The 166,223-nt window shown below is 63.6% G+C and carries 145 protein-coding genes and 7 pseudogenes; 91 read left to right on the forward strand and 61 right to left on the reverse strand.

Annotation, left to right across the window (positions count from 1 at the left end; genetic code table 11):
• The coding region (locus RND78_RS17100) for a calcium-binding protein (protein ID WP_312730525.1) at positions 1–353 on the forward strand (353 nt) is incomplete at its 5' end.
• Between the two features lie 130 nt (positions 354–483).
• Here the strand turns inward: RND78_RS17100 and glyA are convergent.
• Positions 484–1,737, reverse strand: a complete 1,254-nt coding sequence (gene glyA, locus RND78_RS17105) for a serine hydroxymethyltransferase (RefSeq protein WP_312730526.1) — start codon at positions 1,735–1,737, stop codon at positions 484–486.
• Between the two features lie 123 nt (positions 1,738–1,860).
• Positions 1,861–6,051 carry an EAL domain-containing protein gene (locus RND78_RS17110; protein WP_312730527.1) on the reverse strand — a complete coding sequence of 1,397 codons (4,191 nt, stop codon included), beginning with the start codon at positions 6,049–6,051 and terminating at the stop codon, positions 1,861–1,863.
• A gap of 211 nt (positions 6,052–6,262) precedes the next feature.
• Between RND78_RS17110 and ettA the strand changes: the two genes are divergently transcribed.
• Positions 6,263–7,927: an energy-dependent translational throttle protein EttA gene (ettA, locus tag RND78_RS17115; RefSeq protein ID WP_312730529.1), complete on the forward strand. Its 1,665-nt coding sequence runs from the start codon at positions 6,263–6,265 to the stop codon at positions 7,925–7,927.
• Positions 7,928–8,036: 109 nt separating this feature from the next.
• On the opposite strand, the gene RND78_RS17120 is transcribed toward ettA, so the two are convergent.
• Entirely contained in the window at positions 8,037–8,465 is a 429-nt protein-coding gene (locus tag RND78_RS17120) for a TOBE domain-containing protein (protein WP_312730531.1), read from the reverse strand.
• Positions 8,466–8,563: 98 nt separating this feature from the next.
• Here RND78_RS17120 and RND78_RS17125 point away from each other — a divergent pair, with 98 nt between their 5' ends.
• Genes RND78_RS17125 through modC form a run of 4 tightly spaced genes read left to right on the forward strand, consistent with a single transcriptional unit; the run spans position 8,564 to position 11,911 of the window.
• The gene (locus RND78_RS17125) at positions 8,564–9,376 is read left to right on the forward strand and encodes a TOBE domain-containing protein (RefSeq protein ID WP_312730532.1); all 813 of its coding nucleotides are present in this window, start codon (positions 8,564–8,566) and stop codon (positions 9,374–9,376) included.
• Between the two features lie 24 nt (positions 9,377–9,400).
• Positions 9,401–10,156 carry a molybdate ABC transporter substrate-binding protein gene (gene modA, locus RND78_RS17130; protein WP_312730534.1) on the forward strand — a complete coding sequence of 252 codons (756 nt, stop codon included), beginning with the start codon at positions 9,401–9,403 and terminating at the stop codon, positions 10,154–10,156.
• Positions 10,157–10,160: 4 nt separating this feature from the next.
• A complete protein-coding gene (gene modB / locus RND78_RS17135) occupies positions 10,161–10,838 on the forward strand; it encodes a molybdate ABC transporter permease subunit (RefSeq protein ID WP_312730536.1) in 678 nt (225 codons plus the stop codon).
• A complete protein-coding gene (gene modC / locus RND78_RS17140; RefSeq protein WP_312730537.1) occupies positions 10,835–11,911 on the forward strand; it encodes a molybdenum ABC transporter ATP-binding protein in 1,077 nt (358 codons plus the stop codon). Before modB ends, modC begins: the two co-directional genes overlap by 4 nt.
• Positions 11,912–11,915: 4 nt before the next feature.
• On the opposite strand, the gene RND78_RS17145 is transcribed toward modC, so the two are convergent.
• The 5 genes from RND78_RS17145 to RND78_RS17165 form a co-directional block, all read right to left on the reverse strand.
• Positions 11,916–14,963, reverse strand: a complete 3,048-nt coding sequence (locus RND78_RS17145) for a type I restriction endonuclease subunit R (RefSeq protein ID WP_312730538.1) — start codon at positions 14,961–14,963, stop codon at positions 11,916–11,918.
• A gap of 151 nt (positions 14,964–15,114) precedes the next feature.
• Positions 15,115–16,236 carry a Fic family protein gene (locus RND78_RS17150; RefSeq protein ID WP_312730540.1) on the reverse strand — a complete coding sequence of 374 codons (1,122 nt, stop codon included), beginning with the start codon at positions 16,234–16,236 and terminating at the stop codon, positions 15,115–15,117.
• Complete coding sequence (locus RND78_RS17155; protein WP_312730542.1) at positions 16,236–17,558, reverse strand: restriction endonuclease subunit S; 1,323 nt, start codon at positions 17,556–17,558, stop codon at positions 16,236–16,238. The genes RND78_RS17150 and RND78_RS17155 overlap by 1 nt, the downstream gene beginning before the upstream one ends.
• Complete coding sequence (locus tag RND78_RS17160) at positions 17,558–19,846, reverse strand: class I SAM-dependent DNA methyltransferase (protein ID WP_312730544.1); 2,289 nt, start codon at positions 19,844–19,846, stop codon at positions 17,558–17,560. Before RND78_RS17160 ends, RND78_RS17155 begins: the two co-directional genes overlap by 1 nt.
• Positions 19,847–19,895: 49 nt before the next feature.
• Positions 19,896–20,807 (reverse strand): LysR family transcriptional regulator, encoded by a 912-nt coding sequence (locus tag RND78_RS17165; RefSeq protein WP_312730547.1) that lies wholly within the window; start codon positions 20,805–20,807, stop codon positions 19,896–19,898.
• 137 nt (positions 20,808–20,944) lie between these two features.
• Between RND78_RS17165 and RND78_RS17170 the strand changes: the two genes are divergently transcribed.
• On the forward strand, positions 20,945–21,841 hold the full coding sequence (locus tag RND78_RS17170) for a DMT family transporter (RefSeq protein ID WP_312730549.1): 897 nt from the start codon (positions 20,945–20,947) through the stop codon (positions 21,839–21,841).
• Here the strand turns inward: RND78_RS17170 and RND78_RS17175 are convergent.
• Both RND78_RS17175 and RND78_RS17180 read right to left on the reverse strand, forming a co-directional pair.
• Complete coding sequence (locus RND78_RS17175) at positions 21,814–22,746, reverse strand: acetamidase/formamidase family protein (protein WP_312730552.1); 933 nt, start codon at positions 22,744–22,746, stop codon at positions 21,814–21,816. The two genes, RND78_RS17170 and RND78_RS17175, sit on opposite strands and share 28 nt — an antisense overlap.
• Positions 22,747–22,772: 26 nt before the next feature.
• Positions 22,773–24,155: an APC family permease gene (locus RND78_RS17180; RefSeq protein WP_312730555.1), complete on the reverse strand. Its 1,383-nt coding sequence runs from the start codon at positions 24,153–24,155 to the stop codon at positions 22,773–22,775.
• 152 nt (positions 24,156–24,307) lie between these two features.
• On the opposite strand from RND78_RS17180, the gene RND78_RS17185 reads away from it, so the two are divergent.
• The 6 genes from RND78_RS17185 to RND78_RS17210 all read left to right on the forward strand — a co-directional run bounded on the left by RND78_RS17185 (position 24,308) and on the right by RND78_RS17210 (position 30,290).
• Positions 24,308–25,072, forward strand: coding sequence for a LuxR family transcriptional regulator (locus tag RND78_RS17185; RefSeq protein ID WP_312730558.1), 765 nt, complete (start codon positions 24,308–24,310; stop codon positions 25,070–25,072).
• A gap of 88 nt (positions 25,073–25,160) precedes the next feature.
• On the forward strand, positions 25,161–25,631 hold the full coding sequence (locus tag RND78_RS17190; RefSeq protein WP_312730561.1) for a nuclear transport factor 2 family protein: 471 nt from the start codon (positions 25,161–25,163) through the stop codon (positions 25,629–25,631).
• Positions 25,632–25,703: 72 nt separating this feature from the next.
• Positions 25,704–26,609 (forward strand): LysR family transcriptional regulator, encoded by a 906-nt coding sequence (locus tag RND78_RS17195; RefSeq protein WP_312730564.1) that lies wholly within the window; start codon positions 25,704–25,706, stop codon positions 26,607–26,609.
• Positions 26,610–26,718: 109 nt separating this feature from the next.
• Entirely contained in the window at positions 26,719–27,909 is a 1,191-nt protein-coding gene (locus RND78_RS17200) for a CaiB/BaiF CoA-transferase family protein (RefSeq protein ID WP_312730567.1), read from the forward strand.
• A complete protein-coding gene (locus RND78_RS17205) occupies positions 27,906–28,832 on the forward strand; it encodes a hydroxymethylglutaryl-CoA lyase (protein ID WP_312730570.1) in 927 nt (308 codons plus the stop codon). The genes RND78_RS17200 and RND78_RS17205 overlap by 4 nt, the downstream gene beginning before the upstream one ends.
• 75 nt (positions 28,833–28,907) lie before the next feature.
• Positions 28,908–30,290, forward strand: a complete 1,383-nt coding sequence (locus RND78_RS17210) for an MFS transporter (protein ID WP_312730572.1) — start codon at positions 28,908–28,910, stop codon at positions 30,288–30,290.
• A 2-nt stretch (positions 30,291–30,292) separates the two neighbouring features.
• On the opposite strand, the gene RND78_RS17215 is transcribed toward RND78_RS17210, so the two are convergent.
• Together RND78_RS17215 and RND78_RS17220 are read right to left on the reverse strand one after the other, a co-directional pair.
• Positions 30,293–33,391, reverse strand: coding sequence for a multidrug efflux RND transporter permease subunit (locus RND78_RS17215; protein ID WP_312730574.1), 3,099 nt, complete (start codon positions 33,389–33,391; stop codon positions 30,293–30,295).
• The gene (locus RND78_RS17220; protein WP_312730577.1) at positions 33,391–34,542 is read right to left on the reverse strand and encodes an efflux RND transporter periplasmic adaptor subunit; all 1,152 of its coding nucleotides are present in this window, start codon (positions 34,540–34,542) and stop codon (positions 33,391–33,393) included. The genes RND78_RS17215 and RND78_RS17220 overlap by 1 nt, the downstream gene beginning before the upstream one ends.
• Positions 34,543–34,660: 118 nt before the next feature.
• Here RND78_RS17220 and RND78_RS17225 point away from each other — a divergent pair, with 118 nt between their 5' ends.
• From RND78_RS17225 to RND78_RS28325, 5 genes and pseudogenes are all read left to right on the forward strand, one after another.
• On the forward strand, positions 34,661–35,389 hold the full coding sequence (locus RND78_RS17225) for a response regulator (RefSeq protein ID WP_409457069.1): 729 nt from the start codon (positions 34,661–34,663) through the stop codon (positions 35,387–35,389).
• The gene (locus RND78_RS17230) at positions 35,390–36,706 is read left to right on the forward strand and encodes an ATP-binding protein (RefSeq protein WP_312730578.1); all 1,317 of its coding nucleotides are present in this window, start codon (positions 35,390–35,392) and stop codon (positions 36,704–36,706) included.
• 76 nt (positions 36,707–36,782) lie between these two features.
• Entirely contained in the window at positions 36,783–37,697 is a 915-nt protein-coding gene (gene glsB, locus RND78_RS17235; RefSeq protein ID WP_409457071.1) for a glutaminase B, read from the forward strand.
• Between the two features lie 267 nt (positions 37,698–37,964).
• Positions 37,965–39,053, forward strand: a pseudogene (locus RND78_RS28320) (methyl-accepting chemotaxis protein); the annotation flags it as partial.
• Between the two features lie 141 nt (positions 39,054–39,194).
• Positions 39,195–39,908, forward strand: coding sequence for a methyl-accepting chemotaxis protein (locus RND78_RS28325; protein WP_409457072.1), 714 nt, complete (start codon positions 39,195–39,197; stop codon positions 39,906–39,908).
• A 186-nt stretch (positions 39,909–40,094) separates the two neighbouring features.
• Here RND78_RS28325 and RND78_RS17245 read toward each other — a convergent pair whose 3' ends face one another.
• The gene (locus tag RND78_RS17245) at positions 40,095–40,976 is read right to left on the reverse strand and encodes a hypothetical protein (protein ID WP_312730583.1); all 882 of its coding nucleotides are present in this window, start codon (positions 40,974–40,976) and stop codon (positions 40,095–40,097) included.
• 94 nt (positions 40,977–41,070) lie between these two features.
• Complete coding sequence (locus RND78_RS17250) at positions 41,071–41,448, reverse strand: MerR family transcriptional regulator (protein ID WP_312730586.1); 378 nt, start codon at positions 41,446–41,448, stop codon at positions 41,071–41,073.
• A 122-nt stretch (positions 41,449–41,570) separates the two neighbouring features.
• Here RND78_RS17250 and RND78_RS17255 point away from each other — a divergent pair, with 122 nt between their 5' ends.
• The 3 genes from RND78_RS17255 to RND78_RS17265 all read left to right on the forward strand — a co-directional run bounded on the left by RND78_RS17255 (position 41,571) and on the right by RND78_RS17265 (position 44,824).
• A complete protein-coding gene (locus RND78_RS17255) occupies positions 41,571–42,461 on the forward strand; it encodes an alpha/beta hydrolase (RefSeq protein WP_312730589.1) in 891 nt (296 codons plus the stop codon).
• On the forward strand, positions 42,458–43,336 hold the full coding sequence (locus RND78_RS17260) for an alpha/beta hydrolase (protein ID WP_312730591.1): 879 nt from the start codon (positions 42,458–42,460) through the stop codon (positions 43,334–43,336). The genes RND78_RS17255 and RND78_RS17260 overlap by 4 nt, the downstream gene beginning before the upstream one ends.
• A gap of 552 nt (positions 43,337–43,888) precedes the next feature.
• A complete protein-coding gene (locus tag RND78_RS17265) occupies positions 43,889–44,824 on the forward strand; it encodes a lipid II-degrading bacteriocin (protein WP_312730592.1) in 936 nt (311 codons plus the stop codon).
• Between the two features lie 411 nt (positions 44,825–45,235).
• Here the strand turns inward: RND78_RS17265 and RND78_RS17270 are convergent, their stop codons facing one another.
• The 3 genes and pseudogenes from RND78_RS17270 to RND78_RS17280 form a co-directional block, all read right to left on the reverse strand.
• Complete coding sequence (locus tag RND78_RS17270) at positions 45,236–45,487, reverse strand: hypothetical protein (RefSeq protein WP_312730593.1); 252 nt, start codon at positions 45,485–45,487, stop codon at positions 45,236–45,238.
• A 256-nt stretch (positions 45,488–45,743) separates the two neighbouring features.
• Complete coding sequence (locus tag RND78_RS17275) at positions 45,744–46,280, reverse strand: AAA family ATPase (protein ID WP_312730594.1); 537 nt, start codon at positions 46,278–46,280, stop codon at positions 45,744–45,746.
• A gap of 238 nt (positions 46,281–46,518) precedes the next feature.
• Positions 46,519–46,617: pseudogene (locus RND78_RS17280) on the reverse strand (integrase); the annotation flags it as partial.
• Between the two features lie 117 nt (positions 46,618–46,734).
• On the opposite strand from RND78_RS17280, the gene RND78_RS17285 reads away from it, so the two are divergent.
• Complete coding sequence (locus RND78_RS17285) at positions 46,735–47,145, forward strand: NUDIX domain-containing protein (RefSeq protein ID WP_312730595.1); 411 nt, start codon at positions 46,735–46,737, stop codon at positions 47,143–47,145.
• Between the two features lie 27 nt (positions 47,146–47,172).
• Here the strand turns inward: RND78_RS17285 and RND78_RS17290 are convergent.
• From RND78_RS17290 to RND78_RS17300, 3 genes and pseudogenes are all read right to left on the reverse strand, one after another.
• A pseudogene (locus RND78_RS17290) lies at positions 47,173–47,525 on the reverse strand (transposase); the annotation flags it as partial.
• Between the two features lie 327 nt (positions 47,526–47,852).
• A complete protein-coding gene (gene cls, locus RND78_RS17295; RefSeq protein ID WP_312730597.1) occupies positions 47,853–49,292 on the reverse strand; it encodes a cardiolipin synthase in 1,440 nt (479 codons plus the stop codon).
• 79 nt (positions 49,293–49,371) lie between these two features.
• Positions 49,372–50,502: a class I SAM-dependent methyltransferase gene (locus tag RND78_RS17300; RefSeq protein WP_312730599.1), complete on the reverse strand. Its 1,131-nt coding sequence runs from the start codon at positions 50,500–50,502 to the stop codon at positions 49,372–49,374.
• A 261-nt stretch (positions 50,503–50,763) separates the two neighbouring features.
• Here RND78_RS17300 and RND78_RS17305 point away from each other — a divergent pair, with 261 nt between their 5' ends.
• Together RND78_RS17305 and RND78_RS17310 are read left to right on the forward strand one after the other, a co-directional pair.
• Entirely contained in the window at positions 50,764–51,540 is a 777-nt protein-coding gene (locus RND78_RS17305) for a ferredoxin--NADP reductase (RefSeq protein ID WP_312730601.1), read from the forward strand.
• 232 nt (positions 51,541–51,772) lie between these two features.
• Entirely contained in the window at positions 51,773–53,326 is a 1,554-nt protein-coding gene (locus RND78_RS17310; protein ID WP_312730603.1) for a TerC family protein, read from the forward strand.
• A gap of 21 nt (positions 53,327–53,347) precedes the next feature.
• Here the strand turns inward: RND78_RS17310 and mscL are convergent, their stop codons facing one another.
• The gene (gene mscL, locus RND78_RS17315; protein WP_312730604.1) at positions 53,348–53,797 is read right to left on the reverse strand and encodes a large-conductance mechanosensitive channel protein MscL; all 450 of its coding nucleotides are present in this window, start codon (positions 53,795–53,797) and stop codon (positions 53,348–53,350) included.
• 226 nt (positions 53,798–54,023) lie between these two features.
• On the opposite strand from mscL, the gene RND78_RS17320 reads away from it, so the two are divergent.
• The 5 genes from RND78_RS17320 to RND78_RS17340 all read left to right on the forward strand — a co-directional run bounded on the left by RND78_RS17320 (position 54,024) and on the right by RND78_RS17340 (position 57,404).
• Positions 54,024–54,263: a YdcH family protein gene (locus RND78_RS17320; protein WP_059230250.1), complete on the forward strand. Its 240-nt coding sequence runs from the start codon at positions 54,024–54,026 to the stop codon at positions 54,261–54,263.
• 238 nt (positions 54,264–54,501) lie between these two features.
• Complete coding sequence (locus RND78_RS17325) at positions 54,502–54,711, forward strand: hypothetical protein (RefSeq protein WP_312730606.1); 210 nt, start codon at positions 54,502–54,504, stop codon at positions 54,709–54,711.
• A gap of 145 nt (positions 54,712–54,856) precedes the next feature.
• Complete coding sequence (locus RND78_RS17330) at positions 54,857–55,129, forward strand: hypothetical protein (protein ID WP_312730608.1); 273 nt, start codon at positions 54,857–54,859, stop codon at positions 55,127–55,129.
• 116 nt (positions 55,130–55,245) lie between these two features.
• Positions 55,246–56,607: a DNA repair protein RadA gene (gene radA / locus RND78_RS17335; protein ID WP_058760248.1), complete on the forward strand. Its 1,362-nt coding sequence runs from the start codon at positions 55,246–55,248 to the stop codon at positions 56,605–56,607.
• An 86-nt stretch (positions 56,608–56,693) separates the two neighbouring features.
• Positions 56,694–57,404 carry a copper resistance protein B gene (locus tag RND78_RS17340; protein WP_312730611.1) on the forward strand — a complete coding sequence of 237 codons (711 nt, stop codon included), beginning with the start codon at positions 56,694–56,696 and terminating at the stop codon, positions 57,402–57,404.
• A 181-nt stretch (positions 57,405–57,585) separates the two neighbouring features.
• Here the strand turns inward: RND78_RS17340 and RND78_RS17345 are convergent, their stop codons facing one another.
• From RND78_RS17345 to RND78_RS17355, 3 genes are all read right to left on the reverse strand, one after another.
• On the reverse strand, positions 57,586–57,951 hold the full coding sequence (locus RND78_RS17345; protein ID WP_312730613.1) for a PilZ domain-containing protein: 366 nt from the start codon (positions 57,949–57,951) through the stop codon (positions 57,586–57,588).
• Between the two features lie 144 nt (positions 57,952–58,095).
• Positions 58,096–58,734 carry a response regulator transcription factor gene (locus RND78_RS17350; protein ID WP_312730616.1) on the reverse strand — a complete coding sequence of 213 codons (639 nt, stop codon included), beginning with the start codon at positions 58,732–58,734 and terminating at the stop codon, positions 58,096–58,098.
• A complete protein-coding gene (locus RND78_RS17355) occupies positions 58,731–60,104 on the reverse strand; it encodes a cache domain-containing protein (protein ID WP_312730618.1) in 1,374 nt (457 codons plus the stop codon). Before RND78_RS17355 ends, RND78_RS17350 begins: the two co-directional genes overlap by 4 nt.
• A gap of 166 nt (positions 60,105–60,270) precedes the next feature.
• Between RND78_RS17355 and RND78_RS17360 the strand changes: the two genes are divergently transcribed.
• From RND78_RS17360 to yjiA, 3 genes are read left to right on the forward strand one after another with little or no spacing between them, the layout of a single operon-like run.
• A complete protein-coding gene (locus tag RND78_RS17360; protein WP_312730620.1) occupies positions 60,271–62,328 on the forward strand; it encodes a carbon starvation CstA family protein in 2,058 nt (685 codons plus the stop codon).
• A gap of 12 nt (positions 62,329–62,340) precedes the next feature.
• Complete coding sequence (locus tag RND78_RS17365; RefSeq protein ID WP_007162682.1) at positions 62,341–62,544, forward strand: YbdD/YjiX family protein; 204 nt, start codon at positions 62,341–62,343, stop codon at positions 62,542–62,544.
• A gap of 58 nt (positions 62,545–62,602) precedes the next feature.
• Positions 62,603–63,592 (forward strand): GTPase, encoded by a 990-nt coding sequence (gene yjiA / locus RND78_RS17370; protein ID WP_312730622.1) that lies wholly within the window; start codon positions 62,603–62,605, stop codon positions 63,590–63,592.
• A 1-nt stretch (position 63,593) separates the two neighbouring features.
• On the opposite strand, the gene RND78_RS17375 is transcribed toward yjiA, so the two are convergent.
• The gene (locus RND78_RS17375) at positions 63,594–64,052 is read right to left on the reverse strand and encodes a DUF721 domain-containing protein (RefSeq protein WP_312730624.1); all 459 of its coding nucleotides are present in this window, start codon (positions 64,050–64,052) and stop codon (positions 63,594–63,596) included.
• A 235-nt stretch (positions 64,053–64,287) separates the two neighbouring features.
• On the opposite strand from RND78_RS17375, the gene secA reads away from it, so the two are divergent.
• From secA to RND78_RS17395, 4 genes are all read left to right on the forward strand, one after another.
• A complete protein-coding gene (secA, locus tag RND78_RS17380; RefSeq protein ID WP_312730625.1) occupies positions 64,288–67,029 on the forward strand; it encodes a preprotein translocase subunit SecA in 2,742 nt (913 codons plus the stop codon).
• A gap of 215 nt (positions 67,030–67,244) precedes the next feature.
• Positions 67,245–68,462, forward strand: a complete 1,218-nt coding sequence (argJ, locus tag RND78_RS17385) for a bifunctional glutamate N-acetyltransferase/amino-acid acetyltransferase ArgJ (RefSeq protein ID WP_312730626.1) — start codon at positions 67,245–67,247, stop codon at positions 68,460–68,462.
• A 75-nt stretch (positions 68,463–68,537) separates the two neighbouring features.
• Positions 68,538–69,176, forward strand: a complete 639-nt coding sequence (locus tag RND78_RS17390; RefSeq protein ID WP_312730628.1) for a glutathione S-transferase family protein — start codon at positions 68,538–68,540, stop codon at positions 69,174–69,176.
• Entirely contained in the window at positions 69,173–70,120 is a 948-nt protein-coding gene (locus tag RND78_RS17395) for a Nudix family hydrolase (protein WP_312730629.1), read from the forward strand. Before RND78_RS17390 ends, RND78_RS17395 begins: the two co-directional genes overlap by 4 nt.
• 138 nt (positions 70,121–70,258) lie before the next feature.
• Here the strand turns inward: RND78_RS17395 and RND78_RS17400 are convergent, their stop codons facing one another.
• From RND78_RS17400 to RND78_RS17410, 3 genes are read right to left on the reverse strand one after another with little or no spacing between them, the layout of a single operon-like run.
• Complete coding sequence (locus tag RND78_RS17400; protein ID WP_312730632.1) at positions 70,259–71,308, reverse strand: alkene reductase; 1,050 nt, start codon at positions 71,306–71,308, stop codon at positions 70,259–70,261.
• Positions 71,309–71,323: 15 nt separating this feature from the next.
• Positions 71,324–72,487 (reverse strand): MFS transporter, encoded by a 1,164-nt coding sequence (locus RND78_RS17405; protein ID WP_312730633.1) that lies wholly within the window; start codon positions 72,485–72,487, stop codon positions 71,324–71,326.
• Positions 72,488–72,505: 18 nt separating this feature from the next.
• Entirely contained in the window at positions 72,506–72,796 is a 291-nt protein-coding gene (locus RND78_RS17410; protein WP_312730781.1) for a metalloregulator ArsR/SmtB family transcription factor, read from the reverse strand.
• A gap of 194 nt (positions 72,797–72,990) precedes the next feature.
• Here RND78_RS17410 and RND78_RS17415 point away from each other — a divergent pair.
• The 4 genes and pseudogenes from RND78_RS17415 to RND78_RS17430 all read left to right on the forward strand — a co-directional run bounded on the left by RND78_RS17415 (position 72,991) and on the right by RND78_RS17430 (position 78,837).
• Positions 72,991–73,706 (forward strand): annotated as a pseudogene (locus tag RND78_RS17415) (OmpA family protein).
• 250 nt (positions 73,707–73,956) lie between these two features.
• Positions 73,957–76,095 (forward strand): EAL domain-containing protein, encoded by a 2,139-nt coding sequence (locus RND78_RS17420; RefSeq protein WP_312730636.1) that lies wholly within the window; start codon positions 73,957–73,959, stop codon positions 76,093–76,095.
• A 187-nt stretch (positions 76,096–76,282) separates the two neighbouring features.
• Positions 76,283–77,437 (forward strand): phosphatidylserine/phosphatidylglycerophosphate/cardiolipin synthase family protein, encoded by a 1,155-nt coding sequence (locus RND78_RS17425; RefSeq protein ID WP_312730638.1) that lies wholly within the window; start codon positions 76,283–76,285, stop codon positions 77,435–77,437.
• A gap of 95 nt (positions 77,438–77,532) precedes the next feature.
• Positions 77,533–78,837 (forward strand): acyltransferase, encoded by a 1,305-nt coding sequence (locus tag RND78_RS17430; protein WP_312730640.1) that lies wholly within the window; start codon positions 77,533–77,535, stop codon positions 78,835–78,837.
• Here RND78_RS17430 and RND78_RS17435 read toward each other — a convergent pair.
• Entirely contained in the window at positions 78,812–79,180 is a 369-nt protein-coding gene (locus RND78_RS17435) for an antibiotic biosynthesis monooxygenase (protein WP_312730642.1), read from the reverse strand. The two genes, RND78_RS17430 and RND78_RS17435, sit on opposite strands and share 26 nt — an antisense overlap.
• A gap of 74 nt (positions 79,181–79,254) precedes the next feature.
• Positions 79,255–79,656 carry a ketosteroid isomerase-related protein gene (locus RND78_RS17440; RefSeq protein ID WP_312730644.1) on the reverse strand — a complete coding sequence of 134 codons (402 nt, stop codon included), beginning with the start codon at positions 79,654–79,656 and terminating at the stop codon, positions 79,255–79,257.
• A 105-nt stretch (positions 79,657–79,761) separates the two neighbouring features.
• Between RND78_RS17440 and RND78_RS17445 the strand changes: the two genes are divergently transcribed.
• Positions 79,762–80,349: a GNAT family N-acetyltransferase gene (locus RND78_RS17445; protein WP_312730645.1), complete on the forward strand. Its 588-nt coding sequence runs from the start codon at positions 79,762–79,764 to the stop codon at positions 80,347–80,349.
• The gene (locus RND78_RS17450; protein WP_312730646.1) at positions 80,346–81,230 is read left to right on the forward strand and encodes a carbon-nitrogen hydrolase family protein; all 885 of its coding nucleotides are present in this window, start codon (positions 80,346–80,348) and stop codon (positions 81,228–81,230) included. The genes RND78_RS17445 and RND78_RS17450 overlap by 4 nt, the downstream gene beginning before the upstream one ends.
• 58 nt (positions 81,231–81,288) lie before the next feature.
• Here RND78_RS17450 and RND78_RS17455 read toward each other — a convergent pair whose 3' ends face one another.
• The 5 genes from RND78_RS17455 to yaaA form a co-directional block, all read right to left on the reverse strand.
• Positions 81,289–82,809: a fumarate hydratase gene (locus RND78_RS17455; protein ID WP_312730647.1), complete on the reverse strand. Its 1,521-nt coding sequence runs from the start codon at positions 82,807–82,809 to the stop codon at positions 81,289–81,291.
• 223 nt (positions 82,810–83,032) lie between these two features.
• Complete coding sequence (locus RND78_RS17460) at positions 83,033–84,007, reverse strand: D-glycerate dehydrogenase (RefSeq protein WP_312730650.1); 975 nt, start codon at positions 84,005–84,007, stop codon at positions 83,033–83,035.
• Between the two features lie 25 nt (positions 84,008–84,032).
• Positions 84,033–84,896, reverse strand: a complete 864-nt coding sequence (locus RND78_RS17465; protein ID WP_312730652.1) for a TIGR01459 family HAD-type hydrolase — start codon at positions 84,894–84,896, stop codon at positions 84,033–84,035.
• Between the two features lie 117 nt (positions 84,897–85,013).
• Entirely contained in the window at positions 85,014–86,474 is a 1,461-nt protein-coding gene (locus RND78_RS17470; protein ID WP_312730653.1) for a mannose-1-phosphate guanylyltransferase/mannose-6-phosphate isomerase, read from the reverse strand.
• A 396-nt stretch (positions 86,475–86,870) separates the two neighbouring features.
• Entirely contained in the window at positions 86,871–87,650 is a 780-nt protein-coding gene (gene yaaA / locus RND78_RS17475) for a peroxide stress protein YaaA (protein WP_312730654.1), read from the reverse strand.
• Positions 87,651–88,003: 353 nt separating this feature from the next.
• On the opposite strand from yaaA, the gene RND78_RS17480 reads away from it, so the two are divergent.
• The 4 genes from RND78_RS17480 to moaE all read left to right on the forward strand — a co-directional run bounded on the left by RND78_RS17480 (position 88,004) and on the right by moaE (position 90,721).
• Positions 88,004–89,395 carry a PhoH family protein gene (locus tag RND78_RS17480; RefSeq protein ID WP_059230223.1) on the forward strand — a complete coding sequence of 464 codons (1,392 nt, stop codon included), beginning with the start codon at positions 88,004–88,006 and terminating at the stop codon, positions 89,393–89,395.
• A 140-nt stretch (positions 89,396–89,535) separates the two neighbouring features.
• Positions 89,536–90,015 (forward strand): cyclic pyranopterin monophosphate synthase MoaC, encoded by a 480-nt coding sequence (moaC, locus tag RND78_RS17485; RefSeq protein ID WP_312730655.1) that lies wholly within the window; start codon positions 89,536–89,538, stop codon positions 90,013–90,015.
• Positions 90,012–90,263, forward strand: coding sequence for a MoaD/ThiS family protein (locus RND78_RS17490; RefSeq protein ID WP_312730657.1), 252 nt, complete (start codon positions 90,012–90,014; stop codon positions 90,261–90,263). The genes moaC and RND78_RS17490 overlap by 4 nt, the downstream gene beginning before the upstream one ends.
• 2 nt (positions 90,264–90,265) lie before the next feature.
• The gene (moaE, locus tag RND78_RS17495) at positions 90,266–90,721 is read left to right on the forward strand and encodes a molybdopterin synthase catalytic subunit MoaE (protein WP_312730659.1); all 456 of its coding nucleotides are present in this window, start codon (positions 90,266–90,268) and stop codon (positions 90,719–90,721) included.
• 166 nt (positions 90,722–90,887) lie between these two features.
• Here moaE and rhlB read toward each other — a convergent pair whose 3' ends face one another.
• From rhlB to RND78_RS17510, 3 genes are all read right to left on the reverse strand, one after another.
• Complete coding sequence (gene rhlB / locus RND78_RS17500) at positions 90,888–92,366, reverse strand: ATP-dependent RNA helicase RhlB (RefSeq protein ID WP_312730661.1); 1,479 nt, start codon at positions 92,364–92,366, stop codon at positions 90,888–90,890.
• A 95-nt stretch (positions 92,367–92,461) separates the two neighbouring features.
• A complete protein-coding gene (locus RND78_RS17505) occupies positions 92,462–93,412 on the reverse strand; it encodes a GGDEF domain-containing protein (protein ID WP_312730662.1) in 951 nt (316 codons plus the stop codon).
• A gap of 205 nt (positions 93,413–93,617) precedes the next feature.
• A complete protein-coding gene (locus tag RND78_RS17510; RefSeq protein WP_312730663.1) occupies positions 93,618–94,274 on the reverse strand; it encodes an alpha/beta hydrolase in 657 nt (218 codons plus the stop codon).
• A 357-nt stretch (positions 94,275–94,631) separates the two neighbouring features.
• On the opposite strand from RND78_RS17510, the gene RND78_RS17515 reads away from it, so the two are divergent.
• The 7 genes from RND78_RS17515 to RND78_RS17545 all read left to right on the forward strand — a co-directional run bounded on the left by RND78_RS17515 (position 94,632) and on the right by RND78_RS17545 (position 101,182).
• A complete protein-coding gene (locus RND78_RS17515; RefSeq protein ID WP_312730664.1) occupies positions 94,632–95,660 on the forward strand; it encodes an amino acid ABC transporter substrate-binding protein in 1,029 nt (342 codons plus the stop codon).
• 99 nt (positions 95,661–95,759) lie between these two features.
• Positions 95,760–96,947: an amino acid ABC transporter permease gene (locus RND78_RS17520; protein WP_312730666.1), complete on the forward strand. Its 1,188-nt coding sequence runs from the start codon at positions 95,760–95,762 to the stop codon at positions 96,945–96,947.
• A 9-nt stretch (positions 96,948–96,956) separates the two neighbouring features.
• A complete protein-coding gene (locus RND78_RS17525; RefSeq protein ID WP_059230214.1) occupies positions 96,957–98,057 on the forward strand; it encodes an amino acid ABC transporter permease in 1,101 nt (366 codons plus the stop codon).
• Between the two features lie 10 nt (positions 98,058–98,067).
• On the forward strand, positions 98,068–98,835 hold the full coding sequence (locus tag RND78_RS17530; protein WP_059230213.1) for an amino acid ABC transporter ATP-binding protein: 768 nt from the start codon (positions 98,068–98,070) through the stop codon (positions 98,833–98,835).
• Between the two features lie 405 nt (positions 98,836–99,240).
• Positions 99,241–99,933 (forward strand): phosphatidylcholine synthase, encoded by a 693-nt coding sequence (pcsA, locus tag RND78_RS17535; protein ID WP_312730783.1) that lies wholly within the window; start codon positions 99,241–99,243, stop codon positions 99,931–99,933.
• Positions 99,930–100,256 carry a GIY-YIG nuclease family protein gene (locus RND78_RS17540; protein WP_409457073.1) on the forward strand — a complete coding sequence of 109 codons (327 nt, stop codon included), beginning with the start codon at positions 99,930–99,932 and terminating at the stop codon, positions 100,254–100,256. The genes pcsA and RND78_RS17540 overlap by 4 nt, the downstream gene beginning before the upstream one ends.
• Complete coding sequence (locus tag RND78_RS17545; RefSeq protein WP_312730675.1) at positions 100,244–101,182, forward strand: glutathione S-transferase family protein; 939 nt, start codon at positions 100,244–100,246, stop codon at positions 101,180–101,182. The genes RND78_RS17540 and RND78_RS17545 overlap by 13 nt, the downstream gene beginning before the upstream one ends.
• 63 nt (positions 101,183–101,245) lie before the next feature.
• Here the strand turns inward: RND78_RS17545 and RND78_RS17550 are convergent, their stop codons facing one another.
• The 5 genes from RND78_RS17550 to RND78_RS17570 all read right to left on the reverse strand — a co-directional run bounded on the left by RND78_RS17550 (position 101,246) and on the right by RND78_RS17570 (position 105,306).
• Positions 101,246–101,866 (reverse strand): flavin reductase family protein, encoded by a 621-nt coding sequence (locus tag RND78_RS17550; RefSeq protein WP_312730676.1) that lies wholly within the window; start codon positions 101,864–101,866, stop codon positions 101,246–101,248.
• A gap of 9 nt (positions 101,867–101,875) precedes the next feature.
• On the reverse strand, positions 101,876–102,346 hold the full coding sequence (locus tag RND78_RS17555) for a metallophosphoesterase family protein (RefSeq protein ID WP_312730677.1): 471 nt from the start codon (positions 102,344–102,346) through the stop codon (positions 101,876–101,878).
• Between the two features lie 9 nt (positions 102,347–102,355).
• Complete coding sequence (locus tag RND78_RS17560) at positions 102,356–103,885, reverse strand: FAD-dependent oxidoreductase (protein WP_312730679.1); 1,530 nt, start codon at positions 103,883–103,885, stop codon at positions 102,356–102,358.
• Between the two features lie 81 nt (positions 103,886–103,966).
• Positions 103,967–104,881 carry a cation diffusion facilitator family transporter gene (locus tag RND78_RS17565; protein ID WP_312730682.1) on the reverse strand — a complete coding sequence of 305 codons (915 nt, stop codon included), beginning with the start codon at positions 104,879–104,881 and terminating at the stop codon, positions 103,967–103,969.
• Positions 104,881–105,306, reverse strand: a complete 426-nt coding sequence (locus RND78_RS17570) for a polyribonucleotide nucleotidyltransferase (RefSeq protein WP_312730687.1) — start codon at positions 105,304–105,306, stop codon at positions 104,881–104,883. The genes RND78_RS17565 and RND78_RS17570 overlap by 1 nt, the downstream gene beginning before the upstream one ends.
• Before the next feature lie 102 nt (positions 105,307–105,408).
• On the opposite strand from RND78_RS17570, the gene hrpB reads away from it, so the two are divergent.
• The gene (gene hrpB / locus RND78_RS17575) at positions 105,409–107,913 is read left to right on the forward strand and encodes an ATP-dependent helicase HrpB (RefSeq protein ID WP_312730689.1); all 2,505 of its coding nucleotides are present in this window, start codon (positions 105,409–105,411) and stop codon (positions 107,911–107,913) included.
• A gap of 19 nt (positions 107,914–107,932) precedes the next feature.
• Here the strand turns inward: hrpB and RND78_RS17580 are convergent, their stop codons facing one another.
• Complete coding sequence (locus RND78_RS17580) at positions 107,933–108,673, reverse strand: NPP1 family protein (RefSeq protein WP_312730690.1); 741 nt, start codon at positions 108,671–108,673, stop codon at positions 107,933–107,935.
• Positions 108,674–108,941: 268 nt separating this feature from the next.
• On the opposite strand from RND78_RS17580, the gene RND78_RS17585 reads away from it, so the two are divergent.
• The 15 genes and pseudogenes from RND78_RS17585 to RND78_RS17650 all read left to right on the forward strand — a co-directional run bounded on the left by RND78_RS17585 (position 108,942) and on the right by RND78_RS17650 (position 124,270).
• On the forward strand, positions 108,942–109,772 hold the full coding sequence (locus tag RND78_RS17585) for an oxidoreductase (RefSeq protein WP_312730691.1): 831 nt from the start codon (positions 108,942–108,944) through the stop codon (positions 109,770–109,772).
• A gap of 13 nt (positions 109,773–109,785) precedes the next feature.
• A complete protein-coding gene (locus tag RND78_RS17590; protein WP_312730692.1) occupies positions 109,786–110,724 on the forward strand; it encodes an AraC family transcriptional regulator in 939 nt (312 codons plus the stop codon).
• A 102-nt stretch (positions 110,725–110,826) separates the two neighbouring features.
• Positions 110,827–111,255 (forward strand): pyridoxamine 5'-phosphate oxidase family protein, encoded by a 429-nt coding sequence (locus RND78_RS17595; RefSeq protein WP_312730693.1) that lies wholly within the window; start codon positions 110,827–110,829, stop codon positions 111,253–111,255.
• Between the two features lie 1,399 nt (positions 111,256–112,654).
• A pseudogene (locus RND78_RS28330) lies at positions 112,655–113,443 on the forward strand (methyl-accepting chemotaxis protein); the annotation flags it as partial.
• Between the two features lie 84 nt (positions 113,444–113,527).
• Entirely contained in the window at positions 113,528–114,568 is a 1,041-nt protein-coding gene (locus RND78_RS28335) for a methyl-accepting chemotaxis protein (protein ID WP_409457074.1), read from the forward strand.
• A gap of 11 nt (positions 114,569–114,579) precedes the next feature.
• Entirely contained in the window at positions 114,580–116,133 is a 1,554-nt protein-coding gene (locus RND78_RS17605) for a chemotaxis protein CheW (protein WP_312730697.1), read from the forward strand.
• Positions 116,133–117,179: a chemotaxis-specific protein-glutamate methyltransferase CheB gene (cheB, locus tag RND78_RS17610; RefSeq protein WP_312730698.1), complete on the forward strand. Its 1,047-nt coding sequence runs from the start codon at positions 116,133–116,135 to the stop codon at positions 117,177–117,179. Before RND78_RS17605 ends, cheB begins: the two co-directional genes overlap by 1 nt.
• Before the next feature lie 8 nt (positions 117,180–117,187).
• Positions 117,188–117,805: a HEAT repeat domain-containing protein gene (locus RND78_RS17615; protein WP_312730701.1), complete on the forward strand. Its 618-nt coding sequence runs from the start codon at positions 117,188–117,190 to the stop codon at positions 117,803–117,805.
• 2 nt (positions 117,806–117,807) lie between these two features.
• Positions 117,808–118,650, forward strand: coding sequence for a protein-glutamate O-methyltransferase CheR (locus RND78_RS17620; RefSeq protein WP_312730784.1), 843 nt, complete (start codon positions 117,808–117,810; stop codon positions 118,648–118,650).
• Complete coding sequence (locus tag RND78_RS17625; protein WP_312730702.1) at positions 118,647–119,018, forward strand: response regulator; 372 nt, start codon at positions 118,647–118,649, stop codon at positions 119,016–119,018. The genes RND78_RS17620 and RND78_RS17625 overlap by 4 nt, the downstream gene beginning before the upstream one ends.
• Entirely contained in the window at positions 119,015–121,642 is a 2,628-nt protein-coding gene (locus tag RND78_RS17630) for a chemotaxis protein CheA (RefSeq protein WP_312730704.1), read from the forward strand. The genes RND78_RS17625 and RND78_RS17630 overlap by 4 nt, the downstream gene beginning before the upstream one ends.
• Positions 121,642–121,884: a hypothetical protein gene (locus tag RND78_RS17635; protein ID WP_312730706.1), complete on the forward strand. Its 243-nt coding sequence runs from the start codon at positions 121,642–121,644 to the stop codon at positions 121,882–121,884. Before RND78_RS17630 ends, RND78_RS17635 begins: the two co-directional genes overlap by 1 nt.
• A gap of 9 nt (positions 121,885–121,893) precedes the next feature.
• Positions 121,894–122,268: a response regulator gene (locus RND78_RS17640; protein WP_312730708.1), complete on the forward strand. Its 375-nt coding sequence runs from the start codon at positions 121,894–121,896 to the stop codon at positions 122,266–122,268.
• A 641-nt stretch (positions 122,269–122,909) separates the two neighbouring features.
• A pseudogene (locus RND78_RS28340) lies at positions 122,910–123,485 on the forward strand (methyl-accepting chemotaxis protein); the annotation flags it as partial.
• Entirely contained in the window at positions 123,485–124,270 is a 786-nt protein-coding gene (locus RND78_RS17650) for a ParA family protein (protein ID WP_312730712.1), read from the forward strand. The pseudogene RND78_RS28340 and the gene RND78_RS17650, both read left to right, overlap by 1 nt.
• Positions 124,271–124,543: 273 nt before the next feature.
• On the opposite strand, the gene RND78_RS17655 is transcribed toward RND78_RS17650, so the two are convergent.
• The 8 genes from RND78_RS17655 to RND78_RS17690 all read right to left on the reverse strand — a co-directional run bounded on the left by RND78_RS17655 (position 124,544) and on the right by RND78_RS17690 (position 131,609).
• Positions 124,544–125,752, reverse strand: a complete 1,209-nt coding sequence (locus RND78_RS17655) for an amino acid deaminase (RefSeq protein ID WP_312730714.1) — start codon at positions 125,750–125,752, stop codon at positions 124,544–124,546.
• A complete protein-coding gene (locus RND78_RS17660; protein WP_312730716.1) occupies positions 125,749–126,522 on the reverse strand; it encodes an IclR family transcriptional regulator in 774 nt (257 codons plus the stop codon). The genes RND78_RS17655 and RND78_RS17660 overlap by 4 nt, the downstream gene beginning before the upstream one ends.
• Positions 126,523–126,536: 14 nt before the next feature.
• Positions 126,537–126,923, reverse strand: a complete 387-nt coding sequence (locus RND78_RS17665; RefSeq protein WP_058768196.1) for a RidA family protein — start codon at positions 126,921–126,923, stop codon at positions 126,537–126,539.
• A gap of 28 nt (positions 126,924–126,951) precedes the next feature.
• The gene (locus RND78_RS17670) at positions 126,952–127,719 is read right to left on the reverse strand and encodes an amino acid ABC transporter ATP-binding protein (RefSeq protein WP_312730718.1); all 768 of its coding nucleotides are present in this window, start codon (positions 127,717–127,719) and stop codon (positions 126,952–126,954) included.
• Positions 127,716–128,378: an amino acid ABC transporter permease gene (locus tag RND78_RS17675; RefSeq protein WP_093253983.1), complete on the reverse strand. Its 663-nt coding sequence runs from the start codon at positions 128,376–128,378 to the stop codon at positions 127,716–127,718. The genes RND78_RS17670 and RND78_RS17675 overlap by 4 nt, the downstream gene beginning before the upstream one ends.
• 10 nt (positions 128,379–128,388) lie before the next feature.
• Positions 128,389–129,051: an amino acid ABC transporter permease gene (locus RND78_RS17680; protein WP_312730723.1), complete on the reverse strand. Its 663-nt coding sequence runs from the start codon at positions 129,049–129,051 to the stop codon at positions 128,389–128,391.
• A 48-nt stretch (positions 129,052–129,099) separates the two neighbouring features.
• Positions 129,100–129,879, reverse strand: coding sequence for a transporter substrate-binding domain-containing protein (locus RND78_RS17685; RefSeq protein WP_312730787.1), 780 nt, complete (start codon positions 129,877–129,879; stop codon positions 129,100–129,102).
• Between the two features lie 266 nt (positions 129,880–130,145).
• Complete coding sequence (locus tag RND78_RS17690; protein WP_312730724.1) at positions 130,146–131,609, reverse strand: D-aminoacylase; 1,464 nt, start codon at positions 131,607–131,609, stop codon at positions 130,146–130,148.
• Positions 131,610–131,806: 197 nt separating this feature from the next.
• Between RND78_RS17690 and RND78_RS17695 the strand changes: the two genes are divergently transcribed.
• From RND78_RS17695 to RND78_RS17755, 13 genes and pseudogenes are all read left to right on the forward strand, one after another.
• Entirely contained in the window at positions 131,807–133,825 is a 2,019-nt protein-coding gene (locus RND78_RS17695) for a methyl-accepting chemotaxis protein (protein WP_312730726.1), read from the forward strand.
• A gap of 96 nt (positions 133,826–133,921) precedes the next feature.
• On the forward strand, positions 133,922–134,353 hold the full coding sequence (locus RND78_RS17700) for a translesion error-prone DNA polymerase V autoproteolytic subunit (RefSeq protein WP_312730728.1): 432 nt from the start codon (positions 133,922–133,924) through the stop codon (positions 134,351–134,353).
• Positions 134,346–134,660 (forward strand): annotated as a pseudogene (locus tag RND78_RS17705) (DNA polymerase V subunit UmuC); the annotation flags it as partial. The gene RND78_RS17700 and the pseudogene RND78_RS17705, both read left to right, overlap by 8 nt.
• A 78-nt stretch (positions 134,661–134,738) precedes the next feature.
• Positions 134,739–136,034, forward strand: a complete 1,296-nt coding sequence (locus RND78_RS17710; protein ID WP_231356997.1) for a tyrosine-type recombinase/integrase — start codon at positions 134,739–134,741, stop codon at positions 136,032–136,034.
• Positions 136,018–137,754 (forward strand): site-specific integrase, encoded by a 1,737-nt coding sequence (locus RND78_RS17715; RefSeq protein WP_312730731.1) that lies wholly within the window; start codon positions 136,018–136,020, stop codon positions 137,752–137,754. Before RND78_RS17710 ends, RND78_RS17715 begins: the two co-directional genes overlap by 17 nt.
• Positions 137,744–139,765 carry a hypothetical protein gene (locus RND78_RS17720; protein ID WP_312730733.1) on the forward strand — a complete coding sequence of 674 codons (2,022 nt, stop codon included), beginning with the start codon at positions 137,744–137,746 and terminating at the stop codon, positions 139,763–139,765. Before RND78_RS17715 ends, RND78_RS17720 begins: the two co-directional genes overlap by 11 nt.
• Positions 139,737–140,201, forward strand: coding sequence for a hypothetical protein (locus tag RND78_RS17725; protein ID WP_231357001.1), 465 nt, complete (start codon positions 139,737–139,739; stop codon positions 140,199–140,201). Before RND78_RS17720 ends, RND78_RS17725 begins: the two co-directional genes overlap by 29 nt.
• A 486-nt stretch (positions 140,202–140,687) precedes the next feature.
• Positions 140,688–142,532: a copper resistance system multicopper oxidase gene (locus RND78_RS17730; protein ID WP_231357002.1), complete on the forward strand. Its 1,845-nt coding sequence runs from the start codon at positions 140,688–140,690 to the stop codon at positions 142,530–142,532.
• Positions 142,533–142,822: 290 nt separating this feature from the next.
• Positions 142,823–143,692 carry a copper resistance protein B gene (locus tag RND78_RS17735; protein WP_312730790.1) on the forward strand — a complete coding sequence of 290 codons (870 nt, stop codon included), beginning with the start codon at positions 142,823–142,825 and terminating at the stop codon, positions 143,690–143,692.
• Between the two features lie 53 nt (positions 143,693–143,745).
• Complete coding sequence (gene copC, locus RND78_RS17740) at positions 143,746–144,123, forward strand: copper resistance system chaperone CopC (protein ID WP_231357003.1); 378 nt, start codon at positions 143,746–143,748, stop codon at positions 144,121–144,123.
• Between the two features lie 2 nt (positions 144,124–144,125).
• Positions 144,126–145,058: a copper homeostasis membrane protein CopD gene (copD, locus tag RND78_RS17745; RefSeq protein WP_312730742.1), complete on the forward strand. Its 933-nt coding sequence runs from the start codon at positions 144,126–144,128 to the stop codon at positions 145,056–145,058.
• Positions 145,059–145,113: 55 nt separating this feature from the next.
• Positions 145,114–145,800, forward strand: coding sequence for a heavy metal response regulator transcription factor (locus tag RND78_RS17750; protein WP_312730744.1), 687 nt, complete (start codon positions 145,114–145,116; stop codon positions 145,798–145,800).
• Positions 145,797–147,206, forward strand: a complete 1,410-nt coding sequence (locus RND78_RS17755; protein WP_312730747.1) for a heavy metal sensor histidine kinase — start codon at positions 145,797–145,799, stop codon at positions 147,204–147,206. The genes RND78_RS17750 and RND78_RS17755 overlap by 4 nt, the downstream gene beginning before the upstream one ends.
• A gap of 275 nt (positions 147,207–147,481) precedes the next feature.
• Here RND78_RS17755 and RND78_RS17760 read toward each other — a convergent pair whose 3' ends face one another.
• On the reverse strand, positions 147,482–148,846 hold the full coding sequence (locus RND78_RS17760; protein ID WP_312730749.1) for a heavy metal sensor histidine kinase: 1,365 nt from the start codon (positions 148,844–148,846) through the stop codon (positions 147,482–147,484).
• A gap of 5 nt (positions 148,847–148,851) precedes the next feature.
• Positions 148,852–149,526 carry a heavy metal response regulator transcription factor gene (locus tag RND78_RS17765; protein WP_312730751.1) on the reverse strand — a complete coding sequence of 225 codons (675 nt, stop codon included), beginning with the start codon at positions 149,524–149,526 and terminating at the stop codon, positions 148,852–148,854.
• Positions 149,527–149,778: 252 nt separating this feature from the next.
• Here RND78_RS17765 and RND78_RS17770 point away from each other — a divergent pair, with 252 nt between their 5' ends.
• The 4 genes from RND78_RS17770 to RND78_RS17785 all read left to right on the forward strand — a co-directional run bounded on the left by RND78_RS17770 (position 149,779) and on the right by RND78_RS17785 (position 155,763).
• A complete protein-coding gene (locus RND78_RS17770) occupies positions 149,779–151,002 on the forward strand; it encodes a TolC family protein (protein ID WP_312730753.1) in 1,224 nt (407 codons plus the stop codon).
• A gap of 41 nt (positions 151,003–151,043) precedes the next feature.
• Positions 151,044–152,315 carry an efflux RND transporter periplasmic adaptor subunit gene (locus RND78_RS17775; protein WP_231357009.1) on the forward strand — a complete coding sequence of 424 codons (1,272 nt, stop codon included), beginning with the start codon at positions 151,044–151,046 and terminating at the stop codon, positions 152,313–152,315.
• A gap of 9 nt (positions 152,316–152,324) precedes the next feature.
• Positions 152,325–155,462 carry an efflux RND transporter permease subunit gene (locus RND78_RS17780; protein ID WP_231357010.1) on the forward strand — a complete coding sequence of 1,046 codons (3,138 nt, stop codon included), beginning with the start codon at positions 152,325–152,327 and terminating at the stop codon, positions 155,460–155,462.
• 91 nt (positions 155,463–155,553) lie between these two features.
• Positions 155,554–155,763, forward strand: coding sequence for a hypothetical protein (locus tag RND78_RS17785; protein ID WP_231357011.1), 210 nt, complete (start codon positions 155,554–155,556; stop codon positions 155,761–155,763).
• A gap of 168 nt (positions 155,764–155,931) precedes the next feature.
• Here RND78_RS17785 and RND78_RS17790 read toward each other — a convergent pair whose 3' ends face one another.
• Positions 155,932–156,366 carry a MerR family transcriptional regulator gene (locus RND78_RS17790; RefSeq protein ID WP_231357012.1) on the reverse strand — a complete coding sequence of 145 codons (435 nt, stop codon included), beginning with the start codon at positions 156,364–156,366 and terminating at the stop codon, positions 155,932–155,934.
• A 68-nt stretch (positions 156,367–156,434) separates the two neighbouring features.
• On the opposite strand from RND78_RS17790, the gene RND78_RS17795 reads away from it, so the two are divergent.
• On the forward strand, positions 156,435–157,214 hold the full coding sequence (locus tag RND78_RS17795) for a cation diffusion facilitator family transporter (protein WP_231357013.1): 780 nt from the start codon (positions 156,435–156,437) through the stop codon (positions 157,212–157,214).
• Positions 157,215–157,449: 235 nt separating this feature from the next.
• A complete protein-coding gene (locus RND78_RS17800) occupies positions 157,450–157,914 on the forward strand; it encodes a DUF411 domain-containing protein (protein WP_312730759.1) in 465 nt (154 codons plus the stop codon).
• A gap of 265 nt (positions 157,915–158,179) precedes the next feature.
• Here the strand turns inward: RND78_RS17800 and arsH are convergent, their stop codons facing one another.
• From arsH to RND78_RS17825, 5 genes are all read right to left on the reverse strand, one after another.
• Positions 158,180–158,902, reverse strand: a complete 723-nt coding sequence (gene arsH, locus RND78_RS17805) for an arsenical resistance protein ArsH (protein ID WP_231357015.1) — start codon at positions 158,900–158,902, stop codon at positions 158,180–158,182.
• Complete coding sequence (locus tag RND78_RS17810) at positions 158,899–159,372, reverse strand: arsenate reductase ArsC (protein ID WP_231357016.1); 474 nt, start codon at positions 159,370–159,372, stop codon at positions 158,899–158,901. Before RND78_RS17810 ends, arsH begins: the two co-directional genes overlap by 4 nt.
• Before the next feature lie 8 nt (positions 159,373–159,380).
• The gene (locus tag RND78_RS17815; protein WP_231357017.1) at positions 159,381–160,670 is read right to left on the reverse strand and encodes an arsenic transporter; all 1,290 of its coding nucleotides are present in this window, start codon (positions 160,668–160,670) and stop codon (positions 159,381–159,383) included.
• On the reverse strand, positions 160,664–161,056 hold the full coding sequence (locus RND78_RS17820) for a metalloregulator ArsR/SmtB family transcription factor (protein WP_409457070.1): 393 nt from the start codon (positions 161,054–161,056) through the stop codon (positions 160,664–160,666). The genes RND78_RS17815 and RND78_RS17820 overlap by 7 nt, the downstream gene beginning before the upstream one ends.
• Positions 161,057–161,141: 85 nt before the next feature.
• The gene (locus RND78_RS17825) at positions 161,142–161,354 is read right to left on the reverse strand and encodes a hypothetical protein (RefSeq protein WP_231357018.1); all 213 of its coding nucleotides are present in this window, start codon (positions 161,352–161,354) and stop codon (positions 161,142–161,144) included.
• Positions 161,355–161,784: 430 nt separating this feature from the next.
• On the opposite strand from RND78_RS17825, the gene RND78_RS17830 reads away from it, so the two are divergent.
• Together RND78_RS17830 and RND78_RS17835 are read left to right on the forward strand one after the other, a co-directional pair.
• On the forward strand, positions 161,785–162,219 hold the full coding sequence (locus RND78_RS17830) for a LexA family protein (protein WP_058772456.1): 435 nt from the start codon (positions 161,785–161,787) through the stop codon (positions 162,217–162,219).
• Positions 162,212–163,480 (forward strand): Y-family DNA polymerase, encoded by a 1,269-nt coding sequence (locus tag RND78_RS17835; protein ID WP_312730774.1) that lies wholly within the window; start codon positions 162,212–162,214, stop codon positions 163,478–163,480. Before RND78_RS17830 ends, RND78_RS17835 begins: the two co-directional genes overlap by 8 nt.
• A 99-nt stretch (positions 163,481–163,579) precedes the next feature.
• Here the strand turns inward: RND78_RS17835 and RND78_RS17840 are convergent, their stop codons facing one another.
• On the reverse strand, positions 163,580–164,695 hold the full coding sequence (locus tag RND78_RS17840; RefSeq protein ID WP_312730776.1) for an SH3 domain-containing protein: 1,116 nt from the start codon (positions 164,693–164,695) through the stop codon (positions 163,580–163,582).
• A 740-nt stretch (positions 164,696–165,435) separates the two neighbouring features.
• Between RND78_RS17840 and RND78_RS17845 the strand changes: the two genes are divergently transcribed.
• Positions 165,436–166,223 (forward strand): AAA family ATPase (locus RND78_RS17845; protein ID WP_312730778.1); only part of this gene is annotated, 788 nt, incomplete at its 3' end.

Raw genomic sequence — 166,223 nt, forward strand, 5'->3', positions numbered from 1 at the left:
GTGATGGCAAGGACACCATCCTTGAGACGGATAGCTACGGTGGGGTAATTGATACCCTGAGTTTTGACCAGGCGATCACCCCCGACCAACTCTGGTTCCGCCGCTCCGATTCCAATCTGGAGGTCAGCGTCATCGGTACTGCCGATTCGGTAACCATCCAGAACTGGTACTCCGGTTCGGCCTATCGGGTGGAGCAGTTCAAGGCGGCCGATGGCAAGACGTTGCTCGACAGCCAGGTGCAAAGCCTTGTGGATGCCATGGCGGCGTTTTCGCCGCCAGCAGCAGGGCAGTTTGAGCTGCCGGATAACTACAAAGAGCAGCTGTCGCCGGTGATCGCGGCAAATTGGCAGTGATGTGAAGGGCGCTTGGGAGAGCGCTCTCCTTGAAATGCAACGAGCCCCGGCCGATTGGTCGGGGTTCGTTGTTTCGGGGGTTTCCCTCACCCCGGCCCTCTCCCAGGGGGAGAGGGGGAAGGCGTGCGGCTTACTTGCCGTACACCGGCAGGCGGGCGCAGACGGCCTTGACCTTCTCGCGCACGGCGTCGATCACCGACTCATCGCCCAGGTTGCCGAGGATGTCGCAGATCCAGCCGGCCAGTTCGCGGCACTCGGCTTCCTGGAAGCCGCGGGTGGTGACGGCCGGGGTGCCGATGCGCAGGCCGGAGGTGACGAAGGGCGAGCGCGGGTCGTTCGGCACCGAGTTCTTGTTCACGGTGATGAAGGCGCGGCCCAGGGCGGCGTCCGCATCCTTGCCGGTGATTTCCTGCTTGATCAGGCTGAGCAGGAACAGGTGGTTGTCGGTGCCGCCGGAGACGACGTCGAAGCCACGCTCGAGGAAGACGCCGGCCATGGCCTGGGCGTTCTTGATCACCTGCTGCTGGTAGGTCTTGAACTCGGGTTGCAGGGCTTCCTTGAAGCACACCGCCTTGCCGGCGATGACGTGCATCAGCGGGCCACCCTGGGCACCGGGGAAGACCGCCGAATTGAGTTTCTTCTCGATGGCTTCGTTGGCCTTGGCCAGGATCAGGCCGCCACGCGGGCCGCGCAGGGTCTTGTGGGTGGTGCTGGTGACCACGTCGGCGAAGGGCACCGGGTTGGGGTAGACGCCCGCGGCGACCAGGCCGGCGAAGTGGGCCATGTCGACGAACAGGTAGGCACCCACGGCATCGGCGATGGCGCGGAAGCGGGCGAAGTCCAGCACCTGGGAGTAAGCGGAGTAGCCGGCGACGATGACCTTGGGCTTGTGCTCCTGGGCCAGGCGCTCGACCTCGGCGTAGTCGATCAGGCCCTGCTCGTCGATGCCGTACTGCACGGCGTTGTACAGCTTGCCGGAGGAGGAGACGGTGGCGCCGTGGGTCAGGTGGCCGCCGTGAGCCAGGCTCATGCCGAGGATGGTGTCGCCGGCTTCGATCAGCGCCAGGTACACGGCAGAGTTGGCCTGGGAACCGGAGTGCGGCTGGACGTTGGCGTAGTCGGCACCGAACAGCTGCTTGGCGCGGTCGATGGCCAGTTGCTCGACGACGTCGACGTATTCGCAGCCACCGTAGTAGCGCTTATGCGGATAGCCTTCGGCGTACTTGTTGGTCAGCACCGAACCCTGGGCCTCCATGACCGCCGGACTGGTATAGTTTTCCGAGGCGATCAGCTCGATGTGATCTTCCTGGCGCTGGGCTTCCTGCTGCATGGCGGCATGAAGGTCGGCGTCGAAGCGGGCGAGGGTGGTTTCACGGCTGAACATGGCGGCAGGGTCCCCTGAGGCATGGCAAGAGCGAGCCCGGTCCGGGCTCGTGAAAGCCGCCATTCTACCCCATCGAAGTAAGCCTGAGGTATGAGCGCCGGTCATGCACCGGCGCCACAGGTCTCATGTGAGGACCGGGAACAGCCCCTGGCGCTCGAGGCGTTTGCGCAGTTGCTCCGGGGGCAGCGGGCGGTCGAACAGGAAGCCCTGGACCTCGTCACAGCCATGGGCGCAGAGGAAGTCGAGCTGCGCCTGCTCCTCCACCCCTTCGGCGATCACCGAGAGGTTGAGGCTGTGGGCCATGGCGATGATGGCCCGGGCGATCTGGGCATCCTGCTCGCCATGGGGCAGGCCGTCGACGAAGCTGCGGTCGATCTTGAGGATATCGATGGGGAACTGCTTGAGGTAGTTGAGCGACGAGTAGCCGGTGCCGAAGTCGTCCACCGCGATGCACAGGCCCAGGTTCTTGAGTTCGCCCAGCAGCATCAGGGCCTCGCCGACGTCACGCATCAGGATGCTCTCGGTCAGCTCCAGCTCCAGGCAGGCCGGGGCCAGGCCGGTTTCGGCGAGGATCTGGGCGATGCGCTGGCCGAGCTGGCCGTCGTTGAACTGGCGGGCGGAGAGATTGACCGAGACCTTGGGGATGCGCACCTTGGCCGCGTGCCATTCGCGCATCTGCCGGCAGGCCTCGCGGATCACCCAGTCGCCCACCTGGACCACCAGGCCGATCTCTTCCAGCACCGGGATGAATTCGGCCGGGGAGACGTGGCCGCGCACCGGGTGCTCCCAGCGCAGCAGGGCCTCGACGCCGGTCAGGCGGCCGTTGTCGCAACGGTATTGCGGCTGGTAGTGCAGGCGGAATTCACCCTGCAGCAGGGCGTGGCGCAGGTCGGCCTCCAGTTCCAGGCGCTCCAGGGCGCGGGCGTTCATCTCGGCTTGGTAGAACTGGAAGTTGTTCTTGCCCATCTCCTTGGCGTGGTACATGGCCGTGTCGGCGTTCTTCATCAGCTGGCTGAGCTCGTGGCCGTCCTGGGGCGAGAGGGCGATGCCGATGCTGGCAGAGACGAAGAATTCGCGGCCCTCGAGGATGAAGGCGTCGGACAGCTGGGCGAGGATCTGCTCACCGACGCGGATCGCCTGGGCGAGGGCGGTTTCGCGGCTTTCCAGGCCGGACAGCAGCAGGGTGAATTCGTCGCCGCCCATGCGCGCCACGCTGTCCTCGGTGCCGACGCAGGCGGTCAGGCGCACGGCCACTTCCTTGAGCAGGCGGTCGCCGGCGGCGTGGCCGAGGGAGTCGTTGATCGGCTTGAAGCGGTCGAGGTCGAGGAACATCAGCACCACCCAGCTGCCGTTGTGGCGGCTCTGCTGCAGGGCGTTGTGCAGGCGATCCTGGAACAGGGTACGGTTGGGCAGCAGGGTCAGGGCATCGTAGTAGGCGAGGCGGTGGATGCGCCGCTCGCTGGCCTTGCGCTCGCTGATGTCGACGAAGAAGCAGACGTAGCTCATCAGGTCGCCGTCGTCGTCACGGATGGCGGTGATGCCGACCCAGGAGGGATAGGGCTCGTTGTCGTGGCGGCGCTGCCAGAGTTCGCCTTCCCAGCTTTCCTCGGTACGCAGTTGCTGCATCACGTGCTGCAGCTGGTTGGCTTCCTGTTTGTCGGCACAGAGCATCATCGGCTGCTGGTCGAGTACCTGCTCGGGGGTGAAGCCGGTGATGCGGGTGAAGGTACGGTTGACGCGGACGATGTAGCCGGCCGGGTCGGTGACCAGGATGGCGCCGGCGGAGTGGTCGAACACCGTCGCTGCCATCCGCATGTCCTTGTCCGTGCGGCGCTGGGCGGAGATGTCGCGGCAGACGCCGAGCAGGCCGGCGAAGCGTTCGTGCTCGTCCCACAGCGGCTTGAGGCGCAGCTCGATCTGCAGGGTGTGGCCGGCGGCGTGCAGGCAATCGAGCACCTGGGGGGCGAAGCGTTCCTGGCGCAGCACGGACAGCGCGCGCGGGTCGTCGAGGCTGCGCATCAGGTGTTGCAGGGTACGGCGGAATTCCTGCAGCTGGCGGGTATGGACCACCAGGTCGGTCAGGCGCCGCTGCTGCAGGTCGGCGATGGGATAGCCCAGCAGCTCCTCCACCGAGGGGCTGATGTAGCTGAGGACCAGCTGGGCATCGGTGGTGAAGATGACATCGCTGATGCTCTCGGCCAGTTGGCGGTAGCGGTTCTCGCTGTCGCGCAGGCGGTCGCTGGCGCGCACCATGTCGGTGACGTCCAGGGCCAGGCCGACCACGCTGGCCGCAGTGCCGTCCGGGCGGCTGGCGAGGCGCTGCTCGCGGACGTCGAACCAGCGCCAGCCGCCGTTGCGATGCTGCCAACGCAGCAGGCTGTTGCTCGGCTGGTCGGACAGCGTCGGCCGCATGCTCACCACCCGGGCGTGCAGCTCGGCGTCGTCCGGGTGCAGCCGCTCGCGCCCGAGGCTGGTGAAGGCTTCGGGCGAATAGCCGAGCTTGAGCGCCAGTGGATGGCTCTCGTAGGTCAGCTCGCCACTGGCCACGTCGTAGGTATATAGGGTGTCGGGCGTGGCGCTGATCAGGTTGGACCAGAAGGCGTCACGCTCCAGCAGGCGCAATTCGCCGAGCTTGCGCTGGGTGATGTCGTTGAGACTGAGCAGGGTGGCATCGAGGTGCTGGGGATCGGCCGGCAGGTGCATGGTCAGCCACAGATAGCGCTCGCCCGCGGCGCTGTCGATGCGGGTTTCCAGCTCCAGCACCTGCTGGCCGGAGAGCAGACCTGCCAGCAGCCGGTAGCGCTTGCCACCGGGTTGCACACGGGAGTCGCCCACCAAGCGGTCCCAGGCCTGGTCCAGCTGGTCGATGCCGAGCATCTCCAGCGCTCGCTGGTTGATCTCGGTGATGCGAACCCGTTGGCCGAGAAATTCCAGCGCGTCGGGCTGGGTGGCGAAGAGGGTGGCGAGCTGCTCCGGCGTGTCGATGCCCAGCGTCTGCAGGGCCAGGTGGAGTTCGCTCAGGTCGACCACGCAGATGCCGGTATGGACGCCGTTGAAGATGCTCTCGTAGCGCTGCCGGGTGGTCTGGATGGTTTCCAGGTTGCGCTGCTGCTCGGTGACGTCGCGCAGCACCCAGACGAAGCCGTCCTGCACCTGGGTGCGATCGCGCAGCACCCGGGCGCTCGGCTGGCTGTCGGCCAGGGCATGGCAACTGATGGCGAAGCGCCGGGGCTGCTCGTCCACCCAGAGGGTGACCAGCGGCTGGCCGCCGGCTTCGGCGTGTGCCGGGGCGACCAGCTGTGGCAGCAGGCTGGCCAGGTAGTACTGGGAGGCGTCGCTGGGGGAGACGCCGAGCACGCGTCCGGCGGTGGCATTGACATAGACCAGGCGTCCATCGGCCTGGGTCATGCAGACGAATTCCTCGATGCCGTTCAGTGCCGTGCCGGCCAGCCGCAGGCTGCGCCGCGAAGCCTGGGTCAGCGCCCGCAGGCCCTGTTCTTCGCGCAGCAGCAGGTGCAGCAGTACGCCGGTCACCAGACCGAAGAGGGTGAACAGGGCCAGGCGGCCGAAGGAGTCCGGCAGCCGCAGGCCGGATCCGCTCGCGGCGGAATAGGCGGCGACCACCTGCCAGTCGGTGTAGGCTAGGTCCTGGCGAACCGGGTCATTGGGTAGCGCGGTCGTCGACGGCTCGGTGGAAAACACCGGCGTGCCCCGGGTGCGATCTTCCAGACGCCAGATCAGGCCTTCCAGCAGGCGTGTCTGCCGCCAGAGGGGCTCGTCCAGCGGTGCGCTGGTCAGCACCCACCAGCCCTGTTGCAGGTCCGGGTCGCCGGCCAGCAGTAGGTAAAGGGGGGCGGCGGCCGAGGGGTCATAGTCGTAGTGGAAGTCCGCCCGGCCGGCGCGGTCGATCAGTTGCTGCACGAAGGCGGCATCCGCCGCGTCGGCGAGGCGCCCGGCGCGCAGGGTGGGGTTGGCCGGCAGCCAGCGCACCTCGCGCAGGCCGGGGAAGAAGTCCTTGAGGCTCAGCAGGCGATTGGGGGGCAGGGGCAGCGTGGGATCGAGGGACCAGCGCAGGGTACTGCGCACCGCCTGGGCCTTGAGCGCCAGGCCGAATTCGAGGGTATTGGCCAGTTGCCGCGTCATGCTTTCCAACTGGTCACGGCGCATGGTCTCGCGCTCGGCCATGCCGGCGAGGGCCTGCCAGAACATCATCGCCAGCATCACCACCAGCGACAGGACCAACAAGCCGCGGGTCAGACGGCGCGGCGAGGGAGCGATCGGCTCTTCCGGCAAGGTGGAGGACGGGCTGTTCACGGCAGACTGCTTTCCTGCGGGAGCGTGGGCCATTCGGCTGCGCCCGGTTCCGCGGGGCAGGGGTGGCCTATGATAATGTGCCAGGCAGTGCACCTGCCTGCTTTTTCCGCGGCTTCACCCGGGTGCTTTCGTCGCCCGGGGTTTCGACAGCGTTGTCCGCTGCCGCCATACTGTGTCCCCTGTTTTTTCATTCCGGTCCCAAGGTCCAACCATGGCTCAATACGTCTACACCATGCATCGGGTCGGCAAGGTCGTGCCGCCCAAGCGTGAAATCCTCAAGAACATCTCCCTGTCGTTCTTCCCCGGCGCCAAGATCGGTGTGCTGGGTCTGAACGGTGCGGGCAAGTCCACGCTGCTGCGCATCATGGCCGGCGTCGATACCGAGATCGAAGGTGAAGCGCGACCGATGCCTGGTATCAATGTGGGTTATCTGCCACAGGAGCCGAAACTTGATCCCGAGCAGACGGTTCGTGAGGTGGTCGAGGAAGCCGTTGGTCAGATCAAGCAGGCCCAGGCGCGCCTGGACGAGGTCTATGCCGCCTACGCCGAACCGGATGCCGACTTCGACGCCCTGGCCGCCGAGCAGGCCAAGCTGGAGGCCATCCTCCAGGCCGCCGACGGCCACAACCTGGAGCGCCAGCTGGAAGTCGCCGCCGACGCCCTGCGCCTGCCGGCCTGGGACGCCAAGGTCGGCGTGCTCTCCGGTGGCGAGAAGCGCCGCGTGGCACTGTGCCGCCTGCTGCTGTCGGCTCCCGACATGCTGCTGCTGGACGAACCCACCAACCACCTGGACGCCGACTCGGTGGCCTGGCTGGAGCACTTCCTGCACGACTTCCCCGGCACCGTGGTGGCCATCACTCACGACCGCTATTTCCTCGACAACGTCGCCGGCTGGATCCTGGAACTGGACCGCGGCCAGGGCATCCCCTTCGAGGGCAACTACTCCGGCTGGCTGGAATCCAAGGCCGCGCGCCTGACCCAGGAAGCCAAGCAGGAAGCCGCCCACGCCAAGGCCATGAAGGCCGAACTGGAATGGGTGCGCTCCGGCGCCAAGGCCCGCCAGTCCAAGTCCAAGGCCCGCCTGCAGCGCTTCGAGGAAATGCAGTCCCAGGAATTCCAGAAGCGCAGCGAGACCAACGAGATCTACATCCCTGCCGGCCAGCGCCTGGGCGACAAGGTCATCGAGTTCAAGAACGTCAGCAAGGGCTATGGCGATCGCCTGCTGATCGACGACCTGAGCTTCAGCGTGCCCAAGGGCGCCATCGTCGGCGTCATCGGTGGCAACGGCGCGGGCAAGTCGACCCTGTTCCGCATGATCATGGGCAAGGAGCAGCCGGATTCGGGCAGCATCGAGATCGGCGATACCGTGCAGCTGGCCAGCGTCGACCAGAGCCGCGAGAACCTGTCCGACACCAAGACCGTCTGGGAGCAGGTGTCCGATGGCTCGGACATCATCAAGATCGGTAACTACGAGGTGCCTTCGCGCAGCTACGTCGGTCGCTTCAACTTCAAGGGCGCCGACCAGCAGAAGTTCGTCAAGGACCTCTCCGGCGGTGAGCGCGGTCGCCTGCACCTGGCGCTGACCCTCAAGCAGGGCGGCAACGTGTTGCTGCTGGACGAACCGTCCAACGACCTGGACGTGGAAACCCTGCGCGCCCTGGAAGATGCCCTGCTGGACTTCCCCGGCGCGGCCATCGTGATCTCCCACGATCGCTGGTTCCTCGACCGCATCGCCACCCACATCCTCTCCTACGAGGATGACTCGAACGTGGTGTTCTTCGAAGGCAACTACACCGAGTACGAAGCCGATCGCAAGAAGCGCCTGGGCGAGGCCGCGGCCCAGCCCAAGCGGGTCAAGTACAAGAAGCTGGCTTAAACGTCAGCAGAAACGCCGGCAGGGAAACCTGCCGGCGTTTCTTTTTGTCTTTCGCTATATACCTCATGCTATAACGCTCGAAACGGACCCGTTCCGCTTGGTTTCACGATCAGGCCGGCACGCCGAGGATCACATGAGACGCCTTGAATACCGCCGTGGCGGCGACGCCCGGAGCCAGCTGCAGCTCTTGCACCGCGTCGCGGGTGACCATGGCCACCACGCGGCTGCCGCCGGGCAGGGCGATGCAGACCTCGGCATTGACCGCGCCATCGCTGACGCTCTCGACCGTGCCGGCCAGGCAATTGCGCGCCGACAGGCGCAGGCCGCTATCGGCGGTCATCACCATCACCCAGGGCGCCTTGACCAGGGCCACGGCCGGCTGGCCCGGCGCCAGGCCCAGGCTGGTGACGCTGTCCAGGGTAACCACCGCCACCAGCTCGGTACCGCCTGGCAGCGCCAGGGTCACCTCCGCATTAACCGCGCCTTCGCGCACCTGGCTGACGGTTCCCTGGAATACATTGCGGGCACTGACCTTCATGGGATTTCGCTCCTGAACGTTGGGATGGAAGAGGCAAGGGGCGCCACTCTAGGTCGGAGCGTTGTAGTCATACAACCCGAGCGCCGGGGGTGTCCGCCATGAGCGCCTCGCCCTTCATCGCCCATCTGTCGCTGGAAAGCAGCGTCGGCGCCGAGCTGACCCAGACCCGTATCCGCCTGCTGGAGGCCATCGCCGCCACCGGCTCCATCAGCCAGGCGGCCAAGCGGGTGCCGCTGTCCTACAAGGCGGCCTGGGATGCGGTGGACCAGATCAACAACCTTTCCGCGCAGCCCCTGGTGGCGCGCAGCGCGGGCGGCAGCGGCGGTGGCGGCACCCGGTTGACCGACTATGGCCAGCGCGTGGTGGCCTTCTATCGCGCCCTGGAACAGCACTACCAGACCACCCTGAACCAGGTGGCGGCCGGACTCGACGAGGCCAGCCGCACCGAGGTGGCGGATTTTCGCCAGTTGCTGCTCAACCTCAACTGGCGCAGCAGTGCTCGCAACCAATTTTCCGGCGAGGTCGCCGCCCTCGCACACAGCGACGTGGAAAGTGCCGTGACCCTGCGCCTGGACGACGCCACCGAACTCACCGCCCTGGTCACCCGCGAAAGCGCCGAGCAGCTACGTCTGGCGCCGGGGCGGGCCGTGGTGGCGCTGGTCAAGGCCTCCGCGGTGCTGATCGGCACCGAACCAGGCCTGCGGCTGTCGGCGCAGAACCAATTATGGGGCGCGGTCGAGCGGGTCCACGAAGGGCCAGTCAACCATGAGGTGGTCCTGGAGCTACCAGCGGGCCGCCGGATCACCGCCACCCTGACCGCCGCTAGCAGTCGCCAGCTGGGGCTCGTCCCCGGGTTGGCCGCCTGCGCCTGTTTCAGCGCCGCCAGTGTCTTGCTGATGAGCGCGTCCTGAATCCCACCCTGAGAGAATCTCCGCATGACGTCCCTCCGTTTGTCCCTGCTCTGTGGCCTGGTCGCCAGTACCCTGGCCACCTCCGTCCTCGCCGACGAGGTCCAGGTGGCCGTGGCCGCCAACTTCAGCGCGCCGCTCAAGGCCATCGCCGAACGATTCGCCCAGGACACCGGCCATCACCTGGTCATCTCCAGCGGCGCCACCGGCCAGCTCTATGCCCAGATCAGGAACGGCGCACCCTTCGAAGTCTTCCTCTCCGCCGACGACAGTACCCCGGTCAAGCTGGAAGGCGAGGGTGCGGCGGTCAAGGGGTCGCGCTTCACCTATGCCATCGGCACCCTGGCGCTCTGGTCGCCCAAGGCTGGCTATGTGGATGGGAAGGGCGCGGTGCTCAAGCAGAATGGTTTCGCGCACCTGGCCGTCGCCAATCCCAAGACGGCCCCCTATGGCCTGGCGGCTACCCAGGTGCTGGACAAGCTGGGCCTGACCGAAGCGGTCAAGACCAAGCTGGTGGAAGGCCAGAACATCACCCAGACCTACCAGTTCGTCGCCACCGGCAATGCCGAGCTGGGCTTCGTCGCCCTGTCGCAGATCTACCAGGATGGCAAGGTCAAGGAAGGCTCGGCCTGGATCGTGCCGGCCGAACTCTATGAACCCATCCGCCAGGACGCCGTGCTGCTGGAGCCGGGTAAGGATCAGGCGGCGGCCAAGGCGCTGCTGGCCTATCTCAAGGGCCCCCAGGCGGCCGCGGTGCTCAAGGCCTACGGCTACCGGCAGTGACGCCATGAGCCTGACCGCGGCGGACTGGGCGGCGATTCGCCTGACCCTGGAACTGGCCAGCGTGACCACCCTGCTGCTCCTGGTACTGGGCACGCCCATCGCCTGGTGGCTGGCGCGCACCCGTTCCTGGCTCAAGGGGCCCATCGGCGCCTTGGTGGCCTTGCCCCTGGTGCTGCCGCCCACGGTGATCGGTTTCTACCTGCTGTTGGCCATGGGGCCGGAGGGTTGGGTGGGGCAGGCGACCTCCGCCCTCGGGTTGGGGCGGCTGCCCTTCACCTTCGCCGGGCTGGTGGTGGGTTCGCTGTGCTATTCGCTGCCCTTCGTGGTGCAGCCGCTGCAGAACGCCTTCGAGGCCATCGGCCCGCGCCCCCTGGAGGCGGCGGCCACCCTCAGGGCCAGTCCGCTGGACACCTTCTTCCATGTGGTGCTGCCGCTGGCGCGTCCGGGTTTCATCACCGCCGCCATCCTCGGCTTCGCCCACACCGTGGGCGAATTCGGCGTGGTGCTGATGATCGGTGGCAATATCCCCGGGCGGACCCAGGTGGTCTCCACCCAGATCTTCAATCACGTGGAAGCCATGGAGTATGCCCAGGCGCACCTCCTGGCCGGGGGCATGCTGGCCTTCTCCTTCGTGGTCCTGCTGCTGCTCTACGGGCGCCGCGGGCGGTCGGCCTGGACATGAGTCTCGCGGCACGTTTCGAACTGCGCCATGCCGGCTTCGTGCTGGACGTGGACCTGGCCTTGCCCGGCAAGGGCGTCACCGCGTTGTTCGGCCCCTCGGGCTCGGGCAAGACCAGCTGCCTGAGATGCGTGGCCGGCCTCGAACCCACTGCCCGCGGCCGGTTGGTGGTGGCGGGGGAGACCTGGCAGGACAGCGAGCGCGGGCTGTTCTTGCCGCCGCACAAACGCGCCCTGGGCTACGTCTTCCAGGACGCCAACCTGTTCGAGCACCTGGACGTGCGCCGCAACCTGCTGTTCGGTTGGCGGCGGGTAGAGCCCGTCGAACGTCGACTGGAGCTGGAGCAGATCGTCGAGTTGCTGGGCATCGAAGGGCTGCTCACCCGGATGCCGGCGCGCCTTTCCGGTGGCGAGCGCCAGCGGGTCGGCATCGCCCGGGCGCTGCTGACCAGTCCGCGGCTGCTGCTGATGGACGAACCCCTGGCGGCCCTGGACGCCGAGCGCAAGGCGGAGATCCTGCCCTATCTGGAACGCCTGACCCGCGAGCTGGCGCTGCCGATCCTCTATGTCAGCCATGCCCCCGACGAGGTGGCGCGGCTGGCCGATCACCTGGTGCTGCTGGAGCGAGGTCGGGTGCTGGCCAGTGGGCCGACCACCGAGGTACTGGCGCGCCTGGACCTGCCCATCGCCCTGGCCGAGGACGCCGGGGTGGTGCTGGAGGGACGGGTACTGGGCCATGATCCGGACTACGGCCTGCTCAGCCTGGGCCTGGCCGGCGAGCAGCGCGTGCTGCTGGCCCATGCGCCGCTGCCGCCCGGCCAGCCGCTGCGCATCAAGGTGCTGGCGCGGGACGTGAGCCTGAGTCTGGAACGCCAGCACAGCAGCATTCTCAATGTGCTGCCGGTCACCGTCGCCGAGATCGCCCCGACCCGCTCGCCGGCCCAGGTGCTCTTGCGCCTGGACCTGGGCGATAAGGCGCTGCTGGCACGGATCACCCGCTATTCGCTGGAGCGCCTGGCGTTGCAGCCGGGAAGTCGGGTGTGGGCGCAGCTCAAGTCGGTGGCGGTGCTGGCGTAGTAGACTACTTGCGTCTTAGCGTACGGTAGACTTTGTGTAAGAGGTGGTCTGCCGCAACATCCCGGAAATCGCCGTCCGACATTAGTCGACTAAAAATATCTTCGTTGCCCTCCATACGGTCGATCACTAAACCCTCGAACGCCTTGCGGAACACATAGCCGAAGTCTTCCAACGAGTTGGCATTGACCGCCTTCTCCAATTCCTCGTTGGCAACGGCTTCTGCCTCGATCTGATCGAAGAAAAGTTGGTCAGCCTCGGTGAAGTTGGTGCCGAAGCGCTCGTTAAGTGCTTTGACCAATTCGGACAGCGGCACTTCCTCGTCTCCGGGCTGACCTGTGCCCACGTCGCTTGGGCCTTTCAATGCCTTCGCTTCACCTTGTGCTAGGTCGATGCTGCCTTCGCTGATCTTCTGCAGGCGGTAATACTCCAGGCTGACCTCATCGTCCACCTGATAGCCGGGGCCGCTGGCATCGCGCGGCAGTTTGGTCAGGAGGAAGCGTAGATAGGTGTAGAGGCGCTCAAGCTCCGAGTCCTGATAGGGCATCACTTGCGAGAGGAAACCGTACAGGTTGCGGAAGCTTACCAGCAGCCCCTTGCATTCGAGCTGCTCCTCTTCCTCTAGCTGCTTGAATCGCTCCACCGCCAGGTCGAGCAGGCCGTTCATCTTAGCCTGATCGTGAACACTCTCCTTGCGTTTGCCGGTGAAATACAAGTTGCAGTAAGCATTCACCTCGTCGGAATAGATTATTTGCAGCTCTTCTATCTGGTGTTGCAGACGATAGAGATGTTGCGGATCGGTCATCCCCTCGTAAGGTGTTTCACCGTAATAAGGCTTGAAAGCCTTGAAGATCTCTTCGGGCCGGTTGCGAAAATCGAGTACGAAGGTATCTTCCTTGCCAGGTGCCATGCGGTTAAGCCGTGAGAGGGTCTGCACGGCCTGAATGCCTGAGAGCTTCTTGTCCACGTACATGGTGTGCAGCAGCGGTTGATCGAAACCGGTCTGGTATTTTTCTGCCACCAGCAGGACGCGATACTCCTCGCCGGCGAAGGTTTCCGGTAGCTCGCGTTCGGAAATGCCGCCGTTCATGCCAACCTCGGTAAAACTCTGATCGGGAAGCTTGGGGTCTTCCACGCTGCCGGAAAAGGCCACCAGCGACTTCACGTCGGTATAGCCCTTCTTGGCGATGTAGGCGTCGAACGCTAGCTTGTAGCGCACCGCGTGCAGGCGCGACTCGGTCACTACCATGGCCTTGGCACGCTGGCCGATCTTGTGCCGCACATGAGCGCGGAAATGCTCAACCATCACTTCGGTTTTCTGATTGATGTTGTGCGAGCTCAATGTCACGAAGCGCGCCAGCGCCAGCGCTGCTTTCTTGCGCTGCACCTGAGGGTCGTTGGCGGCGGATTGGGTCAGCTTGTAGTAGGTCTGGTAGGTGGTGTAGTGCGCCAGCACATCAAGGATGAAACGCTCCTCGATAGCCTGACGCATACCGTATTTGTGAAAAGGTGCCTTGCCCGTTGGCCCCGGCTCGTCGAAGACGTGCTTGGTCTTGTATTTGGGTGTGGCGGTGAAGGCATAGAAGCTTATGTTGCTCTGACGCCCTCTTTTGAGCATTTCCCGCAGGATACCGTCGCTTTCCTCGTCGGGGTTCTCCACTTGGTACTGCGCGGCGGCCTCCTCGATGCCGTGCTGGTTGAGCACGTACTTCATGTCCATCGCTGTTTCGCCGGACTGCGAGCTGTGCGCCTCGTCGACGATCACTGCATAGCGCTTGCCCTCGGTGCTAATCGCCAAGACGTTAGGGTTGCCCTGTTGATTGAGCTTTTCCAGGGTTTCACTGACGAAGGGAAATTTCTGCAGAGTAGTGATGATGATGGGCGTGCCGTTGGCTAGAGCTTGTACCAACTGCTTGGTGTCCTCGTCGATCTTCTTGACCACCCCCTGCTTGTGCTCGAACTGGTAGATGGTGTCCTGTAGTTGCTGATCCAGCACGCGACGGTCGGTGATGACCACCACCGAGTCGAACACCTTGTCATCCTGCGCGTCATGCAGGCTGGACAAGCGATGCGCCAGCCAAGCGATGGAGTTGGACTTGCCCGAGCCCGCTGAGTGCTCGATTAGGTAGTTATGCCCACTGCCATGCGCTCGGCTGTGGCTGAGCAGTTTGCGCACTGCGTCGAGCTGGTGATAGCGCGGGAAGATCATGCTTTCCTTGCGGATCTTCTTGATCGCGCCATCGACGAGGATGCGCTTCTCGTCCTCCTGCAGGTGCATGAACTGCCCGATGATCTCCAGCAGGCTGTCGCGCTGCCACACCTCGCGCCACAGGTAGCTGGTGCGGTAACCACCGTCGGCTGCCGGTGGGTTGCCGGCACCGGTTTCCGTCGCTGTGATAGGGCAACCCAGATTGAACGGCAAGAACACCGTCTTGCCACCGGATAGACGCGTGGTCATGAACGCTAGATCCTGATCCACGGCGAAATGCACCAGGGCGCGTTTCTTGAACTCGAAGAGCTTCTCCTGCGGGTCGCGCTGGTGCTTGTACTGCAGCTTGGCGTCCTCGACGCTCTGCCCGCTCAAGGCGTGCTTCAGCTCGGCGGTGACGATGGGTAGGCCATTAATGAACAGCACCAGATCCAGCGACTTGTTGTCCTTCTCGGAGAAGTACAACTGGCGCGTCACCGATACCTGGTTCTGCGCGTAGAGCGCCAGGGTATCCGGGTTCAGGCTATTGCTCGGGGCGAAGAAGGCCACACGCAGCAGCTTGCCGTAGCACTTGAAGCCGTGGCGCAGCACCTTGAGCATGCCCTTGGTATCCAGCTCCTTGCACAGACTGTCGAGCAGCAGCTTTTCGCAGTCATCGCCCTGGATGGCTTGCAAGGCTTGCCAGGTCTTGGGCTGGGTGCGCTGGATGAAGTCCAGCACCTGCTTGGGTTCCAGGGCGCGAGCCGTGTCGTAATCCTGGCTATGGCCCTGGCGGAGCCCGCCCTCGTGCAAGAGGGAATATTCGATGGCGTCTTCAAACTGCGCTTCGCTGTGCTTTTTGGCCACGGTCGTTCCTTGTGTAAAGCGGTAGGGCGCTGCCGGATGGAGTGACATCCATATGTATGAAAGGCTGGCTCAGCCTTTCATACAGGGATTTATATGTAAGCTTTCATGGCTTTTTCTTACATATGGTTTTCTGTGTGTAAGGCAGTCTGCTTCAGGCCATGAACAGATCGAAATAGCGCTTGAACAGGTACAGCCGGTTACGCCCGTAGCCTGTGGTTTCCACCAGGACATTCAAGCCTTCGAGCTGCCTGACCAGGGCGGTGGCGCTCTGGTGGGTCAGGCCGAGCACCTCGGCGGCTTCGCCAATGCTGAGCATGGGCCGCTGGTACAGGTGCAGCAGCAGACGCTTGGCGTTTTCCGCCCGCTTGCCAAGCATGAAAATCTGATGCTCCACCTCCTGGCGCAGAGCCATGATGGCCATGAAGGTGTTCTTGCTGCTGGTGGCGGTTTCCACTACGGCAGTGAGGAAGAAGCGTAGCCAGTGCAGTAGATCATTGGAACTGCGCACCACGGTCAGGGCATCGTAATAGGCACCGCGATTACGCTCGAAGAAGTCCGATAGATACAGCGCCGGCTTATGCAACAGCCCCTTGTCCACCAGATACAGGGTGATAAGCAAACGGCCGATGCGCCCGTTGCCGTCGAGAAAGGGGTGGATGGTCTCGAACTGATAGTGGCTCAGGGCAATGCGGATCAGATCTGGCACCTGCACCTGCTCGTTGTGCCAGAACTTTTCCAGATCGCCCATCAGCTCCGCCACCTCGTTCGGGTGCGGTGGCACGAATACGGCATTGTTCAGATTGCTGCCGCCGATCCAGTTCTGCGAGGTGCGAAACTCCCCCGGCAGCTTGTGATCACCACGCACACCCTGCATCAGCACCGCATGGGTCTGCTTGAGCAGGCGGATGGACAGCGGAAGTTGCTCGAGGTCCGCGACGGCAGTGTTGATCGCCTCGATATAGTTCTGCACCTCCTGCCAGTCGTCACGCTTCTCTGGCGCCACCTGCTCCTTGCGCATCAACGCCTCGTCCATCTGCGTCTGGGTGCCTTCGATGCGGCTTGAGGTATTGGCCTCCTTGGCGATATGCATGCGGATGAACAGATCCACGTCCGGCACCATCAGCGACAGCGCATTGAGCTCCGCCAACGCCCGCGAGGCACGTTCCAGCAGGGTATTGAGTTGCGGGTCGAGCCACTGGATCGGCGTCGGTGAAAAGCTCTTGTACTGGTACTGCTGCAGCCAGTGGCCGGAGTGGAGCTGTTCGACTTGCATCAGGCGACTTCCTTGTCTGGTTCGGGTTCTTCGGCGGCTGTCGGCGCTTGCCAGTCGCGCACATCAATCTGGCCGGTCACGGCGGCGGTGATCAGAGCGGTGCGGTATTCCTGCAGCGCTTCGATTTCTTGGATGGCCAAATCACTCAATCGATTACAGCGCTTCATCTGTTGCTGAATATGAAGAACGATTTCTTGCTGTTCTTCCAACGGAGGCAGGATATGGCGAATGGATTTCAGATCGGCGAGAGAGAAACGTCCCCGAGTCGCTTCGACAGATACAAGCCTGACCAAGTGGCGACCGTATTCTGAATTGAGCAAAAAACAGAGGTACTCGGGATCTGCAGTGCGCTTGTCGACTTTGATGCGAACCACGTCCTGGGTGACGATACCGCTCGGCTGGTCTAGCGGATAGACACAGGCATCTCCAGGTGGGTCGCCGACCTTTGCGAGCAAAATGTCACCACCATCAACGCGACAAAAATCCAGTTGCCTGGCTTTTTCTTCTGTTACGTATTTATCGGATTTTCTCTGGAAGCCAGTGTCCTTTACATCACCTGAGTAAATGACAGGTACACCTTCATCGACCAATTCGGTGGTCAAGAGATCACTACCAAAGGGGCCGTTGACAAAGCTGTTGCGGTCATCAGTCGAGAGATAGTTAAGCTTCTGGTTGCGCTTCCAATGATCAGGGATGTTTCCAAGCCATTTCTGTATGCATGTCCCAGCCAATGCATAAGTATTGAGCCCTCTGGTAACGGTCAGTGTAATGATCGCGATACGTTGCTCTTGAAGTTTTTCGATTAATTCTCGTTTTTTTTCGATCAGACGGTCGATCTGCGCTGTCTTGTGGTCAAGAAAGTTAGCGATATTTCTTTGCTCGTCAAGGCTAGGTAGGCAAAGCCAGTAATCTCCCAGGTCATACTGAGTGATGCTGGGGATTGCTGTTTGGGTTGCTAGTTTCTCGTAATGAATGGTTGTTGAAGAATAATAAAGATAACGTCCAAAAACACCTGGCTGGATGATGCTGTAAAACATCGTGTCCACTGTCCAGAAACTGCCGATTATATGTAAGGGTTTGTCGATAGTGCCCTTTCTTCCAAAGAGTACCGACTCACCGTCATATAGGAAATCAGAAGCCCATGTGAACTGGCCGCCAGAGCCAATAACCGGAAACCCTTCATCGTTTTCGACTTCTTTATAGTCGCGACCATTTTGTATGGCCGTCATAAATTTCAGTCGGCGAACCTCCCAGCCTTCTGGAATAGTTGGTAGCCACTCAACTCCTGAGTCCCTGTATTCCGGATACGCCCGATACCCCATCAAACCACCTCACTGAGCATGGTCAAAATCTCGCTTTCCAGTGCCTTGATCTCCGCCTCGATTTCCTCCAGCGGACGTGGGGCTTCGTACTGGTAGAAGTGACGATTGAAGGGAATTTCGTAACCCACCTTGGTCTTGTCGAAGTCGATCCAGGCATCCGGGCGATAGGGCAGCACTTCGCGGGCCAGATAGTCCTGGCAGTGCTGGCGCACCAGCGCGAGCAGCGCGCTCTTGTCCACCTTGCCCTTGTTGGCGCTGCTCTCGTAATCCAGTGGCAGGGGCATGGCGATATCGGCGGGCAAGGCGACGTTCTCGGTATCGCGCAGGTCGGCATCCGGCTCGGGTTTGCCATTCACGTCACGGCAAATATCCGCCTCCGGGTCTTGTTCACCGAGGGCGCACTTGGCCAGCAGGGCTTTGATCAGCGGTGCGCTCCAGCCCGTGCCGCTGTCCTTGAAGGCGGCTTTGAGCAGCGTGGCGAAGGCCTCTCGGTTGCGCATTGGTTCAGTGCCCACCAGGCGCGTCTGCAAGCTAGTCAGCACATCGAGGATGGCGGCTTGCTGTGCCTGGCCTGCGGCAATTTCGGCGGCCATACCGGCCTTGTCCTTGCGCTTCTTGCTGACGGCCAGGTTGACGAAATAGCTGCTGGCCTTGACCTGTTCGATGCGTGCGTCAGTTACGGCAAAGTTCAGACGCAGGGGGCGCTCGACGGTGATCTTCAGGTAGCCAAAGTCGCGGTTGTCGAACACCTTGCTAACCAGGATGCCTTTGTTCGGGTCGCGCTTTTTCTTGCGGTCGGGTTCGATATTGGTCTCTATTTCGCCCAGCGTCAGGCTCCGCTCGTGCTGGAAGGCGCCGTGGATACGTTCCAGCAGGTCGATATGGTTGGGCTCGTAAGAGCTATTCTCCGTTGGGCCTTCGCCGAGCTTCTTGCGTTTGTCGCCCAGGCTCTTTTTCATCTTCCAGGCAAATTCGCTGGCGTTAATCAGTTGCACCTTACCCTTGCGCCGCTCGCTCTTGCGGTTGGTCACGATCCAGATATAGGTGGAGATGCCGGTGTTGTAGAAGAGTTGATCGGGCAGGCCGACCACGGCCTCCAGCCAGTCGTTCTCGATGATCCAGCGGCGGATATTGCTCTCGCCGCTACCGGCGTCGCCGGTAAACAGCGGCGAGCCGTTAAATACCACGGCTATGCGTGAACCGGCACCCGCTTCGCCGCCTTCGGCTACGCCGGGTACGCGCTTGCTGATCATATGCTGGAGGAATAACAGGGCGCCGTCATTGATGCGCGGCAGGCCCGCCCCAAAGCGGCCGTTGAAGCCTAGTCGTTTGTGCTCCTCGGTCACATAGTCCTGCTCGGGCTTCCATTCCACACCGAAGGGTGGGTTGGCCAGCATGTAGTGAAAGGTTTCATCTGGGTGGCCATCGCCATCGATCACGCCATCCTTTTTCCGCCCGGTGCCTAGAGTGTCGCCGAACACGATATGGTTCGTATTCTCGCCTTTGATCATCAGATCCGAGCCGCAGATGGCATAGGACTCGGGGTTGTACTCTTGGCCGTAGAGCTCGACGTGGGCACGTGGGTTTGCCATGAGGATATGTTTTTCCGACTCGGAGAGCATGCCGCCTGTGCCGCAAGTGGGATCGTAGATGCGGATCACCTTGCCAGGCATGTAGACATCTTCCTGCCCATTGAACAGCAGGTTGACCATTAGCTTGATTACTTCGCGAGGGGTGAAGTGATCCCCGGCTTCCTCGTTTGCCTGCTCGTTGAAGCGCCGCACAAGATCTTCGAAGATATAGCCCATTGCCATATTGGGAACGCGACTAGGGTGCAGATTGATGGAAGCGACGGCCTGGATGACCTGGAAAAGCCGATTGGCCTCTTCGAGCTTGTCGATTTCGACGCCGAAGTTGAACTTATCGAGGATCTTGCGCGCTTTGCTGGAGAAGCTTGCCATGTAGTTGACGAGGTTGCGCGCCAAGTTGTTCGGATCAGCCAACAGGGTCTTGAATTTGAATTCACTGGTGTTAAAGAAATTTAGCTCGAACTTGCGGCAAATGATGTTCTCGATGGTTTCTTCATCGTATTTGCCGTTGCTCTTGTATTTTTTATACTCGGCTAGCACTTCATCCTTGCTGGCTTCCAACACGCAGTCCAGGCGGCGCAGTACGGTCAGCGGAATCATCACCCGGCGGTATTGTGGCGGGCGGTAAGGGCCGCGCAGCAGGTTGGCGATGTCCCAGATGAAATCGCTGTGTTTTCTGTAAAGCTCTTGATGATCCACTCGTGTTCCTTTGATGACGCAACTCAATAGCCGCTAGTTTAACGCGATGCTAGGCCTTAAGCCGCTCCAGCAGGAAATCCACCAGCACCCTGACCGCCGCCGGCAACTGGCGATCCGGCGGATAGAGCAGCCAGGCGGTGCCCTGGTAGGGGCCGAGGTATTGCCAGTCGGGTAGCACCCTCAGCAGGCTGCCGTCGGCCAGACCGGCTTCGGCGGCGAAGGCCGGCAGGCAGGCGATGCCGAGGTCGGCGAGGGCGGCTTCCAGGCGCACGCCGCTGTGGTTGCAGGCCAGGCGGCCGCGCACCGTCACGCTTTCCACCCGGTCGCCGCGGCGCAGTTGCCAGCGCTGGTCGCCCGGGGTTTCGCCCAGGTAGAGGCAGTCATGCTCGGCCAGCGCCTGGGGCTGCTGGGGCATGCCGTGGCGCCGAAGATAGGCCGGACTGGCGCAGAGCACGAAATCCATCTGCCGCAGCGGGCGGGCGACGAAGCCGGCGGGCGGCTGCTCGGTGATGCGCACCAGCAGGTCCTGGTCGTCGGCGATGGGGTCCAGTGGGCGGTCGTCCAGGCGCAGTTGCAGATCCACCTCGGGATAGCGCTGGAAGAAGTCCGGCAGCAGCGGCGCGATCAAGCGATAGCCGACTGCCTTGGGCACCGCCAGGCGCACCTGGCCGCGGGGTTCCTCGCGATGTTGCTGGCCGCTGTCCAGGGCGGCGCCGGCGGCGGCCAGCAGTTGGCGGCAGTGGCCGAGCACCTCGCGCCCGGCTTCGCTGAGGCGCAACTGGCGGGTGGTGCGTTGCAACAGCCGCACCCCCAGCTCTCGTTCCAGGCGGGCGACCTGGCGGCTGACCGCCGAGGGCGTGGCGTCCAGCAGTCGGGCGGCGGCGGTGAAGCTGCCGGTCTCCACCACCTTGGCGAAGGCGACCATGCAGGGGAGCAGGGGCAGGGCGCGCAGGAGATCCATGCCTGATTCCAGGGAAGTAATGGGCCAGGGGATGCTGGCATTACTTCTCTGAGGGAACAAGAGTTATACCGGCTGCTTGGCTTATGGTCAGGGTCGATGCGAGGCACACTGGCGCCCTGGTTCGCGGAGAAGTCGCCATGGCGCAACGTTCCACCTTCGGCCTCGCCGAAGGCCTGCTGCTCGCCACTGCTTTGGTCTGGGGCACCAGCTACGCCGTGGTCAAGGACGCCGTGATGCTCTATCCGGTACTGGGCTACCTGGCGCTGCGCTTCTGCCTCACCGCGGCGCTGCTGCTGCCCACGCTGCGGGGCGAGGGCCGGCGGGCCTGGCGACCAGGAATACCAACCGGCCTGCTGCTGCTGGCGATCTTTCTCGCCGAGACCTTCGGCGTGGCCCTGACCAGCGCCAGCAACGCTGCCTTTCTCATCAGTCTCTGCGTGGCCCTGACGCCCTTCGCCGAATGGTGGTTGCTGGGCCAGAAGCCCGAACCCCGGGCGCTTGGCGCGGCGGCCCTGGCAGTAGTGGGCGCCGGTCTGCTCACCCGGGGGATCACCCTGAGCTTCAACCTGGGCGACGGCTTGATCCTGCTGGCGGCGCTGCTGCGCGCGGTGAACGTCTGCGTGGTGCGGCGCCGGCTGCAACGCGCCGCCGCGCCGGTCCCGGCCCTGGCACTGACCGCGGTGCAGACCGGCGTGGTGGGCCTGGCCTGCCTGCTGCTGTTCGCCCTGGGCCCGGGACTGACGCCGCTGCCGGTGCAACCGGGCTTCTGGCTGGCCACCGGCTACCTAGTGCTGTTCTGCACCCTGGGCGCCTTTCTCGCCCAGAACTACGCCCTGGGCCGCACCAGCGCTACCCGCGTCGCCCTGCTGATGGGCGCCGAGCCGCTGTTCGGCGCGCTGTTCGCCGCCTTCTGGCTGGACGAACGCCTGGGCCTCTGGGGCTGGTTGGGCGGTCTGCTGATCGTCATCGCCTCGCTGTGGGGGACGTTGCCGCGGCGGGCGCCAGACTACTCGAACACGATCCGCGGGAAATAGAAGCCGACCACCCAGTTGGGCACGTCGACGATCTCGCTGATGCGCAGATCGCCACAGACCGAGCAGAGCAGATAGGCCTGCTCCGCCGACAGGTTGCGGGTCTGTCCGAGCCAGTCGATGGCGCCGCTGACGGCCATGCGCGCCGCGGCCAGCAGGTCCGGTCCGACGCCCGTGAAGACCTCGTAACCAGCGCCGTCCAGGTGCCGGGTAACCGGCCCCGGGGTGCTGAAGCGCGGCATGGCCAGCGGCTGCTGCTTGATCAGCTCGAAGGTGGCGGTGACCGCCATGGCGGTCTCGATGGCGGTGCCGCAGACCTCGCCATCGCCCTGGGCGGCATGGGTGTCGCCAATGGAAAACAGCGCTCCGGCCACTTCCACCGGCAGGTAGAGGGTAGTGCCGGCGGCCAGGTCGCGGATGTCCAGGTTGCCGCCCACCCGCCGCGGAGGCACCACCGAGTGCAGGCCCGACGCGGCGGGGGCCACCCCCAGGGTGCCGGCGAAGGGCTTGAGCGGGACCCGCGCCAGATCGCCGAAGGCGGCTGGCGTCTGACCGGTACGGTCGTACTGCCAGAGTTGCAGCACCGGGGTGGGAAACTGGTCGGCGAGCAGGCCGAAGCCGGGGATGTTGGCGGTCCAGCCAAAGCCGCTGGGGATGAAGCTGTCCAGCGTCACCTTGAGCACGTCGCCCGGCTCGGCGCCCTCGATCCACAGCGGACCGCAGACCGGATTGACCCGTTCGAAGGGCAGGGTGGCGATGTCGGCGGCGCCAGAGTGGGCGTGGAAATGGCCGTCCGCCGCATCGCGACAAGCGAAACTCACTGTGTCACCCGGCGCGACCTCCAGCGCCGGGGCGAGGCTATGATCCCAGCCGCAATGGCAGTGCTGGCTGTGCAGGGTCTTGATCATCTGGAGCCTCCGCGGACGGTCTATGCCTAGTGGACGACGTCATTGGCCTTGAATTCGGTGCTGCGACCGCTGAGCTTGAGGAAGGCCAGCACGGCCAGCCCCAGCACCATCCAGCAACCGCCTCCGACCTTGGCGTAGACATCGGCATTGAACAGCACATAGGCGAGGATGACGAAGCCGACCAGCGGGATCAGGGCGTGCAGCAGCGGGCGACCGGCGCCGCGGTGATGCCAGGCCACTGCCACATGCAGGAGCAGGAAGGCGGTCAGTGCACCGAAGTTGCACATGGACGCCAGCAGATTGATCTGACCGACGAAGAACAGGCCCAGCACCAGGCTCAACACCGCCACCAGCAGGATGGCGCGTTGCGGCACGCGGGTGACCGGATGGATGTGCCGCAGGAACTGCGGCAGCTGGCGGTCGCGGGCCATGGCGAACAGCAGTCGCGAGGTGGCGGCCTGGGCCACCAGGGCGTTGGCGATGGCGGCGCCGATGGCCACCGCCAGGGCGATCACTACCTGCAGCCAGGGCCCGGCGATCAGCCGGCCGATCTCGTAGAAGGCGTTGTTGGAGGCGTCGGCGTCGGGGTACTGGATCAAATTGGGCTGCAGCAGCGCGGCCAGCCAGGTCTGTACCATGAACAGCGCGGCTACCAGGGTCAGGGCCAGCAAGGTGGCGCGACCCACCACGCGGCTACCGCCCCGGGTCTCTTCGGAGAGGGTGGAGATGGCGTCGAAGCCAAGGAAGGACAGCACCGCCACCGAGAGGGCGCTGAAGATCAGCGGCAGGGAGAATTCCTGGGGGTTGTACAGTGGCTTCAGACTCCACTCGGCGCCATTGACCCCGCGGCTGATGGCCAGGGACGCCAGCACCACGAACACCAGCAGCACCGCCAGCTGGCCATAGAGGAACAGGCGGTTGGCGCGGGCGGTGGTCTCGATGCCACGCAGGTTGACCAGGGTGTTGAGGCCGACGAAGAACAGGATCCACAGCGGTTGGGGAATCGCCGGGATGACGTTGGCCATGGCGTTGGCGCCGATGACATAGAGCAGGGTGGGCACCAGCAGGTAGTCCAGCAGGATGGCCCAGCCGGCGAGAAAGCCCAATGCCGGATGCAGGCCGCGGCCGACGTAGGTGTAGACCGAGCCGGCGACCGGGAAGGCGCGCGACATCTGCTGGTAGCTGACCGCGGTGAACAGCATGGCGATGAAGCCGATCAGGTAGGTGAGGGGCACCATGCCATGGCTGGCATCGAACACTCCGCCGAAGATGGAAAAGGGCGCGATGGGCACCATGAACACCAGGCCGTAGATGAGCAGGTCCTTCAGCCCGAGCTGGCGCTTGAGTTCCTGGGTGTAGCCGAAGCGGGCGAGGTCGGCGGCGTCGCCGGACGGAGCGTGCTGAGTCATGGGGGCATCCTCGAAGGGGCGGGGTGAGCTCGACTCTAGGCCAGCGGCCAGACAGGCCCCATCCGTAAAAGTGCTAGGTTTGCAGGAACTTCGGGCAACTGGCAGAGGCTTTGCATTCTTTCTCCCATCGCGACCCCTGGGGGAATTCCAAGATGCATGCCGATCTGCTCACTGTCAGCAGCCGTCTCGCCGAGCTGCCCAGCCTCGACGCCTGCCTGGACGCCGTGCAGGACACCGCCGACGGCTTCGGCTGCAAGGCGCTGATCTACGATTACGCGCCGGTTCCTCTCAGTCACGAGGGCGTGCTCATCACGCCCTCGGTGTTCAAGGTACGCAATGCGCCCGCGGACATGCAGGCCTTCTGGTGCGAACGCGGCTACTACCAGATCGATCCCGTGCAGCAGTGCGCCAGCCGCCGTGCCACGCCCTTCGTCTGGTCGTTTCGCTCCGAAACCCGCAGCCCCCTGCGCGAGTACCTCGGTGATAGCCATCGCCCGGTTACCCGCTACGTCTGTGACAGCGGCCTGGCCACCGGGGTGACGGTGCCGCTGCACCTGCCCGGCGGCGCCTTCGCCACCCTCACCGGCATCCTCGATACCGACGCCCAGGACGCCGAGGCTACCGGAGAAGCCTGCCTGGGCGCCTTCCTGGTATTGGCCCATGCCTTCCAGGCCCGGGCCGACGAACTCCTCGCCCCGGCCGAGCGCCGCTGCGGGCAGATCCGCCTGACGCCGCGCGAGCGCGAATGCCTGCAATACTCGGCCAAGGGCCTGACCGCCAAGCGCATCGCCGCGACGCTGAACCGATCCACCGCCACGGTCAACCTGCACCTCAACTCCGCGGCCCGCAAACTGGGAGCGCGCAACAGGGTCGAGGCGGTGGTGCGGGGGTTGCACTATCGGCTGGTGGAGGTCTGAGCGACTTGGCCGGATCCGTGGGCCGTTCGACCTTGTGCCACCCCCGCCGCGGCCCGACACTGGAGCCTCAACTGCCCAGGAGTGTCCCATGAGCGCTGCCCGTCCTCCCGTTCCGCCTTTCACCCTCGAATCCGCCCGGCAGAAGGTCCGCGCCGCCGAAGACGGCTGGAACGGCCGCGATCCGGCCAAGGTGGCCCTGGCCTATACCGCCGACAGCCGCTGGCGCAATCGCAGCGATTTCCTCCAGGGCCGTGCCGCCATCGAGGCCTTTCTCACCCGCAAGTGGCAGCGCGAGCACGAATACCGGCTGATCAAGGAGCTCTGGGCCCATGACGGGGCGCGCATCGCCGTGCGCTTCGCCTACGAATGGCGGGACGCAGACGGCCAGTGGTACCGCGCCTACGGCAACGAGAACTGGCACTTCGATGACCAGGGCCTGATGGCCGAGCGCCACGCCAGCATCAACGACCTGCCGATCAGCGAAGCCGAGCGGCTGTTTCACTGGCCCCAGGGGCGGCGACCCGACGACCATCCCGGCTTGAGCGACCTGGGTCTCTGACCGACGGCGGGCGGCTATCCCAGGCGGGCCGGGTCCTGTACAAGGACCTCTGGCCGCCAGGACCCGATGACGATGCACTACCGCAACCTGCTCCGCCGCCTCGACCTGGTCTCGCTGCAGCTGCTGCTGGCGGTGCACGAGGAGGGCTCCCTGACCCGCGCCGCCGAGCGCGAGATGATCGCCCTGTCCGCCGCCAGCAAGCGACTGCACGACCTGGAGCGGTCGCTCGACATCGAACTCTTCGAGCGCAACGCCAAGGGCACGACCCTCACCCCGGTCGGCGAGACGCTGCTGCATTACGCCAAGCGCATCCTCGCCGACGTCGAGCGCATCAGCATCGACGTCGGCGAGCACCTGCAGGGCGTGCGCGGCTACGTGCGGATGATGGCCAACATCTCCGCCATCATCGAATTCCTCCCCGAGGACCTGCAGGCCTTCACCAGCGGTCATCCCCAGGTCAAGGTCAGCCTGGACGAGCGTCCCAGCGCCGGGGTGGTGAAGGGGGTGCTGGAAAGCGCCGCCGACCTGGGCATCTGTTCCTCGGACACCGATACCCGCGGCCTGCTGGCCGTGCCCTACCGGCAGGACACCCTGGTGGTGGTGATGCGCCCGGACCATCGCCTGGCCGCACGACCGCGGCTGGCGTTCGCCGAGACCCTGGACGACGACCACGTCGGCCTGCATGCCGACAGCTTCATCAACCTGCGCACCAAGGCGGCCGCGCGCAGCCACGGCAAGGCCTTGCGCCTGCGCATTCATGTACCCGGCTTCGATGCCGTGTGCCGCATGGTGCAGGCGGGCTTCGGCCTGGGCGTGCTGCCGCTGCAGGCCTTCGAACTCATCGGGCGACCGCTCGGGCTGGTCGCCGCGGCGCTAGAGGACGACTGGTCACAGCGCAGCCTGGCGCTGGTGGTGCGCGACGTCGAGGCCCTGTCGCCGGTTAGCCGGCTGCTCTACGACCACCTGCTGGCGGTCTGAATCCGGGCCTTCGCGATTCGCGAAGACCACTTGCCAAAAGACGTTAACCCCCCTTCCCGCGATTCCCCTAGCATCGGTCCCATTCCAATAACAACGAGGCTAACCCGCCATGACGGCGCTCACCGGACTGCGTGTCATCGAGATCGGCACGCTCATCGCCGCCCCCTTCGCTGCGCGCCTGCTGGCCGAATTCGGCGCCGAGGTGATCAAGATCGAAGCCCTGGACAAGGGCGATCCCCTGCGCAAGTGGCGCAAGCTGCACGAGGGCACCTCGCTCTGGTGGTACCTGCAGTCGCGCAACAAGAAGTCCCTCGCCCTGAATCTGAGATCCGCCGAAGGCGTGGCCCTGGTGAAGCAACTGGTCGAGGGCGCCGATGTGCTCATCGAGAACCTGCGCCCGGGCGCCCTGGAAAAGCTGGGCCTCGGCTGGGACGTGCTGCACGCCCTCAACCCCAGGCTCACCCTGGTGCGCATTTCCGGCTACGGCCAGACCGGCCCCTATCGCGACCGGCCCGGCTTCGGCGCCATCGGCGAGGCCATGGGCGGCATCCGCTACACCACCGGCACCCCGGGCACGCCGCCGGCGCGGGTCGGGGTCAGCCTGGGCGATTCCCTGGCCTCCATGCACGCGGTGATCGGCGCCCTGATGTCGGTGCTGCGGGTCAAGACCGGCCAGGGCGACGGCCAGGTGGTCGATGTCTCCCTGGTCGAGAGCGTGTTCAACGTCATGGAAAGCCTGGTGCCCGAGTACTCCATGCTCGGCCATGTGCGCGAGCGCACCGGCGGGGCGTTGCCGGGCATCGCGCCGTCCAATACCTATCCCACCGGCGACGGCGGTTTCGTGGTGATCGCCGGCAACAGCGATCCGATCTATGTCCGCCTGATGCAGGCCATCGGCCGGCCGGATCTGGCCGAGCGCCCGGACCTGGCGCAGAACGACGGGCGCGCCCGCCACTGCGAGCTGATCGACGCGGCCATCGCCGCCTGGACCGGCAGCCGCGGGATCGACGAGGTGCTGGAGATCCTCGAGCGTGCCGAGGTTCCGGCCGGCCGCATCTATTCCGCCGCCGACATCGTCGCCGACCCCCATTACCAGGCGCGGGAGATGCTGCTGGACACCACCCTGCCCGACGGTGCCACCCTGAAGATGCCGGGCATCGTGCCCAAGCTGTCGGCGACGCCAGGGCAAGTGAACTGGCAGGGCCCCGCCCTCGGCCAGCACACCGATGCGCTGCTGACCGAGTTGGGCCTGAGCGACACCGACATCCAGCGCCTCAAGGACGCCGGGGTGGTGCGATGAGCACCGAGCGCCTGATCGTCCAGGAGGTCGCGCCCCGTGATGGGTTGCAGATCGAACCGAGCTGGGTGGAAACCGTCGACAAGATCGCCCTGATCGACCGGCTGTCTGAGCTGGGCTTCTCACGGATCGAAGCGGGCTCCTTCGTCTCGCCCAAGGCCGTGCCCATGCTGCGCGACGGCGAGGCGGTGTTCCAGGGCATCGCCCGCCGGCCCGGGGTGACCTATGTCGCCCTGGTGCCCAATCTCAAGGGCGCCCAGCGCGCCCTGGCAGCAGGCGCCGACGAGCTGAACCTGGTGCTCTCCGCCAGCCAGACCCACAATCGCGCCAACATGCGCATGAGTTGCGAGCAGTCCCTGGCCAGCTTCGCCGAGGTGGTACGGCTGGCCGCAGGCGAGCGAGTCTCGCTCAACGGTACCGTGGCCACCACCTTCGGCTGCCCCTTCGAAGGGCGCATCGACGAAGGCTGGGTGTTCGAACTGGTGCAGCGCTACCTGGCGCTGGGCATGACCGGCATCACCCTCGCCGACACCACCGGCATGGCCAATCCGCGGCAGGTCGCGCGGATCGTTCGCCAGGTGCTGGAACTGATCCCGGCGTCCGCCCTGACCCTGCATTTCCACAATACCCGCGGCCTGGGCCTGAGCAACGTGCTGGCCGCCTACGAAGCCGGCGCCCGTCGCTTCGATGCCGCCCTCGGTGGCCTCGGTGGCTGCCCCTTCGCCCCGGGCGCCTCCGGCAACATCTGCACCGAGGACCTGGTGAATCTCTGCGCCGAAATCGGCGTGGATACCGGCATCGATCTGCAACGGCTGATCGAATTGTCACGCACCCTGCCGGCGCTGCTGGGGCATGACACCCCCGGCCAGGTGGCCAAGGCCGGCCGCAACTGCGATCTGCATCCGCCGCCCGCGGCCACTGGCTGACGCCACCCACGCCTCTCGTTCGCCCTGACTACAACAACAAAGGAGCGCCAGCCTGGCCGCTCCCGGGAGACCGCCATGCCTTCATCCGCTACCGCCGCCGTCGCGGCCACCGAACAGGCCATCGTCCGCAAGGTCGCCTGGCGGCTCATGCCGCTGATCATGGTCTGCTACCTGTTCGCCTTCTTCGATCGCATCAACATCAGCTTCGCCAAATTCCAGCTACAGGCCGACCTGTCGCTGAGCAACACCGCCTACGGCCTGGGCGCGGGACTCTTCGTGGTCGGCTACGTGCTCTTCGAGGTACCCAGCAACATGATGCTGTACAAGGTCGGCGCACGGCGCTGGATCGCCCGCATCATGATCTCCTGGGGCATCGCCACGGCGCTGATGATGTTCGTCACCGCGGAATGGCAGTTCTATGTGCTGCGCTTCCTCATCGGCGCCATGGAAGCCGGCTTCGCGCCGGGCATCCTCTACTACCTGACGCTGTGGTTTCCGCAGAGCTACCGCGGCCGCATCACCTCGACGCTGTTTCTCGCCTCGGCCTTCGCCGGCTTGATCGGCGCCCCGGTCTCGGGGGTGATCCTCGGCCAGCTGGACGGCCTGTTCGGCATGCGCGGCTGGCACTGGCTGTTCCTGCTCGGTGGCCTTCCCTGCGTGTTGCTGGGCGTGCTGGTGTTGCGCCTGTTGCACGACCGCATCAGTGATGCGCCCTGGCTCAACGCCGAGGAGCAGACCTTCCTGGCCAGCCGCATCGCCCGCCATGAAAGCAACAGCCACGGCTCGCTGCTGGCGGCGATCCGGCTGCCGGGCTTCCTGCTGCTCGGGCTGATCTACTTCCTGATCCAGGTGGCCTCCTATGGCCTCAACTTCTGGGCGCCGCAGCTGATCCGCAGCGCCGGCACCGAGAGCCCCGCGATCATCGGTTTGCTGACCGCCGTGCCCTACGTCTTCGGCGCCATCAGCATGGTGGTGGTGGGAAGGCTGTCGGACGCCAGCGGCGAGCGGCGCAAGTTCGTCTGCGGCCTGGTGATCGCCGGTGCCCTGGGCTTCTTCAGTGCGGGGCTCTTCGCCGACCACACCACCTTCCTGATCCTCTCCCTGGCCCTGCTGGGCGCGGGCATCATCGCCGCCATCCCGGCTTTCTGGGCACTGCCGCCGAAACTGCTGGCGGGCGCGGGAGCCGGGGCCGCGGGCGGCATCGCCCTGATCAACACCCTGGGGCAATTCGGCGGCATCGTCAGTCCGGTGATGGTGGGCTACATCAAGGATCTGACCGGCAGCACCACCCCGGCGCTCTATCTCATCGGCTGCACCAGCCTGCTCGCTGCCGGCCTGCTGTTCTGGGCGCTGCCGCAGGGCCTGCGGACCTCGGACAAGGTCGGCGCCCGGACGCCAGAGCCTGCCCCAGCCGAGGACGCCGCGCTGCTGGGCGACAAGCGCCCCCGCAACGCCTGAGGCTAACGCTCCGAGGCGCGCCAGCGCCGGACCACCCTCAGCACCAGCACGAAGAACACCGGCACGAAGACCAGCGCCAGGGTGGCGCTGAGCATGCCGCCGATCACCCCGGTGCCCACCGCCTGCTGGCTGGCGGAGCTGGCGCCGGTGGCCAGGGCCAGGGGCACCACGCCGAGGATGAAGGCCAGCGAGGTCATGACGATGGGCCGCAGCCGTAGCCGCGCGGCGCGACAGGTGGCTTGGTGGAGATCCATGCCGCCGTCGTGCAGGTGCTTGGCGAATTCGATGAGCAGGATGGCGTTCTTCGCCGTGAGCCCTATCACCGTGATCAGGCCGACCTTGAAGAAGACGTCGTTGGGCAGGCCTCTCAGGGTCACCGCCAGCACCGCGCCGAGCACGCCCAGGGGCACCACCAGCAGCACCGCGGTAGGAATCGACCAGCTCTCGTAGAGGGCGGCGAGGCAGAGGAACACCACCAGCAGCGACAGCCCCAGCAGCAGCGGTGCCTGGCCGGCGGAGAGGCGTTCCTGCAGCGACAGCGCCGTCCACTCCAGGGCGAAGCCGCGCGGCAAGTCGGCGGCCAGGCGTTCCAGCTCGGCCATGGCCTCGCCGGTGGTGTGACCGGGCAGCGGCTCGCCGGACAGGCTGATGGCCGGGTAGCCGTTGTAGCGCGACAGCTGTGCCGGGCCCAGGGTCCAGTCGGCGCTGACGAAGGCGGACAGCGGCACCAGGCGCCCGCGGTCGTTGCGCACTTCCAGGCGCAGCAGGTCGTCCACCTGGCTGCGGGTGCCCAGGTCGGCCTGGACGATCACCTGCTGCATCCGGCCGCGATTGGGGAAGTCGTTGACGTAGCTGGAGCCCAGGGCGGTGCCCAGGGTCTCGCCGAGGGATGCGAAGCCGACGCCCAGGGCGGCGGCCTGGCGGCGATCCACTACCAGTTGCACCTGGGCGCTGTCGGCCAGGGCCGTTTCCCGCAGGTAGGCGATGATCGGATTGCCCGCCAGCCTGGCCTGCAACTCGTCTCGCGCCGCCTTGAGCGCCGCCTGGCCGCGGTTGGACCTGTCCTGCAGGCGCACCTCGAAACCGCTGGAGGTGCCCAGGCCTTCCACCGGCGGTGGTAGCACGGCGAAGCCCTGGGCCTCGCTCTCGCCGGCCAGGGCGGCGTTGGCACGTTCGGCGATGGCCGCGGCGGAGTCGGCCGGACCACGGGCGGACCAGTCCTGGAGGGTGGTGAAGGCCAGGGCGGCGTTCTGGCCGCTGCCGGAAAAGCTGAAGCCGAGCAGCACGAGGTCGTTGGCCACCCTGGGTTCGGCGGCGTAATGGTGTTCCAGGCGCTCGATCACCTTGAGGGTACGTTCCTGGGTGGCCCCTGGCGGTAGCTGGATGTCGGTGATCAGATAGCCCTGGTCCTCGGTGGGCAGAAAGGCACCGGGCAGGCTGCCATAAAGTGCCACCAGGGCCACCAGCAGCACGGCGAACAGCACGAGATTCGGCAGCAAGCGGCGGATGGCGCGGGCCACCCAGCCTTCGAAGCCATCGGTCAGTCGCTCGAAGCCTCGGTTGAAGCCGCCAAAGAAGCCGCCGCGAGCATGGGCGCCGGCGGGAATCGGCTTGAGCAGGGTGGCGCACAGCGCCGGGGTCAGGCTCAGGGCGAGAAAGGCGGAGAGGAGGATGGCCACCGCCATGGATGCCGAGAACTGGCGGTAGATGACGCCCACCGAACCGCTCATGAAGGCCATGGGCACGAAGACCGCGGTGAGCACCAGAGTGATGCCGACGATGGCGCCGGAGATCTCGCCCATGGCCTTGCGGGTGGCGGCGCGTGGATCGAGGCCCTCGCTGGCCATGAGTCGCTCGACGTTCTCCACCACCACGATGGCGTCGTCCACCAGGATACCGATGGCCAGCACCATGCCGAACAGCGTCAGCACGTTGATCGAATAGCCCAGCGCCAGCAGCACGGTGCAGGTGCCCAAGAGCGCCACCGGCACCACCAGGGTCGGGATCAGGGTGTAGCGCAGGTTCTGCAGGAACAGGTACATCACCGCGAACACCAGCACCATGGCCTCCAGCAGGGTATGGATGACCTGGGTGATGGAGATCTCGACGAAGGGCGCCGTGTCGTAGGGAATGTCGACTTTCATCCCCGGCGGAAAGTACCGGGACAGCTCGGCCAGCCTGGCGCGCACCGCCTGGCCGGTGGCCAGGGCGTTGGCGGCGGGCGCCAGCTGTACCCCGACCGCTACCGAAGGCTTGCCGTCCAGGCGGGTGCCGAAGTTGTAGCTCTGGCTGCCCACCTCGACCCGGGCCACGTCGCCCAGGGTCACGCTGGAGCCATCTGCCCCGGCGCGCAGGAGGATGCCGGCGAATTCCGCCGGATCGCTGAGCTGGCCCTTGATCAGCACCGGCGCGGTCAGCTCCTGGCCGTCAGGCGCGGGCAATTCGCCAAGACTGCCGGCCGCCACCTGGACGTTCTGCTCGGCGATGGCGCGGGTCACGTCGGCCGGGGTCAGGCCGACCGCCACCAGCCGACTGGGATCGAGCCAGACGCGCAGGGCGTGCTCAGCGCCGAACAGCTGGGCCTTGCCCACGCCGTCCAGGCGGCGCAGTTCGTTGACCACGTTGCGCGCCAGGTAGTCGCTCAGGGCAGTGGTGTCGAGGCGCTCGTCGGTGGCGGTGAGGGTGACGAACAGCAGGTAGCCGGCGGAGGTCTCCTCGATCTGGATGCCCTGCTGGGTGACCGCCCGCGGCAGGCGCGGCTCCACCACCTTGAGGCGATTCTGGATGTCCACCTTGGCCAGCTCCGGATCGGTGCCGGGCTGGAAGGTCACGGTCAGGGTGGCGCTGCCCTGGCTGCTGCTGGACGAGAAATAGAGCAGGTGCTTGACGCCGTTGAGCTCCTGTTCGACCAGGCTGACCACGCTTTCGTCCAGGGTCTGCGGCGAGGCGCCCGGATAGCTCAGGGTCAACTCGATCTGCGGCGGTGCCACGTTGGGATACTGGGCGACCGGCAACTGGGGGATGGCCAGCAGGCCGGCGAGCAGGATGAACAGCGCCACCACCCAGGCGAACACCGGGCGATCAATGAAGAAGTTGGCCATCAGTGCTGCTCCACCGCGACGACTTGCTCCTCGTGCGGCTCCACCACCAGGCCTGGCTGGGCCTGTTGCAGACCCGAGAGCAGCACTCGCTCACCCGCGGCCAGACCGGACTCCACCACCCAGCGACCCTCGACCACCGGGCCCAGGCGCACCTCGCGCAGGGCTACCCGGTTTTCGGCGTCCACCACCCAGACCTGGGCGCCGCCGTCGGCGCTGCGCTGCACCGCCCGCTGCGCGACGCTCAGGCCCTGCTCGAGCCGCGCCTGCTCCAGGCGCACTCGTACGAAGCTGCCCGGCAAGAGGTCGCGGCGTGGATTGGGAAACTGGCTGCGCAGGGTGATCTGTCCGGTATTGGCGTCCACCGCCAGATCGGCGAACAGCAGGCGGCCACTCTCCGGGTAGGGGCTGCCGTCTTCCTGCAGCAGGGTCACCCGCGCCTGGTCCGGGGCCACCTGCTGCAGGCGGCCGTCCCTCAAGGCATCGCGCAGCACCTTGAGCTGGCGGGTCGATTGGGTGACGTCGGCGTGGATGGGGTCCAGTTGCTGGATGATCGCCAGGGGCGTGGCGTCGCCCTGGCCGACCAGGGCGCCTTCGGTGATCAGGGCCTTGCCAATGCGCCCGGCGATGGGCGCGGTGACCGTGGCATAGCCCAGGTTCAGCCGCGCCCGCTTGAGCGCCGCCTGGGCCGCGGCCACCTCGGCCTGCGCCTGCAGACTGGCGCCGCGGGCGTCGTCCTGCGCCTGGCGACTGATGGCCTCACTCTCCACCAGCGCCGCATAGCGCTCGGCCAGGCGGCGGGCCTGGAAGGCGCTGGCCTCGGCCTTGCGCAGGGCGGCATTGGCGCTGTCCACCTCGGCCTGCAGCGGCGCCGGATCGATGCGGAACAGCACGTCGCCGGCCTTGACCTCGCTGCCCTCGCGAAACACCCGCTGCAGCACGATGCCGGCAACCCGCGCCCGCACCTCCGCGGTGCGCGGCGCCACCAGGCGGCCACTGAGTTCGCTGGTGATGGCCAGGGGCGTGGCCCTCATGGTCTCCACCTGCACCCTGGGCGCGGAGGGGGCGGCGGCTTCCGTGGCCGGACGGTCGCAGGCGGCGAGCAGCAGGCAGAGCAGCATGAGGCTGCCGAGGGCAGGGCGGGTCGGGAACATCGGGACTTCCTCCAGGAGAGCGCCATGGTAGGTGTCCCGCGCAAGCGGCCCTGTAAACGTCTGTAGGTCTCTTGTGAAAGAGTGTTAAGGCTGGCGCCAGCAGGGCCGGCGCTCGGCTATGCTCGGCGCTCTCCTGCTGCGAAGACCTGCCGTGATCCCCTTGCTCATCGTCGAAGACGACACCGCCCTGGCTGAGCTCATCGCCACCTACCTGGGCCGTCAGGGCTACGCCGTGACCGTGATCGGCCGTGGCGACGAGGCCCTGGCCGCGGTCATGCGGCTGCGTCCGCACCTGGTGGTGCTCGACGTCATGCTGCCCGGACTGGACGGCCTGCAGGTCTGCCGCCAGCTGCGCGCTGCCCTGCCGGGCCTGCCGATCCTGATGCTCACCGCCCTGGACGATAGCCACGACCAGGTGCTGGGCCTGGAGATCGGTGCCGACGACTACGTCAGCAAGCCCTGCGAACCGCGGGTGCTGCTGGCACGCATCCGCACCCTGCTGCGCCGCTGCCAGCTGGGCGAGGCGCTCGCGGACGACCGCTTGACCATCGGCCAATTGCAGCTGCTGCCGGGCGAGCGCCAGGTCTGGTGGCGGGACCAGTTAGTGGAGTTGTCGTCCACCGAATTCAACCTGCTGGCCATCCTCATGCGCCATGCCGGCGAGGTGCTCAGCCGCGACCAGCTGATCCAGCAACTGCGCGGCATCGAATTCAACGGCGTCGACCGTTCGGTGGACGTGGCCATCTCCAAGTTGCGTCGCCGCTTCGAGGAGCATCCCGGCGAGGCCCGGCGGATCAAGACCGTCTGGGGCAAGGGGTATCTTCTCTCCCGCGCCGAGTGGGAATAGATGCTCAAGATCCTCGTCCGCCTCTACCTCATCCTGCTGGTGACCTACGGCGCCGCCAGCTACCTGGTGCCCGAGGCGCTGCTCCGGGTGTTCGACGAGCGCTACAACCGCTTCAGCCTGGAACTGATGAACGGGCCGCTGAAACTGGCGCAGCGGACCTTCGCCGAGACTCCGCCGGAGCGTTGGCCAGCCTTGCTGGAGGGATTGAACGCCGATCTCGCCCCGGTCAGCCTGGAGCTGTTGTCGCCGGACGACGCGCGCCTGACCCTCGTCGAGCGCCAGGCGCTGGCGACCGGCGCGCCGCGGGTCCGGCTGGACGACTATGGCGCCATCGGCGTGGCCATCGCCCCCCTGCGCGGTGGGCAGGTGCTGTGGGTGAGCATCCCCGATGCGCCCATGGACATCGCCCTGACCTACTGGGCGATGAACGCCCTGATCGGTGCGGCCCTGTTGATCTGTCTGTACGTCTGGCTGCGCCCGCACTGGCGTGACCTGGAACGGCTGCGGCGTACCGCGGCGCGGCTGGGCAAGGGCCATCTCGGCGAACGCACGGCCATCTCCCCGCGCTCGGACATCGGCGAGGTGGCACGAGCCTTCGATGACATGGCCCAGGAGCTGGAGGCGCTGATCGTCCAGCAGCGCGACCTGCTCAACGCCGTCTCCCACGAGCTGCGTACCCCACTGTCGCGCCTCGAATTCGGCCTGGCGCTGCTGCAGGCCGATCCGTTGCCGGCCGCGACCCACCGCCAACTGGAGCAACTGGTACGCCATGTCCGCGAACTGGATGCCCTGGTCAATGAGCTGCTGTCCTTTGCCCGGCTGCAGAGCAGCCAGCAACCGCCCGAGCGCCTGAGCCTGGAACTCGAAGCCTTTCTCGACAGCGTGCTGGCCGACTTCGCCGAGGAGCAGGAACGCCGCGGCGTCGAGGTGCATCTGGAGCTCGCCGCCGCCCCGGCGCGGGCCGAGCTGGCGCCGCGGCTCACCGCCCGCGCCCTGCAGAATCTGGTCGGCAACGCCATGCGTTACTGCCAACAGCAGGTCTGGGTGACCGTCCGTCGCGAGGGTGAGGAGCTGCTGATCGCGGTCGAAGACGATGGCGAAGGCATTCCCGAGGCGGAGCGCGAGCGGGTATTCGAGCCCTTCTATCGCCTGGACCGCAGTCGTGACCGGGCCACCGGCGGCTTCGGCCTGGGCCTGGCCATCAGCCGCCGCGCGATTGAAAACCAGGGGGGACGCCTGGGCCTGACCAGCGGGATGCGCGGCGGTGCGCTGTTCGAGATACGCCTGCCGCTGCCGCCGCGCGCAGGGCTCGCCTGAGACCGGAGCGGCCCCTACACTTGGCGCCCCCGCCCGTTTCGGAATCGTCATGGCAGAGCCCTTCGACCGCCACCAGCTGCAACCCCTGCTCGACCGTATCGCCGCCGCCGCGCCGCGCCACTTCGGCGAAGGCAAGGTGGCCGACTACATCCCGGCCCTGGCCGAGGTAGCGCCGGACCAATTCGGCATCGCCGTCTGCGACGTCAAGGGCCAGGTCTGGCAGGCGGGTGAGGCCGAGACCCCGTTCTCCATCCAGTCGATTTCCAAGGTGCTCAACCTGGTGATCGCCATGCAGCGGCTGGACGAGGCGGACATCTGGACCCGCGTCGGTCGCGAGCCCTCCGGCCAGGCGTTCAATTCCATGGTGCAGTTGGAAGAAGAGAAGGGCATCCCGCGCAATCCCTTCATCAACGCCGGTGCCGTCCTGGTCTGCGAGTTGCTGGTGTCACGCATCATGTCGATCCACTGGATGATGCGCGAACAGGCGCGGCGCCTGGCCGGCAATCCGGCGATCAATTTCGACGACCGGGTGGCCCGTTCGGAGATGGAGCACAAGGCGCGCAACGCCGCCCTGGCCTACCTGATGAAGGCCTATGGCAATCTCAACAGTGAAGTGAACGACGTCCTCGACGTCTATTTCCATGGCTGCGCCCTGGCCATGAATTGCATCGACGTGGCGCGGGCCTTCGCCTTCCTGGCCAACGGCGGCGTCAATCCCCAGGATGGCCAGGCCGTGGTCACGGCCCAGCAGACTCGCCAACTCAATGCCCTGCTGCTGACCTGCGGCCTCTACGATGCCGCGGGCGACTTCGCCTGGCGCGTCGGCCTGCCGGGCAAGAGCGGGGTCGGCGGCGGCATCGTCGCCATCGTGCCGGGGCAACTGAGCATCTGCGTCTGGTCGCCCCGGCTGGACAGCTACGGCAACTCGGTGGCCGGTCTGCGCGCGCTGGAGACCCTGGTGGAAGGCTTGGGCGTGGCGCCGCTGGGCTAGTGCCGTCCGGGCCTTGGCTAGCCGCGCTCGGCCGCGTCGTTTTGACCCTGGCGCCGGGTCACGGGGCGGCTTGGCCACATCCTGTCCGCGCACCCGCTGTCAGCTGTCGCGGCAACCGGCCTGGGGCGCGGCGAAGCCTTCTGGCGCAGCGCTTCGGGAGGATCGGTCCTGGCGTTCTGGCCTCAAGATTGTCTGACCGCCGCCGATATCGCTCGGGAACCTGCGCACCTTCCTGAATCCCCGAGCGCTCGAAGCAGAGGACGCCCCATGAGTAGTTGGTTTGGCAATATTTCCGTCGGCAAGAAGCTGGCGCTAGGTTTCAGCGCAGTCCTGTTGCTTTGCCTGGCCTTGGGCCTGGTCGGCGGGAATACCATCGGCAAGCTGTCCTGGCGCATGGACGTCATGGGCAAGGTCAATGTCGTGCTGCAGGAAGTGTCGGCGCTGGGTCTTGATCACGTCGAGTACCTGCGCAGCGTTGGCGAACCGGAAAAGGCCCAGGCGGTGCGGGACACGCTCAAGCGGATCGACGCCGGCTACGCCGACCTGGATGCGGTGATGACCAAGCCGGTGAATCGCGAGATTCTCGAGCGCTTCGCCAAGGCGCTGGCGGAATACAAGGACATCTTCAAGCTCACCGAAGACAGCTATCGCGCCAGTGGCAGCCGCCAGAGCGGTGACGGGGCCCGCGCCCTGCTGGGCAAGAATGCCGATGCCGCGACGCTGGTGCTGGAAGGCCTGCAGAAGGAACTCCAGGCGGACAACACGGCCGACCTAGAGACCCGGTTCCGCCGCAGCCAGATCCTGGCCCAGGTCAAGGAGCAGTTCCAAAAGGCGCGCTTCGAAACCCGTGGCTACACCTACAGCGCCGAGCCCAAGTTCTTCCACAAGGCCGTCGAGCAGGTCGACTTGGCCATCGGCGGACTCGGCAGCCTGAGCGCCGCCTTCGGTACCCTGGACCCTACCGCCATCAGCCAGCTGGAGACCTATCTGAAGGGCTACCGGGCGGCCCTGGACGTCAACCAGGCGGCCCTGCTCAAGATCGCCCAGGCCACCGAGGCCCTGACCCGCAGTGACCAAGGCCTGCTCAAGCTGAGCAACCAACTCTACGACGCGCAGATGGCGCTGCGCGCCCAGGACATTCGGCAAGCCTACGGGTGGCTGGTCAGCTGTCTACTCGCCGCGCTGGTCATCGGGATCGCCTCGGCCTGGATGATCAATCGCCAGATCGTCCCCGCCCTGCGTCGCGTGGTACAGGATGTCGCCCAGTTGGGTCGCGGCGATCTCGCCGAACGTCACTACGAGCCGCGGCGTGACGAGATCGGTCAGCTGCAACACAGCCTGAACCAGACCACCGCCAGTCTCCGCGACCTGATCGGGCACATCGGCGATGGCGCCACCCAGGTGGCCAGCTCCAGCGAGGAATTGTCGGCCATCACCGATACCAGCCTGCGTGGCACCCAGGAGCAGAAACAGGAAATCGAGCGGGTCGCCACCGCCATGCACCAGATGGCCACCTCGGTGCAGGACGTGGCGCGCAATGCGGTGCAGACCGCGGAAGCGGCGGATACCGCGGTGCAGCACGCCAACGAGGGCACCCAGGTGCTCAGGCAGACGGTCCGGCAGATCGATCAGCTGTCCGCCGAAGTGGAACAGGCCGCGCTGGCGATGAACCAGCTGGAGACGGACAGCGGCAAGATCGTCAATGTCCTGGACGTCATCAAGTCCGTGGCCGAGCAGACCAACCTGCTGGCCCTCAACGCCGCCATCGAGGCGGCCCGGGCCGGCGAGGCCGGGCGCGGCTTCGCGGTCGTCGCCGACGAGGTGCGCGCCCTGGCTCAGCGGACCCAGCAGTCCACCCAGGAGATCCAGCAACTGGTCGAGACGTTGCAGAGCGGGACCCTGACCGTGGTCGAGCGTATGACGGCCAGTCGCAACCTGACCTCCAACAGCGTCGCCCTGATCCGCGACACCGGTACGGCCCTCGACCACATCTGTGCGGGCATCTCGGGCGTGCAAGCCATGACGCAACAGATCGCCACGGCCGCCGAGGAGCAGAGTTCGGTCGCCGACGAGGTCAATCGCAGCGTGTTGAACGTGCGCGAAATCGCCGATCAGGCCGCGACTGCCAGCGCCCAGACCAATCAGGCGTCTGCCGATCTCGCCCGACTCGGGCAGGACTTGCAGGCACAGGTGCAGCACTTCCGCGTCTGACCCATACCTGAGCGCCGGGCCACTCGGCTAGGTTCTGTACGAAAAATGCCTGCGCTCGGTGATGCTTCGTTGAAAAAGGCCTGGATCGCCAGCCCGGTCGCAATGCTCATTTACCGCTCGTAAACTCCGCTTCCTCAGCCTTTTTCGCCTCGGCTGACCTTCGCTCGGCGACTTTTCGTACAGAACCTAGTACGCCATGGACAGGCTGAGGGTCACCTGGGGCACCACGCCGTCGGTCTCGCCCTCCGGACCGCTCAACTCGCGCAGGGCGCCGTCGCGATAGAGCGCCAGGGCTTCGGCGCGAGCGCTCCAGCGCGTCTCGCCCCAACGGAAGGGCTGCTCCAGCGCCAGCCCGGTGCGGGCATAGAGACGGTCACCGGAGTCCGGTCCATAGAAGCCGTTCCAGCCCACCCCCAGGGCACTGGGGAAACTGAGGCGCAGGCCGCTGGCCGAGAGGTCCAGTCCGGGTTCCAGGCTGCCTTGGGTATAGAGGCCACTGTCGCCCTGGGTACGGGTGGTCACCGCCAACCCCGGCCGCCAGGCGCCCAGGCCCGAATCGGCCTGGTAGGCCAGGGTCAGGCTGGCCTCCTGGGTGGTGGCGGCGACATCGTTGGGGCTTGTCTTGACCGTATAGACGACGCCGATTCGCAGGCCTTCCGCCGGCGACACCACCAGACCCAGCAGGTTGTTGCTCTCGTACCAGCGCCGCGGGCTGACCCGCTCCTCGCTGGAGGGGCTGTGGAAGCCGTTGCTGCTGCTGAACACCAGCCAGGCATCGGCCATGCCGTCGTTCCCCTGGTGCAGATCCAGGGCGAAACCCGCCTGGACGTGCAGCGGGATACGGTCGAGGCTGGCCGCGTCGTCATCGTAGTTGCCGCGGGAAAAGTCACCGTTGCGCACGTCCATGCCCAGTTGCGGATGGAAGCGCCCGGAACTCTCGCTGACCTCCACGCTACCCAGGGCGGCGTCTTCGCTCTCGATGGAGGGTACGCTGCGCGGTGCGGCGCTGGCGTCGCCAGTGGACAGCAGCCCGCCGGCGAGGAGCGCGGTGATCAGGGGGGAACGCATGAGGTCTTCCTCGGCAGGGTGCCCGAACCGTGCTGGCCTGGCCGACCCAAGGTTCGGACCGGGTGGGCTAAGGCGGGGTTCCTGCCAGGTTCGCTCAGGACTGGGGCGCTTCGATGTCGCGCAACATCTGTAGCAGGCGGGCACGCCGGCTTTCCAGTTCGTCGATCTGCCGCTCCAATGTCCGCAGTCGCTCGCGCTGGGCCGCCGAGGTTTCCGGGCAGGCCTGGGCGCCCTCGATCAGGCGCATGCAGTCGGGAAAGCCGCGGATCTCCGCCAGGCTGAAACCGGCGCCGAGCAGCCGTTGCAACTGCCGGACCTGGGCCACGGCACTGGCCGGGAAGTGGCGATAGCCGTTGGCCCCCCGTCCCGCCACCAGCAGCCCCTGGGCTTCGTAGTGACGCAAGGAGCGCACGCTGACCCCGGTGGCGGTGGCCAGTTGACCGATGCTGAGCGGGGGCGAGGGTGCAGTCATGACGACGCTCCGGCACTAAGGGAAAGGGGAGTGCAGGCCACTATCGCATGGCGCCTGGGGGCTTGACCCTCACATTGGTGTCAGCCTCGACCCTGGCGGTTCCCCTTTTACGGAGACCTGCCATGAGTCCCTTGCGCCTGTTGTCCTTGATCCTGTTGTTGAGCCTGACCAGTCTGGCCGCCCAGGCCCGGGAGTGGCGGATCACCGCTCCCGACGGCGTGGAGCTGGCCGTCCAGGAACAGGGTGATCCCCACGGCGTGCCCATCATCTTCATCCATGGCCTGCTGGGCAGCCGGCTGAATTGGGGAGCCCAGCTCGCCAGCCCCGCGCTGAGCCGCTTCCGCCTGATCACCTACGACCTCCGTGGCCATGGCCTGTCGGGCAAGCCGTTCGGTGCCGCGCCGTACCGCGAGGGTCGCCGCTGGGCCGACGACCTGGCGACGGTCATCGCTGCCACCGGGGCCCAGCGGCCGGTGCTGGTGGGCTGGTCGTTGGGCGCCACGGTGATCACCAACTACCTGGCCGCCTACGGCGATGCCGACTTGGCCGGCGTCGTCTATGTGGACGGCGTCATCGAGTTGTCCTCCGCGCAGATCGTGCCGCACCCCGAGGTCTATCGGGACCTGGTCTCGCCCGATCTACGCACCCACCTGGACGCGATCCGTACCTTTCTCGCCCTGTGTTTCGCCACACCGCCAGCGCCGGCGTTGTTCCAACGGCTCTACGCGACTGCCGCCATGGCCTCCTGGGACATGCAGCGCGCCGTCCAGGGTCAGGACGTCGCGGCCGTCCAGGGGTTGGGCCGGATGCGCGTGCCGCTCTGGTTGCTCTATGGTGAAAAGGACGCGCTGGTCCATCCCGAGGCGTCCATCGCCCGGGCCCGGGCGCTCAATCCGCGCCTCGAAGCGACCCGCTATGCCGCGTCCGGGCATGCGCCCTTCCTGGAAGAGGCGCCCCTTTTCAATCGCGACCTCGCTGCCTTCGTCGATCGTCTGGAGCACCCCTCGCCATGACCGATCCTGATTTCCCCGGCTTCACCCCGCTGCACCGGAACACGGCGTCGGCCTGCTTCCACGGCATGATCGGCGGCCAGGGCCCGGCGGTCCTGCTGCTGCACGGCTATCCTCAGACCCATCTGGCCTGGCGCCATATCGCGCCGGTGCTGGCCCGGGACTATCGCGTCGTGGTGCCCGATCTACCGGGCTACGGCGCCAGCCGCCAATTGGATGACCGCTCGCGCTGGACCAAGCGGCGGGTGGCCGAGGCCCTGATTGAGTTGATGGACGGACTCGGCCTGCCACGCTTCGCCGTGGTCGGCCATGATCGCGGCGCCCGCGTCGGCTACCGCCTGGCGCTGGATCATCCCGCGCGGATCGAGCGCTACGCCTCGCTCACCGTGGTGCCCACACCGGAGGTCTGGCAGGCCTTCGACTTCAGGCGTGGGCTGGCGAACTTCCACTGGCCCTTTCTCGCCCAACCGGAGGATCTACCGGAACGCCTGCTGGCGGCCGATCCCGATGCCTTTCTCGACCAGGCCCTGGCCCGTATGGCCGGCGGCCTGGAGCGGGTCGAGCCCCGCGCCCTGGCCGCTTACCGCGAGGCGTTTCGTGACCCGGCCGTGCGCCGGGCGATCTGCGAAGACTACCGGGCCGGAGCCGAAGAGGACCTCACCGACGATCTTGCCGACCAGGCGCGGGGGCATCTTCTGAGGTGTCCGTTGCTGGTGCTCTGGCCTGAGCAGCAAGGGGGTGAATCGCCCTTGGCCATCTGGCGTCGGTGGGCGCTCGACGTGCGTGGGTGCGCTGTGCCCGGTGGGCATCTGCAACCGGAGGAGTCACCACAGGAAGTACTGGCCGCGCTACAACCCTTTCTCCAAGGTAAGCGCTGAGCGACTGGGTCTATTCAGGGGCGGCGGTACGGAGCACCAGTAGGTGGCGCCGCCGCAAGGCCTTTTGTCGGTTTCCGAAATTGTTGCGAAATTCTGAAAATACTAGAACCGGAGTGAGCCAATGACAGCAATCGACCCAGAGCTGCCGTTGCCGTAGGGCCGCTAGCGGCCAGAAGCGGACGTCGACAAACGACCGCTACTGACCCAAAAGCGGTCCCCGGTGAAAGTCAGCCTGGCATGGGTAAGCCTCTCAGCCATGCTTTCATAAGCACATGCCTACTGGTCCCGACGTGGCTTCCTGCAGTTGCCCCTTACTCCAAGCAAATGTCAGGCGGGACTGGAACAATGTTGAGAAACATTGTTATCTCTCGGCGATTCTGCCGTCGCACTATCGCTACCAGTGGCCCAATCATTAATTGATTTCAGCCGGCTTCGCATCTAGGCTTCTTGATGAGACTACGGCTTCTATAAATACCTTTACGAATTTCACTAAATTTCTGTTCTGCTGAATCGTCAACATTTTGCGGCCTTAACAAAATTCAGAAGTTAGCAATGGCACTCGATAGCCCCCCACTCGTAGTCAACTATAGACCAGACCCTAACTCGTCTGGTGCAACGGGTTCGGATTCCGGGATCGCCTATAGTGGGCAGCCCAATCAAGAGCCAAGAGATCCACCGCAAAATGCGGATACTGAAAGAGCAACGGTGCGAGGTAGCTACGTCAATGGTCCGACTTTGTTCGATACCGCGAACAGTGGTGATATGAAAGCTACTTTTCAGACAGCGCTAGAAGGTTTGCAGCTTCTGGGCACGGAATATGCCGTGAAAACTCAGCTAAATAATCATATTAATACACATTTGATAGCAAGGGATATTGCCGAGGCTCTGGCCCCGTATGGGGCGAATCCTGAGCGGCTTACAATCGATGATAATACTGAAAGTGCTTATATTCGTGCCGGACTATTCGGCACTGGCCAGCCAAGTGACCCGGGAAAGCATGATTTCTTTGGCACGGCTCTGATGCCAATCATGGGTATCGGCTATTGGATTTTAGGACAGGGCGCTGATCGCCACGTAGATATCGGCTCGTTGAACTGGTCTGCTGTGCCTAGGGATTTTAAGCCTCTCAACGATATGCTTAATGATCTGAATGTAGGTCCAGGTAGTTATCATATAGACTCAAGTTTTTCTGCAAATCTTTTCGATAATGCCATTAACTTGTTTGCGGCTGGGTTATTAGGGCGTTTTTCTGGAGGACTTATAGGAGATCTCACGATTACCCCTGATGGTAGATACAGCTTCTCTGGGGATTTTACTATGGATCCTGACAGATTCGACGCTGATCTCAGTAATCGCACTTGGTTCCAAGAGAACCTTACAAATCTACTGCGCTGGATTGGGGGCACGTTTGGACATCAAGATTATTATATTATAATCAATGGCACCCAGCATGTAGAGTTTTCCGGCTCCAAGACATTTAACAACTAGGTGTTGACAAGCATGCGCGGCGTGTCGCTATGTATGGTTTTGTTATCGATATTCACAATGGTAGGATGCAGTCCGTGCGAGGAAAAAGAATGTTCAAATTGGTCTGCAAAGGAAATAGGATCTATAATCTCTGACTATTTGAGTAATCATCCTAAAGTAGGAGAGATATCATCGTTAAAGGTAGAAAAGGCTGTCTATTATGATGACAATCAAAAGCTCTGGCTTGTCCCCTTTTCTACTGACAAGGGCACTTATTTTGCAATGATCGAATGCGGTGGTCATATTGAGATTTCTTTAAGTAATCGTTGATTAAAATACTCAGTTTGATAAACTAATAGATAGTATAGCCTTCGGCTGTCATTCGCGGTTTATATATTTATTGCCTGTAAATAAAAGGCCTTCCTGAGAGGGCTACCTTTCCAGGTAGTATCGCCCGGGTCGGCTGATCGTCTCCCGGGTGCCGCTGTAGACCGTGTAGGTCAGCACCTTGTGACCTAACGCCTTCTTCTGCCGACACAGCTCGATCAGCGCCCCCTCTTTGTGTTTGGCCTGACTCTCGTCGAAGATCGCATTGATCCTGGCCAAGGTGTCCCTGGTACGAGAGTGTTTCACCAACTCCGGCCGAAAATAGCGGTCAGGCCTGATCAGCAGTACGTCGAGCACCACACCAATTAGGGTGGTGTCCCGTCGTGCCAGGGCCTGGCAAAGCTCTGCGGTCAGTTGCTGGCCAGTTGCCGATAGGCCTCGTCCTGATTTGCCTCCATCGGAATGACAACGAACTCATCCCGGCCGATGGCAGCCGGTGGCAACGGGCTGCAGTCGGCCCTTAGTGAAGTCAGCCCAGCATCGGTAAGTCTCTCGGCCAGGCATTCATAAGTACGTGCCTACCGGTTGCGACTTAGCTTCCTGCAGTTGCCTCTTACTCCAGGCAAATGCTAGACGGGACTGGAACAGTATTAAGAAACGCCGTTATCTCTCGATGATTTTGCAGCCGCACTATCGGTACCAGTGGCCCAACCGTTAAGCGCATGCGCTCGATACCTGGGCGCGAGTCACGGTCGAAATTCCACACGTAGCGTAAAAAGGCGAAGAAGTCACGGTCGATCTTCTCGGTGCAACCATCAGGAAGGTCGGGGCGAGGATGGTTCAGCGCGCTGCGGATCACTACACGCAAAAAGCACGTAAGGCGCGGTGTTTCGAGCCAAATGATCAGGTCGGTACGGCCAAGGCGTAGATCGAAGGTGCGACGAGCATAGTTTCCTTCACATACCCAGCTATCTGTCGCCAACGCGCTGCGTACACGGGAACGAAACTGCTCGGCGTCGGGTTCAGCCCAACCAGGCTCCCAGAACAGTCTGTCTAAGTGAACAACCGGCAGTTTCAAACGCTTGCCGAGCTGACGAGCGAGGGTAGATTTGCCGCTGCCTGCGTTACCGAGAATAACGATGCGCTGCATGGGGCATCCTGCCTTGAAGGACGTCGGCTTTATGGGGGATGGAATGTTGAGTGACTTGCCAGAATCGGTCAATCGTGAAGCTGACAATGTCTTCTGAGGGTCTGTGTCCCTTTGTACCCTGTGCCAAAAAAGCTTAGCGGCAGCGGCTACTACGGGTGGCCTACCAAAGGTGCTAGGGGTGAAAAAGCAGCCTTTGGCCGGCTAGCGACGGACTAATTTCGACCGTCGCTACACATGATCAAACTTCAGTCTGATTCGCCATCTCCAGAGCGTCATCGACCTGTATCCTCAGGTATCCAACAGTGCCCTCCAGCTTCGTATGGCCAAGCAGCAACTCACCGTAAGCGGACGGAAAGCACACCTTGTGAGTCTTTCGTCCTCTCCGGTTCCGATGGCCGCTTGCTTCGCTTATGCTTCCCGACTTACGCGTAAGAATCGGAGTAGGTGTGACGGCATGGATGCAGATAAATCTTGTCCTGTAGTTTTGCGATGCATAGAAACGCTGGAAATCTTAGCGTTCGAGCATCCATTAGCAGGCTTTCAGCTGGTCAAAGGCAGTGTCGAGCCAGGTGAGTCAAGCGACTTGGCCGCGGTTCGAGAGCTGAAAGAAGAAGCGGGGATTCAGTCGACAGTTGGTCGACATTTAGGGCAGCGGCGATGCATCGTAACTGGACACACATGGGCATTTCATGAATGTCACGTCGCCCAAGACCTCCCAGATACCTGGATACATTTTGCAGAAGATGATGGTGGCCATGAATTCAGATTTTTTTGGTATCCGCTCGTGAGCGAGCCCTCTGAGAATTGGCATCAGGTTTTCAAGGATGCTTTAAGCTTTCTTCGGAAAAAAATCATTGAAGCCTAAGTGCGCTTACAGCTTTTCTTGAGGTAGTCAGGACGGAACCCACTGATGCTGCAGCAATAATTGTCCGATCTTACTGGCCCGCTGCGTCGGCAGTCGCTTCAGCACATCCCTGAGATAGGCATACGGATCATGCCCGTTCATGCGCGCCGATTGGATAAAACTCATGATGACCGCAGTCCGCTTACCGCTGCGCAGCGATCCAGCATACAATCAGTTCGAGCGCCCGAGTGCCCATGGCCGTATCTGATTCTCGACCTGGTTGTTATCGATGGGCACAGCCCATCGTCCACGTAGCGCGTCAGAGCTACCCAGTGTTTTAGGCTGTAATTGAGGGCTTTGGCCGTCGCCGAGCCATTGGGTACCAAATAGCGCTGGGCTATTGGACGGAAAAAGGGAAAGACTTATTTTTCCACTCTAACTGTCCGATCCTGGCCGTTAGCTGTACTCGTTGAAGGGCACCTATGGGTCGATAGCAGCCCCTCGAGCTTTTCCCTCGCCATTAAAAGTTATCTCTAAATTGCTCACCGAAAATTCCGCAGACAGTCGCAGCTGTTGCTAGCAGAACCTAGGGCCGTTGCATTAATTGTCACCAGCAGTCGCAGCTATTGCGAAAATCTGGAGCCGCCGATTGAGGCCTTTGCTGGCGAGGAGTTGCCTTTGTTTCGGAAACCGGCGCCTTTCGCTGCCTGTGGCCTTGTAACGGATACTCAGAGCACCGGCGAGAACACCCGCGCCACCCGCATGGCTACCCGCCGCCAGCGGCGCAGGGCGGCGTTGTCCTCGGGGGTGAGTTCGCGCGAGCGGCTGAAATCCTGCTCCAGCATCTTGCGCACCTCCCAGGCGAACTGCACGTCCATGACCATCACCATCACCTCGAAGTTGAGGCGGAAGGAGCGGTTGTCCAGATTGGCGCTGCCCACCGCGGCCACGTCCTCGTCGATCAGCACCACCTTCTGATGCAGGAAGCCCGGGCCGTAGCGGAATACCCGGATGCCGGCGTGCACCGCCTCGAAGGCATAGAGGTAGGAAGCGGCATAGACCACCTTGTGGTCCGGTCGCGAGGGCAGGAGGATACGCACGTCCACCCCACGCAGGGCGGCCAGGCGCAGGGCCGCCGAGACCGCTTCGTCGGGTATGAAGTAGGGTGAGGTGATCCAGATGCGATGGCGCGCCGAGTGGATGGCCTCGACGAAGAACAGCGAGCAGGTCTCCTGGTCGTCCGCCGGGCCGCTGGGCACCACCTGGCAGAGCACCCCGCCGTCCTCGTAGCGTTCCGGCAGCAGCAGAGTGGGCAGCTTTCTGGTCACCCAGTACCAGTCCTGGGCGAAGGTTTCCTGCAGGGTGGCCAGGGCCGGCCCACGCAACTCGATATGGGTGTCGCGCCAGGGAGCCAGGGGCGGCTTGAGGCCCATGTATTCGTCGCCGACGTTGAGTCCGCCGGTGAAGCCTACTTCACCGTCGACGATGACGATCTTGCGGTGGTTGCGGAAATTGACCTGGAACCTGTTGATCAGCCCGCGGCGGTTGCTGAATCCCTTTACCTCGCAACCGGCCGCGCGCAGCTTTTCCACATAGGCGCGCGGCAGGGCATGGCTGCCGATGGCGTCGTACAGCAGATAGACCTTGACCCCGGCGCGGGCGCGGTCGAGCAGGGTGTTCTGCAAGGCCAGGCCCAGGGCGTCGTCGTGGATGATGAAGAACTGCACCAGCACCACCTGCTGCGCGCCGCGGATGGCGCCGAGGATGGCGGCGAAGGTCTCCTCGCCATTGACCAGTAGCCGCACCTGGTTGTTGGCCACGCAGGGCGTGCCGGTGAGGGCGGTCATGGCCTTGAGCTTGCGATTGGCCGCGCTGCACTGCTGGGCGGCCATGGCCTCGGCGATCCAAGGACGCCAGTCCAGCTCGGCGGCCTGGCGCGCCATCTCCTCGTCCGCCTGGCGGCGTGCCTTCACGTAGCTGTCGAAGCGGCGCCGACCGAACACCAGGTAGGGGATCAGGCTGAGGAAGGGCATGAACACCAGCGCCATGGCCCAGGCCATGGCGCCCTGGGCGGTGCGCACCGTGACGATGGCGTGCACCGCCGCGCTGATACCGATCAGCTCGAGGACGAGGGCGATGTAGTGGAGATCGAGGGGCAGTTGCGGCACTCGGGCATCCTTCTCCGGGGTGGCGTTAGAGCCTTTTCAACGCAGTTTGGCCGACGCGCAGCAGATCGTGAACAGCCTCTTAAAGGGGTTGGACCGCCCTCAGCACCACGAATTTCGGCGTGGCCGCGATCTGTTCGACGCGCTTGAACAGTCGCTTGAGCTTGACGTGATACCCCAGATGGCGATTGCCCACCAGCCAGAGTTCGCCCTGGGCATCCAGCGCCGCGCGCGCCTGCTGGAACATGCGCCAGGCGAGGAAGTCGCCCACCACCTGCTGCTGGTGGAAGGGCGGATTGCACAGGATCAGGTCCAGCGAGCGCGGCGGCTGGTCGGCCAGGCCGTCGGCAGCCTGGATCGTCACCGGACGCTCGCCGCAGGCTGCGGCCCAGTTCTCCCGCGCCGACTGCACCGCCATGTAGGACTCGTCCACCAGGGTGAACTGCGCCCCCGGATTGGCCAGGGCACAGGCCAGGGCCAGCACCCCATTGCCGCAACCCAGGTCGGCCACTCGCGCCGAGCCCAGGCCTTGGGGCAGATGCGGCAGGAAGGCGCGGGTACCGATGTCCAGCCCTTCCCGGCAGAAGACGTTGGCGTGGTTGACCAGCGTCAGTGGCGGTTCATCCAGCCGATAGCGACTGGGGTAAGGCGAGGCCACCGCCGGACGCGCGTCCGGGGTAGCGAACAGCAACCGGGCCTTCTTCACCGCCAGCGATGCCTGCACCGGGCCGATATGGCGCTCCAGCAGGTCGCCTGCGGCCCGCGGCAGGTGCTTGAGCATGCCGGCGGCGATCACCCGGGCACCGGGCGCCAGTTGGCCGTGCAGACGGATCAGTTGCTCTTCCAGCAGCGCCAGAGTCTTGGGCACCCTTACCAGCACCCAATCGAAGGGACCGCTGATGGCCTCACTGGCCGGGACGAAGGTCACGGCCTCGGCGGCGAGGCCGTTGCGCGCCAGGTTCGCCGCCAGTGCCAGCGCCGCCAGGTGCGAATCGCCGCTGGAGGTCACCCGGGCCTGGCCGGCGAGGCTCGCGGCCAGGGCGCCGAAGCTGTCGTTGAGCACCAGTACCCGGGCGGCGGGGTCCAGGCCGCTCTCGGCGACGTGCTGCAAGAGGTACTCGTCGGCGGCGTCGAAGGCCTGCAGGGGATCGTCGCGCCGCGGTGGCTGGCGGTCGAGTTCGAGGGTGGCGAAGGGCGAAACGAGAGAAGGCATGGTTTCTGTCGGTGTTTATCGGCGGCCCAGTGCGGGACAATGGCGCTAAGAACCTGTTCACGATCTGCTGCGCGTCGGCCAAACGGCGTTGAAAATGGCCTGGGTCGCCAGCCCGGTCGGAATGCTCATTTACCACTCGTAAACGCGAGCACGAGACCGGTCCGCTTCCTCAGCCATTTTCGCGGGGCCGCCTAGGCCTTGTTTGGCTCTAGCTCGCGAGATCGTAAACAGGCTCCAAGCAATCGGGAAAAAGAGGCCAGTATGACCGCCACCGAAGACAAGTTCACCCGCGAGACGATCACCGCCGTCTGGCCCTGGAGCGACAACCTCTTCAGCCTGAGGACCACCCGCGATCCACGTTTTCGCTTCCGCGCCGGCCAGTTCGCCCGCCTGGGCGTGCGCAAGGCCGATGGCGACGTGGTCTGGCGCGCCTATTCCATGGTCTCGGCGCCCCACGACGACTTCCTCGAATTCTTCTCCATCGTGGTCCCCGGCGGCGCCTTCACCAGCGAATTGAGCCGCCTGCGCGAGGGCGACGAGCTGCTGGTGGAAAAGCAGCCCTACGGCTATCTCACCCTGGAGCGCTTCGGTGGCGGTCGCGACCTCTGGCTGCTGGCCACCGGCACGGGCCTGGCGCCCTTCCTGTCGATGCTGCAGGAGCCCGATACCTGGGAGCGCTTCGAACGCATCGTGCTGGTCTACAGCGTGCGCGAGGCGCGCGACCTGGCCTACCAGGAGGTGATCCACGGCTACGCTCAGGTGGAACACCTCGAAGGCCTCACCGACCGCCTGGTCTATGTCCCGGTGGTGACCCGCGAAGACCACCCCGGCGCCCTGCGCGGGCGCATTACCAGCCTGATCGAGAACGGCGAGCTGGAACGCGCTGCCGGCGTCGAGCTCTCGCCCGAGCATTCGCGCATCCTCATCTGCGGCAACCCGGAAATGGTCGACGATACCCGCCAACTGCTCAAGACCCGCGATCTGCAGCTGGCCTTGAGTCGCCGGCCCGGTCAGGTGGCGGTGGAAAACTACTGGTAACGCGAGCCGGTAGCGGCGTCTTTACGTTTTCTTCACAATTGGAAAAGGTTGGGTCTTTAGCTTTGGGCCCGCCTTGCTCTAGGATCGGAATTTCCAAGGCTACTTTCCGAGTCCCGATGAGCAGTGACAGATCCGAGCCGCCCCCGGCATCCTGGCCAGGTGCGGCTGACATTCCCTCCCGTCTTTCTTCCTCCGTGGCCGTTCGGCCCTCTATCGCGGAGGTCTACCGCTAATGGAATGGATCGCCGATCCCACCGCCTGGTTGGGACTCCTCACCCTGATCGTCCTGGAAATCGTCCTCGGCATCGACAACCTCGTCTTCATCGCCATCCTCGCCGACAAGCTGCCCCCTGCGCAGCGTGACAAGGCCCGGGTCATCGGCCTGTCGCTGGCGCTGATCATGCGCCTGGGCCTGCTGGCCAGCATTTCCTGGATGGTGACCCTCACCGAGCCGCTGTTCGAGGTGTTCGGCAAGGCCTTCTCCGGCCGTGACCTCATCATGTTGTTCGGCGGTATCTTCCTGCTGTTCAAGGCCACCACGGAGCTGCACGAACGCATCGAGGGCCACACCCACAAGACCGGTGGCAGCCGCACCTACGCCGCCTTCTGGCCGGTGGTGGCGCAGATCGTGGTGCTCGACGCCGTGTTCTCGCTGGACGCCGTCATCACCGCCGTAGGTATGGTCGAGCACCTGAGTGTGATGATGATCGCCGTGATCATCTCCATCGGCCTGATGCTGGTGGCGAGCAAGCCGCTGACCGCCTTCGTCAATGCCCATCCCACGGTGATCATGCTGTGCCTGGGCTTCCTGATGATGATCGGCCTGAGCCTGACCGCCGAAGGCCTGGGTTTCCACATTCCCAAGGGCTACCTGTACGCTGCCATCGGCTTCTCGATCCTCATCGAGCTGGCCAACCAGGTGGTGCGCTGGAAGCGCAAGCGGCAGATGCACGAGCGCCTCGGCATGCGCGAGCGCACCTCCCAGGCCGTGCTGCGGCTGCTGGGCGGTCGCCTGCGCGAAGACGAAGTGGACGAGGACATCGCCGACCTGATGGACGGCGAGAAGGGCGAAGGCCCGGTATTCGATCGCCGTGAGCGCCTGATGATCAGCGGCGTGCTGCAGCTGGGCGAGCGCCCGGTGCGTACGGTGATGACCGCTCGGGCCGACGTCGACATCCTCGATGCCGACGCCCCGCCGGACCGGCTGCGCGAACAGCTGCTGGCCTCGGCCCACTCTCGTCTGCCGCTGGTGGTGAACGGCAATATCGACGAACCCCTGGGCTACGTGCACAAGAAGGAGTTGTTCACCGACATTCTGCAGGGCCAGACCCCCGATTTGCGCAATCGCGTGCGTACGCCCATCCACCTGCCGGCCCAGGCCTCGGTGCTCGGGGCCCTGGAGCAACTGCGGGCGGCCTCGACCCACGTGGCCTTCGTGGTCAACGAGTTTGGCGGCTTCGAAGGTTTGCTGACCCTTACCGACATCCTCGAGGCCATCGCCGGCGAACTGCCGGATGCCAGCGAGGACAGCCTGCCGGAACTGGAAAAGATCGAGAATGGCTATCGCGCCAGCGGCGGCCTGAACCTGCACCCCCTGGCGCAGCGCACCGGTTTCCAGATCCCGGAGAACGAAGATTACCAGACCCTTGGCGGCCTGGTGGTGGACCTGCTGGGACGCTTGCCGATGGCCGGTGACCGTCTGGAGTACCAGGGCTGGCAACTGACCGTGGAATCGGTCAAGGACCGGCGGATCGGCTGGATCCGCCTGGAGCGACCCGCCTCCTAGTGAGGCGGGGTCTAACGGGACTTACTGCGGGGTGATCGGCGGCTCCTGCTTCACCACGGGAGCCACGGTCGCCTGGCTGTTCTGCTCTTTCAACAGGTCGCGGATCTCGGTCAGCAGCACCTGATCCTTGGTCGGGCCAGATGGTGCGGCCTCTTGGTGCAGGCGCAGACGATTCAGCACCTTGATCGCCATGAAGATGGCGAAGGCGATGATCACGAAGTCGAAGATGGTCTGCAGGAACTTGCCGTAAGACATGACCACCGCCGGCTGGTCGCCTACGGCCGCGCGCAGGGTGATCGCCAACTGCGAGAAATCCACACCTCCCAGCAGCAAGCCCAGCGGCGGTGTGATGATGTCGGCGACGAAGGACGACACGATCTTGCCGAAGGCGGCGCCCAGGATGATGCCGACCGCCAGGTCGACCACGTTGCCCCTCATGGCGAATTTCTTGAATTCGGCGATGATGCTCATGCTGCACTCCTTTGGATGATTTCGAAGAGACGATAGACGATTGTGCTCGCTTCGCTCGAGTTTGGAACCTTGCTAACGGTCTCCAGGTTCCCGGGAAACGGCAAATCAGCTGCAAATCGGCAGCTGGTCGTGGCTGTCGCACTTTGCCCGGGGCGCCGGGTCCACCCTTGTACGACGAGGGCTGCAACCCTCGCGACGTCAACTTCTCACGCCCAAGGAGGCTCCGATGGTTGCCAAACACGACCTGCACAAAGACTTTCCCGAGTACGCCGAACAGCTGGACAGCCGTCCGCAGACCGATGCGGCCTTCGCCAAGCTACTGGACGACTACGCGAAACTCGACCAGCAGATCCTCGATCTGGAAGAAGTGGAAGAATCCAGCGGCGACGAAGAACTGGGTCGTCTGCGCCGCGAGCGCGTGCTGCTCAAGGACAAGATCGCCCAGCAACTGAAATACCCCTCCTAGCCACCTTGGCCCGGCGCTCGCCGTCGGGTTTCGCTTAGTGCCTGTTCATAATCTCGCGAGCTAGAGCCAAACAAGGCGAAAATGGCTGAGGAAGCGGAGTTTACAAGGGGTAAATGAGTATTCCGAGGCTATTTTCAACGCGGTTTGGCCGACGCGCAGCAGATTTTGAACAGGCTCTTGGTGCGATTGGCAAGGGCCGCGGGCATTGCCATCATGCCCCCTCAGCAGGAGGGACAAGATGAGCGATGAAGCGGCGATGTACCGTCAGTGGCAGTTGTGGATCACCGAGGCGGCCTTGGACGTGCAACGCCGTCGGGTCCAACAGGAGTTCGCTGAATACAGCCGGCTGCTGGCGTCACTCCAGCACCTGGAACAGGTGCACTGGCAGGAGGCCTTGCCCAGTTGGCTGAGAGGGGATGGTGCGCTGGCCTCGATGCTCAAGCACTGAGGTGAGGGCCTTGCCAGGCGGATGCCCGGCGAGCGTGCGCTGAACGTCAGGTGTTGCTCTGCGGTCAATGCCTTACCCCACACGAGTTTCACGGGGTAAGCGAGATCCGCCCGGCCGCCCCGGCCCTCACGATGAGGATGTCCCCATGAAGCGTACCGCCCTGATCGCCCTGATGCTGTTCGCCACTGCGCCCGCCTTTGCCAATGATCTCTGCAGTGTGCAGCTGCAAAAGCTGGACGACGCCAGCAAGATGAAGACCAACATGATCGGCTCGGGCAGCTCCCAGGCCCAGCAGATCGCCAATTTCCGCAAGAACGCCATGGAAGCCCAGAAAGCCGGCGACGAGAAGAAGTGCATCGCCCAGGCCAACCAGGCCTTGACCATGCTGCGTCAGCCGGGCGGCGAAGGCGGCCAGTAGGGCCTACCGCTCCCCCATCGCCAAGGCGCGCTCCGCGAGGATCGCGCCTTTTTACTGTCTATGCATCCAGTCGTGTTATGCTGGGACCCTTCCTCTTTCGACAGGAGTCTCCTGGCATGGCCAAGGCCAAGCGTCTCTACGGTTGCACCGAATGCGGCGCCACCTTCCCCAAGTGGGCGGGGCAGTGCGGCGAGTGCGGTGCCTGGAACACCCTGGTGGAAACCGTCGTCGAGACCTCCGCCGTGCCCTCCGGTCGCGCCGGCTGGGCCGGCCAGCAGGCGACCATCAAGACCCTGGCCGAAGTCAGTGTCGAGGAAACGCCACGTTTCACCACCGACTCCACCGAACTCGACCGGGTCCTGGGTGGTGGCCTGGTGGACGGCTCCGTGGTGTTGATCGGCGGCGATCCTGGCATCGGCAAGTCCACCATCCTGCTGCAGACCCTCTGCCACCTGGCCGCCCGCATGCCGGCTCTCTATGTGACGGGCGAGGAATCCCAGCAGCAGGTGGCCATGCGTGCCCGGCGCCTGGGCCTGCCGGAAGACAAGCTCAAGGTCATGACCGAGACCTGCATCGAGACCATCGTCGCCACCGCCCGCCAGGAAAAGCCGCGGGTCATGGTGATCGACTCCATCCAGACCATCTTCACCGAGCAACTGCAGTCCGCCCCGGGCGGCGTGGCCCAGGTACGCGAGAGCGCGGCCCTCCTGGTGCGCTTCGCCAAGCAGACCGGCACCGCCATCTTCCTGGTCGGCCACGTCACCAAGGAAGGCGCCCTGGCCGGACCGCGGGTGCTGGAGCACATGGTCGACACCGTGCTCTATTTCGAGGGCGAATCCGACGGGCGTCTGCGCATGCTGCGGGCGGTGAAGAATCGCTTCGGCGCGGTCAACGAGCTGGGTGTGTTCGGCATGACCGACAAGGGCCTCAAGGAAGTGTCCAACCCCTCGGCGATCTTCCTCAATCGCGCCCAGGAAGCGGTAGCCGGCAGCGTGGTCATGGCCACCTGGGAGGGGTCGCGGCCCATGCTGGTGGAGGTGCAGGCGCTGGTGGACACCAGTCACCTGGCCAACCCGCGCCGGGTCACCGTGGGCCTGGACCAGAATCGCCTGGCCATGCTGCTGGCGGTACTGCATCGCCATGGCAGCATTCCCACCTACGACCAGGACGTCTTCATCAACGTGGTCGGCGGGGTCAAGGTGCTGGAGACGGCGGTGGACCTGGCGCTGATGTCGGCGGTGATTTCCAGCCTCAGGGACCGCGCCCTGCCGCACGACCTGCTGGTGTTCGGCGAGATCGGCCTGTCCGGCGAGATCCGCCCGGTCCCCAGTGGCCAGGAGCGTCTCAAGGAGGCCGCCAAGCACGGCTTCAAGCGCGCCATCGTGCCCAAGGGCAACGCGCCGAAAGACCCGCCGCCTGGCTTGCAGGTGGTAGCGGTGACACGATTGGAGCAGGCACTGGATGCGCTGTTCGAATAGCCAAAGCCGGCATTCGTAATATTTTTTAAAACTATGAGTGGGGCAGGGCGGTCTATCAGGCGCTTCCATGATCCTGGATAACCGCCATGTCTCGTCTGCTTCCGCTGTCCTTGCTCTTCGCCGGTCTTGCCGCCAGTGCCTTCGCCCAGGCCGCCGACCCCAGCGCGCGCGCGCCGGCCAGTCTGGAAGTGGATCAATTGGAATGGCAGCGAGCCGACGAGGGCAGCGTCTTCAACTGGGATCTGGAAGGCTGGGCCCTGGGCGGCGGCGCCGATCGGCTGGATTTCCGTAGCCAGGGCGAACGCAGCAACGGCCACACCGAACAGGCCGAGGTGCAGGCGCTCTGGGGGCATGAACTGGCCAAGGGCTGGGGCAGCGTGGCCGGTATCCGCCAGGATTTCAAACCCGGCTCGCCGCAGACCTGGGCGGCCCTGGGCATCCAGGAGCACGCGCCCGAGGACCTCGACATCGAGATCACGGCCTTCTTCGGCGAGAACAACCAGACCGCCCTGCGCCTGGAAGCCGAATACGACTGGTCCCTGACCCAGCGGCTGATCCTGCAGCCGCATACCGAACTCAACTTCTATGGCCGCAACGATGAGTCGCGCGGGCAGGGCGCGGGCTTCGCCGAAAGCGAGGCAGGGCTACGCCTGAGATACCAGGTCACTCCCGCGGTGGCGCCCTATGTTGGCGTCTCCTGGAACGCCACCCACGGCAACACCGCAGCCATGGCCCGCGAAGAGGGCGAAGACACCCACGACGCCCGCCTGGTGGTGGGTCTGCACCTGGAATTCTGAGGCGAGAGGGGCTGGCTCTCAGGCCCGACATCAGGAGTGGAAAAGGCTGCGCCATTTTCCACGCTACGGTATGACTCCTATCGCGGCCATGGCGGTCCGCCGATGCGGCCGCTCCTACAGCTGTGCCTGAGCCTGTAGGAGCGGCCCATGGCCGCGATACGTGCAATACAGCCTGGCGGCGCTACAGCGTGCCCAGCGCCGCCAATTCACGCTCCAGCAGCGTCTCGTCGCCCAGGTTCAGTTCCACCAGGCGGCGCAGGTGGCTGATGGAGTCCAGGTCGATCTGCCGGCAGGCGAAGGCCAACTGGCCTTCCGTTTCCCGCACCAGCTCCACTTCCATGCTCACCTGGGTCTCGTCGTTGAGCGCGATGCGCAGCTGATAGGCGGCGCTCGGTTGCGCTTCCCAGCCGGCGGGTCGGCTCAGCAGCACGCCCTTGAGCGAGATGTCGTCCACGGGCGCCGCCCACTGGCGTTCACCCTGGTGCAACTGCGCGGGTGCATCGAAGGTGAAGCGGGTAAAGCGGCGACGCTCGTTGGTGTCGTTCATGGCTGACTTCCTGAGGGTTCCTGATCACTGTAGACGACAGCCGTCGTCTCGTATCGACTTCGCCTGCGAGGGTAGCCGGCCGCGCCCGGAGGAGCCAGCCCAAGCCGGCTCATTGGTCGCCTGGATGCGAGCAGCGGCTCTTGGTCAGACGTTAGACGAGTCTTCGCCCCGCCAGCCGTATTCTCGCGCATGCCGGACCAGGTCGGCCGGCTTCTGGATGTCGAGCTTGCGGCGGATGCTCAGGCGATGGGTCTCCACGGTGCGCACGCTGAGGTGCAGTCGCTGGGCCATGGCCTTGTTGTTGAGGCCCTGGGCCATCAGCAGCAGGACCTGGCGTTCACGCGGGGTGAGTTCCTGCTCGCTGGTACCGCCTTGGCCCAGGCGCGCAGCGATGGCGCGGCTGTAGAAGCGTCCGCCCACCGCCAGGGCCTCGACCGCGGCGATGATCTCCTCGGAGGGGGCATCCTTGAGCACGTAGCCCGCCGCGCCTACCCGCAGCGAGGTGCTCACGTACTCGCGATTGTCGTACATGCTCAGGATCAGTACCCGGGCGCGGGGTGCGCGCTCGGTGATCAGGGCGGTCAGCTCCAGGCCGTTGATGTCCTTGAGGCCGATGTCCACCAGCAGGATGTCCGGATCTAGCCGTCCCAGCAGCTCGAGCGCCTCTTCGCCACAGCTCGCCTCGCCGACCACGGCGAAGCGGTCGATGGTGCCCAGCAGTGCCCGCACCCCGGCGCGGACCAGGGCGTGGTCGTCGACCAGGACGATGCGGATCGGCGTCATGTCGGGCTCTCTTCGTCGGCGGGGAGGTCGGAGCGTAGCAGAACCACGTCCAGGGTCGTGCCGCCGGGCCCGGACTGGATGGCGCAGCGCCCGCCGAACAGCTCCACCCGCTCGCGAATGTTGCGCAGGCCGATGCCACCGCTCTGGTGCTCCACCTGCTGGGTGTCGAAGCCACGGCCGTCGTCGTGCACGGTCAGGCAGATCCAGCGGCCACGGCGTTGCAGGTCGATGACCACGTGACTGGCGTCGGCATGGCGTTCGATGTTGGTCAGGGCCTCCTGGACGATGCGGAAGAGGGCGACGTCCAGGTCGCCGCCGGAAGGCGTGCCATCCAGGGTCTGCCGATAGTCCACCGCCAGGCCGCTGCGCTGGCGGAATTCCTCCACCAGCTGGCCAAGGGCGGCGGGCAGGCCCAGGGTATCCAGCAGGGAAGGGTGCAGGTCATGGGAGATGCGGCGGATTTCGCCAATGGCCGCGGCCAGGCGCTGGGTGCCCTCGCGCAACGAGTCGCTGGCGCTGGCCTTGCCGGCGCCCAGCTCGCGGCTGGCCAGTTCGAACTGGAACTTGATGGACACCAGCAACTGGCTGATGCCGTCGTGCAACTCCCGCGACAGCCGTGAACGCTCCTCTTCCTGGGAGGTGATGAGTCTCTGGGTCAGTTGCTTGAGCTTACGGTCGGCCAGGCGGTGTTCGCTGACGTTGAGCGTCAGGCCTCCGGCGAACACCAACAGCACCGCCACCAGGGCCACCCCGGCGCTGGCCAGCAGGGTGGTGCGGATGCCGGCGGCCACGTCGTGGCGCACCTGGGCCAGGGCGGCGTCCACGTCGTCCAGGTAGAGCCCGGTGCCCAGCACCCAGCCCCAACGCTGCAGCTGGGTCACGTAGGCGAGCTTTTCCGCCATCTGCCCGCTGGAGGGCTTCTGCCAGCCGTAGCGCTGGAAGCCATCCCCTTCGCGGGCGCTCCTGAGCAGCGCCTGGATCACCAGCAGGCCAGTGCCATCGGTGAGTTGCCAGAGATCCTGGCCGACCAGCTCCGGCTGGCGCGGATGCATGAGATTGCGGCCGTGCTCGTCGTAGACGAAGAAGTAGCCGTCGCTGCCGAAGTTCAGGCTGGCCAGCAGCGCCAGGACCTTGGCCTTGGTGTCTTCGTCGTCGCGGCCACTGCCGTACAGCGGCTGGATGGCGCTGACGCCCATCTCCACGTAGTTGCGCAGCTCCGCCTTCTTGCTGCCGAGGATGCTGTGTTCCAGCAGGTGCGCCTGTTGCTCGCCGAGGCGCTGGCTCTGCTCCAGCACCACCAGGCAGACCGCCGCCACCGCCAGCAGCAGCGGCAGGATGCCGAGGGCGACCATCTTGTATTTGAGCTGCATCGGGACCTGTCCGGACTGCCAGCTACGTAGAACTACGTAGCTGGCCTTGGGTAGTTCTGCGAATTTCGCTGTCGCAATGAGCCGCCGATAGTAATATGGCTCCGCTGTGGGCTCTCAACAATAACAAGTATCGCCGCGGCACTGGATGCGCGGCAGGAGAACAAGCATGACCCGAATGGCCAGCCATCTAGCCTGGTTCGCCGTCGCCGTACTGGGCGCCTTCGCGCTGGGTACCGTGGCGCTGAGTCGAGGCGAAGCGATCAATGCCCTCTGGATCGTGGTCGCCGCCGTGGCGATCTACCTCGTCGCCTACCGCTACTACAGCCTGTTCATCGCCACCAAGGTGATGGGGCTCGACGCCAAACGGGCCACGCCCGCCGTGCTCAACAACGACGGCCTGGACTACGTCCCCACCAACAAGCACATCCTCTTCGGCCACCACTTCGCCGCCATCGCTGGCGCCGGCCCGCTGGTGGGCCCGGTGCTCGCCGCCCAGATGGGCTATCTGCCCGGCACCCTCTGGCTGATCGCCGGGGTGGTCTTCGCCGGGGCGGTGCAGGACTTCGTGGTGCTGTTCCTCTCCACCCGTCGCAACGGGCGCTCCCTGGGCGACATGGTGCGCGAGGAGATGGGCCGCATTCCCGGCACCATCGCCCTGTTCGGCTGCTTCCTGATCATGATCATCATCCTCGCGGTGCTGGCGCTGATCGTGGTCAAGGCCCTGGCCGAGAGCCCCTGGGGCATGTTCACGGTGATCGCCACCCTGCCGATCGCCATGTTCATGGGCGTCTACATGAGATACATCCGTCCGGGTCGCATCGGCGAGATCTCGCTGGTCGGCGTGGTGCTGCTGCTGGCTTCCATCTGGTTGGGTGGCCTGGTCGCCGCCGATCCGGTCTGGGGCCCGGCCTTCACCTTCACCGGCGTGCAGATCACCTGGATGCTGATCGGCTACGGCTTCGTCGCCGCCGTGCTGCCGGTCTGGCTGGTGCTGGCCCCGCGTGACTACCTCTCCACCTTCCTCAAGATCGGCACCATCATCGCCCTGGCGATCGGCATCCTGGTGACCATGCCGATGCTCAAGATGCCGGCCCTGACCCAGTTCGTCGACGGCAGCGGTCCGGTGTGGAAGGGCACCCTGTTCCCCTTCCTGTTCATCACCATCGCCTGCGGCGCGGTGTCCGGCTTCCATGCGCTGATCAGCTCGGGCACCACGCCCAAGCTGATCGCCAAGGAGACTCATGCCCGCTACATCGGCTACGGTGCCATGCTGATGGAGTCCTTCGTCGCCATCATGGCCATGGTCGCCGCCTCGGTGATCGAGCCGGGCGTCTACTTCGCCATGAACAGCCCGGCCGCCGTGGTCGGTGCCGACGTGGTCTCGGTGGCCGCCAAGATCAGCACCTGGGGCTTTGTGGTGACGCCCGAGATGCTGCAGGCTACCGCCACCGAGATCGGCGAGCACAGCATCCTGGCCAGGGCCGGGGGCGCCCCGACCCTGGCGGTGGGTATCGCCCAGATCATGCACAACGTGCTGCCGGGCGAGAACACCATGGCCTTCTGGTACCACTTCGCCATCCTGTTCGAGGCGCTGTTCATCCTTACCGCGGTGGACGCGGGCACCCGCGCCGGGCGCTTCATGCTGCAGGACCTGCTGGGCAGCTTCGTGCCAGCGCTGAAGAAGACCGACTCCTGGACCGCCAACGTCATCGGCACCGCCGGTTGCGTCGCCCTCTGGGGCTGGCTGCTCTACCAGGGCGTGGTCGATCCGCTGGGCGGCATCAACACCCTCTGGCCGCTGTTCGGCATCTCCAACCAGATGCTCGCCGGTATCGCCCTGATGCTGGGCTCGGTGGTCCTGATCAAGATGAAGCGCCAGCGCTATGTCTGGGTCACCCTGGTGCCGGCGGTGTGGCTGCTGATCTGCACCACCACCGCCAGCCTGATCAAGCTGTTCGACTCCAACCCGGCGGTCGGCTTCCTGGCCCTGGCCAAGAAGTACAGCACCGCCATGGCCCAGGGCCAGGTGATCGCCCCGGCCAAGAGCATGGAGCAGATGCAGCACATCGTCTTCAATGCCTACACCAATGCCACCCTGTCGGTGCTGTTCCTGGTGGTGGTGATGAGTATCCTGTTCTTTGCCATCAAGGTTGGTCGTGCCGCCCTGGCCAAGCCCGAGCGTAGCGATCGCGAGACCCCGTTCCAGCCGGCAACGGGCGTTTAAAGGAGAATCCTCATGTTCAACGACCTGGGTCGCATGGGTAAGTACCTGGGGCAGGCCGCCAAGATGCTGGTGGGCATGCCCGACTACGACACCTATGTCGAACACATGCGCGGCAAGCATCCGGACCAGCCGGTGATGAGCTACGAAGCCTTCTTCCGTGAGCGCCAGGAGGCGCGCTACGGTGGTGGCAAGTCCGGCGCCATACGCTGTTGCTGACCCCCGGGTCGTCGCCAGGCCGGGCTCCAAGCCCGGCCTCTTTCTGTCTGGAGTTTCCATGCACGAACCCATCCCCGTCACCGTCCTGACCGGCTTTCTCGGCGCCGGCAAGACCACCCTGCTCAAGCACATCCTGCAGGCCGAGCACGGCCTGAAGATCGCCGTGATCGAGAACGAATTCAGCGCTTTGGACGTCGACGGCGAATTGCTGGAAGACGCGGGCGCCGTACAACTGATGAAGGTGGCCAACGGCTGCGTCTGCTGCACCGGCAGCAAGGACCTGGCCTATGCGCTGACCGTGCTGTTGGAGCGCCTGGACGCCGGAGAGCTGGACTTCGAGCGGCTGGTGGTGGAATGCACGGGCCTCGCCGATCCTGGTCCGGTGGCCCAGACCTTCTTCACCGACGACCTGCTGCGCGAGCGCTATCTGCTCGACGGGGTGCTCACCCTGGTCGACGCGGTCCACGCCAGCGAGCAACTGAGCGATCCGCTGTTGCAGGCGCAGGTCGGCTTCGCCGATCGCCTGTTGCTGACCAAGCTCGACCTGGCCGAGCCGGCCGCCGTCGAGGCGTTGGAGAATCGTCTGCAACGCATCAACCGCCGCGCGCCCATTCGCCATGTGGATCACGGTCGCATCGAGCTGGCCGAGCTGCTGGACATCCGCGGTTTCAACCTGCACGACGAAGACCTGGCGCCGCCGACCCTGTTCCGGCCGCTACGACCGGTATCCGAGGCCGTCAGCCTCAGCGAGCGCATCCAATCCATCGCCATCCGCGAGGCGCGTCCGTACGACCAAGACAAGATCAGCGGCGTGATGGAGATGCTGCTCGATACCCTCGGCGGCGACCTGCTGCGCTACAAGGGCCTGCTCAACATCGCCGGCGAGGATCGCCGCCTGCTGTTCCAGGGCGTGCAGCAGATATATGCCGCCGATTGGGAACGCGACTGGGCACCTGGCGAGGAGCGCGAAAGCCGCGTGGTGCTGATCGGCATGGACCTGCCGGAAGACCGTATCCGCGCCGCCTTCGAACGGGCGGTCGCCAAGTAGGCTATTCCTGGGGCTGACCGGTGCGACTTGCCAGTCGCTCCAGCGCGGCCTTGAGCTTGGGATCGCGGATGCCAGCGGCCACTTCGCGCAGGCTGTCGGCGCCCACCTGGCTGACCTGCCGTACCGGACGCGGCCGTGTGGCCGTACCCGGATTCAGCTGCATCTTGAATTGCAGCCGCATCAGCCCGGCGAACTCCGGCGCCTTCTGCAAGAAGCGCAGCAAGCGTGGCTGCTGGTAGCGCAGCCGGGTCGCCCAATGGGCGTCGTTGACCACCAGCAGCAGGGTGCCGTCACGCCAGCTGGCCACCCGGCAATGGGGGCGGGCGGCGGGCTGTAACTGCTCTTCCAGCAACTGCTGCAGCCGACCCAGCCGCTCGGCCTCGCGAAACAGCGCCTTGAGCGGTTTGGCCTGGCGCAACAGGGCGGCGGGAGCGACGGCGTTGAGCGGACGAAAGGCCATGCGCAGGACTCGCGATGGGCGAAGGGGAGTCGTGGATGGTAACAGATCGCCCGGACGTCCTGGCGGCTGGTGCCTGCGTCGTTCTTTCCTCATCGGCATTTCCGAGTAGAATGCCCGATTACCATTGCGGGACATCGCGGGTTTCAACCCCCGCGCCCAGGCGTCTGGCCAGGCTCTGCAGAGGCCTTGCCGCCCGTTTCGCTCCCCTCATTCCAGCGGAAGAATTCCAGTCGATATGTTTGCGCCTTTGTTGAAGAAATTCTTTGGAAGCAAGAACGAACGAGATGTCAAACGTCTAGGCAAGGTCGTGGTGGCCACCAATGCGTTGGAATCCCAGATTGCCTCCCTGAGCGACGAGCAACTGCGCGCCAAGACCGAGGAATTCAAGCAGCGCGTGGCCAAGGGCGAGTCCCTCGACGACCTGATGCCCGAAGCCTTCGCCGTGGTCCGCGAGGCCGGCAAGCGGGTCATGGGCATGCGTCATTTCGACGTCCAGCTGATCGGTGGTGCCGCGCTGCACGAGGGCAAGATCGCCGAGATGCGTACCGGTGAGGGCAAGACCCTGGTGGGTACCCTGCCGGTCTACCTCAATGCACTGTCCGGCAAGGGCGTGCACGTGGTCACGGTGAACGACTACCTGGCCCGCCGCGACGCCAACTGGATGCGGCCGCTGTACGAATTCCTCGGCCTGTCGGTGGGCATCATCCTGCCGTTCCAGCCGCCGGAAGAGAAACGTGCCGCCTACGCCGCCGACATCACCTACGGCACCAACAACGAATTCGGCTTCGACTACCTGCGCGACAACATGGCCTTCAGCCTGGCCGAGAAATTCCAGCGCGAGCTGAATTTCGCGGTGGTCGACGAAGTGGACTCCATCCTCATCGACGAAGCCCGCACGCCGCTGATCATCTCCGGCCAGGCCGAGGACAGCTCCGAGCTGTACCAGAAGATCAACCTGCTGATCCCGCGCCTCCAGCAGCACATCGAGGAAGAGGAAGGCAATCCGACCCAGGTCGGTCACTACACCATCGATGAAAAGACCCGCCAGGTGGAGATCACCGAGCTGGGTCACCAGTACATCGAGGAGATGCTCACCGAAGCCGGGCTGCTGGCCGAGGGCGAGAGCCTCTACTCGGCGCACAACCTGGGCCTCTTGACCCACGTGTTTGCCGGCCTGCGCGCCCACACCCTGTTCCATCGCAACGTCGAGTACATCGTCCAGCAGGACCAGGTGCTGCTGATCGACGAGCACACCGGCCGGACCATGCCGGGTCGTCGCCTCTCCGAAGGCCTGCACCAGGCCATCGAGGCCAAGGAAGGACTGCCGATCCAGCCCGAGAGCCAGACCCTGGCCTCGACCACCTTCCAGAACTACTTCCGCCTCTACAACAAGCTCGGTGGCATGACCGGCACCGCCGACACCGAGGCCTTCGAATTCCGCCAGATCTACAACCTCGACGTGCTGGTCATCCCGACCCATCGCGAGATCGCCCGTAAGGATTTCAACGACCTGGTCTACCTGACCCAGGCCGAGAAATACCAGGCGATCATCGAGGACGTGAAGCAGTGCCAGGCCGAAGGCCGTCCGGTGCTGGTGGGTACCGCCTCCATCGAGAGCTCCGAGTACGTCGACCAACTGCTGACCCAGGCCGGCATCGAGCACAAGGTGCTCAACGCCAAGTACCACGAGCGCGAAGCCGAGATCATCGCCCAGGCCGGACGTCCGGGCGCCGTGACCATCGCCACCAACATGGCCGGTCGCGGCACCGACATCCTGCTCGGCGGCAACTGGGAAGTGGAAGTCGCGGCCCTGGATAATCCTACCGAGGAGCAGATCGCCGCGATCAAGGCCGCCTGGCAGGAGCGTCACAAGCAGGTCATCGACGCCGGTGGCCTGCACGTGATCGCCTCCGAGCGCCACGAATCCCGCCGTATCGACAACCAGCTGCGCGGCCGTGCCGGCCGCCAGGGCGACCCGGGCTCCAGCCGCTTCTACCTGTCGCTGGAAGACAGCCTGATGCGCATCTTCGCCTCCGACCGGGTGAAGAACTTCATGAAGGCCTTGGGGATGCAGGGCGGCGAGGCCATCGAGCACCGCATGGTCACCAACGCCATCGAGAAGGCGCAGCGCAAGGTCGAGGGGCGCAACTTCGACATCCGCAAGCAACTGCTGGAATACGATGACGTGGCCAACGAGCAGCGCAAGGTGATCTATCACATGCGCGATACCCTGCTGGCCAGCGAAGACGTCGGCGACACCATCAAGGGCTTCCGCGAGGAGACCCTGACCCAGGTGATCAACGAGCACATCCCGCCGCAGTCGCTGCCCGAGCAGTGGGACGTGCCCGGCCTGGAAGCCGAGATCTACAGCGTCTTCGGTCTGCAGCTGCCCATCGGTCAGTGGCTGGACGAGGACGACAAGCTGTACGAGGACACCCTGCGGGTGAAGATCCTTGAGCAGCTCGAAGCCGCCTACATGGAAAAAGAGGACATGGCCGGCCGCGAGGCCCTGCGCAACTTCGAAAAGCAGATGCTGCTGCGGGTGGTCGACGATCTCTGGAAGGATCACCTCACCACCATGGATCACCTGCGTCACGGTATCCATCTGCGCGGCTACGCCCAGAAGAACCCCAAGCAGGAATACAAGCGCGAGTCCTTCAACCTGTTCCAGGAGCTGCTGGACAGCATCAAGCGCGACACCATTCGCGTGCTGTCCCATGTCCAGGTACGCCGCGAAGATCCGGCCGAGGAAGAGGAGCGCATGCGTCGCGAGGCCGAGGCCCTGGCCCAGCGCCTGCAGTTCCAGCATGCCGAGGCGCCTTCGCTGGTCGATCCCGAGGTGCTCGAGGACGAGCAGGGCGAAGACACCGTGGTGCCGCTGCAGCCCCAGCGCAACGACCAGAAGATCGGTCGCAACGAGCCGTGCCCCTGTGGCTCCGGCAAGAAGTACAAGCAGTGTCACGGTAAGCTCGACTGATCGCTCTGACTGCCGACCATCGTGACAAGCGATGGCGGCGGTCCGCAGCAGGCGGCAGCCCGTCGGCAGTGTCGACGCCAGGCTGTAAACTCCGCCCGCTAGGCTGTCCGCTTCAGGTTCTTGGCGTCGTCGCAAGGGACGCCTGAAGCTTGGTTATCACGCCGCGACCGGCTGTCCGTTCGCGGCGTTTCCTTTTCTCTCACTGGAGTTTCCCCATGGCTGTCGGTCTCGGTCCGCTCTCCACGCTGCACCCGGTTCCCGGTTTCGAACTCGGTATCGCCTCCGCCGGCATCAAGCGCCCCGGGCGCAAGGACGTGGTGGTGATGCGCTGCGCCGAAGGCTCCAGCGTGGCCGGGGTCTTCACCCTCAACGCCTTCTGCGCCGCACCGGTGATCGTCGCCCGCCAACGCTTCGCCGGTCCGGTGCGCTACCTGCTGACCAACACCGGCAATGCCAACGCCGGTACCGGCCAGCCAGGCCTGGCCGCCGCCGAACGCACCACCAAGACCCTGGCCACCCTGGCCAGCGTCGCCGAGGAGGCGGTGCTGCCGTTCTCCACCGGGGTGATAGGCGAGCCGCTGCCGGTGGAGAAGATCGAGGCTGCGCTGCCGGCCGCCCTGGCCGATCTGGCCGAGGACAACTGGGCTGCTGCCGCTACGGGCATCATGACCACCGACACCCTGCCCAAGGGTGCCAGCCGCCAGTTCCAGGTGGGCGGCACCACCGTCACCGTCACCGGCATCAGCAAGGGCGCCGGCATGATCAAGCCGAACATGGCCACCATGCTCGGTTACGTCGCCACCGACGCCAAGGTCAAGCGCGAGCTGCTGCAGGACCTGCTGGCCGATGCCGCCAATCGCTCCTTCAACCGCATCACCATCGATGGCGACACTTCCACCAACGATTGCTGCATGCTGGTCGCTACCGGTCGTGCTGACATGGCGGAAATCATCCAGGCCAGTGGCGAAGCCTTCGAGCAACTGCGCGAGGCGGTCTTCTCGGTCTTCGCCGAGCTGGCCCAGGCCATCGTCCGCGACGGCGAGGGCGCCACCAAGTTCGTCACCGTGCAGGTCAACGGCGGCACCAATGCCCAGGAGTGCCTGGACGTCGGCTATGCAGTGGCTCATTCGCCACTGATCAAGACCGCGCTGTTCGCCTCCGATCCCAACTGGGGTCGCATCCTCGCCGCTGTCGGCCGGGCCGGGGTGCCCAACCTGGACGTCAGCCTGATCGACGTCTTCCTGGGTGGCGTGCAGATCTGCCAGCAGGGCGGTCGTGCGGCGACCTACACCGAAGACCAGGGCGCGCGGGTCATGGCCCAGGCGGAGATCGAGATCTGCATCGAGCTGGGGCGCGGCAACCACCGCGAGACCATCTGGACCACCGACCTGTCCCACGACTATGTGAAGATCAACGCCGAGTACCGTACCTGACCGGCGCTGTGGCGTGCGGCCTGGCCGCACGCCTGCTGCGGTCCCGATGGCCGCACCGTTTCGAGGAATTCCCCCATGTCCCAGCTGCAACTCGTGATCGGCAACAAGAACTTCTCCTCCTGGTCGCTGCGGGCCTGGCTGGCCATGGAGCTCAGCGGTGCCCCCTATGAAGAGGTGTCGATCCCGCTCTACACCCCCAACAGCCGGGCCTTGCTCAAGGCGCAGTCGCCCACCGGCAAGGTGCCGGTGCTCAAGCTGGCCGAGGGCACCATCTGGGATTCCCTGGCCATCGTCGAATACCTGGCCGAGGCCTATCCCGACGCCGGCCTGTGGCCCGCCGATACCCTGGCCCGCGCCCATGCGCGGGCGCTATGCGCCGAGATGCACAGCGGCTTCCTCGCCCTCCGGCGTGAATTGCCGATGGACCTGCGCCGTCGGCAGCGGCTGAAGTCGACCACCGCCGAAGCCGTGGAAGACATCCAGCGTATCCAGCGCCTGTGGCGCGAGTGCCGTGAACGCTACGGAGCCCAGGGGCCCTATCTGTTCGGCGCCCCGACCATCGCCGATGCCTTCTATGCGCCGGTGGCCAGCCGCTTCCGCAGCTATGGTGTGGAGCTGTCGGCCGAGGCCGCCGCCTATGTCGAGACCATCCACGCCTGGCCGGCCTTCCAGCGCTGGCTGGCGGAGGCGGAAACGGAGGAGCAGAGCGCATGACTCGTCTGCATGTGGTCGCCGCAGTGATCCGCGATTCCCAAGGGCAGATCCTCATTGCCCAGCGTCCGGCGCACAAGCATCAGGGCGGACTCTGGGAATTCCCGGGGGGCAAGGTCGAGGCCGGTGAAGCTCCGGCCGTGGCACTCGCGCGTGAACTGGCCGAGGAACTGGGTATCCAGGTGACGGCGGCCAGGCCGCTGTTGCAGGTGCGCCACGACTATCCCGACCAGGCGGTGCTGCTGGACGTCTGGCAGGTGGATGCCTTCACCGGCGAGGCCCACGGCGCCGAAGGCCAGCCACTGGCCTGGGTCGCCCCACGCGACCTCGCCGGCTACGACTTCCCGGCGGCCAATCGGCCCATCGTCCAGGCCGCGCGCCTGCCGGAGCGCTATCTCATCACGCCGGGCGAGCTGACCACCGCTGAGTTGCTCAATGGCCTGCACCGGGCACTCGACCAGGGCATCCGCCTGGTCCAGCTGCGTACGCCGGACAACTTCGATCCCCAGTACCGCGATCTGGCCGGGGATGTCCAGGGCCTCTGCACCGGGCGTGCCCAGCTGATGCTCAAGGGGCCACTGGAATGGCTGGGCGATTTCCCCGCCGCTGGCTGGCACCTGACGGCGGAGCAACTGCGCCGCTATGCGCCCAATGGCCGCCCCTTCCCGGAGCAGCGCCTGCTGGCGGCCTCCTGCCACGATGCCGAGGAACTGGCCCTGGCCCAGCGGATCGGCGTGGACTTCGTCACCCTGTCACCGGTGATGCCCACCACCAGCCATCCCGGTGCGCCGACCCTGGGTTGGGTCAAGGCGCAGCAACTACTGGCCGACTGCAACCTGCCGGCCTATCTGCTGGGTGGCTTGGGTGAGGAGGATCTCACCGGCGCCTGGCAGGCCGGCGCCCAGGGCGTGGCGGCGATCCGGGCGTTCTGGCCGGGGGCTGTCTAACCGCTGATCGCGGCCATGGCGGTCCGCCGATGCGGCCGCTCCTACAGTAATGCCTCAACCTGTAGGAGCGGCCCATGGCCGCGATGCCGTTACAAAGAAGCCCGCCAATCGGCGGGCTTCTGTTATCCAGCTGAAAACCTACAGCCGCGGATAGTCGATGTAGCCCACCGGGCCCTTGCTGTAGAAGGTGTCCGGGCGCGGCTCGTTGAGCGCGGCGTCCTCTTCCAGGCGCTGCGGCAGGTCCGGGTTGGCGATGAAGGGCACGCCGAAGGCCACGGCATCGGCCTTGCCTTCACCCAGCCAGGCATTGGCTTGGGCCTTGTCGAACTTCTCGTTGGCGATATAGACGCCGCCGAACGCCGCCTTGAGTTGCGGGCCAAGGCTGTCGCTGCCGGCCGCTTCGCGGATGCAGATGAAGGCGACGTGGCGCTGGCCCAGTTCCCGGGCGACGTGGCCGAAGGTGGCGGCAGGATCGCTGTCCCCCATGGTGTGCATGTCACCGCGGGTGGACAGGTGCACGCCGACGCGATCGGCGCCCCAGACGTCGATGCAGGCGTCGGTCACCTCCAGCAGCAGGCGGGCGCGATTCTCGATTGAGCCGCCGTAGGCATCAGTGCGCTGGTTGGTGTCGCTCTGCAGGAACTGGTCGAGCAGATAGCCGTTGGCGCCATGCACCTCGACCCCATCGAAGCCCGCGCGCTTGGCGTTCTCGGCGCCACGACGATAGGCGGCGACGATGCCGGGAATCTCCTCGGTTTCCAAGGCGCGCGGGGTGACGTAATCCCGCTTGGGCCGCAGCAGGCTGACGTGGCCCTGGGCGGCGATGGCGCTCGGTGCGACCGGCAGTTCGCCGTCCAGGTAGCTGGGATCGGAGATGCGGCCCACGTGCCAGAGTTGCAGCACGATGCGGCCACCAGCCTTGTGCACGGCGCTGGTCACGCGCTGCCAGCCGGCGACCTGTTCAGCGGACCAGATGCCGGGGGTGTCAGGATAGCCCACGCCCATGGAGTCCACCGAGGTGGCCTCGGTGATGATCAGGCCGGCGGAGGCACGCTGGGTATAGTACTCGACCATCAGGTCGCCCGGCACGCGGCCCGGTTCGGCACGGCAGCGGGTGAGGGGCGCCATGATGACGCGGTTGGGCAGTTCCAGGGCGCCGATCTTGATCGGGTCGAACAACTGAGTCATGGCTAGCTCTCTTGGTTAGCTGGCGGTGGCCAGGCCGCTCTTGCGGGCCTGGCTGGCGGTCAGCAGGGTGGCGATGAGCGCCAGCAGGGCGAGCCCGCTGGCGGCGAGGGGTACCGCGGTGAGACCCAGGCCGTGGTCGATGACCAGGCCGCCGACCCAGGCGCCAAGGGCATTGCCCACGTTGAAGGCGCCGATGTTGAGGGTCGAGACCAGATTCGGCGCGTCCTTGCCGAAGGTAACCACGTTGATCTGCAGGGCCGGTACCGCGGCGAAGGCAGCCGCGGCCCAGAGGAAGAGGGTGATCTCGGCCGGCAGGAAGGCGTGACCGGTCCAACGCAGGGCGGCGGAGGTCAGCGCCAGGGCGACGAAGATCCCCACCAGGCTGGTGGCCAGGCGCCAGTCGGCCAGGCGCCCGCCGATGAAGTTGCCCAGGGTCAGGCCCAGGCCGATCAGCAACAGGGTGCCGGTCACGCCACGGGGCGAGACGCCGGTGACTTCCTGTAGCAGGGGCGCCACGTAGGTGAAGAGGGCGAACATGGAGGCGGCGAAGAACACCGTCATCGACAGCGCCAGCCAGAAGCCCAGGCCACGCAGGGCAAGCAGTTCCCGACGCAGGTCGGCACGGGTCTGGTTGCGATCGGCGGGCAGCACGCGCCAGAGGCCGAGCAGGGCCACCACACCGATGGTCGCCACGGCCCAGAAGGTCGAGCGCCAGCCGGCGGCCTGGCCCAGGGCGGTGCCCAGGGGAACGCCCAGCACATTGGCCAGGGTCAGGCCAGTGAACATCAGGGCCACTGCCGAGGCGCGACGATTCTCCGGGACCAGGCTGGCCGCCACCACGGCACCGATGCCGAAGAAGGCGCCGTGGCAGAGGGCGGTGACCACCCGCGCCAGCATCAGCATCCCGTAGCCGCTGGCCAGGGCGCACAGCAGGTTGCCGACGATAAAGATGCCCATCAGCGCGAGCAGGGCGCGCTTGCGTGGCCAATGTGCCGTGGCCAGCGCCATGAAGGGTGCGCCGACGGCCACGCCCAGGGCATAGCCGGTGACCAGCCAGCCGGCGCTGGGGATGGATACCCCCAGGTCGGCGGCGACATTGGGCAACAGGCCCATGATGACGAATTCGGTGGTGCCGATGGCGAAAGCGCTCAGCGCCAGCACGATGAGAGAAGCGGGCATGACGGTTCCTTGCACAGGCTAGAGATCGCGAGCGAGGTGTTGCAGGAAGGCCTGGATGGCCACCTCGTCGCGTTGGTAGAACACCCACTGACCGACCCGTCGCGTGCTGACCAGTCCGGCTCGCGCCAGTATCGCCAGGTGCGCCGACACCGTGGATTGCGAAAGACCCGCCCGGGCCTCGATCTGGCCGGCGCAGACGCCTGCGGCAGTGTGATGCTCCTGCTGCGGGAAGTACCGCGCAGGATCACGCAGCCAGCTCAGGATCTGCCGGCGTAGCGGATTGGCGAGGGCCTTGAGGATGTCGTCCATCACGGAGGTATCGTCATATCGGGTTGCTACGAACCTTAGATCGCAAAAAATCGATATGCAAGCTATCTATCTTCGTTTCTGCCTATCACCCGCTTAGAGTTGCGCTATCGCCAGAGGTGTCCGGGGTCGCCGCTTCGTTCAGTCGCGATTCAGATCCGGCGATTAGAATTCAAGGTGCGGCTCAGTCCGCCGCGATTGTCCAAGGAGTAAACACATGGCGCTGCCCACCCGTATCCTTCTCGCCAGCCTGGCCTTGGCCACTCTGGCCGGATGCGCATCCCCCAACCCCTACGAAAATCAGGGCCAGGCCAGCGGTGGCACCTCCAAGACCGCCAAGTACGGTGGCCTGGGTGCCCTGGCCGGCGCGGTCGCCGGTGCTGCCATCGATCACAACCATCGTGGCAAGGGGGCGTTGATCGGTGCCGCCGCCGTGGGTGCCGCGGCAGCGGGCTATGGCTACTACGCCGATCGCCAGGAAGCCGAGTTGCGCAAGCAGATGGAGAACACCGGCGTCGAGGTTCAGCGCCAGGGTGACGACATCAAGCTGATTATGCCCGGCAACATCACCTTCGCCACCGATTCGTCGGACATCGCCGGCAGCTTCTACAAGCCGCTCAACGATCTGGCCAATTCCTTCAAGCAATTCGACCAGAACAGCATCGAGATCGTCGGCTACACCGACAGCACCGGCAGTCGTGCGCACAACATGGACCTGTCGCAACGCCGTGCCCAGGCCGTGGCCAACTACCTGACCGCCCAGGGCGTACCGGCAGCGCGCCTGAGTACCCGCGGCGCGGGCCCGGACAATCCCATCGCCAGCAACGCCACCGCCGATGGCCGGGCGCAGAATCGCCGCGTCGAGGTCAACCTGCGCGCCCTGCCGGGTGCCACCGGAACCCCCGCCCAGTAACGACCGTCCGTCGTCCATGACCAGCAGTTTCCGCCCCTTTTGCCAATCGGGGTGGAAACTGCTTTTTCATTTTGCGTTCTGATCCACGTCGCGAAGGGTCCCGTCTGCCGATCGGCAGGGGGCAGACGCCTGTCTGGCTGCTACCCTAGTAAGGTTGGAGAGACGCTTCGCATGACGGTCACGACGGGAAGGGATAGTCAGCCGCCTTGGCTGCTGCATGGCGGCCCAGGGCCGCGGGGAGAAGAGGTTGATGGAGTGCCCGTTGCCGCAGACAGAGCAAGGCCCGGTATTGCTGGTAGTGGACGACCGCATGGAGAACCTGCTTGCCATGCAGGCTGTGCTGGAAGTGGGAAACTGGCGAGTGATCACCGCAGCCTCGGGTGAACGCGCCCTGCAGTACCTGCTGGACGAAACCGTGGACTTGGTGCTGCTCGACGTCCAGATGCCGATCATGGACGGCTTCGAGGTGGCGCGCATCATGCGCAGCAACCTGCGCACCCGCTTCACCCCGATCATCTTCGTCTCTGCCGAAGCCCATTCCTACGAATCGGTGCTGCGCGGTTACGCGACCGGTGCGGTGGACTACCTGCTCAAGCCGGTCGATCCCAACATCCTCAGGCACAAGGTGCGCTCGCTGCTCGATCACGAGCGCAATCGCCGCGAGCTGCTGCAGGCCACCCAGCAGCTGGAATTGGCCAAGTCCTTCAGCGATTCGCTGCTGGACAATGCCGCCGAAGGCATCCTCACCGTCAATGAGCAAGGCCGGGTGACCTTCGCCAACGCCGCCATCGCGCGCATACTCAGGTGCAGCGTCAGCGACCTGGTCCACGCCAACTTTCTCGACTTCCTCGAGGGCGGCAGCGGCCTGGACGACTGGCACACCTCGCCCTTCATGGAGCACTACGACCGCCGCGAGACCTATCGCCTGCACGATGCCCGGCTGCGCACCAGCCGGGGTGACAGCCTGCCGGTGGCGCTGTCCTGCGCGCCGCTGCCACGCATGCAGCGCGCCATGGTCATCATCGCCCTGGACATGTCGCGCATGCGCGAGCTGCAGGAGCAGCTGGAATCCCAGGCGGTCACCGATGCCCTGACCGGGCTGCTCAACCGCCGCGGCTTCAACCAGACGCTGGAAGCGGCGCTGGCGCGGACCGGGCGCAACGGCAAGCGCATGGCGGTGCTCTACATCGACCTCGACGGCTTCAAGCGCATCAACGATTCCCTCGGTCACGAGGCGGGGGATCGGGTGCTGTGCATCGTCGCCGAGCAGCTCAAGAGCTGCATGAGACCCTATGACATCCTGGCGCGCATGGGCGGCGACGAATTCACCGCGCTGCTCGACTCCCTGGAGCATCCCGAGGATGCTGCCCGGGTCGCCGAGAAGCTGCTGGAGCTGCTGGCCACGGTGCATCGCATCGACGGCATGGAGGTTAGCCTGGGCGCCAGCATCGGCATCGCCAGCTACCCCGACTGCGGCCACACCGTCGATGGCCTGCTGCGATCCGCCGACATCGCCATGTACGAGGCCAAGCGCGGCGGGCGCCAGCAATACCGCTTCTTCTCGCCGGAGATGAACGGCCGTGCCCGCTCGCGGCTGATGCTCGAAGAGAGCGTGCGCAACGCCATCGACAACAAGGACTTCGTGCTCGCCTACCAGCCGCAGGTCTATCTGCGCGACGGTCGCCTGCGCGGCTTCGAGGCCTTGCTGCGTTGGGAGCACACCGTGGCCGGCAAGGTGTCCCCCAGTGTCTTCATCCCGCTGCTGGAGGAGACCCGCCTGATCAACCGCATCGGCGACTGGATCTTCCGCGAGGGCGCGACCAAGTTGCAGGCCCTGCAGGAGATCTATGGCGAGGAACTGTTGCTGAGCATCAACCTGAGCCCGGTGCAATTCGGCATGCCGCAACTGGCGGAAAGCCTGCGCCAGATCATCGCGACCCACGGCCTGCGCCCGGAGCAGATGGAAATCGAGGTGACCGAGTCGGCGCTGATGCATGACATCGACTACACCCGGGCGCAGCTGTCGCAACTGCGTGCACTGGGCGTACGCATCGCCGTGGACGACTTCGGCACCGGTTACTCCTCTCTTGCGTACCTGCGCCACTTCGAACTGGATACACTGAAGATCGACCAACTGTTCATCGCCAACATGCTGGATTCCTCCCGCGATGCGGCCATCGTCAGCACCATCCTCGAACTGGGCCGCAACCTTGATCTCGAGGTGATCGCGGAGGGCGTGGAGACCCTGGAACAGCGGGATTGGCTGATCGATCACGGCTGCGAGATCATGCAGGGCTTCCTGGTCTCCCGGCCGCTCAGCGCCGAGGTGACCGGACGCTTCCCGCAGCAGGTCGACTGGACCGCTCGCCGCCCTGAACCCACCCTCTAGCCCCGCACAGGCTGGCGACGCTGCACGCCCTGCTGTCCGTCCGTCAGCCGGATGGCGCAAGCAGGCGGGGCACACCCAGGGTTAGACCCTTCCCGGTCGGGCGCTGGCCCACCAGGCGCCAAACGCCAGTGAACGAACCCGCGGCCGGGCCTTCTTATGCTGTGGCCATCGGCACGGAGTAGGAAGCATGCGGGGCGCCGTCTTTCCATGGCGGGAAAACAACGAATTCGAATTGCTGGTGGACGGCGGACGGTTCTTTCCGGCCATGCTCGCGTCCATCGCCGGCGCCCAGCACCAGATCGACGTCGAACTCTATCTGGTGGAGGCCGGCAGTTGCTCCGAGCGACTGCTCGTGGCCCTGACCGAGGCGGCAGGACGAGGTGTCCAGGTGCGCTGCCTGTTCGATGGCTTCGGTACCCTGAAGATGGATGCCAGGCTGCGCCGTGAACTGGAAGCGGCGGGTGCCGAGATCCGCCTGTTCAATCCGGTGCGTTTCCTTCACGGCCTGCACAACCTGCACCGGGATCACCGCAAGATCTTCATCGTCGACGGCCACGAGGCCTTCGTCGGCGGCAGCGGTGCGACCGACGACTTCTGGGACCCGGACCAGAGCGACTGCAACTGGCACGAGGTCATGGTGCGCATCCAGGGACCGCTGGTGGACGACTGGCTGGCCCTGTTCGAGCGCCAGTGGGAGGCGGTCCGGCGACGCCGCGCCTGGAAGCCGCGTGCCCGTCGCGGTCGGGAACGCCCACCGCCACCGCCCGTCGCCCAGGAAGGGCAAGGGCGGGTCGCCTATGCCGATGCTCGCCAGCACCGCGACATCCTGCAGGCGCTGATCCGCGCCCTGGTGGGCGGACGCGAGCGGATCTGGTTCGCCACCCCCTATTTCCTGCCGACCTGGCGCGTGCGCTGGGCGCTGCGTCGCGCCGCCCGCCGTGGCGTCGACGTGCGCCTGCTGCTCACCGGACGCCACACCGACAATCCGCCGGTGCGCTTCGCCGGGCAACGCTATTACCGCAGCCTGCTACGCGCCGGAGTGCGCATCTACGAATACCAGCCACGCTTCATCCACGCCAAGATGGTGCTGGTGGACCATTGGGTCAGCGTCGGGTCCTGCAATTTCGATCACTGGAACCTGAGATTCAACCTGGAAGCCAATGTCGAAGCCGTAGACAGGGGGCTGAGCCAGGCCGTCGCGGCCAGCTTCGTCAAGGATTTCGCCCAGAGCCGGGAGATCACCCTCGACTTCTGGCGCAGCCGCCCCTGGTGGCTACGCGCCCGCGAGTGGCTGTGGGGTTCGCTGGATCGGTTGGTGATCGGTGTACTGGGGCGCGGTTAGCAGCCTCGAGGGACCAGGTGCGGGTAACATAACCGGTCCGGCGCCGTTGGCCGGATCCATCGTCCAGCGGACGAGGCCAGACGAGTAACGCCTTAGTGCAGACTTTAGATAAACACCGCTTCATCGGTCTGGAGTGGCTCAGGTTCCTGATGGGTTTCTATGTGGTCGTCTACCACACCATCCATTTCTATCCCGAGCGCAAGACCATCCCCCTGTTGGACGAAATCACCAGCATGGGTTTCTTCGCCACCAGCACCTTCTTCGTGCTCTCCGGCTTCCTGCTCGCCCACGTCTACTGTGGTCGCGGCAGCCTGCGCGAGCCGGCGCGCAGTTTCTGGATCAAGCGTTTCGCCAACCTCTATCCGATCCATATCTTCGCCTTGCTGCTGGCGATGGCGGTGGTGACCTGGATCGGCAGCTTGGGCATTCCGCCGGGCGCAGCCACGGCCAGTGTGCGCTTCGTCGTGTTCGACACCAACGAACCCCTGGCACGGACCAATCCCGAGCTGTTCCAGCATTTCATGACCAACGGCGAGCTGGCCTTCAATGCGATACTGCAACTGTTCATGCTGCAGGCCTGGAATCCCTACTACCTGACCTTCAACGCGCCACTGTGGTCGATTTCGGCGCTGTTCTTCTTCTACCTGACCTTTCCCAAGCTGGCCCCGCGGCTAATGACCAGTGCGCGGCCCTGGCAGCTGTTGCTGCTGGTCTGGGCGCTCTACCTGGTCCCGCCGGTCCTGGTGATCATCCACCAGAACTACGGCATGCCCTTTACAGGTCTGCTGCAGCGGGTACCCCTGTTGCGCCTGCCGGAATTCCTGGCCGGCATCCTGCTGTACGCCATCTTCCGCCGGCAGCACGAACGTGGCTGGGCGCCATCCGAGCGGCAACGGACGCTGCTGGCGAGCTACCTGATCCTGAGCTTCGCCGTAGGTACGGCACTGTTCACCCACGGGCCCAAGTTCTGGTACTTCCTATTTCACAATGGTCTGTTCCTACCGTCGCAGCTGATCCTGGTGTACCTCGCGGCCCTGGCCCGAGAGCCGGCGAGCGAACGTATTCGCCATTGGTCACCGCGGTTGGGGGGGGCGTCTTTGTCGATGTTCGCCCTGCACGTCCCCCTATCGGGCATCTACATGACCTTGGAGCAACTGATCGGTGGCGATCTCAAGGCCTGTCTGGCGGGCCTGCACGAGACCTGCATCGCGGCGGCGGGTGCCTATACCAACTCCATCGAGTGGTACTGGCTGTTCCTGCTGCTGGTGGTGGTGCTCTGCGTATTGTTCCAGGAGCGGCTGGTGGTGCCCACGCGCAAGCGCATCCTCGCCGTGCTGCTGCCGTGGCTGGCGCCGCAGCAGAAACCGGCCCAGCCTAGCGGCGAAAGCCTTCGGCCATGACGAAGAAGCGGGCGTCGAGCGCTGCCAGTGGCTCGCGGAGCTGTTCCAACTGATCAGCGGCACCGAACACCTCGAAGCGTTCCAGGGTGGCGATGGCCTGGGCTTGCTCCAGCAGCTCACCGACGTTATCCAGATGGGCGAGCAGCGCCTGGGCGTCGCGATAGCCTTCGCGGCAGCGTGCCGTGGCACCGTCGTAGCAGAAGCCATAGTAGAGGCAGCCGGGTTCGCTCTGGGTGCGTTGCAGCATGGCCTCGCCCAGTCGCTTGAAGGCCTCGACCTGATCGGGCTGGATGGCGAAGACGGGGGCGAGGCTGCAGACGGAATCATTGGGAAGGGTGGACATGAGAGGCTCCGAGGTCGGGGGACGTCTGTATGCGACCCCCATCTCCGAGCGACGCTCCCCTTGGCTGACGGACGTCAGCCGCCGACCTGGGCGATCCAGTCATTGAGGTTGTAGTAATTGGTCACCCGGGTCACCTTGCCGTCGCGAATCTCGAAGAAGGCACCCGCCGGCAATTGATAGGTCTGGCCATTGGCCGCGGGCAGGCCTTCGTCCGTCGCCAGGTATTCGCCATGCACGACGAACTCGGCAGCGGCGCGGCGGCCACTGGGTTCGGCCAGCACGACCAGGTCGGTCAGGCGCTCGCGGTAGCAGCGATTCATGTGCGCCATGAAGGCGGCGAAGGCGGCCTTGCCCACCTGGCGCTCGCCCTGGTTGATGTCGTGGACGACGTCCTCGGTGAGCAGCTCCAGGAAGATCTCCATGTCACCCGCGTTAAAGGCGGCATAGTAGGCGTCGATGAGGTCGGTCGTGGTCATGGCGGCTCCTGTCGTTGGTGAAAAAACGGCTGTAGCCGTGCATGGTAGGGTGGCCAGACGGCTGCGACATAGCCATTCACGTCTCCCGCTTAACCGAAAGAGTCCATGGACATCCAACTCCTGCATGGCGCCGCCATCGCCCCGCTGATTCCCGAACTCGCCGAATTGCGCATCGCTGTCTTTCGCGAATACCCCTATCTCTACGACGGCACCCTGGACTACGAGTCCCGCTACCTGCAGACCTATGCCGACGCGCCCGACAGCCTCTGTGTGCTGGTCCGCGATGCCGGGCGGGTGGTGGGGGCGGCCACCGCCCTGCCGCTGGCTGACGAGACCGCGGAATTCCAGCAGCCTTTCCTCGCCCATGGCTGGTCGGTGGCGCGGATCTACTATTTCGGTGAATCCCTGCTGCTGCCGGCCTATCGCGGGCGAGGACTGGGCCGGCGCTTCTTCGCCGAGCGCGAGGCGCGGGCGCGGCAACTGGGGCGGTTCGCCTGGTGCGCCTTCTGCGCCGTGCAGCGCCCGGACCACCATCCACGCCGGCCACCGAACTATCGACCGCTGCACGGCCTCTGGCGCAGCGAGGGCTTCGTCGAGCAGCCCGAGTTGACCACCCAGTACCTGTGGCAGGATCTCGACGAGATGGCCGAATCGCCCAAACCCATGACCTTCTGGCTCAAGGAGTTGCCATGATCCACCTGGCCGCTTGCCAATACGCCATCGAATTGCTGGAAAGCTGGGACGCCTACGCCGAGCACCTGACCTCGCTCTGTGAGGAAGCCGCCGTCGAAGGTAGCCAGCTCCTGCTGCTGCCCGAATACGCCGGACTGGTGCTCAGCGGCCAGCTGCCACCGGCCGAGCGGAGTGACTTGCAAGCCTCCATCGCCGGCATCCAGCCGCTGATTTCAGCCTGGCGCACGCTCTGCGAGGGCCTGGCGCGACGGCTGCAAATCTACCTGCAACCCGGCTCGCTCCCGATCCTCGATGACGACGGCCAGTATCGCAACCGGGCCTGGTTGTTCGGTCCCGGAGGCTGCCTGGGTTACCAGGACAAACTGATGATGACCCGCTTCGAACGGGAAGAGTGGAACATCGCCGGCGGGCGCGAAGGCCTAAGGGTGTTCGACACCCCTCTGGCGCGTGTCGGCATCCTGATTTGCTACGACAGCGAATTTCCGCTGCTGGCGCGGCACCTGGCCGAGGCAGGGGCGGACCTGGTCCTGGTGCCCAGCTGCACCGATACCGTCGCCGGCTTCCACCGGGTGCGCGTCGGTGCCCAGGCCCGGGCGCTGGAAAACCAGTTCGCGGTGCTGCAATCACCCACGGTGGGACTGGCACCCTGGTCCCCGGCGCTGGACGAGAACGTCGGCCACGCTGGGCTCTATGTGCCACCGGATCGCGGCATGCCGGCGGATGGGGTGATCGCCCAGAGCGACGAACTCTGTCCCGAACGCAGCCAGTGGCTCCACGCCGAACTTGATCTGGAGGAGGTGCGGCGAGTCAGGACCAATGGCCAGGTGTTCATTCGTCGCGACTGGCCGGATCAGGTGCAGGTACTCACGCCTCACGCTTGAACGAAAAAGCCCAGCGCTAGGCTGGGCTTTTCCGCGAACAGGCGTTTAGAACAGGTTCTTAGATCTCGACGGCCAGGCTGTCGGCGATCTTCTTCTGCCACACCTGAGGGCCGGTGATATGCACCGACTCGCCGCGGGTGTCGACCGCCACGGTCACCGGCATGTCCTTCACCTCGAACTCATAGATGGCTTCCATCCCCAGTTCCGGGAAGGCCAGGACCTTGGCGCCCTTGATGGCCTGGGCCACCAGGTAGGCGGCGCCGCCGACGGCCATCAGGTAGACCGCCTTGTAATCCTTGATCGCCTCGATGGCGATGGGGCCACGCTCGGACTTGCCGATCATGCCCAGCAGACCGGTCTGGTCGAGGATCTGCCGGGTGAACTTGTCCATGCGGGTCGCGGTGGTGGGGCCAGCCGGACCGACCACCTCGTCGCCCACCGGATCGACCGGGCCGACGTAATAGATGAAGCGGCCCTTGAGGTCCACCGGCAGGGGCTCGCCCTTGTTGAGCATGTCGACCATGCGCTTGTGGGCGGCGTCGCGGCCAGTGAGCATCTTGCCGTTGAGCAGCACGGTCTCGCCCGGCTGCCAGCTCTGCACCTCTTCCGGGGTCAGGGTGTCCAGGTTGACCCGGCGAGCGCTCGGACCGGCCTCCCAGACGATCTCCGGGTAGGCGTCCAGCGGCGGCGCTTCCAGGGCGGCAGGGCCGGAGCCGTCGAGCACGAAGTGGGCGTGGCGGGTGGCGGCGCAGTTGGGGATCATGCACACCGGCAGCGAGGCGGCATGGGTCGGGTAGTCCTTGATCTTGATGTCCAACACCGTGGTCAGGCCGCCCAGGCCCTGGGCGCCAATGCCCAGTTGGTTGACCTTGTCGAAGATCTCCAGGCGTAGCTCTTCCAGGCGGTTCTGCGGACCGCGGGCCTTCAGCTCGTGGATGTCGATCGCATCCATCAGCGATTCCTTGGCCAGCACCGCGGCCTTCTCGGCGGTACCGCCGATGCCGATGCCCAGCATGCCCGGCGGGCACCAGCCGGCGCCCATGGTCGGCACGGTCTTGAGCACCCAGTCGACGATGGAGTCGGACGGGTTGAGCATGGCCATCTTCGACTTGTTCTCGGAGCCGCCGCCCTTGGCCGCGACATCGATCTCCACGGTGTTGCCGGGGACGATCTGGTAGTGGATCACCGCCGGGGTGTTGTCCTTGGTGTTCTTGCGAGCACCGGCCGGGTCGGCCAGGATCGAGGCGCGCAGGACGTTTTCCGGCAGGTTGTAGGCGCGACGGACGCCCTCGTTGATCATCTCGTCCAGGCTCAGGGTGGCGCCGTCCCAACGCACATCCATGCCGACCTTGGCGAAGACGGTGACGATACCGGTGTCCTGGCAGATCGGCCGGTGGCCGGTGGCGCACATCCGCGAGTTGATCAGGATCTGGGCGATGGAATCGCGCGCGGCGGCGGATTCCTCGCGCAGATAGGCCTCGTGCATGGCCTGGATGAAGTCGACGGGATGGTAATAGGAGATGAACTGCAGGGCGTCGGCGACGCTCTGGATCAGATCATCCTGCTTGATCACGGTCATGTACGCGCTCCTCTTGGCGGTTTCTTGCGCCTCGCCACGGGTGGTGGCGAGACGGGCGCGCAATTCGGGTCGCACGGACCGGGCCGCGAAGGAGCCCGATCGGAGGGGTGGCCTGGACACACTGAGAAAGGCCCACCCGGCCGGGGCGGCCGACCCGAGAGCGGCGCGGCAGTATAGCCCGTTCAGGCGCTCGGCGGCAGCGGCTCCGGTCGGCGCCGGGCGATCAGCGGCGTTCCAGGACTGCTGGATTGACCAGGTCGGTCGGCCGCTCGCCGGAAAGGGCGGCGATCAAATTGTTCACCGCCCGCTCGGCCATGGCATAGCGGGTTTCGTGGGTGGCCGAGCCGATGTGCGGCAGGGTGACCACGTTGGGCAGCTCGAACAGCGGCGAGGCCTCCAGGGGTTCGCGGGTATAGACGTCCAGCCCCGCGCCGCGGATCTGGCCGCTACGCAGCGACTCGATCAGCGCCGGCTCGCCGACCACCGCGCCGCGCGCCAGGTTGATCAGGATGGCACTGGATTTCATCAGGCCGAGTTCGCGGGCGCCGATGAGTTTCTCGGTGGCGGCCGACAAGGGTACCACCAGGCAGACGAAGTCCGCTTCCCGGAGCAGGTCGTCCAGCTCGCGGCGCTGGGCGCCCATCTGCTCTTCCAGCTCGGGCTTGGCGCTGTTGGCGGCATAGAGGATGGGCATGTCGAAACCGAAGTGGCCGCGCTTGGCGATGGCCGCGCCGATGCGACCGGCGCCGACGATGCCCAGGGTGCGGCCATGGATGTCGGTACCGAAGTGCTCTTCGCCGATACCCTTGCGCCAGAGACCCGCCTTGACGAAGGCGTCCAGCTCCGGCACTCGCCGGGCGGCGCTCATCAGCAGGGTGAAGCCGAGATCGGCAGTGGTGTCGGTAAGGACATCCGGGGTATTGGTGAGCAGGATACCGCGCTCGGTCAGGTAGTCGACGTCATAGCTGTCGTAACCCACCGAGACGCTGGCGATGGCTTCCAGGGTGGTAGCCATCGCCAGCTCCTTCTCGCCCAGCTGGCGACTGGCGCCGATCAGGCCCTGGGCCTTGGCGGCGGTGGCTGCAAAGGCATCCAGGCTGGCGCTGGTCGGGATCACCTCGACGGTGAAATGCTGGCGCAGGCGTTCTACCAGGCTTTCGGGCAGGCGGTTGAAGACCACTACGTGCTTCTTGCTCATGGATACCTCAGCGTGTGGGAGGGGATCAGGCCAGGCCGGCCGCGGCGAAGCGCGGGCGGTCGCCATGCTGGTCGAGCAGCGCTTCGAGCCCCTCGCGGGTGGGTTCCTGGTTGAAGTCCAGACCCAGGGCTTCACGGTGAATCCCCGTGGCGGCCAGCCAGAGGCAATCGATCTCCGCGGCTACCGCACCGGGCACGTCGGTCACCAGGGAGTCACCGACGAACAGCAGTCGGCTGGCACCCCGTTCGCCCAGTTCCCGTGCCGCGCAGCGATAGGCATAGGGATCGGGCTTGCCGTACCAGGTCACCACGCCACCTAGGTCGGCAAAGCGATCGGCCAGCTTGCCGGCCGCATAGAAGGGTAGACCCCCGGACACCACGTTGCGATCCGGGTTGGCGCACAGGAAGTGCTTGTCCAGCGCGCCGGCCAGGGGGGCGAAACGGGCTTCCAGCTCGTCTTCCGGGAAGCTGCCGACGCCCAGGATGATGGCCGCCTGATCGATGTTCTCGACGAAGCGCGCGCGGATCTCCGCCGGCCAGCCCACTTGGCCGGTCCCGGGGCCGGACAGGTAGATGCCGCCCTCACGGAATTCGGGGTCGTGCAGAAAGGCATCGATGGCCAACTGACCGGAGGTCGTCACGCCGGCGAAGAGTTCGCGTGGCACGCCGAGTTTGACCAGCTCTTCGGCCATGCCCTCGGCGTCGCGCGAGGCATTGCTGAGGAACCAGACCGGCTTGCCTTCCGCCGCGCGACGCTCCAGCCAGGCCCGGGCACCGGGAAAGGTCTCGTAGCCGTCGATCAGCACCCCCCAGAGGTCGAGGATGAAGCCGTCGTAGGTAGCCAGGGCTTCGTCCAGTTGATCGAGGCGGAGCAGGGTGGGGGAGGTCATGCAGAGAAATCCGATGGCGAACGGGGGAAACGACAAGCCTAACCGGTTTTACCGAACTGCTGTCGAAAACGCAGACACCGGCCTGGGCCGGTGTCTGTTTGTTGCTCTAGACGAGGCTTAGCGCGTGGATGCCTTGCCGGCCTTGGCGACTTCCAGAGCTTGGGTGTCGACGCGGCCGTAGATGTCCTCGAAGCGGACGATATCGTCTTCGCCCAGGTAGCCACCGGACTGCACTTCGATCAGCTCCAGCGGTACCTTGCCGGGGTTGGCCAGGCGGTGCACGGAGGTCATCGGCAGGTAGGTGGACTGGTTCTCGGTCAGAAGGAAGACCTTGTCGTCACAGGTGACCTCGGCGGTACCCGACACCACGATCCAGTGCTCGGCACGGTGGTGGTGCATCTGCAGCGACAGTTGGGCGCCCGGCTTGACGGTGATGCGCTTGACCTGGAAGCGCTGGCCCATGTCGATGGAGTCGTAGGAGCCCCAGGGACGGAAGACTTCCTGGTGCGCCTTGACCTCGTTGCGGTTCTGCTTCTCGAGGGCGTTGACCAGCTTCTTGACGTCCTGGACCTTGTCCTTGTGGGCGATCATGACGGCGTCCTTGGTTTCCACCACGACCACGTCATCCAGACCGACCAGGGTCACCAGCTTGCCGTTGCCGTGCACCAGGCAGTTGCGGCTGTCATGCAGGACGACGTCGCCCTTGAGCACGTTGCCGTTGCTGTCCTTGGCATGGACGTCCCACAGCGCGGACCAGGAACCGACATCGTTCCAACCGGCGCTCATGGGCACCACGCAGGCGCGCGTGGTCTTTTCCATCACGGCGTAGTCGATGGAGTTGTCCGGGCAGACGGCGAAGGTGGCGGCATCGATGCTGATGTTGATGCCGTCGATGCTGCTGCGCTCCAGCGCCAGCAGGCAGGTGTCGTAGATGTCGGTGTCGTGCTTCTTCAGCTCTTCCAGGAAACGGCTGGCACGGAACAGGAAGATACCGCTGTTCCAGCAGTAGTCGCCGGAGGCCACGTATTCGGTGGCGGTGACGGCATCGGGCTTCTCGACGAAGCGTTCGACGCGGGCCACGCCTTCGGGCAGGCCGCCGGCGTCACCGGTCTTGATGTAGCCGTAGCCGGTCTCGGGTGCGGTGGCGGGGATGCCGAACAGCACCATCTCGCCACGCTCGGCAGCGGCGGCGGCCTTTTGCAGGGCGGCCTTGAATTCGGCTTCGTCCTCGATCACGTGATCGGCAGGCAGCACCAGCATCAGGTCGTCCTTGCCGTCGGCGACCAGTTGCATGGCCGCGATGGCCACGGCTGGCGCGGTGTTACGGCCGAACGGTTCCATGATCAGCGCCTGGGGCTTGCAGTCCACGGCCTTGAGCTGCTCTTCTACCAGGTAACGGTGTTCGGCGTTGCAGACGATGATGGGGCAATCGATGCTGCCCTCGCAGCCCAGGCGATTGATGGTCTCCTGGAACATGGTCTGCTCGCTGGTCAGGGCCAGGAACTGCTTGGGGTAGAGCTTGCGCGAGAGGGGCCAGAGTCGCGAGCCGCTACCACCGGACAGGATGACGGGAATCATGGGCGTTACTCCTTCAGCGTCTGCTGATTTGTGGCCGCTGTCCCTAGGGTCGGGACGAAGCGTCCGTGCTTCGAAAGGTCAACCGCCCGGAAGCCGTGGCGGTACAGATTGAACAATGCGGACTGATCGCCAATGGCCATCACGGCCTGTGGCAAGGACCAGACAAAGACAGAATCAAACGAAAGTGGTTCTCAGCGAATTTTCCTTTTTCTGGAATAACGACGGTTTTGAGAGTTCCGACAAGTTTTCTCGCCCGAAAGACCCCGTCGCTACGCTGCAACCTTTTTATTGGAGGGAGATGACAGTCTTTCACGGAAGCAGAACACCGAATGTGAGCTTCTCACCAGTTCTGGGGCGCAAGACAGGGTTCGCGCGGTCATCCGTCGATTCTAAGGGCTATTCCGCGGGCTCATCACGCAGAAAAACCAATCTGTCGGTTGTGGAGCGCTCCTCAGAGTAGGCATAGCCCTGCTCGGCGAAGTCACGGAGGTCAGCCACCTGGGTGATACGTCTTTTGATGACGTGCCGGGCCATCAAGCCGCGGGCCTTCTTGGCGTAGAAACTGATGATCTTGTAGTCGCCGTTCTTGAGGTCGCGGAAGTCCACGTCGACTACCCGGGCCTGCAGCTGGCGGCGGCGCACGGCGCTGAAGTATTCGTTCGACGCCAGGTTGAGCAGGACGTCATCGCCCTGGGCCGTCAGGTCCGCGTTGAGCCATTCGCTGATGCGCTCGCCCCAGAAGGCGTAAAGGTCCTTGCCGCGGGCGTTGGCGAACTTGGTGCCCATCTCCAGGCGGTAGGGCTGCATCAGGTCCAGGGGGCGCAGCAGGCCATAGAGTCCGGACAGCATGCGCAGGTGGCGTTGGGCGAAGTCGAAATCGCCCTCTTCGAAATCCTCGGCGGCCAGGCCGGTGTAGACGTCACCCTTGAAGGCCAGGATGGCCTGCTTGGCGTTCTCCGGGGTGAACTCGGGTGTCCAGCTGCCGAAGCGGGCGACGTTGAGGGCAGCGATCTTGTCGGAAACGCCCATGAGCTGGGCGACGTCTCCCGGCGTCAGGGCGCGTAGTCCCTCGATCAGTTCGCGAGAATGCGCCAGGTGCTGCGGCAGGGTATGGCGGGACGTGCGGGGCGGGGTGTCGTAGTCCAGCGTCTTGGCGGGCGAAATCACCATCAACATCGGCTTGGCTCCTCTTGGCGAGGGGCCATTCTAGAGGCCTGTCAGGCGCTACTCCAGCACGCCTTGCCGATGGCATCGATAGATATCGACCGCAGGTTCGCGGCGACGTTGCCCGCCTGGCCGACTAACCCCGCCGGATTGCGAAAAAACGGGTACGGCCAAAAAAAAGCTTTTGTGCCCAAGGTTTTTTGCGTTATTACCGAAGTGTCCGTCGCATCTCTCGGGTCCCGTGCCCTCATGTTGGCCGGTCCGTGAACCCGTTGCTGGAGCGACGGCACCTTTCGCCGCGGAGCGCCGCCTGGCGCTCCGTCGACTGGCTTGCGAGTCAAGCGTTTCTGACGAGGTGACCGAGTATGGATGATCACGGACGTTCCCGCCCCACCCAGCCCACCCTCTATGTGCTCGACACCAACGTACTGATCCACGACCCGAACGCGCTGCTCAACTTCGAGGAGCACCATGTCGCCATTCCCATGACGGTCTTGGAGGAACTCGACAAGCTCAAGACCGGCAAGCACAACGTCGCCGCCGAGTGCCGGCAGGCGATCCGCCTGATCGATAGTATCCTGGCCGAATCCTCGCCCGAGGACGTCGAGCGAGGCGTACCCATTCCCCGCGGCAAGGGCGAGGCCAAGGGGCGCCTGTCCATCCTCATGGGGCGGCGCGCCGGGCCCATGGCCTGCCTGCCCGACGACATCAACGACAACCGCATCATCAACCAACTCGTCGAACTGCGGACCCAGCATCCCCAGGAGCGGGTGGTACTGGTCACCAAGGACATCAACATGCGCCTCAAGGCGCGTGGCTGCGGCATCGCGGCGGAGGACTACCAGACCGATCAGTTGCTCGATGACGTTTCCCTGCTCTCCCAGGGTTACCACAATATCCCCGGGTCCTTCTGGGACAACGTCAGCAAGGTCGAAAGCCGTCAGGAGCTGGGCCGGGTCTGGCATCGCGTCCAGCTCTCCGCCGAATTGCCGCCCTTCAACGTCAACGACTTCGTACTCGACGAGCAGGGCTTCGTCGGCTGGGTCAAGGCGGTGCGCGACGGCGAGGTGATCCTGCTCGACATGCACCAGGAACCCCTGATGCACCAGGAGGCCTGGGGCCTCAAGCCCCGCGACATCTACCAGGCGCTGGCGCTGTTCGCCCTGTTGGAGCCGGACATCCATCTGGTCAACCTCACCGGCGCCGCCGGTTCGGGCAAGACCATCCTGGCGCTGGCCGCGGCCATCGAGCAGACCATGGTCACCAAGAGGTATCGCCGCATCATCGCCACCCGTAGCGTCCAGGGGTTGGACGAGGACATCGGCTTCCTGCCCGGCACCGAGGCCGAGAAGATGGAGCCCTGGCTGGGCGCCATCACCGACAACCTCGAAGCCCTGCACATGGATGATCACAACCCCCACGGCAGCGTGGACTACATCCTCAGCAAGGTGCCGCTGCAGTTCAAATCCCTGAACTATATCCGCGGCCGCAGCTTCCAGCAGAGCCTGATCCTCATCGATGAGTGCCAGAACCTCACCCCGCACCAGATGAAGACCATCATCACCCGTGCCGGCAGCGGTTCCAAGGTGATCTGCCTGGGCAACCTGGCGCAGATCGACACCCCCTACCTCTCGGCCACCAGCTCGGGCCTCACCTACCTTTCCGAGCGCTTCAAAGGCTTCAACCATGGCGTGCACATCACCCTGCAGGGCGTGCCGCGTTCCGTCCTCGCCGAATACGCCGAGGCTCATCTGTAACGGCTAGGGCTTGTCTGAAAAGCCGCCGAGCGAGCCCAGGCACTTTTCAGACGCAGCCCTTGATCCCCGTCCGGCCGTGGGCGGGGATCAAATCCCTAGTGGCGGGTCTACAATGGCAGGTCTTTTCCAGGAGTCATGCCGTGCTGACCCATCTCGATTCCCAAGGCCGTGCCAACATGGTCGACGTCACCGACAAGCAGGTGACCTTCCGTGAAGCCACGGCCGAAGCCCGGGTGCGCATGCGTCCGGAAACCCTCGATCTGATCCAGAGCGGCGGCCATCCCAAGGGCGACGTCTTCGCCGTGGCCCGTATCGCCGGCATCCAGGCGGCGAAGAAGACGGCCGATCTCATTCCCCTCTGCCATCCGCTGATGCTCACCAGCGTCAAGGTCGCCCTCACCGCCGAAGCACCCGATGCCGTGCGGATCGCAGCCACCTGCAAACTCTCCGGCCAGACCGGCGTGGAAATGGAAGCCCTGACCGCCGCCAGCGTCGCGGCGCTCACTCTCTACGACATGTGCAAGGCGGTGGACCGCGGCATGACCATCGAGGCGGTGCGCCTGCTGGAAAAGAGCGGTGGCAAGAGCGGTCACTTCCGTGCCGGGGAGCAGCCGGCATGATCCGCGTGCAATTCTTCGCCCGCTATCGCGAGACACTGGGCCGTGCCGAAGAGACCTTGGCCTGGGAGCCGGATCTGGCCACTGTCGGCGACCTACGTGAACACCTGGTCCAGCGTGGCGGCCAATGGGCCGAGACCCTGGGCGAACAAGGCTTGATGTGTGCCCGCAACGAAGAACTCTGCGGCCTGGCCGAGCCGCTGCGCGACGGCGACGAGGTCGCCTTCTTCCCCACCGTGACCGGAGGTTGAGCATGGCCATCCGTGTGCAGGCCGGCGCCTTCGATCCCGGTCAGGAACTCAGTGCCCTGCACGCCGCCAATACCGGTATCGGAGCGGTGGTGGGGTTCGTCGGCTACGTCAGGGATTTCAACGATGGACGTGACGTCGGTGGCCTGTTCCTCGAGCATTTCCCCGGCATGACCGAGAAGGCACTGGCGCGCATCGTCGAGGAGGCCAATCAGCGTTGGCCGCTGCTCAGGGTCGATATCCTGCATCGCATCGGACGGCTGGAGCCGGGCGAGCCCATCGTCTTCGTCGGCACCGCCAGCGCCCACCGCCAGGCCGCCTTCGATGCCTGCAACTTCGTGATGGACTACCTCAAGACCCGCGCGCCCTTCTGGAAGAAGGAAGATACGTCCGAAGGCCCGCGCTGGGTCGAAGGGCGTGCCAGCGACCAGGATGCCGCGGGGCGTTGGGCGAAGGACTGATGGAGAAAGACACGAGGCGATGGAGGATTTTCCCTCCTGGAAACTGATCGCGGCCATGGGCCGCTCCTTCAGGTATATAGCACTCCTGTAGGAGCGGCCCATGGCCGCGATGAGAGCGGAACAACCGCCTCGGCGGACCGCTATGACAGCCCTTGAGCGGGCCGCCTTAACGTTGCCGCGGCACCGGCTTGAGCAACTCGGCCGCAGGCATTTCACAGGAGATCTTGCGGCCCAGCAGGGTTTCGATGGGCGGCAGGGCGAAGGCATCGTCCTCGCCGGCGAAGCTGATGGAGGTGCCGCTGGCGCCGGCACGCCCCGTACGGCCGATGCGGTGCACGTAGTCGTCCGGGTCTTCCGGCAAGGTGAAGTTGATCACGTGGCTGATGCCGTCTACGTGGATGCCACGACCGGCGACGTCGGTGGCCACCAGCACGCGGATCTTCCCAGCGCGGAAGCCTTCCAGGGTCTTAATGCGCTTGTGCTGAGGTACGTCTCCCGACATCTGGGCGGCGCTGATGCCGTCCTTGGTCAGACGCTCCTCGATGCGGCGTACCTCGTCACGGCGATTGGCGAACACCATCACCCGCGCCCAGTTGTTCTGGGCGACCAGGTTGTAGAGCAACTTGTATTTGTCGCTGGAAGAGACCGCATAGACGTGCTGCTCGACCGTATCGCTGGCCACGTTTTCCGGCTCGATCTCGACGATGGCCGGATCGGTGGTCCACTGCCGCGCCAGATTCATCACGTCTTCGGTGAAGGTGGCGGAGAACAGCAGGGTCTGGCGTTCGCTCTTGGGCGGGGTCTGGCGAATGATCTGGCGGACCTGGGGGATGAAGCCCATGTCCAGCATGCGGTCGGCCTCGTCCAGCACCATGACCTCGACCATGTCCAAGTGCACCTCGCCACGCTGGTTGAAGTCCAGCAGGCGGCCTGGAGTGGCTACCAGGATGTCGCAGTAGCGGGCTTCGAGCTGCTTGAGCTGCTTGTCGAAGTCCATGCCGCCGACGAAGCTCATGACGTTCAGCCCGGTGTACTTGGCCAGGTCCAGAGCATCGTTGGCGATCTGCACCACCAGCTCGCGGGTCGGCGCGATGATCAGCGCCCGCGGCTCGCCCATGTATCTTTCCTTGGGCGGCGGGGTGGTCAGCAGCTGGGTGATGGTGGAGATCAGGAAAGCGGCGGTCTTGCCGGTGCCGGTCTGGGCGCGGCCGATGGCGTCCTGGCCCTTGAGGGTGAAGCCCAGCACCTGCGCCTGGATCGGCGTGCAGTAGGGGAAGCCCAGGTCGTGGATGCCATGCATCAGCCGCGGGTCGAGGTTGAAGTCGTGGAAGCGCGTCTTGCCTTCCTGGGGCTCGACGGCGAAGTCTTCCAGCTTCCAGGTGTCGACCGGCTTGGGTTTGCGCGGGCTACGTTCGCGGCGAGCCTTGGCAGGCTTTTCCGCGGCCGGGCGGGCGTCCTGCGCCGGGGCGCCGTCCTGGGGCTTGGGTTTGCGGGGCGCGCGCTCGGCCTGGGGCGCGGGGGTAGCGACAGCAGGCGTCGCAGGGATTGCGGGGGCGACGCTGGGATTCACTTGGGGCGTAGCGGGGGAGGCCGGCTGAGCGCCGTCCTGGTCCTTGCCCAGAAATTTTTTGAGTGCCTTGAGCACGGAAGGTCTCGATCATCGAAAGCGGAATGAGACCGCAGTGTAAAGCAACCTACGTGCCCAGCAACAACTACCTGCCGAACGCCGTGACGGTCGGGCTAGCCACAGATCCGATTTCGCCCGCCGTCCTTGGCCTGGTAGAGCGACTTGTCGGCGCGCCCGACCAGTTCGTCGAGGGTATCGGCCTTGCGCATCTGCGCCACGCCGATGGAGACGGTGACCCCCGGCAGCTTGCCGCAGGGCGAATAGAAATCCTTGATGTCCGCCAGGCTCTGGCGCAGGCGCTCGGCGATGGCGATGGACTCGTCGCGGTCGATCTCCGGTAGCAGGATGACGAATTCCTCGCCACCGTAGCGGGCCATGCTGTCCTTGGGGCGCAGCTGATCCCGCAGCGTATTGGCAACCAGGCACAGCGCATAGTCGCCCGCCAGGTGGCCATAGGTGTCGTTGTAGTGCTTGAAGTGATCCACATCGAGCATCAGCAGGCTCAGCGGCTGCCGATTGAAGGCGCACCGGGTGCTCTCGCGTTCGAACAGTTGCTCGAGCCGCCGGCGATTGAACAGGCCGGTCAGGGTGTCGACGTTGGCGTTGCGTTCGGTGTCGACGATGAGCTGATTGCCCCGGCGCATCCGCTCGCAGAGGATGCCGAGCAGGTTGTGCATGGCCTTGGCCGAGCGCTCGATCAGCTCCAGCAGCAGGTCGCGGTGCAGGCAGAGGACCCGGGTGTCGGCCTCGGCGATGACGTGGGCACTGGGTCTTTCGCTATCCAGGAAGCTGATCTCGCCCGAGCACTCACCCACCCCCAGCAGATAGATGGGGGGATTCTCCGGAGAGCCCAGGTGCACGCGCAGCCGTCCCTCAAGGATGAGATACATGCAGTGGTTGGGCTGTGCGGGCGACAACAGGCATTCGCCAGCCGCCAGGCTACGCGTCGCCGAACGGGCGATAAGGGCTTCCAGCAGATGGGTTTCCACGCCTTTGAACAGGCGCAGATCCTTCAGGGAAGAGACCGGCACTTCGGCCAACCACAGCGACAAGGGCGCAGCCATCAACAGATCACCCCATGGGCTGAAAGGAAAACTCGGACCATAGCTGCTCCATGCACATCACGACCTTCAGGCACCCACACTGGACCGGACGAGCCCCGCAAAGTTCGTTCGTTTCCCGTCACGGAAGCCCGCTTTCAGCGCCAGATGTCGCGAAGTGTCGACCGGTTTCCAAAAAACGCCCTGGAACGAAATGCTGCCTTTCGCGTCAGCCGAGGCGGTCCTGCAACCAGGCCTGGATGTCCTTGATTTCCGCCGGAATGACCTCGTGACGCATGGGATAGTCGTGCCAGAGCGCTTCCACGCCCGCGGCGGTCAGCGCCTCGTAGGCGGCGCGTCCCAAGGCGAGGGGCACCACGTCGTCCTGGACGCCATGCAGGCAGAGCGCCGGCGTGGTGCCGCCGCGGTTCGACTGGTCACTGTCGAAGCTGGGTGCGTAGGTCGAGAGCGCCATGACGCCCCCGAGCGTCACGCAAGGCGTGTTGTAGGCAGCGTGTAACACCACTGCGCCACCCTGGGAGAAGCCTGCCAGTACGATGCGTTCAGCCGGGATGCCTTGGGCGCGCTGCTGCGCGATGAGCGCCTGGACCGTGGCGGCCGATTCTTCGAGCTGTGCCCGGTCGATGGCACGGGCCGGATTCATGGCCAGGATGTCGTACCAGGAGGGCATGGCCCAGCCGCCGTTGATGGTGACCGGGCGAGTCGGTGCCTGGGGCAGGATGAAGCGCGTTCGCTTGAGCGTCTGTTGCAGCAGTTCGGCCACCGGCTGGAAGTCGTGCCGGGACGCACCCAGGCCATGCAACCAGATGACGCAACTATCGGCCGATCCGGCGGCCGATTCCAGCACAAGAGGAAGGTTTTCCAAGGTTTTGCTCCAAAGTGGGGCTCTCAAAGAGCGGTGTGGTAACAGTTGGTGCGCAGGATCAATGTCGCATTATCGTAATTTTTTCTGGCGATTTTTTGCCAGAAGTCCACGAGCCGGCGGTTTGCGCAGGGAGCGGTGTTGTCGCATCCGCTGGTCCGCTAATTGCCTCAATTAATGCACGACCGGGCAGTGCACCAACAGGTAACACCGCTGCCCTGCCTGGTTGCGCCCATGTCAGACCGCTGTCTTCGCGTTGCCGGGGATCGCTGGTTCGGGCAGGTTGTACGGTCATCACGCGAGAGACATCGCGGCGCCGTACCGCTGGAACGCAATTCATAAACACATTGGAGCTTATCGATGAAGATGGTGAAGTCCACCCTGGCAATTCTGACCACCGCCGCCGCTCTGGGTCTGTCCAGCATGGCTCAGGCGGGCGCTACTCTGGATGCAGTAAAGAACAAGGGGTTCGTGCAATGCGGCGTCAGCGATGGCCTGCCGGGTTTCTCCTTCACCGACTCCAAGGGTGAATACAAGGGTATCGACGTGGACGTCTGCCGCGCCGTCGCCGCCGCCGTGTTCGGCGATGCCTCCAAGGTGCGTTTCACCCCCCTCACCGCCAAGGAGCGCTTCACCGCGCTGCAATCCGGCGAGATCGACGTTCTGTCGCGCAACACCACCTGGACCAGCTCCCGCGATGGCGGCATGGGCCTGATGTTCACCGCCGTGACCTACTATGATGGCCAGGGCTTCCTGGTGAACAAGAAGCTGGGTGTGAAGAGCGCCAAGGAACTGGACGGCGCCACCGTGTGCATCCAGGCCGGTACCACCACCGAGCTGAACCTGGCTGACTACTTCCGCTCCAGCGGCATGAAGTTCACCCCCATCACCTACAGCACCTCCGACGAAAGCGCCAAATCCATGGAAGCCGGTCGTTGCGACGTGTTGACCTCCGACCAGTCGCAGCTCTATGCCCAGCGCATCAAGCTGGCCAAGCCCGACGACTACGTCGTATTGCCCGAGGTCATCTCCAAGGAGCCCCTGGCTCCCGCCGTCCGTCGTGGCGACGAAGACTGGTTCACCATCGTCAAGTGGGCACAGTTCGCCATGGTCAGCGCCGAAGAGCTGGGTCTGACCTCCGCCAACGTGGAGGCCCAGGCCAAGGATTCCAAGAACCCCGACGTCCGTCGCCTGCTGGGCACCGATGGCGAGTTCGGCAAGGACCTGAAGCTGCCGAAAGACTGGGCACTGAACATCATCAAGCAGGTCGGCAACTACGGCGAAGTCTTCGAGCGTAACGTCGGCATGGGTTCCGACCTGAAGATCAAGCGTGGTCTCAACGCCCTGTGGAACGCAGGCGGCCTGCAGTACTCCCCGCCGGTCCGTTGATCTCGGCGCCTTAGTCGCCGACACCTTCCGGATGTGCAGATTCTCGCCCTGCAGCGCTTTTCGCGCTGCGGGGCGAGGGTTTAATGAGGCTTCCAGTAGATGCAAAACGTTAGCAAAACCTCGCCACCAGTCCGTGGGTCGCTACTGACCGACCCGCAGGTACGTTCGTGGCTGTTCCAGGTCGTCGCCGTCGTCGCCGTCGTGGCCTTCGGCTGGTTCCTGTTCAACAACACCCAGACCAACCTGTCTCACCGGGGGATCACCTCGGGCTTCGGTTTCCTCAACAACTCCGCCGGCTTCGGCATTCCCCAGCACCTGATTCCCTATACCGAGGGTGACACCTACGGCCGGGTATTCCTGGTCGGCCTGCTCAACACCCTGCTGGTCTCGGTGATCGGCATCGTGCTGGCGACCATCATCGGCTTCACGGTGGGCGTGGCGCGGTTGTCCAGCAACTGGCTGCTGCGCAAGGTCGCCACGATCTACATCGAGATCTTCCGCAACATTCCGCCGTTGCTGCTGATCTTCTTCGTCTACTTCGCCGTCCTCGCGCCGCTGCCTGGCCCGCGCCAGAGTCTGAGCCTGGGTGACGCCTTCTTCGTCAACAACCGCGGCCTGTACATGCCGGCCCCGAGCGCGGATGCGGGCTTCATCCCGGGCCTGATCGCGTTTCTGATCGCCGTCGTGGCGAGCGTCGTCGTGTTCCGTTGGGCGCGCAAGCGTCGGCATGCCACCGGCGAGCGCTTCCCGGTGCTGTGGACGATCCTGGCGCTGGTGATCGGCCTCCCGCTGCTGGCGGCACTGGTGTTCGGCAAGCCGTTCCATTGGGAGCTGCCGGAGCTGCAAGGTTTCAACCTGCGCGGTGGCTGGGTGATCATCCCGGAACTGGTCTCCCTGGCATTGGCGCTGTCGGTCTACACCGCCGCCTTCATCGGTGAGACGGTACGGGGCGGTATCCAGGCGGTCAGCCATGGTCAGACCGAAGCGGCCAGCTCCCTGGGCCTGCGTCCCGGGTTGACGCTACGCCTGGTGATCATTCCCCAGGCTATGCGGGTGATCATTCCCCCGCTGACCAACCAGTATCTGAACCTGATGAAGAACTCCTCCCTGGGTGCCGCGGTGGGCTATCCGGAGATGGTGGCACTGTTCGCCGGTACCACGCTGAACCAGACCGGCCAGGCCATCGAGACCATGGCCATCACCATGAGCGTGTACCTGGCCATCAGCATCAGCATCAGCATCCTGATGAACTGGTACAACAAGCGCATCGCGCTGATCGAGCGTTAAGGAGCGCGTATGAGTAACCAGACCCATACCTTCAAACCGGACCTGCCGCCGCCGCCTTCCAGCGTCGGTGTCCTGGCCTGGATTCGTGGCAACCTGTTCTCCAGCGTCGGCAATACCCTGCTGACCCTGCTCGGCCTCTACCTCGTCTGGCTGATCGTGCCGCCGGTGGTGAACTGGGCCTTCCTCAATGCCACCTGGAGTGGCACGACCCGGTCCGATTGCGCGCCGGGCGGTGCCTGCTGGGTGTTCATCAAGGAACGTATCGGCCAGTTCATGTACGGCTTCTACCCGGAAGACCAGCGCTGGCGGTTCGATCTGACCGTGGTGCTGGCCGTGGTTGGTGCCATTCCGCTGTTCCTCGACAGCTTCAAGCACAAGGCCCGCTACGGCCTGTCCCTGCTGGTCATCTTCCCACTGGTCGCCTTCTGGCTACTGTACGGTGGTCTGGGCCTGCGCGTGGTCCCCACCAGTGAGTGGGGCGGCCTGATGCTGACCATCGTCATCGCGGCGGTGGGCATCGTCGGCGCGCTGCCGCTGGGCATCCTGCTGGCCCTGGGACGACGCTCCAATCTGCCGGCGATCAAGGTCATCTCCGTGACCATGATCGAGTTCTGGCGGGGTATCCCGCTGATCACGGTGCTGTTCCTGTCGTCGGTGATGCTGCCGCTGTTCCTGCCCGAGGGCATGAACCTCGACAAGCTGCTGCGCGCCATCGTCATGGTGATCATCTTCGAGGCCGCCTACATCGCCGAGGTGGTTCGTGGTGGCATGCAGGCCATTCCCAAGGGCCAGTACGAAGCCGCCGCCGCGATGGGCCTGGGCTACTGGCGCACCATGGGCCTGGTGATCCTGCCCCAGGCGTTGAAGCTGGTGATCCCGGGCATCGTCAACACCTTCATCGCGCTGTTCAAGGATTCGAGCCTGGTGATCATCATCGGCCTGTTCGACCTGCTCAACAGCATCAAGCGCGCCACCTCGGACCCGGCCTGGCTGGGCATGTCCACCGAGGGCTATGTGTTCGCAGCGCTGATCTACTGGGTTTTCTGTTTCGCCATGTCCAGCTACTCCGCTCGCCTGGAGCGCAAGCTGAACACCGGCCACAAGCGTTAGGAGTCATCAGATGAACGTAAGCAACAAGCAGCAGGTCGACAGCAGCAAGGTCATGATCCAGCTCAAGGACGTGAACAAGTGGTACGGCCAGTTCCACGTGCTCAAGGACATCAACCTGACCGTGACCCAGGGCGAGCGCATCGTGCTGTGCGGCCCCTCCGGCTCGGGCAAGTCCACCACCATCCGTTGCATCAACCGCCTGGAAGAGCACCAGAAGGGCCAGATCATCGTCGATGGCACCGAACTGACCAACGATCTCAAGCAGATCGAGACCATTCGCAGCGAAGTCGGCATGGTGTTCCAGCACTTCAACCTCTTCCCGCACCTGACCGTGCTGCAGAACTGCACCCTGGCGCCCATGTGGGTGCGCAAGATGCCGAAGAAGCAGGCCGAAGAGATCGCCATGCACTATCTGCAGCGGGTACGCATCCCCGAGCAGGCCCACAAGTATCCTGGGCAACTCTCTGGCGGCCAGCAGCAGCGGGTGGCCATCGCCCGGGCGCTGTGCATGCAGCCACGCATCATGCTGTTCGATGAACCGACCTCAGCCCTCGACCCGGAGATGGTGAAGGAGGTACTGGACACCATGATCGGCCTGGCCCAGGACGGCATGACCATGCTTTGCGTGACCCACGAGATGGGCTTCGCTCGCACCGTGGCGAACCGGGTGATCTTCATGGACAAGGGCGAGATCGTCGAACAGGCCGCACCGGACCAGTTCTTCGACAATCCGCAAAACGAGCGGACCCGCCTGTTCCTCGGGCAGATCCTGCACTAAGAAGCTGTTCACGATCTCGCGAGCTAGAGCCAAACAAGGCGAAAATGCCTGAGGAAGCGGAGTTTACGAGTGGTAAATGAGCATTCCGAAGGTATTTTCAACGCCGTTTGGCCGACGCGCAGCAGATCGTGAACAGCTTCTAAGGGAGGCGGGGCGGGCCTCGGCCCGCCCCGTCAGCCTGCGAACCCAATCACGGGCGTTCGGCGGGAAGGCGGGCAAAGCGCGTCAAGGCGCGGTATCCTCGATCCTTGGCGCCCGGTTTCCGGGGTCGGCGGCTGAGGCTCGCCCTGCCGTGCACAGGCTTCTTCGCCGATTTCGTGACGCATCGTCAGAACATGCGCTGCGCCGGGCAGTCGAAGCCGTCATCATAGAGAGACGCCCGTGAACTCCATTTCCCATCCGCTCATGCTGACAAAAGCCAAAGCCTGGAGCGCCCATGCGGTGACTTCCAGCGGTGTGATCCTCGCGCTCCTGGCGCTGCTTGCCCTGGTCGACGGCCAGCCCAAGGGTTGCCTCATGTGGCTCGGCATCGCGCTGCTCGTCGATGGCCTCGACGGTACCCTGGCACGCAAGTTCGAAGTCAAGCGAGTGCTGCCCCATTTCGATGGCTCCGCCCTCGACTTGGTGGTCGACTACCTGACCTACGTCTTCATCCCGGCGATCTTCATCTATCGCTTCGTTCCCCTGCCCGTGCATTTCGAGCTGGTGGCGGTGGGCATCATCCTATTGTCGTCGCTGTTCTGTTTCTGCAATGTGAACATGAAGAGTGCGGACAATTACTTCGTTGGCTTTCCCGCGGCCTGGAACGTGGTGGCGCTGTACTTCTACGTGCTGGACCTGGCGCCCTGGTTCAGCATGGCAGTGGTGCTGGTGCTGGCGGCTCTGACCCTGACCCGCGTCAAGTTCCTGCACCCCTTCCGCGTGCGCCAGCTGATGGCGGTGAACATCACCGTGACTTCCATATGGCTGCTCAGTAGCGCCCTGATGGTGTTCGTCCATCCCGACAAGCCGCTGTGGCTGATGGTGCTCTGGTTCGCCAGTGGCATCTACTTCGTTGGCGTGTGCGTCTGGCGTACCGCCCGGGAGTGGTTCGCCTGACGGTGAGCGACAACCTCCCGCCACCCACGCGCGCTTGGTACGTCTATCTGGTGCGCGCCGAGAATCAGGCGCTCTATTGCGGGATCAGCGACGATCCCGAACGACGCTTCGCCCAGCACCGTAGCGGGCGCGGTGCCCGCTTTTTCGCCTCCAGCCCGGCCCAAGCGCTGGTCTACGTGGAAGCCTGCGCGGACAGGTCGAGCGCCCTGCGCCGGGAAATCCAGATCAAGAAACTACCCAAACGAGCCAAGGAAGCGCTGGTGCTGGCCCTGCCCGCTGCGCTGCCCGCGGCTGCCTCAGGAGCGCTGTCATGTCCGAGTTGATTCTGCATCACTACTGGCAATCGCCTTTCGCCGAGAAGGCGCGCCTGCTCCTGGGCTTCAAGGGGCTGGCCTGGCGTTCGGTGATCATTCCACGGATGCTGCCCAAGCCCGAGTTGACGGCGCTGACCGGTGGTTATCGCAAGACGCCGGTGCTGCAGGTGGGGGCCGACGTCTATTGCGACACCGCGCTGATCGCCCGCCGCCTGGATGCCGAAAAGGCGATGCCGGCGTTGTTTCCGCAAGGGCAGGAGGCGGTCGTCGCGGCCTTCGCCGCCTGGGCCGATTCGGTAGTGTTCCAGCATGCGGTGGCGCTGATCTTCCAACCGGAGATCATGGGGCCACGCCTGGCGACGCTGCCGCCGGAGCAGGCCCAGGCCTTCCTCGACGATCGCAAGGCGCTGTTCAGCGGTGGCAGCCTGACGCGCTTGACGGCCGAGCAGGCTCAGCAGCAATTGCCGACCCTATTGGCGCGCCTGGAAATTCAGTTGCAGCGCAGCGGCGGTGACTATCTCTTTGGTGGTCCCTCGGTAGCCGACATCGCCTTGGCGCATAATTTCTGGTTCCTCAAGAGCACGCCGCAACTGGCGCCGCTGATCGACGAGCGACCGGACATCGCGGCCTGGTATGCACGGGTGCTGGGCTTCGGGCATGGCACCCATGAAGAGCTGAGCGCGGACCAGGCGCTGGAGATCGCACGAGAGGCCGAACCGTTGGCCTTGCCGCTCGAGCGCGCCGTACCCATCGCGGGCCTTGCCTGGGGCACCCCGGTAACGGTGGCTGCGACCGACTATGGCGTCGATCCGGTCGCGGGCGAGCTGGTCTATGCCGACAGCGAATCCCTGGTGGTGAAGCGTCATGACGAGCGTTTGGGTGCGGTCCAGGTGCACTTCCCACGGCTGAATTTCCGTGTCAGTGCGGGGAATTAGGTCAGCAGGAGTACCAACGGCGCCCCAGGGCGCCGTTTTGCATTCTGGAAGAAGGCTGGTCGCTCAGTCGGGGCGGCGCATGCGGAACAGCGCGGACTCGGTGATCTCGAAGTAGTCGGCTGGTCCGCCGCCACGGACGATGGGGTGGGCGGCGGCGGTCTGGTAGATGCCATCTTTCAGCAAGCGCTTATCGATGTGCGCGGCCACGACCTCACCCAGCACCAGCCACTGATCCAACTCGTCACCCGCGGCGGTCTTGAGTCGCACGATCTGGCTCAGCTTGCATTCGAAGGCCACCTGGGCGCGGGCCACCCGTGGCACCTTGACCACCGTCGAAGCGGCAGGCTCCAGGCCGGCCAGGGCGAATTCGTCCACCTCGGGTGCGACCATGGCACTGCTGGCGTTCATTTCCTCGGCCAGTTCGCGGGTGGCCAGGTTCCACACGAATTCGCCGGTGCGCTCGATGTTGGCCACGCTGTCCTTGTAGCCCTGGCTGGAGAAGCCGATCAGCGGCGGCTTGTAGTTGAAGGCGTTGAAGAAGCTGTAGGGCGCCAGGTTGAGGATGCCGCTCTCGCTGTGGGAGGAGATCCAGCCGATGGGCCGGGGGGCGACGATGGCATTGAAGGGGTCGTGGGGCAGGCCGTGGCCCTGGTTGGGTTCGTAGTAGTGGTAGTCGATGGTCATTGTGATTCCTCAAGACGTGAGTTCCAGAATCTCGGCCTGGACCTGGCCGGCGTCCAGGGTCAGGCGGCCGACGCTGATCGGCAATCGAAAGCGTCGCGGACCGGCACTGCCGGGGTTGACGTAGAGTACGCCAGCGCGCTCCTCGATCAGCGGTTTGTGTGAGTGCCCGCTGATCACCACCCGCACCGGGATGTCCACCGCGTCCAGGTCCAGCTCCGGCAGGATGTGCAGCATATGGATGCCGACCTCGGCGAGGATCAGGGTGACACGCTCGGGGATGTCGTCGGCCCAGGGCGCATCGTCGTTGTTGCCACGCACCACGGCCAGCGGCGCCAGCTCGCGCAGGGTATCGAGGATCTCGGGCTTGCCGATGTCGCCGGCGTGGAGGATGAAGTCACTGCCGGCCAGCGCCTCCAGGGCTTCGGGCCGTAACAGGCCGTGGGTATCGGCGATGAGGCCGACGTGATAGGGCTTGGCCATGCAAGATCCTCAGTTGGCGCGCAGGATGTCCAGCGCCTCGGCGCGATCCAGGGGCTGGCGCAGCCGCTGCACAAGGACCGCGGTGGCACGTTCTCGTTGGCAGGCCACCACCCCCACCACCAGGTCCTCGGCCAGCAGCAGGGCGACAAAGGTCTGGTCGCCAAGACTACCGTCCAGGTGCATGTCGTCCCAGTGGCGCGGATGGCCCAGGTATTCGTATCTCTTGCCGTGGTGCAGCGTCCAGAAAAAGGGCACGTCCGCGTAGTCCTCGGCGTGGCCGAGCAGGTTGCGCGCCGCCAGGCGGCCGTGTTGCTGGGCCAGGCGCCAGTGTTCGATGCGGGTCGGCTGACCGGCGAAGGGGAAGGTAGCCAAGTCACCCGCCGCATAGAGACCCTCGGCGGCCTTGAACTGGGCATCCACCGGGACGCTGTCGTCATTCGCCAGCGGCAGATTGGCGATAAAGCCGGTTGCCGGCGCGATGCCGGTGCCGATCAGGACGAGATCGGCGGGTAGGCGGGTACCGTCCTTGAGTCTGACCTGGCGAACCTGATCGTCGCCTTCGAAGACCACCACTTCGCTGGGTGCATGAAAGGTCACGCCGTTGGCCTCGTGCAGGGTCTTGAAATGCTGACCCAAGGTCTCGCCCATTTGCTTGACGAAGGGCAGGGAGGCGGGGGATACCACGTCCACCGCCAGCCCCTGCTGGCGCAGGGCGGAGGCGGCTTCCAGGCCGATGAAGCTGGCCCCGACGATTACCGCGCGGCCCTTGGCGGGCAGCTCGGCCAGGATGGCAGCGGCATCGGCGCGGGTTCGCAGCAGGTGGATGCCCTCGAGGTCGGCGCCGGGTACGACCAGCGGTTTGGGGTCGCCCCCGGTGGCGAGTACGCAGCCGTCGTAGGTCAGGACCTGGCCATTGCCCAGTTGTAGCTGACGCGTCTGGGCGTCCAGGCGCACCACCTCGGCCTGCAGGCGTTCGATGCGCTGCTGGCGGAAGAAGTCGGCGTCGCGTAGCGGTGGGGTTTCTTCCGGTGTCTGGTCGCCTTGCAGGACGAATTTGGAGAGGGCGGTACGATCATAGGGCTCGCCGGGTTCATGGCCGATCAACAGGAGGCGCCCGCCAAAGCCGAATTCGCGTAGGGCGGCCGCAGCAGCCGTCCCCGCAGCGCCCGCGCCGACGATGACGAACAGACGGGCATCGTGCGGGACTTCCGATCTGTGCGCTGGCAGCGGCTCGGTGCCTACCAGTACCTCGCCGTCGCGGAGCTCGACTGGATAACGTTGCAGGGCGTCCAGCGCTGGCGGCTCGCAGAGGTGGCCGTCGTCCACGGCGAAGCTCGCCTTGTGCCAGGGGCAGACCAGCCGCCCCTGGCAGACGGCGCCCTCGGCCAGAGGGGCGCCAGCGTGGGGGCACTGGGCCTGGAAGGCGCGGACCTCGTCGCCGACCCTTAGCAGTAGAATTTCGGTGTCGTCGATCTCGACGGCCGTACCGCGGTCTTCACGCAGGTCGGCGAGGCGCGCGACCGGGTGCAAGGTAGTCATGGTGGTCTCCCGGCACCTTCCAGGGTGCTCTCTGAATCAGGCTCAGTGGATTCGAGAGACCGCAGCGGCGCCGGGTTCCGCTCAGGCGGTGGGCGGCAGGGGATGACGGTGCGGGATGTCCGGGGCGTCCAGCGGATCGGCGTGGACCAGCACCTCGGCACGGGGATACTCGGCGCGAATGGCGGCTTCGGCGCTGTCGCACAGCACGTGGGCGCGGGACAGGCTGATCTCGCCCGGCAGTTCCAGGTGCAGTTGCACGAACCAGTGATTGCCGGAGATGCGCGTCCGCAAGTCGTGGGCACCGGCCACGCCGGGCACCTGGCAGGCCAGTTGCAACATGTGCTCGCTGATGTCGGTGGGCAGTTCCTGGTCCATCAGCACGCCAAAGGAATCCCGGGCGATGCCGTAGGCGCTCCAGAGGATGTAGAGGGCGATGGCCAGGCCGAACAGCGGGTCCAGCCAGTACCAGCCGAAGCCGGTTAGCGCCAGGGCGACGAGGATGCCCAGGTTGAGCAGGAGATCGGAGCGGTAGTGCAGGGCATCGGCGCGGACCACCGTGGAGTCGGTCAGGCGGATGACGTGCTGCTGGTAGGCCACCAGTAGTCCGGTAAGGGCCAGCGAGAACAGGGTGACGATAATGCCCAGGGTATGGGCGCCCAGGGGTTCGGGCTGCTGCAGACGGCCGACCGCCTGCCAGGCGATGAGCACGGCGCTCACGCCGATGAACACCGCCTGGGCGATGCCGGCGAGGGACTCGGCCTTGCCGTGGCCGTAGCGATGGTCGTCGTCCGCCGGCTTGAGGGCATAGTGAACGGCCAGCAGGTTGAATACCGAGGCGAGGCCGTCGAGCAGCGAATCGGTCAGCCCGGCGAGCAGGCTGACCGAACCGCTGAACCACCAGGCCACGGCCTTGGCCAGGATCAGCGTCGTGGCCACCGCTACCGAGGCGGTGGTGGCACGACGCAGCAGCCGTTCCGTGCGATGCGGATCGCTCATCAGCCGCGGGGTACGAGACCCAGGCTGGCAAGCTGCTCGCTGCTGCCGCTGCGTTGCAGCAGGCGCGGATCGTCCAGCGGCAGATTGTGGCCGGTGGCCTGTTGGATGATGGCCTTGAGGCGGGCGCGGTCGACGCTGCCGTCAGGGTTCACCGCCTTGTTCAGCTCGGCCGGATCCACTTCGGCGCGCTTGTTGTCGGGCAGGTAGATGGCGCCGCTGGCGAAGTCCACGCCGAAGGCGATCAGGCCCGGGATGATGTAGAACAGCAGGCCGATGGCATCCAGGGCGACGATGCCCGGATCGATACGACCGCTGCCGGTGATCTGGCCGCGGCGCTCGGGATAGAACAGGGTGCCGCAGGCGGTCAGTTGGGTGAAGAGGGCGGCGGCGAGGACGCCACACACCGCGCGGGTACGCATCGACATAGACAACCTCCTGGTGGATGAGGCCGCCACTATAGCGGCCGGAATCACGGCGGGCGAGACGCTTTATACTGCCCGCCCCGTTGAGACCACCGGCCGTGCCAAATGACACCCTTGCCCATCGATGTTGTCCTGCCCGAGCTGCGCCAGGCCCTCGCCAGCCGCGATGACTGCGTGCTGGAAGCGCCGCCCGGTGCCGGCAAGACCACCCGTGTGCCTCTGGCGCTGTTGGACGAGCCTTGGCTGGCTGGCCAACGCATCCTGCTGCTGGAACCCCGGCGGCTGGCCGCCCGCGCCGCGGCCCAGCGGCTGGCCGCGGAGTTGGGCGAGGGCGTCGGCGAGACCGTGGGCTATCGCATCCGCCTGGAGAGCCGGGTCGGACCCCGTACCCGCCTCGAGGTGGTCACCGAGGGCATTCTCACCCGGCGCCTGCAGGACGATCCGGCGCTGGACGGCGTCGGCCTGGTGATCTTCGACGAATTCCACGAGCGCAGCCTGGATGCCGACCTGGCCCTGGCGCTGACCCTGAGCGGTCGCGAGCTGTTGCGCGACACGCCGCTCAAGGTGCTGGTGATGTCCGCCACCCTGGAAGGCGAACGGCTCGCGGCGCTGCTCGGTGGCGCGCCGGTGGTACGCAGCGATGGACGTATGTTCCCGGTCACGACCCGCTGGAGCCGACCATTGGGCCAGGACGAGCGCCTGGAGGCGCGAGTGGCGGCGACCGTCTTGCAGGCGCTGGATGAGGAAACCGGCAGTCTGCTGGTGTTCCTGCCCGGCCAGGCGGAGATCCGCCGCACCGCCGAGCGGCTGGCCGAGCAGTTGCCGGCCGGGGTGCTGCTCTGTCCGCTGCATGGCGAGCTGGAGCTGGCCGCCCAGCGCGCCGCCATCGAGCCGGCACCGGCTGGCAGCCGCAAGGTGGTCCTGGCCACCAACATCGCCGAGACCAGCCTGACCATCGAGGGCGTGCGAGTGGTGGTGGACGCGGGCCTGGCGCGGGTACCGGCCTTCGATCCCGGCAGTGGCATGACCCGGCTCACCACGCGGCGCATCTCGCGCGCCTCGGCCACCCAGCGCCAGGGTCGTGCGGGACGGCTGGAGCCGGGTGTCTGCTATCGACTCTGGTCGGAAGAGCTGCACCAGCAACTGCCGGCCTACGACAGCGCCGAGATCCTCCAGGCCGACCTGGCCGGGCTGGCCCTGCAACTGGCGCGCTGGGGCATGAGTGCCGAGGAACTGGCCTGGCTCGACCCGCCACCCGCCGCCGCCCTGGCCCAGGCACGGGACCTGCTGGTGCGTTTGGGCGCCCTGGACGAGCAGGGCATTCTGACCGCCCATGGCCAGGCCATGAGCGGCCTGCCGGCTCATCCGCGCCTGGCGTATCTGTTGTTGCGCGGCCAGGCCTGGGGGTTGGCCGAGCGCGCCTGCGAGATCGCGGCGCTGCTGGGCGAGCGCGACCTGGCATCGGGGCGGGGCGCCGACCTGCACACCCGCTTGCTGCTGCTGGCCGGCGAAGGCCGGGGCCCGCGCGGCGGCGTGGCGCGTATCCGGCAGTTGGTCCGCCAGTATCGCGGCCTGTTGCGCGGCCAAGCCGCAGCGCCGGTGGCCGACCCTGAACATCCGCGCTGGACCGGGGCGCTGCTGGCCTGCGCCTATCCCGATCGCATCGCCCAGCAGCGCAAGGCTGGCGGCCAGGACTATCGCCTGGCCAACGGGCGGGCGGCCAGCTTCGGCGAACCGGATGCGCTGATGAAATCGCCCTGGCTGGTGGTGGCCGACCTGGGCAGTCGCCAGGGGCAACGCGAAGAGCGCATCTACCTGGCCGCCGAGTTGGACCCGGCGCTGTTCGACGGGCCCCTGGCCGAGCAGATCGTGAGCCATGACGAACTGGATTGGGACGAACGCGAGGGCGTGCTGCGTGCCGAGCGCCAGCGGCGGATCGGCCAACTGGTGCTGAGCCGCGAACCCTTGAAGAACCTGGACGCCACCGCCCGCAGCCGGGCCCTGCTCGGCCTGGTACGGCGCAAGGGATTGGAGCTGTTGCCCTGGACACCCGAGCTGCGCCAGTGGCAGGCGCGCGTCACCCTGCTGCGCGAACTCGACCGGCAACAGGGCGGGGCGAGCGACTGGCCGGACGTGAGCGACACCGCGCTGCTGGCTACCCTGGAGGATTGGCTGCTGCCTTACCTGGAGCGCGTCACCCGGCTGGCCCACTTCGCCAACCTGGACCTGGCGAGCATGCTCCAGAGCCTGCTGCCCTGGCCGCTGCCTCGCCAACTGGACGAATTGGCTCCCCGCAGCCTGGCGGTGCCCTCCGGTTCCGGCATCCGCCTGGACTACAGCGAGTATCCGCCCGTCCTGGCGGTGCGCCTGCAGGAGCTGTTCGGCCTGGCCGATACCCCGCGCATCGCCGGCGGCCGCCTGGCGGTCAAGCTGCACCTGCTCTCGCCCGCGCGGCGTCCGGTACAGGTCACCCAGGACCTGGCCAGTTTCTGGACCAACACCTACGTCGAGGTGAAGAAGGACCTCAAGGGCCGCTATCCCAAGCACTACTGGCCGGACGATCCGCTGGTCGCCGAACCGACCGCGCGGGCCAAGCCGCGCGGTCAGTGACGCCGTTAGAAACGGAGCCTTATTGAGTGTTCCAGGCTTTCTGCAGGTTGGACCAGAAGGCGCCGCCATCCTTGAAGGGTACGCTCGCGGCGCCGAAGTCGTAGCTGTTCAGGGTGTTCTTGGCGGGGACCGGCATCCGGCTCCAACTGATCAGCGGCTGGTTCCGGCCGTTGTCGTTGGTCCAGTCGAGGGAATGATCGGCGAAGCCATCGTAGGTCGCATGGTAGCCGACCTTGGGATGTACCCCATTGGCCAGGTAGCCGTCCCGGCCACGCCAGAGCGGTGGGTTGTAGTTGACCCGATACTTGCCGTGGGTCGAGTAATCGATCTTCAAGATGGGCGAGCCGACCTTGCACTGGTCGGTCCAGACCACGATGTTTTCCCAATCATGGCGATGACCGCCGGCCGCGCCCAGATAGTTCGGCGGTTGATCCTTGGGGAAGTAATAGGAATACATGATCGCGCAGTGGTCATAGTATTCGGCCATGCGCGAATAGACCTGGCCATTGGTGCCACGGCAATGGCCATCCGGGGCGCCCGAGGGATGCAGGCCGCCACTGACGTTGCCGGCGGAGTCCACGGCCGGATAGTTGTTACAGGAATCCGGACCGTCGGCAATCATCGGCTGGTAATAGAATTCCACATCGGTGGCATTGGCGGGGATCTGTTGCACCTTGTCGTGGTCGAGCACGGCCGCGAAGGCGGGTGTCGTCGTAGTTAACGCGGTGGCTGCCATCAATAGCGAGATCTTACGGCTCATAAAGACTCTCTCCATGAATTCATCTAATGGATGTTCGTTTGAATCCTCGTTGAGTTGAAAACCGGATAAAGCCGGTTCGGCGCCCATTGTCAGTGCGGTTCTTGTTGGTTCTGTTTAAGAGCGGTGACGTTTGGGTGGCAGTGGCGGCGGGGTTCCGGGTCCCAGGGGCGGCATTGAGCGGATTAGGCAAGACCACCAGACGATTCGGCAGCGAGAACGTCGGGTGCCGGCGCTAGCATGGTCGCTTCCGCAACGACTGGAGCGAGCCATGAGCGAGTGCAAGACCCTTTTCATCACCGGCGTGAGCAGTGGCCTGGGCAACGCCCTGGCCCGGGAAGCCCTGGCGGCCGGCCACCGCGTCATCGGTACGCTGCGCCGTGAAGCCGATCGGCAGGCCTTCGCCGCCTTGTCGGCCCAGGCCCATGGCATCCTGTTGGATGTGACGGACTACGCTCGCCTGGCGACGGTGGTCGCCGAGGTGCAGGCGGAGCATGGTCCGGTGGATGTACTGGTGAACAATGCCGGCTACGGCCATGAGGGCATTCTCGAGGAATCACCGCTGGAAGAGCTGCGTCAGCAATTCGAGGTCAACGTCTTCGCGGCGGTGGCCCTGATCAAGGCCTTCCTGCCGACTTTCCGCGAGCGCCGCCGTGGCCATGTCATCAATATCACCTCCATGGGCGGCACCATCACCTTTCCGGGCGTCTCCTACTATTGCGGCAGCAAGTTCGCCCTCGAAGGCATCTCCGCCGCCCTGGGGCAGGAACTGGCACCGTTCGGGGTGCATGTCACCGCGGTGGCGCCAGGGTCCTTTCGTACCGACTGGGCGGGTCGTTCGATGCGGCGTACCCCGCGCAGCATCGCCGACTACGATGAGCAGTTCGCGCCGATTCGGGCCGCGCGCGAGGCCAAGAGTGGCAAGCAGCTGGGCGATCCGCGCAAGGCCGCCCAGGCGCTGTTGCAGCTCATCGCCATGCCGGCGCCGCCCGCCCAGTTGCTGCTGGGTAGCGATGCGCTGCAACGGGTCCGCGACCGGCTCGCCGAAGCCAGCCGGGAGATCGAGCGCTGGGAGTCCCTGACGCGTTCTACCGATGGCTGAGGAGAGAGCCCCTATGAGTTCGAGCGATCCCCTGACCCGGCGCCACGTGGAGTTGTTGCGGGCGTTGGCGCCGCTGGAAGGCTACAACCTCAGCGCCCTGGAAGACGTGCGCTTCCTGCGTTCGGATCGCCCGCTCTCCGGCGTCCCGGTGCTCTACGATCCTGGCATCGTCATCGTCTGCCAGGGTGGCAAGCGCGGCTACTTCGGCGACCAGGTCTATCGCTACGACGCCCAGCATTACCTGGTGGTCTCGGTCCCCGTCCCCTTCACCATGGAGACCGATGCCAGCCCCGAGGAACCGCTGCTGGCCATCTACCTGCGGCTGGATTTCCGCTTGCTCGGCGAGCTGGTCCTGCAGCTCGATAGCGAGTTGGGGCCGACGGTCGAAGCGCCCAGGGGGCTGTACGCCTCGCCGCTGGACGAGCCGCTGCGACTCTCGACCCTGAGGTTCCTGGAAGTCCTGAGCGTGCCGCTGGACGCCCGGCTGTTGGGGCCGGCGCTGCTGCGCGAGGTTTACTATCGGGTGCTGACGGGCGCCCAGGGCGGCTCACTGCGCGCTGCCCTGGATCGCCAGGGACACTTCGGCCGCATCGCTCGGTCATTGCGCACCCTGCATGCCCGCTATGCCGAGCGGCTGGACGTGGCGGTGTTGGCACAAGAGGCGCGCCTGAGTCAGCCCAGCTTTCACCGCCATTTTCGCGAGGTGACGGGCACCACGCCGATGCAGTACCTCAAGTCGACCCGTCTGCACCAGGCGCGGCTGCTGATGCTGCGCGATGCCCTGCCCGCGGCGAACGCGGCCTTTGCCGTGGGCTACGAGAGCGCCTCGCAATTCAGCCGCGAATTCAAGCGCCTGTTCGGCCGGACGCCCGTGGCGGAGATCGACTGGATGAAGGCCACCTATGCCCTGCCGGCGCCACCAGCCTCGGCGGTCTATGTCTCTTCCCACTAAGGGCAGTCGGTCCGAAAGACCGGTGCACCGGAACCCAACGGCATCAGCCTCCGGTCTGAAGGTAGACGGGCACTGCCTGCCCACCTCACCGGAGCGACCGCCATGGCCGACAAGACCCTGCACGACCTTTCCAAAGCGATGCGCGACCTGGATTTCTGCATGCTGACCACCGGTAGCGGGCGCTTGACCAGCCGGCCGATGAGCAACAACGGCGACGTCGAATACGACGGTGATTCCTGGTTCTACGCCTATGCCGATTCGGCAAAGATCCGCGACATCGAGCAGGACCCGGCGGTGGGGCTGACCTTCACCGAAGGCAAGAGCCTGCTGGGCAAGCCTGGCCTCTTCATTGCCATCGACGGCCGTGCCGAGCTGATCCGCGACCAGGCGCAATTCGAGGCGCACTGGACCAAGAGCTTGGACCGTTGGTTTCCCCAGGGCACCGATACGCCCGGCATGATCCTCATCAAGGTGCATGCCGAGCGCCTTCGCTATTGGGATGGCGAGGAGCAGGGCGAGCTGCGGCCCTGAGCGCGGGTTGCCTGGATCTATAGATGCCAACTGATCCTTCAGGATGTCGCTTCGGTAACGCCTATCGAAGATCGGGTTGAAGGCCGGAGCGACGACTGCACCGATGATCCGCCCGCCATCGTCCCGGCAGCTTGGGGGTATGTCGGTCGATAGCGGTATTGACGCCAGGGTCTTGCCCATTGTGCTGCCATCACAGCGAACGACTATCTGGAGCGTTCGCACGGCACTGCTAATTGTTTGGTCTGACTTATATTTGGCGCATCGCGAACTCCCGCTCAGCCGCGAATTTACACCTTTTGTCTCCAGTACGCCGCCTGCTGTAGCGCCAGCGGGATCTGACAAACCTCCGTATACAGCGAGCTTGGGAATAAGAATTGCTCTGGTGCTTCTAATTAGAAATATTTTTGTATAAAGAGCAGTCTAATGGCCGAGCCTTTGGCAGTCACCAAGTGCATTGAAGTTGACGCGAACTAGTTGGAGATGCGCGCAAGTTTGATCTAAAGCACGAATGCGGATGAGTCTCTGCTGGCCATGCGAGGTCTTGTGGATAGGGCGATATTGTATTTCTATTAAAGTGATTCAACGGTTTGACTTGGTGTGTACAGCTCTTGTAGAGGATTGCTTTTCACCTTTTCTGCCGTGATTGACAGAAATTAGGTGCGCGCCAAGTATTAATCAGCCGTTGGTCGGTTTATGAGCACATCATGTTGCAGTCCGTACGCTGTCCTACTGAACCCGCTTCGATAGATAGTTGCTGGTATCGCGCTAAATATCTGGTTGAGCAGGGGTTTACAACTTGCCAAGACCTGGATGTTCCAGTTGTACGCTTTTTCACCACCGACCGGAGTTTTCATCCCTGGCAGTCGGCAAAACCTTCCAGCCTTACCTCTAGGCCGGTCCTGAGCGCCTTGCCAAAGCCCTGCTCGGAGATAGGCGATTTACCTAGGCGCCTGCCGAGCGACGACGCCTGGATCGAGGTGATCCCGGACGCACCCTCATCGAGCGTGGCGCTGCCTCTTTCTAGGCAAATGACTCGATCAGCGATCACGCCATCCACGGGAAGGGCGCCTCGGCTCGCGCCGGTTCGGCTCTTCGGGTGGCTACGACTGAAACCTTCCTCCGGCTAGTACCCGCGCGGGCTGGTGGCCTTCTTGAGCTACCCCTGAGGCCGGCTCGAGGTCTGCTGTTTCTGCGGCGGTGCTCAGTAGCCGTAAAGGTTTGGCCTGTCCTTCGATCCGTTAGAGATATCGCCTGGTTCAATCAGCAGGATTCATTCCAATTCAACGGTCAGGGTCAAGCCCCCGCCGCTGGATCCCTCAGGACTACCCCGTAGACGCCCGGTCTTTCTCGAGGACGCCTAGGTCGCGGTTCTATCAACCCGAAGCCGAAAGGAGGCGCCATGGCGCTCGTTAAAAATTCCCGTCCCTCTCCCCGCAACGAATCCGGCGCATCCCGTGCCGCCAGCGCCGGTCAGGAGGTTGAGGCCCAGCGTCGTCGTGCTCGTACCCTGGCCAAGCAGCAGCAGGCTGCCGAACGCATCGCCTCGGCGACCACCGAGCTGGTGTCGGGCATCAACGAGGCCTCGTCCGCCGCCGAGGAACTGCGGCGTGCCTCCGAGCAGATCGCCAGCGGTGCGGAGGAGGCCAGCGGCGCCGCCCAGGAGTCCCTGGCGGCCTTCAGGCTGGTGGAGGAGGCCATCAATCGGCAACTGCAGAGCGCCGACAGCGGCCAGGCCCGGGTGGAGGCCGTGCAGACGCTGGTGGCCCGCACCAGCGGTGAAGTGGATGCGCTGGTGACCAACGTCGGCGTGGCGGCGCAACGGCAGTCCGCCTCGGTCGAGCGCGTCGCGGAGCTGGAGCGCCAGGCCGCCAACATCGGTGACATCGTCAAGGCGGTGGTGCGGATCGCCGACCAGACCAATCTACTGGCGCTCAACGCGGCCATCGAGGCGGCGCGTGCCGGCAAGCACGGCAAGGGCTTCGCGGTGGTGGCCGACGAGGTGCGCACGCTGGCCGAGACCTCGGAAAAGAGCGCCAAGCAGATCCAGGATCTGGTCGGGCAAATCCAGCAGGAGGTCAAGGTGATCGCCGAGGGGATCAACCTGTCCGCCAAGACTGTCGAGGGCGAGGTGGCCAACGGCCGCCTGATCAGCGAGCAACTCGAACAGATCGCCCGCGATGCCGGGGAAATCGTCGCCGGCATCAGCGATATCGCCAGCGGCGCCCAGCAGTCCGCCGCCGCTGCCCGCCTGGCGCTGAAAGGGTCGGAAGACATCGCCACGGCTGCCGAGGAGCAGTCTGCCGCGGCCGAGGAGTCGACCAAGACCATCGCCGAGCAGTCCCAGGCGCTGCAGGAGTGCGAGGGTGCTGCCCAGTCCCTCGCCGAGCTGGCCGAGGACCTGAAGTCTTCCACCGACGTCGCCAAGAGTTCCGAGGAGATGGCGTCCGCCGCGGAACAACTGTCCTCCGCCGTGGAAGAGATCAACCGTGCCAGCAGCCAGATCCAGGTGGCCATCGAAGAGATCCGCAAGGGCGCGCAGATCCAGGCGTCCGGCACCGAGGAGGCCTCCGCCGCGGTGGCGCAGATCGAGACCGGCCTGCAGGTGGCCCAGAGCCGGGCGCAGGTCAGCGCCGAGAAGGTGGGGGCGATCAAGGCGTTGCTGACGACCAACAAGCGCTCGGTCGACAACCTGATCGGCTCCATCGGGACCTCGGTCGACGCCACCCGCGAAAGCATTCGGCAGATCAAGGCGCTGGTGCTGATCTCCCGCCGCATCGACAAGATCGTCGATGCCATCACCACGGTGTCTATCCAGACCAACATGCTGGCGGTCAACGGTTCCATCGAAGCGGCCCGGGCCGGCGAGTTCGGCAAGGGCTTCGTGGTGGTGGCTACCGACATCCGCAACCTGGCCCACGACTCCGCCGAGAACGCCGACCGGATCAAGGACCTGGTGAAGGCCGTGCAGGACCAGATCGACGTGGTGGGGCGCGATCTCGACGAGATCGCCATGGCCGCCCTGAGCGAGACGGAACGGGCCCGGTCGGTCACCGCCGGTCTGAACACCATCGAAAGTGACGTGATCGCCGTGGATGCGGGTACTCGCGAGGTGCTGGCAGCCGCCGCTGAAATCTCCAGCGCCGTCGCCCAGGTGCGTACCGGTATGCAGCAGATTTCCTCCGCGGCCCAGGAAGCGGAGAACGCCGCGACCGAATCGGCCGCCGCGGCACGGCAGCAATCCCAGGGTATGGAGCAACTGTCCGCGGCCATCGAGGAAATCGCTTCGCTGTCCGACGAGTTGCAGAGCGCCTAGGAGGCCTTCGCATGAGCAATGCAAGCCCAACACGCGCGGCAGCGGTCGCCGAAGAGGCGGAGTCCGAGCAGTCCAGCGGGCGCCTGTTCGTCACCTTCACGGTCGGCGAGGAGGTCTTCGCGGTGGACATGGCGCCGGTGCAGGAGATCATCCGGGTGCCGGAGACGGTGCGTATCCCCTTGGCTCCGGCCGCCCTGGATGGGTTGGCCAACCTGCGCGGCCAGGTCCTGCCCATCATCAGCCTGGCGCGGTTGTTCGGTTTTCCCGAACGGCCGCTCGACGATTCCTCGCGCGCCGTGGTCATCGACCTCGGCCAGCCGCTGGGTTTCGTGGTCGACCATGTGGCCAGCGTGATCGAGGTGGAGCCCGAGCGCATCGATAGTGCCGAAACCGTGAGCTCCATGGCCCACAGCGACGTCCTGGCCGGCCTGCTCAAGGATGTCGGCGGCCATCCGATGATCATGCTGCTGGATTTCGCCCGGCTGGTGGCGCGGGAGTTCAGCGAGATCGACCAGTCGGTGAAGGCCTTCGCCTCCCACGCCTTGGGTGGGGAGCGGGAGGCCGAGGCGGAAGACGAGGCGGATGCCGACGAACTGCAACTGGTGAGCTTCGAGGTCGCCGGCCAGGAGTATGCGATCGCTATCGACCAGGTGCAGGAAATCGTCCAGGTGCCCAAGCAGATCGCCTGCATTCCCCAGGCGGCCCGCTACGTCCTGGGAGTGATGACGCTGCGCAATCGCCTGTTGACCCTGGTCTCGCTGCGCACGCTGTTCGGCTTGCACGGCCAGGCGGCCAGCGAGCGTAGCCGGATCGTGGTGGTGACCCACCAGGGCCTGGCGGTTGGCCTGGTGATGGACAGCGTCAACGAGGTGCTGCGGGTGCCACGGGAGGTCGTCGATCCGGTGCCGCCGCTGCTGGCGCGGTCCGGCGAAATGGCCGACATCACCCATATCTGCCGGCTCGATCAGGGAAAGCGGCTGGTTTCCATCATCGAGGCAGGCAATTTGTTCGACCACTCCGTGATCAAGGAGGCGATGCATTCCATGGAGCGTGCCGCTGATGAAACGCAGGTCGAGGATTCGCTCCACGACGACGAGCATGACGACGAAGAGCAGGTCGTGGTGTTTCGCCTGGGGGCGGAAGAGTTCGGCGTGCCCATCGCCAGTGTGCAGGAGATCGTGCGCATTCCGGATGAACTCACCCATGTACCCAAGGCGCCGGCCTTCGTCGAGGGGGTGATCAATCTGCGGGGCTCGGTCCTGCCGGTGATCGACCAGCGGCGCCGGCTGGGGCTGGCGGACCTGGAGCGCAACGACCGGCAGCGCATCATGGTGTTCCTGCTGGGCGAGATCCGCACGGGGTTCATCGTCGATGCGGTGAGCGAGGTGCTGAAGCTGCCGAAACACCTGATCGAGCCGGCACCACGCCTGAGCGCGCAACAGGCGCGCCTGATCGCCCGGGTCGCCAACCTGGAGCAGCAGCGCCGGATGATCCTGTTGATCGAGCCGAGGCGACTGCTCGACGACGGCGATCTGGACCTGCTCGGCGGCCTGGGCGACGCCTGATGATCCGCTTGCTCATCGTGGACGATTCGGCCTTGATGCGCCGCAAGCTCGCCGGCCTCTTCACGGAGGAGGGCGGATTCGAGGTGCGTCTGGCGCGCAACGGGGCCGAGGCGGTAGCAGAAAATCGGTCCTTCCAGCCCGATGTGGTGACCCTGGACATCAACATGCCGGAAATGGACGGTCTCGAGTCCCTGGCGTGCCTGATGCACGAGCGGCCCGTGCCGGTGATCATGTTTTCCTCGCTAACCGTCAAGAGCGCCCTGGCGACCTTCGAAGCCCTGGCGCTCGGGGCCGTGGATTGCGTCGCCAAGCCGGGCGGCACCATCTCGCGGGACATCGAGTCGGTGGAACAGGAACTGCTCGAAAAGGTGCGTATCGCCGCCCGTGCCAGGCCCAGGGTGCGGACCGCAGCGGTATCCGCACGCGAGCCACGGCCCCCGAGGGCAACGCCGGTTGCCGCGCCTCGGCACCAGGCGCCGGGTTTGGTGCTGGTCGGGGTCTCCACCGGCGGTCCCAGTACCCTGGAAGACATCCTGCCGAAACTGCCCGCCGGGTTTCCCTGGCCGATCCTGATCGCCCAGCACATGCCGGCCTCCTTCACCGCTCCCTTCGCGCAACGCCTGAACGGCGTCTGCCAACTGCCGGTGCAGGAAGTCAGGCAGGCGACGGCGCTGGAGCCGGGCAACATCTACATCGCCCGGGGTGATGCCGATGTCAAGGTGAGTCGCCGCGGCGCACGGTTGGTCGCCGTTCCCTGCCCAGCCCAAGCGCAATTTCTCTGGCATCCCTCCGTGGAGCTGCTCGGGCGATCGGCCCTCGAGCACTGCCCGGCCGAGTCGTTGATCGGCGTCATGTTGACCGGCATGGGCCATGATGGGTCGCAGGCCTTCAGCGACATTCATCGGCGAGGTGGCCGGACCATCGCCGAAGCGGAAGAAACGGCGGTGATCTTCGGCATGCCGGCCAAACTCATCGAACAGGACGGCGCCAGTACCGTGCTGCCCGCCGGCGCTATCGCCCGGCAACTCGTCGACTGGACTCGCTAGGTGATCCCATGGCCTTGAAACGCTCCGCTCCACCTTCCACTGCTGCCGCCGCCGCCGTCGATTGCACGTCTTTGCTGACGGCGCTGGCAGATGCCGATCCGGCGAACCGTCGCCTGGCGGCCCGCGAGCTCATCCATTGCCCCCAGGCGTCGGCGGCCCTCGCCGCGCACCTCGACCAGGAGGCCGAGCCCAGTGTCCGTGAGGCCCTGCTGCTGAGTCTGTCGCGCCTGGCGGACCGGGTGGCGGTCGACGCCCTGCTGCGTTGCCTGCGTAGCGAGGACGTGTCGCTGCGCAACGAAGCCTGCGCGACCCTGCAACAGCTGGGCGACTGCGCCGAGGTGATCCAGGCCGTACGGGAGCTGCTGCTGGACGGCGATCTGGATGTGCGGCAATACGCGGTGGATATCCTCGGTCCGCTGACCCACCCGGAGATCGGGACCTGGCTGATCGAGGTGATGGACGACGATCCGGAAATCAACGTCGCGGCGGCGGCCGCGACCTGGCTCGCCGAGCACCCGGTGGCAGAGGCCGGGGCCGCCCTGCAACGCCTGGCCCGGCGCTTTCCGGATAACGACTACCTGCAGTTCGTGGTGACCAAGGCGCTGTCGCGGGTGGAAGGCCCTTGAACATGGGGCGCGATGTGATCAGCGAGGGTGAGTTCCTCACCTTCCAGGAATTCTTCTTCCAGAAGACCGGGATTCATTTCGATCTCAACAAGCGCTATTTCGTCGACAAACGCCTGCTCGAGCGCATGCAGGTCACCCGCCAGGAGTCCGTGCGGCATTACCTGCAGCTGCTGCGCGCGGATACGTCCGGCCGGGAGCTGCAGGCGCTCACCAACAGCCTCACGGTCAACGAGACCTACTTCTTTCGCGAGGAGCACCAGTTTCGCTGCCTGGTGACCTCCATCCTCAACGAGGTGGTGGCGCACAAGACCAGCCAGACACCCATCCGCATCTGGTCGCTACCGTCGTCCTCGGGCGAGGAGCCCTATTCCATCGCCCTCTACCTGCTGGAGTTCTGGCCGGGCCTGAGTACCTGGGACGTGGAGATCGTGGCCTCGGACATCGATACCAACATCCTGCAGCAGGCCAAGCGCGGACGTTTCAGCGCCCGTTCGGTGCAGAACCTCTCGCCGGGGCTGTTGCAGCGCTACTTCAAGCCGGTCGCCGGGGACTATCAGCTATGCGACGACCTGCGCGAGTCGGTGACCTTCACCCGCGTCAACCTGAACGATCCCGCCGATACGCGCGGCTACCGGGATTTCGACGTGGTGTTCTGCCGCAACCTGCTCATCTATTTCAACGACCTGTCGCGGCGCCAGGCGGCCGAGACCTTCTATAGCGCCCTGGCGCCGGGCGGCTTCGTCTGCCTGGGCCATTCCGAATCCATGAGCCGGATTTCAGCGCTGTTCCGGGTACGCAAGTTTCCCGAGGCCATCGTCTATCAGAAACCGAGGGAAACGACATGAAGCGACTGCTCGTGGTCGACGATTCCAGCACCATTCGCCTGTATTGCCGGCAGGTCTTCGAGGGCAGTGGCTACGCCCTGAGCGAGGCCATCAACGGGATCGACGCGCTGGAGCAGCTCCTGGAGCAGCCCTTCGACCTGTACATCGTCGACATCAACATGGCCAAGATGAATGGCTACAGCCTGGTCCGTGAATTGCGCAGCCGGGCGCTACCCCAGGTGCCGGTGCTGATGATGTCCACCGAATCCACGCCCGAGGATGAACGCCAGGCCTATGCCGCCGGCGCCAATCTCTATCTGAACAAACCGGTGCAGGGTCGCGTTCTCAAGGCCTGCGTCCAGGTACTGCTCGGGGAGACCCTGGCATGAATCCCATGCTCGAACAATTCGTCGCCGAATCCCGGGAGCTGTTGCAGGGCATCGGTAGCCAGTTGATGGCGCTGGAGCGGGAGCCGGACAGTCGCGTCCTGTTGGACGAGCTGTTCCGCCAGGTGCATACCCTCAAGGGCAACAGCGGGCTGTTCGACCTGCCTGAACTGACCCTGCTGCTGCATGCGGCGGAGGACCTGATGGATGGCTTGCGCAGCGGCCAGGTGCCCTATGGCCGGGGACTGGTGGATGCGCTGTTGCAGGCGGCGGATCAGGTAGCGACCAGTGTCGAGCGGCTGGCCCAGGGCGAGACGCTGGAAGATGCCGAGGAGTTGCGGGCCTTGACCCTGAGGCTCCAGGCCTTGCGCGGCGCCGAGCCCGAGTCCGAGCCCATGGCGGTGGCCGCGACCAGCGCACCCGAGGCCGCTGACGCGCCGCTGCAGGCCTCGCCCGTGACACTGCCGCTGCCGGAAGCCTTGCGCATGGAACTCTATCGGCAGGCGCTGCAGGGCCAACCCCTACATTGGCTGACCTACAGTCCCGACGCGGACTGTTTCTTCAAGGGCGAGGATCCCCTGCTGCTGATTCGCCAGGTGCCGCGACTCTATTGGGCACGGGCGCTGCCGAGCGCGTCCGCGGGCGAGAATGAGCTGTTGGACGTCTATCGCTGCGAACTGGAGTTCCAGGTGCTGTGCGGTGCCACTCTGGCGGAGTTGGAGGAGCATTTCCGCTACGTGCCGGAGCAGGTCCGTATCCAGCCCCTGGCAGCGCGCGCGCTCGTCTGGGTTGCGGAAGGACCGGTGGCCCCGCCCGAGCAGCCCGCCGCGTGTGACGAATTGGCCGAGTTGCTGGCGCAGGAGCGGGTGGACGACATGCGCCGGCTGGTCGGCGAGCGCCTGGAGCGTTGTCCGCCCGCGGGGACCGAGGCGTCGGTATGGCGCTGGCTGGCCCTGGTGCTGGAACTCGACCCCAGCGACCGATCGTTGCTCGAGTCGTTGGCGACGGCCCTGGCCCCCGAACGGTCCGCGGCAAGCGGACCGCCAATACCGCCAGCGGCTGCGGTCGCGCCGCCAGTGGAGTCCGGCCGGGAAAGGCATGAGGCGCTGGTCGCGGTGCTGGGCGCGCAGCGGCGCAGCCTGGACGCCATCGACCCACGGATTCCGGGCAATCTGGAAGGCATAGCCGGCACCCTGGAGGCCTATTGCCTTGCCTGTCGCCTGGACGGCGTGCGTGAAGACCTGGCCAACGCCCGGCAGGCCGCCCTGGCGCAGGCCAGCACGGCGCCGTTGCAGGCCTGGCTGGAGCGCCACGCGGACGCCTTGCAGGGGCCGACCGGGGCCATCGCCGAGCCGCTACGCTCGACGCCCTTAGCGGGTGGCGCCGAGCCGGCCAGGCTGGCGGGGGGCACCCCAGTGGCCGCCGAGGCGCGGCCCGAGGCGGCCAGCGCGGCATCGCGGACGCTGCGGGTGGATCAGAGCCGGATCGACCGGCTGATGGATCTCATCGGCGAGATCGTCGTCGCCAAGAACGGCCTGCCCTACCTGGCGGCGCGCGCCGAGGAGCATTACGGCGTCCGCGAGCTCAGCCGCGAGATCAAGGCGCAATATGCCGTCATCAACCGCATCGCCGAGGAGCTGCAGGACGCCATCATGCAGGTGCGGGTGCTGCCGCTGTCGTACATCTTCCAGCGCTTTCCGCGCCTGGTCCGCGATCTGTCGCGCAAGCTCGGCAAGGAGGTGGAGCTGGTGCTGGAAGGCGAGGACACCGAGGTGGACAAGAACATCGTCGAGGCGCTCGCGGACCCGCTGATCCACATCCTGCGCAACAGCCTCGATCATGGCCTGGAGACCCCCGCGCAACGCCGCGCCAACGGCAAGCCGGAAACCGGACGGCTGACCATCCGCGCCGTTCAGGAAAGCGACCAGGTGCTGATCGACATCCTCGACGATGGCCGTGGCATCGATCCCGAGATGATTCGCCGCAAGGCGCTGGAGAAGGGCGTCATGGACGAGGCCGGGCTCGCGCGGCTGAGTGACACCGAGGTGCAGCGATTGATCTTCGCCGCCGGCTTTTCCACGGCCGCCGAGGTGTCCGACCTGTCGGGGCGTGGCGTCGGCATGGACGTGGTGCGCAACGCCGTCGAGAAGGTCAACGGTAGCCTCGCCCTGGACAGCACGCCCGGCCAGGGGACGCGGGTCCGCCTGGCGCTGCCGCTGTCGCTCACGGTCAGCAGCGTAATGATGGTCGAGGCGGATGGGCAACTGTTCGGCGTCCCCCTCGATCAGGTGGCCGAGACGGTACGCATCCACAACACCGATATCCGCGGCTTCAAGCACCAGCGAGCGATCCTGCTGCGCGAACGCATCGTGCCCCTGATCGCCCTGCACGACCTGCTGGCGCTGGGAGGCGAGCCGCGGCCGAATGCCGATGGCGATCTGGTGGTGCTGGTCGTGCGCATCAACGGCGAGCAGTTGGGCATCCTGGTGGACGGCTTCCGCTCCACCATGGACATCATTCTCAAACCCATGGCCGGCGTGCTCGCCAGTCTGCCTGGCTATGCCGGTTCGGCGCTGCTGGGCGACGGTTCCGTGCTCCTGGTGTTGGATCTCAAGGAGTTGCTCTGATGGCCGTCGACTACCTGAAACGCTCGGTGAAGCTGTCCGGGGTGGTGACGGTGGAAGACGCCGAGCCACTGCTCCTCTGGCTCAAGGAAAACCCCAGGGCCAAGGTCAACCTGATGCCCTGCACCCACCTGCATACCGCGGTGCTGCAGGCCTTGCTCATGGGCCGGGCGACCATCTCTGCCTGGCCCACGGCGCCGGATCTGCATGCCCTGTTGCACAACACCCTCAATACCCCGTCGTAGGATGAAGCCATGTCAAAAACCATACTGGTCGTCGATGATTCGGCGACCATGCTGCTCAGCGTGAAGACCAGTCTCGAGGTGGCGGGCTTCAAGGTCGATACCGCCACCGATGGTCTCAAGGCGTTGTCACGGCTGCGCAGCGGCCCGCTACCGGACCTGCTGCTCACCGACATCAACATGCCGAACATGAACGGCCTGGAGCTGATCCAGCAGGCCCGTGCCCTGCACGGCATGAGGTTCAAGCCGATCCTGGTGCTCACCACCGAGAGCCAGCAGGCGCGTCGCGACGAAGCCAAGCGCCTGGGCGCCACCGGCTGGTTGGTGAAGCCCGTTCCCAGCAACGAGTTGATCAAAGTGATCAAACAGGTGTTGCCGGGCGCCTGAGCGGTCTGGTGAAGGTACGTACGATGGCCGAATTGTCCTATCCGCTGCACGCGCTGAGGCGCCAACTCTTCATCGGTGGAGGGTTGCTGATACCTTATCTCTGGGGGTGCGCCTGGTTGGTCAGCGCCCAGGGTCCCGCCGAGGCGTGGCTACAGGCCGCCCTGATCGCTGCCTGCCTGGCATTCTGGCTCGCCGGGCAGGCATTCTTCCTGGCGTACTCCGCCCATTCGGCCTGGCGCGCGCTCGGTCGCGGCGCGGCGATCCGTCGTTCCCAGGAAGAAGACCAGGGCGAGCGGATCGACGAGGTGACGCGCAGCTTCGTCGCGACCGCCGAGCTCGACCGGGCCATCGACGAGCGGCTGGGCGACGTCATCCAGGAAACCGAACAGTCCGCCCTGAGCATCCTGGGTAAGCTGGAAGAGCTGCGGGTGACCTCCCATCGATCACTCGACTACCTGAGGAACACCTCGCGCGACAACGGTGACCTGCAGCTCAGCATCCTGGCCAGCACCGGGATCATCGAAGCCGCGGGCCGTTTCCTGGGGGAATTACCGGAGCGGATCGCCACCGAGCACCAGGGGCTGAAGTGCCTGGTCGAGGAGGTCGGCAAGCTCAGTGGGCTCGTCGGTCTCATCCGCGAGATCAGCGCCCAGACCAGCCTGCTGGCGCTCAACGCGTCCATCGAAGCCGCGCGGGCGGGCGATGCCGGGCGTGGTTTCGCCGTGGTCGCCGACGAGGTACGCAAGCTGGCGACACGCTCGGCGGAAGCCACGCAACTCGCCCAGGTGGGTATCCAGCGGGCCCAGGACGTCGCCCAACGGAGCTTCGCCCTCGAGCACCAACTGCAAGACAGCGAGCAACTGCGTGCCTTCAGCCAGCTCACCGGCACCGTGGATGAGTTGCAGCGCACCTATTCGGGACTCAAGACCTTCTATGAGACGCTGCTGCAAAATTCCGCTGCATACAACGGGCAGATCGTCGAACTGGTGATCGACCTGCTGGGCGACATCCAGTACCAGGATGTGGTCCGCCAACGCCTGGAGCGCATCCAGGGCGTGCTGCGCGAACACGCCTCGGCCTGTCTGCGCCTGGAAAACGAGGCGGAGCGCCCCGGCGTCATCCTCGAATTGCAGACGTTGACGAAAGATTATTTGAGTTCGGATGGACTCCATGCCCGGGCGGGCGATTCGGGAGCTTCCCGTATCGAACTCTTCTGATGGCTGCGCCCAGGAGCATCGCGCGCGCCGCCCATGTCGTGGCCGTGGCCAATCGCAAAGGCGGCGCGGGCAAGACCACCCTGGCGGTCAACCTCGCCATGGAGCTGGCGCTGCGCTCCGCTCGCGTGTTGCTGATCGACCTGGACAGCCAGGGTCACTGTGCCCTGGGGCTGGGCATCGATCCCGGCGATGGAGGCTTGGCGGTACACCGCCTGTTCGACAGTTCAATCCTGCTGAGCGACAGCATCCTGTCCAGCGCCCATGCCGGACTGGATTTGGCACCTGCCGATCCGCGCTTCGAGCATGGCAGTGGCGGCACGGATTTCGGCCGCCTGGCGCAGGCACTGGACGAGGAATGGCTACGGCAGCGCTACGACGTGATCATCCTCGACACACCGCCCAGCCTCGACCTGCTGCTGCTCAACGCCCTGTACGCCGCCGATTCCGTGCTCATTCCCTTCGTGCCCCATCCGCTCTCCCTGGCGGGCATCCGGCAATTGATGCATACCTTCTACCAGGTGCGCGCAGGGCACAATCCGCGCCTGAGCCTCCTGGGGTTCGTGCCCAACCTGGCCAACAACCAGTCGCGGCAGCATCGGGATAGCCGGGCCGAGGTAACCCTCACCTTCGGCTCCCATCAGGTCATGACCCCCATCCGGGCGGATATCCGCCTCGCCGAAGCCTTCGCCCGTGGACTGCCGATTCAGAAATACGCGCCAGGCAGCCGTGGCGCGGAGGACTTCCAGCTGCTCGGCGAAAGCCTGGGGCGGCTGCTCGGTTTCTAGCGTGACCCGATCGTCGCGTGGGTCCCGCTCAGAACCTGTACACGATCTCGCGAGCTAGAGACAAACAAGGCGCAACGACCAACGGGAGTAACAGCCAACGGCTGGCCCGTAGGGTGAGCGCCAGCGAATCAAATGCCTGAGGAAGCGGATCGGACCCGCGCTCGGGTTTACGAGTGGTAAATGAGCATTCCGACGGGGCCGCCTAGGCGGGCTGGCGACCCAGGGCATTTTCAACGCCGTTTGGCCGACGCGCAGCAGATGGTGAACAGGTTCTCAGAAACAGGTCGCGAAAGTTTCCACCACCTGCAGCCCTTCATCGACGATGCACCCCTGCCGCCACTTGTCGAAGGTCAGGCAGGGGTGGGAGGTGCCCAAGGCGATGATGTCGCCGATGGCCACCGCGGTCCCCGGGGCCACGACCATGAAGGCGTGCTGGTCCATGATGGCCGTGACCGTGCAGCCGCTGACGTCGACGGCTTCGGCAGCGGTCTGGCCCGGCCGATAGCGGCGTAGCGGCAGCGGCAGGCCGGCGTCGTGGGCGACGTCGCGCTTGCCCAGGGCGAGGATGGCGAAGCCGGGTTCGGGCAGTGACTGGACATGAGCCCAGACCTCCAGCGCCGGGCGCAGGCCCTCGGCGAGACCGGCGCGGGCCAGGACGCCGCCCTGGGCATCGCGGTAGATGCCGTGGTCGTGGACCACGTAGCTGCCGGGGCGCAGCACAGCGAGGAAACGCTCGCGCACCTCCAGGCGATCGAAGGCGGCGGCGATCAGGTCGTACCAGGCCGAGCCCGAGGCGGTGACGATGGGGCGGTCGAGGGCGAAGGCGCCCTGGGCGCGCAATTCTTCCGCCAGGCGCACCAGGGAATCGGCGAAGGCGCGGATGTCGGTGGCCGCCTCGGCGCCGTGGATCACGCCTTCGTAGCCCTCGATGCCGGTCAGGCGCAGCGCCGATTGCCCGGCGATGGCGCGGGCCAGTTCGCGCACCTCGGCTTCGCTGCGGCAGCCGCAACGGCCACCGGGTACGCCGTATTCGATCATCACCTGCAGCGCCAGGCCGCGTTCGCCGAAGAAGGCGCCCAGGGCGGTGACCTGATCGGGATGGTCCACCAGGCAATGGAAGTCGAAGTCGGGATCGGCGGCGAGCAATTCGGCGATCAGCGCCAGGTTCGGCGCCCCCACCAATTGGTTAGCCATCAGCACCCGGCGTACCCCATGGGCCTGGGCAGCACGCGTCTGCACCGCGGTGGCCAGGGTCATGCCCCAGGCGCCGGCGGCGAGCTGCCGCTGGAACAGCGCCGGGGCCATGCTGGTCTTGCCGTGGGGCGCCAGCTCCGCGCCGCGCTCAGTGGCGAAGGCCTGCATCCAGGCGATGTTGTGGTCGAGGGCCTGCTGGTGAATGACCAAGGCGGGCAGGGCGATGTCGCTGAGCAGGCTATCGCCAGGATGGGCGGCGCCTTTCTCGGGGGCGGTGAGGATGGTCATGGATTCTCCTGGCCGCCGAGGCGCTGGGACAGGCGGCGGGCGCTGTCGACCAGCACCTGGCGGTACTCGGCATGGTGGGCCTGGGCATCGGCGCGCGGCGCTACGATGCACAGGGTGGCGATGCACAGGCCGCTGGCGTCCTGCACCGGGGCGGCGAAGCAGTGGGTATAGGTGTCGGCGATGCTGTCGAAGGAAAAGAAGCCTTCGGCGCAGGCGCTGCGGATCTCCGCGATGAAGGTGTGCTCGGGCAGGCGACTGCCGTCGGGCAGGATGAAGTCGTCCGGGTCGATCAGGGCGAGGATCTCGGCGTCGCTCAGATGACCGAGCAGCAGTCGGCCGGAGGCGGTCCAGGGAATGGGCGCGTCCTCGCCGACGTTGGACGAGATACGAAAGGCGCGGGCGCCTTCCTTCATCAGTGAAACGGTGTACTTGCGGCCGTTGAGCTGGCACAGCTGGGCGGTCTCGCGGGTCTGGGCGACGATGTCGTCCAAGAGCAGTCCGGCTTCGCGCGCCAGGTCGAAGTGACGCAGGTGCGCCTGGCCGAGAAAGTACAGTTCGCGGCCGAGGTAGACCTGGCCGTCGCGGCCCACGGCGTCGAGCATGTGCCGCTCCAGCAAGAGGCCGACCAGGTCGTAGACGGTGGACTTGGGAATGCTCAGGCCGGCGGCGATCTCGTTGGGGCGCAGCGGCCGACCCACCCGCTTGAGGTGATCGAGGATATCGAAGGCGCGGTCCAGACCGCGGGCTCGTTGGCGGGTAGGTTCGGTCATCGGGGCGGTTTATCTCAGGCCTTGGGTTTGTAGGCGATGCAGTCGATCTCGACCTTGCAGTCCACCATCATGGAGGACTGCACGCAGGCGCGCGCCGGCGCCTGGCCGGCGAAGTACTCGGCGAACACCTTGTTGAAGCTCCAGAAGTCGCGCGGATCGTCCAGCCAGACGCCGGCGCGCACCACGTGCTCCAGACCGTAGCCGGCTTCGTGGAGGATGGCGATCAGATTCTGCATGGTCTTGTGGGTCTGGGCGACGATGCCGCCGTCGATGATCTCGCCGTTCTCCATGGCCACCTGGCCGGAGACGTGCAGCCAGCCATCGGCTTCCACCGCACGAGCGAAGGGCAGGGGTTGGCCGCCTGCGCCGCGTTCGCCGGCGCCGTAACGAGTGATGCTCATAGGGGTTGCTCCTGTAACGGGGTGGGATTCAAAAAGCGGTCCGGCCAAGGAATTCGGCGAGACGGGTGGATTTCGGCCGCTCGAAGAGTTCGCGCGGCGGGCCCTGCTCCTCGATGCGGCCCTGGCTCATGAAGACGATGCGATCGGATACTTCGTAGGCGAATCTCATCTCGTGGGTCACCAGCAGCATGGTCATGCCGTCCTGGGCCAGGTCCTTGATCACCGCCAGCACCTCGCCGACCAGTTCCGGGTCGAGCGCCGAGGTGGGTTCGTCGAACAGCATCAGGCTGGGGTTCATGGCGATGGCGCGGGCAATGGCCACGCGCTGCTGCTGGCCGCCGGAGAGCTGGCCGGGATGGTAGTCGCGCCGCTCGATCAGGCCGACCCGGCGTAGCCACTGCTCGCCGATGGCCACGGCTTCGTCCTTGCCCAGCTTCTTCACCTTGCGCAGACCGAGGGTGACGTTTTCCAGGGCGGTGAGGTGGGGAAAGAGGTTGAATTGCTGGAAGGCCATGCCGGTGAGCGAGCGCTGGCGGGCGATCTCACGTTCCGGCAGGCGCTGGCGGCGACCGTCCGCGTCGCGATAGCCGATGGCCTCGCCGGCCAGCTGGATGCTGCCGCCCTGGAAGTCTTCCAGCAGGTTGACGCAGCGCAGCAGGGTGGTCTTGCCCGAGCCGCTGGAGCCGATCAGGGTGACCACGTCACCGCGCTCCAGGGTCAGGTCGATGCCCTTGAGCACCTCCACCTGGCCGAAGCTCTTGTGCAGGCCGTCGATGCTGAGCAGGGGGTCGGTCATGGCAGGGTCACCCGTTTTTCCAAGTAGCGGCCGAGCCGCTCGATGGCGAAGTTGATGAGAAAGAACAGCAGGCCGGCGAACAGATAGAACTGCAGGGTCATGAAGGTGCGGGCGATGACCTGCTGGCTGCTCAGCAGCAACTCGGCCACGCCGATCACCGAGAGCAGGGTGGAGGCCTTGACGATCTCGGTGGAGGCGTTGACCCAGGTCGGCAGGATCTGCCGCAGCGCCTGGGGCAAGAGCACCTCCTTGAGACTCTGGGCGAAGGTCAGGCCGATGGCCTTGGCCGCCTCGTGCTGGCCGCGCGGGATGGCCTGCAGCGCACCGCGGACGATCTCCGCCACGTGGGAGCCGCAGAACAGCAGCAGGGCCGCGGTGCCGGCCTGGAAGGGCGTGGGCCGCAGGCCCAGGGCCGGCGCCATGTAGTAGCAGGCCAGCACCAGCACGAACACCGGGGTGCCGCGGATCAGGTCGGCGTAGACCCGGAAGGGCAGGCGCAGCGGCCAGCGGCCGTAGGTCAGTGCCAGGCCGCCGAGGGTGCCGAGCAGGGTGCCGCCGAGCACGGCCAGCACCGAGCAGGCCAGGGTGGTGGCGAAACCGGCGGCCAGGGTCTGGCGGGCATTCCACAATTCCAGGAACCAGGAGGGGGCTTCGTACACGATCGGGCTCCTAGCGGGTCAGGCTCAGCCGTCGTTCCAGCTGGCGCAGCAGCAGGGCGATGGCGTAGCAGGTGAGGATGTAGAGGGCGCTGGTCACCAGCCAGGTCTCGATGACCCGATAGCTTTCCAGGTTGATCTTGCGCGCCTGGTAGGTCAGTTCCGGCACGGCGATGGCCGCCGCCAGGGAGGTGTCCTTGAACAGCGAGATGAAGCTGTTGGAGAGCGACGGCAAGACGTTGCGCAGCATCACCGGAATGATGACGTAGGCCTTGATCTGCCATTCGCGCAGGCCGATGGCCAGGCCCGCTTCGCGCTGGCCCTTGGGGATGGCCATGAGGCCGCCGCGAAACACCTCGGCCAGGTAGGCGCCGGCATAGAGCGCCAGGGTGATGAGGAAGGAGCTGAGCTTGTCCAGGCGGATGCCGATGCTGGGCAGGGCGAAGTACAGCAGCAGGATCAGCACCAGGATCGGGGTGTTGCGCACCAGGGTGACGTAGCCCGCCGCCAGCCAGCGCAGCGCCCGCACCGGCGAGAGCAGGGCGAAGGCGGTTGCCAGGCCGATCAGGCAGCCGATGGCGATGCCCACCAGCGCCAGCTGCAGGCCGAGGGCGAGCCCGGCCAGCAGGTGGTCCAGGTTCTGCCACACGGGGGCGAAGTTGAGGGTGTAGTTCATGCTCGACGTCTACCTAGAGGGCGCGGACCGGCCGCGCCGGGGCCAGGGTCACTTGAACTCGACGGGGAAACCGATCGCCGGGGACGGCAGCTCGACGCCGAACCACTTCTTGAAGGAGGCCTGGTAGGTGGGGAATTCCACCCCGGTCATGGCCTCGTGCAAGGCGGTGTTGACGAAGTTCAGCCAGTCCTGGTCGCCGCGTTTGACCGCACAGGCGTAGGTCTGGGGACTCCAGGCGTAGTCGGGCGAGCGGTAGCGACCGGGATTCTGGGTCATCAGGTACTTGACCGAGGACTGATCGGTGGCCACGGCATCGGCGCGGCCGGTACCCAGGGCCTGGTAGAGCAGGTCGACGCTGTCGTACTGGTCGACCTTGGCCTGGGGCAGCGCCTGGTGCACCAGTTCCTCGGCATAGACGTTCTGCAGCACGGCCACGGTCAGGTCGCCCTTGACGGCCTTGAGGTCGTCGAGCTGCTGGTAGCGGCTGTTGGCCGGCAGGAGCAGGGCCACGCCTTCGCGGTAGTAGGGCAGGGTGAAGGCCACCTGCTGGGCGCGGCTGGCGGTCACGGTGATGAACTGGCAGCTGATGTCGACCTTGTCGGTGAGCAGGTTGGGGATGCGCGCATCCGAGCCCTGCACCACGAACTCGACCTTTTCCGGATCGTTGAACAGGCCCTTGGCGATGACCTTGGAGATATCGATATCGAAGCCCTGCAACTTGCCGTCGGCGCCCTGGAAGTGCCAGGGGGCGTTGGTACTGCCGGTACCCACCACCAGGTGACCGCGCTTGAGCACGTCATCCAGCTTGGCCGCCTGGGCGCCCGCCATCGCCACCAGACCGGCCAGCAGCGCCAGCGTTTTCCACCCCTTCGTCTTGCCTGTCATAGCGTCTCTCCATTTCCGTTATAGCGGAAGTATGTTCGTAACAACGGAATATATTGCAGTGACTGTGCCAGCTCCTTGAGCGGCGTTGCAAATCAAGGGCTTGGCTTGAGCGACAGGCAGCGGAGGGTGCTCTCGGTGCTCCAAGGGGGCACCGGGAGGTGGCGGAAGGTAACGAAGGCGCACCAGGGCGAGGCGTTACCCGGTAGCGCTCAGGCGGGGCGCGGGAAGCCGTGCCGCAGATCGCCGGCGCGTGGCAGGAAACGGCCATGGCGTTCGGCGATGGGCCGCTCCGGGGTATAGGCCAGCTGGCCGTTCACCCAGACGGCCGCGATGCCTTCGGCGGGGCGTTGCGGAGCGCTGAAATCGGCCACGTCGCGGATACGCGCGGGATCGAACAGCACCAGGTCGGCATGGGCGCCGGCTTCGAGCAGGCCACGACCGACCAGGCCGAAGCGGGCGGCGGAGAGGCCGGTCATCTTGTGCACGGCGGTGTGCAGGGGGAAGAGCCCGAGGTCGCGGCTGAAATGGCCCATCACCCGGGGGAAGGCACCCCAGAGGCGTGGATGGGGGAAGGGATCCTCGGGCAGGCCATCGGAGCCGATCATGCTCAGCGGATGGGCGAGGATCAGGCGCACGTCGGCCTCGCTCATGCCGTAATAGACCGCCCCGGCCGGTTGCAGGCGGCGGGCGGTGGTCTCCAGGTCCAGGCCCCAGTCGGCGGCGATGGCGTCCAGGTCGCGGCCACCACATTCCGGGTGCGGGGTGGACCAGGTGATGGTGATGCGGTGGCGGCTAGTGACCTGCTTGAGATCCAGGGTGGAGGAGCTGGCGGCATAGGGATAGCAGTCGCAGCCGACCGGCTGGTTGCTGGCGGCCCGCTCCAGGGCGCCGAGCAGTTCCGGCGCGCGGCCCCAGTTGTCCACCCCGGCGCATTTGAAATGCGAGACCACCACCGGCGCCCGGGCCTGGCGGCCGATGTCCAGGGCTTCGTCCAGCGCCTCGTGCACCGCGGCGAATTCGCTGCGCAGGTGGGTGGCATAGAGCCCGCCCACGGCGTCCAGCTCGGCGGCCAGTTGGGCCACCTCCGAGGTCGGCGCCGCCGCGGCGGAGGCATAGGCGAGGCCGCTGGAGAGGCCCAGGGCGCCGGCGGCCAGACTCTCGCGCAGCTCCGCGCGCATGGCAGCGATCTCCGCGGGGGTGGCGGCGCGCCCGAGATCGTCCAGGTGATTGCTGCGCAGCGCCGTATGACCCACCAGGGCGGCTACGTTGACGCCGGGGCGGGCCTGTTCCACGGCAGTGCGATAGGCAGCGAAGGTGGGATAGACGAAGGCTTCTGCCGGACCGAGCAGATTCAGAGGGTCCGGCGCCGCGCCGCGCAGGCGCACCGGGGCGGCACTGATGCCGCAGTTGCCCACCACCACGGTAGTGACCCCTTGGCTGAGCTTGGGCAACTGCTGCGGACGGCGGATGACCATGGTGTCGTCGTGGGTATGGACGTCGATGAAGCCCGGCGCCAAGACCAGGCCACTGGCCATGCGGATCTCCCGTGCCGGTTGGTCGGCAAGCTCGCCCAGGGCGACGATACGGCCTGCCCTGACGGCCAGGTCGGCCACCCGGCCGGGGTGGTTGCGACCGTCCAGGAGCAGAGCGTCGCGGATGAGCAGGTCATGCATGGGCGGACCTTCCCTTACCTCGCGCCAGATTGAGCCAACCGTCTGGCGCCAACTTTTGACCGTATGGTGGCAAAGTGCCGGTAGATTTAGTTATCGCGCACAGGGGCAGCGCACTATCTGTGAAAAGCTCTGTCCATTCGCCCGCCTAGACCGTGACCAAACACGGCTCCCGATGCCTTCCTCTCCTTGAGTCTGCCATGAATCTTCTCACCCCCGTCATTGCCGTAATGAATCGTCTGAGGTTTTCCGCCAAGTTCGCCTGCCTCGCGACCATCGTGCTGGTCCCCCTGTTGTTCCTCAGCTATTACCTCTACCAAGACATCCAGGATCAGCGCGCCAGCCTGGAACTGGAAATCCAGGGCCAGCGCTACCTGGTGCAACTGACGCCCATCGCGCGCCTGAGCATGCTGCAGCGGGCGCTGACCAAGCGCCTCCAGGACGGGGATGCGTCCGCCCAGCAGGACTGGCAGAACAATCGCGATGCCCTGCTCAAGGCCTATGACGAGCTGGGCCGCCTGGATCGGGAACTCGGTAGCCAATTGGAGACCGGGAATCGCGTCGGCCAACTGCGGCAGAATGCCGAGCGTCTGTTGCAGGGCATCCCGGGAACGCCCCTGGAGGTGTTTGAGGCCTGGAGCGAGCAGCTGACGCAGACCCTGAACATGTTCTATTACGTATCGGCCACCTCGGGCCTGGTACTGGATTCCGACTACAACAGCCTCTTCCTCATCGATATCACCTCGCTGCGCCTGCCGCGGGAGATCAACCTCGTCGGTCAGCTGCGTGGCCTGGCCTCCGGGTTGAGCGCCACCAACAGCTTCGATCCGGCCAGCTTGACCGTGGCGCGCAGTGTCATGCGCCAGGAGCGCCAGGCTGCCGACGAACTGGAGCAAGCCCTGGGGCTGCTGGCCCGCCAGGCGCCCGAGCTGGCCCAGCGGCTGAAGACGTCGCTGGAGCAGGCGCGGGGCGACTATGACAACTTCCGGCAGGGCATGCTGGCCGTCATGAACGGTGCGGGCACGGTCTCCGGAAAGACCCTGGGGACCCAGGGCAACGCCGTGGTCGCGCGTTACTACAAGGTGCAGGAAGAGGCCCAGGGCGTGCTCTCCCAGTTGCTGGTCGAGCGGCTGGCCCATGAGACCCTGGTGCGCAACCTGGTGCTGGGCATGATCGCGGCGGTCCTGTTGCTGCTGAGCTATACCTTCGCCGGCATCTACCAGGCGTTGCGCCTGGGCATCGCCGAACTGGTCAGCGTGACCGCTGCCGCCGCCCAAGGCGACCTGAGTCGCCGGGCCGCCTTGCCCGGTCGCGACGAGATCGCCGACATCGGCCGCAGCCTGGATGCCATGCTGGAGGCCTTCGGCCGCTCGCTGCGCGAGGTCGATCGGGCCTCCAACGCGGTGGCCGAGGCCTCGGGGTCCCTGGCTGGCTCCATTGGCCAGTCGCGTGCCACCATGCAGATGCAGCAGGGCGAGACCGACCAGGTGGCCACCGCCATCACCGAGATGACCGCCAGCGTGGCGGACGTCGCCAACAACACCGAAGGCGCCGTGGCCGCCGCCCAGCAGGCCGATCAGGCCACCCGGGAAGGCACCCGGGTGATGCAGCAGACGCAACGGGCCATCGAAGCCCTGGCCGCCGAGGTGGACCTCAGCGCCACCAAGGTCGCGGCCCTGGAAAGCCACAGCCAGGCCATCGGCGGGGTCATCGCGGTGATCCGCACCATCGCCGAGCAGACCAACCTGCTGGCGCTCAACGCCGCCATCGAAGCGGCCCGAGCTGGCGAGCAGGGCCGTGGCTTCGCCGTGGTGGCCGACGAGGTCCGCACCCTGGCCTCGCGCACCCAGACCTCCACCGAGGAAATCCGCCGCATCATCGAGCAGTTGCAGGCCGCCACCGGCGAAGCCGTCGGGCAGATGCAGGCCAGTCGCGGCCATGCCCTGACCGGCGTCGCGGCCGCCGAGCAGGCCAGCGTCAGCCTGAACAGCATCGGTTCCGCCGTGGAGCGGATCGTCGACGTCAATGTGCAGATCGCCAGCGCCGCGGAGCAGCAGGCCGCGGTCTCCGAGGATATCAACCGCAACACCACGGGCATCCGCGCCAGTACCGTGCAGGTGCTGAGCGGGATCGAAGCCGACGCCGGCACCGCCGAGCGTCTGGCCGGCCTGTCCCAGGATCTGCGCAGCGTGGTCTCGCGCTTCCGGCTCAGCGCCTGATCGCGCCACTCATCGGCAAGGGTCAGGTCAGGCTTTACAACTTGGCGCCGGCGGATAACTGTATAAATAGACAGTTATCCGCTGGAGCGCCTCGTCATGTCCGTTACCATCCTGGGTCGCCTGGAGTCTGCAGACGCCCAGTTGCCGCTCTATGATTTCCGCCTGCCGTGCGGCTTCCCGTCGCCGGCCCAGGATCATCTGGAGCGCCAGGTTTCCCTGGACGAGCTGGTCGACCTGCGGGCGCCCCATACCTATGTGATCCAGGTCAGCGGCGACAGCATGACCGGCGTGGGCATCTTTCCCGGCGACCTGGTCATCGTCGATCGCGCCCGGCCGGCGCGGATCGGCGACATCGTGGTCGCGGTGCGTGATCGCGAACCCACCCTCAAGCGTCTGGGCCGGCGCGGTGCTAACTTCGTGTTGCTGGCGGAAAATCCCGCCTATGCGCCCCTGGTCATCGGCGAGGGCAATGACTTCGAGGTCTGGGGCGTGGCCACCCATGGCCTGCGGCGTTTCGGCCATGGCTGAGTCGGTGCTGGCGCTGATCGACTGCAATGCCTTCTATTGCAGTTGCGAGCGGGTCTTTCGCCCGGATCTCGCGGAGCGGGCGGTGGTGGTGCTGTCGAACAACGACGGCTGCGTGATCGCCCGCTCGCCCGAGGCCAAGCGCCTGGGTATCGCCATGGCCGCGCCCTGGTTCCAGCTACGGGAGCTGGCGCAGCAGGGCCAGGTGACGGCCTTCAGTTCCAACTATGCCCTCTATGGCGATCTCAGTGACCGGGTGATGCGTACCCTAGCGACCCTGGTGCCGCGGCTGGAGCGCTACAGCATCGATAATGGCAAGGTGTATGGTGGGGGCACCCAAGCCTTGTGATGTCATCCATGGACATCGTCTCCTCGTTGAGGTCGACAAATGGCAAAAATAGAGCGTGTGCGCTTCGTTCCCTATGTCGTCGTCCCTTCGGAAGACAAGACGATATATTCTTTAAGCAATCGACAAGCCATTGAAGGTCTCCCCCAAATCTTTTGGGCTAATAATAAGCCATGGCAAGAAGCAAATCTTTGGGCTGTCGAACGTGCAACTTCATCTAGGGCATCGCTAAAGACTGTTTCAAGTAACATGAACGGTCTTTTGAACTATGCAAATTTTCTTGAAGCCCGAAATGTCTCTTGGTTTCAATTCCCTCGTCGCAAGTCAGAACGCTGCTTGGTTATTTATCGCGGATTCCTAGTGAAACTGCGGGATTCGGGCGCGATAAGTCCTGCTACCGCGTCAGAGTACATGCGTAATTGCATCATGTTTTATCATTGGATTAAGGAGAATAAACTGCTTGGTGAGCACGTGCCACTATGGCGAGAGCTTCCTTATGCCTTTAGTTTTTTCGATAGTCATGGCTTCAACAGGACGATTACTGGTATTACTACCGACCTCGGCATTCCAAATAGACAAAGGCCTGGGATTAGATTGGAAGGAAATCTCTTGCCAGTATCGTCCGCTGACCGCGAGTCTATATTAGACTTCGTTTCTGCGAATGGATCGCGCGAGCTATATTTAATGTTAGCAACTGGCTTCTTTACTGGAATGCGTCTTGGAAGTATTTGCGATTTAAAAATCACAGCCCTAGCCCAAGCGGTTGTCGATCCATATGCGCCTGCGCTTCTAAAGCTTGCTGTTGGCCCTGGTGCACAACCGCCAATCCATACAAAGTTTAATGTGACAGGTCATGTATGGATGCCCAAAGCCTTGCGGGATGAACTGTTGGAGTATACCGCAACTTTGCGCAGGAGCCTGCGGCAAGCCAAGGCCAAAAAAGAAAATCGCGACTTGGTTTTTTTAACCAGATTTGGAAATTCTTATGGGAGGCTGAAAAGTAACCAATCTTCCGCAATCAATGTCGAGATGTCCGCGATAAGGAGAAAGGCTAGTCAGAAAGGAGTGGAGGTACTTCGTAGCTTCAGGTTCCATCAAACTCGATGCACATTTGGCACAGAGTTGGCTCGATTAGCCTTGGCCGTCACTTCTGACGCAGCACTTGTTATTGCTGTTGTGAGCGATGCTTTACTTCATGGGCCGAACTCTGAAGCTACTACTTTCAAATATATTCGCTTTGTGCAGACGCTTCCGGTAAAGCAAGCGCTCGCTGACAAGTTTATGGCTGCATTCAGCGGTGCCGATCTTAAGGTAGGCAATAATGGAAGCCGTCAATGATTTAAACTTGACTTTCCCTATGCTCAGGTATGGTACTGCTGAGACGCCATGGGATCTCATCATATTTTTGTACAAGGGTGGTGCATCGGCTAGATCTAACGTAGCTAGGCGGAAGATTGAGCTAGGTGAATTGGATCCGTTGCTTCATGAGCGTATGCCGTTAGTGCTTCAAATTCACGCGCATGTGACGGCTGATCTTGTCAGCGGCCTAAGTCGTAATACTGTAGAGAACAGAATTCGAGCTCTGCGGCAATTCTTTTCATGGTGCGATGAGTCTGGAGCCAGCCTTGCAATGGATTCCGTCGCCGAATCATTTATCCGTTATGCCGACCATCTCCTTCATTTAAAAAGAACCAATCGATCAATATCTGAAATGTGGATGTATGACAGGGTTACCAGGTGTTGTAATGTGTTGGATCGAATTCTGGATCGTAAGGTTAGCTTGCTTAAAAGTACCCGCATACGCAAGTTAGGATCAATTAGAAAAAATGTCTCTAAAGTTGATAAGCATGATTTGCAAAAGCTGTTCAATTTCGGCCACATGCTTTCAGATGTTTGTGTTGCCCTGTCGTGGGAGGCCTCTATAGGTGAATTGCCGGTTTCTATCTCACTACGTACTGGTCAGGTTTATCTACACTGGTCTCGTTTGCAAGATCCAGAAAAAATAGCAGCTAAGACAAGTCCTGCTCGAAGGTTTTCTCGCATTGCTGAATCACTGAAGCGGCGATCTTCTCGTGAGGCGGATAAAACGTTGCAAACTCGCTACCCGCTAGTTAATTTGAGAATTGCCTGTGAACTTCTGATTTTTATAGCTCAAACTGGCTTGAATCTAGCTCAGGCTTACAGTTTGCGGCTTGAGCAGTTTCATTATACTAGTCATCTTGATGGTTATCAGGTTCGTACCTTTAAGAGACGACGCCAAGGTGAGGTTCTTTTCGAAATCTTCCAGTCTTATAAGTCATGGCTTGAGGATTATCTTGAATTTCGTCGAAGGTGGTTTCCCGACCAGGCTGATGGTCTTTTGTTTCCATTGGTGCGGCGTGGCAGTCGAGCCGATAAACCGCCTCAATTTACAAATGTTAAAGTTTTATGTCGCGCTCTTAGTTTGCCATTTTTAGGTACAAGTCTTATGCGAGGTGTCCGGATCAACTGGCAACTTCGTGAGACTAAAAACCCCCGTCAGGTTGCAGACTTAGCCCAGCACTCAGTTGAGACTCTACTTCGTACATATATCGATCCGCATCCGCAAATTGCTAAGGTTGAAATAACCCAGTTTCAACATCAATACGATCCATCATTCGCGTCGCCTGCACCAGGCAGATGTCTCTCGACCTTGCCCTCGCCAGTTGAAGGTACTGTGAAAGCTGCTCCTGTTCCTGATTGTATAAACTCATCAGGGTGTTTTTTTTGTACACAACATAGGGATATCGATAGCCAGGATCATGTCTGGTCCCTCTTTAGTTTGAGGCATTTGAAGTCGCTAGAACTTTCTCAGGCCACCCCAATAAATGACGCTGAGGACATCCATCCGGCTATGTTGGTGATAGAGCGGATTACTGAAAAGCTAACGTTTTTTAAAGAAAGCAGCGATGTTCGCAATAGTTGGTTCATCGAAGCGCAACATCGAATAGATGAAGGAAGCCACCATCCAGCGTGGAATGGTTTCATTCGCTTAGCTGAAATAAAAAGCCGGCAAAAGGGTGAAATTTATGTCTCATGACCTTGCCTTAGCTATCGATCATCCACTTGTTACTCCTAGTGCTCCAAATTATCGTCCTGATATTTGGCCGCCTCGCGCAGATTGGCCAATCGTAATCGACAAATCAGGTCAAGTTGTAAGCCGTTGGGGGGATGTCATTTGGAGATTAGATCCTTGGGCAGGGAAAAGTCTGACGTTAAATTTTGGTGACGGTGCTCTAAAAAAGAATGTAGCCCCGATTGATAAAGCCAATGCCGATCTATTGAGAGTCGTAATGGGTTGGTGGATGTATGGCCCAACCGGTGCAAGGGGGGTTAGAACATTGAAGGGCCGCTTCGACATGATGCGTCAGCTTTTTGTAGCATGCGCTCGTGAAGGCGTTCTTGCATCGAATTTGATGCGATTTCCCCATGTAGTTGATCGTCTTTTTCATGTCATTCCCAAGTCTAGGTCAGGTGAGTTCCTAGTCTTATTGCATGAGCTTTTCGAGCGGCGGGATATATTAGGTTTCACTTTGTTGGACCGTAGAGGTATAGCCCGGCTCGCTGCTTCAGTGCCTGACCACGAAACATCACAAACACCTTATATCCCGCCTAGAATTTGGCACTATCAAGTCACAAGATTGCGTGAATGTCTCGACGATTTTTTGGCACATAAAAGTCAAATCAGAAACTGCTTCTTATTTTGTATGAAAGCCCACCAGCAAGAGGGCGTCAGGTCACTAAAAGATAGGCCGCGACGACCATTTGGTCCACCCGCCTATTGTACAAGTGGAAAGCGGACAGGTTATAAATTCTTCGGTCGGTTCTCTGATACGCTAGCTAAGTTTGGAATCGAAGATTTGCTTTGCAAATGGTTGGTGATGGAGCGTGGCGATGCGAATATTCGTCATCTTACAAGTTACTTTAGTTTGATTAGTCATGCGGGTCTCGCCTACCTTTTGAGCTTCAGTCTTATGCGTGCTGAAGAGGCATGGAACTTGAAGTGTGATTGCTTGCATGTTGAGCAGGATCCTGACTTCGGGAGCATTTATTTGTTGCGGGGCTGCACCACAAAAACTTTAGTTGATCTCAATGCTCTTTGGGTGACCTCACCATCAGCTAAATCTGCTGTCGAGGCTATGCAGGTAGTGGCGCTTCTTAAGTTAGGCAGTCACCCAGAGGCACTAGATGATCTCGCTTCACCCTCCGTATATCTAAATGACTATAAGTCTTACCCTTGGCATGTAAACAAACAACGCAGGGCTACAGGATTACGTCCTGGAATCCCCTCCTATTGGGACGTAATTACAAAGTGGCACAAGAAGCTATTTGACTTTGATAAATTGAAGATAACACAGCAGGATTATGATCTGGCTCGTTTGGTGACGCCTACTCTTAGTAACGATTATGCCGTTGGCAAGCCTTGGCCGCTTGCTTGGCATCAGTTGCGCCGTACTGGTGCGGTTAATATGCAAGCTTCTGGTCTTGTCAGTGATGCTTCTTTGCAATATCAACTGAAACATGTTACGAGGGCTATGAGCCTTTATTATGGGCGAAATCATTCTAGAGTTAGGTTGGAGGAGAAGGCGAGCACGCTTTATGTCCGCGCGATGTACGAATCTTTAGGGCGTCAGTTGCAACTTATTACCAGTGAGAGGTTCATTAGTCCGCATGGGGACAAGAGAAAGTCTGAAATTGTTAGGCTAATTTCCACTTCTGATTATAAGAAAAATAGTGATTTGGCAGAAAAGGGGCACGCAGCTTTTCGTCCTGTATTGCTCGGGGTATGCACAAGTCGATCTCCATGCCCCTATGGTGGTATTGATAATATTGCTCGCTGTGGTGGTGGGGATTTGCCAAATGGGCCTAAGCCATGCGCTGACGTGCTATATGACTGTGACAAGCAGGATGAGATAAACGACCTTGATGCATTGCTAGACGAGCTAATTTCTACAGCCGAATCGAATAGTCCTTTGAGAACATCTTTGGATGCCCAGAAACGCAGCTCGGAGGCTTATCGCAATGTCATCTCACATAGAAAAACAGAGTAGTCCTACAATTCGGCCGGCTGCTGCTGATCAATATCGTGCAGCATTTGAGCGTTTGAAAGCTAACAAGCCAGATCGACTTCCAAAAGGATCTCTTGTAAGTCAAAATAATGTTGCGAAGGAAGCTGGTACCGATCCGTCTTCACTGAAGAAGTCACGTTTTCCATTGCTGATTTCTGAGATTCAAAGTTATATTAAGGAAAAATCCCTCAACCAGCCATTGTCTGCTCGACAAGCTAGTTTGCATGCGCGAGCAAAAAATAAGAAGCTTCACGACAGAATTCTCCAGCTTGTTGAGCAGAGAGATCACTTGGTTAGCTTATTGTGCGAAGCCGACGCAAAAATTCTCGAATTGTACGACCGAGTTTTGGAGCTTGAACGGCAGCTTCCTCCTTCAAAAGTTGTTTCCATGGATGCTAAGGATTTTAAGCAACTCTAATCAAGAATTTATCTTGATTAGAGCGATTAGTGCGCTTTTTTCCTTTTTGTAAGCTCAGGTTTTAAGCGCCAGTTGATTGTCCGGTCGGCGTTCTCCCTAGTTGCCTCCCCTTTTGATGGTCGACGTTAGAATATACTTGAAATCATGTGGGTGGCTCTGCAAAGGCTAATATTACTGTTTAAAGCCTAATGCTCTCAATTAGCCGACCACGACGTATGGGGGCTTCTTATGCTTGCAATAGGAGTCGCCTGGTAAGCGCCTGTATGACCGACATGACTCAGTTAGCGATCAATGCTGGGCTGCTGACCACTCAGGACGCTTCCCTTTCTGAAGCGAAAGGTCGGAGCGGGTTTCACTAGCAGGCGCCGTTCTTGATGCTTACAGAAATGTAATCGCATCCCGCAAGGTGCTGTGACATCGTCCCGTCCAATCTTCTACCTCCTGTAGACGGCGTCGCTACCGTCCTCGCTACTAGGGCATGCTCGTATGGAACCAAGAACTTCTCGACGTACCTTCGTCAAAGGCCTCGCGGCTGCCGGCATGCTCGGTGGACTGGGCTTGTGGCGTTCACCCAGTTGGGCGGCAGCTGGCTCAACGGCGCTCAGCACTCTGACGGGCACGGAGTTCGACCTGTCGATTGGCGAGATGCCAGTGAACATCACCGGTAAGCGTCGCACAGCGATGGTGATCAACGGCGGATTGCCAGGGCCCCTTTTGCGATGGAAGGAGGGCGACACGGTGACGCTTCGCGTGCGCAACAAGCTTGATGCGGCCACCTCGATTCACTGGCACGGCATCATCCTTCCGCCAAACATGGATGGGGTGCCGGGCCTGAGCTTCGCAGGCATCGAGCCGGGCGGGATGTACGTTTATCAATTCAAGCTTCAACAGAACGGGACCTACTGGTATCACAGCCACTCAGGCTTCCAGGAACAGCTAGGGGTCTACGGCCCCCTGGTCATCGAGGCGAAGGAGCCCGAACCTTTCAAATACGATCGTGAGCATGTGGTGATGCTGACGGACTGGACGGATGAAGATCCGGCTTCGCTGATGCGCACGCTGAAAAAACAGTCCGACTACTACAACTTCCACAAGCGCACCGTTGGCGACTTCGTCAACGACGTGGCTGACAAGGGCTGGGCCGCGACGCTGGCAGATCGCAAGATGTGGGCTGAGATGAAGATGAATCCCACGGACCTTGCGGATGTAAGCGGCGCCACCTACACCTACCTGCTCAATGGCCAGGCTCCGAACATGAATTGGACAGGCCTGTTCCGTCCTGGCGAGAAGCTACGGCTTCGATTCATCAATGGCTCTGCCATGACGTACTTCGACATCCGTATCCCGGGCCTGAAAATGACCGTAGTAGCGTCTGATGGTCTTTACGTGAACCCGGTTGAGGTCGACGAGCTTCGTATCGCCGTGGCCGAAACCTACGATGTCATCGTCGAGCCCACAGGCGAGGCTTACACGGTCTTCGCCCAGTCAATGGATCGTACCGGCTATGCCCGCGGCACCCTTGCCGTGCGGGATAGCTTGGTGGCTCCAGTCCCTCCGCTTGATCCTCGCCCCTTGGTCACGATGGACGACATGGGTATGGGCGGTATGGACCATGGCGGCATGGACCACGGCAGCATGAAGGGTATGAATTCGGCGGCCGGTGATGATATGCAGACCATGAGCAGCACGGGAGGCAACCCCATGCCAGCCATGGACCACAGCAAGATGTCCTCTATGCAGGGCATGGACCATGGCGCAATGGCGGGGATGGACCATGGTTCGATGTCTGGAATGGCCGGAACGACCATGCAAAGTCATCCCGCGAGTGAGAAAGACAACCCGCTGGTCGACATGCAGGTGATGACCCCTACCGCCAAATTGAATGACCCCGGCCTGGGTCTACGTAACAACGGACGTAAGGTGCTCACCTACGCCGACCTCAGAAGTACTTTCGAAGACCCTGACGGCCGCGAACCAAGCCGTACCATAGAGCTACACCTGACAGGACACATGGAGAAGTTCGCCTGGTCCTTCGACGGGATCAAGTTCTCCGAAGCTCATCCTCTAGTTCTGAAATACGGTGAGCGCGTAAGGATCGTGTTGGTGAACGACACGATGATGACGCACCCGATTCACCTGCACGGAATGTGGAGTGACCTAGAGGACGAGGAAGGTAACTTCCTGGTACGCAAGCACACCATCGACATGCCACCTGGGTCCAAGCGGAGCTATCGCGTCACCGCCGATGCCCTGGGGCGATGGGCCTACCACTGCCATCTGCTGTACCACATGGAGATGGGTATGTTCCGCGAAGTCCGGGTAGAGGAGTGAAGCCAGTGATCGCCTTGAGTCGACTCCACGTTTATTCGCTGTTTGCTATCACCAGCTTCACCATGGCACCCATCGTTGCCTTCGCTGCAGATACCACCAGGGCTGGTACTGACCATAGCCGGATGCAGTGCCTGGACAAATGCAAAATGCGTGGCATGGACCACTCCAAAATGCAATGCATGGACAGCGGCAAAATGCTGGGTATGGATCACTCGAAAATGCAGTGCACGGATAAGTGCAAGATGCAGGGTACGGATCATTCCCAGATGCAGTGCATGAACAGCAGTCAGATGCAGGGGATGGATCACTCCAAGATGCAGGGCATGGACCACAGCCAGATGCAGGGGATGGATCATTCCAAAATGCAAGGCATGGACCACAGCCAGATGCAAGGCATGGACTCTGGAATGACTGGCATGGCTCCCAGCAAGCCGGCAGCACCCACTCGAAGCCGTACACCTATTCCACCCATCACGGATGCGAACCGGGCGGCCGTCTATCAAAGTGGCAAAGGCCATACCGTCCATGACGATGCGCTCAACTACTTCCTGCTGTTCGATCAGCTTGAGTGGCAGGACGCTGATAACGGCAGTGTGCTGAATTGGGATGTCAACGGTTGGGTCGGGGGTGATATTGACCGGCTCTGGATTCGCTCCGAGGGCGAGCGCACCAACGGAAAAACCGAATCCGCCGAGCTACAAGCATTGTGGGGCCACTCGATCGGCCCTTGGTGGGATTTGGTTGGTGGCGTACGGCAGGACTTCAAACCAGGCCCGCCGCAGACCTGGGCCGCGTTTGGTCTCCAGGGCCTGGCCTTGTACAACTTCGAGGCCGAAGCGACCGCCTTCCTTGGAGAGGGCGGCCAAACTGCTTTGAGGCTGGAAGGCGATTACGACATTTTGCTCACCAATCGCCTGATCTTGCAGCCCACCGCCGAAGCAAATTTTTACGGGCAGAACGACCCCAAACGCGGAATCGGTTCTGGTTTGTCCGAAACGGAAATTGGGGTGCGCTTGCGGTATGAAATCTATCGTGAGTTCGCCCCTTACGTTGGCGTCAGCTGGAGCCGCTCCTACGGCAACACCGCCGATTTTGCCCGGGAAGAGGGGGAGGACCGTAGTGAGGCCCGCCTAGTCCTAGGTGTGCGTATGTGGTTCTAAGCAAACAATAAATCCCTTTCCCAACGAACAGCCTTTGGGCTGTAGGAGTTCCTATGCTCAATCGTGCATCTTTCTTAACGCTCTTCGGCGCTGGAATGCTGTTCAGCGCCTTAGCTCACGCCCATCCCAAGCTGGTGTCTTCGACGCCTGCCGAAGGCAGCGAAGGTACAGCTCCGGCAAAAATCGAGCTGCACTTTTCGGAAAATCTGGTTACCCAGTTTTCCGGTGCGAAGCTGGTCATGACGGCGATGCCCGGTATGGAGCATTCGCCAATGGCGGTCAAAGCAGCTGTTTCGGGTGGCAGTGATCCCAAGACAATGGTCATTACACCCGCCTCGCCTTTGACGGCCGGCACCTATAAGGCCGATTGGCGGGCAGTGTCATCAGATACTCACCCCATTACCGGCAGCGTGACGTTCAAGGTCAAATAAACATGGAAGATCCGTTCAGCATCGGACTTCGCTTCGCGCTGTATGCCGATTTGATGATGCTGTTCGGGCTGGCGCTCTTTGGTCTCTATAGTTTGCGTGGCCCTGAACGCCGCTCGGGCATGGTGTTGCCCTTCCTGCCGTTGCTGGCTACAACAGCGGTGGTGGGCCTCTTACTCTCGATCGTATCCATCGTGCAAATGGCCAAGGCTATGAGTGGAGCAGCGGAATGGAGTGAGGCCATGCCGCACGTTAAGATGATGGTCGCCGAGACAGAGCTTGGCACCGCCTGGCTCATTCGTATGGCCGCGCTCGCTGCCGCTGCTACGGCCATCGGTTTCAACCCTCGTTGGCCAATGGCAAGCCTACTCGCAGTTTCGCTGCTGGCAGGCGTGGCGCTGGCCACACTGGCGTGGGCCGGGCACGGCGCTATGGACGAAGGGGCCCGCTGTTTCTGGCACTTCAGTGCAGACATTCTTCACCTTTGGGCTTCTAGTAGCTGGTTCGGCGCGCTGGTGGCTTTTGCCCTGCTATTACGGCCTAGCAAAGTGGAAACACTGGCGTCAGTCCAGATCCTATCGCGCACGCTTGTTGGCTTTGAGCAGGCCGGCGCCGTGATCGTAGTGCTAATCACCTTCACAGGTGTGATGAACTATCTGCTCATCGTCGGACCCCAAATCAGGGGCCTAGCACAAAGCACCTATGGTGTGCTGCTGCTGGCTAAGCTGGGGCTTTTCGCCGTAATGATCGGGCTGGCCTCGGCCAATCGCTTTCTCTTGAGCCCGGCATTGGAGCGAGCAATCCACCAAGGCGATTACACTCGTGCGGCACGGTTTATTCGGTACAGCATGGCCCTAGAGCTAGGCTCTGCCGTTTTGGTGCTAGGACTGATTGCTTGGCTCGGTACGCTATCTCCTGAGATGGAAGCGGGAATGTGAAGCCGCCTGGTTCCGTAGTGCCGTCCCGAAAAGGTCGCGTAGCCGAGGATGGAGCATGAAATTGCTGGTAGCCGAAGACGAGCCTAAGACCGGTATCTATCTACAGCAGGGTCTCCGAGAGGCAGGCTTCATGGTGGATCGCGTGGTGACCGGAGCGGATGCCCTCGATCAGGTGCAGACCGAAGCCTATGACCTGCTGATTCTCGACGTGATGATGCCCGGCCTCGATGGTTGGGAGGTCGTCAGGCGCCTACGTGCTGCGGGTCTCTCAGTACCGGTACTGTTTCTGACGGCACGGGATGGGGTAGATGACCGAGTCAAAGGGTTGGAGCTCGGCGCTGACGACTACCTGGTCAAGCCGTTTGCCTTTTCAGAGCTGCTCGCTCGAGTTCGAACGCTGCTACGCCGTAGAAGCGGCAGCTTGCCGGTTCAGACGAACCTGCAGATCGGAGACCTGCAGGTCGATCGGCTCACACGCCGCGTCACGCGTGGTGGTACGCGAATCGACCTTACAACCAAGGAGTTTGCCTTGCTGGAGTTGCTGATGCGTCGGCGCGGCGAGGTTCTTTCCAAATCCCTAATTGCCGCCCAGGTGTGGGACATGCATTTCGACAGCGACACCAATGTCATCGAGGTAGCGATCCGGCGGTTGCGGGCCAAGATCGACGATGACTTTGAGACGAAGCTGCTCCATACCTGCCGTGGAATGGGCTACAGGCTAGACGTGCAGGGCGAAGGATGAAGCCGGGTTCACTCACCTTCCGCCTGAGCCTCATGTTTGTGGTCGCGGTGGTTGCTGTCCTCATCATCGTGGGCATCGCTTTCAACGAGCTGAGCCGCCACCACTTTCGTGCTCTGGATGCCCAAGCGCTGGAAGAAAAGATGGAAGCGATCATTCAGATCGCCCAGGAGCCTGGCGCGAATTCCGAACAGATCAAGACTCGCTGGCATACGCTGCTGGGAGCACATCCTGATCTCAGCGCGGTATTTCTTAAAGCGGACGGAAGCCTATTTTTTGCGGAGCCTCGCCAGGCATCAGTGCCTTCCCTTGCTCAGGCTACCGAGCACAATGCCGTGTGGGAGTGGGAAAGCGACGGACACATGTTCAGGACTTTGAAGGCGCAAGTCGCGTTGTCAGAAATCAGCGCTCCGCTGTCCGCGTGGCTGGTCCTAGACGTTACTACCCATATGCACTTCTTCGCCATGCTAGAGCGCTGGTTCTGGAGCGTTCTGATAGCCAGCACTGTGCTGAGTGCCGCACTTGGTTGGCTGGTCGCCAAGAATGGGCTGCGTCCGGTGGCAAAGGTAACCCAGACAGCCGCCTCGATGTCCGCAGGCTCCTTGAAGGAACGTATTCCTCTGGAACCCGTGCCCGATGAGTTGCGCGAGCTCATCACTGCCTTCAATTCCATGCTCGGTCGCCTGGACGACTCGTTCATGCGTCTATCGAATTTCTCCGCCGACATCGCGCACGAGCTTCGCACCCCGATTAGCAATCTGCGGACTCATACCGAGGTGATCCTGGCCAAGAAACGGGATGCGGATGTGTACGAGGAGAACCTGACCTCCAACCTGGAAGAGCTCAATCGCCTGTCTGGAATCATCGACGGCATGCTGTTCCTGGCTAAGTCCGACAACGGGCTCATCGTGCCCGAGCCGGTCGAGCTGAACCTCGGGAAGGTCATCAGCAAGCTGTTTGGGTATTACGAGCTTCTGGCTGAGGACAAGGGGATCCAGCTCAAGGCGTCGGGAAGCGCTTTGATCTTCGCGGATAGCGTGATGATCGACCGTGTAGTGTCGAATTTGCTATCTAACGCCCTGCGCTATACCCCATCCAGGGAGACGATTGAGGTCAACATCCAAGACCATGGCAGCCGTGTAGAGCTTCGGGTCGAAAACCCCGGCCCCGAGATTCCACCGGAGCACCTGGCGAGGATCTTTGACCGGTTCTATCGGGTAGATCCTGCGCGTCGAGAAGGTGACGGAAACGCGGGTCTGGGACTGGCGATCGCACGGTCCCTAATGCACGCGCATGGAGGAATGATCTTATGTACCTCGGAGAATAATCGTACGACATTTACGTTGTCCTTCACAAAGTCGATTATGGATAGGCCTGACCGCACAGCTACCGGTAAACAATCCAAATAGCGGCCTAGCAATATATACAATCCCTGAACATCCCTCCTCATTTGATTCCCACATCACCTATGCCTAAGCTCTACTCCAATGCCCTGTGCCATGTTTGACATGAGACGAAACGAAAATAGGGTTTAAGGAGGCGGTCCTTATATGAACTGCGGTAAGGTCGGTAGGACTTCTTTGATTCTAAGAAGTTATCTCTACTATAGGAAATACCTCCACATGGCCGATATCGTCCACGAGAGCTATCGAACACTGCCTTAGCTTTTGGGGACGCGAGCGGATCAAGCAAGTGGGGGAAACGTCAGTATAAAGCGTGTCTCTCCTTCCGGGCATTCCGCATGCGCTCGCCCTTGATGATAAGCCATGATTGCGCGGACGATTGCCAACCCTAGTCCATTGCCGCCTGTTTGCCGGTTACCCGATCGGTAAAAGCGCTCGAAGAGTTTAGGAAGGTCCTGCGGATCAATCGTCTTGCCTTGGTTGATCACAGCTACGTGGCCACCAGCGCCGTGTTCTTGAGCTACCAGCTCTATGTACACCGGTGTTTTAGGATTCGCGTGACGAATCGCATTCGATAGCAAATTTGAAAGCGCACGTTGAATCATCAGCTTGTCACCTTCAACTGCAAGGTGACCTTTGACCACCAGCTCGATTTCATGCGCCTCGGCATAGGCTTCGAACAGGCTACAGACTTTGAGCGCTTCCTGATCAACGTTCACTCTAGTCGGTGAGCGCAGGGGCTCCTGGCTATCCAGTCGAGCCAGTAGCAGCATGTCCTCGACGATCCGACCCAAGCGGTCCAGCTCATCCAACGACTCCTCCAACGCCTGCCGGTATGTCGCCTCATCTCGCTTTCGGCTCAATACCATCTGTGTACGACCTACCAACGTACCTAGAGGGGCACGTAACTCGTGCGCGACGTCGTCTGCGAAGCGATCAAGCTGCTGCACGCCGGCATTGAGCCGCTCCAGCATAGTGTTCAGCGCGGCTGCTAGATCAGCCACTTCCGCAGGCAGGTCGGTGTCATCAAGCCGCAGTGACAGCTGCCGAGTAGTAATGGCGCGTGTAGTACGGCGAAAGCGCCGTAATGGTGCCAGGCCTTGGTAACCTGTCCACCAAGCTGCGGCGCCGATTAGCAGCAGTAAAATTGGTAGGCTTATCAGAGCCGCGCGCAGGAAAGCATCAAGAAGAAAATTATCGCTACTGCGGTCCTGGCTTAGCAGCAGCCGCTGCGCGGGCAAGCCTGGGATCGCCGAGTCTGCCCAAACGGTTAGCAAATCGTGACCGTCGTCGGCATGCCAGGCCATTGTCTGGCCATTCGGCCAATTTCCTTGTCGCAACTCCTCAGCATAGGCGTGTGAGCCGAGACCATACAGGGGAGCGCCATCGTCGGAAGACAGCACCGTCACAGACAGCTCGTCGTGACCGAGCAGCGCGTCAGCCAACATGTGCTGCCAAGGTGCTCCAGGATCCGTGGGGCGCTCTTCCAAGCTGTGCTGGATTTGTCCCAATTTAGATTGCAGCTGGTCAACTGCGCGCTTATCCAACTCGCGGGCCAGAACGCCGTACACCAGAACCACCAAAACGGTTGCCAAAAGCAAGCCCACGCCTGTAACAATCAGTCCCAGGCGCAAGGCCAGGCTCATGGGTCTCATGACCGCCGCTCCATCACGTAGCCAACACCTCGTACGGTATGGATAAGCGGCTCACCAAAAGGCTCATCGACCTTCATCCGCAGGCGTCGGACAGCGACTTCGACCACATTGGTGTCGCAGTCGAAATTCATGTCCCAGACTCTTGAGATGATTTCGGTGCGCGAGAGCACCTCGCCTTGGCGCTGCATGAGCAGCTGAAGCAGAGCGAATTCCTTACTGGTTAGGTCAATCCGCTGATCACCGCGGAAGGCACGATGGCGAAACGGATGCAGCTCAAGATCGGCCAGTTGTAGGGTATCGCTGACCTGCCGCGTATCCCCGCGCCGTAGCAGTGCGCGAATACGGGCAAGCAACTCCGGAAATTCGAACGGTTTAGTCAGGTAGTCGTCAGCACCAGCGTCCAGTCCTCGGATGCGTTCGCTGGTTCGGCTTTGGCCCGTTAGCAGCATCACCCGGGTTTGTTTGCGTCGCCGGAGTAGTTCCAGGACCTCCAGGCCATCCATCGTCGGCAGATTGATGTCCAGCAGGATCAGGTCGTAGTCCTGCTGCAGGGCGAGATGCAAACCATCGATCCCGTTCGCGGCGCGATCGACCACATAGCCATTCTCCGTGAGACCTTGTTGCAGGTAGTCCGCGGCCCGAGCTTCGTCTTCCACTATCAGTAAGCGCATCGTTTTTTGTCGGTCGTGTAGAGAATGTGGCGCAGGCTGAAGCCTGTAGTCGCTAGAGGGTCAAGCGAGCAAGCGTGCCGGTATACCTGCACGACAGCAACTTCCTTGCAACTTTGTAATGTTGGCGTCACCGGAGCGATAGGTAGGGCTCCCTAGAGTCGGCTTCCGCTATCGAGCGACGATCCCTTCGGGCGTCGCGCCTTCCGCACAGGAGCCGCCGTCGTGCCGTTACACCCTCCCTGTCGACACTTCATGTCCGCTCGCCTGACGGGCCTGCTCTTCGGGCTAGGTCTCCTTCTGGTTGGTGGCCCCATCCAGGCTGCACCGCTCACCTTGGAGCAGGCGCTCGCTCAAGCCCTTCGCGACAGTCCCGACTATTTGGCCGCCCGCCAAGAGACCGCCGCAGCTGTAGGGGCACGCCAGCAGGCCGGTCTCATACCGAATCCAGAGCTGGCCTTCGAGGTAGAAGATACCCGCTCTTCAAGTCAGACCCGCAGCGTAACCCTTACCCAGCCCTTCGAACTGGGTGGCAAGCGCGCCGCGCGGGTTGCGTTGGCGGAGGCTAACGCCGCTGTCGTCGACGCCGAACTCACGGCGCGAAGTTATGCGCTACGGGCGGACATTATCCAAAGCTTTTACGAACTGTTACTCGCCGAAGAGGGAGTACGTCTCGCCGAGCAGTCGCAGGCGTTGGCCCTGCGTAGCCTAGACAGCTCAGCAGCGCAGATACGTGCCGGCAAGATCTCGCCGGTATCAGGCACCCGCGCTGAAGTAGAGCAAGTCACCCAGCGGCTAGAGCTGAGACGCGCACTGCAGCAGCGTGACAATGCGCGGGTGAGTCTTGCCCGCCAACTGGGTATCTCCGTGACCGAGCTCGGTGAGCCGGTCGGTGACCTGGATCGTCTGCCCGCACCTCCCGGCGAGGCCCGGCTGCTGCAGGCCATCCGCCAGACACCGGCAATGCTCAAGGCGCGGCGGCAGGTAGCCGCCGGGGATGCCGACGTCGATCTGCAGCGCAGCCAGCGCTATCCGGACGTGCAGTTGAGCCTGGGCAGCCAATACGACGAGCTCGAGGGGGAGCGAGTCAATCTGGTGGGCTTCTCACTCCCGCTACCGCTCTTCGATCGTAACCAGGGCAACCTGCTCGCGGCCTCCAGTCGCGCCGACCAGGCCCGCGATCTACAGCGAGCGACCGAGCTGCAAATTCAGGCCGAGACCCTTCAAGCGCTGCGTGACTGGCGCAGCGCATCAGCAGACGTTGATGACCTGCGCAACCGAATATTGCCGGCTGGCCAACGCACCGTCGACGACCTTACGCGTGGATTCTCGCTGGGCCGTTTTGCCCAGCTAGACGTGCTCGAAGCCCAGCGCGCCCTGATTTCGGCCAGGGGGCAGTACCTGCTCTCCCAGCGTGCGCAGATTGAGGCATGGACCCGCCTTGAACGCCTTCACGGCCCGCTCTTCACTTCCCCATGACGCTACAAATCCCGGGACTAAACCGGGTGCGGAGTTCTTGCATGACCATGATTTCATTGAGGCCGAGATTGTTGCTGCTAATCACGGTACTTGGTATCGGGCTGCCCTTTGCCAGGGTTCAGGCGGGTGCCGGCCATGACCATCCAGAATCTTCTGCGCCAGTAGCGGCAAAGGTGGCAGACGCCAATGCTGGTACGACCCAACCCCGCACGGATCCTGCCGAAAGCAAAGAGGACCATGAGGCAGATGAGGGCGCACATGCCGATGGGGAGGAGGGCCATGCCGAAGGGGCGATCGAGCTGAGCGCCGAGCAGATTCGCGCGGCCGGCATCGAGACCCAGGTGGTCACGCCGGTGAGCGTCGGCGCCTCCTTGAGTCTCCCCGGCGAGATTCGCTTCGATGAGGATCGCACCGCGCATGTCGTGTCGCGAACCCCCGGCATCGTCGAGGAGGTGAAGGTCAATCTCGGGGACCGGGTGCGCAAGGGGCAGGTGCTGGCAGTCATTGCCAGCGAGCAGCTGTCCGAGGTGCGCAGTGAATTGGCGACCGCACAGCAGCGTCTGCAGCTGGCGCGCACCCTCTATACCCGCGAGCAGAGCCTCTGGCAGGAGCGGATCAGTGCCGAGCAGGATCTGCTGCAGGCGCGGCAGACCCTGCAGGAAGCCGAGATCGCCGTCCGCAACGCCCGCCAGAAAGCCCAGGCCCTGGGTGGAGCGGCTTCCGCTCTGGGCGGCAGTCGCTACGAGCTGCGCGCGCCCTTCGACGGCGTGGTGGTGGAGAAGCACCTGGTCCTGGGTGAGCGAGTGGACGAAGCCAGCAATCTCTTCACGCTCACCGACCTGTCCCGCGTCTGGGCCACATTCGCCGTTCCCGCACGCGACCTCGATCGAGTGACCGTTGGCCGAACGGTGGAAGTAATCGCAGGAGAGCTGGACAGCCGCACCGAGGGCACCGTGGCACATGTCGGCAATCTGCTGGGCGAGCAGACCCGGGCGGCGACCGCCCGCGTCACCTTGGCCAATCCAGCCGGCGCCTGGCGCCCTGGTCTGTTCGTCACGGTGCGGCTCGATGACGAGCGAGGGGCCAAGGTACTGGGCGTACCCAGTGGCGCCGTGCATGTCGTGGAGGATCGCCCCGTGGTGTTCGTCCGGACAGCGGACGGATTCCAGGCGACACCCGTGGTCACCGGGGTGCGTGACGGTGAGCGCACCGAGATTCGTCAGGGCTTGAGCGCCGGCCAGGTAGTGGCTGACCGCGGCAGCTTCATTCTCAAGTCGGAACTGGGCAAGGGCTCGGCCGAGCACTCCCACTAAGGGCGCATCATGTTCGAACGTATTCTTCGCTTCGCCATCGAGCAGCGCTGGCTGGTGCTGCTCGCCACGCTCGGCATCGCTGCCCTGGGGATCTACAGCTATCGCCACCTGCCCATCGATGCGGTGCCGGACATCACCAACGTCCAGGTACAGATCAACGCGGAAGTACCGGGCGCTTCGCCGCTGGAGGTCGAACAGCGGGTCACCTATCCGCTGGAAACGGCCATGGCCGGTCTACCTGGGCTAGAGCGGACGCGGTCGTTGTCGCGTTCGGGCTTTGCCCAGATCAGCGTCATTTTCGCCGATGGGACGGATCTGTTCTTCGCTCGCCAGCAGGTGAGCGAGCGCCTCCAGGGGGCGCGCGAAGCCCTGCCAGAGGGTGTGGAGGTCAACCTGGGGCCGCTGTCCACGGGGCTTGGGGAAATCTTCCTCTGGACGGTGAAGGCGGCGCCCCAGGCGCGCCGGGCTGACGGCGAAGCCTATACCCTCACCGATCTGCGGGAGATCCAGGACTGGATCGTCAAACCTCAGTTGCGCACCGTACCCGGGGTGGCGGAAGTCAACACCATTGGCGGCTATGCCAAGGAGTATCAGATCGCGCCCGATCCCAAGCGCCTGGCCGGCTATCGCATCACCCTGGAACAACTGGCGGTGGCGCTCGAGCGAAACAACGCCAATGTCGGCGCCGGTTTCATCGAGCGCGCCGGGGAGCAGCTGGTGATCCGGGTACCGGGGCAGCTCGGTTCCGTCGAGGATATCGCCACCATCGTGCTCGCTACCGTGGACGGTACCCCGGTACGGGTCCGGGATGTGGCCACGGTCGGGGTTGGGCAGGAGTTGCGGTCCGGGGCGGCTACCGAGAATGGCGAGGAAGCGGTACTCGGCACCGTCTTCATGCGGGTGGGCGAGAACAGCCGCGAGGTGGCCCTGGCAGTGGCCGAGCGCCTGGCGCAGCTCAATCGCAACCTGCCGGAAGGCGTGCAGGCGGTCGCCGTGTACGATCGCACCACGCTGGTGGACAAGGCGATCGCCACGGTACGCAAGAATCTCGTGGAAGGTGCGCTGCTGGTCATCGCCGTGCTCTTCGTCTTCCTCGGCAATCTGCGCGCAGCGCTGATCACCGCGCTGGTGATTCCGCTGTCGATGCTCTTCACCTTCAGCGGCATGGCGGCGAATCGGGTCAGCGCCAACCTGATGAGCCTGGGTGCGCTGGACTTCGGCATCATCGTTGATGGCGCCGTGGTGATCGTGGAGAATGCCATCCGCCGGCTGGCCCATGCCCAGGGGCGGCACGGTCGGGTGCTCGATCGCCGGGAGCGCTTCCAGGAAGTGTTCGCCGCCGCCCGCGAGGCACGGAGACCGCTCATCTTCGGGCAACTGATCATCATGGTGGTCTATCTGCCGGTGTTCGCCCTGACGGGTGTGGAAGGCAAGATGTTCCATCCCATGGCATTCACCGTGGTGATCGCCCTGCTGGGCGCCATGCTGCTGTCCATCACCTTCGTCCCGGCGGCCGTGGCGCTGTTCGTCACGGGTCGGGTGCAGGAAAAGGACAATCGGCTGATGAGCGCGGCGCGGCGCGGCTATGCCGTCGCGCTGGATGCAGCCATGCGTCGGCGGCCACTGGTCTTCGCCGGCGCTGGCCTGAGCGTGGTGCTGACGGTGCTGCTGGCCCTGCGCCTGGGCAGTGAATTCGTGCCCAGCTTGAGCGAAGGTGATTTCGCGCTGCAGGCGCTCAGGGTGCCCGGTACCGGCCTGGGGCAATCGGTGGACATGCAGCAACGCCTGGAGCGCTCCATCCTAGATCAGGTACCCGAGGTGGAGCGGGTATTCGCGAGGACCGGCACTGCCGAGATCGCCGCGGATCCGATGCCGCCGAACATCTCCGACAGCTATGTGATGCTCAAGCCGCAGGCGCAGTGGCCTGATCCAGGCAAGTCTCGCGAGCAGCTGATGGCCGAGCTGGAAGCAGCGGCTGTGCGTGTACCTGGTAGCAACTACGAGTTGTCGCAACCGATCCAGCTGAGGTTCAACGAGCTGATTTCCGGCGTGCGCAGCGATGTGGCGGTCAAGGTCTTCGGCGATGACATGGCGGTGCTGAACAAGACCGCTGCGGACATTGCCAGGGTGTTGCAGAAGGTCACCGGCGCTGCCGAGGTGAAGGTGGAGCAAACCGGCGGGCTGCCGCTGCTGAGCGTGCAGATCGATCGTGAGCGAGCCGCGCGCTACGGCCTCAATGTCGGTGACATCCAGGATGTGGTCGCAACGGCGCTCGGCGGACGCAAGGCCGGCACGCTCTTCGAGGGTGATCGTCGCTTCGATATGATGGTCCGTCTCCCTGAGACCCTGCGCAGCGATCCGGCGGTATTGGCGCGCCTGCCCATTCCATTGCCAGCGGTGGAAGGCCGCGTCGAGTTCATCCCCCTGGCCGATGTGGCGCGCCTGGAAACGGTACTGGGGCCGAATCAGATCAGCCGTGAAGACGGCAAGCGCCTGGTGATCGTCAGTGCCAATGTGCGCGATCGGGACCTGGGTAGCTTCGTGGCGGATGCCACTGCCGCCATCACGGAGCAGGTACGGATTCCCGCAGGCTACTGGACCAGCTGGGGTGGCCAATTCGAGCAGTTGCAGGCCGCCGCCGCCCGCCTGCAACTCGTGGTGCCGGTGGCCTTGCTGTTGGTGTTCGTGCTGCTGTTCATGATGTTCGGCAATCTGCGCGACGGCCTCGTGGTCTTTACCGGCATTCCCTTCGCCTTGACGGGCGGAGTGCTGGCGTTGTGGTTGCGGGACATTCCCTTGTCGATCTCGGCCGGTGTGGGTTTCATCGCGCTGTCGGGCGTCGCGGTACTCAATGGCCTGGTGATGGTCTCCTTCATCCGTGGCCTGCTGGAGGAGGGCAAGCCGCTGGACATCGCCGTGCGCGAGGGGGCCCTGGTCCGCCTGCGGCCGGTGCTGATGACCGCGCTGGTGGCCTCGTTGGGCTTCATCCCCATGGCGCTGGCGACGGGCACCGGCGCGGAGGTACAACGCCCGCTGGCGACCGTGGTGATCGGCGGCATCCTGTCCTCCACCGCCCTGACGCTGCTGGTCCTGCCCGCGCTCTACCACAGCGTCCTGCGCCGTCGCGAACAGCCCGCGGCAGGATGACAGGATTGTAATGCGCGGCTCATCCTAGCGTTAGCCGCGCTCCTCTAGAGTGACGCTCATACCCATACTCCACTCTAGAAGGAGAAACATCATGACTTTCGTTAAAGTTGCCCTGGCTGCCGCCGTACTCGTCGTTGCAAACATCAGCTACGCCGCTGATGGCAGCGAGCGCTCCATATCGCACAACGAAGACTTCCGAGAGAGCCAAGCGGCTCTCAAACAACACCGGGAGATGCATGAGACGTTGGCGAAAGAAGCTCGCCAGTCAGACAAAACAGGCAGTGTTCAGGCGACAAACTGACAGCCTGTGGCCATGAGCGGTCGTAGCATCGCTTATGGCCACGTCTTGCAGCCTCTACCAGCAAAAACTGCTTGGAATGATGTACACATGACCGGTGGTTGATAACGCTCCCGGTCAAGACCTGACAATGCAAGTTCCTGCTAAGTGGGGGTCGATCTCGACTGACTTCTAGCAAGTGGTTCCCGCCTTTTGCGATTTGGCACTGCTGACAAGCGCTTCGATGATCCTGCACTCCGAGATCGTCCCGCCGTGGCAGCACGCTAACAGGCGCTGCAATTCGCCCTCCAATGCCTGCAAATCGGCCAGCCTCAACCGTACCTGTCGCAAATGTTCCGCAACCAAGCTATCCACGGCATCGCAGGGTGATTGTTGGCGATCTGCCAGGCCGAGTAGCTCGCGCACTTCGTCCAGGCTAAAGCCCAGCGCTCGGGCGCGCCTGATGAATCGCAGCCGATCCCGCTCAACTGGGCCGTACAGCCGATAGCCTGACACTGAACGTGTTGAGCTAGGCAGTAAGCCTTCCTTTTCGTAGTAGCGGATGGTGACGGTCTTGGTGTCTGTGGCCTTGGCTAACTGACCGATGGTGTAGGTGCTGACGTTCATGGTGTTGACCTTATAGCGACTATAACCCTCAGCCTAAGGTAAATCTTAAGTGCTGCAGAGAGGGTGCCATGGATAGTTGCTGTGAAAACAAAGCCAGCGAACTCGCTCAGCTACGGAGTCGTCAGAGCCGCGTCCTCTACATTGTGCTAGTGATCAACGCCGTCATGTTCCTGGTTGAGTTCACAGCCGGTTGGTTGGCGGGCTCGACCGCGCTGCTGGGGGACTCACTGGACATGTTTGGGGACGCCTCGGTCTATGCCCTGACGCTGTTCGTCCTGAACCGTAGCGAACGAGCCCGGGCTGGCGCGGCTTTGGTGAAAGGTTGCTTCATGTTGCTGTTCGGCTTGGTGGTGATCGCAGACGCAGTGCGTAAGCTGATTCTGCAGGAGGCGCCGCTGGCCGACTGGATGGGTATCGTTGGCCTAGCCGCACTCCTAGCCAACACCTACTGCTTCTATCTGCTGTACAGCCATCGAGCGGACGATCTGAACATGAGGTCGACCTGGATTTGCTCACGGAATGACCTGATGGCCAATGCAAGCGTGGTAGTGGCCGCCGTGCTTGTGGCTGTGAGTGGCAGCCTCTGGCCGGACGTCTTGGTCGGCTTGGCTATCGCTGCTCTTTTTCTGCACTCGGCTTGGCAGGTTATTCGTGAGGCCTTGAAAGCCTGGCAGGCGGATTCCGAGCGGACGGTGCCAATTGCAACTCCTGTATCCGCACGCATTACTAGCGTTGTCACACCGTGCTGCGATAGCGCGCCGCAGGTGGCGGCCGTTAAGCCTGCACAATGCGCCCAAACATCCGGGGGATGCTGTTCTGGTAGCGCCTGTGGCAATCAGCCAAAGTAGAAGAGACGGATTGTGTCGAATCTAGGCTGTTGCCAATGCATGCCCGGACTACCCAGAGGGATAGCAGCGGTGCTCAGTGCAACGATCTAGGCCGCAATCTTTGGTCAAATGCACAGAGGTCTCTTCCAATAGCCAGTCCATGTTCCTGCTGCAATGCAACAGGACGAGCTAGCGAGCAGGAAATCACTACGGGCCGGTCCTCGCCAGTAATAACTAATCAGGTGACTAAAAAATTATGAAACTTAAAGGCCTTACCTCAGCTATGCAGCGTCTAGCCTTTCTCGCTACGCTGGCTACTGCCTCGTTAGCGCAAGCTGATGCTGGTGAGCTGATTGATGTGTATCGAGACCCCAACTGCGGTTGCTGCTCCAAATGGATTGCCTATCTTCGAGATCACGGCTTTACGGTGAACGACCATTTGGAAGCCAACATGAGTCCGCTAAAGGCCAAGCTGGGAGTACCTGAGAAATTGATGTCGTGCCATACCGGAGTGGTAAACGGAAAATTCGTAGAAGGCCATGTTCCGGTGGAGCAAATCAATGAGCTAGCGAAACGAGAGGACCTCGCAGGCGTAGCCGCGCCGGGCATGTCCATGGGATCGCCGGGTATGGAATACGGGGATCGGAGAAGCGCGTATCAGATCATTGGGCTGAGTAAGAGCGGAAAACAAGAGGTTATAGCTGACTATCCAGCGCAGTAATGTCTGGGGTCAGAGCATCGCCACAGACAGAAAAATACCAACCTCACATGATGCTCAAACCAACCCGCTGTCCCCACCCCGCTGCGAAGGCTCTACCCTTATTCACCTGCTATGCCCGCGACAGTAGGAAGTAAGAGCCTAAAAAGGAAGCCGCGCCATACTCCCCATACCGGTCGTGTCAGCCAATACCTTGCGGTAGTAGCACTCATGCGGATACGTCTGACGCACTGGAGAGCACGACGTAAGCCCCGCAAGAGGGCATCGATCAGATCGACCGCTGATTGACCCTTGCGGAGAGTGCTTCGGCGCTCTCCTTGCGCTCGGAGTAGCGATCAACCAGGTAGGCGTCCCGGCCTCTGGTAAGGAGGGTGAACTTCATCAGTTCCTCCATGACATCCACCACCCGGTCGTAGTAGGCCGAGGGTTTCATGCGTCCCGCTTCGTCGAACTCCAGGAACGCCTTGGGGACCGATGACTGGTTGGGGATGGTCACCATGCGCATCCACCGGCCAAGGACCCGCAGCTGGTTCACGGTGTTGAACGACTGGGACCCGCCACTGACCTGCATGACAGCGAGTGTCTTGCCTTGGGTAGGACGCACCGCGCCCAGCGTGAGCGGAATCCAGTCTATCTGCGCCTTGAATACCGCTGACATCGAGCCATGGCGTTCGGGGGAGCACCACACTTGCCCTTCGGACCAGAGCACCAGGTCGCGAAGCTCCTGAACCTTGGGATGCTCTACCGGCGCGTCGTCAGGCAGAGGCAGGCCGGATGGATTGAAGACCGCCGTCTCGGCGCCCATGAGTTGCAGGATTCGGGCTGCTTCCTCAACCAGCAGCCGGCTGAAGGAGCGCTCGCGATTCGATCCGTACAGCAGCAGGATGCGCGGCTTGTGCTGAAGCTGTGCCGGTTCGGAGAGTTTATCGACGGTGGGGACGTCGAATAGCGATTCGTCCAGGTTGGGGTTGGTTTCGAGCGTGTCACTCATTGGATCTCTCCGATCTGGTCGAGCGCCTGCTTCAGTTGCGCTGGGCTCAGGGCGTTCGGCTCGAGACGGAAAAAGGCGTCCAGTCTTCTGCGGATCTGAGCCACCGTTGCGTCAAACGCGGCCTGGACGTGGTCGGCGCTGCCGACCACGTCAGAAGGATCCGCCAAGCCCCAGTGGCTTTTTATCGAAGGGCCAAAGAAGACCGGGCAGGGCTCACCGCTTGCCTTGTCACAGACTGTGATGACGATGTCTGGCGGGTTGCTTGCAAAGGTCTCGGAGCCTTTGCTGTAGAGGCCGGAGGTATCGATGTCCAGGCCCTCAAGCGTCTGGACCGCGATAGGGTTCAGCCGTCCGCTGGGAAAGCTCCCTGAGCTCACGGCAGAGAAGCCTGCGGGTGCGAGGTGGTTGAAGAGACCTTCAGACAGAACGCTGCGGCAGCTATTGGCCGTGCACATAAAGAGGACTTTCATGGCTTCTCCTACGGATGAATGCTGAGGCGCACGGCCAGGGCGGCGAGGGTTGCGATCAGGATGGGAAAGGTGAGCACACATCCCACTCGGAAGTAGTAGCCCCAGGTGATCCGGATGCCTTTCTGGGCCAGGACATGGAGCCAGAGCAGGGTTGCCAGACTGCCGATCGGCGTGATCTTCGGACCCAGATCGCACCCGATGACGTTGGCGTAGATCATGGCCTGCTGGATGACCCCGCTGGCCTCACTGCCCTGGATAGATAGAGCGCCGATCAGGACACTGGGCATGTTGTTCATGATCGAGGAGAGCAGCGCAGCGGTGAGGCCAGTGCCCAGGGTGGCTGACCACAGGCCATGACTGGCGAAGGCGTTGAGCAGGGAGGAAAGGGCCTCGGTGAGCCCCGCATTGCGCAGGCCGTAGATCACCAGGTACATACCCAGCGAGAAGAGCACGACCTGCCAGGGGGCGTTGGCGAGCACCTGCCGGGTGGAGATGACCGACCCCTTGCCGGCGATGACGAGCAGCACAGCTGCACAGACCGCTGCTACTGCGCTGATCGGAATCCCGAGCGGCTCTAGGGCGAATAGCCCGACCAGGAGGACACCCAGGATCCACCATCCCGCCCGGAAGGTAGCGCGATCGCGAATGGCGTTCTGCGGGCGTTCGAGCGCTTGAGGGTCGTAAGACGCCGGGATGTCCTTGCGGTAGAACAGCCACAGCATGAACAGCGTCGCGGCGACGCTGACGATATTGACCGGCCACATAACTGAGGCGTATTCGCCGAAGCCGATCTGGAAGAAGTCAGCGGAGACGATGTTGACCAGGTTGGACACCACCAGTGGGAGGCTGGCCGTATCGGCGATGAAGCCGGCGGCCATGACAAAGGCAAGCGTCGAGGCTGGACTGAAGCGTAGCGCTACCAGCATGGCGATCACGATGGGTGTCAGGATGAGGGCTGCGCCGTCGTTGGCGAACAGGGCGGACACGACCGCGCCCAGCAGGATCATGTAGGCGAACAGCCTGCCTGATCTGCCGCGTCCCCAGCGGGCGACATGGAGCGCTGTCCACTCGAAAAAGCCCGCTTCATCCAGCACCAGGCTGATGATGATCACGGCGATGAAGGTCGCAGTCGCATTCCAAACGATGTTCCAGACCACAGGAACGTCGGCCAGGCTGACGGTGCCCGTCAGGAGCGCCAGTACCGCACCTCCCGCTGCGCTCCAGCCCACGCCAAGCCCTCTTGGTTGCCAGATCACCAGAACCAAGGTCAGAACGAAGATCGATACAGCAATCAGCATGATGCGGTCTCCACCGCGCCAGGCGGGCAGCAAGCAGCCTGCCTGGTAGGCCTGCTGTCCATTGAGGCGAGGCGATCCATCTGAGCCTGTACCCACGGCAGGTTGGCCCTGAGCGTCAGCTCCAGGACCTCCCGGGCCCAGGCAGGAAGTTGGGGATGCAGGCGGTAGTAGATCCGCTGTCCTTGGCGCCGATCCTCGAGCAATCTGCAGGCGCGCAGCTGTGCGAGGTGGCGTGAGACTTTCGGCTGGCTGTCGTCGAGCGCGTGGATGAGTTCGCACACGCACAGTTCTGCCTCAGCGCAAAGCATGAGCATGATGCGTCCGCGCGTGTCGTCAGCGAGACACTTGAAGAAGCCGGTAGGGGACATAGCCAGAACCTTGAACATATGAAAATTCGTATATACGAAAATACATATATATTGGCTGGCGGTCTAGCTTGACTCAAAAACCTTCGGATCGATGCTTTGCATTTCAGTCCAGATTGCGGGCCATGGTTCTTACCATCCGCAGCGGCTGATGACTCTGGATCACATTGAACATCAGGTCTCGCTGGCGTTTTGGAAGCTGCTTAATACAACGCTTGGCAGTGGCACGGACTGCTTCATCGGTGCCGTGGATACGGGCACTCAGCAGTAGAGCAAGCATGCAATAAGACAAATCGCGTTGCAGGATGGCGTGGGACATTGTGCTCACTGTAGGGGATTGTCGATAAGGCTGAAAAGATCAGGTCTGTCGTTCTCAACGCTGCAAACCGCCTTGCTTACGGTGTACTACTCGAAAGCCTTAACCGTGCGGGGTGCCTCCTCGACGTCGACCTTGGCTGCACGATCTTCTGGAAGCTCTAGATCAAATTATTCGCGGGCGATGTCTGGTTGCAGAGACCGAAAAGCTGGCGCTCGTGGATGCTGCGGCAGTCGATAGCCTAAGTCTCAAGGCCAGTCTGAAGGTCCGAGACATACGCCCGCAGAAATTCAATCGCAGCACGGTAGTGAGCGAAACGGCCACACCTAGAAATTTCCGGTCGTCGGCGACGAGTGATGCTTAATGGACAGAGAGGCTAGCCTTTTGCTAACTGTATAAATACACAGTCTGACGAAAGGAGGCTCGCTTTGCTATGTCTATCGAATTTGTCGCCAATCTGGCTCCGTCTGAAACGGCGTTACCTGTCTTTCTCTTCCGTGTCCCTTGCGGATTTCCGTCACCGGCGCAGGATCACCTCGAATCGGTCATCTCGCTCGATGACCTCCTGAACATCAAAGCTCCACACACCTACATCGTCAGGGCCACCGGGGACAGCATGATGGGCTTGGGCATCTTCCCGAACGACTTGTTGATCATCACCCGGGCGCGTGAGGCGGTACCGGGTGACGTGGTGGTCGCTGCGCTAAATCGCGAGCCGCTAATCAAGACGCTGCAGCGCAATGCCAATGGCCAGTACGAACTGCATTCGGCCAATCGCCACTACAAACCGATCCCGGTGCGGGAAGAGGACGAATTCGAGGTCTGGGGCATCGCTACCGATTGCCTGCGGCGCCTCGGTCATGCCTGACCAAGTTTATGCGCTGATCGATTGCAACAGCTTCTACTGCAGCTGCGAGCGAGTGTTCAGGCCCGACCTCAACGGCGTGCCAGTGGTGGTCCTCAGCAACAACGATGGCTGTGTCATCGCGCGCAGCGCCGAAGCGAAGCAGTTGGGGATCAAGATGGGGGCACCATGGTTCCAGTTGCGTGAGTTTGCGCGACAGCAGGGAGTAGTGGCCTTCAGCTCCAACTACGCGCTGTATGGCGACATGAGCGACCGGGTGATGCGTACAATCGGCAGCCTAGTGCCGGCTTATGAGATCTACAGTATTGATGAAGTTTTTGCTGACCTTACAGGGATGCCAGAGCCTCTCACTGAGCTCGGGCGGACGGTCCAGAAGAGAGTCTTTCAATGGACACGAATCCCAGTAGGGGTCGGAATAGCCAACACCAAGACGCTGGCCAAGCTCGCCAATCACGTTGCCAAGCGCTGGATTGATCGCACCGGCGGAGTGGTGGATCTCCGCGACCAGAACCTGCGAGACAAGGTGCTGCGCAAGCTGCCCGTCGATGAGGTGTGGGGTGTGGGCCATCGGCTCAAGGTGAAGCTCAAGGCCATGGGCATCCAAACGGCTTGGGACCTCGCCCAGTACGATGCCTGGTCACTGCGCAAGCAATTCAGCGTCGTCCTGGAAAAGACCGCCCGGGAACTCCGGGGCGTATGCTGCCTCGACCTTGAGGAGGTCGAACCGCCGAAGCAGATTATTTGCAGCAGCCGCATGTTCGGTACCCGGCAGTACCAGCTCTCGGCGCTGGCTGAGGCGGTGGCTAGCTACACGTCTCGGGCTGCAGAAAAGCTCAGAGCCCAGAAATCCCTGTGCCAGGTTCTCCGTGTTGGAATTCAGACCGGCATGTTCAATCCCGAACAGCCACGCTATGCCAATAGCGTGACCCTGCAGCTGCCTTATCCGACTGACGATACTCGGGTGCTGATTCAGTACGCCCAATTCGGCTTGGCCCGGATTTACCGAGAGGGATACGCCTATTCCAAGGCTGAAATCCTACTGGCCGAGATCTGCCAGCGCGGCGAGATCACTGGCGACCTGTTCATGCCGGCACAGTCTGCCATCGCTGACCAGCTGATGGCCACCTTAGATGCGGTGAATCGCAAGTATGGCCGTGGCACCTTACGCGCAGCGCGGATTCGGGAAACCCCTGGCTGGTCGATGAGGCGAGAGCTGCTCAGCCAGGAGTACACCACTAGAGTTGACCAAGTATGGAAGATCTAGATATCCCGGCCGTTGTTGTATACGTGTATGCCCGCTGGCTAAAGGGACCAACCACGCCCTGTGAATGCGCCAACAGGCATGTCAATGATATGCACTAGACTAGCGCTTTATTTGTATTGCGTACCTTCGGGATATCCAGCCTTCAACACCGTCTTGTCCCACCACTGAGACAAGCAGCCAATCGCGGTTCTCTGAGCTGATAATGTCCAGCAGATCACCATCCGAAAGCGAAACAGAAAGCACTCGGCCTTTCATGCTTGGGGACTCTCGAAGCTGCACGCCAGTGCCCCTAACAAACCGCATGTTCTTCAACACGTCAGAAGGGGCGTCACAAGCTAAGCGGCGAATGGCTTTTCCCTTCTGACCTGAAGTCATCTCGGGAAGCAGTGTAGGCTGCCAGAAGCATAGCTCTTGCCGTGCGCCGCCAAAGTTGGCGACTAAAGATACAAGGCAGGCTAAGAGCATCAAAAAGGACAGTAAAGCCTTTGGACTTAGCCGTGACAGGTCCCCTGCCTCTGCGGCCGCAGACAACTCTTGGCCAACGCGACTGGTGTCGCTTATGTCACCTCTCTGCGGACCGTCGGCTGGAAGGTATTGGGTGATTAAACGAGAGAGCTGCCTATGCCTCTCACTGTCGTCCTGAAATAGATGTCCTGCATAAGAGACGGCGTCGAGAAGCGCCTTAGAGGGCTCCGCTGCTTTTAAAAGGTCCCCATCCAGTTTCGTGAGGTTCAGCGCGGACAACGCTGGCAGCAATTTCGACGTGTCGAGCACAAGCGGTTTCAGCTTGGCCATAAGCACTTCAAGTCCTGGCACTGGCTTCAATAGCGCCTTGGCTGCTTCAAACTGCGGGCTGAGATTGATCCCCATGGCTTGAAGTGCGTCCAGATTAGGCACCGACGTCAGTGATGCTCGGAGTGCTTCATAGTGGTGACTTTGCTTCTGCAATGTGGCCTGGAGTATCTCCATTTGGGGAGTTGGCTTGAGTATTGCCTGAAGCTGCTCAAGGTAAGGCATGTGATTCAGTGCTGCGGCCCTTGCCCATTCCATATGGGGCGTCGAATGTAGGGCTGCCGCTTTGACGTGCTCCAGGTTGGGCATCGCATTCAGCGCAGCCGCTTTTGCCAGCTCCATTTGAGGCGTCGACGCGAACGCACGCTGTAGCTCCTCCGAGGCTTTCGTTGCATTCCTAGAGCTATCCAGTCTTTTTTCCATACGTCACCGGCACTGCATTTAGGCGCCTAAGGGCGCGTAGAGTTTTGGATGCAACTGCTAGTGTAATGCGGCGTCATCATCCTCACCTATAGGACCTGAACGCTTGCACACCTAGGACCGGTTGCCGTCGGATCCTAGCTCAATGCCCCGTCCACCCATCCGCCCAACCGATCCTTGCTTTGACCATAAACTATCCGTGCTCCAAATGCGTTTTTTAACCTAAGCCCTTCTCCATCGGTGCGCCAGTTAGTAGTAACACGCATCAGATCCGAGTGGAGGAACTAGCCTCTCTTCGCTATTTCACTCATGAGACCAAGCGCATCGAGGTATCCACCGGTCTGTATCTCAAAGCCACGACGCTAGGTCGTAGGCCCATTTCGACTAGCCGACGTCGCTGCGATACGTCGATACAGGGTGATCATCACTGTGCTATTCGTCGGACGTAGCAGTCCGCTCGTAACAAAGCGAATAGCGCGCATTTTTGCACAGGTGATGCTGTTTACCTCACGTAATGAGACCTATACGGCGTGCTAGAGCTCTCTTTTACAGCTTCTATAGCAACGTCAGATCGACGAAGGCAGCTAATTCGCGTTGGCCCCAGTGTTGCCGTTGCTTGCACAAACTGGTGTAGTGACCAACGCGTAGCAGCAGGAAGCAAGCCTCCGCTTTGCAAATGTGCTGCTTACTATTCAAAGCTGCCGTCAGCTTGTCCTGCTCTTATATCTCCATGGATGCGAGAAATGATTGAGTCAATCTCCCTTTCAGGCATAGCGACCTACTGCGATACCTCCTCCGAAACCATTGATGGATTGAAAGCCGTAAACTATTTCTACGGTGCAAATGGAGCAGGCAAGACGACGATCAGTAGGCTGATAAGCAATCCCCATCTATCAGCTGCTTCCAAGATTGTTTGGGCAAAGGGTAGTCCAGTTTCACCGATGGTCTACAATAGCGACTTCATATCTACAAATTTCACCGATTCGAAACATTTTAGAGGGGTATTTACGCTCGGGCAGGCTGAGCAAGCACAGCTCGACCGTCTAGACGAACTGAAAAAAGAAAGGGATCGTTATGCGCTGCTCAAAGCTAGGGCGCAAGAGAATTTGAACGGTCTAGACGGTAAGAGCGGGAAAATCGCAGAGAAGCAGGCGCTGGATGCGAAGCTAGTCGCTCGATGCTGGGAGCAGAAACAGAAATACGATAATGAATTTCATGGGGCATTTAAAGGGCTGAGGAACAATCGCGAGGCCTTTAAAGGCAGGGTGTTAAAGGAAAGCAAAAGTAATTCCTCCGAACTGTGCGACATAGAGAATCTCAGGAAGCGAGCAGAAGTGCTTTATAAAGACACTCCGCCACGGATGGCTAGTGTCGCCGACTTGGACCTGTCTCAATTGGTATCACTTGAACAGAATCCTATTCTGATCAAGAAAATAGTGGGAAAAAAAGACGTAAATGTCTCTGCAATGATCCAGTTTTTGGGAAACAGCGACTGGGTTAGGCAAGGTATGACATTTTTGGACCAGACAGA

Origin of the sequence: Pseudomonas oryzihabitans (assembly GCF_032027545.1) — a bacterium.
Lineage (GTDB): Bacteria > Pseudomonadota > Gammaproteobacteria > Pseudomonadales > Pseudomonadaceae > Chryseomonas > Chryseomonas oryzihabitans_F.

Coding starts and splice junctions, on each gene's coding strand:
- RND78_RS17275 (WP_312730594.1), bottom strand. CDS start 46,280: ATGCAGCGCATCGTTATTCTCGGTAACGCAGGCAGCGGCAAATCTACC.
- RND78_RS17800 (WP_312730759.1), top strand. CDS start 157,450: ATGAAACTTAAAGGCCTTACCTCAGCTATGCAGCGTCTAGCCTTTCTC.
- RND78_RS17615 (WP_312730701.1), top strand. CDS start 117,188: ATGGCCTTGAAACGCTCCGCTCCACCTTCCACTGCTGCCGCCGCCGCC.
- RND78_RS17450 (WP_312730646.1), top strand. CDS start 80,346: ATGATCCACCTGGCCGCTTGCCAATACGCCATCGAATTGCTGGAAAGC.
- RND78_RS17830 (WP_058772456.1), top strand. CDS start 161,785: ATGTCTATCGAATTTGTCGCCAATCTGGCTCCGTCTGAAACGGCGTTA.
- mscL (WP_312730604.1), bottom strand. CDS start 53,797: ATGAGCATCATCGCCGAATTCAAGAAATTCGCCATGAGGGGCAACGTG.
- RND78_RS17820 (WP_409457070.1), bottom strand. CDS start 161,056: ATGTTCAAGGTTCTGGCTATGTCCCCTACCGGCTTCTTCAAGTGTCTC.
- RND78_RS17770 (WP_312730753.1), top strand. CDS start 149,779: ATGTCCGCTCGCCTGACGGGCCTGCTCTTCGGGCTAGGTCTCCTTCTG.
- RND78_RS17480 (WP_059230223.1), top strand. CDS start 88,004: ATGGATGATCACGGACGTTCCCGCCCCACCCAGCCCACCCTCTATGTG.
- RND78_RS17305 (WP_312730601.1), top strand. CDS start 50,764: ATGACCGCCACCGAAGACAAGTTCACCCGCGAGACGATCACCGCCGTC.
- RND78_RS17640 (WP_312730708.1), top strand. CDS start 121,894: ATGTCAAAAACCATACTGGTCGTCGATGATTCGGCGACCATGCTGCTC.
- RND78_RS17545 (WP_312730675.1), top strand. CDS start 100,244: ATGTCCGAGTTGATTCTGCATCACTACTGGCAATCGCCTTTCGCCGAG.
- RND78_RS17310 (WP_312730603.1), top strand. CDS start 51,773: ATGGAATGGATCGCCGATCCCACCGCCTGGTTGGGACTCCTCACCCTG.
- RND78_RS17520 (WP_312730666.1), top strand. CDS start 95,760: ATGCAAAACGTTAGCAAAACCTCGCCACCAGTCCGTGGGTCGCTACTG.
- RND78_RS17210 (WP_312730572.1), top strand. CDS start 28,908: ATGCCTTCATCCGCTACCGCCGCCGTCGCGGCCACCGAACAGGCCATC.
- RND78_RS17260 (WP_312730591.1), top strand. CDS start 42,458: ATGACCGATCCTGATTTCCCCGGCTTCACCCCGCTGCACCGGAACACG.
- RND78_RS17340 (WP_312730611.1), top strand. CDS start 56,694: ATGTCTCGTCTGCTTCCGCTGTCCTTGCTCTTCGCCGGTCTTGCCGCC.
- RND78_RS17715 (WP_312730731.1), top strand. CDS start 136,018: ATGGAAGCCGTCAATGATTTAAACTTGACTTTCCCTATGCTCAGGTAT.
- RND78_RS17580 (WP_312730690.1), bottom strand. CDS start 108,673: ATGAGCCGTAAGATCTCGCTATTGATGGCAGCCACCGCGTTAACTACG.
- RND78_RS17150 (WP_312730540.1), bottom strand. CDS start 16,236: ATGCAAGTCGAACAGCTCCACTCCGGCCACTGGCTGCAGCAGTACCAG.
- RND78_RS17470 (WP_312730653.1), bottom strand. CDS start 86,474: ATGATTCCCGTCATCCTGTCCGGTGGTAGCGGCTCGCGACTCTGGCCC.
- copD (WP_312730742.1), top strand. CDS start 144,126: ATGGAAGATCCGTTCAGCATCGGACTTCGCTTCGCGCTGTATGCCGAT.
- RND78_RS17630 (WP_312730704.1), top strand. CDS start 119,015: ATGAATCCCATGCTCGAACAATTCGTCGCCGAATCCCGGGAGCTGTTG.
- RND78_RS17400 (WP_312730632.1), bottom strand. CDS start 71,308: ATGACTCAGTTGTTCGACCCGATCAAGATCGGCGCCCTGGAACTGCCC.
- RND78_RS17440 (WP_312730644.1), bottom strand. CDS start 79,656: ATGACCACGACCGACCTCATCGACGCCTACTATGCCGCCTTTAACGCG.
- yaaA (WP_312730654.1), bottom strand. CDS start 87,650: ATGTTGATGGTGATTTCGCCCGCCAAGACGCTGGACTACGACACCCCG.
- RND78_RS17200 (WP_312730567.1), top strand. CDS start 26,719: ATGACGGCGCTCACCGGACTGCGTGTCATCGAGATCGGCACGCTCATC.
- RND78_RS17790 (WP_231357012.1), bottom strand. CDS start 156,366: ATGAACGTCAGCACCTACACCATCGGTCAGTTAGCCAAGGCCACAGAC.
- RND78_RS17215 (WP_312730574.1), bottom strand. CDS start 33,391: ATGGCCAACTTCTTCATTGATCGCCCGGTGTTCGCCTGGGTGGTGGCG.
- RND78_RS17390 (WP_312730628.1), top strand. CDS start 68,538: ATGTCCCAGCTGCAACTCGTGATCGGCAACAAGAACTTCTCCTCCTGG.
- RND78_RS17410 (WP_312730781.1), bottom strand. CDS start 72,796: ATGGACGACATCCTCAAGGCCCTCGCCAATCCGCTACGCCGGCAGATC.
- RND78_RS17565 (WP_312730682.1), bottom strand. CDS start 104,881: ATGAGCGATCCGCATCGCACGGAACGGCTGCTGCGTCGTGCCACCACC.
- RND78_RS17725 (WP_231357001.1), top strand. CDS start 139,737: ATGTCATCTCACATAGAAAAACAGAGTAGTCCTACAATTCGGCCGGCT.
- modB (WP_312730536.1), top strand. CDS start 10,161: ATGAGCCTGACCGCGGCGGACTGGGCGGCGATTCGCCTGACCCTGGAA.
- RND78_RS17350 (WP_312730616.1), bottom strand. CDS start 58,734: ATGACGCCGATCCGCATCGTCCTGGTCGACGACCACGCCCTGGTCCGC.
- RND78_RS17175 (WP_312730552.1), bottom strand. CDS start 22,746: ATGATCAAGACCCTGCACAGCCAGCACTGCCATTGCGGCTGGGATCAT.
- RND78_RS17620 (WP_312730784.1), top strand. CDS start 117,808: ATGGGGCGCGATGTGATCAGCGAGGGTGAGTTCCTCACCTTCCAGGAA.
- RND78_RS17435 (WP_312730642.1), bottom strand. CDS start 79,180: ATGTCCACCCTTCCCAATGATTCCGTCTGCAGCCTCGCCCCCGTCTTC.
- RND78_RS17490 (WP_312730657.1), top strand. CDS start 90,012: ATGATCCGCGTGCAATTCTTCGCCCGCTATCGCGAGACACTGGGCCGT.
- RND78_RS17425 (WP_312730638.1), top strand. CDS start 76,283: ATGCGGGGCGCCGTCTTTCCATGGCGGGAAAACAACGAATTCGAATTG.
- RND78_RS17420 (WP_312730636.1), top strand. CDS start 73,957: ATGGAGTGCCCGTTGCCGCAGACAGAGCAAGGCCCGGTATTGCTGGTA.
- RND78_RS17550 (WP_312730676.1), bottom strand. CDS start 101,866: ATGACCATCGACTACCACTACTACGAACCCAACCAGGGCCACGGCCTG.
- RND78_RS17515 (WP_312730664.1), top strand. CDS start 94,632: ATGAAGATGGTGAAGTCCACCCTGGCAATTCTGACCACCGCCGCCGCT.
- RND78_RS17765 (WP_312730751.1), bottom strand. CDS start 149,526: ATGCGCTTACTGATAGTGGAAGACGAAGCTCGGGCCGCGGACTACCTG.
- RND78_RS17665 (WP_058768196.1), bottom strand. CDS start 126,923: ATGAGCATCACTCGTTACGGCGCCGGCGAACGCGGCGCAGGCGGCCAA.
- RND78_RS17265 (WP_312730592.1), top strand. CDS start 43,889: ATGGCACTCGATAGCCCCCCACTCGTAGTCAACTATAGACCAGACCCT.
- RND78_RS17185 (WP_312730558.1), top strand. CDS start 24,308: ATGCATGCCGATCTGCTCACTGTCAGCAGCCGTCTCGCCGAGCTGCCC.
- RND78_RS17165 (WP_312730547.1), bottom strand. CDS start 20,807: ATGGATCTCCTGCGCGCCCTGCCCCTGCTCCCCTGCATGGTCGCCTTC.
- RND78_RS17250 (WP_312730586.1), bottom strand. CDS start 41,448: ATGACTGCACCCTCGCCCCCGCTCAGCATCGGTCAACTGGCCACCGCC.
- RND78_RS17655 (WP_312730714.1), bottom strand. CDS start 125,752: ATGACCATCCTCACCGCCCCCGAGAAAGGCGCCGCCCATCCTGGCGAT.
- copC (WP_231357003.1), top strand. CDS start 143,746: ATGCTCAATCGTGCATCTTTCTTAACGCTCTTCGGCGCTGGAATGCTG.
- RND78_RS17780 (WP_231357010.1), top strand. CDS start 152,325: ATGTTCGAACGTATTCTTCGCTTCGCCATCGAGCAGCGCTGGCTGGTG.
- RND78_RS17195 (WP_312730564.1), top strand. CDS start 25,704: ATGCACTACCGCAACCTGCTCCGCCGCCTCGACCTGGTCTCGCTGCAG.
- RND78_RS17690 (WP_312730724.1), bottom strand. CDS start 131,609: ATGCATGACCTGCTCATCCGCGACGCTCTGCTCCTGGACGGTCGCAAC.
- RND78_RS17300 (WP_312730599.1), bottom strand. CDS start 50,502: ATGCCTTCTCTCGTTTCGCCCTTCGCCACCCTCGAACTCGACCGCCAG.
- RND78_RS17650 (WP_312730712.1), top strand. CDS start 123,485: ATGGCTGCGCCCAGGAGCATCGCGCGCGCCGCCCATGTCGTGGCCGTG.
- RND78_RS17375 (WP_312730624.1), bottom strand. CDS start 64,052: ATGGCCTTTCGTCCGCTCAACGCCGTCGCTCCCGCCGCCCTGTTGCGC.
- RND78_RS17190 (WP_312730561.1), top strand. CDS start 25,161: ATGAGCGCTGCCCGTCCTCCCGTTCCGCCTTTCACCCTCGAATCCGCC.
- RND78_RS17355 (WP_312730618.1), bottom strand. CDS start 60,104: ATGCAGCTCAAATACAAGATGGTCGCCCTCGGCATCCTGCCGCTGCTG.
- RND78_RS17365 (WP_007162682.1), top strand. CDS start 62,341: ATGTTCAACGACCTGGGTCGCATGGGTAAGTACCTGGGGCAGGCCGCC.
- RND78_RS17330 (WP_312730608.1), top strand. CDS start 54,857: ATGAAGCGTACCGCCCTGATCGCCCTGATGCTGTTCGCCACTGCGCCC.
- RND78_RS17720 (WP_312730733.1), top strand. CDS start 137,744: ATGTCTCATGACCTTGCCTTAGCTATCGATCATCCACTTGTTACTCCT.
- RND78_RS17695 (WP_312730726.1), top strand. CDS start 131,807: ATGAATCTTCTCACCCCCGTCATTGCCGTAATGAATCGTCTGAGGTTT.
- RND78_RS17670 (WP_312730718.1), bottom strand. CDS start 127,719: ATGACCGACCCCCTGCTCAGCATCGACGGCCTGCACAAGAGCTTCGGC.
- moaE (WP_312730659.1), top strand. CDS start 90,266: ATGGCCATCCGTGTGCAGGCCGGCGCCTTCGATCCCGGTCAGGAACTC.
- RND78_RS17125 (WP_312730532.1), top strand. CDS start 8,564: ATGAGCGCCTCGCCCTTCATCGCCCATCTGTCGCTGGAAAGCAGCGTC.
- RND78_RS17825 (WP_231357018.1), bottom strand. CDS start 161,354: ATGTCCCACGCCATCCTGCAACGCGATTTGTCTTATTGCATGCTTGCT.
- RND78_RS17755 (WP_312730747.1), top strand. CDS start 145,797: ATGAAGCCGGGTTCACTCACCTTCCGCCTGAGCCTCATGTTTGTGGTC.
- RND78_RS17680 (WP_312730723.1), bottom strand. CDS start 129,051: ATGAACTACACCCTCAACTTCGCCCCCGTGTGGCAGAACCTGGACCAC.
- RND78_RS17840 (WP_312730776.1), bottom strand. CDS start 164,695: ATGGAAAAAAGACTGGATAGCTCTAGGAATGCAACGAAAGCCTCGGAG.
- RND78_RS17320 (WP_059230250.1), top strand. CDS start 54,024: ATGGTTGCCAAACACGACCTGCACAAAGACTTTCCCGAGTACGCCGAA.
- cheB (WP_312730698.1), top strand. CDS start 116,133: ATGATCCGCTTGCTCATCGTGGACGATTCGGCCTTGATGCGCCGCAAG.
- RND78_RS17590 (WP_312730692.1), top strand. CDS start 109,786: ATGAGTTCGAGCGATCCCCTGACCCGGCGCCACGTGGAGTTGTTGCGG.
- ettA (WP_312730529.1), top strand. CDS start 6,263: ATGGCTCAATACGTCTACACCATGCATCGGGTCGGCAAGGTCGTGCCG.
- RND78_RS17635 (WP_312730706.1), top strand. CDS start 121,642: ATGGCCGTCGACTACCTGAAACGCTCGGTGAAGCTGTCCGGGGTGGTG.
- RND78_RS17230 (WP_312730578.1), top strand. CDS start 35,390: ATGCTCAAGATCCTCGTCCGCCTCTACCTCATCCTGCTGGTGACCTAC.
- RND78_RS17815 (WP_231357017.1), bottom strand. CDS start 160,670: ATGCTGATTGCTGTATCGATCTTCGTTCTGACCTTGGTTCTGGTGATC.
- RND78_RS17570 (WP_312730687.1), bottom strand. CDS start 105,306: ATGTCGATGCGTACCCGCGCGGTGTGTGGCGTCCTCGCCGCCGCCCTC.
- RND78_RS17360 (WP_312730620.1), top strand. CDS start 60,271: ATGACCCGAATGGCCAGCCATCTAGCCTGGTTCGCCGTCGCCGTACTG.
- RND78_RS17810 (WP_231357016.1), bottom strand. CDS start 159,372: ATGAAAGTCCTCTTTATGTGCACGGCCAATAGCTGCCGCAGCGTTCTG.
- secA (WP_312730625.1), top strand. CDS start 64,288: ATGTTTGCGCCTTTGTTGAAGAAATTCTTTGGAAGCAAGAACGAACGA.
- RND78_RS17245 (WP_312730583.1), bottom strand. CDS start 40,976: ATGCGTTCCCCCCTGATCACCGCGCTCCTCGCCGGCGGGCTGCTGTCC.
- RND78_RS17795 (WP_231357013.1), top strand. CDS start 156,435: ATGGATAGTTGCTGTGAAAACAAAGCCAGCGAACTCGCTCAGCTACGG.
- RND78_RS17155 (WP_312730542.1), bottom strand. CDS start 17,558: ATGGGGTATCGGGCGTATCCGGAATACAGGGACTCAGGAGTTGAGTGG.
- RND78_RS17395 (WP_312730629.1), top strand. CDS start 69,173: ATGACTCGTCTGCATGTGGTCGCCGCAGTGATCCGCGATTCCCAAGGG.
- RND78_RS17220 (WP_312730577.1), bottom strand. CDS start 34,542: ATGTTCCCGACCCGCCCTGCCCTCGGCAGCCTCATGCTGCTCTGCCTG.
- glyA (WP_312730526.1), bottom strand. CDS start 1,737: ATGTTCAGCCGTGAAACCACCCTCGCCCGCTTCGACGCCGACCTTCAT.
- RND78_RS17255 (WP_312730589.1), top strand. CDS start 41,571: ATGAGTCCCTTGCGCCTGTTGTCCTTGATCCTGTTGTTGAGCCTGACC.
- RND78_RS17180 (WP_312730555.1), bottom strand. CDS start 24,155: ATGACTCAGCACGCTCCGTCCGGCGACGCCGCCGACCTCGCCCGCTTC.
- RND78_RS17835 (WP_312730774.1), top strand. CDS start 162,212: ATGCCTGACCAAGTTTATGCGCTGATCGATTGCAACAGCTTCTACTGC.
- RND78_RS17735 (WP_312730790.1), top strand. CDS start 142,823: ATGCAGGGGATGGATCACTCCAAGATGCAGGGCATGGACCACAGCCAG.
- pcsA (WP_312730783.1), top strand. CDS start 99,241: ATGCTGACAAAAGCCAAAGCCTGGAGCGCCCATGCGGTGACTTCCAGC.
- RND78_RS17465 (WP_312730652.1), bottom strand. CDS start 84,896: ATGACCTCCCCCACCCTGCTCCGCCTCGATCAACTGGACGAAGCCCTG.
- RND78_RS17405 (WP_312730633.1), bottom strand. CDS start 72,487: ATGCCCGCTTCTCTCATCGTGCTGGCGCTGAGCGCTTTCGCCATCGGC.
- RND78_RS17605 (WP_312730697.1), top strand. CDS start 114,580: ATGAGCAATGCAAGCCCAACACGCGCGGCAGCGGTCGCCGAAGAGGCG.
- RND78_RS17345 (WP_312730613.1), bottom strand. CDS start 57,951: ATGAACGACACCAACGAGCGTCGCCGCTTTACCCGCTTCACCTTCGAT.
- RND78_RS17760 (WP_312730749.1), bottom strand. CDS start 148,846: ATGAGCCTGGCCTTGCGCCTGGGACTGATTGTTACAGGCGTGGGCTTG.
- RND78_RS17660 (WP_312730716.1), bottom strand. CDS start 126,522: ATGACCGAACCTACCCGCCAACGAGCCCGCGGTCTGGACCGCGCCTTC.
- RND78_RS17505 (WP_312730662.1), bottom strand. CDS start 93,412: ATGGCTGCGCCCTTGTCGCTGTGGTTGGCCGAAGTGCCGGTCTCTTCC.
- RND78_RS17585 (WP_312730691.1), top strand. CDS start 108,942: ATGAGCGAGTGCAAGACCCTTTTCATCACCGGCGTGAGCAGTGGCCTG.
- RND78_RS17685 (WP_312730787.1), bottom strand. CDS start 129,879: ATGGCGGGCGCCCAGGCGGCCAAGCTGGATGACGTGCTCAAGCGCGGT.
- RND78_RS17560 (WP_312730679.1), bottom strand. CDS start 103,885: ATGACTACCTTGCACCCGGTCGCGCGCCTCGCCGACCTGCGTGAAGAC.
- RND78_RS17730 (WP_231357002.1), top strand. CDS start 140,688: ATGGAACCAAGAACTTCTCGACGTACCTTCGTCAAAGGCCTCGCGGCT.
- RND78_RS17120 (WP_312730531.1), bottom strand. CDS start 8,465: ATGAAGGTCAGTGCCCGCAATGTATTCCAGGGAACCGTCAGCCAGGTG.
- hrpB (WP_312730689.1), top strand. CDS start 105,409: ATGACACCCTTGCCCATCGATGTTGTCCTGCCCGAGCTGCGCCAGGCC.
- argJ (WP_312730626.1), top strand. CDS start 67,245: ATGGCTGTCGGTCTCGGTCCGCTCTCCACGCTGCACCCGGTTCCCGGT.
- RND78_RS17700 (WP_312730728.1), top strand. CDS start 133,922: ATGTCCGTTACCATCCTGGGTCGCCTGGAGTCTGCAGACGCCCAGTTG.
- RND78_RS17775 (WP_231357009.1), top strand. CDS start 151,044: ATGACCATGATTTCATTGAGGCCGAGATTGTTGCTGCTAATCACGGTA.
- RND78_RS17205 (WP_312730570.1), top strand. CDS start 27,906: ATGAGCACCGAGCGCCTGATCGTCCAGGAGGTCGCGCCCCGTGATGGG.
- arsH (WP_231357015.1), bottom strand. CDS start 158,902: ATGAGTGACACGCTCGAAACCAACCCCAACCTGGACGAATCGCTATTC.
- RND78_RS17530 (WP_059230213.1), top strand. CDS start 98,068: ATGAACGTAAGCAACAAGCAGCAGGTCGACAGCAGCAAGGTCATGATC.
- modA (WP_312730534.1), top strand. CDS start 9,401: ATGACGTCCCTCCGTTTGTCCCTGCTCTGTGGCCTGGTCGCCAGTACC.
- RND78_RS17750 (WP_312730744.1), top strand. CDS start 145,114: ATGAAATTGCTGGTAGCCGAAGACGAGCCTAAGACCGGTATCTATCTA.
- RND78_RS17785 (WP_231357011.1), top strand. CDS start 155,554: ATGACTTTCGTTAAAGTTGCCCTGGCTGCCGCCGTACTCGTCGTTGCA.
- radA (WP_058760248.1), top strand. CDS start 55,246: ATGGCCAAGGCCAAGCGTCTCTACGGTTGCACCGAATGCGGCGCCACC.
- RND78_RS17285 (WP_312730595.1), top strand. CDS start 46,735: ATGGATGCAGATAAATCTTGTCCTGTAGTTTTGCGATGCATAGAAACG.
- yjiA (WP_312730622.1), top strand. CDS start 62,603: ATGCACGAACCCATCCCCGTCACCGTCCTGACCGGCTTTCTCGGCGCC.
- RND78_RS17710 (WP_231356997.1), top strand. CDS start 134,739: ATGGCAAAAATAGAGCGTGTGCGCTTCGTTCCCTATGTCGTCGTCCCT.
- modC (WP_312730537.1), top strand. CDS start 10,835: ATGAGTCTCGCGGCACGTTTCGAACTGCGCCATGCCGGCTTCGTGCTG.
- RND78_RS17595 (WP_312730693.1), top strand. CDS start 110,827: ATGGCCGACAAGACCCTGCACGACCTTTCCAAAGCGATGCGCGACCTG.
- RND78_RS17445 (WP_312730645.1), top strand. CDS start 79,762: ATGGACATCCAACTCCTGCATGGCGCCGCCATCGCCCCGCTGATTCCC.
- RND78_RS17325 (WP_312730606.1), top strand. CDS start 54,502: ATGAGCGATGAAGCGGCGATGTACCGTCAGTGGCAGTTGTGGATCACC.
- RND78_RS17225 (WP_409457069.1), top strand. CDS start 34,661: ATGCTCGGCGCTCTCCTGCTGCGAAGACCTGCCGTGATCCCCTTGCTC.
- RND78_RS17625 (WP_312730702.1), top strand. CDS start 118,647: ATGAAGCGACTGCTCGTGGTCGACGATTCCAGCACCATTCGCCTGTAT.
- RND78_RS17555 (WP_312730677.1), bottom strand. CDS start 102,346: ATGGCCAAGCCCTATCACGTCGGCCTCATCGCCGATACCCACGGCCTG.
- RND78_RS17460 (WP_312730650.1), bottom strand. CDS start 84,007: ATGAGCAAGAAGCACGTAGTGGTCTTCAACCGCCTGCCCGAAAGCCTG.
- RND78_RS28325 (WP_409457072.1), top strand. CDS start 39,195: ATGCACCAGATGGCCACCTCGGTGCAGGACGTGGCGCGCAATGCGGTG.
- RND78_RS17170 (WP_312730549.1), top strand. CDS start 20,945: ATGGCGCAACGTTCCACCTTCGGCCTCGCCGAAGGCCTGCTGCTCGCC.
- RND78_RS17525 (WP_059230214.1), top strand. CDS start 96,957: ATGAGTAACCAGACCCATACCTTCAAACCGGACCTGCCGCCGCCGCCT.
- RND78_RS17455 (WP_312730647.1), bottom strand. CDS start 82,809: ATGACCGTGATCAAGCAGGATGATCTGATCCAGAGCGTCGCCGACGCC.